Genomic DNA, 226,746 nt, shown 5'->3' with positions numbered 1-226,746 from the left:
CGGACACCCCCCTGACCCAGTCGTGGTCCACCAGGTCGAGGAAGCCGCGGATCTGCTCGGGGTGCACCTCGACGTACCAGCGCTGCGGACCGCGCCCCACCGCACCGCCCTCGCGACCACGTGCCTCGGCGAACGCCGCCTCCACGTCCTCGCCCAGCTGCGCCACCCACTCCCGGCTGAACGCCCCCCGCAGGCCCGTGATGCCGTCGGTGCGGAGCGCCTCGACCTCCGCCGCGAAGTCCGGCACGGACGGGGTGGACGTCATGTCGGTCTCCGATCGGGAGGGGGCTGGCTGGCTCTGCTCACCCTACGGCTGCTGGCCGGCGGCAGCCGCCTCTCCCGGCGGTGGCGTCAGGTCGAGCACCCCGGGGGTCAGGCCGCGCCAGATCTCCCGGGAGAGCACCTCCGGGTATGGCGTGACCGCCGGCCTGGCGTCGAACACCCGGGTCGCCCCGGTGTCGAAACCCGGCCAGCCGGGGTCGCCGGTCGTGGCGAAGGAGATCCAGGCGGTGCGCATCTGCTCCGACACCGCCAGGGCCTCCTCGGTGGGCTCACCGAGCAGCATCGCGGGTTGCCCGGCGGTGAGGTTGCCGAAGACCAGGGGCACGTCGAGGCCGTGGCAGGCGCCCAGCATCCCGCCCATCCCGGGCGCCTCCCAGGTCAGCTCGTAGAGGTGGGCCGCCCCGCCGGCCTCGAGCTGCGACCCGGCCAGCGTGAGCGAGGGCATCCGGAACAACCAGTCGGACCGGACCACCTCGTAGAGCTCCTCGGGGTCGGGGAGGGCCGTCCGGTAGCGCCCCGGGTCCGGCGCGAAGATCTCGGCCGTCTCCACGGCCCGGGCCTCCGCGATCTGGCCCAGCTCCCCCGCGAGGGCGGTGAGCAGGCGCTGCTCGTCGCGGGTGTGGCCCACCATCAGCTCCACCTCGCCGCTCAGACCCGCCCACGGCGTGGTCGGCAGGAGGTCCCCGTCCACGACCGGGGCGAGGAGGATCCGTCCGTGCGCGGCCCGTCCCCACCGGTCGGCATGCTGGTCCATCCGCCCCAGCACCGCGTCGGCGGCCAGCGGGAGGAGCCAGGGGTCCACCGTGGGCAGGTCGGCGGGCTGCACGCCGAGCTCGGTGGCGCACGCGCGGGTGACGTCGGCGGCTAGGGCTGGGGTGAAGAAGCTCCCCTGAACGCTCTGGGCGATCGCCCGGGCGAAGAGCCCACGTGCCCGGGGCACCGCCATCAGCGCAGCCACGGACCCCCCACCTGCCGACTGCCCGAAGACGGTGACCCGGTCCGGGTCACCGCCGAAGGCGCCGACGTTCGCCCGCACCCACTCCAGCGCCGCCACCTGGTCCAGCAGCCCCCGGTTGGCCGGTGTCCCCTCCACCTGGCCGAAGCCCTCCAGCCCGACCCGGTAGTTGAAGGTCACCAGGACCACCCCGCCCCGGGCCAGCAGGCCGCCGTCGTACTCCGGCAGGTCCGAGCGCCCGAAGAGGTAGGCACCACCGTGGATCCACACCATCACCGGCCATGTGCCACCCAGGTCGGGCGTCCAGACGTTGAGGGTCAGCCACTCCTCCCCCGGCTCCTCCGGTGCGTCCAGGCCCGACCCCGCGCCCTGGGGCGGAGGAGGACCGAAGCGGTCAGCCTCCCGGACGCCGTCCCAGGGGACCGCCGGTCCGGGCGGGCCGAAGCGCGCGGCCAGCGAGGCGTAGGGGATCCCGCGGAAGACCGCTACCCCGTCCTCCTCCCGGCCCCGGACCACCCCGCTCGTCACCCGCACGTCCAGAGGCATGAGCCATGGTGGCCCGGCCTCACCCGCCCGGTCGACCACTTTTCCCCGACCCGACCGCGACCTCCACCGGTCGGCCTAGAGTGCGGCGCATGGACCGTGCGGCTCCGGGACCACCCCGGGCGACGTTGGTGATCGTCTGCGGCCTGCCCGGGAGCGGGAAGACGACGGCGGCCACCCGACTGGCTCGCGAGCGCGGTGCCGTGCGCCTCTGCGCCGACGAGTGGATGCAGCAGCTGCGGATGAGCCTGTGGGACGTCGAGGCACGGGAGGGAGTGGAGCAGCTGCAGCACGGGCTGGCTCTGGAGCTGCTGGAGGTCCGTTGCAGCGTGGTGGTGGAGTGGGGCACCTGGGCCCGCAGCCAGCGCGACGGCCTGCGCGAGGACGCCCGGGCACGTGGCGCCCTGGTGGAGCTCCACTTCCTCGACGCGCCCGACGACGAGCTCTGGCGACGCATCGCCACCAGGGGCCGGGAGCGGCCAGCCATCACGCGGGAGCAGATCGGGACCTGGCGGGAGCTTTTCGAGGTGCCCACCGAGGCAGAGCTCGCGTCGTACGACGTCGCGCACCCGCCGGTGCGACCGACCCCGTCGTAGCGCCGCGGTCAGGGGCCGGCCCGGATCCGCTCGTGCATCGCCACGAGCGGCCACGCCGCGCCGTCGACATGGCCGAAGCGCCACGGGTGCACCGCCTCGACCCACCAGGTCGCCCCGGCGTCCGCGTGCTCACGGAAGCGGCCCAGGCGGTCGGGGTCGTCGGCCTCGCTCTCCCCGGGGACCGCCACGTCGAAGCCGTCCAGCCCCCCGCGCAGCGACCTCATCCGCGCGGTGACCGCGGTGGTGTCGGCCACCTCCCAGGAGCCGTCCGCCCGCATGGGCACCACCCCGTCCCACCGGGCGGCCCGGGCGAAGGGCCGCCGTCCCGGCCAGCTCCCGCCCACCCAGACCGGGATCCGCGGCTCCTGGAGCGCCGGCGGCCAGCAGACCCCCGACCAGTCCGGCCCGGCGACCCGGTAGGAAGGCCCCTCGTGCGTGACCGGCTCACCGGTCCACAGCCGGTCGAGCAGGTCCAGGTGCTCGTCGAGCATGTCGCCGCGGACGACGGGGTCCGGTTCCTCGCCGCAGTAGTCCCACTCGAACGGGAACGCGCCGGTGCCGACCCCGAGCACCAGCCGCCCGCCGCTGAGGCGGTCGAGGGTGACGCTCTGGCGGGCCACGACGAGGGGGCGCCTGCGCGGGAGCGGGGTGACGAGGGTGCCCAGCCGCACCCGCTCGGTGGCGCACGCGGCCGCGGTGAGGGCGATGAACGGGTCGACGACGTCGACCGGTCCGGGCTCGAAGGCGAAGAGATGGTCCCAGAGGAAGAACCCGTCCCACCCGGCCCGCTCCGCGGAGACGGCCCATCGCGCCACGAGCGCGGCGTCCAGACCGACCCCGAAACAGGGGACCGAGACGCCGAACCGCATCAGCGTCGCGCGGAGAGCGGGGGGATCAGGTCCTCGTCCCCGACCAGCCGGGTGTCGTGGTCCAGCTCCTCGTGCTCCTCGACCGTCCAGTCGTGGCCGGTGAGGCGGGCGACATACCGGACGATCTCGGGGAAGGTCCACCCGTCCGCGGCGTTGCTGTCGAGGTGGACGGTGCCGGAGCGGCCGGAGGTCGCCAGCGCGACGAGGGCGGCCGCGGTGTCGCTCATCCACGACGTCGCCGGGCGCCACAGACGGCTCGCCCGCACCGTCCCGCCGCCGGCCTCGGCCTGGGCGGCGAGCTGCGCCACCATGTTGTTGCCCAGCCCGTCGGGGTCGGCCTGCCAGCCGATCCGGGCGACGACCGCGGCCGGGTATGCCGTGCGCACCGCCTGCTCGCAGCGCGCCTTGTAGCTGCCGTAGTCGTCCCGGGCGGTCGGCTCGTCCTGCGGGCGGAACGGGCCGTCCGGGTCACCGGGCGCGTCGCCGAACACCGACACCGAGCTGGTGGTGACGAAGGGCAGCCGGTGCTCCGCAGCGTGACCGGCGAGCCGCCCGGCCCACTCCTCCGCACCCATGCCCAGGTGGAGGATGCCGGCCGGGCGCAGGGCGGCGAGGAAGTCGGCCCCCGCGGCGACGTCGTCGACCGGGACGGCCTCGCGGTCCCAGGCGGCGACCTCCCCGCCCAGCTCCACCACCCGTGCCGCGACCTTGGGCGCGACGGTGCCGCGCAGGCCGGTGATCAGCCAGGTGCCCCTCAGCGTGGTCCGCTCCACGACCCTCACCCCTCCCCGCGCGGACCCGGCAGGGTCAGGACCACCGGGTCGCCGTCGGTCACCGCGACGGTGTGCTCGACGTGGCAGGTGCGCGCACCCGTCTCGCTGCGCAGCGTCCAGCCGTCGTCGTCGACGACGAGCCGCTCGGTGTCGGCCATCACCCACGGCTCGATGGCTAGCAGCATCCCCGGCTGGAGGCGCGGCCCCTTGCCCGCCTTGCCGTCGTTGGGGATGTGCGGGTCCTGGTGCATGGTCGAGCCGACCCCGTGGCCGCCGAAGTCGGTGTTCACCCCGTACCCCGCCCGCCGCAGGGTCCGCCCGATCACGTGCGACAGGTCGCCGACCCGGTTGCCGGGGCGGGCCCGCCGGACGGCGGCGTCGAGCGCCCGCCGGGTCGCCTCGATCATCCGCTGGTCCGCCTCCGCCGCCGGCTGCCCGACGCTGAAGGTGACGGCGGCGTCGGCGACCCAGCCGTCGACGGAGACCGCCAGGTCGAGGGTGAGCAGGTCACCCCGCTGCAGGGCGTAGTCGTGCGGCAGCCCGTGCAGCACCGCGTCGTTGACCGAGGTGCAGATGACGTGACCGAACGGCCCCCGCCCGAACGAGGGCGCGTAGTCGACGTAGCAGGACACCGCGCCCCGGTCGGCGATCCGCTGCGCGGTCCACGCGTCGATCTCGAGCAGGTTGGTCCCCACCTCGACGCGCTCCTGCAGGGCCCGGAGCGTGTCGCCGACGAACCGCCCGGCGGGACGGGCCCGGTCGACCTCGTCCGGGGTGAGCAGCTCGATCACCCGGCCACCTCCTCCTCGCCCGCGGCGTGCCGGGCCGCGGCGTCCAGGCGCTCGGCGAGTGCGGCGAGCCGGTCCACCGAGGCGGCCAGCATGTCCGCCGTGGTGGCCCGGGCCCGCGCCAGCCGCGCCTCGTCGCGCAGCTCGCTCCAGTCGTAGGTGTGCGTCACCAGGGTGTGGGTGGCGTCGAGCGGCTCGAGCTCCCACCGCCACAGGTGCCCCGCCGGCTCCTCCCCCGGGCTGGCCGGGCGCCAGGCGATCCGCCGTCCCTCCTCGAGCTCGACGACGTGGTTCTCCCGGTCCTTGCCGTTGGTCAGCCGCATCAAGAAGACGTCGCCGACGGCCCTGACCCGCTGCCCGGCCGGCGCCTCCGCCAGGTTGTCGTTGCCGTCCCAGCGGGGCTGCTCGGCGGGGTCGGCGACGAGGCCGAAGATCAGGTCGGCGCCGGCAGCCACCTGCCGCTGCGCGGTGACGACCTTCTGGGTGTGCTCAGGAGTGGTCATGCCTATGGGTAGCACGCCGAGCACGGTCTCAGCCGCGCGGACGCCCCAGGATCCAGTAGGCGCAGAAGTAGACCGAGGTCCTGGCCAACCCCCTCTCCGCGACCAGGTGACGCCGCACCGATGCCGCCAGCTCCTGCTCGCCGGCCACCCACGCGTCGTCGAGGTCGGACAGGTCCGCGGCTCGCACGGCCTCGAGCAGCGCCTGCCCGGGACGCCGGTCGCCGCGGACGACCACCGTGAGGCTGCCGGTCCCCGGGGTCGGCAGGTCGGGCAGGACCCCCGTCCTCCCCACCTCGAGGAGGACGTGCAGCGCCTGGCCCCTCCCCTGCGTCGCCTCGACGACCCCGGCGATCGCGGGGTATGCCGTCTCGTCCCCCGCGACCAGCCGCACCCGGGCGCCGCTGTCAGGGACGAAGCTCGCCGACCCCGTCTGCACCGCGACCGGGTCACCTGCGCGGACCCCGCGCAGCCAGGTGGCACCGGGGCCCTCAGCCACCTCTCCCGCCGGGTGCAGGACGATCTCCAGGTCCAGCTCGGCCGTCGCCGGCCGCCAGCCCCGCACGGTGTACCAGCGCACGTCCGGCCGCACGGACTCGGGCAGCGCGCCCAGGACCGGCCGGGGGTTGGGACCGCGGACCGAGGACAGGTCCGGCAGTGCGGCGCCCGGACGCGGCATGACCAGGCCGACGTACTCGTCGGGCCCCAGCACGTCATACCCCTGCATCTCGGGGACGCGGACCGTGAGACGACGCAGCCACGGCGCGACCTCCACGACCGCGCCCACCGTTCCCCGGACGCACCGGTGCACGTCCCGCTCGGGAGGGACGACGGTGGTGGAGAGGGCGATGCTCACGTCAGCTGGCTCCTTCGGATGATTTGACAACGGGACCGTACCCTAACTTAGGTTACCCTCACCAAACCCCGATCGAGGAGAAGTTGTGCTGCTGACCCGCGCCTCCGCCACCGCCGCCGCGGTGGCCTCGGCCCTCCTGCTCGCCTCCTGCGGTGAGGCCGCCACCACCGGCGGGACCGCCGCCGACGCCGCAGGGAGGTCGGGAGGCAGCGTGACCGACGCCGACCCGGCAGCCTTCCCGGTCACCGTGCAGCACGCCTACGGGCAGACCACGATCGAGGCGGCGCCGCAGCGCGTCGCCACCGTGGCCTGGGCCAACCACGAGGTGCCGCTGGCGCTGGGTGTCGTGCCGGTGGGGATGAGCAGGGCCACCTGGGGCGACGACGACGGCGACGGCGTCCTGCCCTGGGTCGAGGACCGGCTCGGCGAGCTCGGTGCGCCGACCCCCGTGCTGTTCGACGAGACCGACGGCATCGACTTCGAGGCGGTCGCCGACACCAGCCCCGACGTCATCCTCGCCGCCTACTCCGGCCTGACCCAGGAGGAGTACGACACGCTGAGCAAGATCGCGCCCGTCGTCGCCTACCCGGACATCGCCTGGGGCACCACGATGGACGAGATGATCGAGCTCAACAGCCAGGCGCTCGGGCTGGCGGCGGAGGGCGAGCAGCTGGTCACCGACCTGGACGCCGAGATCGCCGAGACGGTGGCGGGCTTCCCGCAGCTGGAGGGGCTGACCGGTCTGTTCACCTACGTGGACCCCAACGACCTCAGCCAGATCGGTTTCTACACCAGCGCCGACCCGCGGGCCGGGTTCCTGGGCAGCCTCGGCATGCAGACGCCGCAGGTCGTCACCGAGGCGTCCCAGGGAAGCGACTCCTTCTACGAGACGGTCAGCGCGGAGAGGAGCGACGCCTTCTCCGACGTGGACCTGTTCATCACCTACGGAGCGACCGACGGCTCGGTCCTGGAGCTCGTCCAGGGTGACCCGTTGATGTCCACGATCCCCGCGGTCGAGCGCGGCGCCGTGGCCGTCCTGGAGGACGACAGCCCGCTCGCCGCGGCCGCCAACCCCTCGCCCCTGTCCGTCGCCTGGGGCCTGGAGGACTACCTCTCGATCCTGGCCGAGGCCGCCGACGCGACCCGGTGACCGCCGTCCTGGACTCACCGCCACGGGGTGCGGCCCGGCCCCGCTCCGTGACGGCATCGCCGCGCCTGGCGGGGCTGGCCCTCGCGGTGGCGGCGCTCGGCGTCCTCGCCGTGCTGTCGGTGACCCTCGGCGTGCGCGACGTCAGCCTCGAGGACCTCCTCGCCGCGCTCGGCGGGCTCGACGAGAACGTCTCCCAGGCGGCGGTGCACAAGCGCCTCCCCCGCACCCTGCTCGCGATGCTCGTCGGGGCGGTGCTGGGCCTGGCCGGTGCGGTGATGCAGGGCGTCACCCGCAACCCGCTCGCGGACCCGGGGATCCTCGGGGTCACGGCCGGTGCCTCCCTCGCGGTCGTCGTCGGGATCGCCTTCGCCGGTCTCAGCTCCCCGACCGGCTTCATCTGGGTCGCCATCGCCGGCGCCGCCGTGTCCGCCGTCCTCGTGTATGTCGTGGGCTCGCTCGGGCGCGGGGGGGCGACCCCGTTGAAGCTCGCCCTGGCCGGGGCCGCGACGTCGGCGGCCTTCAGCTCGCTCATCAGCGCCATCCTCCTGCCGCGCATCGCGGTGATGGACTCGTTCCGGTTCTGGCAGATCGGCGGGGTGGGCGGGGCCAGCCTGGGGCGCATCGGCACCGTGCTGCCCTTCCTGCTCGTCGGCACGCTCCTGTGCCTGGTGGTCGCCCGGGGGCTGAACTCGCTCGCCCTGGGAGACGACCTGGCGGCCGGGCTCGGCGAGCGCGTCGCGCTCACCCGGGCGGCGGCGGCCACCGGTGCGGTGCTGCTCTGCGGCGCCGCGACCGCTGTCGCCGGCCCGATCGGGTTCGTCGGCCTCGTCGTGCCGCACGCCTGCCGCCTGCTCGTGGGCAGCGACCACCGGTGGCTGCTGCCCCTCTCCATGGTGGTCGGGGCCGCGCTGCTGACCGCCGCCGACCTCGTCGGCCGCCTGGTCGCCCGCCCCTCAGAGGTGGACGTCGGCATCGTCACGGCGCTCGTCGGCGCCCCCGTGTTCATCGTCGTGGTGCGCCGGATGCGCGGGAGGACCCTGTGACGACCACCCTCGTCTCCGTCACCTCCGGACGGCTCGGCCGCGCCCGCTCGCGCGCCCTGCTCACCGGCATCCTCGCCGCGGTCGTCGTCGCGCTGGTCGCCACCAGCCTCATGGTCGGTCAGACCTTCTACGGCCCCGGTGAGGTGCTGCGCGTCGTCCTCGGGCAGCACGTTCCCGGAGCCTCGTTCGCCGTCGGTGAGCTGCGGCTGCCCCGCACGACGCTCGCGCTCGTCGCCGGCCTGGCCCTCGGCCTCGCCGGGGTCACCTTCCAGACCATGCTGCACAACCCGCTGGCCTCGCCGGACGTCATCGGCATCAGCTCGGGGGCGAGCGCCGCCGCGGTGGTGGCGATCGTGGTGCTGCGCCTGCCCGAGTCGCTCGTCTCCCTCGTGGCGATCGGGGCGGCGCTGCTCACCGCCCTGGTCATCTACCTGCTCGCCTACCGGGACGGGGTGGTCGGGACGCGGCTCATCCTCATCGGGATCGGCATCTCGGCGATGCTCGACTCGGTCGTCTCCTACGTCATCGTGCGAGCGGCCACCTGGGACCTGCAGACCGCGATGCGCTGGCTGACCGGCAGCGTGAACGGGGCGGTGTGGTCGACCGTGGCGCCGCTGACCCTCGCCGTCCTGGTCCTCGCCCCGGTCCTCCTCGCCCAGGCGCGGCCGCTGCGGCTCATGCAGCACGGCGACGACGCCGCCGCCGCGCTGGGCGTCCCGGTGGAGCGCACCCGGGTCATCGCCATCCTGGCGGCCGTCGGTCTCGTCGCCCTCGCCACCGCCGCCGCCGGTCCGATCGCGTTCGTCGCCTTCCTCGCCGGCCCGATCGCCGCCCGCATCGTCGGCCCCGGCACCTCGCTCATGGTGCCGGCCGCCCTCGTCGGCGCCGTCCTGGTCCTGGGTGCCGACCTCGTCGGCCAGCATGCCGCGGGCAACCGCTACCCCGTCGGCGTCGTCACCGGCGTGCTCGGGGCGCCCTACCTCGTCCACCTGCTGATCCGCACCAACCGCGCCGGAGGCTCTCCATGACCACCGCCCACACCCTGGTCGCCGAGGCCGTCACGCTGGCCTACGGCGACCGGACGGTCGTCGAGGAGCTCGACCTGCGCGTCGACGACGGCCGGATCACGGTGATCGTCGGGGCCAACGCCTGCGGAAAGTCCACCCTGCTGCGGGCGCTGGCCCGGCTCCTGCCCCCCTCGGGCGGACGCGTGCTGCTCGACGGCAAGGAGCTGCACCGCCAGCCGACCAAGGAGGTGGCGCGCACCCTCGGCCTCCTGCCGCAGTCCCCGGTCGCGCCCGAGGGCATCGTCGTCGCCGATCTCGTCGCCCGCGGCCGCAGCCCTCACCAGCGCCTGCTGAGCCGGTGGTCCGGGGCCGACGACCTCGCCGTCGCCGAGGCGCTCGACCTGACCGGCACCTCCGACCTCGCCGACCGGGTGGTCGACGAGCTCTCCGGTGGGCAGCGCCAGCGCGTCTGGATCGCGATGGCCCTGGCCCAGCGCACCGACATCCTCCTGCTCGACGAGCCCACCACCTACCTGGACATCTGCCACCAGGTGGAGGTGCTCGACCTGCTCACCGACCTCAACCGCGACCGGGGCACGACCATCGTCATGGTGCTGCACGACCTCAACCTCGCGGCCCGCTACGCCGACCGTCTGGTCGCCCTGTCCCGGGGCCGGATCGTCGCCAGCGGTGATCCGTCCGAGGTGCTGACCCCGGCCGTCATCCGCACCGTCTTCGGGATGAGCAGCGAGGTCGTGCCGGACCCCGTCTCGGGCCGGCCGATGGTGCTGCCCGTCGGCCGACACCACTCAGGGCGGCTGGCCGCCACCGCCTGAGCCCGGGCGGCGTCCGAGGGATGACGCCACGGTCAGGCGTCAGGTGACCCGGAAGTCGCGCACCCCGCGATGGGTCAGCCCGACGACCGCCACCCCCACGACGCACAGCGCCGCACCGGTGACCGCCGCGAACGCCGGCGTGGTCAGGCCGGCGACCACACCGGCCCGCAGGTTGCCCAGGTCCGGGCCGGCCACCCCGACGACGTGCTCGACCGCCGACACCCGGCCCAGGTGGCTGTCGGCGGTGTCCAGCTGCACCATGGCCGCCCGGGTGGTCACCGAGACGGTGTCGGCCGCCCCCGCCACGGCGAGGAAGCCCAGCGCCAGCCAGACCGGGCCGGAGAGGGCGAAGGCGAGCAGCGCCATACCCCAGACCGTGGCGGCGCCGAGCTGCACGAGACCGAGCCGGTGGGCGCGGGTCACGGCGCCGGACCAGAGGCCGGCGAGCAGGCCGCCGACGGCCATCGAGGACAGGAAGAGGCCGAGGGTGCGGGGGTCGCCGCCGAAGCGCTCCTCGTTGAGCATCGGGAAGAGCGCGACCGGGAAGGCGAGCAGGGTGGCCGCCAGGTCGACGAGGAAGGAGCCGCGGAGCACCGGGCGTCGCGCGATGAGAACGACCCCCTCGCCGAGCATCCCGACCGCGGTGCCGACGCGACGCAGGAGGCGGGAGCGGGCCGAGGCCGGGGCCGGGGCGGCGTCCGGGCGCGTCGCCCGGCCGGGTCGCATGGACGGGAGGCTCCGGACGGCCGTCCAGGACACGAGGAGGGCCACGGCGTTGACGAGGTAGCAGACCGCGACGCCCGCGACGTCGATGAGGATGCCCCCGACCGCGGGGCCGACGAGCATGGCGGCCTGGAAAGCGATCATCAGCAGGGCGATCCCGGCGGGGACGAGCGCCCGCGGCAGCAGGCGCGTGGTGTAGGTCCGTCGGGCGGGGGCACCGAGCGCGCCGGCCCCCGTCTGGGCCGCGACGAGCAGGAGGATCACCACCAGCGGGTGCGGTCCCAGGACGAGCTGGCTGGCCAGCCCGAGCGCGGCGAGCGCCTGGGCCCCGGTCGACCAGAGCCCGACCACCCGGCGGTCGAGGACGTCTGCCAGCGGGCCGCCGACCAGGCCCAGGACCACCATCGGCACGGCCTGGAACAGCCCGATCGCACCGACCCAGTAGGGGTTGCGGGTGGTGTCCCACACCTGGAACAGGACGGCGACGACCGCGATCTGGCCGCCCAGCCCGGAGAGCACCCCGCTGAGCCACAACCGGCGGAACGCGGCGCTCTCCCGCAGCGGCCGGACGTCGACGAGGTGGCGCCCCGGGCTCACCGCACGCCCCGCCCGTCCGTCACCGCGTCAACCTAGCAGCGCCGCCGCACCGCCCCGGTCGCTCGCGCGCGCCCTGACCTCCCGTCGGCCGCCCAGCCGGATTGCCTCCGGTGCGGCAACGAGGACGACGCACGTGGGGTTGTCCTGCTGCATCACCTCACCGCGGGTCCCTCGATGCAGCAGGATCCACCCGGTGCAGCGTCGAGGACGTCGCACGGGGTGGATCCTGGTGCTCGACCGCCGCCTGGCGCGGACGGAGCCGCTCAGCCGACCGCCGGCTCGACCTCCCGCTCCGGCTGACCCTCCGCGTGCCGCGGACCGACGCCCGGGCCGACCTTGCGCGGCCACCAGAACCGCTCGCCGAGCAGGCGCACGATCGCGGGGACGAGCACGGTCCGGACGACGAGGGTGTCGAGCAGCACACCGATGCAGATGACCACGCCGATCTGGGCGAGCACCACGAGCGGCAGCACGCCGAGCACGGCGAACACGGCCGCGAGCAGGATGCCGGCGCTGGTGATCACCCCGCCCGTCGCGCCGAGCGCCCGCAGCACGCCCTCGCGGGTGCCGTGACCGCGTGCCTCCTCCAGGGTGCGGGTGATGAGGAAGATGTTGTAGTCCACGCCGAGGGCGACGAGGAAGAGGAAGGCGAGCAGCGGCATGGTCGCGTCGACGGCACCGAAGCCGAAGATCCCGGTGAAGATCCACCACGAGACGCCGAGCGCCGCGCAGAACGTCGCGACGACCGAGGCGACGAGGATGACCGGGGCCAGCACCGAGCGCAGCAGGCCCATCAGCGCCCCGAGCACCAGGACCAGGATGAGCGGCATCACCACCCAGCGGTCGCGGACCGCACCCGCGTCGGCGTCGACGGCCGAGGCCTCGCCGCCGGTGACGTAGGTGTCCGCCCGTCCGTCGAGAGCCCCACGCACGGCGGCGACCGTGTCCTCCGACGCCGTGCTGCCCGGCTCGGCCTCGAGGACGAGCTGCACCTGGCCGATGCCCTCGACGGGCGGCAGCGCGGTGGCGGTGGTCACCCCGTCGACCTCGCCGAGCGTCGTCGCGAGCTCCTCCAGCTCGGCCGCGTCGTCGCTGCGGCTGACCACCAGCAGGGGGTCGGAGGTGCCGGCGGGGAAGGACTCCGCGAGCCGCTGGGCCGCGGTGATCGCCTGGGGGGTGTCGAGGAACTGGTCCTCCGGCGCCAGCCCGCTGCGCAGCTGCGTCAGACCCAACGCCATCGCACCCAGCACAGCCAGCGTCCCGACGACGTAGACCGCCGGCGCGGTGGCGACCGCGTCCCCGATGCGGCGCCACACCGAGCGGGACTCGCTCAGCACGACCTGCCCCTCGCGGGGGACCTGGGGCCAGAACACCCACCGGCCGAACGCCACGAGGGCTCCGGGCAGCAGCCCGAGGACACCGATCGCGGCCACCGTCACACCGACGGCGCAGGCCAGACCCAGGCCCCGGGTGCTGGGGAAGACGGACAGCAGCAGGCACAGCACGCCCACCACGACCGTGCTCGCGCTGGCGATGATCGCCTCGGACGCGCGACGCAGGGCGACCGCCATCGCCTCGTGACGCGACTCGTGGGTGCGCAGCTCGTCGCGGTAGCGCGAGATGAGGAGCAGTGCGTAGTTGGTTCCCGCACCGAAGACCAGGACCGAGAGGATGCCGATCGTCGACTCGTCCCACGGCACCCCGGTCGCCTTCAGGACGTGCGTCGCGGCGACCGCCGCGACCTGGTCTGCGACGCCGACGACGGCCAGCGGGACGACCCAGAGGACGGGGCTGCGGTAGGTCAGGATGAGCAGCAGCGCCACGACGCCGGCCGTCACGGCGAGCAGGGTGACGTTGGCGCCGTCGAAGACCGAGGCGAGGTCGGCACGGATCGCGGCCGGCCCGGTGACCTGCGCCGTCACGCCGTCCGGCACGGCCTCGGCGAGGTCGGCTCGCAGGTCCGTGACCGCCTCCTGGACCTCGGTCGCGGAGGCCGAGTCCACGGTGAGCACCCCGAGCGCTGCGGTGCCGTCCTCGGACGGGATGACGGGTATGCCGCCCTCCGTCACCCCGGGCGGCGGACCGCCCTCCCCCTCGGCCGGAGCCCCCGGCTGACCCTCCCCCTCGGCCGGGGCGCCGGGTTGACCCTCACCCTGCGGCGGCCCTCCCGCCGTGTCGCCGCTGCCGTAGGTCTCCGACGCGGCGGCCAGCACCTCCCCGAGCTCGGGCAGCACCGAGGCGATGTCACCCTCATCCCGGGTGAAGAGCACGATCGCGGCGCTGGTCCCCTCGTCGGGCAGCTCCTCCAGCAGCGCCTGGCCCTGGGTGCTCTCGAACCCGGCCGGGAGCTGGGAGAGGGGGTCCGGTTCGTTCTCGGCCTGTCCGAGGCCGGCGATCAGCCAGCCGCCGAGGATGAGCCCGACCAGCGCCAGCACCCAGCTGCGTCGCCCCGTCAGGAGGGAGACGAGACCGTTCATGAGGAGAACTCCTTCAGGTAGGATCCGTACAGACTAACCAAGAAGATGTCTAAGTTAGTGAGAAACTTCGTGACAGAGAGTAGCACCCCCGACCGGTCGCCCGCCACGGCCGCCGCCCCCGAGCAGCACAGCACGGCCTGGGTCCAGTCGTGGCAGCGCAGCGAGACGCTCGACGCACTGCGCAGCCTGCTCGACGTCAGCCACCGCGCCACCCCGGCGCTCGCCCGTCGAGCCGGCCTCACGCACACCGAGATGGCCGTCCTCGAGCACGTCATGGAGAACCCGACCGGCCCCAGCGAGCTCGCCCAGCGCCTCGGCGTCACCTCCGCCGCGGCCAGCGGGATCGTCGACCGGCTCGCCGCCCGCGGGCACGTCGAGCGCCAGCCGCACGCCACCGACCGTCGGCGCACCGTCGTCGCCGTGACCCCCACCGGTCGCGAGGAGGTGCTCGGTCACCTGCTGCCGATGTTCATGGAGCTGGCTCGGGTCGACGCCTCCCTCGACGAGGACGAGCGGGCCGTCGTCCTGCGCTTCCTGCGGGACGCCGAGAGGGCGGTCCAGCGGTTGCTCTGAGCGACGCTCCGTAGACTGACCGCGTGACCCCCTCCAGCCTCCCCTCCCCGCGGTATGCCGTCACCGCGGTCACCGTCTCGGACCGCAGCTCCGACGGTCGGCGCGAGGACGAGTCCGGCCAGGTGCTCCTGGGCGCCCTCGAGACGCTGGGGTATGACGTGCACGGTCCCGTGGTCGTCCCCGACGGGATCGACACCGTCGCCGGTGCCCTTCGCCAGGCGGTCGCCCTCGGCCACCGGCTCGTCGTCACCACCGGCGGCACGGGCATGGGTCCGCGCGACCTCACCCCGGAGGCCACCCGCACCGTCATCACCCGCGACAACCCGGGACTGGCCGAGCTGCTCCGCCGGGAGGGCGCACGGCATACCCCGTATGCCGCCGCTTCCCGTGGCGTCGTCGGCGTCGTCGACTGGACGCAGGACCAGGGGGCCGGCGGCACCCTCGTGGTCAACCTGCCGGGGCGCCCGTCCGCGGTCCGGGAGGGCATGGACGTCATCGGGCCCCTCCTGGGGCACCTGCTCGACCAGGTCGCCGGGGGTGACCACTAGATGAGCACCCCCTCCGGGGTCACCCCGCGCGGCCCGCTCGTGGACGGCTTCGGGCGTGTCCACCGCGACCTGCGCATCTCGGTGACCGACCGCTGCTCGCTGCGGTGCACGTACTGCATGCCCGAGGCGGGGGTGCCCTGGCTGCCGCGCGACACCATGCTCACCACGCCCGAGCTCGTCCGGCTCGGGGGAGTCGCGGTGTCCCTGGGGATCGAGGAGATCCGCCTCACGGGCGGGGAGCCGCTGCTGCGCCGCGACCTCGTCGAGGTGGTGGCCGGGCTGGCCGCGCTGGACCCGGCCCCGGAGATCTCGATGACGACCAACGGGGTGGGGCTGGCGCGCGTCGCCGCGGCCCTGCGCGAGGCCGGGATGACACGGGTCAACGTCAGCCTGGACACGCTGCGGCGCGACGTCTTCCTCGACCTGGCCAAGCGGGACCGGCTCTCCGACACCCTCGAGGGGATCCGCGGGGCGGCCGAGGCGGGGCTGACGCCGGTCAAGCTCAACACCGTGCTGATGCGGGGTGTCAACGACGTCGAGGCGGTGGACCTGCTGGCGTTCGCGCTGGAGCACGGTTACGAGCTGCGGTTCATCGAGCAGATGCCGCTCGACGCGCAGCACCAGTGGGACCGGTCGCGGATGGTGACCGGGGAGGAGATCCTCGAGCGGCTGCGCGCCGCCTACCGGCTGACGGCGCTGCCCGACGAGAGCCGTGGCTCCGCCCCCGCCGAGCTGTTCCTCGTCGACGGCGGGCCCGCGACGGTCGGCGTCATCGCGTCGGTGACCCTGCCGTTCTGCGGGACGTGCGACCGGGTGCGGCTGACGGCGGACGGCCAGATCCGCAACTGCCTGTTCGCGACCGGCGAGACGGACCTGCGCGAGGCGCTGCGCTCGGGCGCCTCGGACGACGAGCTCGCCGCCCTGTTCCGGCTCTCCATCGGCGCGAAGCTGCCCGGCCACGGCATCAACGAGCCCGGCTTCCTCCAGCCGCCCCGCCCGATGAGCCGCATCGGCGGCTGAGGGGTCACGTCACTCCCCCGGGCGCACGAGCCCGTGCTCGTAGGCCAGCACGACGACCTGCACCCGGTCCCGGAGGCCGAGCTTGGCCAGCACCCTCGCCACGTGCGTCTTCACCGTCTGCACGCTGACGTACAGCTCGGTCGCGATCTCGGCGTTGGAACGACCCCGGGCGACCAGCCCGAGCACCTCCGTCTCCCGCTCGGTCAGCTGGTCGTAACCCGGCGGGCGACCCTGCCGGCCCGCCCGGGTGAACTCCTCGATGAGCCGCCGGGTGATCCGCGGGGCGAGCAGCTCCTCGCCCCGGGCCACCGCCCGCACCCCGCCGACCAGCTGCTCGGCTGGCGCGTCCTTGAGCAGGAACCCGCTGGCGCCCGCGAGCAGCGAGTCGTAGACGAGCTGCGACCGGTCGAACGTGGTCAGCATCACCACCCGCACGTCCCGCAACGACCCGGTGATCCGCCGCGTCGCCTCGATCCCGTCGAGCACCGGCATCCGGATGTCCATGAGCACCACGTCGGGACGCAGCTCGTGCGCGAGGTCCACCGCCTCCCGGCCGTCCGCCGCCTCGCCCACCACCTCGAGGTCGTCCTCGGCGGCCAGGATCATCCGCAGCCCGGTGCGGACCAGCTCCTGGTCGTCGGCGAGCAGGACCGAGGTCATGGCAGCGCCTGCTGGGCAGAGGCGGCACACCCCACCTCGACCGGGGCGGCCGTCGCGGGTGCACCCCCGGGGATCCGGGCGCTGACGCGGAATCCGCCGGTCGCCCGCGGTCCCCATTCGAGGCTGCCGCCGGCGTCGCGGACCGCGTCGGCGAGCCCGTCGAGACCGCTGCCGCTCCCGGTCACCAGCGACCCGCCGGTCCCCCCGTCGTCCTCGACCTCGATCAGCAGGCTCCCTCCCGCGCCGTCCATGGCGACGTGCGCCGTCGCCCCCGGGGCGTGCCGCGCGGCGTTGACGAGCGCCTCGCGCAGCACCCGCAGGCCGAGCGTCGCCACCGGACCGGTCACGGCGGGCGGCGGGCCGGTGACGTCGACGTCGACCCCCACACGTCGGCCGAGGGCGACGACCCGCGACGGGTCCAGCGGCCGTTCGCCCGCGCCGATCGCGTCGAGCCCCTCGCGCAGCTCCTCCAGGCTGGAGGTCGCCGCCGCCGCGATCGTCGCGAGCGTCGCCCCCGCGTCCACGGAGTCCCTGGAGTCCCTGGAGTCCCTGACCACCCTGCGTCGGGCGCCGGCCTGCAGGCACACCACCGTCATCGCGTGGGCCACGGTGTCGTGCAGCTCGCTGGCCAGCGCCTGCCGTTCCCGGGCCCGGGCCAGCCGCAGCGCGACACCCCGCCCCTCCTGGAGCGCCGCGAGCACCTCCTCGGTGCGCCGGACCCGCTCCTGCCACCCCGCCGTCACCCGTCCCAGCACCGCCGCGCCCAGTCCCCAGGCGACCACGACGGGCGCCTGCCCACCGCCGTCGGCTGCGGCCACCCCCGCGGCCACCCCGACCAGCAGGGTGCCCGCCACCGCCACCGCCAGGCCGACCAGCACCGACCGCCCCCGGCACCAGGCGCCGACCGAGTAGAACACCACCGCGGTGACCGCCACCCCGGTCACCGTCGCGGACACCGGGGTCAGCGCCAGGCTCATCAGCGTGGCCGCCAGCGTCGTGCCCCCGACGGCCAGCACGGGCCGGCGCCGCCGGAGCACCAGCGGGGCCGTCACCACGAGCGCGGCGAGCACGTTCGCGGACGCCGGTCCCCGGGCGACCGAGGAGACCAGCGTCTCGACGGCGAGCGCTCCGCCGAGGACGACCGCCAGCGCGACGTCCAGCCGGGTCGGCCGCGGCCCGGGGATCGGGTGTGCCCCCTCGCGGGCCGGGTGTGCCCCCTCGCTGGCGGGGTATGCCGCCTCGCCGGCGGGCGCGTCCGTCCCGTCCTGCGGCGGCCGGTCCGTCGAGGCCCCCGCCGAGGGGTCCGTCGGCTCCTCGCGCAGCGACCCGAGCACGGCCCGCAGCTGGTCCAGCACCCCGCGGGCCTCGGTCTCGAGCTCGACGAACGCGTCCTGCGACAGGTCCACGGTCCGCCTGGCGCCCTCGGCCCGGACGGCGATCCCGGCGATCCGCTCGGCCAGGCGGGCGTGCAGCTGCTCCTGGACCCGGGTCTGCTCCTCCAGTCGCGCGGCCGCGACCTCGGTCCGCTCCTGCTCGTCGAGCTGGGCGCGGAGCGCCTCGAGGGTCCGCAGCTGCCGTGCCCGGAGCGCGACCGCCGCCCCGGCGGTGGCTGGTCCGCCGACGATCACGAGGAAGAAGACGGTGTCGTCGATCCAGTGGTACTCCGCGTCCTGCAGCTGGTTGGCGAGGACGAGGCCGGTGACCGCCAGCACGCCGCCGGCGACGGCGGCCCACCGCGGGAGCCAGAGGCCGGCGGCATACCCCCCGAGCACGGCGAGCAGGATGAGGAGGGGTCCGTCGAGGTACCAGCCCCAGCCCTGCGCCACGGCGAGCACCGGCAGCGCGCCCGCGGCGGCGAGCAGCACGACGGCGACGGTCCTGCGGTCCACGGTCCGAGCCTAGGGACCGGGACGTCAGCGCACATCACTCCGCGGAGTGAGGCGTCCGCCGGGTCCGAGGCCGGACCCTCGAGACATGAACAGCACACGCCTCGCCCTCGTCGCCGCCGTCGCCACCGTCCTGCTGTGGGGAGCCAAGTCCACCGCCATCGGGATCGCCGGCGGCCTGGACCTCTCACCGTGGGAGTCGCCGCTCTTCCTGGCCGGCCTGCTCGCCATGCTGACGACGGTCGTCAGCCTCGCCCTCTCCCTCACCCGCGGCCGGCCCGGCTGGGTGCGCGCCGGGTCGGCCGTGCTCGCCACGGTCACCGGCGTCGGGCTGACCCTGGTCGTCGCCGCCGGGGTGGACGCCTGGGCGGCGCCCGGACCGGGGCGGCACTGGGTGTGGTCCGAGGTGAACCTCTGGGTCGGCGCGCTCGCCGCGCTGGGCCTCGTGGTGGTCCTGCGGCGCCGCCACCTCACGGAGGGCGCGTCCTGAGCGACCGGGGATGCGTCGGCCGGGCCCGGCCCGCCCGGCCCGAGGCTCAGCCGGCCGGGGAGTCCTGCTCCAGGGCGCCCAGGGTCAGCACCACGAGGGCGGTCGTCCACCCCAGCGGCGCCGGGCCCCCGGGTCGGCCGGCCGAGTCCACCTTCTCCGGGAGCGAACCCCACGGTGCGCGGTGCACGTCCAGCCAGTCCAGCCACCGCCGGGCCACCTCGTCCTCGCCGGCGGCCGCGGCGGTGAGGGCGACCAGCCCGACCTGCGGGGTCCAGGAGATGCCGTCCTGCTTCCAGGCCGTGCCGGGGGCGAGGCCGCCGGCGGGTCGCAGCGCCTGCTCCTGGTAGGCCGACCACGCCTCGCGGACGCCCGGCAGCGGGTCGGGGTCGAACGGCGGCAGGAGCATCGCCGTCGCCGCGTCGAGCCCGCCGCCGGTGCCGGCGCGCAGGTAGCCCGGCCCGAAGACCCGCTCGATCTCGGCACGCACCCCGGCCGCGGCCCGCTCGACCTCGCCGGCGCGCTCGACCTCGCCGAGCGCGCGGTAGTCCAGCGCGGCGGACCGCAGCCCCGCCGCGACCGGGGCGGCGACGCCGAGCAGGTGCTCGAAGGTGGTCCGCTCCCAGTAGTCCGGGCCCGGGGCCGGCAGGTGGCTGCCGCCGCCGGTCGACCTCAGGAGCTGGTCGGTGCAGCGGTCGCGCAGACCGGCCACCTCCGCGGGCAGGTCCGCCGGGTGATCCGACCCCGGCCCCACGGCCCGACCGGTCTCGTGCACCGCCCACAGCAGCCATCCGCAGCCGTCACCCTGGGCCCGCCTCGGGTCGGTCGTGACCCGTCCGCCGGTGAGCAGGTAGCGCGCGTCCGGGCCCAGCCCCGGGTCGAGGTAGAGGCCGGCGACCTCCACCAGCAGCGCCGCGGCGTCGTCGCCGTGCCCCGTCCCGGCCAGCGCCGCCGCCACGAACGCCCCGTCCCGCGGCCAGAAGTAGTCCCACCTCGGGCTGGGCCCGGCCGGCGGCAGCGCCACCTCACCGTCCGGCCCCCGGGTGAGCAGGTGCAGGTCGCGCAGGGCGGCGCGCCCCATCCCCTGGTATGCCGTGCCCGTCCCCGGGACGGTCCCGGCCGACAACCACGCGGCGCCGTCCGGACCGGGTGCGTCGTCCCACCCCGCGAGCAGCTCCGCCCCGGCCAACGGCACGCGGGCCTGCGGGTCGACCGCGGCCCGGCCCTGCCCGGCCACCCCGGCGACGACCGCCAGGCCCAGCACCACCGCCAGGCCGGCGGTGACCACCCGCGGGGGCACGCGCCGCGCGAGGGCGACCGCACCGCCGACCCCCAGGCCGGTCAGCACCCCGACCCCCAGCCCGAGCCAGGTGTGCAGGAGGTCCGGCACCGAGCAGGCCCGACCGAGACCGGGCAGCGCGTACTGGACCACCTCCACGACCACCGGCAGGGCGGCCAGCCCGGCGACCCAGGCCGGCCGCCGCGCCACCACGGCGCCGGCCAGGAGGACGAGCACCACGGCCCCCAGGCGCGGGTCCTGCTGGCCCCACCGCCACGGCATCAGCACGTGCTCCGCGCCCAGGTCGCACACCCTCGCCACGCCGGAGACCCAGCCACCCCGGGGCGGCACGAGGGCCGCCGCCACCAGCGTCCCCGCCGCCCCTGCGGCCCACCACCTCCCGTCCGGTCGTCGCCGTACCAGCACCATCGCCCCGACGACGATCCCCCAGATCGCACCCCACCACCCGACCCCGGGGTAGGCGTGGAGGAGCAGGTCCGCCGACGGCACGGTCAGACGCTACTGCCCGCGACGGACAGACCCGGCCGTCGCTCAGCCACCGGCGAACGGTGGCAGGACGTCGACCACCGCGTCGTGCGCGATCGGCAGGCTCGGGTCGCTCACGTACTGCCCCTCGTGCAGGACCGAGCTGCGGCTCAGCACCCGCGCGAGCTCGGCCCCGTGCAGGGCGACGAGGCGGGCCTTGAGGCTGCCCAGGTCGTCGGCCGCCACCCGCTCCGACTCCGTGCCGGCCGCCTCGGCCGCCGCCGCGAAGTACCTCACCGTCGCCATCAGACCTCCTCCGTCCCGGGCCGCCGCCCGCGCCCGTCCGCGCCCATCCTCGCACCGCCCAGGCGCCGCTCCCACTCCGCCGCCGCCGCCCACGTGTCCACGTCCCCCACGTGCTCGGCCCCCTGCTCCACGAGGTGCCAGGCCAGGTCCGCGACCAACCGCCTGACCGAGGTATGACGTGGGCCGGGCAGGGCGGCGAGCGCCGCCTCCAGCGCGGCACGGCGGTAGACGGCCAGCAGCCACTGCCGGTGACCCCCGGGGTCGGCGTGGCTCACCGCGTCGACGTCGTCGGGGAGCCCGGGCAACGCCGCGTGCAGGGCGGTGAGGGCGGGGAGGGCGGCCGGCTGGTCGACGGCCACGACGGCGACCCACGCGGCAGGGAACCCCTGGGCCAGGGCCGCGAGCCCCGCGGCGATCCCGGCCACGGGTCCGCCGTCGGGCGGGTCCTCGACCGTGCGCACCACGCCCTCGGGCACCGGGGTGTCACCGACGACGACCACCCCGCCGCCCAGCAGCGAGGACGCGTCGAGGACGCGGTCGAGCAGGGTCCGGCCGCCGATCACCAGGGCGGCCTTGTCATGGCCCCCGAGGCGCTCGCCCCGTCCGCCCGCGAGGACGAGGAGGTCGACGGTCGGCGTGGACATCGCCACCCTCAGTAGGTGGGGAGCGAGGGGTCGACGCGCTCGATCCAGGCGAGCATCCCCCCGGTCATCACGCGGACGTCGGGGTGGCCGAGGCGCACGAGGTGGGCGGCGGCGCGGCGGGCGCGGGGGCCGGCCTTGCAGTAGACGACGACCGGTCCCTCCGGGAGGTGGGAGTCGAGCTCCTCCCAGCTGAGCACCTCACCCACCGGCACGGTCAGCGCACCGGGCACCGTCCCCAGGGCGTGCTCGCCGGGCTCGCGCACGTCGAGGAGCACGTGCGTGCCGGCGCCGGCCAGCCCCCGCACGTCCTCGGCGGACACCTCCTCCAGCGGCACCAGCTCGCGCACCACCTCGTGCACGGGCAGCTCCACCACCACGCCCGCCGGCCGCAGCGGCACCTCGCGGGTGCGCTGCGACAGCGCGTCCACGAGCAGCACCCGCCCGACCAGCGGTTCGCCGAACCCGCAGATCAGCTTCACCGCCTCCGCCGCCATGATCGAGCCGACCTGGCCGACCAGGGCGCCGAGCACCCCCGCCTCCGCGCACGACGGCACGTCCTCCGGGCGCGGCGGCACCGGGAAGAGGTCGCGCAGGCTCACCGCCTCGCTTCCCCCCGGCACGAAGGTCGACAGCTGCGCGTCGAACCTCAGCACCGCCGCCCACACCACCGGCAGGCCGAGCGCGACGCAGGCGTCGGACACGGCATACCGCGCGGGGAAGTTGTCCGCGCCGTCGAGGACGAGGTCGTGGCCGGCGAGGAGCTCCTGGGCGTTGCCGGGCACGATCCGCACCTGCCGCGTCGTGACGCTGACGTCCGGGTTGAGCCCGCGGACGAACTCCGCCGCCGACTCCACCTTGGGACGGCCGAGGTCGGCGGTGGCGTGCATCACCTGCCGCTGCAGGTTGGTCGCGTCGACCACGTCGTCGTCGATCACCGTCAGGTGCCCGACGCCGGCGGCCGCGAGGTAGGCGAGGACCGGGCTCCCGAGCCCGCCCGCACCGACGACGGCCACGCGCGCGGCGAGCAGGCGCCGCTGCGCCTCGATCCCCATCCCGGGCACGAGCAGGTGCCGGGAGTAGCGCGACACCTGCGCCGAGGTGAGGTCGGGGCCGGGCTCGACGAGCGGTGGGAGGGGGGTCACCGCACCGAGGCTACGAGACCGTACCGGGCGGGTCTGCCGGCAGGGGCAGGGACACCGTGAGCAGGCAGACGCTGTCCACCTCGGCGCGGACCTCGTGCCGCACCGGGGGTATGACGTGCGCCGAGCCCGCGGGCAGGCGCCACTCGTCCTCCCCGGCGGCGAGCACCACAGAGCCGGACAGGCACAGCAGGGACGCCGGACCGGGCGCGTCGTGGCCCGGCAGGCCGCCGCCGGCGGGGAACGCCAGCAGGATCGCGTTCTGACCCGGCTGTCGCATCACCGAGCGGACCGCCCGTCCGCGGTCCCCCGAGCGCGCCAGCTCGAGCAGGCGGACGCCCTCGGCCTGCAGGTCGACGACGCTGGAGGCGTCGTCCTCGGTCGGGGCGAGGTCGCCCGTCACCGGGTGGGCCGGGTCGGTCATCCGACGCGCTCCCAGCCGCGCTTCTGGGCGCGGGAGCCGGTGGCGACACCGGGGCGGTCGTCGCGGCTGCGGTAGACGATGTAGGGGCGGGTGAAATAGCCGATGGGCGCCGAGAAGACGTGCACGAGGCGGGTGAACGGCCACATCGCGAAGAGCAGGAACGCGAAGAACGCGTGCAGCTTGAAACCGATCGGCGCGCCCGCCATGAGCGAGGCGTCCGGCTGGAACCAGAAGATCTGCCGGAACCACGGGGAGACACCGTCACGGTAGTTGTACTCGCCGCCGATGGTCAGCAGGCTGCCCGCGATCGTGTTCCACATGCCGAGCAGGATGACCAGGGCGAGCACGGCATACATGACCTTGTCGTTGACCGTCGTGGCCGAGAAGACCGGCCCGACGGTGCGGCGCCGGTAGACGAGGATCGCCAGCCCGGCCAGCGTCGCGATCCCGGCCGGGATGCCGCCGGCGAGCGCGACGACGTGGTACAGCTCGTGACTGACCCCCATCCGGTCGGTGAGGCTCTGCGGGATGATCAGCCCCATGAAGTGGCCGACCGCCACCCCGAGGATGCCGAAGTGGAACAGCGGGCTGCCGATCCGCAGCAGCTTGCTCTCGTAGAGCTGGGAGCTGCGGGTGGTCCACCCGAACTTGTCGTAGCGGTAGCGCCACACGTGCCCCACGACGAAGATCGCCAGGCAGATGTAGGGGAAGATGACCCACAGGAAGGTGCTCATCGGGGGGCTCCTACGGAGATGGTGCTGCCCAGGGGCTGCGGGGAGGTATGCCGTGTGCCGGCCGGGGCGGCCGCGTCGCTGCAGCCGCTGCTGGGCGGGGTGCGGAGGTGGTCGAGGGCAGGGTCGATCGAGTACGGCGCATCGTCGATCCCGACCGTCTCCTGCGGCGGGCCCTGCGCGATGAGGCGGGCCAGCGCCTCCTCGTCGTCGCCGTCCAGCTCGGGCAGGGTGGCTCGGACCGCCTGCACGACGTCCAGCCAGGCCGAGCCCCGCCGGTCCAGCGCCCGCCGGAGCAGCTCGATCCCGACCCGGTGGTCGTTGAGCACCTTCCAGCCGACCTCCGGAGCCACCGTGGCGCCGAACTCGAGCACCAGGGGCAGGTAGTCGGGGAGCTCCGCGTCGGCATCAGCCAGCTCGACCCCGTGCTGGCGGTAGAGCTGCTTGAACTGCACCAGGGCCACACCGCGGTTGCGGGTGTCGCCGTAGAGGAAGTAGGTCAGGTGCAGCGCGCACTTGCGCGTCACGTCGAAGGTGTCGACGTAGTCGCGCCGCAGCTCCTCCAGCGGGGTCGCCCCCACGTGGAGCAGGAAACGACCCAGCGGCGCGGCGACCGGCTCCGGCAGCCCGGCGACCACCTCGCGGAGCACCGGCACCCGGGCCTGCAGGTCGTCCCCGGGATAGTCCAGCAGCAGCGAGGACAGCTGCCAGGCGTCGGCCTGCGCCCGCGGCGAGAGACGGGGCTCGGTGCGGCGGTGCCGTCGCCAGGGCAGCATCAGCGTGGCCCCTCGCCGGCGCCGGCCGTGTTGTCCGGTCTCGCCTCGCCGCCCCGGAGCCGCGACGGGTCGTCCGTCGCGTCCGAGGCGGTGGGGCCCGCGGGGGACGCCGCGGCGGGGGCGGGCTCGGTGCGCCCGGGGAACATGCCGTCGGGCACCCCCCGGCCGTCCCAGTTGAGCAGGTTCACCCGGCCGCGCTTGCTGGCGCCGGAGACGAGCGTGTCCGCGCTCTGCCGCTCCTGGAGCATCTTCAGGTTCTCCACCGCGACGGGGGTCAGCGACCCCCGGCCGGACCCCTCGCCAAAGGGTCCGGAGGTCTCCATGAGCTCGTCGTCGTAGCCGGTGACCGGGCAGTCCGTGGCCAGCTCCTCGAGGGCGTGCGCCTGCTCGCCGTGCGCCGTCGGTATGACGTAGCGGTCGCCGTACTTGGCGATCGCCAGCAGGCGGAACATCTCGTACATCTCCTCCTCGGTCATCCCGACCGCCTCGGGGATGTCGGCGCGCGGGTCGCGCCCGAGGTTGATGTCGCGCATGTAGGACCGCATCGCGGCCAGCTTGCGGAGCACGTCGTTGACGGGGCGGACGTCGCCGGCGGTGAAGAGGTTGGCGAGGTACTCCACCGGGATCCGGAGCGCGTCGATGGCCGCGAAGAGGTTGTCCTTGTCCTCCGCGTCGTAACCGGTGTCCTTGATGACGTCGACCACGGGCGAGAGCGGCGGGATGTACCAGACCATCGGCATCGTGCGGTACTCCGGGTGCAGCGGGAGCGCCACCTTGTACTCGCTGATGAGCTTCCAGACCGGTGACCGCCTCGCGGCGTCGACCCAGTCGCCGGGGATGCCCGCGCGCTCGGCCTCGCGCTGGACGGCCGGGTCGTGCGGGTCGAGGAAGACCGAGCGCTGCGCCTCGTAGAGATCGTGCTCGTCCTCCACGGCCGCGGCCTCCAGCACCTTGTCCGCGTCGTAGAGCATGAGGCCGATGTAGCGCAGCCGGCCCACGCAGGTCTCCGCGCACACGGTCGGGATGCCGACCTCGACGCGGGGGTAGCAGAAGGTGCACTTCTCGGCCTTGCCGGTCTTGTGGTTGAAGTAGACCTTCTTGTACGGGCAGCCGGTGACGCACATCCGCCACCCCCGGCACTTGTCCTGGTCGACGAGGACGATGCCGTCCTCCTCGCGCTTGTAGATCGCGCCGGAGGGGCAGGACGCCGCGCAGCTGGGGTTGAGGCAGTGCTCGCAGATCCGGGGCAGGTAGAACATGAAGGTCTGCTCGAACTCGAACTTCACCTTGTCCTCGATGCCCTTGAGCATCGGGTCCTTGACCGCGTGCTCCTGGGAGCCGCCGAGGTCGTCGTCCCAGTTGGCCGACCACTCGATGTTGATCTGCTTGCCCGAGATGAGCGAGAACGGCCGGGCCACCGGGAAGTGCTCCTGGGCCGGGGCGTTGAGCAGCGTCTCGTAGTCGTAGGTCCAGGGCTCGTAGTAGTCCTGGATCGAGGGCATCTTCGGGTTGCTGAAGATGGTGAGCAGCTTGTTGAGCCGGCCGCCGGCCCGCAGCTTGAGCCGGCCGTTGTCGGCGCGGACCCAGCCGCCCTTCCACTCCTCCTGGTCCTCGTACCCGCGGGGGTAGCCCAGCCCGGGCCGGGTCTCCACGTTGTTGAACCACACGTACTCGGTGCCCTGGCGGTTGGTCCACGCCTGCTTGCAGGTGACCGAGCAGGTGTGGCACCCGATGCACTTGTCGAGGTTCATGACCATGGCCATCTGTGCCATGACGCGCATGTCAGTACTCCACCTTCGCTGTCCGCCTACGGATCATCGTGACTTCGTCCCGGTTGTTCCCGGTGGGGCCGATGTAGTTGAAGAAGTACGCCAGCTGCGCGTAGCCGCCGACGATGTGGCTCGGCTTGAGCAGGATCCGCGTCAGGCTGTTGTGGATGCCTCCCCGCTTGCCGTCGGTCTCGGTGAGCGGGACGTCGATGAGGCGGTCCTGCGCGTGGTGCATGTAGACCGTCCCCTCGGGCATCCGGTGGCTGACGATCGCGCGGCAGGCCACGACGCCGTTGCGGTTGACCGCCTCGATCCAGTCGTTGTCGCGCACCCCGATCTTCGCGGCGTCCACGTCGGACATCCAGATCGTCTGCCCGCCGCGGGAGAGGGAGAGCATGAAGAGGTTGTCCTGGTACTCGGAGTGGATGGACCACTTGTTGTGCGGGGTGAGGTAGCGCACCGAGACGGCCACGCTGCCCAGCTCGTCGGTGGTGTCCCCGAGCGGACGCTCGCCGAAGAGCGTCGTCATGTTCAGCGGCGGACGGTAGGTCGGCAGCGACTCGCCCATCCCCTGCACCCAGTCGTGGTCGAGGTAGAACTGCTGGCGACCGGTGAGGGTGTGGAACGGCTTGGACCGCTCGATGTTGATCGTGAACGGGCTGTAGCGCCGGCCGCCGCTCTCCGAGCCGGACCACTCCGGCGAGGTGATCACCGGCACCGGCGCCGCCTGGGTGTCGGCGAAGGTGATCTGCTTGCCCTCGTGCTCGGCCGACAGGTCGTGCAGCTGGGTGCCCGTGCGCTTCTCCAGGAACCTGAACCCCTGGGTGGCGAGGTGCCCGTTGCAGACGCCGGACAGGTGCATGATCGAGTCGGCGACCTGGATGTCGGTCTCCATCCGCGGCTGCCCGTCGGCGACGGACCCGGGGTCGTGGACGACGCCGTGGCGCTGCCGCAGGAGGTCGATCTCGCGGCCGACCTCGTACTTCACGCCCTTGGTCAGCATCCCGACCTTCTCCATGAGCGGGCCGATCGCGGTCATCTTGGCGTAGACGGCGGTGTAGTCGCGCTCTACCTCGGCGATGACCGGCATCGTCCGGCCCGGCACCGGCTCGACCTCGCCCTTCCTCCAGTCCAGGACCCGGCCGTGGACCGTCGCCATCGCCTCGGGGGTGTCGTGCCACAGCGGCTTGGTGACGACGTCCGTGCGGGTGCCGAGGTGGTCGACGGCCAGCTCGGAGAACCGCTTGGCGATGGCCTTCCAGGCCTCCCAGTCGCTCTTGGACTGCCACGGCGGCGCGATGGCGGGGTTGAAGGAGTGCACGAACGGGTGCATGTCCGTGGTGTTGATGTCGTGCTTCTCGTACCAGGTCGCGGCCGGCAGCACCACGTCGGAGAACAGCGTCGAGCTGGTCATCCGGAAGTCCAGGGTGAGGAGCAGGTCGAGCTTGCCCTCGGCCGCGCGCTCGGGCCAGACGACGTCCTGCGGCCGGTGGTGCTCGGCAGCCTCGGTGGCCTTCACCGCGTTGTCGGTGCCCAGCAGGTGCTTGAGGAAGTACTCGTTGCCCTTGGCCGAGGAGCCGAGCAGGTTGGCCCGCCACAGCGAGAGGATCTTGGGGTGGTTGTCGGGGTGCTCCGGGTCCTCGACCGCGAACCGCAGCGTGCCCTCCTTGAGCTGGCTCGCGACATACTCGCCCGCGCCCATCCCCGCCTCCGCCGCGTCGTCCGCGAGCTGCAGGGAGCTGCGGTCGAACTGCGGGTAGGAGGGCGTCCAGCCCAGCCGCACCGACTGCGCGAGCAGGTCCATCGTGGTGCGCCCGGCGAAGGCGCCGGTCGCCCCGTTGATGGCGTCCGCGTCGAAGGTGTCGTAGCGGTACTGGCTGGTGTTGACGTACCAGTACGCGGTCTGGTTCATGTGCCGCGGCGGACGGGCCCAGTCCAGCGCGAAGGCGAGGTGCTGGAAGCCCATGATCGGGCGGACCTTCTCCTGGCCGACGTAGTGGGCCCAGCCGCCTCCGTTGCGTCCCTGGCACCCGGTGATCGTGGTGAGGACGAGCATGGCGCGGTAGATCTGGTCGGAGTGGTACCAGTGGTTGGTGCCGGCACCCATGAGGATCATCCCGCGGCCGGTCGTGTCGATGGCGTTCTGCGCCCACTCCCGGGCGATCCGCACGATCTGCTCGACCGGGACCCCGCAGATCTCCGCCGCCCACGCGGGGGTCGCGGGGACCGACGGGTCGTCGTAGCCCTCCGGCCAGGCGCCCGGCAGACCGGGCCGACCCACGCCGTAGTGGGCCAGCATGAGGTCCATCACGGTGGTCACCAGGTAGCCGCCGACGCGGCGGACGGGCACGCCGCGGCGCTCCAGGCGCTGGTGGCCCTCGAGGTTGTCGAAGCGCGGCAGCTCGACCTCCACCGCGTCACCGGTGTCGCCGTAGAGGGACAGGACTGGGCGCACGTCACCGAGCTCGAGGTTCCAGCGCCCGACGCCCTCGTCTCCGTAGCGGTGGCCGATCGAGCCGTTCGGGATGACCACCTGGTCGGTCGCGCCGTCGAGGACGGCCGGCTTCCACATGGCGTTCTCGCTCCCGGCCTCGGGGTGGCCCTCCAGGTCGCCGGCGACGAGGAACTTCCCCGGACGGTATGTGCTCGCGCCACCCTCCCCGCCGGTCACCTCGTCCAGCGTCACCAGGTAGGGCAGGTCGGTGAAGCGCTGGTTGTAGTCGGTGAAGAAGTCGACCTGCCGGTCGACGAAGAACTCGCGCAGGACCACGTGCCCCATGCCCATCGCGAGCGCGCCGTCGGTGCCGGGGGCCGAGGCGACCCACTCGTCGGCGAACTTCACGTTCTCGGCGTAGTCGGGGGCGACCGCGATGACCTTCTGCCCCCGGTAGCGGGCCTCGGTCATCCAGTGCGCGTCGGGGGTGCGGGTCAGCGGGACGTTGGAGCCCCACATGATGAGGTAGCCCGCGTCCCACCAGTCGCCGGACTCGGGGACGTCGGTCTGGTCGCCGAACATCTGCGGCGAGGCGTTGGGCAGGTCGGCGTACCAGTCGTAGAAGGACAGCATCGGGGCCCCGATGAGCTCGTTGAAGCGCGAGCCGGAGGCGTAGGACACCGGCGACATCGCGGGGATCGGGGAGAAGCCCGCGATCCGGTCGGGGCCGTGGCGCTTGACCGTGTAGACGTAGGCGGCCGCGATGAGGTCGACGACCTCCTCCCAGGTGGAGCGCACCAGCCCGCCCTTGCCCCGGGCGGTCTTGTAGGCGCGGGCCTTCTCCTCGTCCTGGACGATGGAGGCCCAGGCCACCACCGGGTCGCCGAACTCCCGCCGGGCCTCGCGGAACATCTCGAGCAGGGTGCTGCGCACGTAGGGGTAGCGCACCCGGGTCGGGCTGTAGGTGTACCAGGAGAACGCCGCGCCGCGGGGGCAGCCGCGCGGCTCGTACTCGGGCCGGTCGGCCCCCGCGGAGGGGTAGTCGGTCTGCTGGGCCTCCCAGGTGATGATCCCGTCCTTGACGTAGACCTTCCACGAGCACGAGCCCGTGCAGTTGACGCCGTGGGTGGAGCGCACCACCTTGTCGTGGCTCCACCGGTCGCGGTAGAAGGAGTCACCCGTGCGCCCGCCCTGCAGGTTGAGGGTGCGGCCGTCGTCCGAGACGGTGCCCCGGGTGAAGAAGCGTCGGGTGCTGACGAGGGCCTCGCTCAGCGGGCCGTCGAACCCGGAGGGGCTGGACGACGTCGTGCCCTGGCTCATGCGGTTTCTCCTCGGTGTCGGACGATCGGGGTCGGCAGGGGGTGCGCGCCGCGGCGCAGCAGCACCGCGGAGCAGGTCGTCGGGGTCACGAAGGGCTGCAGGCTGACGCCGGCCTGGTCCTCGCCGGCGGACTCGAGCGCCCCGCGCAGCAGCCCGAGGTGCACCCCGCAGACGATGTCGGGGTGGACGCGCGCCAGGTCGCGGAACGGGCAGTCGTGCAGGGTGAGCGTCACATCGCCCTCCTGGCCCGTCACCGCGAGGTCGGGGACGTAGCCCCACTCGCTGAGGAGGTCGACGACCGCACCCACCTTGCCGACCCACTCGCCGGGCGTCCCGGCGCTCGTCGGGGTCCCGCCCTCGGGCGCGCGGGCGGCCATCCGGCGCCGGACCCAGTCGCGGCCGGCCGCCTCCGGGCTGACCCCCTCCTGCCCGCCCTCGGCCAGGGCGTCGGCCAGGAGGGTGGCCAGGATCTGGTAGGGCCCCTCGGACGACCCGGCGACGACGGTCCCGAGCTCGGTCTCCTCGACGACGTAGCGCTTGGCGGGCCGGCCGGCGCCCCCGCTGCGCACGAACTGGCTGCGCAGGATGCCCGCGGCCACCAGCTGGTCGAGGTGGAAACGGATGGTGGTGGTGTGCAGGCCCAGGACCCGGCCCAGCTCCGCCGCCGTCAGCCCTCTCTCTCGCGTGGGCCCCTCGGCCGCGAGCCGGGGCAGCTCGGCCAGGTGCTCGACGATGCGCCGGCGCACGGCCGAGGTGAGCAGCGCCGCGCCGTTCACGTCCGCAGCGTCGCGCATGATCACCACCAGGGTTAGGAGGGAAAGTTCGTCTATATCTAAGCAGCCGCCCGGCACTACCGCAACCGGTCCGGCGGCCACGTCCCAACCGTCCCGCCACCCGTGCTGACGTCGGGTTTTCACCACGCATCCGTGCCGTAATTCACGTCACGTCCGTCCCCGTGCACGAGCCGCCCGGACGGGTGTAGGCTCTGCGCTGTTCACATTTGAGTGAGTCATATCCTCCAAACTAAGGAGCGCGATGGACGCCCGACCCACCAGCGGACCGCCGGCAGCGATCAGTCCTCCGTCGACCGGCACGCGTGGAGCCTCGAGGGTCATGTGGATGTCCACGATCGCCTTCACCCTGATGTTCGCGGTCTGGCTGATGTTCGGGATCCTGGGCAAGCCCATCAAGGAGGAGTTCGGGCTCTCCGACACCGAGCTGTCCTGGATCGCCGCCGTCGCGGTCCTCAACGGCTCCCTGTGGCGCCTGCCCGCGGGCATGCTCGCGGACCGCGTCGGTGGCCGGGTCGTGATGACGGCGATGCTCGCCGTCACGGCCGTCCCCGCCTTCCTCGTCAGCCGGGCCGAGAGCTACGGGATGCTCCTCGTCCTGGCGTTCCTCGTCGGCTTCGCCGGCAACTCCTTCTCGGTCGGCATCGCGTGGAACGCCGCCTGGGCGCCCCGCGAGCGCCAGGGCCTCGCGCTCGGCGTGTTCGGCGCCGGCAACGTCGGCGCCTCGGTGACCAAGTTCATCGGCCCTCCCATCATCGCGGGGACCGCGGGCACCACCGTCGTGCTCGGCCTGCAGGGCGGCTGGCGCCTCATCCCGGTGGTCTACGCCGTGCTGCTGCTCGTCATGGCCGTGCTGGTCTGGGTGCTCACCCCCGCCCACGACCACAAGCCCGGTTCGAGCAAGACCCTGGGCGAGATGCTCCGCCCGCTGAACCAGGTGCGCGTGTGGCGGTTCAGCCTCTACTACGTCGCCGTGTTCGGCGCCTACGTCGCGCTCTCGGCCTGGCTGCCCCTCTACTACATGGACAACTTCGGGGTCTCGCTCGCCACCGCCGGCCTGCTCACCGCGATCTTCATCTTCCCGGCCTCGCTGCTGCGCCCCGTGGGCGGCTGGTTCAGCGACCGGTGGGGGGCCCGGCGGGCGATGTACGGCACCTTCTTCGTCATGCTGGTCACCACCGGCATCCTGATGATGCCCAACGGCCGCATCGTCATCGACCACGCCGACGGCACGCAGACCGAGCACCTCGCCTACGCGATGCACGTGGTCCCGTTCACCGCCCTGCTCTTCCTCCTCGGCTGCGCGATGGGGGTCGGCAAGGCCGCCGTCTACAAGCACATCCCCGAGTACTTCCCCGGCAACGTCGGCCCCGTCGGCGGCCTCGTCGGCATGCTCGGCGGACTGGGCGGCTTCTTCCTCCCGCCGATGTTCGCCTACACCAAGGCCTGGTCCGGCTTCCCCACCTCGACCTTCTTCGTGCTGTTCCTGCTCACCGCCGTCTGCCTGCTGTGGATGCACCTCACGATCGTCCAGATGCTGCACGAGCAGTCGCCCGAGCTCGCCGAAAAGCTGGAGGCGCCGGACCGGCACACCCCTGACCACAGCGACCCCACCACGCCCAGCACCGACCGCCTCGAGGAGGCCCGCGCATGAGCACCACCCGACCCGACCGCCGCACCGGAGGTGAGTGGCTGCAGTCCTGGGACCCGGAGAACGAGGAGACCTGGGACAAGGGCCTGGCCTGGCGGACCCTGTGGATCACCACGTTCTGCCTCACCCTGGCCTTCGTCGCCTGGTTCCTGCCGAGCGCGATCATCCCCAAGCTCAACGCCCTCGGGTATGAGTGGACCAAGAGCCAGCTCTACTGGATGGCCTCCATGCCCGGCCTGGCGGCGGGCCTGTTCCGCCTGGCCTGGATGGTGCTGCCGCCGATGATGGGCACGCGACGGATGGTCTCGCTCACCACGCTGCTGCTCATCGGTTCCACCCTCGGCTGGGGCGTCCGCGTGCAGGAGCCGACCGCCCCCTACTGGGAGCTCATGGTCCTCGCCTTCCTCGCCGGCATCGGTGGTGGCGCGTTCTCCGGCTTCATGCCCTCGACCTCCTACTTCTTCCCGAAGCGGATGCAGGGCACGGCCCTGGGCCTGCAGGCCGGCATCGGCAACTTCGGCGTCTCCCTGGTCCAGCTGCTCACCCCCTATCTCATCGCGCTCGGGGCGCTGGCCGTCTTCGGTGGCAGCCAGCAGATGCAGCTGCCCGGCCAGGAGGCGCAGGAGGTCTGGTACCAGAACGCGGCGTTCGTGTGGATCCCGCTGATGGTCGTCGGCGCGATCCTGGCGTGGACGATGCTGAAGTCGGTGCCGATCAAGGCCAACATCCGCCAGCAGTTCGACATCTTCTCCAACCAGGACACCTGGTGGATGACGATCCTCTACATCATGACCTTCGGCACGTTCTCCGGGCTGGCCGCGCAGTTCGGGCTGCTGATGGCCAACCTGTACGGCATCGGCAACCAGGACATCATCGTCGGCGCGGGTGCGGACGCCCAGCTGCTCGTCGCCGGCTACGACGTGCCCGACGTCGCCGCGTTCGTCTTCCTCGGGCCGCTCGTCGGCGCGGGGGCCCGGATCGCGTTCTCGCCGCTGACCGACAAGATGGGTGGCGCCATCTGGACGCTCATCTCCGGTCTCGGGCTCATCGTCTCGATCGCCTTCACGATCCCCGCGCTCACCCCGGACGTCTCGTCGGCGGAGGCGCTCAGCGGCGACTTCCGGCAGTTCCTCTGGGGCATGCTGGCGATCTTCCTCTTCGCCGGGATCGGCAACGCCTCGACGTTCAAGCAGATGCCGATGATCTTCGAGCGGCGGCAGGCCGGCGGCGTCATCGGCTGGACCGCCGCGATCGCCGCCTTCGGGCCGTTCCTCTTCGGCGTGGGCCTGACGCTGATGAGCCCGACGACCTTCTACCTGATCGGCATCGCGTGGGCCGCGATGTGCGTCGGCATCACCTGGTGGCGCTACGCCCGCCCGGGGGCGCCCAAGCCGAGCTGAGCACCGCCCTGACCCACCCGAGAGAAGGAGAACCCATGACCGACACCCGACCCGAGCTCCCGCTCACGCAGAAGAGCCAGACCGGCTGCGGCTGCGGCTGCACCGACGAGGGCGTCCCCGCGCTGGACGCACGGCAGATCCCGCACGCGATCCGGCACGCGACCATCTTCGGGGCGCTGGGCGGCCTGCGCCCGGGCCAGCAGATGGACCTCATCGCCCCGCACGACCCGCTGCCGCTGCTCGCGCAGATCAGCGAGCGCGAGGGCGACGCGGTGACCTGGGACTACCGCGAGCGCGGCCCCGAGGCCTGGACCCTGCGCCTGACGCGTACCGCCTGAGGCATGTGCACCTACTGCGGCTGCGAGTCGATCACGGTCATCGGCCGGTTCATGGCCGAGCACACCGAGATCGTCAACGCCGCAGGGTCGCTGCGCCGGGCCTGCGAGGAGGGGAACCCCTCGCAGGTCGCGGCGGCGGTCGACGCCGTCGGCGCGCTGCTGCACCCGCACACGCGTGCGGAGGAGGTCGGGCTGTTCGCGGTGATGCGGCAGCAGGAGGAGTTCACCGACCACATCGACAGCCTGTGCGCCGAGCACACGACCCTCGACGCGCAGCTCGAGCGGATCGCCGCCGGTGAGCACGACCTCGTCGACGCCTTCCTGCACGACCTGCGGCACCACGTCGACCGCGAGGACAACGGTCTCTTCCCCGCCTCGGCGATCGCGCTCGACGGCCCGGACTGGGACGAGGTGGACCGGGCCACGCCGCCCGTCCCGTGAGCGCACCCTCTCTGCCCGCCGGACCGTCCTCGTCCCGACCCCCGCGTCCGGCCCGAGGCGCCGGCACCGGTCGCGGGCGCTGGGCGCTGCGCGACTACCCCGGCCTGCTGTGGCTCGTGCTGGCCGTGCTCATGACCCTCGTGCACCCGTTCGTGCCGGGGTCGCGATGGCTCATGGTCCACCTGGTCCTCCTCGGCGCGCTGACCCACTCGATCATGGTGTGGAGCACCCACTTCACCCAGGCGCTCCTCAAGACCGCGCCGGGGCTGGACGACCGCCGCGTCCAGGCCCGGCGCCTCCTGCTCCTGCTCGTCGGCACGGCGGTCACGCTCGTCGGCGTCCCGACGGGGTGGTGGCCGGTGACGGTGGTCGGGGCCTCGCTGGTCACCGTCGCCGTCGCCTGGCACGGGGTGCAGCTGTGGCGGCGCCTGCGGGTGGCGCTGCCCGGCCGGTTCCGGATCACCGTCCGCTACTACCTCGCCGCCGCCGTCTGCCTGCCCGTCGGGGCGACCCTCGGCGCGACCCTGGCCCTCGGCCTCGGCGACCCCCTGCACGGCCGGTTCCTCCTCGCGCACGTGGCGGTCAACGTCCTCGGGTGGGTCGGGCTGACGGTGACGGGCACGCTGCTGACGCTGTGGCCGACGATGCTGCGCACCCCGATCGGCCCGGCCGCGGAGCGCCGCGCCACGGAGGCGCTGCCCCTGCTCGTCGCCTCCCTGTCGCTTCTCGTGGTCGCGGGGGTGGCGGGCGTGCGCCTGCTCGCCCTCCTGGCCCTCACCGGGTATGCCGTCGCGCTCCTCTGGTGGGCCAGCGCCGCCCTCGCACCGGTCCGCAAGGCCCCGCCGCGCGAGTTCGCGCCCGCCTCGGTCGGGCTGTCGCTGCTCTGGTGGCTCGGCGGGATCGTCGTCGTGCTCGTCCGGCTGGCGCGGAGCGGGACGTGGGGGGAGTTCACGACCGGCTTCGGGACGGTGAGCGCCATCCTCGTCGTCGGGTTCGCCGGCCAGCTGCTCCCCGGCGCCCTCTCCTACCTCGTCCCCTCCGTCCTCGGCGGCGGCAAGACCGTGGTGCGCGCCGGCCAGCGGTGGTTCGACCGGTTCGGGACCGCGCGTCTCGTCACGGTCAACCTCGGGCTGCTGCTGTGCCTGCTCCCGGTGCCGAGCTGGGTGCGGGTCCTGGTGTCGGGCCTGGTGCTGCTCGCGCTGGCCGCCTTCGTGCCCCTCATGGTCGGCGGGATCCTGGCCTCGGTCCGCGCCCGCCGCGAGGTCGCCGAGGCCCAGGCCCGGGGGGAGCGGCCCGCCGGGGCGCGGCCGGCGCCCGGGCTGGCCGCGGGGGCCCCCGACCGGATGCCGTCGGTCTGGTCCGGCGGCCAGCTCGTCACGGCGCTCTCCGCCCTCGTCCTCGCCGTCTCGGTGGGGGTGGTGCTCGACCCCGCCGCCGCGGGGCTGGGCGGCGGGACCGGGACGGTGTCCGGGGGCCGCACGGCGGTGGAGCCGACCGGCCGCACGACGACGGTCCAGGTGCGCGCGCTCGACATGCGGTTCGAGCCGTCGTCGGTGGAGGTGCCCGCCGGGGACCGGCTCGTCGTCGAGCTGGTCAACGAGGACCCGACCACCGTCCACGACCTCCAGCTGCTCGACGAGCGCACTCCCCGCCTGGCGCCCGGTGAGAGCGCGACGCTGGATCTCGGGGTGGTCGGGGAGTCCGTCGAGGGCTGGTGCACGATCGTCGGTCACCGGCAGATGGGGATGACCTTCGACGTCGTCGTCACCGGGGGCACCGACGCAGGGCCGGCCGGCCCAGGGTCAGCCACCGGAGCGGCCGGCGGCACCGGATCGGCCGGCGCGGGTACGGCATACCCCTCGAGGGCGACGCCCTCCCTCGACCCGGACGCGGTGGTGGCCGCGCCGGTCGACCCCGTCCTCGCCCCTCTCACCGACGAGCGGGTGCACCGGCTCACCCTCGAGGTGGAGGAGGTCGAGCTCGAGGTGGCGCCGGGCGTCACGCAGACGCGGTGGACGTTCGGCGGGCAGGTGCCGGGGCCCACGCTCCACGGGCGGGTCGGCGACGTCTTCGAGATCACCCTCGTCAACGACGGCTCCATCGGGCACTCCATCGACTTCCACGCCGGCGCCCTCGCCCCCGACCGGCCGATGCGCACGATCGCGCCGGGCGAGAGCCTCGTCTACCGGTTCACCGCCACGCGGGCGGGGATCTGGATGTACCACTGCTCGACGATGCCGATGAGCTCGCACATCGCCGCGGGCATGCACGGGGCCGTCGTCATCGAGCCGGAGGAGGGGCTGCCGGAGGTCGACCGGGAGTACGTCCTGGTCCAGTCCGAGGTCTACCTGGCGACCGGCACCGGTCAGGGTGAGGTGGAGGCTGCGGAGGTCGACGCCGACGCGGTCGCGGCCGAGCGGCCGGCGTTCGTCACCTTCAACGGCATCGCCAACCAGTACGACCAGCACCCGATGGCCGCGCGGGTCGGCGAGCGGGTGCGGATCTGGGTGCTCGACGCGGGGCCGAGCCGGGCCAGCTCGTTCCACGTGGTCGGCGGCCAGTTCGACACGGTGTATGCCGAGGGCGCCTACCTCCTCGGACCGCGCGCGGAGGGGTCCGGCGCGCAGACGCTGGGGCTGCAGGCGGCGCAGGGCGGCTTCGTCGAGCTGACCTTCCCCGAGGCCGGTCACTACCCGGCGGTGAGCCACGTGATGGTGGACGCCGAGCGGGGCGCGCACGCCGTGGTGGCCGTGACCGGGTGAGCCGAGGGTGAGGCGGTCAGGCCGCCAGGCTGTAGCTGCCGTCCTGCCCGCGGGTGAGCCGACCCTCCGCGACGAGACGGGTGAGCCACGGGTGGTTGGCTGACTCGTCCCACCGCTCCCGCCAGATGCGGGCGTGGTTGGCGGCGATCCGCACCTCGTGCTCCGGGGCGACCTGCTGCCCGGGCTGCAGGTAGGCGGTCGCGCCGCCCACCCAGGCCATCGTGCCGCCGGCGCGCCGGACCACCTCGGCTAAGTCGGCGTCCTCCAGCCCGTGGCCGGTGTAGCCGGGGTGGAAGCCCCCGGTGGCGAGGAAGTCCTCGGTGGTCATCGCGAACGCCACGGCCCGGAAGAGCTCCCAGCGCTCCTCGACCCGGACCTCCCCCACCCGGACGCGGGGTGTCCCGGGGGTGCGGCGCGCGAGGGTGTTGAGGCGACGCATCGGGTAACCGACCGCGCCCGGCTCCAGGGGCTCGAGCTGGAGGATCGGGCCGCACCACAGGACGGGTCCGTCGACGTCGGCCAGGCCGACCGACGCCCGGGGACCGGTGAGGACCTCGGCGTAGCGCTCCAGGGTGCGGCTGCCCGGGATGATGTCACCGTCGAGGAAGACGAGGACCTCGGCGCCGCCGTCGATCGCCTCCTGCGCGGCGAGGTTGCGGGCCGCGGCCAGCGGCAGGGCACGGCGGTCGGTGGGGACGGGGCGGACCACCGTGCGCCACCGGTCCGTGCCCAGCGGCAGGCGGCCGCGGGTGAGGTCCCGGTCCCCCATCGACACCACGCTGTGCATGAACGGGGGCCGTGACCCGACGGACAGTCCGTCGACCTGTCCCAGGAGCTGCTCGTGGCGGCCTCGGGTCATGGTCAGGACGGCGATGTGTTCTCTCACCGTCCGAGACTTCCAGTTCCGCGGATCCCTCTACCACACCCACAGGGGTGAGGCTCGGTCAACCGAGAGCGACGTCCGGGCTACCGGTGCGTACCCTGTGTCCCTATGGCAGCGAGCGGACGGGTCCGGGTGGCTCTCGTCAACGACTACGAGGTGGTCGTGCGGGGGCTGCACGCCATGCTGCAACCCTTCGACGGGCGGATCGAGGTCGTCGAGCTGGACGCCTCCCTGCCGGTCAACGCCTCGGTCGACGTCACCCTCTACGACACCTTCTCCGAGACCCAGGTGGACAGCTCGGAGATCGACGTCGTGCTCGACCAGTCCAACACCGGGGCCATCGCGGTCTACACCTGGAACATGCACCCGCAGCTCGTCGAGGTCGCGCTGGCGAAGGGCTGCCGGGGGTATCTCGACAAGTCCCTGCCGGCGGAGGAGCTCGTCTCCGCGATCGAGCGGATGGCGCGCGGCGACGTCGTGGTCTCGACCCAGCACGAGGTGGGCGCGGAGCCCGAGGTGAGCGGCGGCGACTGGCCGGGGCGGGGCGAGGGCCTCTCGCCTCGGGAGTCCGAGGTCATCGCGCTCATCACCCAGGGTCTGACCAACGCCGACATCGCAGCCCGCAGCTACCTCTCGATCAACTCGGTCAAGACCTACGTCCGCACGGCCTACCGCAAGATGGATGTGTCCCGACGCTCCCAGGCCGTGCTCTGGGGTCTGGACCACGGCATGCTGCCCGACCGGGTCCGGGTGACCCACCCCGTGCCGCAGGGCGGCCGGGCCGCTCAGGCCGGGACGAAGACCACCGCCGAGTAGGGGCCGAGGTCGAGCACGGCCTCACCGTCCTGGGCGTCCAGGTCCGGGGTGGCGTGGTCGCCGAAGATCTGGCTGTAGCGGCGGGCGTCGCTGTTGAACCGCACCCGCCAGACCCCGCCGGGCAGGGTGACCTTGCGCTGCACCGCGTGCCCGGTGAGGTTGAGCGCGACGAGCACGTGCTGGCCGTCGCCGGTGGAGCGGACGTAGGCGATGACGTTGGCGTCGTCGTCGAGGGTCACCAGTCTGGTCTCGGGGCCGGACAGCCCGGCGGTGTCACCGTCGAGGTTGCGGCGCATGCGGATGAGGTCGCGGAACATCTGGGTGATGTCCCGGAAGGCCCACGCCCGTTCCCAGTCCAGCGGGACGGTGTCGCGGAACCACTCGTCCTCGAGGAACTCCTGGCCCTGGAAGAGCATCGGGATCCCCGGGGAGGTGAGCACCAGCGCAGCCCCGAGGGTGGCGCGCTTCTGGGCGTCCCAGCCGCTGGGGTTGTCGCCGCGGACCTCGGAGGTGATGCGCGCCTTGCCGTTGGCGACCTCGTCGTGGGACTCGGTGTAGATGACCCGGTCGAACGCGTGGTGGTAGCGGTGCATCACCGCCTGGGCGACGGCGGGGATGGAGCGGTGCTCGTCCGAGTGAGTGATGAGCGCCTCGCGCACCGGGTGGACGAACTGGTTGTCCCACTGAGCGTGCAGGGAGGCACCGCCGTGGCCGACCTTGGTGACGGCCGCGTCGTTGTGCAGGTCCTCCGCGAAGACGAGACGACCGGGGAACTCCGTGCGGACCATCTCGGCGATCATGCGCATCATCTCCCAGCCCTCGGGGATGTCGCCGCTGAAGCCGTCGACCTTGCGCATGTAGGGCGTCATGTCCAGGCGCAGGCCGTCCGCGTGGTAGTCGCGCAGCCACATCCGGGCGTTGTCGAGGATGAAGTCACGCACCTCCTGCCGGCCGTAGTCGGGTCGCGTGTCGCCCCACGGGGTGCTGCTGCGGTGGTCGTTGTAGAAGTAGATCCCGCCCTTGCCGTTCTCGGACCAGCCGTCGAACTGCCACAGCGAGAGGTCGCTCGGGCCGAAGTGGTTGTAGACGACGTCGACGAGGACGGCGATGCCGTGCTTGTGGGCCTCGCGGACGAAGTTCTTCAGGGCGACCGGGCCGCCGTAGGTGTGCTCCACGGCGAAGATGTGCGCCGGGTTGTAGCCCCAGGAGTAGTCACCGGCGAACTCCATCAGCGGCATCAGCTCGACCGCGTTGACCCCGAGCCCGACGAGGTAGTCCAGCTTGCCGGTGAGGTCGTGCAGGTCGGCCGGGCCGCCGTCGCCGCTCGGCACGAAGCTGCCGATGTGGGTCTCGTAGACGACCAGCTCGTGCTGGCCGGGCGTCTCGAACACCTCGTCGTCGCCCCAGTCGAAACGGGAGTGGTCGTAGAGGTGGCCGTTGCCCACGGAGTTGGTCACGGCCTGGGCGCGGGGGTCGATGCGCAGGAGGCGCTGCTCGCCGTTGGAGATGAGGAACTGGTACTCCTGGCCGTGCTCGGCCCCCTTGACCTCGCCGTACCAGTGGCCGTTGTCCTCGTGGTGCAGGGCGTCGGCGGCGTGGTCCCAGCCGTTGAAGTCGCCGACGACGTGCACGGCGTCGGCGTTCGGTGCCCAGACCCGGAAGGCGAAACCTCCGTCGACGGGGACGGCCCCCATACCCGCAGCGCTCACGGCATACCTCTCTGGTCGGTGGCGGCCGGGGGACCCCGGTCGCAGAGGACGGGCGCGACGACCGCGCCCGGCCCGCCCATGCTAGTCGGCGGGGCCGACCGGTCCCCGGCGTGCGAGGAGGCAGGTGGGTGCGCCGGGTAGCGTGCGCACGGTGACGGGGACGGAGCGGGTGCCGGAGGCGGGGCAGCCGGTGCTGTCGACGCGTCCGGCGTGGTTGCTCACGCTGGTGCTGGCCAGCCTCGCGATGCTCGGGCCGTTCACCATCGACACGATCTTCCCGGCCTACCCCGACGTGGGTCGCGAGTATGCCGTCGACACGACGGCGATGCAGCAGGTCACGAGCGTGTACCTGCTCAGCTTCGGCGTCATGAGCATCTTCCACGGACCGCTCTCGGACAGCCTGGGGCGCAAGCCGGTGATGATCGGCGGGCTGACGGGGTATGTCCTCGCCTCGCTGCTCTGCCTCCTCGCCCCGACCTTCGAGGTGCTGCTCGCCGGGCGGGTGGCGCAAGGGTTGTTCGCGGGGGCGGCGACCATCGTCAGCCGGGCCGTCATCCGGGACCTCTACAGCGGTGCGCAGGCGCAGCGGATGATGGCGCGGGTGCTCATGGTCTTCGCCGTGGCGCCGGCGGTCGCGCCGGTGGTCGGCGGCGAGATCCTGCGGTTCGGGCCGTGGCAGGCGATCTTCGTCTTCGTGGCCGGGTATGCCGTCCTCGTCGCCGTGCTCACGGCGCTCGTCCTGCCGGAGACGCTCCCGAGGTCGGCTCGGCAGCCGTTGCACCTGGGGTCGGTGGTCGGCGGCCTGTGGGAGGTCGCGCGGTCGTGGCGCTTCGAGCGGCTGGCGCTGTGCACGACCTTCGCGTTCGCCAGCTACTTCATCTACGTGGCCGGGGCGCCGATCATCGTCGTGGACCTGCTCGGGCGGGGGGAGCGCGACTTCTGGCTGCTCTTCGTGCCGATGATCGCCGGCATGGTGGCCGGGTCGTGGCTCTCGACCCGGCTCGCGGGAAGGGTGGACCCGCGGCGGCTCGTGGACGGGGCGATGGTGGGCCTGCTGGCCTCGGCGGCGGTCAACGTCGTGCTGACGGCGACGGTGCCGGTGCTGCCGTGGGCGGTGGTCGGCCCGACGCTGCTGGGGGTCGGCATCGGCATCGTCTTCCCGTTGCTGCAGCTGGCGATGCTGGACCTCTTCCCCGAGCGTCGCGGGGCCGCCGCCTCGATGGCGTCCTTCGCGTCGCTGCTCTTCAACGCCGCCCTGGCCGGGGCGCTCGTGCCGCTCGTGGACGGCAGCCTCCTGCAGGTCGCGCTCGCGAGCGCGGCGCTCGCGGTGCTGGGTGGGGCGCTGTGGCTCTGGCACCGGCGCGCGCGGTGACCTCTCGCCCCACCCCCGGGTGACCTCGCTCTCCTTGCGAGAGCACCGGCGGGCGCAGCCACGGGTCCACCCCGAGGACCTCCGTCTTCCCGCCAGTCCCCGGTGACTCCCCCTCACCTCCCCGACGAGCTCTCTCTCCTCCACCCCCGGGTGACGTCCGCATCCACACCCTCCTCGCGCATGCTCCCTGTCGTCCACGACGGCGCGCAGCCCGTGGACTTCGAACAGGTGTCCTATACTGGCCATGACGGGGCGGCGAGGGGCGGCGCCGGGGGAGGCAGCGATGCGATCGACGACGACGGTCCCGCAGGAGGGCCGCAGCAGGCCCTGGACGGAGCAGCAGCTGGCCGGGTGTCTGGCTCGCGAGGTCCAGGGGTGCCGTACGCCGGCCGGACCGGTCCTGCAGGGTCACGACGCGTCCCGCCGCTGCGCGGTCCCCGGTGCTCGCCTCGACCTTCACGGACCCCTGCGCGCGCAGGTCGCCGCGACCCCCTCCCCCCAGGACCTGCTCGCTGCCGTCCTGCCCCTCCTGCAGCGGAGGGACGGCTTGTCCCCCCAGGAGTGCCTCGACGGCATCGAGGCGGTTCAGCGCCTCCTGACCGCGCTGGCCGGGGCCCGCCTGCACGCCACCACCCAGCTCGCCACCCGCACCGGCGAGGAGCTGCTGCGCCGCCAGCACGTGGCCGCTCCCGACGAGCTGTCCAAGACCGGCCGCGAGCGGTGGCGGGCCCGCACCAAGTCCGCGACCGCCTCGCAGCTCGCCGCCCTCACCGGCTGGGGGCGCGGCAAGTCCCGCCAGCTCGTCGCGATCGCCCTGTCCCCCTCCCCGATACGCCGACCCCTCGACGAGGGCCTGGACGCGGGGATCGCGACGTGGGACCAGGTCGAGCAGTTCTGGCGCGAGGCCGGGAGGCTGCGGGAGGAGCACGGACCGCACATCGCCACGGCGTTGTTCGCCACCAGTGCCGACCCCCGTCAGGTCGACGCCGCCCGGCTGGACCCGGACGGGAACGTCAGCCCCGACCCGTGGCAGGCCAAGCCGTTCGCCCGCTCGCTCGCACGGATGCTCGCCCAGGCCCGAGGCGCCGACCCGGACGCCGACCGCAAGGACCGCCACGAGAGGTACCGGCTGCGCGACGCCCTCGGCTGCGTCGACGACGACGGCAGCGGGCAGCTCGTCATCACCGCCGACGCCGCCTCGATCGCCGCCTGCGCCGACCGCCTCCACCGTCTGGCACGCCGGGCCAGGCAGGCTGGCGACCCCCGCACCCTGGCGCAGCTGCGCTCGGACCTGGCCCGCTCCCTGCTCCTTCACGGAACCCTCCCCCTCCCGGCGACCCCGGACGACCGGCCCACCTCCGACGACCTGGGCGACCACCTGCTCGATCCGGACGAGGTGGCCCTCCTGGCCGCGATCCTCACCGGGACGCCGACCTACCACCTGCAGGTGCTGGTGCCCTGGGACGTCCTCACCGGACGTCCCGTCCTGACCGGGCAGGACATGACGGGGGACGGTGCCGATCGGGCCAGCCCCGGTAGTCAGAGACAGGAACGAGAGGGCGTCGGCGCGGCCCTGGGACGCGAGTCGCTCTTCCTGACCGCCGGCGCGCTGCGGCTGGCCGCGCTCAGCCCGGGCACCACCCTGTCCCGCATCCTCTTCGACCCCGCCGACGGTCGCTGCATCGAACGCTCCGTCGCCCGGTACCGCCCCGACGCCGCGATGCGCGCACAGGTCCTCGCCGCCGACGTGCACTCCCGCGGCATCGGCTCCACCACACCGGCCAGCGACAGCCAGCTCGACCACGTCATGGAGTACCACTCCTCAGGACCGACGGCAGAGCTGAACCTGCAGGTCCTGGACACGGGGTGGCACTGGGCCAAGACCGCCAAGGAGTGGGCCGCGCAGATGGACCCCGCCCGCACCCTCACGTGGACCTCGATGTTCGGCCGCCTCTACCGCACCCGATCGCACGACTACCGCCAGTATCTCTCCACCGGCACCCCGACCAGCGACGGTGGTTCCTGCAGCGACGACCCGGGAGAACTCCACCCGCGCCACCCGGCAGGATTGCGTCCCGAGGACCGGCGCGACCTGGCCTCCTTCCTCGTCCACGCCGCGCTGACCGCGCGCGCCACCACCGACCGGGTCGCCACCCCCGACGACGACCCGGACAGCGACGACGAGCTGATCGGCGGCCCACACCCGGCCATCTGGCTCCGCCGCACCCGCGAGACCGACGCACGCAAGGTCGACGGGCACCGACCCGGCACTCCCACGCCTGAGCAGATCATCACGGTCCCCCCGGCCACCCTCCTCCGCGCGCAGCACTGGACCGACCCCTTTGTCGACCCGGACGACGAACCGTCCGCAGAACAGACCACCCAGCCGCCCGAGCCGTCCCCCACCGACACCCCACCCCCCTTCTGAGCACAGACCGGGCGGCCGTCCACCCCCGGCGCGACGCATCCCCGGCCCTCGGCCCTCGACGCCCGGCCTCCGGCGACCGGCCGACGCCACCGCCCTAGAACACCGTCGTCCGAGACGCGGAGGGGGAGAGCCAGGCCTCACCCTCCCCGCGCCGACGCAGCCCTCGGTTCGTCCTCGCGACCAACCACCCGCCGACGACCGCTGACGGGACCGCCCACAGGCTGATGCCCCCCGCCTCGGCCACCCGAGACATCCCCTCCGGCGGGTCGACGACGCCGCGACCGACCTGCCACACCGCGAGCGCCAGGACCGTGCCCAGCGCGGCCGCGGCGGAGATGAGCCACGAGGACCACCAGCCGGCGCGCTCACCCCTGACCCGCGGTTGCACGACGGCGTTGACCATCCCGCCCGGACCCCCCGCCACACCGCCCAGCGCAGCGCCGTAGACCAGGCCCATCAGCGGCAGCGACACCGCCAGACCGATCCACGCCGTCAGACCAGCGGTGCTCTCCCACGCGAGGACCATCGCCAGCACCACCCCCACCAGCACCCCCGTCGCGCCACCGACGACCACGCCCCATCCCAGCCCGCAGGCGGCATACCTCCACCCGAACCACCCCGCGATCGCCCGTGGGGCGTCCGCGGACTCCCCCACCTCAGCCACCGGAGGGCTCCCGGACCTCCCCGCGGTCGACCTCGCCCTCGAGGTACGCCTCCACCCCGGCCCGCAGGAGGGGGTCCTCGATCTCCCCGGCACGCAGCCGTTCCAGGATCGCCGCGCGCATCCGCGGGTCCCAGAACTTGCGCAGGTGCGTCGCGATCTCCGTCGGCGCGTCCTCCCCCAGGTGCGCCAGTGCCCGCGCGATGTCGCCGCCGAGACGCACCTCCGGCGACAGCAGCTCGCGAGGGTCGTGGCCCTCCTCGACCCCGGCCGCGCTCATCCGCCGCCCCCCGTCCTGCGCCCGACCCCCGTCATCGCCCTGACCCCGCCACGCTGAAGGGCACCGCCGGGTCGATCGGCTCATGCGCGTCACTCACGCCCAGGTCGCGGCCAGCACGCCCGTCGGTATGCCGCCCCTCCCGGGCGTTGGCCACCGCGACCTGGACCGCGGTCACCTTGTACTCGGGGCAGTTGGTCGCCCAGTCGGAGTTCTCGGTCGTGACGACGTTGGCGCCGGTGACGGGGTGGTGGAAGGTCGTGTAGACCACGCCGGGCTGCATCCGGTCCGAGACCAGCGCGGTGAGGGCGGTGGTCCCGACCCGGCTCGACAGCTCGACCGTGTCGCCGCTGCGGATCCCGCGCAGCTCGGCGTCGCTGGGATGGATCTCCAGCACGTCCTCCGGGTGCCACGTCGAGTTGGCGGTCCGCCGGGTCTGGGCACCGACGTTGTACTGGGTGAGGATCCGGCCGGTGGTGAGGATGAGCGGGAACCGGCGGTTGGTGCGCTCGGTGGTCGGCACGAACACCGTCGGGACGAGCCGGCCCCGGCCGCGCACGAACTCCTCCACGTGCATGGTCGGCGTGCCGCTCGGCGCCGCCTCGTTGACGGGCCACTGCATCGAGCCCTCGCGGTCCAGCCGCTCGAAGCTCACCCCGGCGAAGGTCGGGGTGGTCGCGGCGATCTCGTCCATGATCTGCGACGCCGAGCCGTAGGACATGGGGAAGCCCATCGCGGTGGCGATCTCGCAGACGATCTGCCACTCGTCCTTGCCGACCTTGGACGGCATGATCGGACGGACCCGCCCGAGCCGGCGCTCGGCGTTGGTGAACGTCCCGTCCTTCTCCAGGAAGCTGCTGCCCGGCAGGAACACGTGGGCGTAGCGGGCGGTCTCGTTGAGGAAGAGGTCCTGCACCACGACGAGCTCCATCGCCGACAGCGCGGCCCGCACGTGCTGGAGGTTCGGGTCCGACTGCGCGATGTCCTCCCCGTGCACGAAGAGTCCCCTGAACGTCCCGCCGAGCGCGGCGTCGAACATGTTGGGGATGCGCAGGCCGGGCTCGGGGTCGAGCCGCACCTGCCAGAGGTCCTCGTAGATCGCCCGCACCTCGGGGCGGGAGATGTGCCGGTAACCCGGGAGCTCGTGCGGGAAGGAGCCCATGTCGCAGGACCCCTGCACGTTGTTCTGCCCGCGCAGCGGGTTGACGCCCACCCCCCTGCGGCCGATGTTGCCGGTGAGCATCGCGAGGTTCGCCAGACCCATCACCATCGTGGAGCCCTGGCTGTGCTCGGTGACGCCGAGGCCGTAGTAGATCGAGGCGTTCGGCGCGCTGGCGTACAACCGCGCCGCCGCGCGCAGCTGCTCCGGGTCCAGCCCGGTCGCCTCGGCCGTCGCCTCCGGGCTGTTGCCCTCGTCCCGCGCGAACTCCAGGTAGGCGTCCACGTCCTCGCACCGGTCACGGAGGAACTCCTCGTCGTGCAGGCCCTCGGTGACCACCACGTGCGCCATCGCGTTGATGAACGCGACGTTGGACCCCGGCAGCAGGGGCAGGTGGTGCGCGGCCTGGACGTGCGGGGACCGCACGAGGTCTATCCGACGCGGGTCGGCGACGATGATCTGGGCGCCCTTGCGCAGCCGCTGCTTCATCCGCGACCCGAAGACCGGGTGGGCGTCGGTGGGGTTGGCACCGATGAGCAGCATCACGTCCGTGTGGTCCACCGACTCGAAGTCCTGGGTGCCCGCCGAGGTGCCGAACGTCTGGTTCAGGCCGTACCCCGTCGGGCTGTGGCACACCCGCGCACAGGTGTCGATGTTGTTGTTGCCGAACGCCGCCCGCACCATCTTCTGGACGACGTAGACCTCCTCGTTGGTGCACCGGGAGGAGGAGATGCCGCCCACGGCCCCCACGCCGTGCCTCTCCTGGATCCCGCGGAACCCCTCCGCGACCCGGCCGATCGCCTCCTCCCAGGAGACCACCCGCCACTCGTCCTCGATGCTCTCGCGCACCATCGGCCGCAGCTGCCGGTCGTCGTGCGCGGCGTAGCCGTAGGCGAACCGGCCCTTGACGCACGAGTGCCCCTCGTTGGCGCCACCGGCCTTCAGCGGCGTCATCCGGACCACCCTGGTCTCCTCGGCGGCACCCTGCACCTCGGCACGGAAGGTGCAGCCCACCCCGCAGTAGGCGCACGTCGTCTCCACGGCGCGCGTCGGCATACCGAGCTGCACGAGGGACTTCTCCACCAGGGCCTCCGTCGGGCACGCCTGCACGCACGCGCCGCACGAGACGCACTCGGACGCGATGAACTCCGTCGGCCCCGGGGCGATCCGGGATGCGAGACCGCGCCCCTCGACCGTCAGCGCGAAGGTGCCCTGGACGTCGGCGCAGGCGCGCACGCAGCGCGAGCAGACGATGCACGCCTGGGGGTCGTAGTCGAAGTAGGGGTTCGTGGTGTCGCGGGACGCACCGCCGTCCACGCGGGAGGCGGGCCCCGACCCCGCGGCCGGCAACCCGTAGCGCACCTCCGCCACGCCCGTTCGCCGGGCGAGCGCCTGGATCTCGCAGGTGCCGCGGGCGCAGCCGGGACAGTCGACGGGGTGGTCCGTGAGGTACAGCTCCATCACGCCGCGACGCAGCCGCTGCACCTGCTCGGTGTCCGTGCGCACCACCATGCCGTCGGCGCACGGGGTCGTGCACGAGGCCGGCACCCCCTTGCCCCCCTCCACCTCGACCAGGCAGAGGCGGCACGACCCGAACGCGCGCAGCGAGTCGGTGGCGCACAGGCTCGGCACGTCGACCCCCGCCTCGCGCGCCGCGCGCAGCACCGACGTGCCGCCCGGCACGACGACCTCGCGCCCGTCGACGCTCACGGTGACCTCGGCGGTCCCCTCCACCCGGGGGGTCCCCAGGTCGGGCTCCGGCAGGTATGGCGTGCCCGTCGGGTCGGGGTGGCGCTGGGCGTCGTCACCGAGCGCGGCCACCTGCTGGGCGAGCATCGTCGGGGGCGGGACGGTCATGACCGGCTCCTCTCGAAGTCCTCCGGGAAGTGCTCGAGGGCGCTCCGGACGGGGAGCGGCGTGAGTCCGCCGAGCGCGCACAGGGACCCCTTCGTCATCGTCTCGCAGAGGTCCTCGAGCAGCACGAGCAGCTGCGTCCGCCCGGTGCCGTCGGGACCGTCCGCAGAAGCGCCGCAGAGTCGGTCGATGGTCTCGACCCCACGCGTGGACCCGACGCGGCAGGGGGTGCACTTCCCGCACGACTCGGCGGCGCAGAACTCCATCGCGAAGCGGGCCATCCGGGCGGCGTCGAACGACTCGTCGAAGACGACGATGCCGCCGTGACCGAGCATGCCGCCGGCCTCCGCCAGCGCCTCGTAGTCCATCGGCACGTCGAGCCGGTCGGCGGGCAGGTAGGCCCCGAGGGGACCGCCGCACTGCACGGCGCGGACCGGGCGGCCGCTGAGGGTCCCCCCGCCCCAGTCCTCGACGAGCTGGCGCAGCGTCACCCCGAAGGACAGCTCGACGAGCCCGCCGCGGGCGACGTTGCCGGCCAGCTGGAACAGCTGCGTGCCCCGCGAGCGGCCGGTGCCGAGGTCCGCGTAGGCCTGACCGCCCCCGGCGAGGATCATCGGCACGGCGGCGAACGTCAGCACGTTGTTGACGACCGTCGGAGCGCCCCAGAGCCCGGACAGCGCGGGGATCGGCGGCTTGGCACGCACCTCCCCCCGACGGCCCTCGAGAGACTCCAGCATCGAGGTCTCCTCGCCGCAGATGTAGGCGCCGGCGCCCTCGCGGACCACGACGTCGAAGTGGCGGCCGGTGCCGAGCACGTCGCCGAGGTAGCCGAACTCCTGCGCGACGGCGATCGCCTCCCGCAGGGTGGCGACGGCGTCGGGGTACTCGCTGCGGCAGTAGATGTAACCCTCGGTCGCCCCGACGGCCAGCGCGGCGACGGTCATGCCCTCCAGCAGCGTGAACGGGTCGCCCTCGGCGAGGATGCGGTCGGCGAAGGTCCCGGAGTCGCCCTCGTCGAGGTTGCAGGCCACGAAGGCCTGCGGTGCGCCGCCCTGCCGGGCCTCCAGGACCGTGCGCCACTTGATGCCCGTGGGGAAACCGGCTCCCCCGCGCCCCCGCAGCCCCGAGGTGATGACCTCCTCGACGACCTGGGCCGGCTCGAGCACCGCGGCCCGGCGCAGGCCCTCCCAGCCGCCGCGCGCGGCATACGCCTCGATGTCGGTCGGCTCGGCGAGCCCGAGCCTGGAGCAGGTGACCCGTTCCTGGCCGGTGAGCCACGGGTCGTCGTCCACCACCCCGATCCCGCACGCCAGGTCCGCCCCCTCCAGCAGCCCCTGCGCCACCAGCTCCGGCACGGCGGGAGCCTCCACGCCGGCGTAGCCGACACGCCCCCGGTCGGTCTCCACCTCCACGAGCGGCTCACGCCAGAGCATCCCCCGGGTCCCGTTGCGCCGCACCGTCACACCCTCGACCGCGGCCAGCGCCGAGGCGACCTCGTCGGCCCCGACGGCGCGCGCGGAGCTGTCACGCGGCACCCACACGGTCGTGGTCACGACGTCCACCCTCCTGCCTCAGCCAGCAGCCGTTCGATGGTCATCCGTCCCCGGAGCGTGCCGTCCACCTCCACGCTCGGCCCCAGCGCGCAGTTGCCGAAGCAGAAGACCTCGTGCACCTCGACCCCCTCCTGCCCGGACAGGGCCGCCACCGCCTCGCGGTGCAGGGTCTCGGCACCGACGGACTGGCACGCCTCGGCCCGGCAGACCCGCACCGTGTGGGCCGGGGGCGGCGTGCGGCGCAGGTCGGAGTAGAAGCTCACCACCCCGTGCACCTCGGCCACGGACAGGTTGAGGACGTCCGCGACCTCCCGGACGTCCTGCTCGCTGATCCACCCCCGCGCGTCCAGGACGTCGTGCAGGATCTCCAGCAGCGGGCCGCGCTCGTGAGCCCGGGCAGCCGCCAGCTCCCTCGCCGATGGGGTCACGGACGCCAACCTCCTTGTCGCCGGTCGCCGGTCCCCCCAGCATAGGGCTGGGGTCCGACGGGCAGCACTACGACGTCCTGTCATAGACTGGGGCGACCAGCTCACGGGAGAGGCGACACCATGTCTGAGGCACGCCCCATGCAGGTCCTGTCCGAGGAGGAGTGCTGGGCGCGGCTCGACGCGACCGAGATCGGACGGATGGCCTACCACCTCGCCGACGAGGTGCACATCGCCCCGGTCAACTACGCGGTCGCCGACGGGAAGATCATCTTCCGCACGGCGGAGGGCTCCAAGCTGCTCGGCGTCGTGATGAACGAGGACGTCGCGTTCGAGATCGACCGGATCGACGACGAGGACGAGGCCGCCTGGAGCGTCATCGCGCGCGGCAAGGCCCACATCCTCGAGGGCCAGGACGCCCGCGACACCGACAACCTGCGGCTGCGTCCCTGGATCAGCTCCGAGAAGTTCAACGTGGTCGCGATCCACGTGGCCGAGCTCAGCGGGCGGGAGTTCCACCTGGCTCGTCCCTGGCGGCACATGATCCCCGACGAGGCCTGAGGCAGATCCCTCGCGCCGAAACCCTCCCTGACGCAGGTTCTTCGGTGACGGATGTCTCGACCTGATGCGGGACGCACTTCGTTCGTCAGCATGCTAGTTTCGGGCCACTCCCGGGCCGTGACCGACGCACGCGCCCCGGGTCTCCGGACCACCCAGGCAGAGGGCGACATGACCGAGACCACCCGGCTCACGCGCGGCGTCCGCGCGGGCATCGACACCGACCCCGGCGAGGGCGCCATCGTCCCGCCCCTGTACCTGTCGACGACCTACAGCTTCACCGGCTTCGACCAGCCCCGGCGTTACGACTACAGCCGCTGCGGCAACCCCACACGCGACGTGCTCGGCGAGGCGCTCGCCACCCTGGAGGGCGGCCACGGGGCCACCGTCACGCCCACCGGCCTCGCCGCGATCACGCTCACCACCTCCCTCCTCCTCACGCCGGGGGACACCGTCCTCATCCCCCACGACTGCTACGGCGGGACCTGGCGGCTCTTCGACACCCTGGCTGCGCGGGGCCACCTGCGCTACCGCACCGTCGACCTGGGTGACGCGGCCGCGCTGACGGCCGAGCTGGACGGCCCGGAGCCGCCGACGGTCGTCTGGGTGGAGACCCCGTCGAACCCCCTGCTGCGCATCACCGACCTCGCCGCGGTCTCGACCGCGGCGCACGCCGCGGGCGCCACCGTCGTGGTCGACAACACCTTTCTCTCCCCCGCGCTGCAGCGCCCGCTCGAGCACGGCGCCGACCTCGTCGTGCACTCGACGACGAAGTTCATCAACGGCCACAGCGACGTCGTCGGCGGCGCCGTGGTGGCCCGCACCCCCGAGCAGCACGAGCAGCTGCAGGACCTGGCCAACGTGCTGGGGCTGGTCGGGAGCCCGTTCGACGCCTACCTCACCCTGCGCGGCCTGCGCACCCTGCACACGCGTCTGCGAGCCCACGAGGAGAACGCCGACGCGGTGCTCGCCGAGGTGCTCGACCACCCCGCCGTGGCCGCCGTCCACCACCCCAGCCTGCCCACCCACCCCGGGCACGAGGTCGCGGCCCGGCAGCAGGACGGGTTCGGCTCGATGCTCTCCCTCGACCTCGTCGGGGGTGAGGCCGCGGTGCGTGCGTTCGTCGACGGGCTGGTCTGCTTCAGCCTGGCCGAGTCGCTCGGCGGCACGGAGAGCCTCGTCGCCCACCCGGCCACGATGACGCACGCCTCCATGACGCCGGAGGCCCGCGCTGTCGCGGGGATCGGCGACGGTCTGCTCCGGCTCTCCGTCGGCATCGAGCACCCGGACGACCTGCGGGCCGACGTCCGGGCCGCCCTCGACCGGGCGGCTGCGGCCACCACGACGCCCCTGCCGCTGCCGGGGCGTGCGGCAGGCTGAGTCGCCCGTGTCCGCCCCGCAGGAGACCCCGGCCGTCGCCTGGCACGACGGCGCGTCGGGGGACGAGCAGGTGGACACCCTGCTGCGCCGGCACGTCCTCGCCGTGCTGGGCCCGGGGGTCGTGACCGTCGGGCGGCTCTGCCCCGGCTGCGGCTCGGACCTGCACGGCCGACCGTGGGCCACGCACGCGCGGGACCGGCGGGCCGGGGTGGGCGCCGGCAACGGGTCGGGGACCGGGATACGGCATACCCGACCCCGCGAGGTGTGGGTCTCCCTCGCCAGGGCCGGGGGGTATGTCGTCACCGCGGTCTCCCTGCGCGGTCCGGTCGGCGTGGACGCCGAGGTGGTCCAGGACGTCGCGCACGGCTGGTCGGACGCGGTGGTCCTGGCGGACGGGGAGTCGGTGGACGGGTCGGCGGGCGCGTCGGCGGACGGGGAGGCAGACCCGGGGGCGGCGAGGGACGACAGGGCGCGGGCACGGTGCTGGGCCGCCAAGGAGGCTGTGCTCAAACGACGCGGGACCGGACTGGCGACCCCGATGACCCACGTGCGGCTCGCCGAGGAGTCGGGGCTGACCGACCTGCCCGCACCGCCCGGGCTCGTCGCGGTGCTCGCCGCGCCGCACTGATCCTCAGGGCCCCTCACGTCACGCTCAGGTCAGGTGTGGCAGGTCCCGCGAGTGCAGCCACGGCGCGAGCAGCGGTGCCAGGTCCCGGCCGGCGACGTCGGCGCAGTGCGCGACGAACTGCGCGGTGGTGACGCTCTCCCACCGGTGGCCGGCGACCCAGGAGCGCAGGATGGTGAAGAAGGTCGCGTCGCCCACCTCCCGGCGCAGGGCGTGGAGGGTGAGCGCGCCCCGCTTGTAGACCCAGTCGTCGAACATGTGCCGGACGGTGGGGTCCACGAGGGGGGCGGGCTGGTGGTGGCCCCCGGCCAGCAACCCGTGGTGGTGCCGGGCCCACGCGTCCGCGGTCCGTCTGCCCGACTCCTCCGACCACAGCCACTCGGCGTAGCAGGCGAACCCCTCGTGCAACCAGATGTCCCGCCAGGACGCGACGGTCACGGCGTTGCCGAACCACTGGTGCGCCATCTCGTGGGCGACGAGCCGCACGCTGTCCCAGTCGGCGGAGGCGAAGTTGCGCCCGAAGGTCGACAGCGCCGCCGACTCCAGGGGGATCTCGAGGTCGTCCGCGGTGATGACGCAGGTGTAGGAGTCGAACGGGTAGGGCCCGAACGCCTCGACGAAGTAGGCCATCATCGCCGGCTGCCGGCCGAAGGAGGCGGAGAAGCCGTTGCCCCTGATGCCGGGCGGCCCGACCACCCGTATGGGCACCACGGCCTTCTGGGTGCTCACCTGGTAGCGGCCGATCTGGACCGTCGCGAGGTAGGGCGCGATCGGCCGGTCCTGGCGGAAGCTCCAGGTCCGGGTGGCCCCGCCACGGCGGACGCTGACCGGCTCCCCGCTGAACTCGACGTGGTAGTCCGCGGAGGTGGTGAGGGTCAGCCGGTAGGTCGAGCGGGACGACGGCCGGTCGTTGCAGGGGAACCAGCTCGGGGCCCCGTGCGGCTGGGAGGCGACGATGACGCCGTCCTCCAGCTCCTCCCACCCGGCCGCGTCGAGTCCCCTCTTGGCGAGGGGGCGCGGGTTGCCCGAGTAGCGGATCCGCACGCTCAGCTCGGAACCCGGCTCGACGGGTTCGACGAGGGTGATGACCAGCTTGCCGTCGGCGACCCGGAACCGACGGGGCGGGCGGCCCCCCACGCTGACCTTGTCGGCGCGCAGCCGCAGGTCCAGCCGCAGCTCGGTGAGGCGTGCCACCGCGCGGCAGCGCAGCACGGCCTCGCCCTCGAGGCGGTTGCTCACCACCGAGTAGTCGAGGGTGAGGTCGTGGTGGAGCACGTCGTAGCTGAGGTCCCCGTGCCCGGGCACGTAGGGGTCGGCACCCTTCACCGGCGCTCCTTCGTCGTGGTCGGGTCGTCGTCCCAGGGCCCGATCGGGTTGCCGAGCCACCGCGTCTGGGAGGGCACCGACTCGCCGCGCATGACGAGCGAGACCGGTCCCACCGTGGCGTGCCGGCCGATCGTCGCGGCCGGCAGGATGACGCTGTTGGGTCCCAGGGTCGCACCCAGCTGCAGGGTGACGGTGTCCATGCTCAGCACCCGGTCGTGGAACAGGTGGGTCTGCACCACGCACCCGTGGTTGACCGTGGACCCGTCGCGCAGCTCGACGAGGTCGGTCTCGGGCAGCCAGTAGCTGTCGCACCACACCCCGCGCCCGATCTTCGCCCCGAGCATCCGCAGCCAGACGTTGAGCACGACGGTGCCCTGGGTGACCGAGGCGAACCACGGCGCGGCGAGCACCTCGGTGAAGGTGTCGGCCAGCTCGTTGCGCCACACGAACCCGGACCACAGCGGGTGGTCCCCGGACGTGTGCCGCCCCACGAGCGCCCACTTGGCCGCCCAGGTCAGCAGGGCGGCGACCACCCCGGCCAGGATCAGCACCACGCCGCCGAGGGCGAGGCCCACGAGGACGTGCACGCGCAGCAGCGCGAGCAGGGCGACCGCGACCCCGAGGTGGAGCAGCACCGTGAGCAGCAGGGGGACGAGGCGGCCGGTCTCCAGCAGCCCCCGGTAGACCTTGAGCCGGGTCGGCGGGTCGTAGGTCCGGCCCGGGTCGACCGTGCTGGCCGCCCGCCGCAGCCGGGTCGGCGGGCTGCCGAGCCAGGAGGTGCCGGCCCTGACCTTCTTGCGGCGCGGGGCGGCCGAGAGGACGGCGACGAGCGACTCCTTGGGGACCTTGCGGCCGGCGGAGACCATCCCGGAGTTGCCGACGAACGCGCGCTTGCCGACCTTGACCCGCTCGACCCGCATCCAGCCCCGGGACAGCTCGTAGCAGCCGATGAGGGTGTCGTCGGCGAGGAAGGCGTGGTCGTTGACGTGCGCCAGCCGCGGGATGAGCAGCACCGTCGAGGCCTCGACGCCGCGGCCGACCCGGGCGCCCAGGAGGCGGAGCCAGACGGGCGTGAACGCGGCGGAGTAGAGGGGGAAGAGCCAGGTGCGGGCCTCGTCGAGGACCCGGACCGTGGTCCACACGGCCAGGCCCCTGGCCGAGCGGGTCGGGTGGTGGCCCGGGGTCACCCACAGGGAGCAGACCCGGACCAGCACCAGGACGAGCGCGGCGAGCACGACATACCCGAAGAGGGCGGCGAGCGGCAGCCACGCCCAGCCGAGGCGCACCACGAGCGCCCCGCCGGCGAGGACCGCGAGCACGGGGAGCGCGGCGACGAGGAGGGCGGAGACGGCATACCCGATCCACCAGAGCCGCCCGGGTGGCGGCTCCTCCTCGGTCCAGGCGCTGCGGGCCCCGTCGGAGCTGCGCTCGGCGGGCGAGCCCGACCAGTACTCACCCGGCGGGACCCGCCCGAGCACCAGGGAGCCGGGTGCGACCTCGGCCCCGGGTGCGACCTCGGCCCCGGGACCGAGCATGCTGCGCGCGCCGACACGGGCCTGCTCGCCCACGCGGACCCGGCCCACGTGCAGCCGGTCGCCGTCGATCCAGAACCCACCGAGGTCGACCTCGGGCTCGACCGCGGACCGCCGACCGAGGGTGAGCAGGCCGGTGACCGGTGGGAGCGCGTGCAGGTCGGCACCGGGGGCGATGTCGGCGCCGAGGCTGCGGGCGTAGCGCTGCAGCCAGGGCGCGCCGGCGGTCGACACCGCTGCGAGCTCGTCCTGGATCCGGGAGGCCAGCCACAGGCGCAGGTGAACCCGGCCGCCCCGCGGGTAGGTGCCGGGGCCCACACCGCGCAGCACGACGCGGACGAGGAGGGCGGCCAGGCCCATCCGGACCGGCGGGACGAGGAAGAGGACGGCGGTGAGCAGCGCGACGGACCCCGGGACGTCCACCGCCCAGCCGAACCCGGGTCGCCCGTGCAGCAGCGCGGAGGCGAGCAGCAGCCACGCCACCCACCGGCCCGCCGCCAGCGTGCGCAGCGGCAGCAGCGCCAGCACCTGGCCGACCTGCGTCCGCGGCCGGATGGGGGCGACCGTGCGGTCCAGCCGGGCCGGGCCGCCACCGAGCTGCTCGAGGACCACCGCGAGCGCGCCGACCCGCGGGTTGGCGTAGAGGTCCCCGACGGCGACCTCCGGGAAGCGCTCGCGGAGCCGGCCCACGGCCTGCGCCGCCGTCAGCGAGCCACCGCCGAGGTCGAAGAAGTCGTCCTTGGGCGAGGTGACGTCGGCGCCCAGGACGTCGTGCCAGATCTCCCCGACCCAGCTCTGCAGCGGCGTCAGGCCGGAGGGCGCGGCGGTACGGGTGGAGGGCAACGGCCAGGGCAGGGCGTCGCGGTCGATCTTGCCCGACGTGCGGGTGGGCAGGTCCTCGACGACGGCCAGCCGGGGGACGAGAGCGGCCGGCATGCGCTCGCGCAGGAGGGTCAGGGCCGTGTCGGCGTCGTAGGTGGCGTCCACCGCGAGGTAGCCGACGAGCAGCTGGTTGCCCGAGGCGGTGCGGCGCACGGCCGCGGCGGCTCCGGCGACCCCGGGCAGCCGGAGCAGCTGCCCGTCGATCTCCCCGAGCTCGATCCGGCGGCCACCCAGCTTGATCTGGTCGTCGGCCCGCCCGGCGAAGAGCAGCCCCGCCGGGTCGTTGACGACGACGTCCCCCGAGCGATAGGCGCGGTCCCACCCCAGCGTCGGCATCGGGGCGTACATCTCGGCGTCCTTGGCCGGGTCGAGGTAGCGGGCCAGCCCGACGCCGCCGATGATCAGCTGACCGGAGGCCCCCTCGGGCACCGGCCGACCGTGCTCGTCCACGACGGCCAGGTCCCAGCCGTCCAGCGGCAGCCCGATCCGGACCGGGTCGGTGCCGTCCAGGACCGCGGCGCAGGCGACGACGGTGGCCTCCGTCGGGCCGTAGGTGTTCCACACCTCGCGGCCGGGTGCCTGCAGCCGGGCCGCGAGCTCCGGCGGGCAGGCCTCCCCGCCCAGGATCAGCAGCCGCACCTGCTCAAGGCTGGCCGGCGGCCAGAGGGCCACCAGCGTCGGCACCGTGGAGACGACGGTGATGTCGTTGGCGACCAGCCACGGCCCGACGTCGACCCCGGCGCGCACGAGCGACCGCGGTGCCGGGACGAGGCAGGCGCCGTGCGCCCACGCCAGCCACATCTCCTCGCAGCTGGCGTCGAAGGCGACCGACAGCCCGGCCATCACCCGGTCCCCCGGTCCGATCGGCTCGCCGTCGGCGAGGAAGAGCCGCGACTCGGCGTCGACGAAGGCGGCGGCGCTGCGGTGGCTGACGGCCACGCCCTTGGGGGTGCCCGTGGAGCCGGAGGTGAAGATCACCCAGGCGTCGTCGTCCACCGTGGGCCCCTCGCCCGGGGTCCCCGTCGGAGCACCGGGGCGGGGGCTGAGAGCCAGGTCGTTGCCCACCACCGCGGCCACCTGCGACTCGGCGAAGACGACGCGTGCCCGCTCGTCGGGGTCGTCGGCGTCGACGGGGACGTAGGCCGCGCCGGCGTAGAGGACGCCGAGGATGGCGGCGTAGAGGTCGGTGGTGCCCGACCTGACCCGGACCCCGACGCGCGCGCCGCGCCCGATGCCGTGCTCGGCCAGCCGCGCGGCGAGCTGACCCGCGACGGCGTCGAGCTCGGCGTAGGTCAGCGTCCGGACCCCGCTGTCGACCGCGAGGGCGTCGGGCGTCTCCTGCACGCTGCGCCCGATGACGTCCACGAGCGTCCGTCGCGCTGCCGCCCGGTCGCCGGCGAGCAGCGACGCCGGGACGGGGTGCACGGGCCGGGTCACGAGCAGAGTCTGGCGCACCCGCCCGGCCGCCGCCTCAACGCCCACCCCCCACCCCCGATCGCCGCCCCACCCGCCACCCCCGATCGACCCCCACCCCCGCACTCACAGGCACGAACCCCCTGTCCCGGGCTGATGCATGCACCTGCCCGCAGGATTCGTGCCTGTGAGTCGGGGGTCTACTCGCTGGGCTGCTTGAGACCCTCGCTGATCATGTTCATCACCGAGGAGTCGGCGAGCGTGGTGACGTCGCCGATCTCACGGTTCTCGGCGACGTCCTTGAGGAGCCGACGCATGATCTTGCCCGAGCGGGTCTTCGGCAGCTCGGCCACGATCATGATCTGCCGCGGCTTGGCGATCGGGCCGATCTCCTTGGCGACGTGGTTGCGCAGCTCGGCCACCAGGTCACCGCCCTCGCCCTGCTCGTCGGCCTCGGCCACCGCCTCCTGGCGCAGGATCACGAAGGCGCAGATCGCCTGGCCGGTCGTCTCGTCGGCGGCCCCGACCACCGCCGCCTCGGCGACCTTGGGGTGGGAGACCAGCGCCGACTCGATCTCGGCCGTCGAGAGCCGGTGGCCGGAGACGTTCATGACGTCGTCCACGCGGCCGAGGACCCAGATGTTGCCGTCCTCGTCCAGCTTGGCGCCGTCCCCGGCGAAGTACATGCCCTCGAACCGGCTCCAGTAGGTCTCCTGGTAGCGCGCCGGGTCGCCCCAGATGCCGCGCAGCATCGCCGGCCAGGGCTCGGTGATGACCAGGTAGCCCCCGGAGCCCTTCTCCACCGGCTGCCCGAGGTCGTCGACCACCCGGGCGTCGATGCCCGGGATCGGGTGCTGCGCCGAGCCGGGGCGGGTCGGCGTGACTCCCGGGACCGGGCTGATCATGATCGCGCCCGTCTCGGTCTGCCACCAGGTGTCGACGATGGGGCAGCGGTCGCCGCCGATGACCTCGCGGTACCACATCCACGCCTCGGGGTTGATCGGTTCACCGACCGACCCCAGCACCCGCAGGCTCGACATGTCGTACCTGTCGGGGATCTCGCGGCCCCACTTCATGAACGTCCGGATCGCCGTGGGGGCGGTGTAGAGGATCGAGACCTTCTTGTCCTGGACGATCTCCCAGAACCGGCCCTGGTGCGGGGTGTCCGGGGTGCCCTCGTACATCACCTGCGTCGCGCCCAGCGTCATCGGGCCGTAGACGATGTAGGAGTGCCCGGTGACCCACCCGATGTCGGCGGTGCACCAGTAGACGTCGGACTCCGGGTGCACGTCGTGGACGACGTGGTTGGTGTAGGCCGTCTGCACGAGGTAGCCGCCGGTGGCGTGGAAGATGCCCTTCGGCTTCCCGGTCGTGCCGGACGTGTAGAGGATGAACAGCGGGTGCTCGGCGTCGAAGGCCTGCGCCTCGTGGGTGCCGTCGGCCGCCTCCAGCGCCTCGTGCCACCACACGTCGCGGGCCTCGTCCCACTCGACGTCCTGCCCCGTGCGCTGCACGACGAGCACCTTCTGCACCGGCGACTCCCCGACGGCGAGCGCGGCGTCGACGGCCGGCTTGAGCGCGGACGGCTTCCCGCGGCGGTAGCCGCCGTCGGCCGTGATGACGACCTTGGCGCCGGCGTCGTCGATCCGGCTGTGCAGCGCCTCCGCGGAGAACCCGCCGAAGACGACCGAGTGCGGGGCGCCCAGGCGGGCGCACGCCAGCATCGCGACGGCGGCCTCGGGGATCATCGGCAGGTAGATCGCGACGGTGTCGCCCTCCCCGACGCCCAGGTCGGCGAGCGCGTTGGCGGCCCTCTGCACCATGCCGTGCAGCTCGGAGTAGGTGATGTCGCGGGTCTCGCCCTCGGGCTCACCCACCCAGTGGATCGCGACGCGGTCCCCGTTCCCCTCCTCCACGTGCCGGTCCACCGCGTTGACGCACGCGTTGAGCCGCCCGCCGACGAACCACTTCGCGAACGGTGCCTCGCTCCAGTCGAGCACCTGCTCGAAGTCGGTCTCCCACCGCACGTACCTCCGGGCCTGCTCGGCCCAGAACCCCTCGCGGTCCTCGGCGGCGCGGTCGAACAGCTCCGCGGTGCCGTTGGCCTGGGCGGCGAACGCCTCGCTCGGCGGGAAGGTGCGCTCCTCGTGGAGCAGGTTGGACAGTCCCTCGGACGTGGCCTCGGTGGTCATGGGTGCCTCCTAGCGTCGTTGCCTTCGGTCGGGTCGAGTATGCCGCGCCCGCACGGCTCGGGCTCGGCGGGGCCGGGAGAGGCAAGGCCTCCCGACCCCGCCGGGTCGTGCCCGCGGATCAGTGGTCCACGGCCTCGGCGACGCCGTGGCCGGTCAGGCTGCGGACCTCGACCTCGGCCCACTTCTGCTCGTTGTGCTCCGAGCTGGTCACCGTGCCCAGCCAGCCCAGGAAGAAGGCCAGCGGGATGGAGACGATGCCCGGGTTGGCGAGCGGGAAGATCGCGAAGTCGACCGCCTGGTTGGTGATCATCGACGTCTCCGAGCCGGACACGACCGGGGAGAAGGTGATCAGCAGGAGCGAGGAGGCCAGCCCGCCGTAGATGCTCCACAGCGCGCCGCGGGTGTTGAACCGCCCCCAGAACAGGCTGTAGAGGATGGTCGGGAGGTTGGCGCTCGCCGCGACGGCGAAGGCCAGCGCCACGAGGAAGGCGATGTTCTGGCCGTAGGCGAGGATGCCGCCCACGATCGCGACGACGCCGATGGCGACGGCCGCCCAGCGGGCGACGCGCACCTCCTCCTCCGGGGTGGCCTGGCCCTTGCGGAAGACGTAGTTGTAGAGGTCGTGGGCGAAGGTCGCCGAGCTGGCGATCGTCAGGCCCGCGACGACGGCCAGGATGGTGGCGAAGGCGATGCCCGAGACCACGCCCAGCAGCACCGACCCGCCCAGCTCGAAGGCGAGCAGCGGGGCCGCCGAGTTGGCCTTGCCCGGTGCCGCGTTGATCGCGTCCGGCCCGACCAGGGCGGCCGCGCCGTAGCCGACGACCAGGGTCAGCAGGTAGAAGCCGCCGATGAGCCAGATCGCCCACTCGACCGACTTGCGGGCCTGGACCGAGGTCGGCACCGTGTAGAAGCGGATGAGCACGTGCGGCAGGCCCGCGGTCCCCAGCACCAGCGCCATGGACAGGCTGATGAAGTCGATCTTGGACAGCTCCGACAGCCCGTACTTCAGACCCGGGTCGAGCAGCGCGGGCCCCGCCTCCGGCGAGTTGTCGACGGCGCCCTGGAGCAGGGCGGAGAGGTTGAAGCCGTACTTGCCGAGCACCCAGACGGTGATGATCGCGGTCGCCGAGATGAGCAGGACCGCCTTGATCATCTGCACCCAGGTGGTGCCCTTCATGCCGCCGATGAGGACGTAGCCGATCATCACGGCGCCGACCACGGCGATGACGACGTACTGCGCCCACAGCGAGTTCAGCCCGAGCAGGAGCGCGACGAGCCCGCCCGCACCGGCCATCTGCGCCAGCAGGTAGAAGAAGGAGACCGCGAGCGAGGAGGTCGCGGCGGCGATGCGCACCGGCCGCTGCTGCAGCCGGTAGGAGAGCACGTCGGCGAGGGTGAACCGGCCGGTGTTGCGCATCAGCTCGGCGGTGAGCAGGAGCGCCACCAGCCAGGCGACGAGGAACCCGATCGAGTACATGAAGCCGTCGTAGCCCTGCAGCGCGATGGCGCCGGCGATCCCGAGGAAGGAGGCGGCCGAGAGGTAGTCGCCGGCGATGGCGAGACCGTTCTGTCGGCCGGAGAAGGAGGCACCCCCGGTGTAGTACTGCGCGGCGGTCTTCTGTCCCCCGGCGACCCGGATGACGATCGTCAGCGTGACGATGACGAAGCCGGCGAAGACCGCGATGTTGAGCAGCGGGCTGCCCACCTGGGTGTCCGCGGCCGCGGCCGGCAGGACGGCGGTCACGGCGTGCACGAGGCTCATCGGCCCGCACCTCCCAGCTGCTCCATGCGCTGGCCCAGGGCCTCGGCGCGGGGGTCGAACTCACGGTTGGCCCAGCGGGCGTAGACGAAGGTGATGACGAACGTCGTCACGAACTGGAGCAGGCCGAAGATCAGGCCGATGTTGATGTTGCCCCACACCTTGGTGGACATGAACCCCGGGGCGTAGGTGGCCGCGAGGACGTAGAGGAAGTACCAGGTGAGGAAGAACGCGGTCATCGGGAAGACGAACCCGCGGAACCGGCGGCGCAGGTCCTGGAACTCCTCGGTGCGCTGCAGCTGGACGTAGGGGTCGACGCCGTGCCCGGCGTCGATCTCGTCCCGGCTGTCATGCCGTTGGTCGGTCACGTGCGGACCTCCGATTGTCGAGAGAGGGGGCCGGCGGCGGCTGCCTCCGGCGTGCGTCCCCACTGTGCGACCGGGGGGCGCGCACCGGGAAGAGGTCGGGGCGTGACCGGCGCCGGGCGGTTGGCGCCTGCGACGAGCGGTCGCCCGGCCCGGTCGAGCGGCGACGGTCAGGCGGGCGGCCCGGGTCTGCCGCGGGTGACCGGCTGCGTCGACGCGGTGGTGATCTCCTCGGGCGTGTGCAGGCGCACCAGGGTGCGCCGCGCGCTCGCCGGTATGCCGCGCGGCGTGGCGCGCGAGACCGTCACCATCACCAGCGCCGCCAGGGGGACCGTCCAGGCGGCCGGCTGGGCCAGGAGCGCCGCCGGCCACCCGGTGGGCGCGTCGGCGAGCACCGTCACCGAGACCGCGCCGACGGCCAGCACCGCCCCGGTCACCAGGCCGGCGGCCGCGCCCTGGACGGACAGGCCCGGCCACCACACGCCCAGCGCCAGCAGCGGGAAGAAGGTCGAGGCCGCGACGATGAACGCCAGGCTCACGAGCGTCGCCAGGGGGACCTCCGGGAAGACCCGGGAGACGGCATACGGGACGACGACGGCGAGCACGGCGGAGACGCGGAAGCCGGTGACCTCGGAGTGGTCACCACGGGTGATCCGCGCCATCGCCGGGCGGACGAGGTCCTGGTTGAGCACCCCGGTCACGGCGACGGTCAGCCCCGAGGAGGTGGACAGGAACGCCGCGAAGGCGCCGCCCGCGAGCGCCGCCGTCAGCACCTCCGACCCGAGGCCGGGGAGCACCTCGGCCGGCAGCCGCAGCACGATGGTGTCGGCCCGCTGGCCCTCGCCGAGCACCGGAAGGTAGGCGCGGCCGAGGACGCCGTAGACGATGGTCACGACGTAGAAGAGACCGAGCAGGACGAGCACCCGCACGGTCGTGCGGCGCGCCGCCGAGCCGTCGGGGTTGGTGTAGTAGCGGACCACGACGTGCGGCAGCCCGGTGGTGCCCAGGGCGAGCGCCACGATGAGGGAGAAGGTGCGGTAGAGGTGGTGCTCGTCCGGGGAGCGCCCGGTGAGCGGCAGCGCCCACGCGTCCGAGACCTCCGGCGCCGGCCCGCCCGTCACCCACCACGCGGCGAGGATCATCCCGGCCGGGACGGCGAGCGCGGTGAGCTTGAGCCAGTACTGCACCGCCTGGACGAGGGTGATCGAGCGCATCCCGCCCGCCGCCACCGCCAGCATCACGACGACCATGACGATGAACGCCCCGACCCAGCCCGACGCCCCGGTGAGCAGCCCGAGGGTGAAGCTGGCGCCCTGGAACTGCGGCACGAGGTAGAACCAGCCGATGAGCACGACGAGCGCGGAGGACAGGTGGCGCACGAAGCGCGACTCCAGCCGCGCCTCGGCGAAGTCTGGCAGCGTGTAGGCGCCCGAGCGCCGCAGCGGCGCGGCGACGAGGACCAGCAGCACGAGGTAGCCGACGGTGTAGCCGATGGGGTACCACAGCGCGTCCACGCCCTGGTCGTAGATCAGCCCGGCCACCCCGAGGAAGCTGGCGGCGGAGAGGTACTCCCCGCCGATCGCCGCCGCGTTGCGCGCCGGGGTGACGCTGCGCCCGGCGACGTAGAAGTCGGAGGTGCGCCGCGCCAGGCGCAGGGCGAAGACGCTCAGCCCGAGGGTGATGAGGCAGACCAGCGTGACCGCGCCCCCTGAGAGGGTCGCGCTCACCGTTCCGACGTCCCGCCGACGACGTCCGCGAAGCGCCGCTCCGTCCGCTCGCTGCGCCGGGTGTAGAAGATCGCCGCCGCCACGACGGCGGGGTAGATGAGGACGCCGAGGAGCAGCCACGGGACCGGGACCCATCCCAGGCGCAGCTCGCGGGTCTCCGGGACCAGCGCGAAGAGCAGCGGCAGGCCGAGCAGGATCGCCGCCCCGCTGCCCACGATCGCCAGCGCGAGCCGCAGCTGCGCGCGCAGCAGCCCGCCGAGGTAGAGCTCGCCCACCTCGGTCTGCTCCACCAGGGCGGTCGCCATCGGGCGCCGCCGGGCCGCCGCCGCCCCGCGACGTGACGCGGTGACACGGACGCGCTGGGTATGCCGTGGGGCCGGCTCGGTCATGACCGTCTCAGTCGCCCAGCACCCGCTGCCGCACCTCGCGGGCGTGCCGCCGGGCCACCGGCAGCTCGGGACCGTCGGGGGCGAGGACCAGGCTGAGCTTGCCCTGGCCCTGCCGGACCTCGCCGACGTGCGCCAGCGCGACGAGGGTGGAGCGGTGGATGCGGACGAACCCGGCGTCGGCCCAGCGCTCCTCCAGGGTGGACAGCGGCACCCGGACCAGGTGCGAGCCGGTGGCGGTGAACAGCCGGGCGTAGTCGCCCTGGGCCAGGACGTACCGGATGGCGGAGCGCTGCACGAACCGGGTCACGCCACCGAGCTCGACGGCGATCCGTTCGTCCGGGGCCTCCCCCGTCGTCTGCTGCTCCGCCGTCCCCGCCCCCGCCGGCCCGGCGCCCGCGCTGTCGACCGCGGCCTCGGACGGGCGGCCGCGCGGCATACCGTCCAGGACTCGGTCGACCACGCGGGCGAGGCGCGCCTGCGAGACCGGCTTCATGACGTAGTCCGTGGCCTGCACCGCGAACGCGTCCACCGCGTGCTCCTCGTGGGCGGTGACGAAGACCACCTGCGGGCGGGCGGCGAACCGGGCGATGACGCGGGCGAGCTCCATGCCGTCCAGGCCGGGCATCGAGATGTCGGAGAAGACGACGTCGACGTCCCCCGCCTCGAGGGCGCGCAGGGCGTCGGTGCCGGAGGAGACGGGCAGCACCGTGTCGAACCGCCCGTCCTGCTCCAGCAGCCAGGTCAGCTCGGAGAGGGCGGGCGGCTCGTCGTCGACGACGAGGGCGCGCATGGGGCCATCGTAGGAGCCACCGGCTCAGGACGCGTGGACGCCGGGCGCGTACTTGGGGACCCGGAAGACGACCTTGGTCCCCAGTCCCGGGGCGGTCTCGACGACGAGGCCGTGGTCGTCGCCGTAGACCTGACGGAGCCGGGCGTCGACGTTGCCCAGCCCCACCGAGGTCGAGTCGCCGTCGGCGTCCAGCCCGCCGTCGAGGGCGCGCTGGACCAGGTCGGGGTCGGTGCCCACCCCGTCGTCCTCCACGGTGATCTCGGCGAGGTCGCCCAGGTCGGTGGCCGTGATCGAGACCGTGCCCGCCCCGACCTTGCCCGCGAGGCCGTGCCGGACGGCGTTCTCGACGAGCGGCTGGACGGCGAGGTAGGGCACGGCCACCGGGAGCACCTCCGGGGCGACGAGGAGGTTGACCTGCAGCCGCTCGCCGAACCGCGCCTGCTCCAGGACCAGGTAGCGCTCCACGTTGCGCAGCTCGTCGGCCAGCGTCGTGAACGCGCCGCCGCGTCGCAGCGCGTAGCGGGTGAAGTCGGCGAACTCCAGCAGCAGCTCGCGCGCCCGGTCCGGGTCGGTCCGCACGAAGCTGGCGATCGCCGCCAGGGAGTTGTAGATGAAGTGCGGGCTGATCTGGGCCCTGAGGCTGCGCAGCTCGGCCTCCATGGCCCGGGTCCGCTCCCGGTCGAGCTCGCCGAGCTCCAGCTGGCCACCGACCCAGGTGGCCAGCTGCTCGGTCGCGCGGGCCAGACCCGCGGAGGGCCGGTCGGCGTAGGCGGCGAGCGCGCCGACCACCCGGTCCTCGACGACGAGCGGCGCGACGACGCCCGCGCGGACGTCGCAGTCGGGCTTGTCGCACGGCAGGTCGGCGCGGGTGACCACGGCGACGTCGCCGGTGGCCAGGACCCGCCGGGCGTGGTCGAGCACCTGCGTGCGGTGGTGGTCGCCGCGACCGGCCCAGACGAGCACCTCCTGGGTGTCGACGAAGGCGATCGCGGTCGCCCCGAGCATCAGCCTCAGGTGCCGGGCGGCCTTGGTCGTGGTCTCGGTGGTGAAGCCGGTCCGCAGGTGGCGCCCGGCCTGGCTGCCCAGTCGCAGGGTCTCGTAGGTGAGCCGGTCGGCCTCGGAGAGGAACCCCCTGCGCAGCCGACGGCGCCGCAGCCACAGCACTGCGTGGACGAGCAGGACCCCCGCGACGACGACGATCGCCGTGGGAAGGTGGAGGGCGACGTCCTGCATGGACGCACACTAGGCCCACCACGAAGGAGCGGTTCCGTGTCCTACGGCAAGCAGACCCTCGACGACCTCCGCAGCCCCGCGCGCGAGCTGCGCTCACGCATCCCCGAGGTCTACGCCGGCTACGCCGCCACCCACAAGGCCGCCCTGGCCGCTGGCGAGCTGGACGTGGCGACGAAGGAGCTGATCGCCCTCGCGATCGGGGTGAGCAAGCAGTGCGACGGGTGCATCGCCAGCCACGCCCGCGGCGCCGCCCGGGCCGGCGCGACCGAGCAGCAGGTCGCGGAGGCGCTCGGCGTCGCCATCCTCATGAACGGCGGCCCGTCGACGGTCTACGGCCCCCGGGCCATGGAGGCGTTCCTCGAGTTCTCCGAGGGGCCGGCCACGGCCACCGGCTGAGCCGGGCGGGCTCGTCAGCGGTCGAGACGGGCGACGTCCACCAGGAGCGCGGTCGAGAGCTCGGTCGCGGCCTGACGCACCTTGGCGACGTCGACGGCGGCGTGCCGCTGGGCCACCGTCGGCTCGATCTGCGACAGCACCTCCTCGGGGCGGCGCTCGGCCGCCAGCACGGCGAGGTCGCGTCGCAGGGCCTCGCTGAGCATCCCGCCCTCGGTGCCGGCCCGGCGGCCCAGCTCCACGGCATACCGCTCGGCGGCGGCCGACTCCTGCGGGTCGTCGCTGGTGAGCACGAGCGCTGCCCGCTCGAGGATCTGGCGCCCGCGCTGCAGGTCGCCGTCCCCGAGCTCGGTGACGGCCCGGACGAGCAGCGGCCGGTCGGGGCGACCGGCCGACCTCGCCAGCATCCCCAGCTGGAGGCCGAGGACCCGCTCGCGCGTGCGTGCGCCGACGTCGCCCGACCGCAGCCCGGGGACGTAGTCGCTCGAGGGCGCGCTGTGCGCCATGGTGTCGAGGTACTCGCGCTGGGCCTCGTCGGGGGTGTGCACGGTGTCGCGCAGCGGGATGGCGCGGATCATCAGCGTCGCCAGGAAGACCGCGACCATGATGGGCAGCCCCAGCGAGAAGGTGTCCTGCAGCCGGTCGGCGAGACCGCTGCGGATCGCCTGCAGCGCCTCCGGCGGCAGCCCGGCGGTCTGCGCGGGGTCGAGCGCGGCCGCGGCGTCGAGCTCGCCCAGCCCGCCGGCGCGGCCCGCCAGCTCCGGCGGCAGGTGACCGGCGATGGCGCCGGCCAGGCCGGACGTCATGACGGCCCCGAAGACCGCGATGCCCACGGTGTTGCCGACGTTGCGGAAGAACTGCAGCGACGCGGTGGCGACCCCGAGGTCGGCGCGCGGCACGGCGTTCTGCACGACGAGCGTGTACTGCTGCATCGCCAGGCCCAGACCGGTGCCCATCACCGCGATCGCCGCCGTCAGCTCCCACTCGGAGGAGTCCACGCCGAGCCGGGTCAGCATCCACAGGCCCACCCCGAGGACGACGGTGCCGAGCAGCATCAGCTCCTTGTAGCGCCCGGTGCGCGTCACCAGGTAGCCCGAGACGATGCCGACGACGATCAGCCCCAGCATCATCGGCATGAGGATCAGCCCGGACTCGGTCGCGCCGACGCCGAGCACGCCCTGGGCGAAGACCGGCACGTAGATGATGGCGCCGAACATCACCATCGCCAGGCCGAACGAGGCGACGTTGGCCCAGGAGAAGATGCCGTTGCGGAACAGGCTGAGCGGGAGCAGGGGGTTCTCCGCCCGCAGCTCGACCGCGACGAAGAGCCCGAGCAGCACCACCCCCGCGGCGTAGAGGCCCAGGATCACGCCGGACCCCCAGGGGTAGGTGGTGCCTCCCCACGAGGTGGCGAGGAGGATCCCGACGAGCGCCGGGGTGAGGGTGAGGATCCCGAGCGCGTCGACGCGCCCGGGCTGCGGCGTGTGGTCGAGGCGCAGGAAGCGGGCGATGACGAAGACGGCCACGACGCCGAGGGGCAGCACGGCGAAGAAGAGCCACCGCCACCCGAAGGCGTCGGTGATGAGCCCCCCGGCGATCGGTCCGGCGACCGACGTCACGCCGAAGACGGCACCCATGAGGCCCTGGTACTTGCCCCGCTGCCGGGGCGGGATGATGTCGCCGATGATGGTCTGCGACAACGGCATCAGGGTGCCCATGCCCAGCCCCTGGACGGCGCGGCCCGCGACGAGCGTCCAGAAGTCCGGTGCGAGCCCGGAGATCACCGAGCCGACCATGAAGACGACCAGCCCGCCGAGGTAGAACTCGCGCCGGCCGAACATGTCGGAGAGCTTGCCCACGATGGGCACGACGATCGCCGAGACGAGCATCGCGGCGGTCGCGACCCAGCTGTAGTGGTCGATCCCGCCGAGCTCGGCGACGATGCGCGGCATCGCGGGGCCCACGATCGTCTGGCTGATCGAGGCGACGAACATGCCGAGCATGAGGCCGGCGAAGACCCGGCGCTCCGCCGGGCTGAGGGAGTATGCCGCAGGCTGGCTCATCGGGCGGACCTCCGGTCCTCGAGGGTGTCGGTGAGCCGGGACAGCAGGCGCGCCAGCTCGGCGCGGTCGGCGTCGTCCCACCGCTGCAGGGCGTCGGTGACGAGAGCGACGCGCCGGGCGCGCTCCTGCTCGACCGCGCTCCGGCCGGCTGCGGTGAGCGTGAGGAGGAAGGCCCGCCGGTCGGCCGGGTCCGGCTCGCGCTCGATGAGACCCCGGTCGGCCAGCGACGCCAGTCGCCGGCTCATCGTCGAGGGGTCCAGACCCTCGGAGCGGGCCAGGTCGCGGGAGCGCACGGCATCCCCCTCGCCGCGCGCCAGCGGCAGCCGGATGAGGACCGCGAAGTCGCTGCGCGAGAGGTCCTCCCCCTGGGCGTCGTTGAGCAGTCGTCCCATCGAGGCGAAGGCGCGCGCCAGCTCTTCAGAAAGTTGCATGATGCATACATCATACCTTCCCGTGAAGGGTAAAGACTTGGTCAGTTTCCGTCCGGCGCCCTTGTCCCGCCGCAGGCTGCGGTCCACGATGACCAGCAGAGGGTCGAAGGACGCGCTCGGGGGTTCCGGCGCACTCACAGCCGGGGGGCAGGATCGTGGACGCACCGACGTTCGAGGCGCACGTCTGGCCACTGCGACACCTGCTCCTGCGACGGGCACGAGCACGACTCGGGCCAGACCTGGGGGACGAGGCCGTGGCCGACGCGCTCCTGACGCTGTGGCGCAAGGACCTACCTGCACCGGCCGACGAGACGAGCAGGATGCAGCTGACCGGCATGGCGCTCGCCGTCCTCGACGGCCACGTGCGGAACATCACGAGAGGCCGGAGGCGGCAGGAGGCGATGCTGCACAGGCTGTGCCGCGAGCTGCGTCCCGAGGGTCCGCCGAGGGTGGACCACCGCTGGTCGGCCGACCTGCGGGCCCGCTGCCGCGAGGTCCTCTCGGAGCAGGACACGCGCCTGGTCGTGCTGCGGTGCGAGGGCTTCTCCATCGCCGAGATCGCGCTCGTCCTCGGGTGCTCCTACGACGCCGCCGCCAAGCGCAGCTCGCGCGTCCTGCAGCGGCTCCGGACCCATCTGGCACCCGTCCAGCACCCGCAGCCACCGGTGGATGTCCAGATCGGGCGCGCTGCGGACATCTACCCGCACGCCGAGCCGCACCGTGCTCGTCGTTCCCCGCTCACCCAGAAGAAGGAGACCTCGTCATGACCTTCCGCAGGAAGATCACCTCGTTCGCCCTCGCAGCCATGCTCACCTCCGGGGCTGTGTCCCTGGCCACCCTCCCCGCCCAGGCGGTGGGCGGGAACTGCAGCGCCGTCAAGCAGACCGAGGCGAAGTTCGGGCCGGACTCGCACCGGGCCCGCGCCAACTGCGCCTCCCTGCAGGGCGACTCCAAGGCCCGGGGGACACTGGTCCGCAACGGCGGCCCCGACTACCACACCTCGTGGTTCACGACCACGGGCAAGTACTACTACACCGGCTGGTACACCTGCTACGCCGGATGCTCCGCCCGGGTCCAGATCGAGCACGTCTGACGGCGCTAGGCTCCGGGGCGGGTGGGCACCCACCCGCCCCGGGCCCTCACGGATCGGAGTGGTCAGTGATCTCCATCGACGGTCTCACCGTCTCCTACGGCAGCACGACGCCACTGCTGCGCCTCTCGCTGGACCTCGCCACGGGCTCCACGGCGGTCATGGGACCGAGCGGGTCCGGGAAGTCGACGCTGCTGCGCGTCCTCGCCGGCCAGCAACGACCCACCGAGGGGCGCGTGCTCATCGACGGCACCCCGGTGCGCCCGGCGACGTGGTCAGGTGGCAGCGACCCACGCCTCGCCCTCGTGCACCAGGACTACCGGCTGGTGCCCTTCCTGACCGCCGAGGAGAACCTTCTCCTCGCCGCCGAGCTGCGAGGAGTCGGCGCACCCCGCGACGTGGGGATGGTCCTGGAGGAGGTGGGTCTGGACCCCTCGCTCGCCCACCGTCGGCCGGCAGAGCTCTCCGGTGGCCAGCAGCAGCGGGTAGCCCTGGCCCGCGCCCTCGTCACGGACGCCACCGTCATCCTCGCCGACGAGCCGACGGGCGCGCTCGACGCCACCAGCTCTGCGCTCGTCGCGGGCCTCCTGCGCCAGCTGGGGCGCGGCGGACGCACCGTGGTCGTGGCCACCCACGACGTGGCCGTCGCCGCGGCGATGGAGCACGTCGTCGACCTCGGTGACGTCACGGACGCCGCCGCATGACGGCAGGCTCCACCTCCCGGATCCGTCTCGCCGTCCGGCTCCTCCACTTCCACCGCCTGCAGGCGCTGGGACCCCTCCTCGTGGCGATGCTTCTGGGCGCCACCGTGGTGGGGCTCTCCGCGGTCGCGGTCACCGGGGCCGACGCGGTGGAGCAGTCGCTGAGGTGGGAGTTCGCCGACCGTGCCTACGCCCTGCAGTCGACGGAGGTCGAGGCTGTCGCGGGCAGCGGCGCGGGAGGCAGTCCGGTGGCCGACGCGGCGGGTGAGCTCACCGTGGGCGGACGGTCCGCCGCCGTGACCGTGCGCTCCACCAGCGACCCCGACCTCCCTCTCGGCCTGCTGACGGTCGGCCGTCGGCCGCAGGCCCCGGACGAGGTGCTTCTCGCGCGGGGGATGGCCCAGGCCCTCGGGGCCCTCCCTGGCACCGAGGCGCAGCTGAGCGTCGACGGGACCCCGACGCAGGTCACCGTCGTCGGGCTGCTCGCCGACCCGATGAGCTCGCAGAGCCGTGCGGTGGTCCACCTCACGCGGGCGGAGGACCTCTCCGGCGTCAGTCGGTGGCTCCTCGACGAGGATCCGTACGCGAACGGGACGCTGCAGCCGATGCTCGACGCCAGGGCTGCCACCTACCAGTCCCTGGACTCCCTCCTGCACGCCGCGGCCGCCCAGCAGCCGCCGTTCCTCAGCGGCCTCCGCCACGTCCCGCTGGGTGCCGGGCTGCTCCTGGGCGGCGTCCTGCTCGCCACCTCCGGCATCCTGCGGCGGGCCTGGGCCAGGGACGTCGACGGGCTCGTCGCCGCCGGACTGCCGCCACGTGCGGCGGAGGGTGTGGTCGGGCTCGCCCTCACGCTGCTCGCGATGGCCGGTGCGGTGCTCGGGGCGCTCGCCGCCCTCGCCGCGCTGCTCCTCGCCCGGGGCCGGGTGTCCGGGTGGCTGGGCCAGGACTGGGTCGACGTCCTGGTCCCCTGGCGGACCCTCGCCGTGCTGCTGCTGGCCCTGCTCGTGGTCGCCCTCCTGCACCTGCCCCTCACCCGGGTCTCGGGGCCGGCCGCGGCCCGGTTGTCCGACCTGGTGTCCGGGCGCCGGACCCGGTTGCCGGCAACCGTGGCGTCCGGCGTGGTGGTGGCCGGTCTCGGGGTGATGGTCGCGGTGACCCAGGTCCCCGCCCTGGCCAGGACGGAGACCCTGCTCCTCCTGGTCCCCGCAGCGGCCCTGTGCGTCTGCCTCGCACTGCCCTTCGCGCTGGTCCCCGTCGCCTCCTGGAGGCGGTCGAGGGCGTCCGCCTCCGTCATCCGGCACCTGGCCCGGGGTCTGACGATGGTCGCGGCCGCGGCCGCCGCCATCACCGTGGCCACCGGCTTCCTCGCCGCGACGACCACCTACGCCGCCAACAGCGGGGAGGCTGAGTCGAGCCCCTACGTCCCGGCGGGATCCCTGGTGCTCAGCCAGGTGCCCGACAGCACCGTGGAGGCCATCGAGGAGCGCTACCGCGCCCGGGGGGGAGGGGAGGTCCTGACCTACGGCTACCTGGCGGACGCGGCTCCGCAGATCCGGCGTGTGTCCAGCGTGGCCCTGGGACGGTGCGCCCAGCGCGACCCCACGACCCCCCTGGACCTCGTCGACGAGAGCTGCTGGCCGCAGCTGACCTCCTCCCCCGTCAACGTGATCATGACGGGCACGGGCGGGACCGGCCCCCGGGCCGACCCCGGACTCTCGGAGGGCGGGTCTGTCGCGATCCTCACCCTCACCCCCGAGGGGGCGGTGGCCGGTGTCACGCAGCTGGAGGCGGAGGCCGACCCCCTGCTCGGGGGCAACCTGCCGGGGCTGGTCCTGCCGCCGGCGAGCCCTCTCGTCGAGGAGCTCTCCCTGGCCCCCACGGGGTCCAGCATGGTGCTGCTGCCGGACTTCCACCAGCTCTCACCGACGGACCGCTTCGAGCTGCGCGCCGAACTGCTGCGACTGGCGGCCGGGGCGCAGACCGCCGATGGGACGGATCCCACCGCCTACGACCGGCAACGCTCCCTCGCCACCCTGCTGGCGGTGCTCGGCGCAGCCGCGTCCGGGCTCGTGGTCGTCCTCGGCGGGACGGCACTGGTCTCCGCCCACCGGGTGACCCGCAGGACGCTCACCGCCCTGGCTGCCCACCCGGGCACGCGGCGTCACCTCGCCCTGCGCTGGATCAGCGTCGCCGTCGTGGTCCTCGTGCTGACCCTGCCCCTGACCTACCTCGCCGCGTCCTACGGGGGCCGGGCCGACGCGTACGGTTTCGGCTGGCTCTGGACCGCGCCCGCCCTGTCCGCTCTCGCGGGGTGCGCGGTCGTCCTGCGGGCCTTCCTGCAGGTGCCCGCCAGCTCGCAGGAGTGAGCCGATGAGTTCGGCGCCCGGTCGTGGTCGGACCAGTGAGCGCGCGCACCGGCCGGCGCCACGGCATACCCAGGAGACCCCGCCATGCCCTCGCACCAGCTGATGTTCGTCAACCTCCCCGTCGCCGACCTGGCCCGCAGCCGACGCTTCTTCGCCGCGCTGGGCTATCCCTTCGACGAGGATTTCTGCGACGAGCAGGCGCTCTGCCTGCGCCTGGGCCCGACGCTCTACGCGATGCTGCTCCGGCACGACTTCTTCGCGCGCTTCCACGACCGGCGCCCCGCCCCGCCCGGCGCCGTGGGGAGCCTGCTGTGCCTGTCCGCGGCGTCGCGGGAGGCGGTCGACGCGCTCGTCGACCGCGCCGTCCTCGCCGGGGGGACGGACGTGCGCACGGAGGACCGCGGTGCGATGTACGGACGCTCCTACGCCGACCCCGACGGCCACGTCTGGGAGATCATGTGGATGGATCCCGCCGCCGTCCGCCAGGAGATCGCATGAGCACGAACGCTGTCAGCGAGAGCGAGTTCGAGCGTGTCGCCGGTCCGCTCCGGGGCGAGCTGCTGGCCCACTGCTACCGGATGCTCGGCTCGGCCGGGGACGCGGAGGACATGGTGCAGGAGACCTACCTGCGCGCGTGGCGGGCCTTCCACTCCTTCGAGGGCCGGTCCTCGGTCCGCACCTGGATGTACACGATCGCGACCAACACCTGCCTCACCGCGCTGAAGCAGTCCGGGCGCCGCCCGCTGCCGAGCGGGCTGGGCCAGCCGCCCGGCGACCCCTCGGTGCCGGTCGTCGAGGACCGGTCCCGCGACTGGCTCGAGCCGCTCCCCGACCGGCTGGTCTGGGGCGCGGCGGCGCCCGACCCCGCCGACGCGGCGGTGGCCACCGAGGGCGTGCAGCTCGCGGTCGTGGCGGCGCTGCAGGACCTCCCCCCGCGCCAGCGCGCCGCCCTGGTGCTGCGGGACGTCCTGCAGATGTCGGCGGTCGAGACGGCGGAGGCGCTCGGCTGCAGCGTGGCCGCGGCCAACTCCGCGCTCCAGCGGGCCCGGGCGACGATCGGCGAGGGCGCCCGCCGTGCCGGCCGGCGGGTGCACGAGCTCAGCGCCGAGGAGCGGGAGGTCTTCACCCGGTTCTGCGACGCCTTCGAGAGGTATGACGTGCCCGCCGTGGTGGGTGTGATGGCGGACCGGACCACCTGGCAGATGCCGCCGTTCGACCGCTACTACGTCGGCCGCGAGGACATCGCGGCGCTCATCGGGGGCCAGTGCCCGGCCAGGGCGCCGCGGGACCTGCTCATGCTGCCCACCGTGTCGAACGGCCAGCCGGCCGCCGGGATGTACTTCCGCGGCGAGGACGGGGTGCACCGGCCGTTCCAGCTCGTGGTCCTCGACATCGTCGACGGCGTGGTCACCTCGGTGGTGGGGTTCTTCTCGCCGGACGCCTTCGCGCAGGCCGGGCTGCCGGCCGAGGTGCGCGACTGACCGGCCCTACTGACGGCCCTGGCGCGATGTCTGTGCGCTGCTGTCGTGCCGCAGGCGTCGCCCTGACGACGCCTGCGACACGACAGGGAGGCACCGGGATGGTCAGGCGGCACCGGGATGGTCAGGCGCGGCGGCCGCCGACCGAGGCGATGCCGAGCCAGGTGTGCCGGTTGCCGGCCCAGCACCAGCCGAGCTTCGGGGCGCCCCGCCGCTCCCGGCCGTCGCGCCCGGTGCCGTTGCTGATCCACAGCGCCGGCACCCTGGCGTCGAGCCTGCCGGGGCGGGACCCTGCCCGGCGCGACCCCGTGGTCATGAAGCACCGGTTGCGCTCGAGGACCTCGGGCACCTGGAGCACCCACGCCACCCCCTCCGCCGCCGTCATCGGGCTGCGGCCCCGGGTGCGCAGCACGGGGTCCACCTCGTCGGGGGAGAGGTTCGCGTACTCGTCGCCGCGCTCCGGGGCGGACACGGCATACAGGTCGGTGTCGGGGACCAGGAGCCCCTCGACCGGGCCGAACTCGGCGAGGTCGGTGAGGTCCTCGACGACGAAGCCGGTCCGGTCGCCGCGGCGCATCAGCGGCACGAGGTCGGCGACCGGCGTGTGCCGGGCGGAGACCACGAGGAGGTCACCGGAAAGGTCCGCGGGGAGCGGGGGGACGTCGAGGCCCAGGGCGAGGAGTCGGGCGTGCTGCTGGGCCAGCGGGGGCAGCGCCGAGGCCGCCGGGGCCGCCGGGGCCGCCGGGGCCGCCGGGGCCGGGTCAGGAGCCGTCCGGTCCGGGGCGGCGGGGTCGGACGGCGACGGGGCGGGTGCGGGCACGGGGCCTCCTGGGTCGGCGGAGCCCTGACAACGCAGGCGGGCGGGACGGCATTCCCCCCGGACGCGGTCCGCCCGCGGTCGCGCCCTCGGGACGGGAGGTGCGACCGCGGGCGGGGCAGCGGGAGCCGGTCAGAAGACCGGCTTCCCCCCGGTCACCCCGAGCACGGTCCCGGAGACGTAGCTCGCCTCGTCCGAGGCCAGGAAGACGTAGGCCGCCGCGACCTCGACGGGGTGCCCGGCGCGGCCGAGCGGGGTGTCCGAGCCGAAGCCCTCGACCTTGTCCGCGGACATCGTGGCCGGGATGAGCGGCGTCCAGATCGGGCCGGGGGCGACGGCGTTCACGCGGGTCCCGCGCGGACCGAGCTCGGCCGCCAGGTTGACGACGAGGTTGTTGAGCGCAGCCTTCGTCGCGGCGTAGTCGAGCAGGTGGTCCGAGGGGGAGTACGCCTGCACCGAGGTGGTGACGATGACCGAACCGCCGTCCTCCAGCTCGGTGGCCAGCTCGCGGACCAGCCAGAACGGCGAGAAGACGTTGGTGGCGAAGGTGCGCTCCACCTGCTCCGGCGGGAACGCCTCGAGCGTGTCGTGGGTCATCTGGTAGGCCGCGTTGGCCACCAGCACGTCGAGGCCGCCGAGCGCCTCGACCGCCTTGTCGGCCACCCGCTTGTTGCTCTCGTGGTCACGCAGGTCGGCGGCGATGAGGTGGCAGCGCCCGCCCGCCTCCTCGACCAGCTCCTGGGTGCGACGGGCGTCGGCGTCCTCCTCGGGCAGGTGGACCACCGCGACCTGGGCGCCCTCCTTGGCGAAGGTCACGGCGACGGCGCGACCGATGCCGGAGTCACCCCCGGTGACGAGCGCGCGGCGGCCGGTCAGCCGGTCCCGACCCCTCCACGACGTCTCGCCGTGGTCGGGGGCGGGGTCGAGGTCGGCCACGGTGCCGGGCCACTTCTGCTCCTGCGCCGGTATGGCGCTCAGGTCGGGTCTGGTGTGGGGCATCGACGAGGCTCTCCGGGTCGCGGTCGGGGGACCCCTCCGACGTTAGGCCGGATCCGACCGGCTCGCAGGTCGGGGCGACCGGCGAGGGGGCGCGACCCCGCCGGCACCGCCCTCAGACGTCGCGCTCCCACCTGCGCAGGCCGGCCAGCGCCGCGACGAGGTCGTCCGGGGTGACCGAGCCGAGGTCGTGGCACGCCTCGTCGAGCCGGTCGGCCACGCCACCGACGTCCAGGAGCGGCTGCGCACCCTGGACGTAGGCAATGTGCTTGTAGTGCGAGAAGGCGTCGGAGACGAAGTCACGGACGGCGGGGTGGCCGGCCAGCTCGGTCGCCCCCTCTCCGGTGGCGAGCAGCGCCACGGCGTCGAAGAGGACGGACGGGGCGCCGTCGATCTTGTGGTCGACGGGGGTGCGCGCCTGACCGCCCGCCAGCACGACGCCGCCCACCTTCAGGGCCGCGGTCTCGACCAGGCCGCCGGCGGAGGTGACCGCCTGCGTCAGCGCGTCCAGCAGGGCACCGTCGGTGCCGTCGGAGACGAGGATCCCCAGCTTGCGCCCGGCGAAGCTGTCCGGTGCGCGGAAGGCCATGCTCAGCGCGGGCGAGTCCGGCAGGTCGTGGCGGGGGGCGACGGCCGGCTCGGTCGCCTCGGGCAGGTCCATCCCGAGCCCGTCGGCGACACCGGCGGCCAGCTCCTCGTCGACGTTGCGCAGGTTGGCCACCACCCGCTTGCGGATCGCGGGGATCTCGCACCTGGACAGCTCGAAGACGAAAGCCATCCGGATGTGGTCCTGCTCGACGGCGGTCTGGCTGCGCCAGAACTGGCCGGCCTGGGAGTAGTGGTCGGCGAAGCTCTCCGCGCGGACGCGCCGGGTGGTCCCGCTCTCCGGCCGCTCCACCGTGCGGAACCCCGCTTCCCGGTCGGCACGGGGGCCGGCCGCGGCGCCGGTGAAGGAGTTCGGCTCGTAGTTGGCCCGCCCGGCCTGCCGGCCCATCTGCATGTGCCCGTCGCGCTGGAAGTGCATGACGGGGCAGCGCGGGGCGTTGACCGGCAGCTGGCTGAAGTTGGTCGACCCGAGCCGCTTGAGCTGGGTGTCGAGGTAGGAGAAGTTGCGGCCCTGCAGCAGGGGGTCGTTGCTGAAGTCGATGCCGGGGACGACGTTCTGCGACATGAACGCGACCTGCTCGGTCTCGCTGAAGACGTTGTCGACCACGCGGTCCAGCCGCATGGTGCCGATGACCCGCAGCGGCACCTGCTCCTCGGGGATGATCTTCGTCGAGTCGAGCACGTCGAACTCGAAGGAGTCCGCGAAGTCGTCGTCGAAGGTCTGGACGCACAGGTCCCACTCGGGGAAGTCGCCGTTGGTGATCGCCGTCCACAGGTCACGGCGGTGGAAGTCGGGGTCGGCACCGTTGATCTTCACCGCCTCGTTCCAGACCACCGACTGCAGCCCCTGCCTCGGCACCCAGTGGAACTTGACGAACGTGCTCGCGCCGTCGGCGTCGACGAACCGGAAGGTGTGCACGCCGAAGCCCTGCATGAAGCGGAACGAGCGCGGGATCGTCCGGTCCGACATCTGCCACAGCAGCATGTGCGTGGACTCGGGCATCAGGCCGACGAAGTCCCAGAAGGTGTCGTGGGCCGACTGCGCCTGCGGCCAGCCGCGGTCCTGCTCCTCCTTGACCGCGTGCACGAGGTCGGGGAACTTGAGCGCGTCCTGGATGAAGAAGACCGGGATGTTGTTGCCGACCAGGTCCCAGTTGCCCTCGTCGGTGTAGAACTTCGTCGCGAACCCGCGCACGTCCCGCGCCAGGTCGAAGGACCCCAGGTTGCCGGCGACCGTGGAGAAGCGCACGAACACCGGCGTCTCCTTGCCCGCCTCGGCGAACAGCGAGGCGCGGGTCAGGTCGGAGAGGTCCTCGGCGGCGGTGAAGGTGCCGTGCGCGCCATACCCCCGCGCGTGGACGACCCGCTCCGGGATCCGCTCGTGGTCGAAGTGGAACATCTTGTCCCTGAAGGCGTGGTCCTCGAGCAGGGTGGGACCCCGGTCACCGACCTTCAGGCTGTTCTGGTCGTCCGAGAGCGGCTGTCCCTGCGAGGTGGTCAGCGGAGGTATGCCGTTCCCGGGCAGCTGGTGCAGCTCGCCCCCCTCGCCGGGCTCGGTGCGGTCGGTGTAGACCGGGTTGTCCGCGGCGGCGCCGGCGTTGCTCGGGGTCGGCGGCTGCGGCGGCGCCGGGTCCTGCGGGTAGGTGGGCAGCCGTGGCCCCCCGGCCTCCACGGCGGGGGTCCGGCTGGCTTCGGTGGCAGGGTCGGGCTGGGGCATGACGGAACCTCTCCGGCGCGGGTGGTGTCCTGCCGACGGTATGCAGTTCGCCCCAGGCCCGCAGGGCGAACCGGCAGAGCGGGGTCAGCCGCGCGCCCACCGCCAGCCCCGGGGCAGCTTGCCCTCGGCGCCGGCGGTGCGGACCCGCACGTTGCCCATGAGGCTCCACACCGTGACGACGACGCGCGACCCGGTGGGGGGCAGGTCCGCGCTGAAGGCGTCGGACTCGGTGCGGCCGTCACCCATGAGCGTGGCGCCCCGCACCTGCACGTCGGTGCCGGCCGGCACGAGCACGCGGACGTCGCCCATGAGGACGTAGGCCTCGACCTCCAGCGTCTCCCCCGGCACGAGCACGTCGCGCAGGTCGAGCTTGAGGTTGCCCATCAGCTGGTAGGCGACGGTGCGGCGCCCGACCTCCCACCGGCCGGTGCGGACGATGTCGCCCAGGATGCCCACCAGGGCGTCCCCGCGCTCCCGGCGTGCGGGGAGCGCGCCGGGCACGATCTCCGGAAGGCCCTCGCCGGGAGTCTGGGGGCCGGGCAGCGGCGGCGGGAACGTCATACCCCGACCGTATCTGGCCTGCGGGACGATCGGTCAGGACCTGTCGGCGACGGCACGTAAGGTCGAGGCATGAAGTTTCGATACCTCGGCAACAGCGGACTGAAGATCAGCGAGATCACCTACGGCAACTGGTTGACCCACGGGTCCCAGGTGGAGAACGAGGTGGCGCACCAGTGCGTGCGGGCCGCGCTCGACGTCGGCATCTCGACGTTCGACACCGCCGACGTCTACGCCAACACCAAGGCCGAGACCGTCCTCGGCGACGCGCTGAAGGGGGAGCGGCGCGAGAGCCTGGAGATCTTCACCAAGGTCTACTGGCCCACCGGCCCCGGCGGGAAGAACGACACCGGGCTGTCCCGCAAGCACGTCATGGAGTCCATCGACGGCTCGCTGCGCCGGTTGCAGACCGACTACGTCGACCTCTACCAGGCCCACCGCTACGACACCGAGACCCCGCTGGAGGAGACGATGCAGGCGTTCGCCGACATCGTCCGGGCCGGCAAGGCGCTCTACATCGGCGTCTCGGAGTGGACCGCCGACCAGATCCGTGAGGGTCACCGGCTCAGCCGCGAGCTCGGCTTCCAGCTCATCTCCTCCCAGCCCCAGTACTCCATGCTCTGGCGCGTCATCGAGCCCGAGGTCGTCCCGGCCTGCGAGGAGCTCGGGATCTCCCAGATCGTCTGGAGCCCGATGGCCCAGGGCGTGCTCTCCGGCAAGTACCTCCCGGGGCAGCAGCCCACCGAGGGCCGGGCGGCCGACGAGAAGATGGGCAAGGGCATGCAGGGCTTCATGTCCGACGAGACGCTCACCGCGGTGCAGGAGCTCAAGCCGCTGGCGGAGGAGGCCGGGCTGACCATGCCCCAGCTGGCCGTCGCCTGGGTCCTGCAGAACCCCAACGTCGCGGCCGCGCTCGTCGGCGCCTCGCGCCCCGAGCAGGTCCGGGACAACGTCAAGGCCGCCGGGGTCACGCTCGACGCCGACCTGATGGCGACGATCGACGAGGTCCTCGGCGACGTCGTCGAGCGCGACGCCGGCAAGACCGCCGAGCACGCGCCCTCGACCCGCGTGGCCTGAGCTCCGCCTCCTTCCTCCGGGCCTCAGCGCCGCGAGACGACCGTCGTCACCACCTCGGTGAGCCCCGGTCGCCGGGGCGTGGAGGAGAAGCCGAACCGGGCGGGCGGGTCGACCTGCGCGAGCGTGCCCAGGTCCGCCCCGTCGAGCCGGGCCGTCACCGCGGTGACGGCCCGGACGTCGGTGGCGCCGTAGTACTCCCGACGGCCCTGCCCCGCGCTCCCGCGCGTGCGCACCCCGCGCAGGACGACCCTGGCGACCGGGTCCGTCACGGTGGCGAGCGCGGGGCTGGCCGCCAGTCGGGACGGCACGGCGCTCAGCAGCCACCCGATGGCGGTGCGGCTGCCCAGCTGCGCCGTGAGCTCCAGCGAGGGGGTGCGCACCTTCATCACCCCCGCGTCCGCCCGGGAGACCTGCACCGGCTCGACGCGGAGCTCGTCGAAGGCGTAGGTCGCCGCGACGAAGTCGCGGACCTCCGCCGACGGCGCGAGGAGGATCCGGTGCCCGTCCGCGCGCTCGACCATGACGTCGGCGAACGCACCGAGCGGCGAGTCGTCCCACTGCCCGACGACGAGCCGCACGCCCGAGGTGGTGCCGACCCCGAGGATGCGGCCGGAGAAGGTCCAGGTGCGCGACGCCATACCCCCATCCTGCCGAGGGCCTGCGGCGACCTGACAGGCTGGGCGGCATGAGCAGCACGGCCCCCCCGCGAACCCCGCCCTTCGACCTGACCCTGGAGGAGATGCGGCAGCACCGCTCGGCGAAGTGGAGCCGCGTGCCTGCCGACGTGCTGCCCGCCTGGACGGCGGAGATGGACGTGCGGACGGCGCCCGCGATCGGCGAGGCGCTGCGCGTGGCGGTGGAGCGGTGCGACTTCGGCTACGCAGGGGCCCCGGACCCGGTGCTCGACGCCTTCGCCGGGTTCGCCCGGCACGCCTGGGACTGGGACCCCGCGGCGACCCCGGGCCGGATGCGGCTCTTCTCCGACGTCGGCCACGGCGTGACCGCGGTGCTGCGCGCCCTCACCTCCCCCGGCGACCCGGTCGTCCTCAACCCCCCGGTCTACCTCTCCTTCTACCCGTGGCTGCTCGGCCTCGGGCTGGAGGCGCTGGAGGTGCCGATGCTCGACGTCGCCGCGGGAGGACGCCTGGACCTCGAGGGTATGGAGCGCGCGCTCGCCTCCGGGGCCCGCGTGGTCCTGCTGTGCTCGCCACACAACCCGCTCGGCTACGTCTACCCGCGCGAGGACCTGGCCGCGCTGGCCGAGCTGGCGCTCGCGCACGACGCGGTGGTCATCGCCGACGAGATCCACGCCCCGCTCGTCCACCCCGGCAGCCCGCAGCACTTCGTGCCCTGGCTGACCGTCTCCGACGCCGCCCGGCAGGTCGGGATCGCCCTGCACTCGCCGTCCAAGGCCTTCAACACCGCCGGCCTGAAGCTCGCGGTCGGGATCACCGCCGTCGAGGGCCGCTGGCCGCAGATCCGGGACGAGTCGGACTGGGCCCCCTCGATCCTGGGCCAGTACGCCGCCGTCGCGGCGTACACCGACGGCCGGGAGTGGCTCGACGACGTGCGCGGGCAGCTGGAGCGGCGCACCGCCGAGCTGGTGGGGCTCCTCGCCGAGCACCTGCCGGCCGTGCGCTACCGACCGGGGACCTCCTCCTACCTGGCCTGGCTGGACTGCCGCGGCCTCGGCCTGGGGGAGGACCCGGCGGCCACCTTCCTCGAGCGGGGCAGGGTGCAGCTGTCCCCCGGCCCGGCCTTCGGCGCCGGTGGAGCGGGATTCGCACGGCTCAACATCGGCACCTCCCCGGAGCTGATGACCGAGGCGGTGCGCCGGATGGCGTCCTCGCTCTGAGCGTCCCAGCGCCCCCGGACGGTCGCCGTCAGGGGCAGGCGATGGCCCCGAGCGCGGCCAGGCCCTCACGGTCACCGGGGCCGAAGTCGGTGAGCCCGAGGTTGACGGGTGCCATGAGCTCCCCCGGGTCGTCCACGTGGTCGAGCCCGAGGACGTGCGCGAGCTCGTGGTCGAGCACCGCGGCGTGGGCCTCGCGCGAGGGGAGGTCGGCGGCGTCGAGGACGACCTGGCCGGACGCGGCCCACGACCAGCCGTCGGGACCGGTCAGGACCGTCGCACCACCCATCCCGGCGCGGTCACCGGCCAGCTCGGGGACGTCGGCGGCCACCGACCAGGCGACGACGACCGGCGCCCCGGCCGACCGCGGCTCCATGGACCACGTCTCGTCGGTCTCCCCGACGAGCTCGAGGTGCAGCCCGGTGGCCGCGGAGAGCCGCCCGAGCGAGTCCTCGACGATCCCGGCGTAGTCACCCGGCGCCCCGTCGGGGTTCACCGCGACCTCGATCGTGCCGCAGGGGGAGAACCCGACGGGGACCTCGGACCCGGGCTGGGTGGAGACGAACGCGTGGGCGCCGCGCGTGCCGGGGTCGACCGCGGGCAGCACGCGCTGGCCGCTCGCAGGCCGCCACCCGGTCGGCAACCCCTCGAGGGCGGGAACCACGTCCTGGATCCGGTCCCGCACCGCGTCGGCCAGCCCGCCCTCCCGGGCGACCCCGCCGGGGAGCGGGCCTGCCGACGCCGCGGTGCGCTCCCCGACCTCCGGCATCCCCAGGACCGACCGGCCGGCCGACGTGGCCCAGCCCCTCAGGGCCGACGCCTCGTCCGGGAACGCGTAGGCCCCGCCCACGATCCCCCCGACGAGGAGCAGGAGCACCCAGCGGCCGCCCCGCCGGCGGGGCGGAGGGGCGCGGTGGCCCCGGTGCGGGGCGCGGTAGGGCGCGGGGTCGAGGGCGCGCACCGGGGGGGCACCGTCCGGCGAGTGGTAGCGCCAGGTGGTGTCCCGCGGGACCCCGCCCAGCCCGTAGACCCGGTCCCACTCGTCCAGCTCGGCGAGCCGCCGCTCCAGCTCGGCGGCCCGGCGCCGCCGCGCGGCCGACTCGAAGATCCCCATGCCCGCATTGTGACGCACCGGACCCACGGTGCCTGCCGGGCCGGCCACGTCTGCCTTGTTGCACCCTCATGGCGACTGGTGTGGACAGCCCCGCGGGCGGGTGGCACCCCCGAGGACATGCGGCGTCATCCGCGGTTCCGTTTCCACGTGGACCGCTGCCACGACGGGCCCGTGCTGCTCGCCGAGCTGGTCGCAGGGGCTACGGCATCCCCGGAGACGATGGAGGTCATCGACCGGCTCGGGATCACCGTGCACCAGCTCTCCGTGCCGGTGGAGTCGCCCGGGCCCGCCGCGCGCCCACGCCGTCAGCCGCGTAGCCGGGACGGGCAGACCGCTTCTGTTGGCGCCGGCCGTGCCGGTGCGCGCGGCGTTGCCGCGGACGGGCACATTCGCGCAGATGGCCGCGAAGCTGCAGGACGGGGTCGGATGTGCCCGTTCCGCGGAACAGCCGGAGGCGCGTCAGCCGTGGCTTAGCCCTCCTCGGGCGGCAGGGGGCACCCCGCCTCGACGAGGTAGCCGATCGCCCCCCCGATCACCATGCCGAAGTCGTCCTCGGACAGGTACGCGAACGGCTTCCGCGCCTTGCCCTTGTTGTCGAACGCCCCGCCGCCGACGATCGCCTTGCTGGGGATGAGCGGCTCGACCGTCATCCCCGCCCGGGGGACCGCTCCGTCGCGGCCGCTCACCGGACAACGGTGGCGCCGCCCGACCCCCCAGGGGAATACGCATGAGTGCGTAGGGACTGCATACCCTTGGCCCATGTCACGCCCCCACCTGTGGATCCGCGCCGAAGCCCGTCCGACCGAGCAGCGCGTGCCGATCGTGCCGGCCGACGCCGCGCGCCTGATCGCCGACGGCTTCCGGGTCACCGTCGAGGAGTCACCGACACGGGTCGTCGGGGTCGAGGAGTACGTCGCGGTCGGCTGCGACACCGCCCCCAGCGGGTCCTGGGTCGACGCCCCGCAGGGCGCGGTCGTCGTCGGCATCAAGGAGCTGCCCGAGGACCCCGCCGACCTGCAGCACACGCACGTCTTCTTCGCGCACGCCTACAAGGGGCAGGAGGGGGCAGAGGAGGTCCTCGAGAGGTTCCGCCGGGGTGGCGGGGAGCTCCTCGACGTGGAGTACCTCACCGTCGACGGCAAGCGGGTCGTCGCCTTCGGCTTCTGGGCGGGGTATGTCGGGGCCGCCCTCGCGGTCCTGCGCCACCGCGGCGAGCTCCCGGGCGGGGTGGGCCCGATGAGCCGCGCCGACCTGGACGCCCGCCTGCGGTCCACCCGGGAGGGCCGCGCCGCCGAGCGGGCCCTGGTCATCGGCGCCCGGGGCCGCTCCGGCACCGGTGCGACCGAGGCGCTCACGGTGGCCGGGTGCGCGGTGACGCGGTGGGACCGCGTCGACACCGTGCAGCTCGACCGCCCCGCGCTGCTGGACCACGACGTCCTCGTCAACTGCGTGGTGAGCGCCCAGCCGCGCGACCCCTTCGTCACCGAGGCGGACCTCGAGGCGCCCCGCCGGCTGCGCACGGTCGGCGACGTGACCTGCGACGTCACCTCCGAGGCGAACCTGCTGCCGTTCAACACCGCGATCACCACGTGGCAGGAGCCGGTGCGGCGGTTCGGGTCGCAGGAGCACCCGCTGGAGGTGATCGCCATCGACAACCTCCCCTCCCTGCTGCCGCGGGAGTCGAGCGAGAGCTTCTCGGCCGAGCTGGCGCCGCTGCTCCCGGACCTCGCCGACCGGGCCGGTCCGTGGGCCGCCAGCCTGGCGTGGTTCCGCAGGCACGTGCACTAGGGATCGTGCGCCAGGACCTGCGGCGGGCGGGTCGTCAGTCGAACGGCAGGCCCTCGGTGATGCCCGCCGCCCGACCGGGCTCGCTGAACCACTCGTCGCCGAAGACCGACGCGAACTGCTCCTCGGGCAGCTGCAGCATCCACCCGACGTCCTCCTGCGAGGCGTGGCAGGCGAGCGCAGCCCGCTTGGCCCCGAGCACCGGGCGCCCGTCCACGTGCCAGTGCAGCTCGGCCTCGGGCGTGCCGAGCGGGTTGCCGTCGTCGGCGGGGAGGTCGGGGTCCCAGTCGGAGTCCTCGGGGGCCATCCCCGCCTCCCGGGCCGCGACGAACTGCCGTCGCAGGGCGTCCCGGTTCATCGTCCCCTCCAGCACCCGGGGGCGGGCGCCGGCCAGCGCGGCGGCGCGGTGGACGACGTGGTGCACCTTGACGTGGTCCGGGTGCCCGTAGCCGCCGTGCCAGTCGTAGCCCACCACCACGGCCGCCCCCTCCTCGTCGAGGACCGCCGCGAGCCGGGCTGCCGCCTCCTCGGTGTCCGCACCGTGGAAGGACGTGTCGTGCGCGTTCTGCTCCCAGCCGTGCATGCCGGAGTCGGCGTAACCGAGCCAGGCGACACGGGCGATGCCCAGCACCTGCGCGGACGCCTCGGCCTCCCGGCGCCGGCGCCCGACGACGGTCTCCCCCTCGGCCAGGTCGGCCGGGACCGACCCGTGGTCGCCGTTGGTGGCGAAGACGCAGACGACGCGGTGACCCGCGTCGGCCGCGAGGCGCATCGTGGCGCCGCTCCCGGAGGCCTCGTCGTCGGGGTGGGCGTGGAGGAAGACGATCGTGCTCACCCGCGACAGGGTATGCCGCCGGGGGCACCCTCCCCGCGCGGGCGCTTGTGCCGGGCGGCCCGGTTTGACACGCTGCACCCGAGACCGGCCCACCGGCCGGGGCAGGGAGGAGCTCGATGACGCGGCGATGGAGGACTCGCGCCGGGGTGACGGCGGTCGCGCTGGCGCTGCTGGCCGGGCCGGTCGCCGCCACCGCGGTGACAGGCACCGGCGGGGAGAGCGGCGCGACGGCATACCCCGAGGGCACGGACGAGGCGTGGCCGGACCTGCACGGGGTGGAGGGACTCACGGGGGGCGCGGCCGAGCTGGGCCCGGCCGAGGTGGTGCCGGTGCCCGAGCGGCTCCACGAGGACCCGGACGTGACCGGCGACCCGGAGGTGACCGGCGAGCCGGACGGCGGCGAGCAGCCCGGCGCCACCGCCGCGGACACGACGACGCCCCGGCCGGTCGACGTCCCGCGCCAGCGCATCGCCGGGTTCGCCGAGGCGCCCGTCGAGCTGAAGCAGATCCCGGTGGGCCTGCAGCCCTACCAGAGCAACCGGGTCAACCCCGTACCCTTCGGTCGCGTCGACACGACGGGGGTGCGGGTCTTCCGGGCGGACTGGGACGGCAGGGTCTACGACCACCCGATCGCGCAGGCGCAGTACGCGCTCAACACGCTGGAGTCCTACCGCCTCACCGGCGAGAGGCAGTACCTCGACGTCGCGATCGCCAACGCCCAGCGCATCATCGACCGGCGGCACGTCATCGACGGCGCCTGGTACTTCCCCTACGACTTCGACTTCGACCTCTTCCGCAACGGGCAGGGGGTGCTCACCGCGCCGTGGGCCTCGGGCATGGCGTCCGGCCAGGCGCTGTCCACGTTCGTCCGCCTGCACGAGGTGACCGGGGAGCGGAGGTGGCGGGACGCCGCCGACGCGACCTTCCGCGCGTTCCTCCAGGCCCCCGACGGGCAGGGCTACTTCAGCTCGTTCGTCGACACCGGCGGTCACCTCTGGCTGGAGGAGTACTCCCGCTACCCGGTGATGTCCAGCGAGCGGGTGCTCAACGGGCACATGTGGTCGATGTACGGGCTGTGGGACTACTGGATGATGTACGACCACGACCACCCGGACGCCGAGTGGCTCTTCCGGGGGGCGCTGCGCACGCTGGAGACGACGGTGCTGCCGGGCTTCCGCAACCCGGGCTGGAGCAGCTACTACTCGCTCTGGCAGAAGCAGCTGGGGCACACCTACCACCAGCACCACCAGCAGCAGTTCCTCATGCTCTACCGCATGTCGCACGACCCGCTGTGGATCTCGCACGCCGACACCTACCGCTCGGACTTCCCGGAGTGGCGCAACACCTCCGGCTTCGCGGTCATCACGCCGCGGACGACCGTGGCCTACCGGCTGGACGACTCGGCGGTGCACATCAAGGACCGGACGATGAGAGTCCTGGAGAGCAGGTCGCTCGCCCTCGACCGGACGACCGGCGCGCCGTTCGACCGGCGGGGGAAGATCCCGGGCGGGCCCACCGTCATCCGTCTCAGCGACGGCTTCCTGGCGGGCTGGTGGATCGTCGAGGGCTTCGACCGGGCGTGGTCCCGGGGGCTGGTGGAGTACCACGCCTACGTGCCCGTCGACGCCGAGCTCTACGTCGACGAGGACGTCCGGGTCGCGGTGTACCGCTACGACGCGGCGGGCACCCAGACCGGCAGCAAGCTGGTGACGCTGAAGGCCGGCGCCACCTACCCGACCGACCGGTCGGCCTACCTCGCCGGCCGCACGTCCTACCAGCTCACCGGCGGTGGGCTCACCGGGTGGTGGCTGGCCCAGCAGCCCCTGGTGGAGCTGCGCCAGCTGCCCGGGCGCTAGCCGCAGGCCGTCTCCTCCAGGGCCGCCAGGCCCGCGAGGTCCCCCTCGCCGAGGGCGCTCTGGCCGGTGTTCTCCGCGGCCATCAGCTGGCTCCCGTCGTCGGTGTGCCCGAGCCCCAGCACGTGGAGCAGCTCGTGGACGAGCACCGCCTCCTCGTCGACCCCGACGAACCACCCGCGGGGCAGGTCGCGGTCGATGACCACCATGCCGCCGACGGCGGTCCCGGAGCCGGTCCCGCCGGGTCCGGTGACGTAGGAGGCGCCGCCGATGCCGGCCGTCGGTCCGGCGAGCTGCGGCACCTCCTCCTCGTCCGCCCACCCGAGCAGCACCGGGCCCCGACCCCGCTCCAGGAAGCTGCGGTCCTCGGTCTCCCCGCCGACCTCCAGGCTGAACGAGCTCACCCCGTTGACGGTGGCGACCGCGGAGGCGACGAGCTCGGCATACCCGTCCGGGGCGCCCTCGGGATTGACGACCAGCTCGATCCGCGCCTCGCACGCCCAGGTGACGGGCCGGCCGGTCGAGGTGGTCGAGATGAAGCTGTAACCGTCCCCGCCGGAGCCGGGCACCCCGTCGAGGCTGTCGTGGGTCAGCACGGTCCTGCGCACGCTGCCGAGGTCCAGCGCCGGTGAGACCCACACGACGCCCGAGATGACCAGGGCCATCACGACGAGGGTCGCGAGCATCCCCCCGCAGCCCGAGCCGCGGCCCTCCGGTGTCATGGCACCAGTCTGCCGCGACGGTCCTGGGGACGAGGGGTCCTCACTGGCCGAGGTCCGCCAGGAGGGTCTCGAAGTCGGTCACGTCGGTGTCGAGGTCCGTCCCCGAGCGACGCCGCCGAGCCGGCGCGACGTCCTGGACGAACCCCCCGACAGCGCCCGTCTCCGCCACCACCTGGGCGGCCAGCTCTGCCGCGGCCCGGGCGACCCGGCTCGAGAGCTCGACCGACTGCCCGCCGCCGAAGTCCTCGGTGGCGGCGAAGACTCCGGTGGGCAGGACGACCGCGCGCAGGTAGCTGAAGAGCGGGCGCAGGGCGTGGTCGAGCACCAGCTGGTGGCGGGCGGTCCCGGCGGTCGCCGCGATCACCACCGGCATCCCGGTGAGCGCGTCGGGGTCGAGGACGTCCACGAACATCTTGAACAGTCCGGAGTAGCTCGCCGCGAAGACCGGCGTCACCGCGACGAGACCGTCGGCCGCGGAGACCAGGTCGAGGGCGCGCCGGACGGCGGGCGTCGGCATACCCCCCGTGGTCATCGTGGTGGCGAGGTCGGAGGCGAGCTCACGGAGCTCGATCACGTCGACCTCGAGCGACTCCCCCCGGGCGCTGACCTGGGTGGTCACCGCGTCGGCGAGCTGGTCGGCGAGCAGGCGGGTCGACGAGGGCTGGGAGAGGCCTGCGGTCAGGACGACGATGCGACGGGACATACGTGAGCTCCTCGGAGGTATGGCGCGCGGCCGGGTCAGGCGCCGACCCGCGCCGCGGCCCGCTCGGAGGCGGACTGCGCCGGGGTGACGAGGTGGTGGGGCGCGTCCGGCCCCGCGGCGACGAGGGAGCCGTGCGTGGGCGGGTCGCTGGGCACGTGCGCCGGGCGGCGGCGCTCGAACTCGGCCCGCAGCACGGGGACGACCTCGGTGCCGAGGATCTCCATCTGCTCCAGGACCGTCTCGACGGGCAGGCCGGCGTGGTCGATGAGGAACAGCTGGCGCTGGTAGTCGCCGACCGCGTCGGCGAAGCCGAGGGTGCGCTCGATCACCATCTCGGGCGTCCCGACGGTGAGCGGGGTGGCGCGGGTGAACTCCTCGAGGCTGGGGCCGTGGCCGTAGACGGGCGCGTTGTCGAAGTAGGGACGGAAGGCGCGCTTGGCCTCGGCCTCGGTCGGGGCCATGAAGACCTGGCCGCCGAGGCCCACGATCGCCTGGTCGGCCGCGCCGTGGCGGTAGTGCTCGAACCGCCGCCGGTAGAGCGCGACCATCTGGGCGGTGTGCTCCATGTTCCAGAAGATGTTGTTGTGGAAGAAGCCGTCGCCGTAGTAGGCGGCCTGCTCCGCGATCTCCGTGGAGCGGATGGAGCCGTGCCAGACGAAGGGCGGGGTGCCGTCGAGGGGCCGCGGCGTGGAGGTGAAGCCCTGCAGCGGAGTGCGGAACCTGCCCTGCCAGTCGACGACCTCCTCGCGCCACAGGCGGCGCAGCAGGTGGTAGTTCTCGATGGCCAGCGGCACACCCTGGCGGATGTCCTTGCCGAACCACGGGTAGACCGGGCCGGTGTTGCCGCGACCCATCATCAGGTCGACGCGGCCCTGCGAGAGGTGCTGGAGGAAGGCGTAGTCCTCCGCGATCCGGACCGGGTCGGTGGTGGTGATGAGGGTCGTCGACGTCGAGAGGAGCAGCTTCTGCGTCCGGGCGGCGATGTAGGCCAGGTGCGTGGTCGGGGCGCTGGGCACGAACGGCGGGTTGTGGTGCTCACCGGTCGCGAAGACGTCCAGCCCGACCTCCTCGGCCTTGAGCGCGATGCGCGTCATCGCCTCGATGCGCTCCCCCTCGCTGGGGGTCCGGCCGGTGGTCGGGTCCATGGTGACGTCGCCGACGCTGAAGACACCGAACTGCATGGGGCTCACTCCTGGTGGTAGTTGACGGATCACCTAGTCAACAGGACGGGCGGCTCGCCTATTCCACGTCCGGCTCAGGCGGGGTCCGGTGGCGTCAGCAGGTCGGGGCGCCCGAAGAGCTGGGCCGTGTCCCGGGCGGTCGGCGTGCCGGCGTCCGGGTCGGCGCCGAGCCCGAGCAGCGCCGCGACCACGTCCGGCTCCGCCTTGAAGACCGCGCCGGCGAGGGGCGACTGGTGACGGTCGTTGAGCCGGTCCACGTCGGCGCCGCGCCTCGCCAGCTCGTGCACGAGGTCGGCGTGCCCGTGGTAGGCCGCGAGCATGAGGAGCGTGTTGCCCGCCGGGTCGGCGAGGTCCACCGGGGCCCCTGCGTCGACGTAGGCGGCGAGCTGCGCGGTGCGGCCCTGCCGCGCCATGTCGAAGAGGGCGTGCGCCAGGTCGACGGTCTCGGGGTCGAGGGGCGGCTCGGACATGGGGGCTCCTCGTCGTGGCAACGGGTCGTCCCGAGCCTAGTGGCAGCCCCGCCGGCCCGCGGCCCACGTCACGAATCCGCAACACCTGACGCGGGCGCCACCCGGACCCGGCCGGGCCGTGGCACCCTGGGAAGGACCACCAGCTCACGTGCGACGACGAGGTCGAGGAGGTCACCGATGCCGGACCGGGGAGGACCGCCGGTCGAGGTCGCGCCGCTGCACCGCGGCGGCGAGCTCGCCGGCTTCGTGCTGATCGGGCGCTGGCCCGAGGACACCCTGGAGTGGGCCCAGGTCCTGCTCCTGGCCGTGCAGGTCGCCGCGGTGCCCGGCATGCTCCCGCGGGGGAGCACCGTCTTCCGGGTCGCCGAGGACCTGCCGGGGACGCAGCTCCCGGGAGCCGTGGGCATCGTCGTCGCGGAGGGTCTGCTCGTCGGCGAGCAGCACCTGTCCCCCGGCCGTTTCGCGGACCGCACCCCTGCCGGTCTGGCCGTCCTCCACCCGCCGGACAGCACCGTGGCCTCGGTGCCCGAGTACCGCTCCGCCTCCGGGTGCATCCTGCTCCCCGGGCTTCCCGAGCTGGGCCTGGACCACCGGGCGGCCTGGGTGGAGGCCGACGCGCAGGGTCACGTGACCCGGCTGGCCAGCAAGGCGATGGTCGACCCGCTCTGCGACGCGGACACCGCGGCCCTGGCCCTCCTCCTCGTCGCCTGAGACTGTCGGTCGCCCCGCCTACGGTGGCTCCCGTGTACTCCACCCTGGCGATCAGCGGCTACCGCTCCCTGCGTGACGTCCGTCTGCCGCTGGGCCGGCTGACCGTCGTCACCGGTGCCAACGGCACCGGCAAGTCGAGCGTCTACCGCGCCCTGCGTCTGCTCGCGGACTGCGGCGCGGGCCGGGTCGTCGGGTCGCTCGCCCGGGAGGGCGGGCTCGAGTCCGCCCTGTGGGCCGGACCGGCCACCCTCGGCGGCGCCAGACGCGGGTATGCCGTGGAGGGCACCGTCCGCACCGGGCCGGTCAGCCTGCTGCTCGGGGTCGGTGGCGACGAGCTGTCCTACCTCGTCGACCTCGGGATCCCGGTGCAGCACGGGTCGGCGTTCGACCGCGACCCCGAGGTGAAGCGCGAGGCGGTGTGGTCGGGGCCGGTGATGCGTCCCTCGACGCTGGTGGCCCGGCGCCGCCACCACAGCGTCGAGCTGCGCGACGACGACGGGGCGTGGCAGAAGGCGCCGCTGAGCGTGCCGACCTGGGCGAGCATGCTGGCAGAGGTGGTCGACCCGCTGGCCGCGCCCGAGCTGTGGGCGGTCCGCGACGCGCTGCGCTCCTGGCGGTTCTACGACGGGTTCCGGGTCGACGCGGCGAGCCCGGCGCGGCGCCCGCAGGTCGGCACCCGCGTGTGGGCCCTCTCGGACGACGGGTCCGACCTGGCTGCTGCGCTGCAGACCATCCGCGAGGACTCCCGGTCGGCGCTGGACGAGGCGGTCGCCGACGCCTTCGACGGCGCCCGGCTGGAGGTCGCGGTGTCCGACGGGCTCTTCGACGTCCGGCTCCACCAGCCGGGGATGCTGCGCCCGCTCCGGGCCGCCGAGCTCTCCGACGGGACGCTGCGCTACCTGCTGTGGCTCGCCGTGCTGCTCACCCCCGTGCCGCCCCGGCTGATGGCGCTCAACGAGCCCGAGACCAGCCTGCACCCGTCGCTGGTCGCGCCCCTCGCCAGGCTGGTCGCCGGAGCCGCCCGACGGACCCAGGTCGTGGTGGTCACCCACTCCCAGCCCCTCGTGGACGCGCTGGCGGAGGCGCTGGGCACGAGCGTCGGGCAGGCGCGCGACGCCGCGGAGGACGGTGGGGTCCGGCCCGAGCTGCGGCTCGTGGAGCTGACGAAGGACCTCGGCGAGACCGTCGTGGCGGGTCAGGGGATGCTCACGGCTCCCGCGTGGGAGTGGGGCAGGCGCTGACCGTGCCGACCCGTCGGGTGGTCCCTGCGGACCCGTCGGTCGTCAGGTGGCCTTGTCGTAGGAGCGCACCACGACGACGTCCAGCGGGAACTGCACCGGGAAGGCGCCGAAGAGGAGCTCGCCCGCCGCCCGGCCGGCCTCCCGGACCAGCTCGGCGACGTCCAGGGCATACTCCTGCGGGGTGTGCACCATGACCTCGTCGTGGAGGAAGTAGACGAGCTCGGGCCGTGAGCCTCCGCCCGGAGTACCGCCGAAGCGGTCCTCGAGGAGCCGCCGCAGGTGGCCCATCCAGCACAGCGCCCACTCCGCCGCGGTGCCCTGGACGACGAAGTTGCGGGTGAAGCGACCCCAGTCGCGGGCGGCCTGGCGGGCCTGGTGCTCGACCGACCGGCCGGCGCCCGGTTCCTGGGCCGCGGACTGCGCCGCACGCCACCAGGAGGCCGGTTCCGGAGAGGTCCGCCCGAGCCAGGTGCTCACCCGCTGCCCCCGTTCCCCCGCCCGGGCGGCGGACTCGACGAGCTCGATCGCCCTCGGGTAGGCCCGCTGCAGCCGTGGCATCAGGGCCCCGGCCTCACCGGACGTCGCCCCGTACATCGCGCCGAGCATCGCCACCTTCGCGTGCTGCCGGGTCTCGACGACGCCCTGCTCCACGAGGGCGGAGTAGAGGTCGCCCCGGCTCGCCGCGGCCGCCATCCGGTCGTCGCCGGACATCGCGGCGAGCACGCGGGGCTCGAGCTGGGCGGCGTCGGCGACCACGAGCCGCCAGCCCGGGTCGGCCCGGACGGAGCCGCGGACCTGCTTGGGCAGCTGGAGCGCCCCGCCGCCGCGGCTGGCCCACCGTCCGGTGACCACCGCCCCGGCCACCCAGTCCGGGCGGAAGCGCCCGTCGCGCACCCAGGCGTCCATCCAGGCCCACCCGTTGGCGCTGTGCAGCCGGCTGAGCTTGCGGTAGGCCAGCAGGGGCGGTATCGCCGGGTGGTCCAGCTTCTGCAGCTCCCACTGCCGGGTGCTCCGCACGTCGAGGCCGACGCGGCGCAGGGAGGTGACGAGGTCGGGGTGCGAGTCCGGGTTGAGGGCCGGGGCGTCGAGCGCTGCGCGGACCTCCTCGCAGAGGGCGGCGAGCACCGCGGGACGCGCGCCGCCCGACGGCCGTTCGCCCAGCAGCCCGGCGAGCAGACGGTCGTGGGTCTCCACGCTGAAGGGCACGCCGACCTGGTTGAGCTCCTGCGCGATGAGCCCGCCGACCGACTCGGCGTGGCAGAGGAGGGCGAGGCGGCCGCCGTCCTGGGCCCGGTCCAGGCACCCCAGCTGGGCCAGGTGCTCGGCGACGCAGGCGTCGACGTCCGGGGCGGTGGGACTCGAACCCCCGGGTGGGGCGAAGAGGGTGGCGTCGAGCATGGGTGCCGCGTCGTCGGGGGTGGTCCCCGGCCGGGGGTGGGTCAGGTCGGCCGCCGGGCTGTCGTCCCACGGCGTGGCCGGCGACCGGGCGTACGGGGTGTCGGCCACCGCGGCCGCACGGCGCAGGACGGCACGGGTGAGCCGCAGGTCCACGGCGCGCCGCACCCGCACACCCCGTCCCAGCAGCCCGGCGTAGACGTCGCCGGAGTCGGCCCACACCCAGCGCACGGGGGAGGTGGCCCGCGGCGCCTCGCGCTCCCCCACCCAGCGGGGCAGGTCGTCGGCCGGGACCCGGGTCCTCTGGCCGGGACGGCCGTCGACGACCTGGACCACCTCCGCCGCCGCTGCCCCGCTGGCCACCACCAGATCCGTCGTGGACACCATGCAGCTAGTCGTCGGCCGGAGGGATCGGGGCCTGCGGCTCCCGCACCACCGGTCCGATCTCCGGCCGCTTCGCGAACCGCTGGTCACCCGAGCTCTCACCGCGCAGCCGCCTGCGGATCCACGGCCGCAGGTGCGAGGCGACCCATTCCCGGTCGGCCTGCATCGACCCGAAGCGGCTCAGCGGAGCCACCTCCTCCAGCGGCTCCACCCAGTCGCGGACCTCGAAGGGCAGGCCCAGCGTCCACAGCACCTGCGCCGCGATGCGGGCGTGACCCTCGGAGCTGAAGTGGATCCGGTCCTCGCCCCACATGCGCGGGTCCCGCAGGGACCGCATCGTGTAGACGTCCACGACGAACGCCCCGGTGCGCTGGCCGACCCCCCACAGCTCGGCGGTGTACTCGACCATCCGCGGGTGCACCCGGTTGACCATCGACACCCAGGACACGTCGGGCGCCGTGAACAGGAGCACGTCAGCGCCGGTCGCCCGGATCTGCTCGACGGCCGCCTCGAGCCGGCCCATCACCCCCAGCATCGAGACGCGGGGCCGCAGCACGTCGTTCCCGCCCGCGGAGAGGCTGACGAGGTCGGGCCTCAGCGCGAGCGCGGCGTCCAGCTGCTCGTCGAGGACGGCGTCGATCAGACGGCCGCGGATCGCCAGGTTGGCGTAGCCGAACGGGGCACCCTCCGCCTCGTTGCGCGCCGCCAGCGCGGCCGCGACCCGGTCTGCCCAGCCGACGTACTCCCCCTCCCGGCGCGGGTCCTCGTCGACCATCCCCTCGGTGAACGAGTCTCCGACAGCGACGAAGCGCTCCCACTGGCGGGGGCGGGCGGGGGCGGGGCGGACAGGCACCCGACCAGAGTAGGCGCGTGCTCAGCGCCCGCTGTCCTCGTACCGCTCATGGTCGTACTCGTGGTCCCAGGGGAGCAGCTCCGGCCGCTTGGCCGTGCGGCCCTCCCCTCCCCCGTGCCCGCCCCGGTGCCGCCGCAGCCAGGGCCGCAGGTGATCGACGGCCCACGCGCGGTCGGCCAGCAGCGCCTCCCGGCGGGAGAGCGCCGGCAGGGCCCCCAGCGGCTCCCGCCAGTCGCCGGGACCGGTCGGGGTCAGGCCGAGGGTCCACAGCGCCTGGGCGGCGACGCGTGCGTGGCCCTCGCTGCTGAGATGGATGCGGTCGGGGTGGTACATCCGGGGGTCGCGCAGCGACGGCAGGGTGAAGATGTCGACCACGAGGCAGCCGGTCCGCTGCGCCAGGGCCCAGGCGTGGGCGGTGTACTCGACCAGGCGGGGGTGCACCCGGCTGACCATCGACACCCAGGACACGTCGGGCGCCGTGACCAGCAGCACGTCGGCTCCCGTCGCGCGGATCCGCACGACCATGTCCTCCACACGCTCGACGACGTGAGCCACCGAGGTCCGCGACTGCAGGAGATCGTTGCCGCCCGCGCAGATGGAGACCAGGTCGGGCGCCATCTCCAGCGCCGGCCCGAGCTGCTCCACGACGACGTCGTCGATCAGGCGTCCCCGGATCGCGAGGTTGGCGTAGGCGAACGGCCGTCCGCGCACGCTGTTGTGCATGGCGAGCGTGGCGGCGACGCGGTCCGCCCAGCCGACGTAGCGGTCCTCCTCGTCCGGGTGCGGGTCGCTCAGACCCTCCGTGAAGGAGTCCCCCAGCGCGACGAACCGCTCCCAGACCTTGCCGTCCCCTGCTCCCTGCCCAATCATCCCCGTCCTCCCGCGTCGCACCGCCGCACCGCCTCGCCCTCGAGCATAGGACGGGGGGGCTGACAGCGACGACCGCCCCGCCCGTCACGAGGACGGGCGGGGCGGTCGGGGTGTGTCCGGCGGCGTCAGCTGGAGACGCGCTCCTTCAGCTTGGAGCCCGCCTTGAAGGCCGGGGCCTTGCTCGCGGCGATCTGGATCTCCGCGCCGGTCTGCGGGTTGCGACCGGTGCGGGCGGCGCGCTCACGGACCTCGAACGTGCCGAAGCCGGGGAACGAGACCTTCTCGCCCTTGGCCAGCTCGGAACCGATCGCGTCCAGGACGGCGCTGACGACCTTGTCGGCAGCGGCCTGCGTCATGCCGGCCTCGCGTGCGACTGCCTCGACAATGACCTTCTTGCTCATGGGTACAGCCCTTTCATCGACTGAATGGTCGCCCCACGGTAGGCACACGGGCCCCCGAATAGCGAACCGACGCGCCCGAAATCTCGCGCCGTTCTGCGGAATCCGGCCTCTGCACCCCCCACGGGTGCCCTATCGTCCACCTCATGGGCCATCCCGAGGTCGACCGAGCGGTCACGGCATACACCGCCCTCCAGCCCACCCTCGAGCAGGTGACGCAGGACGCGGTGACCACCCTGACCTCCCTCATCGACGACGCCGGCATCAACTACCTCACCGTCTCCGGCCGGACCAAGAGCGTGACCTCCTTCGCCGCGAAGACCCAGCGCGCCGTGGCCGCGGCGCAGGGGGCGGCGATCGACCCGCTGCGGCAGATCACCGACCTCGTCGGGGCCCGGATCATCACCTACGTCCGCGAGGACGTGCGGGCGGTGGCCGACCTCCTGCACGAGAACTACACCGTGCTCGAGGACCGCGACCTCGGCGAGGAGACGGCCAGCGCGGGACGGTGGGGCTACGCCAGCCGCCACCTGCTCCTCTCCGCCGACCCGGTCGGGCCGGACGGCGCGCTCCCGCCCTACGAGGCGACGCGCTGCGTGTCCGTGCAGCTGAGGACGGTGCTGCAGCACGCCTGGGCCGAGTTCGAGCACGACATCCGCTACAAGGGCACCATCCCGCCGGAGCAGGTGCCGGACATGGACCGCCGCTTCACCCTGGCCGCCGGCCTCCTCGAGCTGGCCGACTCCGAGTTCACGGCCATCCGCGACCGTTTGCAGGCGGGCCTGTCCCGCGGGGCGGTGACCCACGACGACGCCGACCCGCGGATCAGCCCGCAGGAGCTGGCCACCTTCCTCGCCGGCCGCTACGCCTCCGCCGGCTGGTCGCGGACGGAGCACTACGAGTGGATCGCCGAGCTGCTGCTCCAGCTGGGGATCGGCTCCCTCGAGGAGCTGAGCGCACTGCTGGTCCACGTCGACAGCGCCGCGGTGACGGCCGCGATGGGCTACAAGTACCCGCCCGGCGCCGTGCGGCGCCTCGACGACGACCTGCTGGCGAGCGCCGGTCAGCGGTATGTCGACCTGCCGGGCAACGCGCGCCGGCGCGACGCGCTCCTGGGTCGCCTCGGGCGGGCACAGGGGTGAGGGCCGTCCCACCGGCCGGCACCCACGGCGGTGACGGCGTCGCGGTCGCGCGCTCGCTCGGCCTCGACCCGGCCGACCTGCTCGACCTCTCGCAGAACATGAATCCCGTCGCCCCCGACGTCGGCCCGCTCGTCGGCCGGCACCTCGACGCGCTCGGCCGCTACCCCGACGCCCGCGAGGCGACCGCGCTCCTGGCCACGACCCTCGGCGTCGACGCCGACCGGGTGCTGCTCACCAACGGCGGCAGCGAGGCGATCCACCTGGTCGCGCGGGTGCTCGGCGGCCGCGTGCGCAGCGAGCCGGAGTTCGGGCTGCACCCGCGCGGGAGCTCCGGCCCGGTGTGGCGCAGCGACCCGCACTCCCCCACCGGGCGGCTCGCGGGCCGCGGCGAGGTCGCAGACGTGTGGGACGAGGCCTTCCACGCCCTCGCGACCGGCCGCTGGAGCGCCGGCCGCGAGGACGTCGTGGTCGTGGGGTCGCTCACCAAGACCTTCGCCTGCCCCGGGCTGCGGCTCGGGTACGTCCTGGCGGCGCCGGACGTCGTCCGGCGGTGCGCGGGCGTCCAGCCGCACTGGTCGGTGTCCACCCTGGCGCTCGCGGTGCTCCCCGACCTGCTGCGGGGGGCGGACCTGCCCCGGTGGTCCTCGGAGGTGGCACGCCTGCGGGTGCACCTGGTCACGCTGCTCGAGGACCGGGGCCTGCGCACCGAGGCGGCCGACGCCCCGTGGGTGCTGGTGCACGAGCCGGGGCTGCGCGAGCGCCTCGCCCCGCACGGCGTCCTCGTGCGCGACTGCGCCAGCTTCGGGCTCCCCGGGGTCGCCCGCGTCGCGGTGCCGGACGAGGCGGGTCTGCACCGGCTTGCGACAGCGCTGACCCGGATGGACGCTGACGGCTGAGCCCCCATCCCTGTGCCCCGCTGTCGTGTCCCATCGGTCGTCGGGGCGATCGTCGTGGCACGACAGCCGCGCACAGGCATCCTCGACCGGAGGACGGGCGGGACGGAACGCGGGCGAGGGGCCGGCCCGGGGGGTATACCCTAGCCAGGTCGTGCAGACGAAGTCCGGTGGAAAACCGGCACTGTCCCGCAACGGTGGAGCTGCCCGGTCACGTGGCCCCGACCAACTGGTCGGAGGACGCGGACCGAGGTCGCCGAGTCCGGTCGAACTGTCCGATGATCCGCAACCACTCGCCCGCGAGGACCCAGGGCCGGTTCGGACGGCTGACCGTCGCACGCGTCCGTCGCTCGAGCGCTCCCACCTCGACCGACAGGAGAACCGCATGCACCCTTCCTCCCCCCGCCTCGTCGTCGTGCTCACGGCCGCGCTCACGCTCGGCCTCACCGCCTGCAGCGTCGAGGAGAGCGGGTCCGCCTCCCCGACCGCGGGGACGCCCGACGACACCACCGACGACACCGCCGAGGTCAGCGCCGCCGACAGCGCCGGAGCCACCTCCGGCGGCACCGCCGAGGCTGGCTTCCCCGTCACCGTGGACTCCGACAGCGGCGAGGTCACGATCCAGGCCCGCCCGGAGCGGATCGTCTCGCTCTCGCCGTCGGCCACCGAGATCCTCTTCGCCATCGGTGCCGGCGACCAGGTGATCGCCGCCGACCAGTTCTCGACCTACCCCGCGGAGGCCCCGACCACCGACCTCTCGGGCTTCGACCCCAACGTCGAGGCGATCGTCGGCTACGACCCCGACCTGGTAATCATCGCCAACGACTCCAACGACCTGGTCGCCTCGCTCGAGGCCCTGGACATCCCGGTCATGGCCAACTCGGCCCCCGCCGACATCGAGGGCGGCTACGACGCCGTCGCCGCGCTCGGCATGGCCACCGGCCAGATCGACGGTGCCGCCAGGGTCGTGGAGCAGATGCGCACCGAGATGGAGGAGGCCTTCGCCGCCGCGCCGGAGGACCAGGAGATCCGGGTCTACCACGAGCTGGACGACACCTTCTTCTCCGCGAGCAGCAACAGCTTCATCGGCTCGGTCTACGAGCAGATGGGTGCGGTGAACATCGCCGACGAGGCGGATGCGGACGGCACCGGCTACCCCCAGCTGACCGAGGAGGCCATCGTCGAGGCCGACCCGGAGCTCATCGTCATCACCGACCAGGTGACCTACACCGCCGAGGACGTCGCGAACCGTCCCGGCTGGTCGGAGATCTCGGCCGTCAAGAACGGCAACATCGTGGTGGTCGACGCCGACATCGCCTCCCGCTGGGGCCCCCGCCTGCCCCAGCTGGTGGAGACCGTCGCCGAGGCGATGAACTCGGTGTCCGTGCCGGCCGGCCGCTGACCGGGCCCGGCTGCCGGCCCCGGCGGACCGCATACCGCACACCATGAGGTCGAGGACCCCCACCCCGGAGGCGCAGCGCGCGCCGGACGCCCTTGAGGCGTCCGTCGCGCGCGCCTTCCGCCGGCCCGTGGCCGCGCTGCTCGGTTGCGTGGCGCTGCTCGTGCTGGCCATCCTCGCCTCGGCGAGCCAGGGGGCGGCCGGGCTTCCCGTGGAGGGGGTGGTCCGCTCGCTCGTCGGGGCGGTGCCCGGGCTGGACGTCGAGCAGACGCTGACGACGCAGCAGGAGCAGGTGCTGTGGCAGATCCGTCTGCCGCGCACCATGCTGGCCGCGCTGGTCGGCGGCAGCCTGGCCGTCGCCGGCGCGGGCTACCAGGGGGTCTTCCGCAACCCGCTCGCCGACCCCTACCTGCTCGGCGTCTCGGCCGGAGCCGGGCTCGGCGCGGTCCTGGCCCTGGGGTTCGGTCTCGACCTGTCCTGGGGTCCGATCGACGCGCTGCCGATGGCGGCGTTCCTCGGCGCGGTCCTCGCGGTGATCGGGTCGGTGCTGGTGGCCCGCGCCTCCTTCCGCGACCCGGCGACGCTGCTGCTGGCCGGTGTCGCCATGGCCGCGTTCTTCTCCGCCTCCCAGACCTATGCCCTGACTCGGCTGGACGAGACCCGCGCCCGTGAGGTGCTGTCGTGGCTGTTCGGCCGGCTGGCCACGCACGGGTGGCAACCCGTCGGGATGCTGGTGCCGTACGTCGTGCTGGCCGGTGCGGTGCTGGTGCTTCACGCCCGGCACCTGGACGTGCTGCGGCTCGGTGACGACGAGGCCCGCTCGCTGGGGCTCAAGCCGGCCCGCTCCCGCCTGGTCGTGGTGACCGCCGCCACGCTGATCACCGCGGCCGCGGTCTCGGTCAGCGGGCTGATCGCGTTCGTCGGCCTGGTGACGCCGCACGTGGTGCGGCTGCTCGTCGGGCACTCCTACCGGCTCATCGTGCCGCTGTCGGCCGTCCTCGGCGCCACCTTCCTGGCCTTCGTGGACATCGGCGCCCGCACCCTGGTGGCCCCCGCCGAGCTGCCCGTCGGTGTCATCACCGCGTTCATCGGCGCACCTTTCTTCTCTTTCGTGCTGTGGAGAGGCAAGGCCAACCCGTGACCCCTCAGCCACCCGTCGGGGCTGGTGCCCCCACCCCGCTGCGTCCCACGCACGCCCTCCGCACCCACGACGTCCGGGTCGCCTTCCAGGGCAACGAGGTCGTCCGCGGCGTCGACCTGGAACTGCGCGCCGGGGAGTGGCTGGGCCTGATCGGACCCAACGGCTCGGGCAAGTCGACCTACCTGCGCAGCCTGCTCGGCCTGGTCCCGCGCACGGGCACCGTGGAGCTCGGTGACGGGCTGGTGCCCACCCCGACCGACCTGTCGTTCATGCCCCAGGCCCCGGAGCTGCCGCCGGGGATGACCGTCGTGGAGTACGTCCTGCTGGGCCGGACCGCCCACCTGGGCTGGCTGCAGGCGGAGTCGACGCAGGACCGCCAGATCGTCGCCAGCGTGCTGCGCCGGCTGGGGCTGGCCTCGTTCGCCGACCGGGAGGTGCGCAGCCTCTCTGGCGGCGAGGCGCAACGGGTGGTCATCGCCCGCGCGTTGACCCAGCAGGCCCCGGTCCTTCTCCTCGACGAGCCGACCAGCGCCCTGGACGTCGGCCACTCCGTGGAGGTCCTGGAGATGGTCGACGAGCTGCGCCACCAGGACGGGCTCACGGTGATCGCCGCCATGCACGACCTGGGGATGGCCGCCAGGTATGCCGACCGGCTCCTGCTCCTGGAGCACGGCAGCCCGCAGGCCCTCGGCGTCCCGGAGGAGGTTCTCGACCCTGACCTCCTGTCCCGCGTCTACGGCCACCCGATCCGGGTCGTCGAGCTGGACGGGCACCTGGTCGTGGTGCCCGCGCCTCGGCCGACCCGACCGACGGGCGGACGGCATACCGCCATCGACCTGGAGTCCCGACGCATGGAGGAGATCTCGTGAGCGACCACGACCAGCCCCGCACCGAGCGGCCCTACGACCGGCGCGAGCTGCGCTCGGCACCCTCGCTCGTGCTGGTGAACACCGGGCACGGCAAGGGCAAGTCCACCGCCGCCTTCGGCACCCTGCTGCGCAGTCGCGCACGCGACTGGCCCACGGCCGTGGTCCAGTTCCTCAAGTCCGGCAAGTGGCGCACCGGCGAGGAGGCCATGCTGCGGCAGCTGGGCGTGGAGTGGTTCAGCGCCGGCGACGGCTTCTCCTGGGAGTCCGACGACCTCGACGAGAGCCGGGGCAAGGCCGTGGCCGCCTGGGCGTTCTCCCGCCGGCTCATCGAGGCCGGGCAGCACCGGATGGTGATGCTGGACGAGATCTCCTACCCGATGAACTGGGGCTGGATCGATCCCGACGAGGTTGCCTCGGTGCTGCGCGAGCGGCCGGAGGACGTCTCGGTCTTCCTGACCGGGCGCGAGATGCCGCAGGCCGTTGTCGACGTCGCCGACACGGTCACCGAGATGGTCAAGGTCAAGCACCCGTTCGAGCAGGGGATCCGCGCGCGACGTGGCATCGACTACTGAGGGCCCCGGTCCGGGCGCCGCCGCGGCGGGAGCGCTCATGGTCGTGGGGACGGCGAGCGGCGCCGGCAAGTCGACGCTGACCAGCGCGCTCTGCCGGGCGTTCGCGCGCCGGGGGGTGGACGTCGCGCCGTTCAAGGCGCAGAACATGTCCAACCACGGCGCGGTGACGCCCGACGACGGCGAGATCGGCCGCGCGCAGGCGATGCAGGCGCTCGCGGCCGGGGTCGAGACCGACCGGCGGATGGGCCCGGTGCTGCTCAAGCCGTCCGGGGCGCGCAGCTCCCACCTCGTGGTGCTCGGCGAGGAGGTCGGCGTCGCCGACGCGGTGGGGTATGGCGAGCGCGCGGCCCGGTTGCGCCCGCTCGTCCTGGGGGCGCTCCAGGGGCTGCGGTCCGAGCACGAGGTCGTGGTGCTCGAGGGCGCTGGCGGGGCCGCGGAGATCAACCTGCTGGACCGCGACCTGGTCAACCTCCCGCTCGCCGCCGCGGCCGGGATCCCGGCGGTGCTCGTCGTCGACATCGAGAGGGGTGGGGCGTTCGCCGCCGCGTACGGCACCTGGGCGCTCCTTCCCGAGCGGCTGCGGGCGTGCCTGCGCGGCTTCGTCGTCAACTCCTTCCGGGGTGAGGTGTCGCTGCTCGAGCCCGGCCTGCGCGACCTGGAGCGGCGGACCGGGGTGCCGGTCCTGGGCGTGCTGCCGCACCTGGGCGACCACCTGATGCTGGGCGTGGAGGACTCCCTGGACCTGTCCACCACCCTCCCCTCCCCCGCCCCCGCGGACACACCGACGGGTCGGCCGGTCCGCGTCCGCGTCGTCCGCCTGCCCCACCTCGCCAACCCCTCCGACCTCGACCCGCTCGTCCTGGAGCCGGACGTCGACGTCCGGTGGGCGACGGGGCCGGCCGACGTGGGGGACGCGGACCTGGTGGTCCTGCCGGGCAGCCGCGCGACGGTGGCGGACCTGCGGTGGCTGCGGACCCGCGGCCTGGACCGGGCGATCGCCGCGCTGGTCGACGACCCCGACGGCCCGCAGGTGCTGGGCCTGTGCGCCGGCTACCAGATGCTCGGCGTCAGCGTCGCGGACGAGCTGGAGTCCGGCGTCGGCACCGTGGCCGGGCTGGGGCTGCTCCCGGTGGCGACGACGTTCGAGGCGCCGAAGGTGGTCCGCCGGGTGCGCGGCACCCTGACCGACCGGTCGGGGGCCGGTGCCGGTGCCGAGGTGCGGGGCTACGAGATCAGGTGGGGCCGGACCCGCCCGGTCGTGACCGGCGGCCTCAGCTCCGGCGTGCCGTGGTGCGAGGTGGACGAGGGTGAGGGCGACGTCCGGCCCGAGGGCTGCCTGCGCGACGATGGACGGGTGCGAGGAACCTCGGTGCACGGCCTGTTCGACTCGGATACGTTGCGCCACACCATGATGGCTGACATCGCAGCGGCCCGGGGTCGGGCCTTCGCCCCGTCACCGGTCCCGTGGGCGGACGCCCTGGACCACCATCTCGATCACCTGGCGGACTGGGTCGGGGCGAGCCTCGACATACCTGCTCTGCTCGCGCTGGCGCGCACGGCGACGCCCGTCGGCCGGGAGCCGGGCTGGTGACCGCGTCCGTGCGGATGGTGGAGCTGGACGGCGCGCTGCTCTTCGACGTGCCCGAGGGCTGGGTGGCGCTCAGCTCCGCGGCCGTCGGCGGAGGGCTGGTGTGGCCCCGGCGGGTGGTGAACCTCGACGTCGGGGCGGACTTCCTGCGCACCGACCTCGAGGCGTACGTCGGCGAGCGCCTGGCCGGGGTGGGGCCGCCGGTCGGGGGACCGGTGACGGCGCTGCTCACCGCCGCGGACGTGCGCTCCTGGACCGGTGGCGAGAGCGACGGCGTCCGCGCGTGGGCGACGGTGGCGCCGACGAAGCCCACCTGGGCCGCCCGCCCCGGCGGCCTCGCCGAGCCTTCCCCGGTCCGGGGAGACAGGGCCGCCACCGCGGACGGACCACCGGCGCCCGGGACGGTGAACATCGTCGTGGCGCTGCCCGTCCCGCTGACCACGTCGGCGCTGGTCCAGGCCGTGGGGACGGTCACCGAAGCGAAGGCTCAGGCGCTCCTGCACGCCGGGGTCCCGGGCACCGGCACCGCGAGCGACGCCCTCGTCGTCCTCTGCCCCGACTCCGCCGCGCTCGGTGAGGAGCCGGTGGCGTTCGCGGGCGTGCGTTCCACGTGGGGTCACCGGCTGGCGGAGGCGGTGCGTCAGGCGGTGGCGACCGGCATGCAGCTCCACCCCTGGCCGCGCGTCGCCGCTGACCCGGACCGGCTCTGGTGAGCCTGCGCGGCCGTGCCCTCGGCGTCGCCGCCGGGCTGCTCCTGGACCGGGCGCTGGGCGAGCCGCCCGCGGCCTGGCACCCGGTGGCGTGGTTCGGCACCGCGATGGGGCACGTCGAGGGCCTCCTGTATGCCGACCGGCGGCTCGCGGGGGCGGGGTACACGGTCGTGGGGGTCGGGCTGGGCGTCGGATCCGGCCTGGTGGTGGACGTTCTCGTGCGGGGGGCGGCCGGTCTGGTGCGGGGCGTGACCGGCGCGGCTCGGGGTCCGGCCGGTGCGGCGCGGGGCGACGGAGTCGTGGCGCCGGCCGTCGCCGTCGCGGTGGCCGTGGCCTGCGCGGGGCGGCTGCTGCGGCATACCTCGCGCGACATCGAGGAGCTGCTGCGGGCCGGCGACCTCGAGGGCGCGCGTGAACGGCTGCCGTGGCTGGTGGGGCGGGACCCGAGCGGCCTGGACGCGAGCGGGGTGGCGGCCGCGGTGGTGGAGTCGCTCGCCGAGAACACCGTCGACGCGGTGGTCGCCCCGGCGCTCTGGGCGGTGGTGGCGGGGGCGCCCGGGGTGCTGGCCCACCGGGCGGTGAACACGATGGACGCGATGGTGGGGCACCGCTCGACCCGCTACGCGCGGTTCGGCTGGGCGTCCGCGCGCCTGGACGACGCGATGGCGTGGGTGCCGGCACGGGTGACGGCCGGGATCGTCGCGCTCCTGGCGCCGAGGCTGCCGTCGGACCAGGGTGCCGCTCGGAGAGCGCGTGTGGCCCACGTCGCGCGCGTCCTCGGCCGGGTCCGCGTCCTCGACGTGCTCCGCGTCGTCCGTCGGGACGCCCCCGCCCACCCCTCGCCCAACGCGGGCGTCGCCGAGAGCGCGGTCGCGGCGGCGCTGGGGGTGGAGCTGGGCGGGCCGTTGCGCTACGGCGAGATCACCGAGGACCGGCCGCGGCTCGGCGAGGGCCCACGCCCTGACGCGACGACGATCACCCGTGCGCGGCGGCTCGTGGACCGGGTCGAGCTCAGCCTGGTCGCCGGCGCCGTCGCCCTCGGGGTCAGCCGCCCAACTCACAGGCGCGAAGCCACACTTACCGGGTGATGCATCCGGCCGGAAGCACGATTCCCGCCTGTGAGAAGGGGTTCGCCGTGGCGGCGGGGTGGCGGTGGGGGGCGAGCCGTGGCGGGGGCGGTGCGCGACCTCAGCGGCGGGCGGCCTCGTACCGCGCCAGCGCCTCGCGGCGCTCCTCGGCGTGGTCCACGATGCGCTGCGGGTAGCCGTGGGCGTAGCCGTCCGGGTGGTTCCACGGCTGGTGGGCGGCCTTGCCCGGCAGGTGGGCCAGCTCGGGGACCCACCGCCGGACGTAGTCCCCGTCGGGGTCGAACTTCTCGCCCTGCGTCACCGGGTTGAAGACACGGAAGTACGGCGCCGCGTCGGTCCCCGTCCCCGCGACCCACTGCCAGCCGTGGTTGTTGGACGCGAGGTCGCCGTCGACGAGGTGGTCGAGGAAGTGGCGCGCACCGACCGGCCACCACACGTGGAGGTCCTTGGTGAGAAAGCTCGCCGTGATCATCCGCAACCTGTTGTGCATCCACCCGACGGCCAGCAGCTGCCGCATTCCGGCGTCCACGACGGGGTAGCCCGTCCGCCCCGTACGCCACGCCTCGACGGCGTCCTCCGGCTCCTCGTAGCGCAGCCCCGCGAGGCCGTCCCGCAGGTCGCGCCAGGCGCTGCGCGGGTGGTGGTGCAGCACGTCGGCGTAGAACTCGCGCCAGGCCAGCTCCGTCGCGTAGGTCTCCGCCCCCTTCCCGCGCCGCCCCGCGAGGTCGGCCAGCAGGGTCCGGGGGTGGACCGCACCGACCTTGAGGTATGCCGAGAGCCGGCTCGTCCCGTCGAGGTCGGGCCGGTCCCGGGCCGAGGCGTAGTCGGACAACCCGTCGTCGAGGAAGTCGCGCCACCTCCGCAGCGCGGCGTCCTCACCGGCGTCCGGCATCGTCGGCAGGTCGTCGTCCGCCAGCGCGTCGTCCAGCAGCTTCTCCGCCCGCGCCTCGGTGGGCAGCTCGACGAGGTCGAGGCTGCGCGGCGTCGCCGCCGGCTCCGGCCAGCCGTGCTCCCGCCAGGCCCGTGAGAACGGCGTGAAGACCTGGTAGGGGTCACCGGACCCGTTGCGCACCAGGCCCGGCCCGACGGCGTAGGGCGTGCCGGTCTCCACCCACTCGACGGACGCGCCGCCCGCCGGTGCTCCCGCGCGGCCACCACCCCCCTCCTCGAGCAGCCGACGCACCCGACGGTCGCGCCGGGCCCCGGTGGGCGTGGTCTCCCGGGTGACGTGGACGGACGTCGCGCCGAGCTCCGACACGAGGGCGGGCAGCACCTCGGCGGGGTCGCCCGCGCGCAGCACCAGACACCCACCCAGCTTGTCGGCGACCGCGCGCACGGAGGCCGCCAGCCAGGCCCGGCGCACCGACCCGCCACCCTCCCAGAGCACCGGGTCCACGACGAAGCAGACGGCGAGGTCACCGTCGGCGGCCTTCCGGGCGGCGAGCAGGGCGGGGTGGTCGGCGACGCGCAGGTCGCGGCGCAGCCAGAGCAGGGCGGGCATGCAGCCGAGGCTACGCAAGGGCCTGCTCCACCGCGCGGAATGCCACCACGCCGACGGCGTTGACACCTCACATGCAGCCGAACCCGACCCGCAAGACCATCGGCTTCCTGTCCTTCGGGCACTGGACCCCCCACCCGCAGTCGGCGACGCAATCGGCCTCCGACGTCCTGATCCAGTCGATCGAGCTGGCCGAGGCGGCCGAGGAGGTGGGTGCCGACGGCGCCTACTACCGCGTGCACCACTTCGCCCGGCAGCTGGCCTCCCCGTTCCCGCTGCTGGCCGCCGTGGGAGCCCGGACCAGCCGGATCGAGATCGGCACGGGCGTGATCGACATGCGTTACGAGAACCCCCTGTACATGGCCGAGGACGCCGGCGCGGCGGACCTCATCTCCGGCGGCCGGCTGCAGCTGGGCATCAGCCGCGGGTCGCCCGAGCAGGTGGTCGACGGGTTCCGTCACTTCGGTCACGAGCCGCGGTAGGGTGAGTCCTCCGCGGACCTGGCGCGACGGCATACCGCGCGGTTCCTGGAGGTGCTCTCGGGCGAGGGCTTCGCCGAGCCGAGCCCGCGCCCGATGTTCCCCAACCCGCCGGGGCTGCTGCGGATCGAGCCGCACTCCGAGGGCCTGCGGCGCCGCATCTGGTGGGGCGCCGGGTCGCGCGACACCGCCGAGTGGGCCGGCCGGCAGGGTCTGAACCTCATGAGCTCGACCCTCCTGACCGAGGACGCCGGCCTGCCGTTCCACGCCCTGCAGGCGGAGCAGATCCGCCGTTTCCGGGCGGCCTGGGCGGAGGCCGGTCACGACTGGGAGCCCCGGGTCTCGGTCAGCCGGAGCATCTTCCCCCTCGTCACCGCGCAGGACCACGCCTACTTTCGGGCTCGAGCGCCGCAGCACGGACCAGGTCGGGATGCTCGAGGGCGGGCGCGCGACGTTCGGGAAGACCTACGCCGCGGAGCCCGACGAGCTCGCACGCCAGCTGGCCGAGGACGAGGCGGTCGCGGAGGCCGACACCCTGCTGCTGACGGTGCCGAACCAGCTGGGTGTCGACTACAACGCCCACCTGCTGCGCTCACTCGTCAGGGACGTCGCGCCCGCCCTCGGCTGGCGCTGAGACAGGGCAAGGAGACGGGCGCCCGGACGGCGTGCGCCGCCCCGGCGCACCGCCAACCGCTCACGCCCGCCACCGGCCCGCCCGGGGCTGAGGCCACGGCCCCGCCTCGTGCCCCTCGTCCCACGGGAAGCGGCCCTGGTCGTCGGCCCAGGTCAGCTGGTAGGCGGCGAGGGAGGCCCAGGCCGGCCGGTCGTAGAAGCTGTGGGTCTCGAAGAACACCATCCCCGAGCAGCCCAGCTCCTCGACCAGGAAGCTCGTGCCCTCGAGCTCGACCACCTCACCCGGCATGAGGTCCAGCCCCTCGTCGAGCACCCTCAGGGCCGCCGCGTCGAGCACCTCCGCCGCCCTCAGCCGGTCCAGGCCCACCACCGCCAGCTCGGCGTGACCGACGCCGAACAGTCCGGTGGTGTAGCAGAACGGGGTGTCGGCGCGCGGCGGCAACGACGCCGGGTCACCGCCGGTCTCGAGGAGCAGGTCGGCGAACGGGTCCGGCAGCTCACCCCCGTCGTCCGCCGGACCGGCGGCCCGGCACCCGCAGCACGTCGCCATCCCCGTCCCCGCCGAGCCGACGGGCGGCACGTAGGTCAGATGGACCCCGAACGTCCTGATGGCCTCGGTGATCTGTCGACGCTCCTGGTCCCACCGGGCCTGCAACGCTGTCTCGGTCGTCATGGTGCTCCCTCCCTCTCCCCGCGCCCCCTGCGCGTGCCTCCGACACTAGGCGAGCGCACCGACGCCTCCTCCCCGTCGTCCACAGCCCGGTCCGGTACGCCGCTGACGTCGGGGGCCGCGATACCGTCGCACCCGTGCCTCTCACCTTCCTCACCGGCGGCGCCCGCAGCGGCAAGTCGGCGGTGGCGGTCCGGCGCGCCGGGCGCACCGGTGCCCCTGTCGTCTTCGTGGCGACGGGCGAGGCGGGAGACGCCGAGATGGCCGACCGGATCACCCGGCACCGCGCGGAGCGGCCCTCGCGCTGGAGCACCGTCGAGGCGCCGACCGACCTCGTCGAGGCGCTCGCCGGGCTGGCCCCGGGACAGACGATCCTCGTCGACTGCCTCTCGCTGTGGGTCTCCAACCTCATGGGCCGCGGCGTCGACGAGGCCGGCACCCTCGACCGGGCGCACGCGCTCGGGCGGTGGGCGACGGCATACCCGGGGGAGGTCGTGGTCGTGACCAACGAGGTCGGCTCCGGCATCGTCCCGATGCACCCCGTCTCGCGGGACTACCGCGACCGGCTCGGCCGCGTCAACGCCGTGGTCGCCGGGTATGCCGCTCTCGCGCAGCTCGTCGTGGCGGGCCGCACCCTGACCCTCGACCCCCCGGAGGACTGACCGCATGACCGAGCACCCCCCCACCGACGTCCTGGCCCTGATCGAGCGCACCGTCGCGGCCGTCGTCCCCCTCGACGCCGGGGCCATCGCGGCCGCCGCCGCCGCGATGGACGGCAAGGTGAAGCCGCTGGGCAGCCTCGGTGAGCTCGAGCGCCTGGCGGCGCGGGTCGCCGGCATCCAGGGGACCGCGGCCCCGCACGTGGGATGCCCCGCGCTCGTCGTGTGCGCGGCCGACCACGGCGTCGCCGCGAGCGGGGTGAGCGCCTACCCGCAGGAGGTCACCGGGCTGATGCTCCAGGGATTCGCGTCCGGGACGGCCGCCGTCGGCGTGCTGGCCAGGCAGGCGGGGGCCAGGCTCGTCGTCGCCGACCTGGGGGTCCTCACGCCGCCGCAGGTGGCCCCGGGCCAGAACGAGGTCCTCGACCGCCGGGTGCGGGCCGGCACCGCCAGCAGCCTGGAGGGCGAGGCGATGACGCTCGCCGAGGCGCAGGCGGCCGTGGCCCACGGCATCGGGCTGGCGGACCTGCTCGTCGACGACGGCGCGGACCTCGTCGGACTCGGCGAGATGGGGATCGGCAGCACGACGACCGCCAGCGCGCTGACCGCGGCCCTGCTGGAGCGTGACCCGGCGCGCGTCACCGGACCGGGGACGGGTGTGACCGGTGAGGCGATGGCCGCCAAGGTCGCCGCCGTCGACGCCATCCTGCGGCGGCACGAGGGCGCCCGCGGGACGTGGGACGTGCTCGCCCGCATGGGTGGGCTGGAGGTCGCCGCCCTGGCGGGCGTGGTCCTCGGCTGCGCCGCCCGCCGCGTGCCGGTGCTGCTCGACGGGTTCATCACCACCACGGCGGCGCTCGTGGCGTCGCGGCTGGCCCCCGCGTCCGTGGACTCGATGATCGCGGGGCACCTCTCGCCCGAGCCCGGGCACGCGGTGCTCCTCGACGTGCTGGGGCTCGACCCGCTGCTGCGGCTCGGGATGCGGCTGGGCGAGGGCAGCGGCGCCGCGCTCGCGATCCCGGTCGTCCGCTCGGCGGTGGCGCTGCTCGTGGAGATGGGCAGCTTCGCCGACCTGGGGCTGGCCGAGGAGCGGCCGACGGCCTAGCCCTCGGCGCCCCGTCGTCGGCCGGCCCGGACGTCGGCAGCCTGGTCAGCGGCCGGGCAGGCGTGGACGTCGACGTGGTCGAGGTTCGGCACGCGGGCGGTGAGCGCCTCGGCCACCCCGTGCGCGATGGTGTCGCCCTCCCGGACGGTGAGCGCCGGGTCGACCTGGACCTGCAGGTCCGCCTCCATCCGGTGACCGACCCAGCGGGCTCGCGCGTGCTCGACGGTGAGGACCCCGGGGACCGTGGCGGCGATCTCCTCCACCCGGTCCAGGGTGCCGTGGTCGACCCCGTCCATGAGCCGCGTCAGCGTCGTTCCCATCGAGCGCACCAGGACGACCACGATGACGGCCGCGATGCCCAGCCCCACGACGGCGTCGGCCTGCGGCCAGCCGAGCCAGGCACCGCCCGCCCCGAGGAGGACGGCGAGCGAGGTCAGGGCGTCGGTGCGGGCGTGCTGACCCTCCGCGACCAGCGCGGCAGACCCGATGCGGCGGCCGACCCGGATGCGGTAGCGGGCCACCACCTCGTTGCCCGTCGCCCCGACGACGGCCGCGAGGAGCACCCAGCCGAGGTTGGCCAGCTCCCGGGGCTGGGCGAGGGCGCGGACCGACTCCCCGATGATCAGCATCGCGGAGAGCGCGATGACCAGGCCGATCAGCAGCCCGACCAGGTCCTCGGCCCGTCGGAAACCGTACGCGAACCGCCGCGTGGGCGCCCGCAGACCGACGCGGAAGGCGATGATCAGCGGGATCGTGGTGACGAGGTGACCCAGGGTGTGCACGGTGTCGGCGAGCAGACCGATCGACCCGGAGATCCAGACGATGACGACCTGCATCGCCGCCGTCGCAGCCATGCCGACGAGGCTGATCCAGGCGGCCCGGATGCCCTCGGCGCTCGACTGCTCGGCGGTCTGGATCGCGGTCGCGTGGTCGTGGCTGTGCGGGACGAGCGCGTGCCGCACCCGGGCGAGGACGGACGACGGGTGGTCGCGGTCGTGGCTGGTCGGCACCCCGCCAGCATACCTGCATAGTTGCGAAGATACGCAGGGGCTTAAGGTGTCCCTGTGTCCGAGACGCCCGTCCAGGTGGTGCCCGACGAGATGCACGCCCGTGAGGTCGCCGACACCTTCCGGCTGCTCTCCGACCCGACCCGCGTCAGGATCCTGTGGGCGCTGCTGCACGGGGAGCTCAACGTCGGCACGCTCGCCGACCTGGTGGACGCCAACCCCACCGCGGTCAGCCAGCACCTGTCCAAGCTCCGCCTCGCCGGACTGGTGCAGACGCGGCGGGAGGGCACCTTCGTCCACTACTCCGCGGACGACGCGCACGTGCGACGACTGCTCACCGAGGCGCTCTCGCACGCCGAGCACGCCACCGGCACGGCCTCGGCCGACGGTCACGAGCACCGCTACCGCTCCTGAACCCGCCGGGGACAGCGACCGGCCGGGGGGTATGCCGCTCCTCCCGTCAGAGCGTGACCGCCAGCCCGAGGAGCGCGCCCAGGAGCGCGACCTGCGCCGTGGCACCCAGGACGTCGCCGGTGGAGCCGCCCAGGAGGCGCTGCGCCAGCCCTCCGACCAGCACGGCACCGGCCAGCGCGCCGACCAGCATCGCGACGCCGGCCATGCCCAGCAGCAGGCACAGACCCACGGGCACCAGGGAGGCGAGGACGGTGGTGCCGGTCGTGAGGCCCTCCACGACCCGCCGACCCGTCCCCTCGTCGCGCGCGTAGCGGAGGGTGCGGGCCACGAGCAGCATCGCGGCGCGGGACAGGGACCACGCGGCGGCTCCCGCCAGCGCCACGACCAGCCAGCCCGGTGCGTCGGCGAGGAGCGGGACGGCGCCGAGCCCCGGCACACCCTGCCCCGGAATCGGCAGGGAGGCGAGGAGCGCCACCTCCAGGAGCAGCGCGAGGACCACCGCTGCCGTGCCGTACGCGCCGACCGCGTGGTCCTTCATGATGCGCAGCCGGCTGGCGCGGTCCGCGCCGCCGGACCCGTCCGCGAGGTCGGCCAGACCGTCGAGGTGCAGGGCGCCCGTGACCACGATCTCCAGGGTGACGACCAGGACGGCGGCGACCAGCGGCGACGTCCAGGTCGACAGCAGCAGGACGCTGAGCAGCAGCCCCGCCCCCAGCAGCGCCCCGACGACGGGGAACCACGCCGACGCGCGCGCGAGGTCGGGCGTGCGGCGGTGGTCGACCGGCAGGGGGAGCCGGGTGAGGAAGGTGACCGCGTCGAGGAAGCTGCGCACGACACGGAGTCTGCCCCAGCGAGCCCCTCGGCCGACCGCACCGACCCTCTCGCCCGGCCCGGCGGCATACCCGACCGCTCGTCGCGCCGGACCGACCGTTCGTCGTCCTCCCGCGCCCGCTGACCGACCGACCGTCCGCCTCCCCTCCCCCGGGCCGCACCGTTGCGCCTACCGTGACCCGCGTCACACCGCCGTGACGGCGGACCCGCCCCCTGTAGAGGAGACCTCCAGTGAGTGCCACCGTCCCCACCCCCGAGGTGTCGTGATGGATGCCGCGAGGCGCCAGGAGTACTGGCGCCGCAACGTCCGCATCATGGCCGTCCTGCTCACCATCTGGGCACTCGTGTCCTTCGGTGCCGGCATCATCTTCGTCGAGCAGCTCAACGCCGTGAACTTCATGGGCGTGCCGCTGGGCTTCTGGTTCGCCCAGCAGGGCTCGATCCTCACCTTCCTCGCTCTCATCGCGGTCTATGTCTGGCGCATGGACGCGCTCGACAAGGAGTTCGGGATCACCGAGTACGAGGAGGAGGTGCACCACTCGTGAACAGCGTGCAGCTCTGGACCCTCGTCTTCGTCGTCATCACCTTCGGCGTCTACATCTACATCGCCTACGCCAGCCGGGTGAAGGACACCGCCGGTTTCTACATCGCCGGCGGCGGGATCCCCGCCCCCGCCAACGGGGCCGCGATCGCGGCCGACTGGATGAGCGCGGCGTCGTTCATCTCGATGGCGGGCATCATCGCGCTGAGCACCAACGGCTACGCGGGATCGGTCTACCTCATGGGCTGGACGGGTGGCTACGTCCTCCTGGCCATGCTGCTGGCGCCCTACCTGCGCAAGTTCGGCAAGTACACCGTCCCCGACTTCGTGGGCGACCGCTACTCCGAGACCGCGCGGCTCATCGCCGTCGTCGCGGCCATCGTCGTCTCCTTCGTCTACGTCGCGGGCCAGATGGCCGGCGTCGGCGTGGTGTTCCAGCGCTTCCTCGGCGTGAACACCACCCTGGGCGTCGTCATCGGCATGGTCATCGTCTTCTTCTACGCCGTGCTCGGCGGGATGAAGGGCATCACCTGGACCCAGGTGGCGCAGTACATCGTGCTGATCGTCGCCTACCTCATCCCGGCGGTCGCGATCTCCCAGCAGCTCACCGGCATCCCGCTGCCGCAGGTCGGCTTCGGCCAGATCATGGACGAGCTCAACGCCCTGCAGGCGGAGTTCGGGCTGGCGGAGTACACCAGCCCGTTCACCCAGATGAACATGCTCAACATGATCCTCATGACGGCGACGCTGATGTTCGGCACCGCCGGGCTGCCGCACGTCATCGTGCGGTTCTACACGGCCCGCAGCGTGCGGGCGGCGCGGTTCTCCGCGCTCTGGGCGCTGTTCTTCATCTCGCTGCTCTACACCACGGCCCCCGCCGTCGGCGCGTTCAGCAAGTACAACATCCTCAACCAGATCCCGGGCACCGCCCTGGACGAGGTCCCCGCGTGGTTCCGGTCCTGGCAGGACGTCGGCCTCATCAACGTCAACGACCTCAACGGCAACGGCGTGATCGACGTCGCGGGCGGTCTGGGCGAGGGCTTCGAGCTGGCCATCAACAACGACATCGTCGTGCTTGCCACGCCGGAGATCGCCGGCCTGCCCGCGCCGATCATCGGCCTCGTCGCCGCCGGCGGCCTCGCCGCGGCGCTGTCCACGGCCTCCGGCCTCCTGCTCGTCATCTCCTCCTCCGTCGCCAACGACGTCTACTTCAAGCGGATCAACCCCGCGGCGACGGAGGCCCGGCAGCTGCTGGTCGGTCGGATGGCGATGGGTGTCGCGATCGTCATCGCCGGCTACCTGGGCATCAACCCGCCCGGGTTCGTGGCGCAGGTGGTCGCCCTGGCGTTCGGGCTGGGAGCGGCCAGCTTCTTCCCGATCCTCTTCCTCGGGATCTTCTGGAAGAAGGCTACGGCCATGGGCGCCGCCGCAGGTATGGCGGCCGGGCTCATCTCCACGCTCGCCTACCAGATCTGGACGTTGCCGGTCTACCTGGGCGGCGAGGGCATCTTCGGCATCTCGGCGGCCAGCTTCGGCGCGGTCGGCATGCTCATCAACTTCGCCGTGACGATCATCGTGTCGCAGTTCACGCCGAAGCCCACCGAGCTGATGCAGAAGCTGGTCGAGGACGTCCGTTACCCCGGCCGCAGCGAGCTGGTCGCCGCCCACGCCTCGGGGGCGATCGACGACGAGCTGCTGCACGGCGACCACCACCCTCGGGACGAGCACCACTGACGTCCTGAGGTCTCCCGGCCGGCACGGCCACGGTCCCGTCCCACCCGCGGCCGTGCCGGCCACCCCCTCGCGACGCACCTGCACGTCATACCTGCGCCGCCCTGCAGACCACCTGCACCCCCGATCGATAGGCTGACCCGATGGCGACCCAGGCGCAGCTGCCCGCCCGCACGAGCCGGCGCAGGATGCCCGGGCAGCTCCGGCTGCTCGCGGCCAGCGTGATGATGCTCGTCGGCGCCTTCCTGCCCTGGCTCTACACGCCGCTCGGCACCGTCACCGGGATGCGCGGCCCGGGGCTCTGGACCGCGACCGTCGGCCTGCTCGCGCTCGCCGGGGCGCTCGTGCCGATCCGGTTCCTCGCCATCGGCCAGGCGCTCGTCGCCGCCGCGGTCTGCGTCGCGCTGCCGCTGTGGCAGTTCTTCCACGTCTTCCGGCTGGTCGGGATGCAGGGCTGGGTGCCCGGCCCCGGCCTCGTCCTCACCCTCGCCGGCGGGGTGCTCGCCGCCGTCGCCGGCTGGCAGCTGTGGTCGCTGCGCCCGCGGGCCGACGCCGGGTGAGCCGGCCGGGCGGGTCCGCCTGGCTGCAGCGCGTCGTCCCCGTCCTGGTCCTGGTCGGGCTGATGTGGCTGAGCGAGCTGCTCGACCTGCTGACCCCGCTGCGCCTCGACGGCTACGGCATCCGACCCCGCGACCCCGACGGGCTGGTCGGGGTGGTACTCAGCCCGTTCCTGCACCTGGGCCTCGGCCACCTGGTCGCCAACACCTCCGGGCTCCTGGTCCTCGGCGCCCTCCTCGCCTGGACGACCCGGCACCTGTGGCTCGTCACCGCGGGCGTGGTGCTGCTCGGCGGGCTCGGGGTGTGGTTGCTCGGCGGCCCGAACACCGTGGTCATCGGGGCCAGCGGGGTGGTCTACGGGTATGCCGCGTTCCTCGCCGTCTACGGGTTCGCCGCGCGGCGCCTCGCCCCGGCGATGGCCGGCCTCTTCGTCATCCTCGTCTACGGCGGCCTGCTGTGGGGCGTGCTGCCGCTGCGCGAGGGGGTCTCCTGGCAGGGCCACCTCTTCGGCGCGCTCGCCGGGGTCGGGCTGGCGCTGTGGCTCGGCCGTCAGGACCGGACGGCCCGCCGGGCGTAGCGTGGTCGTGCCGAAGGAGGGCACCGTGGACGAGCTCATCCCCCTGCTGCAGGACTGGGTCGACGCCGGCCGGGTCCCGGGCGCCGTCGTGCTGCTCGCGCGCGGCGACGAGGTGCGCGTGCGCACGGTGGGGTCGATGTCGGTCGGCGGCCCGCCGATGCCGGAGCACGCCATCATGCGGATCCAGTCGATGACCAAGGCGGTCGTGGCCGTGGCCACGCTGCGCGGGGTCGAGGCCGGGCGCCTCGCGCTGGCCGACCCGGTGGACCGGTGGCTCCCGGAGCTCGCCGACCGGGTGGTCCTGCGCCGCCCCGACGCCTCGCTGGACGACGTCGAGCCCGCCCGGCGGCCGATCACGGTGCGCGACCTGCTGGTGAACGGGTCCGGCTACGGGATGGCGTTCGGCGACACCCCGTGGGGCCTGACGATGCACGAGCGCGGGCTGGACGGCGGCCCGGCGCAAGTCTCCCGCGGTGCCGACGACTGGCTCGCGGCCCTGGCCGGACTGCCGCTCGCGCACCAGCCGGGGGAGGGGTTCCGCTACCACCACTCCTTCCCGATCCTCGGGATCCTGCTGCAGCGCGCGGCAGGCCTACCGCTCGAGCAGCACCTCCGCCACGAGGTCCTCGACCCCCTGGGGATGGTGGACACGGGTCTGAGCGTGCCCACGTCCCAGGCCGCCCGGCTCCCTGCCGCCTACCGCCTCGAGGACGGCCGGCTCGTCGAGACCGAGCCGCTCGGAGGTGGCCCCTACCTCGGCCCGCCGCCCCAGGACCCCGCGCACGGCGAGCTCGTCTCCACGGCCGCCGACTACCACCGGTTCGTGAGGATGCTCGTGGACGGCGGTCAGGTGGACGGGCGACCCTTCCTCGACGCAGGTCTGGTGCGGGAGATGCTCCGCGACCAGGTCGCGCCCGGGGCGAGGACGCCGGAGAGCTTCATGCCCGGCTTCTGGGACGTCATGGGCTGGGGGTATGGCGTCGCCGTCACCCTCGCGGGCGAGCACGCGGGGCGCTTCGGCTGGTCGGGGGGCCAGGGCACGGACTTCTTCGCCGACCCGGACGGCACCGTCGCGATCCTGCTCACGCAGGTGGAGCTGGACGAGACGATGTTCGGGCTGCTGGGTCGGTTCCAGGAGCTCGCCCGGCTCTGAGCGGGTGGAGGGTGAAGCGGAGGCCGGTTGCCCGGTGGCGCGGGTCCACGGTCCACGGTCCGCGGGTGCACGGCTGGTGCGGCTGTGGCGGTGGTGGCGGCGGCGACGTCCGGCCGATGCCTGTGCGCAGGTCAGGACCTTGTGACAGGTTGTCGGTCAGGACTCTGTGACAGGTCTTGACCCGGCGGGCGGCTCGATCTCGGCGATGTGGACGAGGGCGTCGCCGCGGTTGACGAGCGGGGCCTCGCTGCGGCCGATGACGATGCCGTCGCGGTCCGCCTTGACGATGGCCAGCCGGCGACCGTAGCTGTCGAAGAGGGCCCCGAGCCGCTCGCCCTCGTGGACCCGCTGCCCCAGCGAGGCCTCCATGTGCACCATCCCGGTCCGCCGGGCGCGGACCCAGGCGCTGCGACGGCTGACCACGCCCGGCCCCACGGGCTCCGAGCTCACCGCCGCCTCCACGTCCTCCTCGTCGATCATGCCGAGCGAGCCGAGGACCCGGAGCACGCCGTCGACGCCGGGGACGATCGCGTACTCGTCGAGCCGCCAGGCCTCACCCGCCTCGTAGAGCAGCACCCGCGCGCCGGCCTCCCGCGCCGCCGACCGCAGCGAGCCGTCACGCAGCCGGGCGTGGTAGATCACCGGGGCGCCGAACGCCTCGGCCAGCTCGCGGGTGCGCTCGTCCTCGAGGTCGCACCGGATCTGCGGCAGGTTGGAGCGGCGGTCGGAGCCGGTGTGCAGGTCGATCCCCACCTCGCACTTGGCGACCACCTCGGTCATCAGGAGGTGCGCGATGCGGCTGGCCAGGGAGCCCCGCGCCGACCCGGGGAAGCTGCGGTTGAGGTCGCGCCGGTCCGGCAGGTAGCGGTCGCCGGTCACCACACCCAGCACGTTGACGATCGGCACCGCCAGGACCGTCCCGCGCAGCGTCCTCGGCGAGAGCTGCGCCAGCACCCGCCGGATCACCTCGATCCCCACCACCTCGTCCCCGTGCACCGCCGCGTCCAGCCAGACGACCGGCCCCTCCTCACGGCCGTGGACCACCTGCACGGGCAGGGTCACCTCGGCCCCGGTCACCAGTCGCGACACGATGAGCGAGACCTCGCGCCGCTGGCCGGCCCGCACCCGCACGCCACCGATCGGGAAGGAGGTCCGCAGCTTGCGCGCGGGGCTCACCCGCGTCCCCAGTTGCGCCGCCGCACCGCGCGCTCCGGCCGTCCGCCGGCGTAGGACACCGAGGGGTCGACGACGAACCCCTGGACCAGGACCTCGCGTCCGACGAGCATCCGGAACCCCATCTCGTCCCGGTCGGTCAGCGTGACCTCCGCGGTGACCTCCCGGCCCGCCAGGACGAGGGGAAGGAGCACGACATACCTCGTCTCGGAGTGACCCGAGCTGCTGCGCACCGCGCGCCGGTCGTGGACGGGCAGGCAGACCTCGACCGCGTCCTCCTCGCTCGCCTGCCAGGGCTGCACGGTGAAGCGCACCCGTTCCTGCCCGTCGACCTCCTCGGTCCGCAGGTCGAACGCGTGCAGCGACGAGGTGCGCGCCCCGGTGTCGATCTTCGCCTTGACCCACGGCACCCCGAGAGCCTCCGCCCGGACCCACTCCCGCCACCCGACGACCATCTTCCCGAGGATGGTTTCATTGGGTGGCCCAGGCACACCCCTATCTTGTCAGGATCCCGGAATGAAGCTCGCCATCCTCTCCCGGTCCCTGCGCGCCTACTCCACGCAGCGCCTGCGCACCGCGGCCATCGACCGCGGGCACCAGGTCAAGGTCCTGGACACGCTGCGCTTCGGGATCGACCTCACCGGGGACGAGCCGGACCTGCACTTCCGCGGGCGCCCGCTGTCGGTCTACGACGCGGTCATCCCGCGGGTCGGCGCCTCGGTGACCTACTTCGGCACCGCCGTCGTCCGGCAGTTCGAGCAGATGGACGTCTACACCCCCAACACCGCCAACGGCATCATGAACAGCCGGGACAAGCTGCGGGCGAGCCAGATCCTGTCCCGCCACAACATCGCGATGCCGGCGACCGCCCTGGTCCGCAACCGCGACGAGGTCCGCGGCGCCATCGAGCTCGTCGGCGGGGCTCCGGTGGTGCTCAAGCTGCTCGAGGGCACCCAGGGGATCGGGGTCATCCTCGCCCCGACGACCAAGGTCGCCGAGGCCATCATCGAGACCCTGCACGGGGCCAACCAGCAGGTCCTCATCCAGCGCTTCGTCCAGGAGAGCAGGGGCCGCGACGTCCGCGCGCTCGTCGTCGGCGACCGGGTCGTCGCGTCGATGCGCCGTCGCGCCCAGGGCGAGGAGTTCCGCTCCAACGTGCACCGCGGCGGGACCGTGGAGAAGGTCGACCTCGACCCCGCCTACGAGGAGGTGGCGGTGCGCTCGGCGCACATCATGGGTCTGCGCGTCGCGGGCGTCGACATGCTCGAGGGGGAGCACGGGCCGCTGGTCATGGAGGTCAACTCCTCCCCCGGGCTGCGGGGCATCGAGGCCGCGACCAAGCTCGACGTCGCCGGCGCGATCGTCGACTACGTCGCCGACCAGTCCGGCTTCCCGGACATCGACGTGCGCCAGCGGCTGGCGGTGTCCACCGGCTACGGCGTGGCCGAGATCGCGGTCCTCGCCGGGTCCGAGCTGGTCGGCCGGACCATCGCCGAGTCAGGCTTGCTCGAGATGGACGTCCAGGTGCTGACCCTGCACCGCGGCACGCGCGTCACGCCCAACCCCGGACCGGGCAAGGTCCTCGAGGAGGGCGACCGGCTGCTGTGCTTCGGTCGCCACGAGGGCATGCGCTCGCTCATCCCGGCACGCAGCCGACGCCCCAAGCGGGTCCGCCGCCTGCCCAAGCAGCCGATCCACGACGTGCCCGGTCAGGCAGAGGCGCTGGTGCGCTGACGCGCGGTCGGGTATGCCGTTCCGGCGCCGCTCGGCCGGTGCCCGGCCCTGCGGGCAGCAGGCCGGGCACCGGGCTCACGGCCAGGGTCCGACCCCCGCCGGGGACGGACCCCGGCCGGCCCGCGGCCCTGACGACCTGCACGAGGCTACGCGCCGGGGCCCGGCGGTGGCGATGGGTAGAACTGCCTATTGCGCCCCGGCCGGCCTTCTGACATGGGCCGGCGGCTCCGGTTGTGCGGCGGGCATCGGCGCAGGGCTCCGTGGCGGCACCGGCTCGACCCGCCGGTAGGCCTCGCCGGGCGCCGGTCGTGGGTCTCTCTGCCCCCGGTGCGGCCACATCGACAGGGCCCGCTCGGCCTGGGCGGTGATGGTGAGCGAGGGGTTGACGCCGAGGTTCGCCGAGACCGCGGAGCCGTCGACGACGTGCAGCCCCGGGTGCCCGTGCACACGGTGGTAGGGGTCGATCACTCCCGTGGCGGGCGAGTCCCCGATGACGCACCCGCCGAGGAAGTGCGCGGTCATCGGCACGTCCAGCACGTCGCCCACGCTGCCGACCGGGTAGCCGCCGATGCGCCGGGCCAGCGAACGCACCACCCGGTGCGCGACCGGGATCCACGTCGGGCTGGGCTCGCCGTGGCCCTGCGTCGAGGTGAGCCGGTAGCCACCCAGCGGACCCCGTCCCGCGCGGACGGTGATGGAGTTGTCGAGCGACTGCATGACGAGCGCGATCGAGCCGCGCTCGGACCAGGACCCGATCCCGACCAGCATGCCGACCGTGCGCACGGGGTGCCGCAGCACCTGGCCGAGCCACCGGACGGGTCGGGGCAGCCGGCCGCCGCCGTCCGTGAGCAGGGTGGTGAGCAGACCCATCGCGTTCTGGCCGCGCCCGTAGCGCACCGGTTCGACGTGGGTGTGCTCGTCGGGGTGGAAGCTGCTGGTGATCGCGACCCCGTGGGTGAAGTCGACCTCCCGCGGACGTCGGCCCGGGGGGACGGTCGCCCCGACCAGGGCCTCGGAGTTCGTCCGGGTCAGCACCCCGAGCCGGTCCGACAGGTGCGGCAGGTCACCGTCACGCCGGAGGCGGTGGAGCAGGTGCTGGGTCCCCCACGTCCCGGCCGCCAGCACCACCTCGTCCGCGGTCCAGGTCCGCCGCGCACCCGGCCACCGCGCGGGGCGCGCGCCCGTGCGGACGGTCTCCACGGCATACCCGCCCTGTTCGCGGGGTCGGATCCGCACGACGGTGGTGTCCGGGACGACGGTCGCGCCCGCGCGCTCGGCGAACCAGAGGTAGTTCTTCGGCAGCGTGTTCTTGGCGCCGACCCGGCAGCCGACCATGCAGCTGCCACACTCGGTGCAGCCGGTGCGCGGAGGGCCCGAGCCGCCGAAGTAGGGATCCTCGACCTGGACCCCAGGCTCCCTGGCCCCGTCCCGGCCGAAGAAGACGCCCACGGGCGCGAGACGGAAGGTGTCCCCGACGCCGAGCTCCTCGGCCACCTCCCGGTAGAGCCGGTCGGTCGCGGTCGTCGTCGGGTTGGTCATCACGCCCAGCATCCGCGAGGCCGTGTCGTAGTGCGGGGCCAGCTCCTCGCGCCAGTCGGTGAGGTGCGCCCACTGGGGGTCGTCGTAGAACGCCGACGACCGCGGGCGGTAGAGCGTGTTGGCGTAGTTGAGCGAGCCTCCCCCGACGCCGGCCCCCGCGAGGACCAGCACGTGGGGGAGCAGGTGGATCCGCTGGATGCCGCGCAGGCCCAGCCGCGGTGCCCAGAGGAAGCGGCGCAGGTCCCAGGACGTGCGGGCGAGGTCCTCGTCGGCGAACCGGCGACCCGCCTCCAGGACGGCGACGTCATACCCCTTCTCGGCAAGCCGCAGGGCGGCGACGCTCCCGCCGAAGCCGCTGCCGACGACGAGCACGTCGTGGTGGGTCGGCGGCGAGGGCATGCCAGGACCGTAACGGCCCCGGCCCAGGTCAGAACGCGGGGGCCATCGCCTCCGCCTGGACGCACGCCGCGTTGACGAGCGGTTCGCAGACCTCGGCGGGGTAGGCGGTGCACTCGACCGTGATCGTGCGCACGTCGGTGAGGCCGATGAACCCCAGGATCGAGCGCAGGTAGGACTCCTGGTGCTCGTAGTGACCCATCGGCTCACCGGGTCCGTAGGCGGTGTTGCCGCGGGAGAGGACGAGCAGGACCGGCCGGTCGGCGGGGACGAGGCCGGCGAAGCCGGCGGCCGGGTCGAAGGCGAACGTCGAGCCGGGTTGGACGAGGACGTCGAGGTAGTGCTTGAGGCGGTAGGGCACCGAGAAGTTCCACATCGGGACCGAGAACACGTAGTGGGTCGCGGCCTGGAAGCGGACCCCCACGTCGAGCACCTGCTCGACCGAGGCGACCTCCTGCGCGGTGGGGGTCTGCCCGGCCATCATCTTGCCCTTCCAGGAGGCGGCCGCGGCGTCGAACTCGGGCAGCGGCTCGGACCAGACGTTGAGCTCGTCGACGACGCTGTCCGGGTGCGCGGTGCGCCAGACGTCGACGAAGGAGGCGGCGACCCGGTGGGAGAAGGACAGCCCGTTCATGGGGCTGGCGGAGACATGGAGCAGACGGGTCACGACGACCTCCTGATCGGGCGGTGGGCAGGCTGTCTCTCGACCGTAGGGACCGGCTGGCGCCCGGCGGTATGGGTACAACTGCCCATGCCCTCACCCCTTGACAGGGGGGCTGCGGTATGCCGCTCGCGGCTCAGTCGGCGACACCCCCGCACAGCGCCGGGATGCTGGTCTCCGGGCCGGCTCCGACGGTGCCGTCGCCGTCGAGGTCGATGCCGTGCACGACCACCTGGACCCGGCCGGCCATCCGGTGGTGGTCCACGGTGGCCGGGAAGGTGCGCTGGTAGGAGATGGTGCCGTCGGCGTCCGCGAGGGGGTAGTCCGTGAAGGTGACCGGAGCCTGGGTCGGCCCGGCGGTGGTGAGGTGGACGAGCACGGGACCGTAGTCGACCGCACCCTCGGCCACGCTGATCAGGCCGTCGCCGCTGGTGTCCCGCGCGGGTCCCGGGCAGCCGCCGTCGACCCGGTCGACGAAGCCGTGCAGGTGGGCCATGTGGTGCACGCCGGGGGCGAGACCGCCGGCCTCGACCGTCACCTGCAGCTTTCCGTTGGGCAGGGCCTTGACGCGGGCGCTCCCCCACGCCTGGCTGCGGGGGACGTCGGCGGACTGGACGGCGACGAGGTCGTGGGAGTGGCTGGAGACGCGGTCGGAGGGGACGCTGTCCCCTGCCGCGGCCACCGCGGGCAGGGCGGCCGCGGTCAGGACGAGGGCGGCGATCGCCGCGCTGCGGTGGATCTGCATGGTGGGTGCTCCTCCGGACGTGGGCGGGGCGGCTGCTCCACCCTCCGGAGGTTGTTCGTCCGGGGGGCGGCCGGGGATTGCGCGGCGCCTCGTCGTCGACCGTTCCCGCGCGGGACGACGCAGGTGGACGGGGGGTCCTCGCAGGTGGAGAGTTGGGGCTGTGTCAGACATCCTCGGGGCGCGGCAGGACGACCGCGACGAGTCGCGCGACGAGCGCATGGACCGCAACTTCGTGGAGCTGCTGCAGGAGCTGCGGGTGCTGCAGACGGGGACCCAGATCCTCGCCGGCTTCCTGATGACGCTGCCGTTCCAGGCGCGCTTCACCGAGCTGGGCGGCGAGCACCGGTTCCTCTTCCTCGTCGCCATCGTCCTCGCCTTCCTCACCACGGTCCTGCTCGTGGGGCCGGTCAGCGTGCACCGGGCGCTGTTCCGGCAGCACCGCAAGGAGGACCTGGTCGCGGTCTCGCACGTGCTGGCCCGTCTGGGCCTGCTGACTCTCGGGCTGACCATGGCGTCGGTCATCACCCTGATCTTCGGCGTGGTCCTCGGCTCCGTGGAGGGCTACGTCGCCGGCGGGATCGCCGTCATGCTCTTCGCCGCGGTGTGGTGGGGCCTGCCGCAGTGGATGCGGCGGGACCGGGACGCCGCCGCTACGCTCTGACCCGAGGACGCGGGGCGCTGACCCCGAGGACGCGGGGCGCTACTCCTCGAGGAGGTCGCGCACCTCCTTCTCGATCGCCGCCTGTCGTGCCGTCGGGCTGCGACCGGTGCTGGAGGGGACGGTGATCGTCTCTCCCCCCTCGTAGCGCTCGACGACGCGAGGGTCGATGTAGGAGCCCTTCGCGATCGTCGGCGTGTTGCCGAGGTAGGTGGACACCTCCTCGACCGCCGCCCGGACCGCCCGCCTCTTCGAGGCCGTGGTGTCACCGGGCTCGGGGGAGCTGGCCAGGGCCACGGCGGCGTGGACTGTCGCGTGCCAGGTGCGGAAGTCCTTGGCGGTCAGGTCGGCGTCCACCAGGTCCGCCAGATAGCTGTTGACGTGCTGCGCGTCGAGGTCGCGCCACCGCGACCCGTCCTTGAAGACCATCAGACGGGACGAACCGCCCCGACGCCGCCGCATCACCCCGAGCACGGTGATGACGTCCGGGTCCTCGATGCTCACCTGCTGCTCGATCCCGCTCTTGCCCGTGAACGAGAACCGCAGCCCCTCCCCGACCGCGCGCACGTGGCGTCGCTCCAGCGTCGTCAGCCCGAAGCTGCCGTTGGCGTCGGTGTAGACGTCGTGACCGATCCGGAAGTAGCCGAGGTCCAGCATGCGGACGGCCGCCGCACAGGCGCGCTCGAGCGGCATACCGTCGAGACGGAGGTCCCGCGCGACGCGTCGCCGGGCCGCAGGCAGCTGGGCCGCCGCCTCCGCGATGCGCTCGAACTTCAGCTGATCCTGCTTCTCCCTCCAGACGGGGTGGTAGAGGTACTGCCGACGCCCGGCGTCGTCGGTGCCGACGGCCTGGACGTGGCCGTTGGGGTAGGGGCAGATCCAGACGTCCTGCCAGGCCGGCGGGATCGCCAGGGAGCGGATGCGCTCGACGTCCTCGGCCGGGAGTCGACGACCCTCGGCGTCGAGGTAGCTGAAGCCCGTGCCGGCACGGCGGCGCGTCCAACCCTTCGACCCGGGCCTGACCCGGCGCAGTCGCGTCATGGGCTCATCTCACGCCCGTCCTGTGCTCGGCGTCCAGTCGAAGACGACCCCGAACTTGCCTTCCGGACGGGATTCTTCCGTTCATACCCGCTGGGGTATGGCGGCACCGGGTATGGTGGTCCGATGCTCACCCGCCGCACACTCCTCCTGACGCTGCCCTTCGCGGCCGTGCTCGCCGGGTGCGCGGACTCCGCCGCCGTGCCGGATCCGGCTGACGCCGCGGCCGCCCTGACCACCGCGGACGGGTCGCAGGACACGTCCGCGGACCCCGGGCTGGCGGTCGAGGACTTCGCGCAGGTGGTCGCGGAGGCGGGCACGGTGGTCATCGACGTGCGCACCCCGCAGGAGTATGCCGAGGGGCACCTCGAAGGAGCCCTCAACCTAGACGTGTCGGCGCCCGGGTTCAGCCAGGAGCTCGAGGGGCTCGACCCCGATGCGTCCTACGCCGTCTACTGCCGCACCGGTGTCCGCTCGGCGGCGGCCCTGCAGATCATGCGGGACCACGGGTTCACCTCCCTCGTGCACCTCGCCGGCGGGGTCACGGCCTGGACCAAGGCCGGCAAACCCGTCGCGAGCTGACCCACCGGGGCCCGACCCCTGGCCCCGGGCGTCTGTCGCGGAATGATGCGCGTCTGCCGCGGAGTGGTGCGGTCGGGCGCGAGGCGCCACCCACGGTCCCGCTGCACCTGGCACGGTCAGAACGGGGGCAGCTCGTCGTCACGGCCCAGGTCCCGGTCATCGGACTGCGTGCCGTCCGGACCGGTCGTGCTGACCGCCCCGTCGGGTGAGACCTCCGGCCCGCCGAGACCGAGCAGCTCCTCCGGGGTGGTGGGGTGTGGAGGAGCCCCGTAGCGCCGCCGCCCCGTGTCGTCCTGGTAGGAGACTGAGCCCCAGGCCCCCACGCACAGCCAGTCCTCGGAGCCGGCCGCGTCGTCGGACGCCTCGACCTTCTCGCCGGGTCGTCTGGAGACGAGCGCGGCATACAGGATCTGGCCGGCGAGGTCCCGCCGGTCCGCGAGGTCCGACATGTCAGGCCCACCCTCCGGTCCACCACCGGTCATCAGCTCGAACCGGTCGGCGTACTGGCGGTAGTCGTGACCGCGGGTCCGGGCGACCTGACCGAGGAGAGTGGTCCAGGTGAGGTCGCGACGTGGACCCATGACGCTCGTCCACAGACCCTTCGTCTTGCGGAAGTGGTCCAGCAGAGCCTTGGCGCTGAGGTTGGTCTCGGCGGTCGTGCCACCGGAACCCCAGGGCTGCTCGTGATCGAGCTCGCAGGCGGCCGCGGGCCGTCGACATCCCGGCCCCCGCCCGTAGACGTCGGCCGCACGGACCTGCCGACGCATCTCGGCATCCGGGGCATACCGGGAGATCGATCGTTCGACGCACCGCCCGTCGGCAGGATCGGTGAGGATCCTGTGGAAGAACGACCCAGGGCGGAGGGCGATCTCGCGGGCCTCCTCCGGGGTCACCCAGGCTGACGGCCAGCCCTTCAGCTCACCCACCCCTCCCACGTCCTGATCCGGGGCTGAGGTGGGACCTCCGCCGCGGCTGTCGGGCACCGCAGTGCGGTCGCAGCGCGGGCAGACCGCCCGTCCGAGGATGGCGTCCCACGGGACGACCAGCTCGACCTGCCCTGACGGCGTCGCGTTCACGACCGCGGCGAGCGCCTCGAGATCGTCGGGTGTGACGATCTCGTCGCACCCGCCGCCACCGGGGTCGGGGATCGCGACCGTCCCGTGCAGGAGCAGTGAGGCGGCGATGTCGGCACGCAGCTGCGCGAGCGACCGGGGGTCGCCGGCCTTCCGGCACCGTCGCACCATGCCGTCGATCCGCGCGTTGAGGGCCAGCATCGTCGCGACCGACCCGCAGACGGAGAAGGTGGCGGTCCCGTCGTCCAGGACGTCGAGACGAGCGTCCCGCAGCGTGAGGGCGACCCTGCGCCGCTCCCTCTCACCGCGCGCGTCCCTCCCCCTCACCCGGGTGATCTCCCGGTCGAGTGCGGCGTAGTACTCGCTGTGGTGCCAGGGTCTCGACAGCAGTCGACCGTCCGGGTCGAGCCGCTCCGGCGCGGCTCTGGCCTCGTCGGAGCCGAAGAGCACGGCCGCCACGTCCGCGGCGTCCTGGGGGTCGAGCCGGGACGTCCGGGACTGGAAACGACGTCCCATCACCCAGTGCACCTCGCCGCGGCGCATCGCCGCCACGAGGGGGATGCGCACTCCCGCCGGGGCGGAGGCCATGGAGACCAGCTGCCGGGCCTCGGTGACGCCGACGCCGAGGGTCACCTGCAGCTCCCCCGCCACCGCGGCCTTCAGGTGGGCACGCCAGGTCTGGTGTGCTGTGCGGCTGAGAGCCGAGACGTCCTCCACCCCGCGCTGGGCGAGCAGCTTCTCCCCGGCGCGGAGCAGGAGGTCCTGGACGGCCACCAGCATCGTGGCGTCGATCGCGCACCGCCCTCGAGCCATGGCGACCATCTCGCCGAGAGCGGCCAGGGCGCCGCTGCGTAGCTCCAGCGATGGGTGCGCGACTCCGTCCTGCCTGGCCTGGGCGACGAGGGCGGCTGACCAGGCACCCGCCACGGCGTCCTCCAGACCGAGCAGGGCCAGGGCCCGCTCGAGGACCTCGCGGGCGTCGGTGCCCGCAGCGACCAACCGGGCGTCGGTGCCCGCAGCGACCAACCGGGCACCCGTGACCTGCAGACCGCCCGAGGATCCCTCCCCATCCGAGGGTTCCCCCCGGTGGGGCGGTGAGCCCGGGTCCGCCGCGACCACCTCGAAGCCTCGGCCCCGCCGGTGCCGGTGCACCGCGTCCTCGTCCTCCCACATCTCCTGCACGTGTACTGCCACGTCACCCTCCCCGTGCTTCTACCTGATAGGGCTCTCCCCTGACCCGTGCACCCATCTTAGAACACCTGTACGACAAACCTCGTCGATTGTCCCCAGCGAGTCGTGCGATGCCTCAGGACATCGGTGACGGTTCTGCATCTCGGTCACGTCGTTCCGACGAGATGTGGGGACGCGCCACGTCGACCCGCAGCTCCGGCCGGCCTCAGTCACCCCTGCAGCAACGGCCTGGGTCACCCCCACGAACGCGCCGCCGTATCCCCCTCAGGCGATGACGACGCCTGCGGACCCGCTCCCCAGCTCGGCCCCCAGCCTGCCCGCGACGTCACCCAGCACGACGGCCGCCCGCTCCACCGTGGCGTCGTCCATCCGCGTCGTCGGCCCGGACAGCGACATGGCCATCGGCCGCGGGGCTCCCGGGACGGCGACCGCGACGCACCGCACACCGACCTCCTGCTCGCCGTCGTCCGTGGCGTATCCGCGCTCGCGCGTGAGCGCCAGCCGCCGGAGGAACTCCTCCGGGTCGGTGACCGTGTGCTCCGTCCGGCGCGGCATCCCCGTGCGGTGCAGCAGCGCGAGCACCTCGTCGTCCGAGGACCCGGCCAGGATCGCCTTGCCGACCGCGGTGGAGTGCGGCAGGGTGCGCCGCCCCACCTCGGTGAACATCCGCATGAGGGTGGTCGAGGGCTGCACCTGGGCGACGTAGACGATCTCGTCGCCGTCCAGGACGGCGAGGTTGACCGACTCCCCGAGCTGCGCGACCGCCTCGGAGAGATGCGGTCGTGCCCATACGCCGATGCGCTTGCTCGACTCGCCGGCGAGCCGGAGCAGGCGGGGGCCCAGGGAGTACTGCCGGCTCCGTTCCTGACGCACGTAACCCAGGTCGACGAGGCTGCGCAGCAGGCGGTGGATGGTCGCGGGAGGCAGCCGGACGCGCTCCGCGAGCTGGGAGAGCGCGACCGTCCCGCCCGCGTCCGCGATCCCCTCGAGCAGGGCGAAGGCCCGGGCCAGCGACTGCACCCCGCCGGACCGCACCGGGGCGGCCATCCCGGTCAGGTCGGCCACCTCGGCCTGTGTAGCCACCTCAGCCTGGGAGTTCACCTCAGCAGGGGCGGAAGCCCCGAGCGGATCAACCGGGTCGGACACCACTCACCTCCACGCCTGCGGAAGAGTTCTTCCGCGCTGTGGAAAGGCTACGCCACGATCGCCCCACCGCTCACGACCCCACCCGCGACCCACGTCGCCCGCACGTCCGCCGTCGTCCCCAGCGCGAAAGCCTTCGCCAGCGCCTCCTCGGGCGAGTGCGCGTGCCGCAGCGCCACGTCGAGCGTGGTCCCCTCCGCAGGGCGCAGCCACACGGCGTCGAACTCGTGCCCCACGGAGAGCTGGCCGACCACGTCCCCGAGCCCGAGTGCGTCGGCACCGGCGGCCGTCGCCAGGTGCAGCAGGTGCGCCGCGGTCAGGGGAAGACCCTCGGCCCCGAGCAGCTGCTGCATGAAGTAGGCCTGCAACCCCTCCTTGAGCAGCGAGAACCCGGTCCCGGCACCGACGTCGGACCCCAGCGCCACCCGCACCCCGTGCTCGACGTGCGCCCGCAGGGGGAACAACCCGCTCCCCAGCGCCGAGTTGCTCGTCGGGCAGTGGGACACGCTCGCCCCCGCCGCCGCCAGCTCGACCAGCTCGGAGTACGTGGGGTGGACGTTGTGGGCGAACACGCTCCGGCCCCCGACGAGACCGTGCTCGGCATAGGTGTGCAGGTAGTGCTCGGCGTCCTCGAACAGCACCCGCACCGCGTCGACCTCCACCACGTTCTCGTTGAGGTGCGAGGTGAACCACAGCCCCTCGACCTCCTCCTGCAGGGCCGCGCACGAGGCGAGAAGCGCGTCGGTGCAGGAGAGGGAAAAACGGGGGATGACGGCATACCTGTTGCGCCGCAGGCCGTGCCAGCGTCTCGCGAGCTCCAGACCCTCGGCGTGCGCGCGGTCGGGGGTGGTGAAGAGGTCTTCCCGCAGCACCCGGTCGCTGACCACGAGGCCGCTGGTGACGCGCAGCCCGACCCGGTCCGCCTCGGTGAACAACGCGTCGACGGCCCCGGCGAAGTGCGAGCCGAAGACGAGCGCCGTGGTGGTCCCCGCAGCGGCCAGGCCACGCACGAGGTCGACCGCCACCCCCTCGGCATACCCGGTGTCCGCCAGCCTCGCCTCCTCCGGCAGCGCGCAGCGCTCGAGCCACTCCAGAAGCGGCATCCCGAGGGCACCGATGACCCGCACCTGCGGGAAGTGGACGTGCGTGTCGACCAGCCCGGGCAGCACCAGTCCACCGCGCAGGTCGACCACCTCCTCCTGCGGGTATGCCGCGCGCCGGCTCTCCCAGCCCCCCCGGTCGCGGATCACCCCGGCCGGGTCAACGAGCAGCGCGCCGTCCTCCTCGACCCGCAGGGTCCCGCCGTAGAAGGGGTCGGCGGGGGTGTCGAGGAAGGTGCCGCGGTAGAGCGTCACGGGGCGACCGACCGGGGCGCCGCGCCGAGCGTCCGCTCCTGCGCGGCGAAGCGGACGAGCAGGTCGGCCGCGACGCTCACGGCGATGGCGGCGGGGTCCTTGCCGGGTAGACCCGGCAGGCCGACCGGCGTGACGACGCGGGCGAGGTCCTCCTCGGACTGCCCCGCCTCCAGGAGCCGACCCCGCAGGCGGGCCCACTTGGCGCTCGAGCCGATGAGACCGACGGTCGCGAGCCCCTCCGTGCGCAGCGCGGCGTCGACGAGCGCGGCGTCCTCGGCGTGGTCGTGGGTCATGACGAGGACGTGGGTGCCCCGGGGGAGGGTGGGCAGGACGAGCTCCGGCAGGGCGGGGACCGGGTGGGGGCGCACCCGCGCGGCGGGGTCGGCGAGGACCGCGAGGAGCTCCTCGGTGAGCTGCTCCGGACGGGTGTCCACGAGGTGCAGGTCGAGGTCGTGGCGGGCCAGGATACGAGCCAGCTCCCACCCGACGTGACCCATCCCGAAGACGGCGACCGCGGGGACGACGGCGAGCGGTTCGAGCAGCACGCCGACCTCCCCGCCGCAGCACTGCACCCCGTGCGTCGAGGGAGCACGGTCGGTCAGGGAGGAGGTGAAGCTCTGCGGGACGCCGACGCCCTCGGCCAGCATCGCCCTCGCCCGCTCGACCGCGACGGCCTCGAGGTTGCCGCCGCCGACCGTGTCCCAGGTGTCCCGCGCCGAGACGACCATCTTGGCGCCGGCGTCGCGAGGGGCGTGGCCGCGCACCGCCGTCAGGGTGACGAGCACGCCGGCGATCCTGCGGTCGCGCAGGTGCTCGACAGCCGCGAGCCAGCGCATCAGGGCGACTCCCGGCGCCCGTACGGCTGCGTCCTCGAGATCCGCACCTCAGGCCTCCGACAGCTCGTGCAGGGCGGTCTCGGACTCCGGCCGGCGCTCCGGCGCCTCGGGGTCGGGACCTGGCGGGCGGGGACCGGCCCCGGGCTCGACGTCACCGTCCACAAGGCCGCCACCCCGACCGGCGACGTCACCCTCGCGGGCCTCCTGCAGCGCCCAGAACACCGCCTCGGGCGTCGCCGGGCTGGGCAGGTCGACGCTCGTGCCCTCCGGCCCGAACGCGGCGCAGGCCTGGCGCAGCGCCTCCCGCACCGAGAACGCCAGCATGAGCGGCGGTTCGCCGACCGCCTTGGACCCGTACACCGCGCCCTCCTCGTGCGCCCGCTCGAGCAGCCGGACGGTGAGGACCGGCGGCATCTCCGAGAAGCTCGGCAGCTTGTAGGTGCTCGCGCTCTGCGTCAGCAGCCGCCCGCGCTGATCGCCCTCGCTCTCGTCCCAGCGCAGGTCCTCCAGCGTCAGCCAGCCCGCGCCCTGGACGAAACCGCCCTCGATCTGGCCCATGTCGACCAGGGGCGAGAGGCTGTCGCCGACGTCGTGGACGATGTCCACCCGCAGGGTCCGGTAGGCACCGGTGAACCCGTCCACCTCCACCTCGGTGGCGGCCACCCCGTGGGCGAAGTACTTGAACGGGCTGCCCCGCATCACGGAGGAGTCCCAGTGCAGCCCCTCCGTCCGGTAGTAGCCGGCGGCGAAGAGCTGCACGCGCGCGAAGTAGGCCGAGTGCACGACGTCCTCCCACGGCACCGTCGCCGTCGTCCCCAGCCCCGACACCACGCCGTCGGCGAAGCGCACGTCCGGCACGGGAACCCCCAGCCGCTGCGCCGCCACCTGGGCCAGCCGTCCCTGGATCTGCTCGCACGCGTCCTTGACCGCAGCCCCGTTGAGGTCGGCCCCCGACGAGGCTGCGGTGGCGGAGGTGTTGGGCACCTTGTCGGTGCGCGTCGGCGCCAGCCGCACCCGCTCCAGCGGCACCCCGAGGCTGGTCGCGGCCACCTGCAGCATCTTGGTGTGCAGGCCCTGCCCCATCTCCGTCCCGCCGTGGTTGACGAGCACCGACCCGTCCTTGTAGACGTGCACGAGCGCCCCGGCCTGGTTGAACGCGGTGAGGTTGAAGGAGATCCCGAACTTCACCGGCGTGACCGCCAGCCCGCGCCGGAGGTGCTCGTGGGTGGCGTTGAACTCGGCCACGGCCGCCCGCCTCCGCTCCAGCTCCGCCTCCCGCGTCACCTGGTCCCAGGCCCGCTCGAGGTGCCCGGCCTGGGTGATCGTCTGCCCGTAGGGCGTCAGCTGCCCGTCCCGGTAGAAGTTGCGGCGACGCAGCTCGTGGGGCTCGATCCCCAGCAGGGGTGCGCAGCGGCCGAGGATGTCCTCGATGACGAGCATCCCCTGCGGCCCGCCGAACCCGCGGAAAGCGGTCTGCGAGGTCTTGTTGGTCCTCGCGACCCGACCGGTGACACGGACGTCCGGGATCCAGTAGGCGTTGTCGACGTGGCACAGGGCCCGCGCCAGCACCGGCTCGGACAGGTCGAGGCTCCAGCCGCCGTCGGAGGTGAGCGTCGCCTCGAGCGCCTCCAGCCGCCCTTCGCCGTCGAAGCCCGCCCGCCACCGCGCGTGGAAGCCGTGCCGCTTGCCGGTCATCGTCAGGTCCTGGGTCCGGTTGAGCCGCAACCGGACCGGCCGCCCGGTGAGCACCGCCCCCAGGGCCGCGACCGCGGCATACCCGTGCGGCTGCATCTCCTTGCCGCCGAACCCGCCCCCCATCCGCAGGCACTGGACGGTGACGTCCGAGCTCATCACCCCGAGCACGTGCGCGACGATCTCCTGCGTCTCGCTGGGGTGCTGGGTGCTGCACTGCAGGAAGATCCGGCCGTCGTCCTCGACGGTGGCCAGGCTCGCGTTGGTCTCGAGGTAGAAGTGCTCCTGCCCCGCCATCTCCAGCTCGCCGTGGAAGGTGTATGCCGCACGCGCCAGTCCCGCCTCGACGTCCCCGCGCTCCACGGTCGGCTGGGCGCCCTGGAAGCTCTCCGCGGCGACCGCCTCGGCCAGGGTGACGACGGACGGCAGCGGCTCGTAGTCGACCTCGACCGCGGCCGCACCCCGCCGCGCCGCCTCCTGCGTCTCGCCGAGCACCCAGCAGACGGCGTGACCGACGAAGCACACCTCCCTCGGGAAGAGCGGCTCGTCGTCCTTGACCCCGGCGTCGTTGATCCCCGGCACGTCCTCGGCGGTCAGCACGCGGACGACCCCCGGCACGGCGAGGGCGGCGTCGGTGCGCAGCGCGGTGACCAGGGCGTGGGCGTGGGGCGACTGGACCGGCCAGGCGTGGAGGACGTCCTTGGTGCGCGGCGTCAGGTCGTCGGTGTAGAGCGCCTGCCCCGTGACGTGCAGCGCGGCGGACTCGTGGGGCAGCGCCCGGCCGACGACCGGGCTCGCGGGCCGCTCGGACAGGGCGCTCACGACGCGGCCCCCGCACCGGCCCCGGCGTCCCGGTGGTGCGCGTGCAGCCGGAGCAGCGACTGCTCGAGCATGGCGCGACGGTAGCGCCCGCTGGCGCGGTGGTCGGACACCGGGGTGCCCTCCCCGCCGAGGACCCGGGCGGCGGACGCGACCGCCTCGCGCGTCCACGGCATACCCTCCAGGGCCGCCTCGGTGGCGAGCGCGCGCAGCGGCATCGCGGCGACCCCGCCGAGACCGACGCGTGCGCGGGTCACGGTGCCGCCCTCGACGTCGAGCGCGAACGCGACCGAGACGCTGGAGATGTCGTCGAAGCGGCGCTTGGCGACCTTGGTGAAGCCGGTGGTGCGCGCGAGCGGCCGCGGGATACGCACCTCGCGGATGAGCTCGTCGGCGTCCCGCACGGTCTCGCGGTAGCCGGTGAAGCAGTCGGCGAAGGCGATCGTCCGCTCGCCGCGGGGTCCGACCAGGACGAGCGAGGCCTCCAGCGCGAGCAGCACCGGCGCCGCGTCGCCGATCGGCGAGGCCGTGCCGAGGTTGCCGCCGAGGGTGGCGCCGTTGCGGATCAGCCGGGAGGCGAACTGCGGCAGCAGCTCCGCGAGGAGCGGCACCCGTCCGCCCAGGCCGCGCTCGATCTCGGTCAGGGTCAGCGCGGCGCCGAGGACGATCTCCTCACCGTCGGTGGCCAGCGCGCGCAGCTCCGGGAGCCGGTCGACGGCGACGAGGAGGGACGGCCTGGCCCCGCGCAGGTTGAGCTCGACGCCGACGTCGGTCGAGCCGGCCACGACGAGCGCGTCGGGGTGCTCGGCGAGGAGCGCGACCGCCTCCGCCAGGTCGCGCGGGCGCACGAACCGTGCGCCGTCCGCCTCCAGGCGGGTATGCCGCGGCACCGGCGGCGCGCACCTGCGCCGCTCCGCGAACGCGTCGTCGAGGCCGGGGGGGCCGAGCGCGTAGGCGGCGTCGCGGATCGGGCGGTAGCCGGTGCACCGACACAGGTTGCCCGAGAGCGCGTGCAGGTCGAAGCCGTTGGGGCCGTGCTCGTCGTCGGGAGCGCTCGCCGGCTCGGCCGGGTCGGCGTCCTCGTGGGTGGGGTCGTCGGCGTGGTCGCGCTCGCGGGGGGCCCGGTCGGGACGGTAGTACTCCGCGGCCATCGCACAGACGAAACCCGGTGTGCAGTAGCCGCACTGGGAACCTCCGCGGTCGGCCAGCTCCCGCTGGACCGGGTGCAGCCGGTCGGGCGACCCCAGGCCCTCCGCCGTGACGACCTCCTGGCCGTCGAGCGCCGCCACCGGGATGAGGCAGGCGTTGACGGCCAGCCACTCGGTGGCGGACCCTGCCCCGTCCGCGTCGTCCGCACCGGGCGTGGCTGGGCGGGCGACCAGCACCGCGCAGGCGCCGCACTCCCCCTCCGCGCAGCCCTCCTTGGCCCCGGTCAGCCCGCGCCCGCGCAGCCAGTCCAGGACGGTGGTGTGCGGGGTGACGTCTGCGCCCAGGAGCGCGGCGGTGCCGTTGACGGTCAGGCCGGGCGCGACCTCCGGTGCGGGCACGCTTCCCTGCCGGGTGTCGGGCGACGTCGTCGTCATGCTGGCCTCCTGCCGGTGATCGATGCCGAGCAAGGCCCTGGCCGGGTGTCGATGCGGTCACGCTACCTGCACGGCAGCGCCGCATCAACGACGTCCCGCGGGAGCACGGGCGTGCTCTCGACACTGACAAGTGTCAGGGGCATCTCCGGACATCCGACGGGTGTGCCGTCCCGGGACCCCGGCCTACCGTCGAAGAAGCACCTCAGGGCATCGAGAGATGGGATGTGAGTCCGATGGCACGGACCTGGGTGGTACGGCACCAGCTCGTGGTCTTCTTCCTCCTCGCGTACGTCATCAGCTGGACGGCTCAGCTGCCCGGATACCTCTTCGCGCGACGCGAGGGGGTGACGCTCTCCAACGAGGCCAACACCGCCCACTTCCTGGACCTCGCCGGGGGGGAGCTGCACCCCGGCCTGGCGCCCTACCTGTTCCTCTTCTCCTTCGCCTTCGGCCCGACGCTCGCCGGTGTGGTGGTGACCGGTCTGGTCGGCGGGCGCGAGGGGCTGCGGGACCTGTGGCGCCGCGTGACCACGGTGAGGGTGGCGCCACGGTGGGTCGTGATCGTCCTCCTTCTGCCGGTGGCGCTCGCCCTGGTCAGCCTGGCCGTCGCCTTCCTGGCCAACGGTGCCCGGCCCGTCGGCTTTGACCCGCTCCTCCCGCTCGGTGCGTTCGTGCCGCTCCTGCTCTACATGCTCATCTGCACCGGGCTCGCCGAGGAGGTCGGCTGGCGGGGCTATGCGCTCCCGGAGCTGCAGCGGCGGCACAGCGCCGAGCGGGCGAGCTGGCTGCTGGGTATCGGCTGGGGACTGTGGCACATCCCGTCGGTCCTCGTGGGGCCGTACCTGCTCGGGAACGTCCACCTCGGGCTGGTCGTGCCGATCCTGCTCGGCCTGACGCTCGGCATCGTCGGCTGGACCATCGTGATCACCTGGATCTACAACAACACCCAGAGCGTGTTCTGGGTCATCGTGCTGCACGGCTGGTTCAACATCGTCCAGTCCTACCTCATCCTGTCCGCCGAGCACCCTGCCGCGCAGGCGGTCTTCCCCCTCCTCCCGTGGGTCGTCGCCATCGTGCTCCTCCGCCGCTACGGAGCGCGGACGCTCACCGCCCGTCCCGTCCGGGACGGCAGCATGCAGCCCGCGTGAGCTGCGCGACGTAGTGTCGTCCTCCATGCGCTGGCAGGACGTCGACGAGGTCGAGCACGAGGGACGCACCATGGTCGTGCGCCGGTTCGGCCCCGCGAGCGGTCAGCCGGTCGTCCTGGTCCACGGGATCGGGGTCGGTGCGCGCTACTACCAGCCGTTGGCCCGGGTGCTCGCGCGCACCTGCGACGTGCACGTCCTGGAGCTGCCGGGGTTCGGCGCGGCTCCCCGGCCCGACCAGGCGCTGAGCATCGAGGCGCACGCGGACCACGTCGTCGACCACCTGCGCTCGGCCCGCCTGGACCGCCCGGTGCTCGTGGGGCACTCCATGGGCGCCCAGGTGGTCGTCGAGGCGGCGCTGCAGGGCGGCGACCTCGTCGGGCCCGTCGTGGCGATGGGTCCGGTCGTCGACCCGCTGGCGCGCAGCGCCGGACGTCAGGGCTGGCGGCTCTTCCGGGACGTCCTGCGGGAGGGTCCCTCGTCCAACTGGGTGGTCCTCAGCGACTACGCCCAGGCGGGGCCCCGCTGGTACCTCGCGACGCTGCCGGCGATGCTCGGCTACCGCACGGAGGAGGCGGTGGCGCGCCTGGCCCAGCCGCTGCTCCTGCTGCGGGGCAGCCGCGACGTCATCGCGCCCCGGGCCTGGGTCGAGGAGCTGGGCCGGAGGGCGCCGGACGCCCGGGTGGTGGAGGTTCCGGGGGCGCCGCACGTCCTGATGTGGGCCCGTCCCGAGCTGGTCGCCGACGAGATCCTCGCCCACGCCGCCCGCGCGGCGGAGCGGCCCGGGACGGCCTGAGCCGTGCGCCCGGCAGGTGCGGTCCCCGACCGGGAGGGGTCGTGAGGAGGAGCCCGGGCCGCCTGCTGTCGCAGGGCTGGTCCTGGCTGCTCGACTACGGCTACGTCGGCTTCTGGCAGGTGCACGGGGTGCTGTTCCGCACGGACCCCGACACCTACCTCGACCCCGCCCTCACCGGTCGCCCGGTGCTGCTGCTCCCCGGCGTCTACGAGCGCTGGCAGTTCCTGCGCCCGGTCGCCGACCTGCTCGCCGGCCGCGGCCACCCGGTCCACGTGCTTCCCGACCTGGGCTGGAACACCCGCACCGTGGCCGCGAGCGCCGAGGTCGTGGGCGACTACCTGCGGCGTGCCGACCTGCGCGACGTGCTCGTCGTGGCGCACAGCAAGGGCGGGCTGATCGGGAAGCAGACCATGCTGCACCACGACCCGGACGGCAGGATCGCGCGGATGATCGCGGTCGCGACTCCCTTCGCCGGCTCGGTCTACGCCCGCCTCTTCCTCCTGCCCACCGTCCGCGCGTTCTCGCCGCGCGACGCGACCCTGCGCCGGCTGGGCGAGCAGCTGGAGGTCAACGCCCGGATCACCTCGATCTGGGGCGCCTTCGACCCGCACATCCCCGGCGGCAGCCGTCTCGAGGGGGCGACCAACGTGCCGCTGCGGACCTCCGGGCACTTCCGCATCATCGGGCAGCGCGAGCTGCTGGACGCGGTGGCCACGGCCGCGCAGGAGCCGCCTACCAGAGCCGGGCGTGCCGGTTGACGTCCTTGTAGAGCAGGTAGCGGAACCGCCCCGGCCCGCCCGCGTAGCAGGCCTGCGGGCAGAACGCGCGCAGCCACATGAAGTCGCCGGCCTCGACCTCGACCCAGTCCTCGTTGAGCAGGTAGACCGCCTTGCCCTCGAGGACGTAGAGCCCGTGCTCCATCACGTGCGTCTCCGGGAACGGGATGGCCCCGCCCGGCTCGAAGGTCACGATGTTGACGTGCATGTCGTGCCGCACGTCAGCGGGGTCGACGAAGCGCTGGGTGCGCCAGGCGCCCTCCGTGCCGGGCATCTCCACCGCCTCCACATGCGACTCGTGGGTGACGAACGCCTCGGGCACCTCGATGCCGTCGACCGCCTCGTAGGCCTTGCGGACCCAGTGGAAGGTCGCCACCTCCGGCCCGCCGTTGCGCAGCGTCCACGCCGCACCCGGCGGCAGCCAGGCGTAGCCGCCGGCCACGAGCTCGTGCACCCGCCCGTCCAGCGTCAACGTCAGCGCACCCCCGACCACGAGGAGGACCGCCTCGGCACGGCGCTCCAGCTCGGGCCGGTCCGAGCCCCCGCCCGGGGCGACCTCGACGACATACTGCGAGAAGGTCTCCGCGAAACCGGTCATCGGCCGCGCCACCACCCAGAGGCGGGTGCCCTCCCAGTGCGGGAGCGCGCTGGTGACGATGTCGGTCATCGTGCCGCGGGGGAGGACGGCGTAGGCCTCGGTGAACCGCGCACGGTTGGTGGTGAGCTGGGTCTGCGGGGGCAGGCCGCCGGGCGGGGTCGCGTAGGAGCTCATGCGTGTCCTCTCTCCAGCAGGCGTCCGCGGGGAGGGTCCTCGCCGGTCACGGGTATGCCGCGCAGCCAGGTGCGGCGGACCGCGCCGGTGAGGCGTGCGCCGGCGTAGGCGCTGACGGGGTTGCGGTGGTGCAGGCGCTCGACGTCGACCTGCCACTCCTCCTCGGGCGCGAAGGCGACGAGGTCCGCGTCGGCACCGACCTCGAGCCGGCCCTTGGTGGCGAGGCCGACGAGGTCGGCGGGGCGGGTCGCCATCCACCGGACCACCTCGGGCAGGGGTATGCCGCGCCCGCGCGCCCGCGTCCACACCGCCGGCAGGCCCACCTGCAGCGAGGAGATCCCGCCCCAGGCGGTGCCGAAGTCACCGGTGCCGAGGTGCTTGAGGTCGGCCGTCGAGGGTGAGTGGTCGGAGACGACGAGGTCGACGTCGCCCGCGACCAGCGCGTCCCAGAGGCGGTCCTGGTTGCCGCGGTCGCGGATCGGCGGGCAGCACTTGAACTGCGTCCCGCCGGCGGGGACCTCCTCGGCGGTGAGCGTCAGGTAGTGCGGGCAGGTCTCGGCCGACAGGTGCAGGCCCTCCGCGCGGGCGGCGTGCAGGACCGGAACGGCGTCGGCGGCCGAGAGGTGCAGCACGTGCGCCCGCCCGCCGGTGCGGCGGGCCTGCGCGACGACGCGCTCGACGGCGAGGACCTCGGCGTCGGCGGGGCGCGAGGCGAGGAAGTCGGCATAGCCCGGTCCCGCGACGGCGGCCCGCGCGAGGGCGTCGGCGTCCTCCGCGTGCACGACCATGAGGGCGCCGAGGCCGGCCGTGAGGTCCATGGCGCGGGCGAACGTGGCTGCGTCGAGGTGGGGGAACTCCTCGACGCCGGAGTCGGCGAGGAAGCACTTGAACCCCAGCACCCCCGCCTCGTGCAGCGCCGCCAGGTCCTCGAGGTGGTCGGGGACGGCGCCGCCCCAGAAGCCGACGTCGACGTGGACCTGTCCGCGGGCGGCGTCCTGCTTGACCCGGAGGGCGTCGACGGTGACGGTCGGGGGCAGGCTGTTCAGGGGCATGTCGACGAGGGTGGTGACGCCGCCGGCGGCGGCGGCCCGGGTGGCCGAGGCGAAGCCCTCCCACTCGGTGCGGCCCGGCTCGTTGACGTGCACGTGGGTGTCCACGAGGCCCGGCAGCAGCACCTCGTCGTCGGCCAGCTCGACCACCTGCGCCGCGAGCTCGTCGGCGCCGTGACCGGTCCGGGGGCTGTCCGGGTCCCACTCCTCGACCCAGAGGATGCGGCCGTCGCCGACCCCGACGACCGCCGGCCGTTCGGCGTGCTCGCCCCCCACGACCGCCCGCCGGGCGCGGACGAGGAGGTCCAGGCCGCCGCTCACGGCACGTCCCGCTCGGGAGCGGTCGGGGCGCCAGGGTCGGGAGCGGGTGGGAGGGCCTCCATGGCCCCATCCTCGCGCACACCGGCGCCGTCCGGGCGAGCCCCGGCGCAGGTGTGCGGTCAGGTCCGGTTGCGCAGCGCGGGGGAGTGCGGTCACCTTCCCGGAAGCCTCATCACGCTGGAGGGTGATGGAGGTCCCCCGAGGGTGACGGCACCCCGGCGGGCCCCGACGGCAGGTGGTCGGCGGCGATCCGGCGACCGACCTCCACCAGCAGCGGGCCGGGGCGGGTGAAGGACTCGTCCGGGTCGGAGGCGAGGTCGGCGATCGCCCAGGCGCGCGAGATGCCGGCGCGCGCCAGCCGGTCCGCGTCGAGGAGGACGGTGCCGGCGACCGCGACGACGGGGATGCCCGCCCTCCGGGCCGCCGCCGCCACCCCCGCCGGGGCCTTGCCGTGCAGGGTCTGCTCGTCCAGCGACCCCTCGCCCGTGACGACCAGGTCGCACCCGGGGAGGGCGTCGTCGAACCCGGTGAGCTCCAGCACGACGTCCACCCCGGGCCGCAGGCGCGCGCCCAGCACGGCCAGCGCCGCGAACCCGACCCCGCCCGCCGCCCCGGCCCCCGGGGTGTCCCGCAGGTCCTGGCCGGTCCGCCGCGCCACGACGTCGGCCAGGTGCCCGAGGGCATGGTCGAGCAGCAGCACCTGGTCGGGGTCGGCGCCCTTCTGGGGGCCGTACACCGCGGCCGCCCCCGTCGGTCCGGTCAGGGGGTTGTCCACGTCGCAGGCGACCACCAGCCCGACGTCGCCGAGCCGGGGGTGCAGGCCGGACAGGTCGACGTCCGCCAGCAGCCGCAGGCCGGCGCCGCCCGGGGGGACCGGCCCTCCGCGCTCGTCCAGCAACCGGGCGCCGAGGGCGGTGAGCAGGCCGGCGCCACCGTCGGTGGAGGCGCTCCCGCCGATGCCGAGGACGATCTCGCCCGCGCCACGGTCGAGCGCGTGGGCGACCACCTCGCCGAGGCCGGCGCTCGTCGCCTCCAGGGGGGCCAGGTGCCCGCCGAGCCGGGCGAGGCCGCACACCTCCGCCATCTCCAGCACCGCCCGGGTGCCGTGCACGACATACCTCGTCGGGGCCGCCTCGCCGAGCGGTCCCGACGCCTCGAGCTCCACGGAGCGGTAGCCGACCGACGCGGCGGCGTCCAGCAGCCCGTCGCCACCGTCGGCGACCGGCACCGTCACCACCTCGACGTCCGGCCGGACCTCCAGCAGCCCGGTCCGCAGGTGGCCGGCGACCTCGGCGGCGGTGAGCGTGCCCTTGAACTTGTCCGGGGCGAGCAGGACGCAGGTCACCCCTCTCAGCTGCCCCGGTAGGTCGAGTAGCCGTAGGGGTTGAGCAGCAGCGGCACGTGGTAGTGCTCGGCCCCGCCCACCGTGAAGGCCACCGCGACGCTCGGGTAGAACCCCTCCTGCCCGGTCACCCGGTGGTAGTCGCCGGTCGCGAAGGTCAGCACGTAGGTCCCGGGCCCGAGGTCGGGGCCGACCGCCCCCACCCGCCCGTCGGCGTCGGTGACGCCGCCGCCGAGGCGGTCGCCCGCGGGGGTGGTCAGGGTCACCGCGACCCCGGCCGCCGGCCGACCGAGGGCGGTGTCGAGGACGTGGGTGGACAGCGTCGCCACGTCAGACCGCCTGCTCGAGCCGGAGCAGCGCGATCTGCCGGAGGGTGTCGGCCACCTCGGCACGCTCGGTGTCGTCGTCGTTGCCGAGCCTCCGCTCGAGCTCGGCGAGGATCTCCTCGGCGGACCGTCCCGCGGCACGGACGAGGAACACCCGGTCGAACCGCCGCTCGTAGGCCGCGTTGCCGGCGGCCAGGCGCGCGGCGGTGCCCGCGTCGTCGGCGTCGACCCCGGCCTGCTCCCGGGCGGAGGCCTCGACGTTGTGGCCCTCGCCCGGACGCTCGCCGATCCGGGGGTGCCCGGCCAGGGCGGCGTCGACCTCGGCGTCGGTCAGGCTGCGGGCGGCGAGGTCGGCGGTCGCCAGCAGCCCGCGGCGGTCGCCGTAGGGACGGCCCGCGAGGACCTCGGCCACCCAGCGGGGGACGTCGAGGCAGCCGCGCAGCAGCGCCGCCGCCTGCTCGTCGGGCAGCGTGTCGAGGAGGGGGGCGCCGGTCACGGCCGGGCCCTCACGCGAACGCCGGCACGGCGGTCCACGCCTCGCCCGGGTCGCCGGCGTCCTCCCGGGTCACGGTCGCCTCGATGAGCCCGTAGGGCCGGTCGGCGGCGTGGAAGACCTCCCCGTCGTTGGTCAGGCCGAACGGGCCCAGGTCGCAGAGGACGTGGTGCTTGTTGGGGGCGGAGAAGCGGATCTCGGCGATCTGCGGGTGCGTCCCCAGGACCGCGCGGCCCATCGCGTAGAGGGTCTCCTGCAGCGCGCGGCTGTAGGTCGTCGCGTAGGCCGCCAGGCACTGCTGCCGCACCGAGGCGTAGGCGGCGTCGAGGTCCACCCCGTCGGTGCCGCTCCACCTCCAGCGGGCGGTGAGGGAGGTGGCCATCACGCGGTCGTCGACCTCCTCCAGCGTCGTGTAACCGTCCCGGAGGTAGCCACGGAACTCCGACCCGGTGGTCTTGAGCACCAGGAGGTCCTGCAGGCCGGAGACGACCCAGACGAGCTGATCGGCGCCCCGCCCCTCGACCGTCACCACGCAGGTGCGGGTCTCGGTGCCGCGCCGGACGAAGCTGTGGTCGTGGCCCCCCGGCTGCCCGTCGACCTCCACCCGGTCCCAGACGTACTCGTGCACGCTGACCTGCGCGCCGGTCGCCCTCGGCGCGGCGACGAGGAAGCGCGTGGCCAGCGCCACGGCATACTCCTCCGGCGAGCTGACCCCCACCTCCTTGGCGTAGGCGAAGACGGTGTTCTTCTGGGTGTCGGTGGGGAGGATGTCCCGCTGGTCGCCGTCGGTGTGCGCGGCGGCGAAGTCCCCGCGCAGCGCGGTGGAGACGTTGAGGTCGCGGATCCGGTGGCGGGGGGTGTCGCGGTAGACGCGGACGACGCGGTTCTCGGCCTTGCCGTACTGGTTGGTCCCGAGCACGATGCCGTCGCCGTCGGTCATCCCCGGACCCTAGGTGGCACCGGGGGGAGCGTCAAGGACCACCCCGGCGGGGGCGGGCGAGCGCCTGGAGGTCGGCCGCGGTGATCCCCGCCGCGGCCTCCACCTCGGCGGGGAGCAGGGCGCCGCAGTCGAGCCCGCGGACGAGGAGGTCGGCGAGGGTGCGCGCCGTGGCCGGCTCGTCCAGGACCGTCCCCGGGGCCGACGCCGTGTCGAGGTAGTCGCGCAGGCGCCGGGCGGCCGCGGGCAGGTGCTCGCGGTAGAACGCGTAGGTCGCCGCGAACCGGCTCGGCAGCTGGGAGGGGTGCAGGTCCCAGCCCTGGTAGTAGCCGCGCTCGAGGGCCCGGCGGACCAGCCGCAGGTGCAGCGCCCAGCCGTCGCGGACCTGCTCGGGCGTGCCGACCGGCAGCACGTTGGTCGAGCCGTCCGAGAGCCGCACCCCGGTGCCCGCGGCGGCCGCCTGCATGACCAGCTTGGCGTGGTCGGCCACCGGGTGGTCCAGGGACTGCGAGGACGCGGGTATGCCGCAGAACGCCGAGTAGTCGTAGGTGCCGTAGTGCAGCCCGCTGACCCGGCCGGCGCCCGCGTGGATCATCCGGGCCACGGGCGCGGTGCCGTCCGGCCCGAGGACCGACTGCGGCGTCTCGACCTGGATCTCGAAGCGCAGCGCCCGGTGCGGCAGGCCGAGGGCGGCCTCCAGCCGGTCGCAGGCCAGCACCATCGCCTCGACCTGGGCCACGCTGGTCACCTTGGGCAGGGTGACGACCACCCCGTCGAGCGAGCCCCCGGCCGCGACCAGCCCCTGCACGAACCGGGTCAGCGTGCGCACCCCCCGGGTCCGGGTCGGCCCCTCGAACGAGCGGACGCGGATCCCGGCGAAGGGGGGCGCGGTCCCGTCCTGCCGAGTGGCGGCGAGCGCGGCCGCCGCGGCGTCGACGTCGGTGTCCTCCTCCTCGTCGGGCCGTCGCCCGTAGCCGTCCTCGAGGTCGATCCGCAGGTCCTCGACCGGCTCCCGCGCCAGCTTGGCGCGGACGAGGGGGAGCACCTCCTCGGCGCGGTCGCCGACGAGCTCCGCGAGCAGGCCCTCGTTCTCGTCGAGCGCGCGTCCCGCCTGCTCGCCCCACCGGGCCACGAGGTCCGCGCCGTACCGGTCGGCGGGCACGTAGACCGTGTGGACCGGCTGGCGCGCGGCCGTGTCGCCGGGGAAGCGCGCGACGAGCGCCTCGTCGTCAGCGCGGAGCAGGTCGTCGAGCTCCGCGGCGAGCACGTCGGAGAGGTCGGCCTGCGCGTCGGGGGGGTCCTGGCGGTCCGGCTGGTGGTGCGCGGTCATCGTGCCTCCTCGGCGGTTGCTGCCGTCCGGCCGGGACGGCTGCTCCTGCCCAGTCTGCTGGACGGCTGCCCGGCTCGAGCCAGACGGTTCTCGTCGTGACGCCGAACGGGCACGATCGCCGGAACCGGGGTCGGAGGGCGGGCTCGACCCCCGATGTGCCCGTCCGGCGTCACGCACCGGAACCGGGCCAGCGGGTCACGCACCCAGCTCGGTGCCCGCGGCGACCAGCTCGTCGGTCCAGGCACCCAGCAGCCGGTGCGCGAGCGGGACGTCGGTCACCCCGTGCCACCCCAGCCCGACCGCCTCGTCGACCGGGTCCTCCCACCCCGGCTCCAGCGCTCCGACGACCTGCGTGATGACCACCGGGTCGCTCGTCCAGCCGCCCCACCGCGGCATTCCCCAGGTGAAGGCGAGGCGGGTGAGCCGGCGTCCGACCGCCCGGCAGTAGGCCCGCTCCCCGCCGGCCGTCGGTCCCTCCTCGCGCAGCCGGGCCAGGACCGCGCGCCAGTCCCCCTGGACACCGCGGGCCAGGTCGACGTCCGGGCGGTGGGGGGGCACGTCCGCGCCGGCGTCGGGGCCCCCCACCGGCGTGCACAGCACCCGCAGGTGGAAGCCGTGGTCGAACCGGTTGCCCGGGTCCAGCATCACCGCGCGGTCGTCGAGCAGGACGCCCACGCCGTCGACCACCGGGTATGCCGCCGCCAGCTCGGTCTCGACCTGTCGCCGCACCTCCTGGTCGGCCGGGGTCACCGGCCGGCTCAGGACCACCTGGCCGTCGAGGTCGGAGCTGCCCACCCGGGCCGTGCCCCGAGGGAGGCTGCCGTAGAGGTAGACGCTGTGCACGTCGGCGAAGGCGGAGGTGACGAGCTCGACATACCTGCTGACGAGGGGGAGGAAAGGGGCCGGGACGCGGGCGCGGTCGCCCTCGCGCACGACGAAGCCCTGGGCGTCGATGCCCTGCGGGGGCGGGAGGGGTGGCACCCGCCCAGGGTGCCACGGGCCTCAGGACCGGGGACCGCTGTAGACCCCGCGCAGCCGGAACCGCATCCCCGGCTCCGCCAGCTCCTCGAGCGCGTGCGCCGTCCAGCCGGCGGTGCGGGCGCAGGCGAAGACCGCGGTCCCGGCCCAGCGGGGCAGCCCGTGGACGTGGGCGAGCAGCGCCAGGCCGACGTCGACGTTGAGCACCCAGCCCCGCCGCTCCAGCAGCTCGGACCCGATCCGCCGCAGCGCCGCCAGCTCGCCCGGGGGCAGGTGCGGCCCGAGCAGGTCGAGCAGGACCTGCGCGCGAGGGTCCTGCTCGGTGTAGACGACGTGCCCGAAGCCGGGCGGGCGGCCGCGGGTGAGCGCCGCGTCGAGGGCGTCCTGCGGGGCGGCAAGGGCCGAGCGGAGCCAGTCGAGCGCCAGCGACGACGCGGTCATGTGCAGCGGGCTGTCGGCCGCGGCGAGGCCGGCGAGGAGCGCGCCGTAGGGGTCGGCCCCCGAGGACACCGCGACCCGGACCGCCGTCGTGGACACGGCGAGGTCGTGGTCGGCCAGGAGCACCAGCGCGGCGTCGAGGGTCGGGGGCGGGCACGGCGCGAGGGGTATGGCGAGCGCCTCGCCGAGGGTGGGCGCCGGCCGCGCCCCGGGGAGGGAGAGCGCCATGAGGGAGACGGCGCGGGCGCCGGCCCGGGCGAACGCCGCGGGCGTCCGGTCCCGCCGCCCCACGTCGGTCGCCCCGGCGACCAGCACCGCGTGCTTGAAGCGGTCCATCGGCGTGGCCCCCTCCGGGAGGGCCCCGAGCACCCGGGCGAGGGCGGCACGGTCCGGGCCCGACGGCAGACCTCCCGCAGGGTCGTCCTGCTCCTGCGGCAGGCCCGTGAGCAGGGCGCGGACCGCCTCGAAGGGCACCCGTCCGGCCAGGTCGCGGACGTCTCGGCCGCGGTAGGAGAGGCGTCCGGGGCGGACCTCGGTCACCGCGGTGCGCACGTCCTCGCTGGTGCCGGGCCTCCGTCGACGGCCGGAGCGGCCGCCACCCACCAGGCCCTTGACGTCGGCCAGCGCGAAGAGGCTGCCCACCGCCGGGTCGCGGCGACGGGGCGTGAGGACGCCGCGGCTGACGTAGGCGTAGACGGTCTGCACCTTGACGCCGAGGTAGTCCGCGACCTGGGCGGTCGTCAGCTCCCCCGGGCCGTCCCCACCCGGCTTCATGTTGACAGGATCAACGTTGACATGGGGATCAACTCTAGGTCACGCTCGCCGGTATGACCACCGAGCGGAGCACCGAGCAGATCCTCGCGCCTGCGGGGCTGAAGAACGTCGTCGTCGCCGACACCACCACGGGGGACGTCCGCGGCGAGGAGGGGTTCTACCACTTCCGGCAGTACTCGGCCGTGGAGCTGGCGCGGACCCGCTCGTTCGAGGACGTCTGCCACCTCATGCTCGAGGGAACGCTGCCGACACCCGAGGAGTCCGCCGCCCTGCAGGCCCGCCTCGCGGACGCCTCACGGATGCCGCACGGGCTCCTGGAGGTGCTCCTCGACGTCGCCCGCTCGGGTCCGGACCGCGCCTCGCTCGCGCGGTTGCGGACGGCGGTCTCGCACCTCGGCGCGGTCGAGGGCTTCGGGCCGACGTACGGCGCGCCCGCCGAGCAGGTGCGCGCCGACGTGCTGCGACTGGTCGCCGTGGTGCCGGTGGTCCAGGCGGCGATCCACCGCCTCCGGGCGGGGCTGGAGCCGCTCCCCTCTCGCCCCGAGCTGGGGGCCGCGGGCAGCTGGCTGTGGATGCTCCGCGGGGAGGAGCCGACGGAGGAGCACCGGCGCGCGGTGACGGCCTACCTGACCTCCACCGTGGACCACGGCTTCAGCGCCTCGACCTTCGCGGCGCGGGTGGTGACCTCGGCCGGCTCGGACGTCGCGTCGGCGGTCTGCGCGGCGATCGGCACCTTCGCCGGGCCGCTGCACGGGGGCGCGCCCGACCGGGCGCTGGACGCGCTCGACGAGATCGGCTCGCCCGACCGGGCGCGGGAGTGGGTGCGCGAGCGGGTCGGCGCGGGCGGGCGGATCATGGGCTTCGGGCACGCGGTCTACCGCACCACCGACCCGCGCGCCGCCCTGCTGCGCGAGATCGCCCTGGAGATGGGCGGGCCGCTCGTGGACCTCGCGGTCCGCGTGGAGGAGGAGGTCGTCGCCGCGCTCGCCGAGCTCAAGCCCGGGCGCGAGCTGCACGTCAACGTGGAGTACTACGCGGGCGTGGTCATGGAGCTGTGCGGTATCCCCCGCGAGATGTTCACGCCGACCTTCGCCACGGCGCGGGTGGTCGGCTGGGGCGCCCACATCATCGAGCAGTCCGGCAGCAGCAAGATCTTCCGCCCGGCGGCCCGCTACGTCGGGCCGCCTGCGCCCGCGCCGCTGCCGACCTGAGACTGAGACCTCCCGGCCGACCCGGCACGCCACCCCGCGTCCTGCGCTGCGGACCGCAGGACGCCGGGCTACCCTCGGCTCACCTGCGCGCTGACGACACACCGGCGCGGAGCACGCGAGGAGGGACCGGGATGGGACGGCAGCTGGAGCACGAGGCGGGGTCGCAGTGGGCGCGGCGGGCGACCGGCTGCGACCAGGAGGAGCGGACGGCACTGCTGGAGCAGGACGACGGCACGTTCGCCGCGTCGACGACCGGCAGCGTGCCGGGCGGCCCGCTGGACGCGCTGGCCGCGGTCGCCTCGGTGCTGAGCTCCCGGTTCGGCGAGGCGTCCGCCCAGAACCTGGTCGGGACGGTGCCGGAGGTCCTCTGGAGGTTGCCGGACGGGACGAGGCTCTCCGCCGCGGCGGGCGACGAGGCCCGCGGCGGCACCCCGGTCACGCTCAGCAGGGAGAAGCTGCCCTCGCCGGAGGACGTCGCCGCCGCCCGGGCCGAGCTCGCCGCCCTGCTCGACGCCGCCCGCCCCCGCTGACCCCGAGCGCACCCCGGTCAGCGCCGGTCGATCGCCTCCCGGACACGGATCTCCTCCTCGTCGGTGAGGCCGCACCCGCGCGGGGTGGTGCGCGCCTCCTCCTCGGCCAGCGCCCTGGCCAGGGTCTCCTCGAGCGGACGTGTGCGCAGGCCCTCGCGCCGCGCCGCCGAGGTGTCCAGCGTCGCGAACCACCGCATGGCCGGGTCGTCGACCCACAGCGGCAGCGAGGTGGGGCCCATCCACGGGTTGACGCCCTCGGCCGCGACGACGTCCTCGGGCACCGGGCGCGCGACCGCGTCGCTGCCCGCCACCCGGCGGGCCAGGTCGAGGAGGTCGCCGAGCTGGGTGGTGGGCCCGGTCGCGTTGAACGTCCCGTCCAGCCCGCGCTCGGCCGCCTCCACCAGCCAGGTGGCCAGGTCGTCGACGTCGATGACGGCCGTCGGCATCGACAGGTCGGGCGGGACCAGCACGTCGGTGCCGGTGGGGTGGGCGAACCGCCAGGGGTAGTAGCCGAGGCGCCCGCTCACGTCCCCCGGCCCGCCGATCAGCCCCGCCCGCACCACCGTGGCGGTGCCCCCCGCGGCGCGGACCGCCTCCTCGCACGCGACCTTGGCCGCGCCGTAGTCCTCCATCCCCGCCATCGCGTCAGCCTCCAGCGCCGGCACCGTGGCGGAGCCCTCCGGCTGCTCGGGCAGGTCGAAGCGCGCGTAGACGTTGGCCGTGGAGACCTGCACCCGGTGGGGGGTGCGCAGGTCGCGCACGGCCCGGCGGACGTGGCCGGGCTGGGTGGCCATGTCGACCACGGCGTCCCAGGAGCGGTCGGCCACCGCGGCCAGCGCGTCGTCGACGTCCCGGTCCGCGACCACCAGCCGGACGCCGTCGGGCACCGGGCCGTTGCCGCGGGCGAGGCAGACGACGTCGTGGCCGCGGTCACGGGCGGCCGCCGCCGTCGCACGGCCGAGGAAGCGGGTGCCGCCGAGGAGAAGGATCTGCATGGCGCCAGCCTGCACCACGGGTGCGGGGTGGGCACGGCGGAGGGGCTGGCGGTGGCCTCCCCTGCCGGGGCCTACCCGGCCGCGACCCCCGTCGCCGTGAGCTCCAGCAGGGCGGGGACGCCGACCGGCTCCCGCGCGAGGGCCGGCACGACGGCCAGCCGGGCGGCGGCCCCGGCGACGGTCGCCAGGGGGAGCGCCTCGGCCCGGGCCCGGGCGGCGAGCAGCGGGTCGCCCGGTCGGGCGGCGGCCAGGCTCTGGTTGACCACCCAGGCCCACGGCTCGATGCCGGCCCGCTGCAGGTCGTCGCGCAGCTCGAGGGCCTCGAGGACCGGCGTGGTCTCGGCGAGCGTCACCAGCAGCACCCGGGTCCCCTCCGGGTCCTGCAGGCGCATCAGCGGCGTGGTGAACCGGGCCCCCTCCCCCAGCTGGCGGGTCATCTGCCGGTGGAAGGAGCCGGTCGCGTCCATGAGCAGCAGGGTGTGACCCGTCGGCGCGGTGTCCACGACCACCCACTGCCGGCGCGCCTGGGACACGGCGTGGCTGAACTCCTGGAACACCGCGATCTCGGCGAGGCACGGGGAGCGCAGGTCCTCCTCCAGCGCAGCCAGGCCGTCGGGGTCGAGCTCCCTCGCGCGGACGCGCAGGATCCGTTCCCGGTATGCCGCGAGCGCCGCCTCGGGGTCGATCCGGCTCACCGTCAGCCCGGGGAGCTCGCCCTCGAGCGTGGCCGCGAGGTGGGCGGCCGGGTCGGTCGTCGTGAGGTGGACCGCGTGCCCGCGCCGGGCGAGCTCGACGGCGACGGCCGCGGCGACCGTCGTCTTGCCGACCCCGCCCTTGCCCATGCACAGCACCAGGCCGTGGTCCCCCGAGGCGTCCAACTCCTCGACGAGGGCGCCGAGGGGGGCGACGGGCGCCGGGGTCGGGCCGGGGTCGGGGACCGCGACGGAACCCTCCGCGAGCAGGGCGCGCAGCGCCGCCACCCCGACGGCGTCGACCGGCCGCAGCGGGACGACGGTGCGCGGCAGCGCGGCGAGCGCGCGCGGCATACCGGAGACCGCCTCCTCCTCCCGCCGCCGGACCGCGGCGGCGAGCGGGTCGTCGCTGCCGGTGTCGGGCAGGACGGCGTTGAGGACCAGGTGCGGCCGCGTCATCCCCAGCTCACCGAGCTCGACGGCCGTGCGGGCCACCTCGGCGAGGGCGGATCGCTGCGCGCGGGACACGAGGACCAGCCGGGTGCGGGACGGGTCGGCGAGCGCGTCGACGGCCGCCGCGTAGACGGCGCGCTGCTCGTCGAGGCCGGACATCGGGCCCAGGCAGGACGTGTCACCCCGGCCGCGGGCGAGGAACTGGGTCCACTCCCCCGGCAGCTGGAGCCGCCGGACGGTGTGCCCGGTCGGCGCCGTGTCGAAGACCACGTGGTCGTAGGCCGCGCTCGACGGGCCCCCGGCGAGGAGGTGCGCGAACTCGGTGAACGCCGCCACCTCGGTGGTGCACGAGCCGGACAGCTGCTCGGTCAGCGCGGCGACCTCATCCTCGGGCAGGAACCCCCGGGCGGGGGCGACGACCCGCTCGCGGTAGGCGTCCGCCGCCTGCTGCGGGTCGATCTCCAGGGCGTCCAGCCCCGGGACGCCGGGGACGGGAGTGACCCGGTCGCCGACCGTCACCCCGAACACCTGGCCGACGTTGGAGGCGGGGTCGGTGCTGGTCAGCAGCACCGTCCGGCCCTGCTCGGCGAGCCGCAGCGCGGCGGCGCAGGCGAGCGAGGTCTTGCCGACGCCGCCCTTGCCGGTGAGGAAGAGGAAGCGCGGGGTGTCGACCAGGAAGGTGGGGGCTGAGGGGACCATGTCGCTCGGCTCCTCCCGGCGCTCATGCATCGACAGTTCTGAATATACTCGTGCCATGGAACCAGCGAGGAGCCGGGGCACCACGACGGCTGGGGTGCCCGGCGTCGGGTCCTCCCGCCCGCCCGTGCACCTGTCCACCACCGACCGCTACCTCCCGCTGTGGATCGGCGTGGCGATGGTGGCCGGGCTCCTTCTGGGCAGGCTGGTGCCCGGGCTGGGCGCGGCGCTCGGCGCGGTCGAGATCGACGGGGTCTCGCTCCCGATCGCGCTCGGCCTGCTGGTGATGATGTACCCCGTCCTGGCCAAGGTCCGCTACGACCGGTTGGACACCGTGGTCGCCGACCGGCGGATGCTGGTCAGCTCGCTGGTCCTGAACTGGGTCGTCGGTCCGGCGCTGATGTTCGCGCTGGCGTGGATCTTCCTCGCCGACCTGCCGGAGTACCGCACCGGGCTGATCATCGTGGGCCTGGCCCGCTGCATCGCGATGGTCATCATCTGGAACGACCTCGCCTGCGGCGACCGGGAGGCGGCCGCGGTGCTCGTCGCCCTCAACTCGATCTTCCAGGTCGTCGCGTTCGCCGGCCTCGGGTGGTTCTACCTCTCGGTGCTGCCCGGCTGGCTCGGCCTGGACCAGGCCGCGCTCGACGTGAGCCCGTGGCAGATCGCACGGTCGGTGCTCATCTTCCTCGGCATCCCGCTGGTGGCCGGCTGGCTCTCCCGCGTCTGGGGCGAGCGGGCCAGGGGTCGGGACTGGTACGAGGGGACCTTCCTGCCGCGCGTGGGGCCGTGGGCGCTCTACGGCCTGCTCTTCACGATCGTGCTGCTCTTCGCGCTCCAGGGCGAGCAGATCACCTCGCGCCCGCTGGACGTCGCCCGGATCGCCCTGCCGTTGCTCGTCTACTTCGCGCTCATGTGGGGCGCGGGCTACCTGCTCGGCAGGGGTCTGGGTATGTCGTACGAGCGCACCACCACGCTCGCGTTCACCGCGGCCGGCAACAACTTCGAGCTCGCCATCGCGGTCGCCATCGCGACCTTCGGGGTGACGTCAGGCCAGGCGCTCGCCGGCGTGGTCGGACCCCTCATCGAGGTGCCGGTTCTCGTCGGGCTCGTCTACGTCTCCCTCGCCCTGCGCGACCGCTTCCCGCACGCCCGCGCCTGACCTGCCCCACGCCATACCCCGACCTCACCCGCCGACCCGAGAGGCACGCCCGGGTCACGGCCCTGCTCGAGTCCCTCGGCGTCCCGGTCGCGCCTGCCTGAGGTCTAGCAGCAGCGGGTCTCCGCCCCGGCCGGAGGCAGGCCGAGGAAGGACCGCGCCCGCTCGAGCGCGTCGGGGCGCACGGTGTAGTGGACCCAGCGCCCCCGCTTCTCCCGGTCGACGAGGCCCGCGTCGTGCAGCTTGCGCATGTGGAAGGACAGCGTGGGCTGGGTGATGCCCAGGGCGCCCGGGAGGTGGCAGGCGCAGGCGGTGCCGGAGTCGGACCCCGCGAGGTACTGCAGCAGCCGCACCCGCGTCGGGTCGGCCAGCGCGCGGAACACGACCGCCAGCTCCTCGGCCTGCTGCCGCGGCAGCAGCTCGCAGTCGGTGCCCGGGCAGCAGACGTCCTCGGCCGCGGGGACGGGGTGCGCTGCGAGGTCGGTCATACCTCGAGGCTACGCCTCGCATAGACGGTCGTCCATGCGTGCCGACCGGGAGTGACCTGCGTCATCGACCCGTCACCGGCAGGGAGGCGCGGACGATCGCCGCCTGCGCGTGCCGGTGCACCCGGTGGGTCGGCACGACCTCGACGTCGGTGAAGCCCGCGGACGCCAGCGCGGTGCGGAACTCCGCCTCGGTGAGGGCGCCGGCGATGCACCCGGTCCACTGGGCCATGTCGGCGCGTGTCCGCTCGTCCATGCCCTCGTCGGCGACGACGTCGGAGACGGCGAACCGGCCGCCGGGTCGCAGGACCCGCGCAGCCTCGGCCAGCACCACGGTCTTGTCGGCGGCGAGGTTGATGACGCAGTTGGAGATGACGACGTCCACGCTGTCGTCCGGCAGCGGGACCTCCTCCAGGTAGCCCTGCAGGAACTCGACGTTGTCGACGCCGGCGGCCGCGGCGTTGCGGCGCGCCAGCTCGACCATCTCGGTCGTCATGTCCAGACCGATGGCGCGGCCACCCGGCGCGACCCGGCGGGCGGAGAGGAGGACGTCGCCGCCGGCCCCCGAACCCAGGTCGAGGACGACCTCGCCGGGGTGCAGGTCGGCGACCGCGGTGGGCACGCCGCAGCCGAGGGAGAGCTCGATGGCCTCCTCGACCCCCTCCCCGGTGACGTCGTCCCCGGCGTAGAGCTCGCGGCCGAAGACGGCGTGGCCCTCGGCGTCCTGGGTGAGCTCGACGAGGGTGGGGCCGCCGGACGGACCGCAGCACGAGGAGCCCTGCGTCCCTGAGGTGGCGGCCTGGGCCGCGGCGGCGTAGCGCTCGCGGACGGTCTCGCGGATGTCGGTCATGGTCGCTCCTGGGTGGTGGTGGTGGTCCGGGCGGGGAGGCCCGGGGTGGGGAGGTCGGCGAGGCTCGGCGAGCAGCAGATGCCGGACGCGCCGGCCATGATCTGGTCGGCCGCGGCCGGGAGTGCCCTCAGGCAGGCCGGGTCGACGACGTAGAAGGTGCTCGTGCCGCGACGCTCGGCGACCACGAAGCAGGTGCGGGTCAGGGCGGCGAGGTGGTGGCTCACGGTCGACTGCGACAGCGGGAACGCGTCCACGACCGCTCGCACCGGGACCGGTGCGGGCTGGCGGGCCAGCCAGGCCAGCACCTGCAGGCGGGTGGGGTCCGCGAGGGTCCGGAACCAGTCGGCGTACTCCTCGGCGGCGGCGCGGGGCAGGATGTCATTCATCGATAATCGACGATAGTCGATCAAGAGCCCGGGCGCAAGGGTCCCTGCATCGACGGTCAGCGGCGCAGCGGTCGGCCCACCGTCTCCCGCAGACCGTCCATGGCGTCCCAGTCGTTGATCTGCAGGGCGGCCACGACGGTGCCCTCGGTGACGTAGCGGGCGGTGAGGACCCGGCCCGGGACGTCCCCCTCGACGACGACGTCGTCGTAGCCCTCCCGGCCGACGAAGCCGACGTACTCCATGCCGAGGTCGTACTGGTCGGTGTAGAAGTACGGCAGCCGGGTGTAGGGAGCGGGGTCGCCGAGCATGGCCCGGGCGGCGTGGCGGCCCTGCTCCTGGGCCGCGTCCCAGTGGTCGACCCGGACCCGCCGGCGGAGGACGGGGTGTTCGTGGCAGGCGAGGTCCCCGGCCGCCCAGACGTGCGGGTCACCGGTGCGCAGGGTGGCGTCGACCAGCACGCCGTCGTCGGTCGCCAGGCCGGCGGCCTCAGCCAGCCGCGTCCGTGGCCGGACCCCGACACCGACCACGACGGCGTCGACGTCGACGCTGCTGCCGTCGCTGAGCCGGGCGGCGGCGCGACCGGCGGCACCAGCGGTGAGCTCCTCCAGCGTCGCGCCGAGACGCAGGTCGACCCCGTGCTCACGGTGCACCGCCGCGAACAGCTGCCCCATCTCGGGACCGAGCACCCGGCCCAGCGGCTGGGCCCCCCGGTGCACGAGGGTGACCTCCATACCGCTCTCACGGGCTGCGGCCGCGACCTCCAGACCGATCCACCCACCGCCGACGACCAGCAGCCGACGACCGTCCGCCCCGCCCGACCACAGCGACCGGATCGCCATGGCGTCCTCGACCGTGCGCAGGTGGGTCACCGGCACCGGCAGCGACCCGGACGCTCGCCCGGCCTCGGCGACCGCCAGGCGCACGGGCTCGCACCCGGTCGCCAGCAGCAACCGGTCGTAGGCGAGCCTGCTCCCGTCGACGAGCTCGACCACCCCTCGGGCGAGGTCCACCCCGACCGCCTCGGTGGCGACGCGCAGGTCGACCTGAGCCTCGGCATACCAGGCGTCGTCGAAGAGGGTGGCGGACGCGACCTCGGCCCGGCCGAGCAGGACGTCCTTGGACAGAGGCGGACGCTCGTAGGGGCTGTGGGGTTCGGCCCCGAGGAGGGTCACCTCGCCCGTGTGCCCGGCCGCGCGCAGCTCCTCGACCGCCCGGCCACCGGCGAGACCGGCTCCGACCACCACGACGTGCATGCCGACCTCCTCGACGACCGCCCCACCTGCAGCCATTCGACACCCGCACGCCGGACCCGCGCAAGGTGTCGGTCGTGCGTGGCAGGGTGTCGGCATGGGCACCGAGCACTTCGACGAGCACGCCGGGACGTGGGACGACCCCGACAAGGTGGCGCGGGCGCAGGAGGTGGCGCGGGCGGTCGTGGGGTCGCTCGGGGGTCGGCCGGTGACGAGCCTGCTCGAGTACGGCGCCGGCACGGGTCTGGTCACCCAGGCGCTGGCCGACCTCCTCCCCGGGATCGCCGCGACCCTGGCCGACAACTCCTCGGGGATGCGCGAGGTGACGGACGGCAAGATCGCGTCGGGGGACCTGCCGGCGGGCTCCCGGGTCTGGGACCTCGACCTCGAGCACCAGGAGCCGCCGCCGGAGCGCTTCGACCTCGTCGTCTCCTCGATGGTGCTCCACCACGTGCACGACCTGGACGCGGTGCTGCGGGGCCTGGCCGCGCTGACCGAGGAGGGCGGCGTCGTGGCGGTTGCCGACCTGGACACCGAGGACGGCTCCTTCCACGCGCACACCCACGACTTCGACGGCCACCCCGGCTTCGACCGCGCCGAGCTGGCGGCGGCGATGGGGCGGGCCGGGCTCGGCGAGGTGGGTGTCGAGGACTGCACCCAGGTCGAGAAGGAGGGCACGGCCTACCCGGTCTTCCTGGCGACGGCGCGCAAGGGCCCGCCGCCGGTGCCCGCGCCCGACGACCTCAAGGGCTGGCTGCTGCGCTACCTGCAGGTCGCGCGGACAGCGCTCGTGTGGAAGCTCGAGGGTCTTTCGGAGTATGACGCGCGCCGTCCCCTGACCCCGACCGGCACCAACCTGCTGGGCCTGGTCAAGCACCTGGCCGCGGTGGAGCTGGGCTATCTCGGCGACACGTTCGGGCGGCCCAGCGGGATCCCCCTCCCCTGGTACGACGACGGGGCGGAGGCCAACGCCGACATGTGGGCGACCGAGGAGGAGTCGCGCGAGGAGGTCGTGGCGCTCTACCGACGCGCCTGGGCGCACGGCGACGCCACCGTCTCGGCGCTCGACCTGGACTCCCGCGGCCGGGTCCCGCACTGGGCGCCGGACCGGGCTGACGTCACGCTCGGGCTGATCCTCGTGCACCTCGCGACCGAGACGGCCCGGCACGCCGGGCACGCCGACATCCTCCGGGAGCTCCTGGACGGCCGGACCGGCATGCGCGAGGGGGTGAGCAACCTCCCCGACCTGGACGACGAGGGCTGGTCCGCCCACCGGGAGCGCGTGGAGGAGGCTGCCCGGCAGGCCGCGCAGCGGTGAGCGGCGCCCCCGTCCGCCACGTGGACGACCGCGAGCGCCGCGCCCGGCTGGCACGGCGGCACGCGGTCCACCCCTCCCACCGGGTGCAGGACACCGTCGCCGCGACGCGGGCGATGACCGTCCTGCACGCGACCGAGGCCGCGACCGTGCACCTCGCCGTGCACGCGCGCACCGAGGGGACGGGGCCGGCCGACGTCGACCGGGCGCTCTACGAGGAGCGCTCGGTGGTCAAGCAGCTGGCCATGCGCCGCACGCTCTTCGTCTTCCCCCGCGACCTGCTGCCCGCCGCGCTCGGCAGCGCGTCGGCGCGCGTGGCGGCCGAGCAGCGGAGGGTGATCGCGCGCGACGTCGAGGCCCAGGCGGTGGCCGACGACGGCGCGGCCTGGCTCGAGGCCGCCGGTGGGGCCGTGCTGCGGCACCTGGCGGAGCGGGGGCCGCTCCCCGCGCGCCAGCTGCGGGAGGACCTGCCGGAGCTGGCGGGCACCATGACCTACGGCCTCGGCAAGAGCTACGGCGGCACCGCGCCGCTCGCCCCGCGCGTGCTGACCTGGCTCGGTGCGCAGGGACTGGTCGTCCGGGGGCCCAACACCGGTCACTGGCGCCTCTCCCGCCCGACCTGGACGCTCACGACCGACTGGCTGGGCGGCGCGGTGGAGCCGCTCCCCGCCGAGGAGGGGTATGCCGAGCTGGTCCGCCGCTGGCTGCGGACCTTCGGCCCGGGCACGGTGGAGGACGTCCAGTGGTGGCTCGGGTCGACGAAGACGGCGGCGAGGGCGTCGCTGTCGGCCGTCGGTGCGGTGCCGGTCGGCCTCGACGGCGGGTCGACCGGGTGGCTGCTGCCGGACGACGTCGACCCCGAGGCGGACGTCGAGCCGTGGGCGGCCCTGCTGCCGACGCTCGACCCGACGACGATGGGGTGGCGGGGGCGGGAGTTCTACCTCGACCCGGCGCTCACGACCTACCTCTTCGACACGAACGGCAACGCCGGTACGACCGCCTGGTGGGGCGGCCGGCTCGTCGGGGCGTGGGTGCAGGACGAGGACGGGGCGGTGCGCGTCGTCCTCGCGCCCGGTGCCGACCCCGGCGCCGCGGCCCGGGCGGCGCTGGAGGTCGAGGCCCGGCGGCTGACCCGGTGGCTCGACGGGGTGCGGATCAGCAACGTCTACAGCTCGCAGCTGATGAAGGGCGCCGCCCTCCCCTGACCGGGTGCGGTCTGTCGGGGGGCACCGCTACGTTGACGGGCATGACACTTTCCCTGGGCATGGTGACGGCGGACACGACCGACGCGGTGGCGCTGGCCACCTGGTGGGCGGAGCAGACGGGGGCGGAGATCGCCGAGACGAACGACGGCTGGTACGTCATGGTCCGGGGCGGTGGGCTGCCCGTCGTGCTGGCCTTCCAGAAGGTCGAGGAGGTCACCCCCGGCAAGAACCGGCTGCACCTCGACCTGACGACGGACGACCTCGACGGCGAGGCGGACCGGCTCCTGGGTGCTGGCGCGACGCTGGTCGGGCGCCGCGGCGACGAGCACTTCCGCTGGGTCACCCTCGCCGACCCCGACGGCAACGAGTTCTGCGTTGCCCAGCTGGACTCCGTCTGAGAGATCCCGGGACGGTCACGGCCGCCGCGCGACCAGCGTGAAGCTGGCCGGCAGCCGCTCTGGCCGGTCCTTCAGCCGGAACTCCCCGTGCTCGTCCTCGACCATCAGGCCCGGGAGCGCGTCCCAGGGCACCGAGTCGTGCTCGACGAGGAGCTCCAGCCGCAGCCCGGCGTCGAGGACCGCCATGACGATCTCGCTCAGCGCGTGGTTCCACTCCCGGTTGAGCGGCGCGGAGACCGTGCCGTGACCGGCGTAGGACACGTCCTCGGACCAGGTCAACCCCTCGGGTGTCTCCCAGTAGGGCAGCTCCAGCGCGGGTGACGCCTCTCCCGGTCCGGAGATCCACGGCTGCTGGTCCCGGTCGGGGACGTGGTCCCGCACCACCACCCCGACCACGGAGTCGAGGACCGGGTGCCCGTCCCGCACGAAGAGCCGCCCGGCCGGCCGGAGCAGCCGGGCCACCGTGTCCGCCCACCGCCGGATGTCCGGGAGCCAGCACAGCGCGCCGATCCCCGTGTAGACGAGGTCGAAGGTCCTCCCCCCCAGGGCCTCGGGCGCGGTGTACACGTCAGCCTGCACGAGGTCGAGCTCGACGCCCGCACGCGCCGCCACCCCGCGCGCCAGCTCCAGGGACCGCGGGGACAGGTCGAGACCGGTCATCCGTGCCCCGAGCCGGGCCAGGCTCACGGTGTCGGTGCCGAGGTGGCACTGCAGGTGCAGCCCCTCCACACCCGTGAGGTCGCCGAGCCGAGGCTGGTCGAACCGCACGACCCCCGAGAGCCAGGAGGGGTCCTCGACGAGGTCGAGGCGGTAGCCGCCCGGTCCCGCGTGCACGTCCGCGCGGGCGTCCCAGTTGGCGGCGTTGATGCTGAGGTAGTCGTCCACCCCCTCAGCGTGCCAGCCACCCCGCCCGGTCGTCACCGCTACCGTGAGCCATGGACCGCGCCACCCCGAACCTGCCCGCCCGGGACCTCACCGTGACCTCCCGGTTCTACGCCGACCTGGGCTTCGTGGAGGGCTACCGGGACGACTCCTGGATGATCCTGGCGCGCGGCGACGCCGTGCTGGAGTTCTTCTCCCACCCCGACGTCGACCCCGCGACGAGCAGCTTCTCCTGCTGCCTGCGCCTCGACGACGCCGGGGCCTTCCTCGAGGTATGCCGCGCCGCCGGCCTCCCCGAGACCACCTCGGGGTGGCCGCGGGTGCACCCCCTCGTCCTGGAAGCGTCCGGGCTGCGCATCGGGGCGCTCGTGGACCCTGACGGCACCCTCCTGCGGGTGATCGAGAACCCGGAGTGAGAGCCGGGTCGCGGCGCGTCCGGGCGGGTCAGCGCACCTCACCTGCGCAGGGTGGTCAGCTCCGCCAGCTCGGCCAGCCGGTGGGCGCGCGCCGACTCCGCGATCGTGAACGGCTCCCCCGGTCGGGCGAGGACCAGCGCCCCCGACGTCACCGAGGGGATCTTCAGGAGCGTGCGCCCCGCGAAGGAGCACCCCGGCGGCGGGTCACGGACCACGCTCGCGCGCAGCAGCTCGGCCACCTCCTGGGGCAGCTCCTCCGGCCGGTCGGCGACGGCGACGGCGTGGCTCAGGGCGCGGGTCTGCGCGTCGGCGAGGACCGAGGCGGTCGTGGGACGGACGACGGCCGCCCGCCCACCGGCGGTCGCCACGGCGTCGAGGAGGTCCTCCTCGCGCACCTCGGCCGGGGTGGCCACGACGAGCTCGTCGAGAGCACCCTCGGGCTGGCGTTGCACCTGGAGGTCGAGGATGTTGGCGCCCAGGGCGGACAGCTCGTCGGTGAGGCGCGCCAGCGCGCCCGGCTCGTCGCGCAGCTCGGCCCGCACCCTCCACAACGAGTCCGCCGCGCGCAGCCGCACCCGTGCACGCAGCGCAGGCGCGTGCAACCACCTCCGGAGCAGCCGGGCGGCGGACGGCTCGACCACCCACACGGCCAGGAGGGTCGCGGCCAGGGTGAGCAGGAGCACCTTGCCCAGGTAGGGCAGGTCCGTGAGCAGGACCCCCGCGTGCAGGGCAAGCTCCACCGGCAGCATGACCAGGACGTTCGCGACCGTCACACGGGGGCGTCCCGGATGCGGCTGGAGACCGCACGCCCCGCACGCGATGTCCGCGTCCTGCCCCGTCCCGTGGCCGGACCGGGGGGCTTGAGCTGCGCGTGGAGGCATGCGGCAACAGTGACCGCCCCACGTTTCGCCCGTGTTGCCGGCACGTGTCGCGGTCCGGCGGCCATCCCCAGAAACGGGGTCCGCGGTGCGGACCATGGTGTGACACAAGGGATCCCTGCCCGGGTGACCGGGGACTGCGTCAGCGCCCCTCGGCCAGGGGGGTCGTCGTGCGCGCCTCGTCGACGTCGGGAGCCTCACCCGGGTCCTCCGGGTGCGGCGGGACGTCGTCGGCCACGACGGCACCCCGCCTCCCCGGTGGCCGGGACGGGCCCACGGTGGAGTCGCGCCGGGTCTGCCGCTCGGCCTCCGCGTTGAGGGCCGCACCCAGCACGACGAGCAGGACCGTGAGCCAGAGCCAGAACATGCTGATCGCGACACCCGCGAGCGAGCCGTACGTCCGCTCGTAGGTGCCGAGGTTCTGCACGTAGACGAAGAGCCCGGCCGAGGAGGCCAGCCACACCGTCGTCGCGGCGACGGCACCGCGGCTGATCCACCGCCACCGGGCACGACCCCGACGGGCAGGGGCGAACCGGTAGAGGACGCCCAGCCCCAGGGCCATCAGGACGGCGAGCACCACCCACACCCCGGTGAGGATGACCAGGCGGAACCAGTCGGGCGCCTCGCGCAGGGCCCGGGTCACCAGGGCGCTCCCGGCGATGACCGCCCCCAGCCCGACGGCCCCCCCGAGGACGAAGGTCAGCGCAAGGCGGGCCCGTCTCACGACGCCCCGGGTCTCCTGCTCGCGGTAGGCCACGTTGAGCGCCTCGACGAGGAAGGTCATCGCCGTCATCGCGGTGCCGAGGGCGACCGTCAGCGCGAGGAGGCCCCGCACGGTAAGCACCTCGGTCGAGGCGGCCGTGATCGAGACGAGCTGGTCGGCCATCACGTCACCGAGCGCGGGGGGCAGCACCGCGGCGAGCCCGGAGAGATGGTGCAGCGCCTGCGCAGGCGTGTTGACCGCGCCGTAGACCGAGAGCGCGGTGACGAGCACCGGGGCGATGGAGAGCACCGCGAAGAAGGCCACGGCCGCGCTGTAGAGCGAGAAGTTGTCCGCCAGGGTGCGACGGACCACCCGGCGCAGGATGAGGAACCAGCCCCGCCACGGGATCTCGCCCGGGCCGGCCGCGTCCGAGCCCACCCCGGTGCCGGCGGCCGGAGGCTCGCCGGCGGCCGAGGGCTCGTCGGCGGCCGAGGGCTCGCCGGCGGCGGGGCCGTTCCCGTGCGCGGAGGCGGACGCCATCCACCCAGTGTCACGGTCCGCGCCGTACTCTGCGACCCGCGGGCGCCGGTCGGGGGTGGTGGGTGGGTACCTGCCGGTCAGGCGGAGTCGCGGACCACCACGTCGGTCGGGAGCAGGGTGCCCGCGGGGTCGGCGGCCACGTCCTTGCCGGCGAGCAGGTCGAGCACCAGCGCCGCGGCGCGCTCGCCCAGCTCACGGGCCGGCTGCCGCACCGTCGTCAGCGCCGGCTGGCACCTCCGCGCCCAGGTCGAGTCGTCGAAGCCCACCAGCGAGACGTCGCCGGGCACCGACCTGCCCGCCGCGAGCAGGGCCTCCAGGGCCCCGGCCGCCACCGCGTCCGAGGTGGCGAACACGCCGTCGAGCGCGGGCTCGCGGACCAGCAGCTCCTGCATCGCGTCCCGGCCGGCGGCGTACTCGTAGAGCGGTCGCTCCACGACCAGGCCCTGGTCGAAGCGCGGGCCGAGGGCGTCGCGGAAGCCCTGCAGCCGGTCGGCCCCCGAGTCCCGGTCGAGGCCGACCGCGATGATCCCCACCCGCTCGCGCCCCGACCGGACCAGCTGCTCGGTGACCGCCCGGGCCGCCCCCCGGTTGTCGATCCCGACCCACGGCACCTCGACCCCCGCAGGGGGACGACCGACGAGCGCGGTGGGCAGCGACATCGCCTGCAGGGCCTGCAGCATCGGGTCGCGCTGGCGCGCGGACACCATGACCGCGCCGTCGACGAAGCCTCCCCCGAGGTAGCGCGCGACCCGCTCGTTGTCCCGGTCGGAGTCGACGACGATCGTCACCATCTGGTGGTCTGCCTCGGAGAGCACCGTGTTGGCCCCGAGCAGGATGGCGCCGATGTTCGGGTCCTCCAGGAAGAGCGCGTGCGGCTCGTGCACCACGAACCCCACCGCCCGCGAGCGCCGCAGGGCGAGGTTGCGCGCGGCGGTGTTGGGCACGTAGCCCACGACCTTCATCGCCTGCTCGATCGCCTCGCGGGCCTGGTCGGAGACGTAGCGCTCGCCGTTCAGCACCCGGGAGACGGTGCCCCGGGAGACCCCTGCCTCCCGGGCGACGTCCCGGATGGTGGCACGACGCGGCGAGGGGGGCATGAAGCGGATCCTAGCGAGGGGGTTGACAGCGACCCCGCCGGCACGCCACGCTCTGTGCACGGTCACAGAACGATCTAGCCGTTTTAGCGCACGGCGTTCTGTGCACGGTCACAGACGACCACCCGGTCGTCTGGTGCAGACGGGCGAAGGAGCCGGGACATGGTCGAGGTGGCCAGGACCACCACGCGGGGGAACCGCTGGCGCACCGACCAGGTCCTGCTCGGCTGCGACTACAACCCCGAGCAGTGGCCCCGTGAGACCTGGGTCGAGGACGTCGCCCTCATGCAGGAGGCCGGGGTCTCCCTCGTCGCGGTCAACATCTTCGGCTGGGCCGAGCTGCAGCCGACCCCCGGTGCCTACGACTTCGACCGGCTCGACGAGGTCGTGGAGCTGCTGCACCGGCACGGCATCGGCCTCAACCTCGGCACGGGCACCGCATCCCCACCGCCCTGGCTGACCACGGCCCACCCGGAGGTCCTGCCCGTCACGATCGACGGCACCACCCGCTGGCCCGGCGGCCGGCAGGCCTGGTGCCCCAGCTCGCCGGTCTACCGCGAGCACTCGCTCGCCCTCGTCGAGCAGGTGGCCCGCCGCTACGGCGACCACCCCGCCCTGCGCCTGTGGCACGTCAACAACGAGCTGGGCTGCCACAACTCGCTCTGCTACTGCGACGTCAGCGCCGACGCCTTCCGCGCCTGGCTCGCCGACCGCTACGGCAGCACGGACGCGCTCAACCGGGCCTGGGGCACAAGCTTCTGGTCCCAGCGCTACGGCTCCTTCACCGAGGTCCTGCCCCCGCGCCTGACCCTCTCCACCCCCAACCCGACGCAGGTCCTGGACTTCCACCGGTTCTCCTCCGACGCCCTCCTGGAGCAGCACCTGGCCGAGGCCGAGGTGCTGCGCCGGCACAGCGACATACCGGTGACGACCAACTTCATGGTCACGGCGCACCAGCGGGACGTCGACTACTGGTCCTGGGCGCCGCACATGGACGTCGTCGCCAACGACCACTACCTGGACCACCGCCTGCCCGAGCCGGAGACCGAGCTCTCCTTCTGCGCGGACCTCACCCGCGGGCTGGCCGGCGGTCAGCCGTGGGTGCTCATGGAGCACTCGACCGGCGCGGTGAACTGGCAGCCCGTCAACCTGGCCAAGGAGCCGGGCGAGATGCTGCGGACCTCGGTCAGCCACCTCGCGCGCGGCGCCGACGCCCTGTGCTTCTTCCAGTGGCGCGCCTCCCGCCAGGGCGCGGAGAAGTTCCACTCCGCGATGCTCCCGCACGCCGGCACCGACTCCGCCACCTGGCGCCAGGTGCTCGAGCTCGGCGCGCTCCTGCGCTCGCTGCCGGACCTCGCCGGCACCACCGTCACCGCGCAGGTGGCGCTGGTCTTCTCCTACGAGAACCAGTGGGCGGCGGACGCGCCGGCCCGCCCGAGCGAGGACGTCGTGCACCTGGACCAGGTGCTGTCGATGTATGCCGCTCTCCGCGCCGCGGGCGTGACCGTCGACGTCGTGCGTCCCGGCGCGCCGGTGGACGACTACCGGCTGGTGGTCGTGCCGCACCTCTACCTGGTGCGCGACCACGAGGCCACGGTCCTGGAGCGCTTCGTGGAGCAGGGCGGGCACCTGCTCGTCACCTTCTTCTCCGGCATCGTCGACGAGGACGACCGGATCCGCAGCGGACCCTACCCCGGAGCCTTCCGCGACCTCCTGGGCATCGCCGTCGACGAGGTGCACCCGATCGTCCCCGGGACCAGCCTGGCGCTGGCCGGGGGCGGGCAGGCTCGCAGGTGGTCCGAGCACCTGCGGCTCGCCGGGGCCACCGCCCACCGCGAGCTGGCGCAGGGGCCGCTGACCGGCACCCCGGTCGTCACCCGCCGCGACCACGGGCACGGCAGGGCGTGGTACGTCGCGACCGACCTCGACCCCACCACCCGTGACGCCCTGGTCGCCGAGGTCTGCGCGGGCGCCGGCGTCGACCCCGAGCCCGGCGCCGGTGCCGACGTCGAGGTGGTCCGCCGGGCCGCCCCGGACGGCACCCGCGAGCACCTCTTCGTCATCAACCACGGCGCCGAGCCCGTCAGCCTCCCGGCCGACGGCCACGAGGTGCTCACCGGCCGGCCCGTCGCCGGCACCCTGCACGTCCCGGGCGGAGCCGTCCGGGTGGTCCGCACCCCGGAGGAGCCCTCATGAGCAGACCCCGACGCGTCCAGCACCCGGGGGCGATCGCCGTCTTCGTCGGCCCGTTCGCCCTCCTGTTCGCCCTCTTCTACGTCCTCCCCATCGGGTATGCCGTGTGGCAGTCGACGAGGACCGTCCAACGGGTGGGGACCTTCGGCCCGGCGGAGGAGGTCTTCGGCGGCCTGACCCAGTACCGCGCGGTCCTGGAGAACGAGGCGTTCCGGGACTCCATCGGCCGGGTCCTGCTCTTCGGCGCGGTCCAGGTGCCGGTGATGCTCGGGGTGGCGCTCCTGCTCGCGCTGCTGCTCGACTCCCCGACAGCCCGCGGCGCGAAGTTCTTCCGGCTGGCCTTCTTCGCCCCCTACGCCGTGCCCGGCGTCATCGCGGCGATCATGTGGGGCTTCCTCTACTCCCCCAACCTCTCGCCGTTCCGGCAGGTCACCCAGGAGGTCGACCTGCTCGGCGCCGACCTGGTGCTGTGGTCGATCGCGAACGTCGTGACGTGGGTCTACGTCGGCTACAACATGCTCATCATCTACTCCTCGCTGCTCGCGATCCCGGGTGAGGTCTACGAGGCGGCGGTCCTCGACGGTGCCAGCCAGTGGCGCATCGCCTGGTCGGTGAAGATCCCGCTGGTGATGCCCGCGATCATCCTCACCGGCGTCTTCTCGATCATCGGCACCCTGCAGCTGCTGGCCGAGCCGCAGGTCTTCCGCAGCTTCTCCACCGCCGTGGCCAGCGACTACACGCCCAACCTGCTCGTCTACACGACCGCGGCCGTCCCCAACCAGCCGTTGGCGGCCGCCTTCTCCGTGGTGCTGGCCCTGGCGACCTTCGTCCTGTCCTTCACCTTCCTCAAGCTCACCCAGCGGAGGGCCTTCCAGTGAGCACCACCCCAACGCCCACGGCATACCGTCCGAGCCCGATCCCCCGCGTGGCGGTGACGCTCGTGCTCGCGGTCTTCACGCTCTACTTCCTCACCCCGATCTGGTGGCTGCTCGTCGCCTCCACGAAGTCCCGCGGCGACCTGACCTCGACGAACCCGCTGTGGTTCTCCGAGCTCAACCTCGTCGAGAACCTCCAGGGACGTGTTCTCCTACGGCGACGGGATCCTGCCGCGGTGGCTGCTCAACTCGGTGCTCTACGCGGGGCTGGGCGCGCTCGTCGCCACCGTGCTGGCCGGGATGTGCGGGTATGCCCTCGCCAAGTACCACTTCCCCGGGCGGGAGGTGCTCTTCAACGTCGTCCTCGGCGGGGTGCTGGTGCCCGCCACGGCGCTCGCCCTGCCCCTCTTCCTGATCTTCGCCCAGGTCGGGATGACCAACACCTTCTGGTCGGTGTTCCTGCCGAGCATCGTCAGCCCGTTCGGGGTCTACCTGGCCCGGATCTACGCGGCGAGCTCGGTGCCGGACGAGCTCCTCGAGGCGGCCCGGCTGGACGGGGCCGGGGAGGTGCGGACCTTCTTCTCGGTGTCCGTGCGGCTCATGGTGCCCGCGCTCGTGACGGTCTTCCTCTTCCAGTTCGTCTCGATCTGGAACAACTTCTTCCTCCCCCTGATCATGCTGCGCGACGAGCGGCTCTTCCCGGTGACGCTGGGGCTCTACAACTGGAACACCGTCGTCAACCAGGTCCCCGAGCTGCGGCTCTACGTGCTCACCGGCTCGCTCGTCTCGATCGTGCCGCTCATCATCGTCTTCCTCTTCCTCCAACGCTTCTGGCAGACCGGTCTGGGGACCGGCTCGCTGAAGTGATGCCCGCCCACCCCGCCCACCCCGCCCACCCCGCCCACCACCCCACGAAAAGAGTGACATCGATGAAGATCAGCACCCGCGTGGCCAGCGTGACCACGCTCGCCGCCCTGCTCCTGCCCCTGGCCGCCTGCGGAGGCGACTCCACCGGTGACGCCGGCGAGGGCTCCGGCCCGGCCGCCGGCGGCGGTGGCGCCGAGGCGACGGCCTGCGAGCCCAGCAACGGCGAGGTCAACCTCACCTTCTTCTCCTGGGTGCCCGGCATCGAGGGCGTCGTCGACATCTGGAACGAGCAGAACCCCGACGTCCAGGTCGAGGTCCAGACCGGGCCGAACGGCAACTCCGGCACCTACCAGAACTTCTTCAACCAGCTCGAGGCCGGCAACCCGCCCGACCTCGGCCAGATCGAGTTCGACGCGCTCCCCAACTTCCGCGTCCAGGACGGCCTCACCGACATCGCCGGCTGCGAGGGCGTCATGGACGCCCAGGACCAGTTCGTCGAGTGGACCTGGACCCAGGTGCAGCTCGGCGAGGAGGACGCGGTCTACGCGATCCCCCAGGACACCGGCCCGATGGCGATGTTCTACCGCGAGGACCTCTTCACCGAGGCGGGCATCGAGGTGCCCACCACCTGGGAGGAGTATGCCGCTGCCGCCGAGCAGGTGCGCGAGAACGACGGCTACATCACCAACTTCTCCACGAGCGACATCAACCAGTTCGCCGGCCTCGTGTGGCAGGCGGGCGGGTCGTGGTTCGGCACCGAGGGTGAGAGCTGGCAGGTCCGCCTGGACAGCGAGGAGTCGGTGCAGGTCGCCGACTACTGGGACGGCCTCGTCCAGGAGGACCTCGTCTCGACCCTCCCGCCGTGGACCACCGAGTGGGACAACGCCTACAACACCGGCCAGGCCTGGACCTGGATCTCCGCGGTCTGGGGCGCCAACTCCATCATGTCCGGCGCACCCGACACCGAGGGCGCCTGGCGGGTCGCGCCCATGCCGACGTGGGACGGCGAGGTCGCGGCCGGCAACTGGGGCGGCTCCACCACGGCCGTCTTCAACGGCACCGAGCACCCGCACGAGGCGGCCCAGTTCGCGCTGTGGCTGAAGACGTCGGAGGAGGCGCACACCGCGCTCATCGAGGCGGCCAACCTCTACCCGGCGACGACCGCCGGCCAGCAGCTACCGGCCCTCGCCGAGGGCGTGCCCTTCTACGGCGACCAGCCGATCTACGAGGTCTTCACCGAGGCCGGCGCCACCGTCCCGACCGAGTGGACGTGGGGTCCGACGATGACGCAGGTCTACAACGACGTCGCCGACGGCTTCTCCGCCGCGGTCAGCGGTGACGGCGGCCTGGCCGACGCGCTCACCGCCGCCCAGGACTCGACCACCACCGCCCTGGAGGCGCAGGGCATACCGGTCGGCGAGTAGTCCGGGACGCTGGTCGGGCGCACGGTCCCTCGGGGATCGTGCGCCCGGTCAGGTGACGTCGAGGACGAACATGCTCCAGGACGCCGGCGGGAGCTCGGCGAGGAGGGCCTCGCCCGCGACCGAGGCGTCCGGGTGCCGGCGGGGGACCACCCGGTCGGGGTCGTCCTGGGTGTTGGTGGCGGTGAGGTCGTCGTCGGCCAGGACGGCCTCCAGCAGCGTGGCCCCGCCGAAGGCCCGTAGGCCCGTCGTCAACGACACCGGCTCGGACGGGTGGCGGTTCACCACGAAGACCGCCAGCCGACCGGTGTCGGCGTCGTGGGTCGCGACCGCGTCGAGCAGCGGCACCGGACCGTGGCGGTCGGTCGCCAGCGTGGGGGCGTCCAGGCGCAGGTCGAGGACGGTGCCGACGGCGTGCCTGGACGTCAGGGCGAACGGGTGGAAGCTCGACTGCCGCCAGGCCGGGCCGCCCGGCTCGGTCCGGATCAGCGAGAGGGTGTTCACCAGCTGTGCCTGGCACGCGGCCGTCACCCGGTCCGCGTGGCGCAGCAGGGTGATGAGCAGCGACCCCACCACGACGGCGTCGAGGACGGTGTAGGCGTCCTCGCTCGTGCGGGGGGCGACGGCCCAGTCGCGGGGCGCGGTCGGTGGGTCGCCGAGCTGCTGCTCCAGGTACCAGACGTTCCACTCGTCGAAGGAGATGTCGACCCGCTTGTCCGACCCGAGGCGGGCGCCCACGTGGTCGGCGGTGGCGACGACCTGCTGGATGAAGCGGTCCATGTCGACGGAGGAGGCCAGGAAGCTGGCGTGGTCGTCGCCGTGCAGCTGGTAGTAGGCGTGCGCGGAGATGTGGTCGACGAGGTCGTAGGTGTGCTCGAGGACGGTGGCCTCCCAGGCACCGAAGGTCGGCATGGCCCGGCTGGAGGACCCGCAGGCGACGAGCTCCAGGCCGGGGTCGAACTGGCGCAGGGCGCGGGCGGTCTCGGCTGCGAGCCGGCCGTACTCGTCGGCGGTCTTGTGACCCAGCTGCCAGGGACCGTCCATCTCGTTGCCCAGGCACCACATCCGGACGTCGTGCGGCTCCCTCGCCCCGTGCTCGACGCGGAGCTCGGACAGCGTCGTGCCCCCCGGGTGGTTGGTGTACTCGAGCAGGTCGACGGCCTCCTGCAGGCCACGGGTGCCGAGGTTGATCGCCAGCATGGGCTCCACGCCCGCGCGGACCGCCCACCTCATGAACTCGTTGAGCCCGAACGCGTTGCTCTCGACCGCGCGCCACGCGGGGTCGAGCCGTGTGGGGCGGTCCGCGACCGGGCCGACGCCGTCCTCCCACCGGTACCCGGAGACGAAGTTGCCCCCCGGGTAGCGGACGGTCGTCACGCCGAGCTCACGGACCAGGTCGAGGACGTCCTCCCGCAGGCCGTCCTCGTCGGCGGTCGGGTGGCCGGGCTCGTAGATGCCGGTGTAGACGCACCGACCCATGTGCTCGACGAAGGAGCCGAAGACCCGCCGGTTGACCGGCGCGACGACGAACGCGGGGTCCATGGACACTCTCGCCTGCTGGATCACGGCCCCACCCTGCCACGCCGCGTATGCCGTCGGCTCAGGTCGGCGGGGGTGACTCCCTGTTGGCGACCGCCTCGATCCAGTCGACCGCCTGGTCGGGCATCAGGAGCTCGGTGGCGTCCTCGCCCCTGCCCCACCACGGGTCCGCGGCTCCGGGGCCGCCCACGAGCTCGATCTGCTCGACGATGGCCGACGGCACAGGACTCCCGTTGTTGGCGATGAGCCAGTCCGTCGTCCCTGACGAGGGCTGGGGCCACCACGTGTCGATCGTCACCAGACCCAGTCTCCTCGCTCGTCACGGCGCCGTACAGACCATGTGCAGGAGTGGGTGCCCTCGGTGCACGAGTGGCCACCCGCTCGATAGCGTCAGGCATGCTCACCGCGGTGCACACCCTGATCTACTCCACCGACCCGCCGGAGACGCGGCGATTCCTGAAGGAGGTCCTGAGGTGGCCGTGCGTCACCGAGGGTGAGAGCGACGATCCGCAGGAGTGGCTCATCTTCCGGACCGGTCCCAGCGAGATGGGGGTGCATCCCACCGCAGGGCCGCAGGGTGGGACGTGGGCGACCGAGGGCACGCACCAGATCACCCTGATGTGCGACGACCTGACGGCCACCATGGAGGAGCTGGGTGCTCGGGGGGCCCGGTTCGACGGCGAGCCCACCGACATGGGTTTCGGGCTCGGGGTGGACCTGGTCCTGCCCGGGGCGGGGACGCTGCTGCTGTACGAGCCGAGGCACCCCGTCGCGTTCGACCTCTGACGGTGGGTTGACAAGCTCGCTTGACACCATGGGGTAGTGACAAGGACACTTGACACATGAAGACATCACACCTGTGGTGGGTCGCGGTTGCCCTCGCCGTGTCGGGCCTCGTCCTGCAGGGATGGGGCGACGTCGAGGCCGACAACCCGTTCCAGGACCCGCTGGGGTTCGTGGGGACGCTGCTGGTGGCCCTGCCGCTGGCGCTGGCTCTCAACATCACGATGCGCCGGCGCCGGGACGCCTCCGGGGAGAGCTCGCCGGACAGCGTGGAGTTCCGCGCTGCGCAGCAGGCCCGGAGCCTGGCCTACGGTGATGCCGTCATCCTCGGGGCGGTTCTTCTCCTCGTCCTGACGATCGTCGCGGGCACCGCCGCGGCCCTGGCGGCGGCGCTGTTCCTGACGCTCGCGGTCGGAGCCTTCTGGATCCGTTACCGCCTGGCACTGCGAGCCATGGGTGGCTGAGACGGTCAACGCCCTTCGGAGCCTGAGGGAGGCGCGCGGCTGGAGCCAGGGCCGGCTCGCCGAGGAGCTGGGCGTCTCCCGGCAGACGATCAACGCCATCGAGACCGGTCGCTTCGACCCCAGCCTCCCCCTGGCCCTGCGGCTGGCCCTGGTCTTCGGGCGCTCGGTCGAGGAGGTCTTCACCCTGAGGTAGGTGCCTCCCCCGACGACGCGGCCACGGCGGCGCGAAGGGCGCCCAGCGTGCGCCCGACGTCGGCGTCGCTCGTCGACCAGTTGCTCACCGAGATGCGCAGCACAGCCCGCTCGTGCCACACCGAGCCACTCGTCCACGCCGTGCCGTCGCCCATCATCCGGTGGACGACGGCCCGGGTGCGGGCGTCGTCCCCGAAGGCCGCGCAGACCTGGGTGAAGACCACGTCGTTGAGCACCTCGGCACCCTCGATGCCGACGATGCCCTCGGCGAACGCACGGGCATGGCCGGCCAGACGGTCGACGAGCTCGGCGACCCCGCTGCGACCGAGCGACCGCAGCACGGCCCACACGGGAAAGGCACGGGCGCGGCGGGACAGCTCGGGGACCTTCTCGAACGGGTCGCCCGCGGCGTCGTGGATCAGGTAGGCGCCGTGCATCGACATTGCCGCCCGCAGGGCGGCCGGGTCGCGCACGATCGCCAGCCCGCAGTCGTAGGGCACGTTGAGCGTCTTGTGGGCGTCCGTCGCCCAGGAGTCGGCAGCCTCGTAGCCCTGGACGAGGTGCCGGTGCGCGGGCGAGGCGCCGGCGAAAAGCCCGAAGGCGCCGTCGACGTGTACCCACGCCCTGTGCTCGTGCGCCGCCGCGACGGCCTCCTCGAACGGGTCGAACGCCCCGGAGTGGATGTTGCCCGCCTGCAGGACCACCACCACCGGCCGGTCGTCCCCGCCCACGAGCCTCTCGCGCAGCGCGGCCGGGTCGATCCGTCCCTGCCGGTCGACGGGGACGAGCTCCGGCGCGCCGAGACCGAGGTAGCGCAGCACCAGGTCGACGGAGTCGTGACGCTCCGCACCGACCAGCACCCGCACCCCGGGCGAACCGGCCAGGCCTGACACCCCGACGTCCCACCCGGCCCGGGCGAGCACCGCGTCGCGGGCGGCGGCCAGGCAGGTGAAGTTGGCCATGGTCCCGCCGGTCACGAACCCGACGGCGCTCCCCGCGGGCAGGCCCAGCAGCTCCAGCACCCACGCCTCCGCGACGTCCTCGGCCGCGGTCGCCGCAGGCGTGACCGTGCGCAACCCGGCGTTCTGGTCCCACGCCGAGGTCAGCCAGTCCGCCGCCATCCCCGCAGGGTGCGTGCCGCCGATCACGAAACCGAAGAACCGGCCCGACGGCATCGCCGTCAGCCCCCGCTCCGCCGCCTCGGCCAGCAGGTCCACCACCGTGACCGGATCCGTCGGTCCGTCGGGCAGCTCGGTCCCGAGCGCCGCGACCACCTCGGCGACCGAGGCCGACGGCGGGACGGCGCGGTCGGGCAGGCTGGAGAGCCAGGTCAACGCGTGCTCGTGCGCGCGGGCCAGGGCCTCCGCGCCGTCAGGTGTACGGCCCACCGCGATCACGCCACCTCTCAGGTCAGGTCCAGCCCTCCCCAGGGAACCACGTCAGCACCGGGCGCACCAGTGCCCAGCGCAGGGTGGTCACGGGCGACGACGGCTGACACGGCCGGCGGCGTCACCCCCCGGACTGCCCGGTGACGTAGGCCAGGACAGCACGGACGCGACGGTCGACCGCGGAGTCGTCCGAAAGGTGCAGCTTGGCGAAGATCGAGGCGACGTGCTTGCTGACGGCTGACTCGGAGACGTGCAGCTCGCGCGCGATCGCGGGGTTGGTGCGGCCGGCGGCCATCTCCCGGAGGACGTCGACCTCCCGGGCCGTCAGCGACTGGAGCGGGGACCGGACCCGGTGCTGCTGGGCGCTCAGCAGGGCATCCACGATGCGGGGATCGACGACCGACCCGCCGCAGGCCACCGTCCGCAGCGCACGGACGAGCTCGTCTCGGTCCCCCACCCGCTCCTTGAGGAGGTAGGCGAGCCCGGAGGTGCCGTCGCGGAACAACGCCCGAGCGTAGGCCGCGTCGGCGTGCTGCGACAGCACGACGACCCCCACACCCGGGAACTCCTGGCGTATCTGCATACCTGCCTCGATGCCGTCCATGCTCTGCCCGGGCGGCATGCGGATGTCGGTCAGGACCGCGTCGGGCCGGTGCTCACGCACCCGCTGCAGCAGCTCCGGCGCGCTCGCCGCGTCGGCGACCACCACCACGTCGTCGCCGTCGTCGAGCAGGCGTCGGACCCCCTCGCGCACGAGGTAGTTGTCCTCCGCGACGACGATCCGCAGCGTGCTCACCGGAGCGCTCCGACCGGGAGACGTGCGCGCACCAGGGTGCCGCGGGGGGCGTCGGTCCGGACCTCGAAGGTCCCGCCCCACGACTCGACACGGTCGCGCAGACCGGCCAGCCCGGTCCCGTTCGCGGTGGTGCCCAGCCCGGGGCCGTCGTCGCGGACCTCGACGACGAGCTGGTCGGGGTCACCCTCGAGCGTGACCCGGACCCGGGCGCCCGACGCGTGCTTCAGCGCGTTGCTGACCCCCTCGCAGGCCACGAAGTAGGCCGTCGCCTCGATCCCCGGCGGCCAGCGCATCCCGCGCGCCGCGTCGGCGTCGACCTGCACGGTCTCGGGGAGGCGGGCGAGCCGGCTCTCCAGCGCCGCCACCACGCCGGAGTCGGCGAGCACGGGAGGCCGGATCCCGGAGACCACCTCCCGCAGGTCCTCGACGGTGTCCCTGGCCTGGCTGCGGACGTCGGCCAGGGTGAGCTCCGCGCGGACCGGATCTCGTCGCAGCTGCCGGGCGGCCAGGTCGGTGAGCGAGAGCAGGGCCATCAGCTGCTGCTGAACCCCGTCATGGAGGTCGCGCTCGATCGAACGGCGCACCTCGTCCTCCGCAGCCGCCAGCCGTCCCCGGGACGCGGCCAGGTCACCGGCCAGCCGGCGGCTCTGGGCGGAGATGCCGACGAGCAGCACGACGGGAAACAGGCCGAGGGCGAGGAGGAACAACGGGACCGACACGGCGACCGCGGTGTCGGTCACCCAGCTCGTCACCACCACGACGAGCAGAACCGCCAGGAGGCCCGCGCCGGCCAGGGGGCGGAGGAGCTCGCGGCGGTCGGCGGGCGACGACCGGACGAACCGCGCACCCAGCATGCCGACGCCCAGCACCAGCCACGCCGGTTCCGACGCGACGACAGCTCCTCCGGCAGCGCCGAGGGGGGTGAGCGCGTCGATCGCGAACGGGTTGGGCGCGGCGGTGCTCGGCTCCCCGCCGACGACGAGCTCGGAGGAGCCGACGAGCTGGGCCGCCGGGCCCAGGACGGCCAGCACGGCCAGGACCTGCGTGGCGACGCGCGTCCACGCCCGGTCGAACCGGCCGTCCGGGTAGGTGGACAGCACGGCGACGACCGACGCGAGCCCACCGAGGAACAGCACGTCGGTCAGGACCCGCAGGAACGCTCCCGAGGCGCTGGCACCGTCGGTGCCGGCCGCCGCTCCCTCACAGAGCCAGGAACCGACGAGCAGCACTCCTGCTGCCAGCAACGCTCGCGCGGTCCGGTTGCGCGGGGTCAGCGCGACCGCGGCCAGACCGCTGGAGAGCCAGCCGAGAAGCGGGACCGCCACGCCCGCGTCCACGTTCATGGCCTCAGTATCGGCTGCCGGGCGCACGTGCAGGGTGCAGCTGGGTGCACGACCCAGGTGGACCGCGCTCCACCCCACCTCGGCACCGGGCACCAGCGCGCGCCCCCTGGCTGCGCAGCACGCTGGAGACTGTCCAGCTGCTCCGATGGAGGTCTCTCATGACGTTCCGTTCCCCGATGATCCTGCTCGGCGCCGGCGGCCTCGCCTGGCTGCTCGGTCAGGCGTTGCTGCCCGACATGGGTCTGCAGACACCGCAGCGGTATGACGCCGTCGTCGCGGCACGCGGTCTCGAGGCGTGGTCGGCGGGGCTGCTCGTCGTCGCCGGCTGCCTGCTCGTGCTGGGTGCGCTCGCGCTGTCCAGGGCCCTGGTCGACGTGCGGGGCCGCGGCTCCACGCTGATCAGGATCGGCGCCCCGATGCTCGCGCTCGGCGGCGTCTGGCTGGTCGCCGGACGGGCCGCCTTCAACATGCTCTTCCTGCGTGTCACCGACGACGACGTGCCCCGTGACGTCGCCGTCCGGGTGCTCGACGACGGCGGTGGAGCTGAGTTCATCCCGCTCCTGCTGACCCTGCCCTGCCTCCTGATCGGTCCCCTGCTGCTCGCGCTGGGTCTTCGCCGCGCCGGGCTGGGGAGCCTCCTCCCGCTGGTGCTCTGGGTGGTCGGCATCGGCGTGTTCCTCACGACCGAGTTCACCGTCAAGGCCGGCGAGATCGCCGGGATCCTCAGCGCCGCAGCAGCCCTGGCCGTGATCGGCTGGTCAGCCTCTCGACGGGCGACCTCCTCCGACGGTGGGGTCGCCGTCAGGGTCCAGGCGATGCGGGACAGCCAGGTCACGTCGGATCGGTGAGAGTCCGGCTGTCCCCCGCACCGGACTCGGTGACCGCCATCACCCGCTGACAGCTGGTATGCCCTGCGACAGATCCTCCATGACGTCGCGGACCTCGTCCACCGGCGCGAAGGGTCCGGGCATGCGGAAGACGCGGGCTCCCCATGACGTCGTCCGCGGCTGGAAGCCGGGTCGGCCGCTGCTCCCGAGCAGCACCATCACGGGGCGGCTGAAGAGGCAGACGACAAGCGGGACACGTCGAGCCTCCAGCTCCGCGTTCACCGCCTGACGACCGATCTCGATCTCACGAGGGCTCAGGTGCTTCTCCGCACACGTCGGGCGCTTCACGACGTCGGTGAGGCCGATGTCAGCGTCGAGCACGACGCGCTCGAAGAACGTCCCCCCAGATGGTGGGCGTCGAAACAGTCCGGCGTCGGCCAGGCGCAGGAGCTGCCTCTGGGCCAACCGGCCTTGGTGGTGGTGGCCGGCAGCGACACTGGTGGGAGTGGAGTTCAGCCCGACGATGACAGCGCGGGGACGCGCGGGCCAGACGTCCTCGAGCGTGAGGACGGGTTCGCCCATCCACTGGACTGTGGTCCGGTGAGCTGCGGGGTGCCCGTCGGCGCGCACGTCGTCTCCTTCTGCGCGAGCGGGAGAACGAACGCGCCGGCAGGCAGGGGCGCTCCTCATCCGAACTTCCTCCATCTGCCTTCGGAGACCACCTCGACGGCGCCGTCGACGACCACGATGGCCGTCTGCTCGTCGATGGCGTAGGCGGGGACACCGATCTCGTCTGCCCACCGCTGTGCGGTCGCCAGGGTGTTGGTCGGGAAGGCGTCCAGGTGCGGGAAGATCGAGAAGTCCACGACCCCCAAGGTGCGGTCATCAGGTGCCGAGGGCCACTCCACGAAGAGGTTGCCGATGCGGGGCGTCATCACCATGCTTCCGGCACTGACGCCGACCCACACCGTGTCGCGCAGCGACGGCAGCAGCTCGGCCAGGCCGGACTCGCGCATCCAGTGGCACAGGTACGTCGCGTCCCCACCGTCGACCAGGAGCACGTCGGCCTCCCGGACCCAGGGGAGCCATCGCTGTGCGCCGATGGTGGGCAGCGCGGTGAGCTCGAGGACCCCGAGCGACGCCCACCCCAGGCCGGACAGGTGTTGCGAACGGTCGTCGGCAGCCAGGAGACCCTGCACCGAGGTCGGACCGCCCATCGGGTGTCCCCATTGCGCCGTCGGGACGACGAGGGCATGACACTCGGCGACCGGCTTGCCGAGCAGGTGATCGAGGGCGGAGCGGATGCTCGCGTTGGTGACGCCGCCCGATGTCAGCAGCAGCTTCACAGTGCCTCCAAGATGTCGACGACGAAGGTGCATGCACCTGAGTAGGTGGCTCCACGCCGCGAGTCATCGTACGCACGCGTGGCAGGAGCGGACGGATCTCCTGCGGGAAAGTGGTGGTCACCTCGCTCGCCTGACTGATGTGCTGGTGGCCCCTTTGAGTCTGTCGCGCTGACGGAGGTGGTCGTCGTGTCGGGCTACGGCGTGCTGGCGGAGGTGTACGAGTGGCTCATCTCTGATGAGAAGCTGACGCCAGCCGACTTCGCTCGACCGACGCCAGCGCGGCAATGGTTCGTCGCACCGGTGAGCTGGCTGAGGAACTCGGTGCATCGTTGCGAACGGTTCGGGCAGCCTGGCACCAGTTGACCGATCATCTCGACGACGCCAGTTTCGACATGGTGTTCTGCGTGGGCAACTCACTTCACCATGCCGAGGGCGTTCGAGGCAGGATGGCGGCGCTGGAGTCGATGTCACGGTTGGACGTCCGTGACGAGCTGGTCCGCCGGAACGGGCGCGATGCCCTCGTCATCTACCGCTGGGAGATCGCGCCGCACTGGGAGCAGGAGCACCACATCGAGTTGCTGTCGCGCAGTTCGACCCGGATGGGTCGGTCCTCGTCCGCTCGGAACTGTTGTCCTGCTGGCCCTATCGATACGACGAACTCAGATCGCAGCTGTACAGCGTCGGCCTGAGGGTCGAGACGAGCACGTTCGATCCGGAGGCGGAGGGGTACATGGTGGTGGCGACCAGGGTGTGATCCTCACGGAGGTTGGTCGTGACCGGGGGGCCGACCGGCTCGTGTGGGGTGGGTCACCGCAGGCCGATGAGACGGGCTCCGATGGCGTCGTTGAGCCGGGTAGGCAGGACCGCGTTCATGGTGACCATCGCCCGCGCCTGGGCACCGGCGGCGTAGCGGGCACGTGGTCGGCGCGCGGTCAGCGCCTGCTCCACCACCCGGGCGACGACGTCCGGTGGCACCGTCCGGGACTGGAGCACGCTGACCAGCTTGAGGATGCCGCTGATGTGCTGCGCGTACAGCTCGCGGTGACTGGTCGCCATACCCTGCTCCATCTCGTGGAACAACGACTGGATCTGCTGCCACGGGCCGGTGTCGGTGGGGCCGGGCTCCACGACAGACACGTCGACGTGCCAGGGCCGCAGCTCTACCCGGAGCACGTCCGCGATGGCTTCCAGGGCGAACTTCGACGCGCAGTACGCGCCCTCCAGGGGCACCGGCGACCGGCCGCCGGTGGAGGAGATGAAGACGATCCGGCCGCCGGCGGCACGGATCCGGGGGAGCACCGCCTGCGTGACGGCTACCTGGCCGAAGAGGTTGACCTCGAACTGTCTGCGGAAATCTGGGATGGAGACGGCCTCGACCGGGCCCAGCACCCCGATGCCGGCGTTGTTGACGACGGCGTCCAGCCGGTCAGGAAGGTGGTCGGCCAGAGCGGCGACGTGCGCGTCGTTGGTGATGTCGAGCAGGACCCTCCTGATGTCGAGGTCGTCGGGACGGGGGCCGTCGTCGGCGGGGTCGGCGCGCACGCCGGCGAAGACCGTCCACCCGGCGCGGGCCAGTCGCAGCACGATGGCTTCGCCGATCCCGCGGCCGGCTCCGGTGACGAGTACCGATGGCATGGTGGGCATCCCTCTCCGGCAGGCGCACCCCGCCTCACCGGACACACTACTCGCGTAGTTCGGTCGTGTCACTACTCCTATAGTGACCAGGTGAACTCGTTGCGCGACCGCGCCCTGGACGCCGCCATAGAGCTGCTGGGGACACAGGGCCTGAAGGCGTTGACCCACCGCCGGGTCGACGAGCGGGCGGACCTCCCGCCGGGGTCCACCTCCAACTACTTCCGGACGAGGGACGCCCTGCTCAGCGGGGTGGTGGACGCCATCCTCGAGCGGGAGGTCTCCGGGATACGGGAGACGTTCGCCCCCCGGTCGGCCGAGGAGCTTCTCGATGCCCTCGTGATGCTCCTGGACCGCACCACCGAGGACCAGCGGACACTGACCAGCGCGCGGCTCGTCCTCTTCATGGAGGCGAGCCACAACCCCGCCCTGCGGGAGAGCCTGGGTCGGGGTCGGGCGGCCTGGGAGGCGACCCTGCAGAAGGCACTTCGGGAGCTGGGCGCCAGCGAGACGGTCGCGTCGACCCGCGCCGTGATGGCGTGCGCGGAGGGGCTGATCCTGCATCGCGTCGCCCGCCATGACGACAGCGATATCCGGCCCATCCTCGAGCTCGTCGTCCGCGCCGCCCTGGCCTGAACTCCTGTCCCCCGTCTGCGAGGACAGCGCGCACTCGACAGCCGTTCTGGGGATGTGGGGGGACATCTCGACACCGAGGGTGTCGAGGTAGCTGCAGCCAGGCTGCTCACCACCGGCGCCGACGCTGACAAGGTGCATGCCCGTGTGCCCTCTCCGGCGCGGTTGTGGGCGGACGCGGGGAGCGTCAGACTTGCCCTGGTGCAGCTGACCGGGCCCCCCCATGGCGGACCAGGAAGGGGTAGCGAGGATGGCACGAGGAACAGTTGCCGTGCTTGCGCCGCACCTGGACGACGCGGCCGACCTGGCCGCTGTCCTCGTTCAGACGTGGCGTGAGGCCTACGGGGGTCTGCTCCCTGAGCACTTCTACGACGACGCCGCACGGGTGCGGCGGCAGGCGATGTGGTCGCAACGCCTGACGGAACCAGGCGGAGTGGAGCGGATCAGGATCGCAAGAGATGCCGGGCGGCTTGTGGGTTTCGCCGTCCGGGGGGACGCGGTCGATCACCAGGGCCACCCGCCCGTCCGTGAGGAGCAACTGTTCGCCCTGTATGTCCTAGCGCGGTTGCACGGCACCGGTGTCGGGCAGAGCCTGATCGATGAGTGTCTTCGTGGACGGCCGGCGCAGCTCTGGGTGGCCAAGGAGAACGGACGCGCCAGACGCTTCTACGAGAAGAACGGCTTCGAGGAGGACGGCACGGAGCAGATCGACGAAGACCTGGATGGGCTCGTCGAGATCCGCATGGTGCGCTGACACTGTGTCGGCCGTGCACGTCCGGGCTGAGGACGACCGTTGCCGCTACGCGTCACCGTGACCCACTCGTGCTCGCGCTGGACACGGTCGACGACCTCGCTGAGGTGATCGCGTCTGGTTGACTCGGTGCATGAGCCTCGCTGACGAGCGGACCACGGACGGGCACCCCGCACTCGAGCTGCGCGACCTGCGACGGCTCGTCGACCGGGCGGTCCGACACACGGTGAAGGTGGCCAGGGCGGATGAGCAGCCGAACGTCGCACGGCGGCTGCGGTCGTTCGTGGGAGACCTGGACGAGGCGCCGGTGGTCGACGACAGCTGGCCGATCTACGACCACGTCAACGTGCAGCGGGCGCTGGACGCCTGGCTGGCGGAGCCGGGACGCCATGCCGAGGTCGTGGGCCTGACGGGCTTCCAGCACATGGAGTTCGGGCTCAGCGAGCTCTTGCACCTGGGGTCCGACTTCAGTCCCGTACGACTGGGTGGGCTGGCGACCGTGAACCTGCCCAGCGGACCGGACGGGGAGACGCTGCGGTGCATCCACACGGGAGTCCTGCTGGTGACCGACCCGGACGGCACCCGTCTGGCGATGCTCGTGCGGTCGGGGGAGATGATGGACCGTCGCGTCCACGTGCAGGTCCTGTCCTCGGACACCACCCGCGCCGAGGCCGTGGCCGGGCGGTTGCGCGACCTGGTCATCGAGCGAAACGTCTTCCGCGGCCGGGTGGTGAGCTTCGGCGACGACATCTTCGGGCAGGATCGTGGCGCGAGCCTGCTGACCTTCCAGACCCGACCGCACGTCCCGCGCGAGCGCCTGGTCCTGCCCGACGCGGTGCTGGCCCAGATCCGGCGCCAGGTGCTCACGGTCGCCGAGCACCGGGACGCGTTGCGTGCCGGCGGGCAGCACCTGCGACGTGGCGTCCTGCTCTACGGCCCGCCGGGCACCGGCAAGACCCACACGATCCGGCACCTCATGGGGCTGCTGCCCGACACCACCGTGCTGCTGATCAGCGGACCGGCGGTGCGGTTCGTGGGCGAGGCGTGCGCCATCGCCCGCAACCTGCAGCCAGCGATGGTGGTGGTCGAGGACGTCGACCTGATCGCCATGGACCGGCACATGGCTCACGAGGCGCAGCCGATGCTGTTCGAGCTGATGAACCAGATGGACGGACTCGCCGCCGAGGCCGACGTCGTCTTCGTGCTCACGACCAACCGCGCCGACCTGCTCGAAGCGGCCCTGACCACCCGCCCCGGACGCATCGACCAGGCGGTCGAGATGGAGCTGCCCGACGCAGGGGCACGGCGCGAGCTGCTCCTGCTCTACCGGGCGGACCTGGGCTGGAAGGTCAGCGAGTCCGCGCTCGACTCAGCCGTCGAGCGCTCCGACGGGACGACGGCCTCCTTCGCCAAGGAGCTGCTGCGGCGCGCGGCGCTCGTCTCCCTCGAGCGTGACCCTGACCAGGTGTCACCCACCCTCACGGACGCGGACCTCGAGGCGGGACTGGACGAGCTGCTCGACTCGCGCAATCGCATGACGAGGCGCGCCCTGGGCGCCGAGCCCGGGAGCCACGACGACACCTCTGCCGCACCGCGCGAGCAGTATTCGGGAGGCTGGTCACCGGCCGGTCCTGGGCTCGCGCCGTCGTCCCCGCCCCCATGAGGCGACCACGGCCCCAGCTGTGCAGGCTCCAGACCCTGACGACCGCGACGACGAAGGAGCCGGCCGGCGGCAAGGGTCGGATGTCGTGGAGCATCCACCAGCGTGGTCGTCAGAGGTGCGACGGTCACCGAGGAGGTGTCTGCGAAGACGTCGGCCTGCACGATCAACGCGGGCGTCGGCTTGGGGGCCGTAGACACCCCCCGGCGACGGTCCACAGCTCGCCGCGCCTCACTCCTGGTCCCAGGAGCGGTGACGGCCTCGACGAACTGCTGATCGTCGGACTGCTGGTCCGATCGTCGGACTGCTGCTGGTCCGACTCGGCAACCAGCCTTGCCTGGTGCGGAGCGTGATGCCGGCGGAATGCCCTCTGTCCTGAGTCGCTCGGTGCGCTGGGGCGGTGATCCCCGCAATGAGGTCGACGTGCATGTCCAGGTGCGGCGGAGCCGGTGTGCCCCTGCAGGTGCTCTCGTCGACTCAAAGGCCGAGGTGGCCGCGGATGATCCGCGCGGCATCCGCCCGGTCGGTTGCGGCGAGTTTCAGGAGTATCGCGCTGACGTAGTTGGCGACGGTCTTGGTCGACAGGCCGAGCCGTGCGGAGATAGCGGGGTTGGGCAGGCCCCGTGCGAGCAGGTCGGCGACGACGAGCTCGCGGGCTGTGAGCCCGCCCGGCAACGCTGCCTGCTCGTCGCCGGGACGAGCCGCGAATGAGGGTCGCTCGACGCCGCTACCGATCCACAACGCACCTGCACTGGCGGCCTCGACGGCGGCGATGAGGTGCTCGGGCTCTGCGTGCTTACCGAGGTAGCCGGCTGCTCCGGCGTGCAGGGCCCGGGCGACTGAGGCCTCATCCGAGAACAGGGTCACGACGAGGACCGCGACGTCCGGGTGCTCGGCCGTCATCCTGGCCGTGGCCTCGAAGCCGTCCCCGTCGGGCATGGACAGGTCCATGAGCACGACCTGCGGCCTGACCTGCGCGACGACCTCGAGCGCTTCCAGGCCACCTCGGGCCTGCCCGACCACCTCGTGACCCGACGCCGTCAGCAGCGTCACGAGCCCACGCCGGAAGACGGGGTGATCATCGACGACGACCACGGTGGTCATGACACTGCCAGGGGGAGGTCGACGAGGAGGTGGCACCCTTTGGCCTCCCGGTCGTACCGGGCGGTCCCGCCGATCTCGTCAGTGCGCTCGGTGATCGACAACATTCCGATGCCGGCGCGCACATCGGAGGGTAGCCCCGGGCCGGCGTCGCTCACCGTCAGTCTCAGGTAGCCGTCGTCGAGTCGCAGCCGGATGAGCACCGGCGCGGCCCCGTGCTTGCGGGCGTTGGTGACAGCCTCCTGGATGATGCGCAGCGCCGCGAGGTCGACCGAGGCCGGGAGGTTCAGATCATCGGGCGCGTCGATTCGCACATCGGGGCCACCGACCCGGTCCTGCAGGGCCGCGACGAGCCCGTGGTCGTCGAGCACCGGCGGCCGCAGGCCGTAGGCCAGCTCGCGGGACTGGTCGACGGCCATCCTCACCTCGCGGTGCAGCTGGGCAGCCTCGGGATCGCCGGTGCGGGTGGCCAGGGCGGCGGCGCTCAACGCAATGCCCGACAGCGTGGGGCCGAGGTCGTCGTGCAGCTCGCGGCGGATCCGTCGCCGTTCCTCCTCGCGGGCGGCGACCGTGCGGGCGCGGGAGTCGCGCAGAGCTACGACTGTGCGCGCCGCGTCGAGCGCGGGGGCGGCCTGAGCGAGCAGCCTGTCGAGGACTCGCCTGTCGCGGCGCGTGAGGGTGCTCTCGCCGCGCCGCGGCGGCAGCTCGAGAACGGCCAGCACCTCGCCGCGGTACATGACGGGGAAGCTCTCGGAGTCTGATGCAGTGGGCACCTGCGGTCCTAGCTCGACGGGCTCGAACCACGAGCCGTTGATGCGCCCGCGGTCCAGGAAAAGCGCGCTGGTGAACGCCTGTAGGACCGTGCTCGGCGTGTCGTGCTGGCCGGTGGGGGTGTTGAGCGCCGACAACATCCGCGTGACGGCTCGGTCGGGGTCCGGACGCCCCCGGTAGATGAGCCAGTCGCCGACGTGGAGCATGCCGAGGGCGACCGGTGCTGCGACGACGCCGACGGTGACGAGACGCACCCATACCGGCGCCGTGAGGGAGAGCATGACGGCGGCCAGTGCAGCGACGGTGCCCAGCGAGACCACCGTGGCCCGCAGGAACTCGTCGACGTCGAGCGCTCGCGGGGCGAGCACTCCCACGGCGACCGCGACGAGCAGGGGAAGTACGGCAAGTTGGGCAGCGACGACCGAGCCGGTCGATCCCTCCCCGATGGACCCGTAGGCGGCCTGGGTGGCCGCGAACGACGCCATCGTCAGCAGGGTGCCGAGGATGACCCAGCGCACCGCTGCCCGCTCCGCGGTCGAGGACCGGCGCCGGTAGCGGTAGACCTGGGCGAGGAGCAGCACCAGCTGGCCGTTGACCACCAGCGCCCACCACGGGCTCTCGCTCCACATTCCCCCCGTGGCGAGGTCACCGACCGCCGCGAGGGCGAGGGCGCCCACCGGCAGCCACAACCACCGCGGGGTCATCACGCCATCCGGATAGACGCCGGCGAGGAGCGGGAAGGCGGCGAACCACAGGACGGCTGCACCCGGCACGACGATGACGGCATACAGGAGCAGGCACGCGAGCACGACGAGCCACCGACGGTTGCGCGGCATTCGTCGCAGTGACCCGAGCAGGAGCACTGCCAGGACGAGCACGACCGCGGTGACCGCGATCTCGCTCGTCCTGACCAACGCGTCGTGGGTCATGGGTCGATGATGACATCGGCGGGCGCGATCAACGCCGCTTCCGCGACGTCACGAGCAGCGCGATGCCGAGGATCAGCGATCCGAGGACGGCGACGAGGATCGGCCACGGGGTCGCGAAGGGGACGGCTGCCTGGTAGAGCGGGATGGCGGCGAACACGCCGAACACCACGCTCAACGGGCGGCCGATCAGGCCCGAGCGCCGACCTGACGTGGCGAGCAGGAGGTTCCAGCCGATGGAGCCGATCCCCACGACGAGCAGACCCGCCGTGACGGCCAGGTAAGACGCCTGGAGTGAAGCTGCCTGGATTTCACTGTCCCCGGTGACATCACCGAGCCCTGCGCCCACCGAGGTGTACATACTCAGCCCGTGCCCGGCGACCCAGAACCACGCGGTGGCGCCGACCAGAGCCATGGCGAACCCCACGGTGGCCGGGACGCTGTCCGCCGCGCCGGTCAGGCGCATCGCGCGCCACACGGACAGGACCATGACGAGGGAGGCCACGCCGATGCCCGAGAACAGGGCGGCATCGAAGCCGCCAACCCATGAGTTGGCCTCTAGTGCCGCAAGGTCGGGGGTGTCGTCGGCCCCGCTGCCTGCCAGCAAGCCGACGAGAAGCGGCTGGCACAGCCAGAGGGCGAAGACCGCGATGCCGGCCCACCCGGCCATCCGGGTCAAGTACCTGACCTCGTCAGTGACCGTCGCTCCGGGCGTTGACCGGTGCGTGGATGGGTCCCCGTGGGGCTCGGCGCTGCCGAGCAGATCTGCGGTGCTCATCGGAGCATCCCCTTTCGTTGGAAGCGATGGCACCAGAGTCCGGGAGACTGTTCCCGGGAGTGAAGTGAGACCGGATCACAACTTCTCTGCTGCGCCGCTGATCCTGAGGTGGACGTCCGGCGGCCGCAATGCCCACACCCTGCGTCCGAGGTCAGGTGGCGACCGGTTCTGCGCGGTCTCATGCCATGCTCGTCGGGGACGGGGTTCACCCCGTCCGTTGACCGAGTCGTTGATGAGGCATCGTCAAGGAGGTACTCATGGCAGTGGGATCCCGGCCCCCGGCACCGTCGAGGCATGGGGCCGGTCGCCGGAGAACCCGGTCGAGGGTTGGTACGGCCTGCGCAAGGGTTACCGCGGCCGATTCGGTATGTACCTTCCGCCCCTGCTCGAGACGCTGGGCCTTGCAGAACTCACGCACCAGCCCCGCAACAACCAGATCCGCGCCCTCTGAGGAGCTCGGCGCCCTCACGCTCTAGAAGTTGCTGGCCATATTCGTGAACCGGCTGTAGTGACCCTGGAAGGCGACGACCACCGTGTCCGTCGGACCGTTACGGTGCTTGGCCACGATGACGTCCGCCTCGCCCTCCCGGGGTGACTCTCGCTCGTAGAGGGACTCGCGGTGGAGCAGGATGACGAGGTCGGCATCCTGCTCTATCGAGCCACTTTCGCGCAGGTCAGACATCTGTGGCTTCTTGTCCGTCCGCTGCTCGGGGCCACGGTTGAGCTGCGAGAGCGCGATCAGGGGCACCTCGAGCTCCTTCGCCAGCAGCTTCAGCGCTCGGGAGAACTCCGCGACCTCCTGCTGGCGCGACTCGACGCGTTTGCCCGAGCTCATCAGCTGGAGGTAGTCGACGATGACCATCTTGAGGTTGTGACGCTGCTTGAGCCGCCGGCACTTGGCCCGGATCTCCATCAGCGACATGTTGGGCGAGTCGTCGATGAAGAGCGGCGCGTCATGGATCCGCCCCTGCGTCTCGGCCAGGCGCGTCCAGTCGCGGTCGCGCATGTTGCCCTTGCGCATGTTCTGCAGGGGGATCTCCGACTCCGCCGAGAGCAGGCGCATGGTGATCTCGGTGCGACTCATCTCCAGGGAGAAGACGACGGTCGGCAGCTGGTGCTTGATCGCCGCCGCCCGTGCCACGTCCAAAGCAAAGGTCGACTTTCCCACGGCCGGCCTGGCCGCCACGATGATCATCTGACCGGGGTGCAGGCCGTTGGTCAGCTCGTCCAGGTCGGTGAAGCCGGTGGGCACGCCGACCATGTCACCGGTCGAGGACGCGTTGTGCTCGATCTCGTCGGACGTCGCCTGCAGCAGGTCCCCCAGGGCGTGGTAGTCCTCCCCGCCCCGTCGGTCGGCGACGGCGAAGACCTCGGCCTGGGCGGTGTTGACGATCTCCTCAACGTCTCCCCCGCCGTAGCCGATCTGCACGATCTTGGTCCCGGCCTCGACGAGGCGGCGCAGCACCGCCCGCTCGGCGACGATCTCGGCGTAGTAGGCGGCGTTGGCCGCGGTGGGCACCCCCGCGATGAGCTGGTGCAGGTATGCCGTGCCACCCACCCGGGCGAGCTCGCCGCGCTTCGTCAGCTCGTCGGCGACCGTGATGGCGTCGACCGGCTCCCCCCGCCCGAACAGGTCGATCACCGCGTCGTAGATGCGCTCGTGCGCCGGCCGGTAGAAGTCGTTGGGGCGGACGAGCTCCGAGCACTCCCCGATCGCGTCCTTGGACAGCAGCATCGAGCCGATCGCGCTCTGCTCCGCAGCCACGTCCTGCGGCGGCAGACGCTCCTCAGGAGGACCCCCCGGCCCGCTCCCGTACGCCTGCTCGAGCTCGCTCAGCGACATGCGCCCACCTGCTTCCTGATGCGATCTCCACGTGCCGCACACCGTGTCACCGGCCACCGACAGACCCGCACGGGGACAGGGTCTCGGCACACCGTACGGCCCTCGGGTGCTGCCCACCAGCGACCCTGTGGACCAGGTGTGGACAAGGTGTGCACCCACGGTGGACGACGCGCCGTACGCCTGGGCGAATCTGTGGACGGCCCTGTGGACAACCGCACGACTTTCCGCTCGGCGACGCTCTGACCTGCACGGACGTGACGCACAGGCTGTGGAGGAAAACCCGCCGACCCCGCTCGCGGGAATGCCCTGCGCGCTGCTAACGTATTAGCACTCGAGCGGCCCGAGTGCTAACCGGTGCGAGGGCCGACCACCCTGACCCACGCTCGACAGGAGGAGCATCCCATGGCCCGTTTCGACCCCTTCCGTGACCTCGACCGACTGATGTCCGAGACCCTCCGCACCCCGGCGTCGGCCGCGATGCAGATGGACCTCTTCCGCCGTGGGGAGGCCTTCGTCGCCCGCGTCGACCTGCCCGGGGTCGACCCTTCGTCCGTCGACGTGGACATCGAGGACCGGACCCTGACCGTCCGTGCCGAGCGCCGCGACGAGGAGGACGTCGAGCAGTGGCTCTCGCACGAGCGCCCCTCCGGCACCTTCGCCCGCCAGCTCACCCTGGGCTACGGCGTCGCCCTCGACCGCATCGAGGCCGACTACACCGACGGCGTGCTCACCCTCACCATCCCGGTCGCCGAGGAGGCCAAGCCGCGCAAGATCCAGGTGGCGCACCGCTCCACCGAGGGCGACGTGCGCGGCGAGGTCACCGCGCGCTCGGACCAGGCGCCCGACCAGGTCACGCAGTCCGGGCGGCAGGACGGCTGAGACCCGGCCCGCGCCCGCCGGCGACGGGCACGGCATACCCGAGGAGGGCCCCGCACGCGGTGCGGGGCCCTCCTGCGTCGTCGGTGCCGGGTGGCAGACTCGCTGCCCGTGACCGCCTCAGACACCCCGCCTCCCGACCGCGGCGTGCGCGCGGAGGTCCTGCGGCTGGCCGTCCCCGCGTTCCTCGCGCTCATCGCCGAACCGCTGTTCCTGCTGGCCGACTCCGCGATCGTCGGCTACCTGGGCACCTCCTCCCTCGCCGGGCTCGGGGTCGCGAGCGCGGTCCTGCTCACGGCCGTCAACGTCTTCGTCTTCCTGGCCTACGGCACCACCGCGGTCGTGGCCCGCCGGCTGGGCGCCGGGGACCAGCGGGGGGCCGTCTCGGCGGGGATCGACGGCCTGTGGCTCTCGCTCCTCCTCGGCGCGGTGGCCGCCGTGGCCGTCGCCGTCTGGGCGCGACCCCTGGTCGAGATCTTCGGTGCGAGTCCCGACGCCAGCGCCGAGGCGGTGACCTACCTGCGGGTCTCGACCCTCGGCATACCCCCGATGCTGCTGGTGCTCGCCGCCACCGGCGTGCTCCGGGGCCTGCAAGACACCCGCACCCCCCTCGTCGCCGCCGTGGCCGGCTTCTCCGCGAACGCCGCGCTGTCCCTCTTCCTCGTGCACGGGGTCGGGTGGGGCATCGCGGGCGCCGCGTGGGGGACGGTGATGGCCCAGACGGGTATGGCGATCGGGCTCGGCTGGGTGGTGGTGCGCGGCGCCGGGCGGCTCGACGCCTCGCTGCGGTTCCACGCCGCCGGGGTGCTCCGGTCCGCGCTGGACGGCGTGCCGCTGCTCGTGCGCACGCTGGCGCTGCGTGCGGTCCTGCTCCTGACGACGTGGGCCGCCGCGGGCCTCGGCGAGCCGGAGCTGGCGGCGCACCAGGTGGCGATGACGGTCTGGACCTCCCTGGCGTTCGCCCTCGACGCGCTGGCGATCGCGGCGCAGGCGCTCACCGGGCGGTCGCTGGGAGCCGGGGACGTGGCCGGGACGCGGGCGGTGACCTGGCTGATGGTGCGGTGGGGCGTGTGGTTCGGGGTGGTCCTGACCGGCCTCGTCGTGGCCCTGCACCGGGTCGTGCCGCTGGGGTTCTCCGCGGACCCGGAGGTGCGGGCCGCGCTGGCGGCGGCGCTGCTGGTGGTGGCGGTGAGCCAGCCGGTCGCGGCCGTCGCGTTCGTGCTGGACGGGGTGCTCATCGGGGCGGGCGACGCACGGTGGCTGGCGGTGGCGCAGACCGTCTTCCTGCTGGCCTACCTGCCGATGGTGCTGGGCGTGCGGGCGTCCGGCGTCGTCGGCGTGCCCGGGCTGGTGTGGCTGTGGGTGGCGTTCACCGGGTTCATGACGGTCCGGGCCGTCGGGCTGGTGTGGCGCGCCCGGGGCGACGGGTGGATGGTGACCGGTGCGGCACGGTGAGCGGGGCCGGCTCGACGGTCGGGGGCGCGGTGACCGGGGCGCCGCGACCGGTCGCCCGGTGGCAGGATGTCGCGGGTGAGCGACGGCATACCTGATCGTGCTGGTGACCCGGCGGACGCGGCGGCGCGCGCGACCGCCCTGCGGGAACGCCAGCGGCCGCTGAAGACGGCGTACAAGGAGGACCCGTCGAGCGCGCTGACGACCAGCACGGCGACGGCGAGCGTCGACCAGCGGGCGCTGACGGCGACCATCCCGACGGTGTCCGGGGAGGTCGTGGCCGGTCTGCACCCCGCGACGGGCGGGGACGGGACGCAGGCGTGCTCGGGCGACATCATCCTCCAGGCCCTCGTCGCGTGCGCGGGGGTGACCCTCGCGTCGGTCGCCACGGCGATGTCGGTGGAGCTGCGGTCGGCGACCGTGACGGCGACCGGGACGTGGGACGCGCGGGGCACGCTGGGCGTCGACCGGGACGCCCCGGTCGGGCTCACCGCGATCGCGCTGCTCTTCGACCTCGACACCGACGCCGAGGAGGAGAAGGTGGAGCGGTTGCTGGCGCTGACGGAGCGCTACTGCGTGATCGCGCGGACGCTGGCGGACCCGCCGGAGGTCGTGGTCCGGCGGGCGTGAGCGGCCGACCCCCTCGGGTAGCCGCCGCCGGGCCGGCCGGGCCGGGCTGGCTCCCGGCGACTGTGGTAGATCGGTGTCGTCAGAGCGACAGTGATCCACCACGGTCCGACGCGGCCACGGGACGGATGCCGCTCGGCCGGGTCGACCACGGTCGCCGGTGCGTGGGGACCCTCAGAAGGTCGACTCGAGCAGGCCCTTGAGCTGGTCGAGGTCCGCCTCCACCGCCTGGGCGTCGCGCTCGAACTCCTCGTCGGTGAGGTCGAGCTGGCGGAGCGTGAACACGATCTCCGAGCCGTCCGGGTGGGCGAGGACGCGCAGGGGGTTCGTGACCGTCCGGCCCGAGGGCAGGGTGACGTCGTGGTCGAGCACGCCATGGTCGTTGCGGGGGGCGAACACCACGCTGACCCGGCCCATCGGCGACTCCACGACCAGCGCCTCGCCGTCCTGGGTGACCGTCCCGCTGGCCAGGCCGGAGGCCCAGGCGGGTAGGTGGCCGGGGTCGGCGACGAAGGCGTAGACCTTCTCGGGCGGGGCGGCGATGACGCGGCTCAGGTGACGGCTTCGCATGCTCCCAGCGTCCCGCGCTCCGCCGACACCGACAACCGGTGGCGGTTCAGCCGTCCTCGGTGCTCGCCGGCGTGCGGTAGGTGCGCCGACGACCGAGGTGGATGTCGGCGGGCTCGACCTGACCGGTCCGGAAGCCGGCCCGGCCCACCATGTGCGCGCCGGCGGGGATGGTGAGCAGCTGGAAGACGCCGATCAGCACCAGCATCCCGACGTCGAGGCCGGAACGGGTGCGCAGGCCCACGCCGATGATGACGAAGATGACGCCGAGCACCTGGGGCTTGGTGCCGGCGTGCATGCGGCTGAGCAGGTCGGGGAAGCGCAGCAGGCCGATGGCCGCGGCGACGCAGAGCAGCGCGCCGAGCAGCAGGAAGAGCAGACCCAGCAGGTCGGAGGCGACGGACCAGCTCATGACGTCCCCCCGATGGGGTCGCGGGGGTTGCGGGGGTTGCCGGGGTCGCGAGGGTTGCGAGGGTTGCGCGGGTCGCCGGGGTCGCGGGGGTCCCGGGGGTCGCCCCGCGTCACGCCGTGCGGGTCCTGCGCCGTGGCTCCCCGGCCACCCGGTTGGCGCACGCCCGGCTCCCAGACCGCCCGCGAGATGCCGGTCCGTCCCGACCGGCCCGCTGAGCTCCGGGGCCAGTCGGTGCGGTCGGGACTGCCGGCCACCGACCTGGCCTCCTCGCCCGCCTGGGGGTCCCGGTCGCGGGCGACGAAGCGCGCCACGGCGACCGAGCCCATGAACCCGACCAGGGACAGCGAGATGAGCAGCGGCAGTGTCGTCGACCCGCTGGTCAGGGCGGCGTGCGCGCCGAGCGCGCAGACCACGATCGAGACGAGCACGTCGGTGGCGACCACCCGGTCCAGGACGCTCGGACCGATCGTGATGCGGATGAGGGTGAGCAGCGCGGACAGCGCGAGCAGGCCGCCGACCACGCCCTCCAGCACCTGCTCGAGCAGGTCGAGGTTCATGACCGCTCACCTCCCTGGGTGCCGGACCGCTCGTCGACCGGACCGCCACGGCCGGGCGCCGGGCGGCGACCGTCGGCGGCCTCGCCCGGCCAGGCCTCCCAGCCCGGCTCGCCCTCGGCGGCCGCCTCGGTCTCGGCGTCCCGACGACGGCGCGGGTCGAGCACCGCCACCGGGTCCGGGTGGAACGCCCGCAGCACCCGCGCCTCCTGGCCCAGCACGCGCCGCCGCACCAGCTGCGCATCGCGGGGCGTGCTCACCTGCAGGGCGTGCAGGGTGAGCAGCCGCTGCAGCGGGTCGAGGTCGATGACGACGGTGCCCGGCACCAGCGCCACCATCTCGGCGGTGATCGTCTGCAGCAGCTCGTCGTCGCCGGCCAGCTGCAGGTCCATGACGACGCCGCGCACCGGCTCGCCCGGCCGCACCGTCAGCCAGGCCACGTGGAAGGAGGCGATGACCAGGTCGTAGATGAACCTGCTCAGCAGCACCACCGTCGCGACCGGGCGCACCCGCAGCCGTACCGGCACCCGGGGCAGCGGGAAGGCCACGAGCACCGCGAGGGCGACGAGCACCCCGCCGACGATGGTCACCGGGTCGAAGGTCCCCCACAGGAGCACCCACACCACGGTCAGCCACAGCACCGAGAACGGCGACACCCGTCGCCCCGCGGCCCTCACAGCGTCGTCCCCGGCCCGAGCACGGCCTCCAGGTAGGGACCGCGCAGCACGAGGTCCACCGCCGCCCGTGTGGTGACGTCGTAGATGGGCCCCGCCGCGACCGTCAGCAGGACGCCCACGACCACCAGCCCCGTCGTCGGCAGCAGCACACCGAGCCCGAGGGCAGAGTGGTGCCCCCCGCGCACGGGACCCCGCCCGGTGATCCCCTCCGGGTTCTCCGACCAGAACGCGCGCCCCCAGACCCGGGCCACGGCATACAGGGTGAGGAGGGAGGTGAGGACCGACGCGCCGACCACGGCGTAGGCGAGCCAGCCACCGTCGGCGGCGCCCGCCTGGATCAGCCCGACCTTGCCCAGGAAGCCGCTGAACGGCGGGATGCCGGCGAGGTTCATCGCGGGGATGAAGAAGAGGATCCCCACGATCGGCGAGATCCGGGCGAGGTCGCCCAGGCGCGCGGTGTCGCTGGAGCCGCCGACCCGCTCGACCAGGCCGGTGACCAGGAAGAGGGTGGTCTGGATGAGGATGTGGTGGATGACGTAGAAGATCGCCGCGGCCAGCCCGATGGTGCTCCCCAGCGCGATCCCGAAGAGCATGAAGCCGATGTGGCTCACCAGGGTGAACGAGAGCATCCGCTTGATGTCGTCCTGCGCGATCGCGCCGAGGATGCCGACGAGCATCGTGGCCATGGCCGCCCACAGCAGCAGGTCGTCGAAGCGCGAGGTGGGGAAGAGGAGGGTCTGGGTGCGGATGATGGCGTAGATGCCGACCTTGGTGAGCAGGCCGGCGAACACCGCGGTGACCGGCGCCGGGGCCGTCGGGTAGGAGTCGGGCAGCCACCCCGACATCGGGAACACGGCCGCCTTGACCGCGAAGCCGACGAGCAGCATGAGGTGGAGGAGCCCGACCGTCACCGGTGAGATGTCGCCGATCCGCTGGGCGAGGAGGGCGAGGTTGACCGTGCCCGTCGCCGAGTAGATCAGCCCCAGCGCGGTCAGGAAGATCATCGAGGACAGCAGGCTGACCAGCACGTAGGTGATCCCCGCCCGGACCCGCTCCGCCGTGCCGCCGAGCGTCAGCAGCACGAAGCTGGCCGCCAGCAGCATCTCGAAGCCGACGTAGAGGTGGAAGAGGTCCCCGGAGATGAAGGTCGTCGTCACGCCGGCGGCGAGGACGAGGATCGAGGGGTGGAAGACCGGCAGCGGCGCGTGGCCGTCGCTCTCGTCGTCGAAGCTGCTGCGCCCCTGGCCGATGGAGTAGCTCAGGACCGCCATGGTCACGGTCGTGGACACGATGACCATGAGCGCGGCGAGTCTGTCGACGATGAGGACGATGCCCTCCCACGGCAACCACCCGCCGACGTGCATGACCTGCGGGCCGAGGCGGTCCGCCGCGACGAGCAGCACCGCCGCGCAGACGAGCATGGCGGTGAGGACCGACAGGCTCACCGCGCGCTGCACCCAGGTCCGGCCGGCCGCGGCGAGGGTCAGGCCGGCACCGATGAGCGGGAGGACCACCAGGAGCGGGACCATCCAGGAGTATGCCGTGGTCACCGGTCCTCCTCCCTGCTCGCGCGGTCCGTGGTCGGGGGGGTCGGCTTCCCGTCCGGGTCGTCCGGGTCGTCCGGGTCGTCCGGGTCGTCGGCGTCGCCGCGGCCCTCGGCCACCGCCTCGACGTGGAACGGCGGCGGGGGCGCGGCCTCCACGTCGGCCGGGGGCGGCTCGGCGTCCGCGTGGTAGCGGCTCTCGGTCCGCTCGCCCTCGGCGCGGATCGCCTCGGCGGTCTCGCGGGCGCTGGGGCCGTCCCCGACGTCGTCCGCCTCCGCCCGGGCGTGGATCCGCCGGGACTCCAGGTCGTCGCTGACCAGGTCGAGGCCGTCGAGCTGGCGGCCGCGGTGGGCGAGCGCCAGGACGAACGCCGTCATGGCCAGGGTGATGACGATGGCGGTGAGGACGAGCGCCTGCGGCACGGGGTCGACCATCGGACGGTCCGAGGCGCCGACGATGGGCGGCGCACCTGCCGGGCCGGAGCCGATGATGAAGATGAGGTTGATGCCGTTGCCCATGAGGAGGAAGCCCATGAGCGCCCGGACCAGGGAGCGGGAGAGGAAGAGGTAGACGCCGGTGCCGATGAGGGTGCTGGCGACGAGGACGAGGGTCAGGTTGGGGCTCACCGGGTCACCCCCTCCGGCTCCGCGGAGCCGGCCAGCTGCGCCTCGCGGTCCTCGCGGTCCTCGCGCTCGGTGCGGATCTGCGCGTCGATGCCGGTCCCGAAGCTGCGCAGGATGTCGAGCATCAGCCCGAGCACGACGAGGTAGACGCCGACGTCGAAGAGCAGGGAGGTGACGACGTGGACCTCGCCGAGCAGCGGGACCTGCACGTCGGCGATCCAGGTGCGCAGCGCCGGGGAGCCGAAGAGCATCGGCAGCACCGCCGAGCCGCCGGCGATGAACAGGCCGGTGCCGAGCAGCACGGTCGGCATCACCGGGAGGGCCGCGCGCAGCTCGGCGCCGTAGCCCGCGAGGTAGCGCAGGCACAGCGCCAGGCCCGCCACGATCCCGGCGGAGAACCCCCCGCCGGGCTGGTTGTGCCCGGCGAAGAGCAGGTAGACCGACCACAGGATGATCGTGTGGAAGACGAGGTGGGTGACGATCTCCAGGATCGTGGAGCGACGGCTCTGGTCGAGCAGGCCGGCGCCGGCCACCCACGGCACGGTGGAGGCGACCGGCTCCGCGGAGCGGGAGACGGCCGCGAGACGCTGCCCCCGCACCTGGCGCAGCCCGGCCCGGACCCGCTCGAGGTTCTCGTCGGTGAGGAAGGTCAGGCTCGCGACCCCGGTGGCGCAGGCCAGCACCACCGAGAGCTCGCCCATCGTGTCCCACGCCCGGACGTCGACGAGGATGACGTTGACGATGTTGTAGCCGCCGCCGTAGTCGACGGCGCGCTCGGCCAGCCCGACCCCGGCCGGGGAGTGCACGCGGGACCCGGTGGCGAGCAGGGCGCCCGCGCCGATGACGGCGCCCACGGCGACGCCGAGGAGCGCCCGGATCCGCCGGGTCAGCACCGTCGGGTCGTCGGGGAAGCGGCCGGAGAGCCGCCGCAGGACGAGGACGAGGACGACGAGGGTCACCGTCTCCACGAGCACCTGGGTGAGGGCCAGGTCCGGGGCGCCGTGGAGCAGGTAGAGGTAGGCGGTGCCGTAACCGGTGACGCCGACGAGGAAGACCGCGCGCAGCCGGCGCCGGGCCCGGGTCGCGAGGAAGGCGGCGATGACGACGATCGCCCCGGTGGCGACCTGCCCCGGACCGTCGGAGAGGCGCACCTCCTGCGGCCACGCGGGGTCCTCCAGGAGCAGCCAGGAGCCGGGGAGCACGACCAGCACGGTGAAGATCGTGCCCAGCAGCATCGGCAGGGAGCCGCGCTGCACGAAGCCCGTCGTCTCGAGCGCGACGCGGTCCAGCCCGCGCACGGTGTGCTGGTAGGACCGCCCCGCGTCGAAGGGCCAGATCGGCACGGGCACCTCGACCGGGCGGCGGGCCTGCAGGCCCCACCAGGCGGCACCCAGCAGCCAGACCAGGGCGGAGACGAGCAGGGGCAGGCCCAGTCCGTGCCACAGCCCCAGGTGCACGGGGTAGACGTCGGCAAGGTGGTCGACCGTCGCGGTGTGCGGCTCCAGGACGCTCTCCAGCAGCGGCGACGCCGGGCCGAGGACCAGCCCCAGGACGGACAGCAGGCCGGGCACCGCGACGAGCAGCCAGCTCGGGGCGTGCCAGCGGGGCGGCATCGGCTTGCCGACGGGCGGCCGGGCACCGTCGGTGAAGGCGCCCCACACGAAGCGGGCGGAGTAGGCCATCGTCAGCACCGACCCGATCACGACGACGACGCCCGCCGCGCCCTGCAGCGAGCGCCAGCCGTCGACCGGGTGCAGGACGGCCGCGAGCGCCGCCTCCTTGCCGACGAACCCCAGGAGCACCGGCAGACCGGCCATCGACATGGCCGCGCCGGTGGCCGACAGCGCCAGCAACGGCATCCTCTGGCGGACCCCGACCAGCCGGCGGATGTCCCGGGTGCCCATGGCGTGGTCGATCGTGCCCACCGTGAGGAAGAGGCTGGACTTGAACAGCGCGTGGGCGAGGACCAGGGTCAGGCCCGCGAGGGTGGCCCCGGGACTGCCGTAGGCGAGCAGGAGGGTGAGGAAACCCAGCTGGCTCACCGTCCCGTAGGCCAGGAGGAGCTTGAGGTCCGTCTGCCGGGTCGCCCGGAACGCCCCGAGAAGCATCGTCCCCCCGCCCAGGACCAGGAGGGTGACCTGCCAGGCCGGCAGGTCGGCATACCCCGGTGCGAGGCGGGCGACCAGGTAGACGCCGGCCTTGACCATCGCGGCGGCGTGGAGGTAGGCGCTGATCGGCGTCGGCGCGACCATCGCGCCGGGCAGCCAGAAGTGGAACGGGACCAGCGCGGACTTGGTGATCGCGCCGACGAGCAGGAGCACCACCGCGGTGGTGACGACGGTGCCGGTCGGCGGGTCGGCGACGAGCTCGCTGATCGAGTAGGTGCCGCCGGCGTGACCGAGCAGGACGATCCCCACGAGCATCGCCAGGCCGCCCGCGGTGGTGACGACGAGCGCCTGCTTGGCGGCCCGGGTGCTGGCGGCGCTGGTGGTCTGGTAGCCGATGAGCAGGTAGCTCAGGACCGTGGTGATCTCCCAGAAGACGTAGAGCACCAGCAGGTCGTCGGTGGTGACCAGGCCGAGCATCGCCCCGGCGAAGGCGACCAGCGAGCCGGCCATCAGGCCGACCCGGCCCTCGTCCTCGTCGTCGACGTAGTGCGCGCAGTAGAGCAGCACCAGCGCGCCGATGCCGGAGACGACGAGCGTCATCAGCCAGGCCAGCGCGTCGACCCGGAACGCGAGGGTGATGTGCAGGTCCGGGACCCAGGTGAGCGTCTCGGCGTGCGCGGTGCCGGTCGTGCGCAGCGGCCCCAGCCGCAGGGCGGCCCACGCCGTCGCCGCCGCCGGGACGAGGGCGAGCAGCGTGAACGCCCGGGTGCTGCCGAGCCGGCGCACGAGCGAGGGCGCGGTCGCGGCGGCCAGCACGTGGAGGACCAGGAGGGCCGTGATCACGTAGGCCCTCCTCCGCGGCGCTTGGTGATGTGTCCCGCAATCCTACCGGGAGGACGGAGGTCCTCGGCCCGCCCCGGCGCGGGGTACGGGACGGCCCCGGCACCGCGGGTGTGGTGCCGGGGCCGGCCGGTCTGGTGACTGCGCCTGAGCGGGGTGCTCTCAGGCGGCGACGACGTTGACCGTGACGTCCGCCGAGACGTCCTCGTGCAGGCGCACGTGGACGGTGTGGGTGCCGACGGTGCGGATCGGGGCCGAGACCTCGATGCGGCGCTTGTCGACCTGCGGGCCGCCGGACGCGACGATCGCGTCGGCGATCTCGCTGGGGGTGACGGCGCCGAAGAGGCGACCGCCCGCACCGGCCCGCGCGGGGACGGTGACGGTGGTGCCCTGCAGGCTCGCCCTGGCCGCCGAGGCGTCCTCGGCGGTCTTCAGGGCACGCTTGGTGCGGCCCTGGGTGATCGCGTCGACCTGCTTCTGGCCGCCCTTGGTCCAGGCGGTCGCCACCTTGCGGGGCAGCAGGAAGTTGCGGGCGTAGCCGTCCTTGACGTCGACGACGTCACCGGCGTTCCCGAGTCCCGAGACGGGCTGGGTGAGAATCAGCTTCATGGTGATTGTTCCTTTCGGCTGATCCGGCTCAGCGAGCCGAGCTGGAGTAGGGCAGCAGCGCCATCTCGCGGGCGTTCTTGACCGCGTTGGCGATGCGGCGCTGCTCCTGGACGGAGACGCCGGTCACGCGACGCGCGCGGATCTTGCCGCGGTCGGAGATGAACTTGCGCAGCAGCGCGGTGTCCTTGTAGTCGATCGCCTCGATCTTGGCGGACTTCAGCGGGTTCGCCTTCTTCTTGGGCTTACGCACAACGGGCTTGGCCATCGTGGTGCTCTCCCCTTTCGTGAGAGCCCGAGCAGAGCTCGGGATGGGTTGTTCCTGCAGGTATGCCGTGCCGTCGACCGATCGCTCGGCCGCCACCACGGCGGTGGGTCAGTGGGTCAGAACGGGGGCTCGTCGTAGGACGGGGCCCCGCCCCAGCCACCACCCTTGCCGCCGGCGCCGGAGGCACCGCCGGTGGCCCACGGGTCGGACTCGGGAGCGCGCTGGCCGGACTGCTGGCCACCCGCGGGCTGGCCGCCCGCAGGCTGGGCGCCGGGCTGCTGGCCCGCGGGCGCACCGCCCTGCTGGCCGCCGCCCTGGGTGTTCCAGCCGCCCTGGCCACCCTGACCTCCGGAGGGCTGGCCGCCCTGCCGGTTCCAGTCGCCGCCGGCGTTGGCAGCACGCTGCGCCTTGGTCACCTGGGCCGTCGCGTAGCGGAGGGACGGGCCGACCTCGTCGACCTGCATCTCCATGACGGTCCGGTTCTCGCCCTCCGGCGTCTGCCAGGAGCGGGACACCAAGCGACCGGTGACGAGCACGCGGTCACCGCGGTGCAGCGACTCCGTCGCGTGCTCCGCCGCCTCACGCCAGACCGAGCAGCGCATGAACAGCGTCTCGCCGTCCTTGAACTCGTTGGCCTGACGGTCGAACTGCCGCGGGGTGGACGCCACCGTGAAGTTGGCGACGGCCGCACCGCTGGGGGTGAAGCGGAGCTCGGGGTCGGCGGTCAGGTTGCCGACGACGGTGATGGGGGTCTCTCCGGCCATGTTGTCGTCCTTGATCCGTGATCCGTGGGTGGGGTGCGACTCAGGCGTCGCGACGGAGCAGCTTGGTGCGCAGCACGGTCTCGTTGAGACCGAGCTGACGGTCCAGCTCCTGGGCGGTCGCGGGCTCGGCGGTCATCTGGACGACCGCGTAGATGCCCTCGGCCTGCTTCTTGATCTCGTACGCGAGCCGGCGGCGGCCGAGGACGTCGATCTCGTCGACGGTGCCCCCGTCCTTCGGCACGACGGCGAGCAGCTTCTCCAGGTTGGCCTGGAGGTTACGCTCGTCGGTCTCGGGGTCGAGGATGATCATCATCTCGTAGTGACGCATGCGTGAACCCACCTCCTTCGGTCTTGGCGGTCACGGTCTCTCCGTGACAGGAGGGCTACATACGTGCGCTCACCTGGCCCCACCCTGCCACGACCGGGACGGTCGAGCCGGGGTTGTCCACAGCACACGGGTGCCGCGGGAAGGTCGGGCGAACCCCCTCACTTTACCGGGAGCCGGCGCGAGCCGCCTAATCTGCCTCTCACGCCGGCACGCCATACTTGGCCGGTCCCGACCACCCGCAAGGAGCTCCATGAAGATCGCGATCGCCGGCACCGGTTACGTGGGTCTGTCCAACGCCGTGATCCTGGCCCAGCACCACGAGGTCGTCGCGCTGGACATCAACGCCGAGAAGGTCGCCCTGATCAACGACCGGATCTCCCCGATCGTGGACCCCGAGCTCGAGGACTACCTGGCCCACAACCACCTGGGCCTGCGCGCGACGACCGACCCGGCCGACGCCTACGCCGGCGCGCAGGTCGTCGTCATCGCCACCCCGACCGACTACGACACCGAGACCAACTTCTTCGACACCTCTTCCGTGGAGGCCGTCCTGGCCAGCGTGCTCGAGCACGCCCCGCGGGCCACGATCGTCATCAAGTCGACCATCCCCGTGGGCTACACCGAGCGGCTGCGCGAGACCCACCCGGGCACCACGATCCTCTTCTCCCCCGAGTTCCTCCGCGAGGGCCGGGCCCTGCACGACAACCTCCACCCCTCGCGCATCATCGTCGGCGACACCGGCGAGGCGGGGCGGCTCATCGCCGACCTGCTGCTGGAGGGAGCCCTGGACAAGGACGTCCCCGTCCTGCTCACCGGCTCCACCGAGGCCGAGGCCATCAAGCTGTTCGCCAACACCTACCTCGCCATGCGCGTCGCCTACTTCAACGAGCTCGACACCTACGCCGCCACCCGCGGCCTCGACACCCGCCAGATCATCGAGGGCGTCGGCCTGGACCCCCGCATCGGCGGGCACTACAACAACCCCTCCTTCGGCTACGGCGGCTACTGCCTGCCCAAGGACACCCGCCAGCTCCTGGCCAACTACGGCGACGTGCCCCAGACCCTCATCACCGCCATCGTCGACGCCAACACCACCCGGATGGACTTCATCGCCTCCGACATCGCCGCCGCCCAGCCCGCCACCGTCGGCATCTACCGCCTCATCATGAAGGCCGGCTCGGACAACTTCCGCGCCTCCTCCATCCAGGGCGTCATGTCCCGTCTCCAGGCCCGCGGCATCGACATCGTCATCTACGAACCGGCCCTGACCCAGGACACCTTCCAGGGCGCCACCGTCGTCCGCGACCTCGACACCTTCACCGACCGGGCCGACCGCATCATCGCCAACCGCCTCGACGACACCGCCCGCTCCTTCGGCCCCAAGCTCTACACCCGCGACCTCTACGGCCGCGACTGACCCGCCCCCGCCCACCGCTCAGGGGCGGGAGGCGGCGGCGCGCTCGAGCGCCACGACGAAGTCGCCCGAGCGGGCGGCCCAGTCCAGCTCGGCGGCCACGAGACGGTGGCCGCGGGCGCCGGTCCGGGCGGCCTCGCGCGGGTCGGCGTGCCAGGCCAGGAGCTGCTCGATCGTCTGCCGGGTGTCGCCGAAGGGCACCACCACCCCGCCCCGGCTGCGCCGCACCAGCGACTCCGCCGCCGGCAGCGGGGTCGTGATGACGGGGACCGCGTGGGCGAGGTACTCGACGATCTTCGTCGGCATGCTCGGGCGGAAGTTGCTCTCGTCGTGCAGCAGCGACAGCCCCGCGAGCGCGCCGTCCACCCGGCGCAGCGCCTCGTCGTTGGGCACGAACCCGCGCCACTCCAGGTCGCCGGCCCCGACGGCCCGCCGCAGCAGCCCCTCCGCCGGACCGTGCGCGGGGCCCAGCACCTCGAGCACCACCTGCCCGTCGGTGCGCTCGCGCAGCTCGCGCCCGACCACGGCCATCTCCGGCGCGCCGCGCTCCATCGTCACGCTGCCCAGGTAGACGACCCGGTGCCGTCCGCGCTCGTCCCGGCGTCCCGCGCGCACCGGGTGGCGGTCCACGGCGGTGGTGTTGGGGACGACCGCGTGCTCGCGCCGGAACCGTGCGGCATACCCCTCGTCGGCCAGCATGAGGATGAGGTGACGCTCCGCCCAGAGCTCGGCGACGCGGACCCCGCCCCGGGCCACCGCCCGCAGGGGACGCGGGATCCAGCCGCGCACCTCGACCGCCGCGGCGGTGTCCTCGTGCACGTCCCACACCACGGGCGGCAGCCCGCGCAGCCCTGCGGCGGCGGGCAGCAGCTCGGGGTCGTGCAGGAGGATCACGTCGTGCCGCGGGCCAAGGTCCCGCAGCACCCGACGGCCGTCCCGCTGGGCGCGGACCCGGTGGCGCCCGCGCGCGCGGGCGACGTCGACGGCGGTCAGGCCGGGTATGCCGTCGGGCGGGGTCAACCCGTAGCCCCGCCAGGGCGCGGCGTAGGTGACCTGCCAGCCCTCCGCGAGGAGCGCGGCGATCTGCCGGTGCCGGACGCGGGCGTCCTCGGGGTGGTGGACGACGGTGAGGACGAGGACGGAGCGGCTCATCGTCGCCCGGACGTCCCGCCCGCGGCCCCCGCGGGCGGGACGTCGTCCTCGGGCCCCACGTCGGACCCCACGATCCTGGCCTGGTCCCAGCGCTCGCGGTACTTGCCGTACTTGCGCGAGTAGAGGCCCACCACCGGGCCGGGCACCCCGTCCGCCACGAGCCGCCCGTGGTCCATCCACAGCGCCCGCGTGCACATCTCGGTGATGGTGCCGCTGTTGTGGCTGACGACGAAGATCGTCCCGGCCTCCCGGCGGATCTGCTCGATCCGCTCCTGCGCGCGCTCGCGGAACGCCGCGTCGCCGGTGGCGAGCGCCTCGTCGACGACGAGGATGTCCGGCACGACGGCGGTGGAGATGGCGAACCGCAGACGGGCGGCCATGCCCGAGGAGTAGGAGTTCATCGGCAGGTCGATGAACCGGCCGATGTCGGCGAAGTCGACGATCTCCTCCATCCGGTCGCGGACCTCGCGCGGCGACAGGCCCATGGCCTGGGCGCCGATCATCACGTTGCGCCGGCCGCTGAGCTTGGGGAGCAGGACCGCACCCACGCCGAGCAGCGCGGCCCGCCCGCCGAGCCAGATCGAGCCGGCCGTCGGCGGGACGAGACCGGCGATCGAGCGCAGCAGGGTCGACTTCCCGGAGCCGTTGCGCCCGATGATCCCGATCGACTCGCCGCGGTGGGCGACGAAGGAGACGTCCCGGACGGCCGGGACCTCGCGCACGCCCATCCCCCGGGTGCCCCGGGTGAGCAGCCGGCGCAGGGCGGACTCCTCGTCCTCCTGCGCGTCCACGCCCGACCCGTAGACGCGGTAGGTGATGTCGACGTGGGAGACGACGACCGACGGGTCGCCCGGGCCCGCGGGCGGCGCGTCGGTCTCAGGCACGGCCATAGGTCCCCTCCCCCCGCCAGAACAGCAGGAAGCCGCCGACGAGGAACAGCAGCGCCCACCCGCTCGCCGCCGTCCACGTCTGCCACTGCAGCGGGTAGCTGGCCATCAGCGTCTCGCGCACGACGTCGAGGGCGACCGCCGCCGGTTGGTACTGCAGCGCCACCGAGACGACCACCGGGACCCCGTCGACGGCGGCCAGCCGCGCGGGGATCGAGAAGAACACGCCGGACACGTAGCGGAGCAGCCGCACGAGGAGCGGCACGAGGTTGGCCGTGTCCCGCCACGCGTGCACCACCCGGGCGGCGATCATCGACATCCCCAGGCCCATCACCGACACGATGACCAGCGAGACCGGGAAGAGCAGCCACTTCAGCGTGACCGGCTCGCCGCTGACCACCGCGATCCCGAGCAGCACCGCGAAGGCCGGCAGGCTCGAGACCAGCTCGGCGAGGACGACGACGACCGGCAGCAGCACGCGCGGGAAGGACAGCGCCCGCATCATCCCGACCTTGCCGAGCACCGCCTTCGACCCGGAGGTGAGCGCCGCGGAGATGAGCGTGAAGGTGAACAGGCCGATGGTGAGGAAGCTGACGAAGTTCTCGACGTCGCGCCGCAGGTCGAGCAGGACGCCGAAGATGAGGTAGTAGGAGACGCCCAGCAGGATCGGGTTGATGACCGCCCAGAGGATGCCCAGGTAGTTGTCCTGGTGCTGGCTGAGGAACTCGCCCTTGGCCATCGACCACATCAGGTGGCGGTGGCCCCAGACGTCGCGCAGGTAGGCCGGCAGGGTGGGCCGCAGCCCGACCTGGCGCAGCCCGTGACGACGGGCGAGCGCGGCGGCCTCCTCGGCGGACAGCACCGGTGGGAGAGGTCCGCCCGCACCCCCTGCGGTCACAGCCGGTGGACCCCCGGCCCGTCGGTGACCTTGCCCCGGGTGTCGAAGAACAGCCGGGAGGCTGCGGCGAGGGCGTCGACGTCGTAGTCGCGGTGGTTCTGGACCAGGATCGTCAGGTCGGCCTCGGCGACACCCGCCGCCGCGTCCTCGACCCGCTCGGCGGTCGGGACGGAGCGCCAGTCGGTGACGTGCGGGTCGTGGTAGCGCACGACCGCGCCCTTGGCCGCCAGCTGCCGGGCCAGCGGCACCGCCGGGGACTCGCGCTGGTCGGCGATGTCCGGCTTGTACGTGACCCCCAGCAGCAGCACGGTCGAGCCGTTCATCGCCCGGCCCTGCTCGTTGAGCAGGTCCTGGGCACGGCTGACCACGTAGGCCGGCATCTGCGAGTTGATCTCCTGGGCCAGCTCCACGAACCGGAACGGGTAGCCCAGCCGGGCCCGCACGTTGTGGGACAGGTAGTTCGGGTCGATCGGGATGCAGTGCCCACCCACCCCCGGGCCCGGGTAGAACGCCTGGAACCCGAACGGCTTGGAGCTCGCCGCGTCGATGACGTCCCACAGGTCGATCCCCAGCTCGTGGCAGAACCGGGTCATCTCGTTGACCAGTGCGATGTTGATGTGCCGGTAGGTGTTCTCCAGCAGCTTGGCCGTCTCCGCCTCCCGCGTGCCCTTGGCCCGCACCACCGTGTCCACGAACGAGCCGTAGAACGCCGCCGCCGCCTCGGCGCACCCCGGCGTGTGCCCGCCCACCACCTTCGGGGTGTTCTTCGCGCCGAACCGCTCGTTGCCCGGGTCGATCCGCTCCGGTGAGAAGGCGAGGTGGAAGTCCTTCCCCGCGACCAGACCGCCCGCCTCCAGCCGGGGCCGCACCACCTCGTCCGTCGTGCCCGGGTAGGTGGTCGACTCCAGCACCACCAGCATCCCGGGGCGCAGGTTGCGCGCCACCGCGTCCACCGCCGCCTCCACCGCCCGCAGGTCCGGCCCACCGTCGTCGGACAGCGGCGTCGGGACGCAGATCACCGCGACCCCGGCCTCGGCGATCCGCGACTCCTGCGTCGTCGCCTCGAACCCCTCCGCGACCATCCCCGCGACGTCGTCGGCCGAGAGGTCGTCCACGTGCGAGCGCCCCGCGTTCAGCGCGTCGACCACCCCCTGGTTGATGTCGAACCCCAGCACCTTGTGACCCGCACGGGTCGCCTCCTGCGCCAGCGGGAGGCCGACATACCCCAGCCCCAGGACGACGACGTCAGCGGTCACGATCAGGCTCCTCGGGTGGGGTTCAGGACGACGGGCGCCCTTCGGCGCAGCCGTCATGCTACCGCGCTGTGACATCATCGCCGGTATGCCGTCCGTGCTCCTCGTCTCCAGCAACGGGGCGGGGATGGGGCACCTCACCAGGCTCCTGGCCTACGGCCGCAGGATGCCCGCCGACGTGCGCCGGCACGTGGTCTCGATGTCGCAGGCGGTGCCCGTCGTGGCGTCGGAGGGTCTCACCTGGGAGTACCTCCCGAGCCAGGGCGCCACCGGGCTGCGGCCCGCCACCTGGCGCTCGCTGCTGGCCGACCGGATGAGCGAGGTGCTCGGGCGCGTCGACCCGGACGTGCTCGTCTTCGACGGCACCCACCCCTATTCCGGACTCGACGTGGCGCTGGCGGCGCACCCGCGCACCCGCGCGGTGTGGTCGCGCCGCGCCATGTGGAAGCCGGGGCGCAACGGCGCCCAGCTGGACAAGGCGGCCTGGTTCGACGTGGTGCTCGAGCCGGGAGACCTGGCCGCCGACGCGGACCGGGGCGAGACGGTCACGGCCGCGGCGACCCGGGTGCGGCCGGTGACGATGCTCGACCGCGAGGACCTCAGCGACCGTGCCACCGCCCGCGCCGCCCTCGGCCTGCCCGCCGACGGCCCGCTCGCGCTGGTCTCCCTCGGCGCCGGCAACATCAACGACACCGGCGACGAGGTGGGGGCGGCCGTCCGCGCCCTGCGGTCGCAGGGGGTGGGTGCCTGCGTCACGGCCCCGTCCATCGCCGAGCGGGCCTACGCCGGCGACGACGTCCACCTCGTGCGGCACTTCCCGCTGTCCGAGCACTTCCGCGCTTTCGACCACGTCGTCACCGCCGCGGGCTACAACTCCGTCCACGAGGCCCTGCGCCTCGGCGTCCCGGCGCTCCTCGTCCCCAACGACGCGACCTCGCTCGACGACCAGGTCACCCGCGCGCGGCACGCCGCCGAGCGCGGCTGGGCGCTGACCGCGAGGACCCTGACCGGCGGCCGGGCGGACGCCCTGGTCGAGGAGCTGGTGGCCCGCGGCCCGGAGCTCGCCGCCCGGGCGCAGGCGCAGGACCCGGGCAACGGCGCCGCCGACGCGGCCCAGGAGATCCTGCGCGTCGCCGGTCTGGCGGCCGCGCCGGGCACGGGGACCGCGTCATGACCCCCACCACCTCCCGCACCCGCCAGCAGCAGCTCGCGCGCTGGGCGCGGCGGGCACCCGGCTACCGCACCGCCGTCGACCGCGTGCTGCCGGCGGTGCGCCGCAACGCCACGCTGACCGACGTCGTCTTCCGCGTCTTCCTCCCCCGCCACGGCGTCGGGACGCTACCGGTCCCCCTCGTGCCGGGGCGGCACCTGAGCGGCCGCGACACCGCGCTGCTGCCGGTCGTCGGGATCGTCGGCCTGGGGCTCTCCGACGACCAGGTCGGGTCGCTCGTGGAGGAGGTCGCGACCCTGCAGCGGGCGGAACGCTCCTTCCGCGTCCTCCTCGTCCTCGACCGTCCGGCCTTCGCCCTCGCGCGCTCCCACGGGTATGCCGTGGAGGTGCTGGTCCCGCACGCCGCCTGGGCCGGACACCCGCAGGGCGCGTCGCCGCCCGTCCCCTGGGAGGACTACGTGGGGCGGCGGCTGGCCGACGTGCTCGACCACTACCAGCTCTGGCACCTGGCCCGGAGCACCCCCGAGGGCCGCCTCGACCCCCTTGACGAGGTGCTGCTGCGCAACGTCGCGGCCCGCCTCCCCGCTAGCCTGCAGGTCGACACCGCCCCCGTCACCCGAGGAGACCCGTGACCGAGCCGCAGCCGCTCGTCGTGCACATCACCGGCGCCCGCCCCAACTTCCCCAAGGCCGCCCCGGTCATCGCCGCCCTGGCCGAGCACCCGGTGCGCCAGCTGCTCGTCCACACCGGGCAGCACTACGACGAGCGGATGAGCGAGGTGTTCTTCCGCCAGCTGGGCCTGCCCGAGCCGGACGTCAACCTCGGCGTCGGCTCCGGGTCCCACGGTGCCCAGACGGCCGCGATCATGGTCGGCCTCGAGGAGCTGTTCACCGCCGAGCGCCCCGACCTCGTCGTGGTCTACGGCGACGTCAACTCCACCGTGGCCGCGGCCCTGGTGGCCGCCAAGATGCTCATCCCGCTCGCCCACGTCGAGGCCGGCCTGCGCTCCTTCGACATGACCATGCCGGAGGAGGTCAACCGCCTCGTCACCGACCGGCTCTCCGACCTGCTCCTCGTCACCAGCCCGGACGCGATCGCGCACCTCGGCAACGAGGGCGTCCACCCGGACCGGATCCACCTCGTCGGCAACCCGATGATCGACACCCTCCTGCGGCACGTCGAGGGCCTCGACACCGTCGGCGTCGCGGACCAGGTGGGTCTCGACCGCACCGAGCCCTACGTCGTCGCCACCCTGCACCGCCCCGGCAACGTCGACGACCCGGCGGACGTCGCCGAGCTGGTGCGCGCGGTGCACGCGGTCGCGGACCAGGTGCGCGTCGTCATCCCCCTGCACCCCCGCGGCCGCGGCCGGCTCGAGGCCGCCGGGTTCATGGACCACGAGAACCTGCTGGTCGTGGACCCGCTCGGCTACGTCGAGTTCCTCGGCCTGGTCAAGGGCTCGGTGGCGGTCGTCACCGACTCCGGCGGCGTGCAGGAAGAGACGACGGTGATGGGGGTGCCGTGCCTGACCCTGCGCCCCAACACCGAACGACCGGTGACCATCACCCACGGCACCAACCGGCTGGTCACCCGGGACAGCCTGCCCGGCGCGGTCACCGAGGTGCTGGCAGCCGGGCGCGCCGAGCCGGGCAGCACCCCCGTCCCGCCGCTGTGGGACGGGCACGCCGGTCCCCGCATCGCCGCGGTCCTCGCCCGCTCCCTCGGTCTCTGAGCCCACGCGCGACCGACGGGTCGGGACGGTCGTCGGCGCACCTCCTGTGGCGCGCCTCGACGGTCTGCGTGAGGCTTGGCCGGTGACCGCCCCGACGCACCGCCCCGACGCACCCGGCGTCGTCGACGCCGCCCTCGTGCTGGACGGCGCGCACGGGCACGGCTACCTCGTCACCGGCACCGACGTCCCCGCACCCCCGGACGTCACCGGCTGGCGTCGCCCGGCCGACCTGCTCGACGGCCTGGTCGTGCACCTGCACCCGCGCACCGTGCTCGGCTCGGCGGAGGGCGTCACCGGGACCGTCGTCCTGCTCGGCCACCCGGTCGACGTCGCGGCCGGCATCACCGACCCGAGCCGCATCGCCTCGCGCCTGTGCGCGAGCTGGGACCTCCAGGAGGACGCCGGGCTGGTGCGGGAGGCCGCGACGCTCGGCGGCCGCTGGACCCTCCTGGCCCGGCGCCGCCCGGCACCCACCACCCCCACCGACCGCCGGCCCCCGCCACGGCCCGGCCCCGACCTCCTCGTCGTCCCGGACGCCCACGCCACCCAGCCCGTCTTCTGGGCCACGACCGGCGGGCGGCTCGCGCTCGGCAGCACCCCGTCCCTGGCGGCCCACGCCCTCGACCTCCCCGAGGACGACGACGCCCTGCGGCTGCTGGAGGAGCTGCGGGCCCGCCGCCCGGGCGCGGTGACCTACCTGCCCGGTGTGCGCACGGCATACCAGGGACTGCGTCCCCTCGTCCCGAACTGCCTGCTCCGCCTCGACCTCTCCCCCCTGCGGGTCGAGCACCGGCGCTTCTGGCCCGAGGAGGAGCGCGTCGAGCGGACCGACGTGGACGCGGTCCACGACGCGTTCCGCGAGCGCCTCGGCGCCCACGTCCGCCTCCTGGCCGGGCTCGGCCGGCCGGCCCTCAGCCTCACCGCCGGCCGCGACAGCAGGGTCACGGCCGCCCTCGCCCACGAGGAGGTCCGGGCCGGCGGCGGGCTGGCGTTCACCTACGTCAACCCGCGCGACGCGCGGACCGGTCCCGCCGCGACGGCCGACGTCACCGGGGCCAGCGCCGTCGCCGCCCAGCTCGGACTGCCGCACCGGGTGCTGCGCTGGCGGCAGCCGCCCGCGGGTGGGACCTTCGACGTGCTCCACCGCCGCACCTACGACCCGCTGGTCCCCTCCCGCGGCGCCGCCCACGCCATGTGGGCCGACCTGCCCGCCGACCTCGTCCAGCTGCAGTCCAACGGCGCGGAGACGGGGACGACGTTCGTGCGCCGGCGCACCGACGAGCTGCTGGACCCGCTGCGCCTCGCACGGATGATGATGCACGCCGCCGACGGCCTCGAGGACCTCGCGGCGCGCATGTACGACGGCTACCTCGAGCACGCGGAGCTGACTCCGGACCGCCTGCGCGGCTACGACCACCACGACCTCTTCTACTGGGAGCAGCGGATGGGGCGGTGGGGGTGGCAGAAGTTCACCGACGGCGACCTCGGGCACCGGGTGCTGGCGCCGTTCAACGACCGGGTCCTGCTGGAGACGATGCTGTCCCTGCCCTACGCGCAGCGCGAGGCGATGGTGCTCCTGGAGCGCGTGCTCGGCGACGTGCCCGGCACCCGGGTGCGGGCGCCGGGCCCCCGGGTCTCCCTCGCGCGCTCGGTGACGACGCTCCTCCCCGGTCGCCTCCGCCGGCGGGTCGAGCCGGTGGTGGACCGCCGCGCAGCTCGGGCGGCGGTGTCGCGCTCCGTCTTCCCCGGCGGGTATGCCGTGCTGCCGGCGGGTGCGCGCGGCACCCGGGTGCCCGCCGGCTGGCTGCGCGAGCCGCTGCCGGACGGGGCGTTCGGCGCCTCCGGCGCGCTGCTGCGCCACCACCCGGGGCTGCGGCACGCCGTCGTCGGCGACGGCTCGGCCTGGGTGGCCGTGCTCGGGGACCCGGTCTGGGTCCGCCAGGAGCTCGACGGGGCGTGGGTCGTGGCCCGGGCGCTGCAGGACGCCCTCGCCGACCGGCGCAGCGCGGAGGCCCTGATGGTCACCGCGGGACGCCACGGGCTGGCGGCCGTGGTGGCCGGGGCGGCCGGGCTGACCGGGCGGTACCTCGTCCTGGCCGGGGACGGCACCCGCACGGTGGTCGTGCCCGACCCGCTCACCGCGCTCGGTGTCCACCTGCTCGAGGACGGGTCGGGGGTGGTCTCGCACGCGCGGCTGGCCGACGGACCTGCCCGGCGGGTGAGCCCAGGTGACCTCGTCACGGTGGCCGGCGGGTCCCTGGACGTGGCCCCCCTCGACCAGCAGGTCGACCTGGCCTCCCTGGCCCGGCCCCGGCGGGTGGAGGACCCTGCCACGGCTGCCGAGCGGCTCGCCCGGCACGCCCGGATCCTCAGCCACCGCGGGCCGGCGTGGCTGGCGATGAGCGGGCTGGCGCACGGTCGCAGCGGCGAGCTGCTGCCCCACCTCGTCGCCAGCGGTGGGAGCGCGCTGACGTGGTGGGACCGGACGGTCGGCGACGACGAGGCGGCAGGGGTGTTCAGCGCCTCCCGCGAAGCCTTCGAGGCCGGTGTCCAGCACCGGGTCCTCGGTCTGCGCGAGGACCCGGCGGGCGGTGCACCGGGGAGCGGGGCCGCCCCCGCGCTCCGGGCGGCCCGCGAGGCTGCGGTCGAGGCGCTGCGGCAGACCTGGGGCGAGGAGGCCGAGGGGGTGCTGCCGGTGACGGTCGCCCTCGACGCCGCGCTGCCCGACGACGCGGTGGTCTGGTTCGGGACGGCGCCCGGCCCGGACGGGGCGGCCCCCCACGCGCTCGTGGACCGGCCCTGGGAGCTCCTCCAGGGCGCCCGCGCGGTGGCCCTGCCGTTCAGCGACCGGTTGCTGGGTCAGCTGCCGTAGACCCCGGCGGGGTGGCGGCCGGTGCGTCGAGCGAGCGCAGGCGGCGCACGAACGTCTCGTGCGAGAAGCGCTCGCGGACCAGGTCCTGCGTCCGGGCGACGCGGGCGGCATACCGCTGCGGGTCGGCCACGTAGCCCTCGATCAGCGCCCGGGCCTGCGGCGGCTCGGCGTAGTCGAGCACCTCCCCGAACACCGGGCGGTGCTTGGGGTGCGCCACGACGACGACCCCGGAGGCGGCCGCCTCGAGGAGGACCCGCCCGAACGCCTCGTGCCGCCCCGGGTGGTCCTGGTAGAGGAAGAAGTCCAGCCCGGCGAGGAAGTCGCGCGGCTCCACGGAGGCGGTCCGCAGCATCTCCCACCGCGGCGGCGCAGGGGTGTCGTCCGGCAGACCCGCCTCGACGGCGAGACGCTTCCACGTGGCCCGCGCCCCCATCAGCCGGACGACGTAGCCGGGCCCGAGGTCGTAGGCGGCCAGCAGCTCCGCGTGCGTCGGCGGGAACTTCAGCGCCTGGTCGCGGGAGTAGCGCCCGACGACGACGGGGGAACCGTCCGCGCCCGGTGGCCGGGTGTCCCGGACGTGCCACTCGTCGACGTCGATCAGGCCGGGGTTGTCCCACGTCGTGAGCCGGACCCCCGGCTGCTGCGCGCGCAGCACCTCCCGCACGACCGGCCCCTGCGGCACCCACACGGGCTCGGTCCCGAAGAGCTCGCGGGCCCGCTCGGTGACGTCCGCCACGACGTACCTCTGGTCCGAGCCGTCCGGCTCGAGCGGCGCCTGGTTGGCCATGACGAGCAGGTGCCGCGGGCGGAGCGGTCGACCGCCCGGCAGGTGCGGGGGGTGCTGCAGCACCAGCGGGTAGCGCACCATCAGCACGTCCACGTCGACCTCGTCGTCGAGCTGCACCCACCCGACCTCGCCGCTGCGGACCAGGGCGACGACCTGCGGGCACAGCGGCAGGTCTCTCGTGGTCGCGAACCGGAGCGCCTCGAGGTGGGTGATGCCGACCGTCAGGCCCGCCGCGCGGGCCGCCCGGACCTCCTCGAGCATCGAGCGCTGCGGGCCGCCGTAGCGGCGCCAGTCGCCGCCGAGCACGAGGTCGAGGTGCTGCGGCGGCTCGGGTCCGGGGTCGTGCGGCGCGCGCCAGCGGCGCGGGGCGGGGAAGGCACGGGGCGCCTCGGGGTCGAGGTAGGGCGGGGCACCGGCGGCGATCTCCTCGTGCCACGCGGTGTAGACCGTCTTGTAGGCGTGCCGGGCGGGGTGGCGCCACAGCCGTGAGAACTCGGCCGAGGAGAGCGTCTCCCCGGAGCGCAGCAGGAGCAGGCACTCGTCGACGGTGGCCACCGCTCGCGGGCCGAAGGCGGCCTGGATGCGGCGTGCGTACTCGGTGTCGGCGCCCTTGCGGGTGGGGTCGAGGAGGCCCACGCGGTTGAGGACCCGGTCGACGCGGACGAGCAGCGTGGGGGCGGCGACGGCGCGGTGGCGGTAGCCCAGCCGGACGAGCGCGAGGTCCTCGGTGACCCGGGCGCCGAGGGCCCGGGCGGCGACGACGGCGGGGTCGGCCTCGACGGTGCGCACCAGGGTGGCGACGGTCTGGGGGTGCAGCCAGTCGTCGGAGTCGAGGGTGGTGAACCAGCTGCCGCGGGCCTGGGCGAGGGCGGTGTCGCGGGCCCGGTAGGTGCCGCCGTTGACGCGCTGCCGCAGCACCCGCACCCGGGGGTCCAGGGCCGCTGCCCGCTCCAGCCACGGCCCGGCGTCCGGGCCGGAGGCGTCGTCGACGATCAGGACCTCCAGGTGCTGCCAGGTCTGGGCCAGGAGGGAGCGCACGGCGGTGAGCAGCGCGGGTCCTGGGCGGTAGGTGCTCGCCGCCACGGTGACCAGCCCGTCGCCCTCCTGGTCGGCGCGCGGGAGCGGGTCGGTGGTGAGCTGGTCGAACGGGGCGTCACCCAGGTCAGGGTCCAGCCGCAACGGCGCGACCGCGTCCGAGGAGAGGGCGGCGTCGAGGAGGGGCAGCCAGTCCGAGGTCGCGGGCCGCGGGGACAGGAGGGGGTCGGGGGAGATATCGCGGATCGTCGATCGGGCGTCCTGATCGACGATCCGCGATATCCGGTCCAGGGAGGGGTTCGCGAGGTCGGCGCGGACCGCGGCGGCGACGTCGGCGGGCACGTGCGGGTGGTCGAGGAGGGCGGCGCACCCCGCCTCGTCGCGGTCCAGGCAGCGCAGGTGCAGCAGGACCTGCACTGCGTGCGGGTGCAGCACCTTCAGGGAGCCGGTCGCGGCGAGCGCCTCGAGGACCGCCCGGCCCCGGGCGACGTCGTGCGGGTCGGTCGTCTGCAGCGCCAGCACCCGGGCGAGCTGGCCCAGGTGGAAGGGGTCCGCGCCCTCGGGGAGGGCCGGTGAGCGGTCCGGGAGGGCCGCGTCACGGCATACCCCGGCGGCCCAGGCGTCCACCTCCGCGGCGGACCGTTCCGGCCAGGCCGCCTCCACGAGCACCTCGCGCGCGTGGAGCGACTTCGTCCGCAGGGCGGTGACCGCGAGCGCGTCCGGGGAGTCGAGCAGGATCTGGTTGCGGGCGGTGTCGCGGGAGACGCCGGCGCGGGTGGCGACCGGGCCGGCGGGCCGGGCCGGGGCCTCCTCAGCCGCGCTCATCGAGCCGGCGCAGCGTCGCCTCGACGGTGTCCTGGAGGCGGTCGAGCCGACCGGTGTACTGCGCCTGGAGGGCACGGACCGTGCCGACGAGGTCGTCGGTCGTGGGGGCTGCCCGCCCGCCCGTCGTGTCGACAGCCGCGATCTCCGAGCGCACGAAGGAGCGCAGCTCGCGGACGCGGCGGTCCGTGTCGAGGGCGACCAGCAGCACCGCGCTGAGCAGCGCCGATCCGGCCAGCACGACCAGCCACCACCAGGTCAGCACCGCGCCGACGACGGCCAGCGCCGTGGTGACGCCGGCGACCGCGGCACCACCGAGGAGGAGCTTGGAGGAACGCACGCGGTCACGCTACCCCGGTGAGGGTGCGGTAGAGCTCGGCGTAGCGCACCGCGTTGCCCGCCCACGTCCGCTCCCGCGTCACCCACCCGCGGGCCCGGGCCGCCACCTCCGCCCGCCCCGCGGGGTCGTCGGCCAGCCGCTCGAGCAGGTCGGCCAGCGCCGCGGCGTCACCGGCCGGGTAGGACCAGCCGCGCTCGCCGTCACCCACGACCTCGAGCAGGGCCGGCTGCGCGGACACGACGACCGGCAGCCCCATCGCCATGGCCTCGAACGGCTTCAGCGGGGTGACCAGCCGCGCCGCCCGCTCGTCGCTGCGGGGCACGACCAGGACGTCGAGCAGGGCGTAGGACGCCGCGACCTCCTCGTGCGGCACCCGCCCGGTGAAGGTGACGTAGCCGCCGGCCCCCAGCTGCTCGGTCAGCGAGCGCAGCTCCCGCTCGCGGGTGCCGCTGCCGACGACGAGGCAGAGCACCGGGCGCCCGCGCGAGTGCAGCAGCACGGCGGCCCTGACCAGGTCCTCGACCTGCTCGCGCGCGTGGTCGAGGTTGCTGACGTAGCCGAAGGTGAACCTGCCGACGGCGTCGTGGCGGCGCGCCAGGGCCAGGTCCCGCTCGACCGGCCGCAGCTGCTCGGGGTCCACGGCGTTCGGCACGACGAGGACCTTCTCCGGCGGCACGTCGCGCTCGACGAGGTCTGCCCGCATCGTCGCGGCGAGCGTCACCACGGCGTCGGCCCGGCCCGCCAGGTCGGCCTCGCGCGCCATCCGCCGGGCGAACGTCTCGCCGCGCTCGGCCCGGCGCGGGTCCTGCGTCCAGGTCGACTCGAAGAGCCCCCGCACCTCGTAGACCCACGGGAGCCCGGTCGCGGCCGCCACCGCGGCGCCGACGACGCCCAGGTCGTAGCCACGGTGGCCCGAGTGCACGTGCAGCACCGCGGGGCGCTCGCGGGCGACCACCTCCAGCACCGCGGCCGCGGCCTCCTGCAGGTAGGCCGTGCCGCCCGCCGCGCGCACCGGCGCCGGCAGGAGGTAGCGGACGCCGTCCCGGACGACCTCCTCGGGCAGGGGTGGTCCGGCAGCGGGGTCCCCCGACGGCTCGGGCACCGACAGCGCGACCACGTCGACGCCGGCGTCGACGAGCGCCTGCAGGGTGTGGTGCCCGCGCACGCTGTAGCCGGCCTGCCGCTGCGGCAGCGTCGTCTTGAGCAGGTGCAGCACCCGCCCGGGCACCGGGACCACCGGCGTCGCGGGCAGGTCCGGGAGCCACCCGGGGTCGGTCTCCCGCAGGCGGTCCTCGACCCGGTCCAGCGCCTCGTCCAGCGCACCGCGGGCACCGGCCCTCCCGTCCCCCTCGCTCCCGGCGCCCATCGCGAGGAGCACCCGCCGCTCGAGCGTCATCGCGCCGGTGACCCGGGTGAGGTAGGCCATCTCCCGCAGCAGCACCGGGTCCTCCGCCCCCGCGTCCAGACGGTCGGCGACCAGCCGCAGCGCCGCGTCGTCGTCCCCCGCGCGCCCGAGCCGCACCAGCTCCGCCGCCTCGGGTCCGAGGACGAGGTCGCCGGTCGTCCGCTCGTCGGGCAGCTCCCCACCCGGCGGACCGACCACGAGGCGGTCCCGGGGGAGGAGGTGGCGCCACGGGCTGGACCTGTCCTGCGGCCGGGACAGGTGCACGACGCGCAGGTCGCCGGGGAGGTCGGGCAGCTGGGCGACGGCGGGGCCGAGCCCGTCGAGCACCAGCACGTCGGTGCCGGCCGGTACCCGGTGGCCCGGCTCGACGAGCAGCACCCGGGCCCGCAGCACGGGCAGGACCGCGCGGAGCCGCTCGCGGGGTGTCGCGCCGGAGGGCACCGCGACCGCGACCCGGTGCATGGCGCCGGGGCTGACGGCCGTGTCCTCGGGGGAACGCGGGAGCGTCCCGGGGGAACGCGGGAGCGTCCCGGGGGACACGGCCGTCAGCGTCCCGGGGGCGGCGGTCCCGGCCGCCAGCCGTGCCGCCTCCTCGGCCAGCCGCTCCGCCGCCTTGTCCCACGTGAGCACCGGCCGGTCCGCCCCGCGTCGGGTGCGCCACCGGGCCAGCGCCTGGGCCGAGGCGTCGTCCAGCGCCACGAGGTACGTCACGCCGCTCGTCCCGGCGTCGGCGGTGTCCCTCCGGAGCGCCTCCTCCAGCCACCCGTCGGCCTCCAGGGCGTCCCCGATCTCGGCCGCCTCACCCCTGAGCACCCGCCGGGTGAGGTTCTGGACGAGGCCGCCGAGCACGCTGGTGGCCTCGACCGGGGCGCGCAGCTGGTGCCAGGACAGCCCGTCGGCGCCGTCTGCCGGGCCGTGGTCCGTCCCCGCGCCGTGGCGTGCCGGGGGGCGCAGCGCGGCGGCCCGGACGGGCACGCCATACCTGGCCGCGAGACCGAGGAGCGCCGGGACCCCCGGATCGTCGACGCGGCCCCCGACCGCGACATACCTCTCGTCGTCCATGGCGGGCAGTCTCCCAGACCGGGGCGCGGGTGACGCGTACAGTGGCGCCGATGTCCTCGACCCCCTCCACCCCCTCGGCGCCCGGCCCGGCCCGCGACCTCGTCGTCTCCTACTGCTTCCCGCCGTACGTCGACACGGCCGCGATCGTGGCCGCCAAACGGGTGCGCGAGGCGGGCCGACCGGTCGACGTCCTGCAGAACCGGATGGCGGCCCGGCGCGACACCGACGCCGGCCTCGCCCAGATCGCCGACCACCTCGTCGTGCGCCGCCACGAGGTGCCGTCGCCGACCTTCTTCTCCTCCTGGCGCTCCATCACCCGCTTCACCGAGCTCGGCCTGCAGCAGGCGCTGACCTGGGACCGCGCCGGGGAGGGCTACGAGCGGATGTACAGCCGGGCGCAGTTCGCCGCGAGCCACGTCCTCGCCGCACGGTTCGCCCTGCTGCGTCCTGCGGTGCGCTGGACGGCCGAGTTCTCCGACCCGCTCTCGCACGATGTCACCGGGGCGGTCCGGCACGCCCCGACGGCCGACGACGCGCTGCTGGCCCGGCTCGGCGAGGGGATCGTCGCGGCCGGCTTCACGCCCCCCACCAGCGGGAACGTCTTCGAGTGGGCGGAGATGGTCGCCTTCGCGCTCGCCGACGAGATCCTCTTCACCAACGAGCACCAGCGGGACCTGATGGTCGAGGCGGTCGCCGAGGAGGCGCTGGCGGAGCGGGTGCTGGAGCACGCCGTCATCTCCCCGCACCCCACGCTGCCGCCGGAGTTCTACGGGCTGACCGACCCGGACTACGCGCTGGAGCCGGGGCGGCGGCACATCGGCTACTTCGGCAACTTCTACGCGACGCGCGGGATGGGGACGGTCCTGGAGGCGCTCGCGTCGCTGCCGGCGCACCTGCGCGACCGGCTGTGCCTGCACGTCTTCGCCGGGCAGCGGGACGCGCTGGAGCAGGAGGTGGCGCGGCGGGGGCTGGAGGGGGCGGTGCGCACGGGGCCGTTCGTGGGGTTCCTGGACTTCCTGGCCCTGTCGGCCCGGATGGACGTGCTGCTCGTCAACGACGCGGTGACGAGCGGGCTGCTGCCGAGCAACCCCTTCCTGCCCTCGAAGTGGAGCGACTACCGCGGCAGCGGCAGCCAGGTGTGGGGCATCGTCGAGCCGGGGTCGATCCTGGACCGCCAGCCGCTGTCCTACCGCTCCCCCGTGGAGCACACGAGCGCCGCCGTGCAGGTGCTCGCGCAGATCGCGGCCGGCTGAGGGCGACGACGCCCGGACCACAGGCACATGGGTGTGCGCTGCTGTCGTGTCCCATGCGTCGCCCTGGTGTTCGTCGTGGCACGACAGCCACGCACAGGAATGGGTTCCGGGGCCGGGACGCAGGCCGCAGGCGCTCCTGACCGTCCTCAGCCGCCGAGCACGAGCTCCTGGAAGGTCGCGCGGGTCGTGTCGCTGGAGAACCGCTCCTGCACCACCCGCCGCGCCTCCTCCGACGCCTCGGACCACGCCGGCTCGTCGGCCAGGGAGCGGATCCGCGCCACCGCCTCCTCCACCGTCCCCGCGACCCACCCCTCGGGGAACAGCCCGCGGGCGCCGTCCAGCGAGGCGAAGATCGGCCAGTCGCGCACGACCGGCACCGCGCCGGAGGCCGCGCCCTCGACCAGCCCCATCCCGAAGCTCTCCCGCCGGCTCGTGCTCAGCACGAACCCCGACGCGGCCAGGTGCGGCGCGAGGTCGCGCGTGAACCCGACGAAGTCCACCGCGCCCCGGACGTCGTCCTGCGCCAGCCGCGCCCAGAACTCCCGCGCGTAGGCCTGCTGCGAGCGCACCGCACCCGTCGGGAAGTCCGCGCCCACGAGCGACAGCCGCCAGGCCGGGTCCTCGGTGCGCAGCGCCCCCAGGATCTCCAGCGCCCACACGGGGTCTTTCACCCGTTGCGCCCAGCCCACCATGAGCAGCCGCCGCCGGTGCCCCTCGGTCTTGTGCGTGGGCAGCCGGCTCGGGTCGAGCACGTTCGGCACGACGTGCACGCGGGTGCCCGCCAGCCGGTCCCCGAGCAGCCGCTCGACCAGCACGCGCAGGTGCTCGCTCACCAGGACCAGGTCGTCGACACGGCTCCAGTCGAGCAGGTGGACCCACGGCGACAGCGCGTCCATGCTGTGGATCCGCAGCGTCACCCGCAACCCCTCGGGCACGCTCATCACGGCCGCCACCGCACCCCGGTCGGCCCAGTCCACGAACAGCGCCTCGGCGTGCTCGAGCTCCTCCAGCAGCTCGTAGTCCGGCACCGCCTCCTCCCCCAGCGCCTGCCGCAGCCGGGCGCCGACGAGCTCGCGCCGGGTCCCCAGCCCGCGCAGCTCGGCCCGCGCCGCGAGCTCCACGACGTGGACGTCCGCCTTCTCGCGCAGCGCGGCGATGACGGGGCGCGCGAACTGCGCATAGGACCCCGGGGTCACCACCACCCGCGGCCGGGTGCTCCCCGGCTCCGCCGGCGCGAGGTATGCCGCCTGCTCGCCCCGGCGGCGCAGCGCCGGTCGGCGCGGGGTCGGGCTGGCCAGCAGCCGGCCTACCCGCGAGGCCCGCCACTGCGCGAGGAAGGCCTCCGGCTCCTCCACGAGCGGGGAGCTGAGGTTGTCGGCGTGCAGCTCACGGTGGAAGAGCAGCTGCAGGGCCAGGGTCGCGGCCTCCACCGCACGGTCGGTGTCACCGGCCTCCAGGGCCAGGTCGGCCGCGGCGACCACCTCGCCCGCGACCCGGCGGAGCGCGGGGACCTCCGCGCCGGCGGCCGAGGTCTCGACGAGGGCGCGCAGCCCGCGCCGCAGGGCCCGGGCGACGTCGTCGAGGCCGGGGGCGTCAGGAGCGAGGTACGGGACGAGCCGTGCGGCGACGTCATACGCGCCGCCGTTGTGGAGCGCCTCCACGAGGGGCACCAGCATCCGCTGGTGGACGGCGGGGACCTCGCCGCCGAGCAGGGTGATGTGGTCGAGGAGGCGGGTGGCGTAGCGCGCGTCGAGGCGCGCGGGCCCGGCGTCGACGCGGCGCTGCAGCTTGCGCCAGACCGCCCCGACCTCCTCCCACCCACTGAGCTCCTCGGCGGTGACGAGCGGGCGGCGGCGGGCGGTGAGGTGGTCCACGATCTGCCAGGCCTCCTGCCCGACCGGGACGACGGCGTCGGCGGAGGCGAGGGTGCGGCTGGCGACCGGGTCGAGCCGCAGGGCCGAGAGCAGGGTCCCGCGGTCGCGGAGCCAGTGCTGCGGGGCGGTCGAGGCCGCGTGCCGGACCCGGGCGCGCAGCGGCCGCTGGGACGGGGGACGGATCGGCACCCTGGCCCGGAACGAGCTGAGCCGCGGCCCCGGCTCGCCGTGCAGCCAGACGAGGACGACACGGTGCCCGAAGGCGCTCAGGCCGCGCAGCTTCTTGGCACACTCGTCGAGCTGGGCGGCGTCCGCCGCCACGACGACGATCCGCTGCTTCTCGGTGGTGGAGACGACGGTGGGGGCGGGTGCGGGGGGTGCGGAGGTGGCCACCCCCCGACGATACGCGGCTGCCCGGTCTTCCCCCCGGGCACCGGATCGGGCATACTGCCCGCGTCGCACAGTCCTGGGCGGCTCCGTCCCACCTGCCGAGGACCCCCTGTGACTCCCCGCACCCGCGCCCGCGCCCTCCTCGGCCTGCTCTCTGCCCTCCTTCTCCTCCTGGGCCTCCCGGCCCTCGGGCCGGCGTCCGCGCCAGCCGCAGCCGTCCTGCCCGCCGCACCCGCGACCACGGACCGACTCTGGGGGCCGGACCGCTACGGCACCGCCGCCGCCGTCGCGCGGAGCGCCTTCCCGACCGAGTTCCCCCAGGGCACCGGGGCCGTCTACATCGCCCGGGCCGACGTCTTCGCCGACGCGCTCGCCGGCGGGGCTCTGATCGACGGGCCGGTGCTGCTCGTGCGGTCCTGCGGTCCTGTCCCAGGGGTGGTCAGTGCGGAGGTCGCCCGACTCGACCCCGCCCGTGTCGTCGCGCTGGGCGGCCCCACGGCCGTGTGCGACGACGTCCTGCGCGAGGTGGCCGCAGGTCGTCCGACGACGCGCCTCAGCGGCCCGACCCGCTACGCCACCGCGGTCGCCATCAGCCGGCGCGCGTTCCCGACCGGAGCTGTCCGTGAGGTCTACGTGGCGAGCGGCGCGGACTCGCCGGACGCCGTGTCCGGGGGTGTCCTCACCGCCGGACCGGTCCTGCTGCTGCCCCCCTCGGGGGTACCCGACGTGGTCCGGCAGGAGATCGCACGGCTCGGGCCGGAGCGGGTGATCGCGCTCGGCGGCCCGGTGGCCCTTCCCGACACGCTGCTGCAGGAGGTGGCCGGCGGACGCGCGACGACACGCCTCTCCGGGACCAGCCGCTATGCCACGTCCGCCGCCGTGGCGACCTACCGCCACCCGCACCGGCCGGCCACCGCCTACCTGGCACGGGGAGACGTCTTCGCGGACGCCATCGCGGGTGGAGCCCTGACCGACGGCCCCATCCTCCTCGTCAACGGCACCACCTGCGGCACCCTGCCCACCGCTGTCCGCGACTACCTCCGGGCCGCGGCCCCTACTCGGGTCGTCGCCCTGGGCGGATCTCTGGGGCTGTGCGAGGACACGCTCCGCGCCGCCGCCCACGCGGTCGACCTGCTGTGGGTCGACTCGACCGTGCTGCCCGAGGGGCAGGAGAACCGGCCGTACACGGCGCGGGTGAGCGCGCGCGGGGGCACGGGGGGCCCCTACCGGTGGTCCGTCAGCGGCGACGGCGTCCTTCCGGCGGGTCTCCAGTCCTACACCGACGCCAACCAGCTGGTCATCACCGGCGTCCCGTTGTCCCCCGGCAACCATGAGGTCGCGATCGCTCTGGAGGACCGGGTCGGCACGGTCCGCACGACCCTGTCGCTGGCGATCAGCGCGAGCCCGCCCGGCACGGGCTGGACCGCGACGGACGTCTCGGCCGGGGACGGTGCGAGCTGCGCGACGACCGGTGGCGGGGGCGTCACCTGCTGGGGCGCGAACTCCCGCGGACAGCTCGGCGTCGGCTCCACCCTGCCCTGGGCGCGCACGACGCCGATCGAGGTCGTCGGGCTGTCGGGGCGAGCCGACGCGGTCAGCGCGAGCGGCACCCACGCCTGCGCCCTCCTGGAGGACGGGACGGTCCAGTGCTGGGGCGCGAACTACGCCGGCCAGCTGGGCGACGGCTCGAGCGTCGACCGCCCTGGCCCCGTCACGGTCCGGGTGCTCCCGGGGGCTGTGCGGTCGCTCAGCACCGGGCCAGGCGTCACCTGCGCCGTGACCGACACCGGGGACGCCTGGTGCTGGGGACTGAACACGTACGGGGGCCTGGGCGACGGGACCACGACCTCCAGGTCGACGCCGACACGCGTGCAGGGGCTGGGGGAGCCGGTCCGGCGTGTCGTCACCGGCGGCTACCACACCTGTGCGACCGCAGACTCCGGGACCGCGTGGTGCTGGGGGCAGAACTACCGGGGCGAGCTGGGCGATGGGACGACGACGAACCGGCCCCTGCCTGCACGGGTCCCCGGTGTCACAGAGGTGCAGGTCGTCGCCGTGGGGGCGTCGCACAGCTGTGCCCTGCTCGCTGACGGGGCCGTCTCCTGCTGGGGGGACAACCACCGTGGACAGCTCGGCTACGGCACCCCCTCCTACCCTGCCTACGCCATGACCCCCGCGCCCGTACAGGGACTCCCCACCGGGCTCGGGTCGCTCGACGCCGGGGCGCGGCACACCTGCGGCGCCACCTCCACCGGGCTCGTGTGCTGGGGCGGCAACGACAACCTCGTCGTGTCACCCGTGTACGGCGACCCGTGGGGACCGGTGCCCGTGAGCGGTGTGCCAGCCGGGGTCACCCGGGTCACGGCGAGCGGGACGACCAACTGCGTCCTCGCCTCCGGGACACCCTGGTGCTGGGGGGCTGCCGGGCAGGGTCAGACCGGGTCCGGCGACCTGGACGGGTCGGTACCCCGCCGCGTGGCTGGCTACGTCAGCGATTGACGCCCGGACGCTCCGGCGGGGACCGGGCCCCCTTCAGCCACGGATGAACGCCTCGACGGCCGCGCGGCCCTCCTCGTCGGGCATCTGCACCGGCGGAGACTTCATCAGGTAGGCGGAGGCCCCGACGACCGGGCCGCCCTGGCCGCGGTCCGCAGCGATCTTCGCAGCGCGGATGGCGTCGATGATGATGCCGGCGGAGTTGGGCGAGTCCCACACCTCGAGCTTGTACTCCAGGCTCAGCGGCACGTCGCCGAAGGCGCGGCCCTCGAGGCGGACGTAGGCCCACTTGCGGTCGTCGAGCCACTGCACGTAGTCGGACGGGCCGATGTGGACGTCCCGGTCCGCCATCGTCGCGGACATGTTGGACGTCACGGCCTGGGTCTTGGAGAGCTTCTTCGACTCCAGCCGGTCGCGCTCCAGCATGTTCTTGAAGTCCATGTTGCCGCCCACGTTGAGCTGGTAGGTGCGGTCCAGGGCGACGCCGCGGTCCTCGAACAGCTTGGCCATCACCCGGTGGGTGATGGTCGCACCGACCTGGCTCTTGATGTCGTCGCCGACGATCGGCACGCCGGCCTCCTCGAACTTGCGCGCCCACTCGGGGTCGGAGGCGATGAAGACGGGCAGCGCGTTGACGAAGGCGACCCCGGCGTCGAGGGCGCACTGGGCGTAGAACTTGTCCGCCGCCTCGCTGCCGACCGGCAGGTAGGACACCAGCACGTCCACCTCGGCCTCGCGCAGGGCCCGCACGACGTCGACCGGCTCGAAGTCGGACTCCTCGATGGTCAGCGAGTAGTACTTACCCAGGCCGTCCAGGGTCGGGCCGCGCAGCACCGTCACCCCGGTCGGGGGGACGTCGGCGATCTTGATCGTGTTGTTCTCGCTCGCGGAGATCGCCTCGGACAGGTCGAAGCCGACCTTCTTGGCGTCCACGTCGAAGGCGGCCACGAACTCGACGTCCGAGACGTGGTAGTCGCCGAACTGCACGTGCATGAGGCCGGGGACCGTCGCGTCGGGGTCGGCGTCCTTGTAGTACTCGACGCCCTGCACCAACGAGCTGGCGCAGTTGCCCACGCCCACGATCGCCACGCGCACCGATGCCATCTGCAGTTCTCCTCGGGGGATCGACTCAAGGCGGCCGACCGGCCACCCACCAGAGAGCGTCAACGCCGCCCGTGCCGGGTCCATTCCGCCGGTGAGCGACCCCATACCAGCGCGCTTCGCAGAGACCGCCCAGCGACTGCGGGCACAATGACGGGGTGAATCCCTCCACCCCAGCCACCCGCCGGGAGGCGCGCGCGACGCAGAAGAGCACCGGCAAGCGGTCCGGCCGACGTGCCGGCGCACGTCGCACCGGCCGCTCGCGTCTGCGCCTCCTGCTGCTCTGGCTGCTCGGCCTCGGCCTGCTCGGCGTCGCCGTCGCGGCGGGCGCGTTCGCCGTCGCCTACTCGCGGACCGAGATCCCCGAGCCCAACGACTTCGCCGACGCGCAGAGCACGATCCTCTACTACGCCGACGGGGAGACCGAGCTGGCACGCTTCACCGGCGGCTACGACCGGGAGGACGTGACGCTGGAGCAGGTGCCGGACCACGTCGAGCAGGCCGTGCTCGCCGCCGAGGACCGTTCCTTCTACGAGAACGAGGGCGTCTCGGTCACCGGGACGCTGCGCGGGGCCTGGCGAACGCTCGCCGGTGACGGCGTCCAGAGCGGGTCGACGATCACCCAGCAGTACGTGAAGAACTACTACCTCACCGCCGACCAGACCCTGCAGCGCAAGGTCCGCGAGATCCTCATCTCGGTCAAGATCGACAACGAGCAGTCCAAGGACCAGATCCTCTCCAACTACCTCAACACCATCTACTTCGGCCGCGGCGCCTACGGGATCCAGACGGCGAGCCAGGCCTACTTCGACAAGGACGTCTCCGAGCTCACCGTCGAGGAGGGAGCCTTCCTCTCCTCGGTGATGAACGCCCCGGCGCTCTTCGACCCCGCCTACGCCGACGGCAACCAGGAGCGGGTCGAGGCGCGTCTCGACTACGTCCTCGACGGGATGGTGGAGGAGGGCTGGCTCGACGCCGCAACCCGCGAGAGCGTGCAGTTCCCCGAGATCACCGAGCCGCAGCCGACCACGGCGGTCCAGGGGGTCGACGGGTATGTCGCGCAGCTGGTCCGCTCCGAGCTCGCCGAGGAGCTGGAGCTCGACGACGCCGCGATCGACAGCGGCGGGTTGCGGGTGACCACCACGATCGTGGAGAAGCACCAGGACGCGGCCAAGGCCGCGGTCGAGGAGTTCCGCCCCACCGGCGAGGGCACCGACGACCTGTCGGTCGGCCTCACCGCCGTCCGACCCGGCGACGGGGCGATCACCGCGATGTACGGCGGCGCCGACTACCAGCAGACCCAGCTCAACGCGGCCACCGACGCCCGGGTCCAGGCGGGCTCGCTGTTCAAGCCGGTCACCCTGCTGGCGGCCGTCGCCGACGGGGTGGACACGCTGACGACCTACCCCGGTCCCAGCCCGATGACCTTCGGGGTGGAGAGCGGGGAGGTGGACGTCCGCAACTTCCGGGACGTCTCCTTCGGCACCCTCGACCTGCGGGTGGCGCTG

At 73.7% G+C, this 226,746-nt stretch carries 210 protein-coding genes and 1 pseudogene (2 of these 211 running past the window's edge); 89 read left to right on the top strand and 122 right to left on the bottom strand.

Annotation, left to right across the window (positions count from 1 at the left end):
* Nucleotides 1-265, bottom strand: partial view of a phytanoyl-CoA dioxygenase family protein gene (locus D4B81_RS08010; RefSeq protein ID WP_122261878.1) — the 5' portion only. The gene continues 557 nt to the left of window position 1, outside the view; 265 of the gene's 822 nt are visible here — the first part of the coding sequence; its start codon is at nt 263-265; its stop codon lies off the left edge, out of view.
* 42 nt (nt 266-307) lie between these two features.
* Nucleotides 308-1,783 (bottom strand): carboxylesterase/lipase family protein, encoded by a 1,476-nt coding sequence (locus D4B81_RS08005; protein WP_122261928.1) that lies wholly within the window; start codon nt 1,781-1,783, stop codon nt 308-310.
* A gap of 89 nt (nt 1,784-1,872) precedes the next feature.
* Here D4B81_RS08005 and D4B81_RS08000 point away from each other — a divergent pair, with 89 nt between their 5' ends.
* Nucleotides 1,873-2,376: a P-loop nucleotide/nucleoside kinase family protein gene (locus tag D4B81_RS08000; protein WP_122261877.1), complete on the top strand. Its 504-nt coding sequence runs from the start codon at nt 1,873-1,875 to the stop codon at nt 2,374-2,376.
* 8 nt (nt 2,377-2,384) lie between these two features.
* On the opposite strand, the gene D4B81_RS07995 is transcribed toward D4B81_RS08000, so the two are convergent.
* Genes D4B81_RS07995 through D4B81_RS07975 form a run of 5 tightly spaced genes read right to left on the bottom strand, consistent with a single transcriptional unit; the run spans nt 2,385 to nt 6,162 of the window.
* On the bottom strand, nt 2,385-3,245 hold the full coding sequence (locus D4B81_RS07995; protein ID WP_122261876.1) for an LLM class flavin-dependent oxidoreductase: 861 nt from the start codon (nt 3,243-3,245) through the stop codon (nt 2,385-2,387).
* Nucleotides 3,245-4,018: a sugar nucleotide-binding protein gene (locus tag D4B81_RS07990; RefSeq protein ID WP_161965042.1), complete on the bottom strand. Its 774-nt coding sequence runs from the start codon at nt 4,016-4,018 to the stop codon at nt 3,245-3,247. Before D4B81_RS07990 ends, D4B81_RS07995 begins: the two co-directional genes overlap by 1 nt.
* 5 nt (nt 4,019-4,023) lie before the next feature.
* Complete coding sequence (gene map / locus D4B81_RS07985; protein WP_122261874.1) at nt 4,024-4,809, bottom strand: type I methionyl aminopeptidase; 786 nt, start codon at nt 4,807-4,809, stop codon at nt 4,024-4,026.
* Nucleotides 4,806-5,309, bottom strand: coding sequence for an SRPBCC family protein (locus D4B81_RS07980; protein WP_122261873.1), 504 nt, complete (start codon nt 5,307-5,309; stop codon nt 4,806-4,808). Before D4B81_RS07980 ends, map begins: the two co-directional genes overlap by 4 nt.
* A gap of 28 nt (nt 5,310-5,337) precedes the next feature.
* Nucleotides 5,338-6,162, bottom strand: coding sequence for a siderophore-interacting protein (locus D4B81_RS07975; RefSeq protein ID WP_161965041.1), 825 nt, complete (start codon nt 6,160-6,162; stop codon nt 5,338-5,340).
* Between the two features lie 85 nt (nt 6,163-6,247).
* Here D4B81_RS07975 and D4B81_RS07970 point away from each other — a divergent pair, with 85 nt between their 5' ends.
* From D4B81_RS07970 to D4B81_RS07955, 4 genes are read left to right on the top strand one after another with little or no spacing between them, the layout of a single operon-like run.
* On the top strand, nt 6,248-7,312 hold the full coding sequence (locus D4B81_RS07970) for an iron-siderophore ABC transporter substrate-binding protein (RefSeq protein WP_122261871.1): 1,065 nt from the start codon (nt 6,248-6,250) through the stop codon (nt 7,310-7,312).
* Nucleotides 7,309-8,355: a FecCD family ABC transporter permease gene (locus tag D4B81_RS07965; RefSeq protein WP_202613620.1), complete on the top strand. Its 1,047-nt coding sequence runs from the start codon at nt 7,309-7,311 to the stop codon at nt 8,353-8,355. Before D4B81_RS07970 ends, D4B81_RS07965 begins: the two co-directional genes overlap by 4 nt.
* Complete coding sequence (locus D4B81_RS07960; protein ID WP_122261870.1) at nt 8,352-9,383, top strand: FecCD family ABC transporter permease; 1,032 nt, start codon at nt 8,352-8,354, stop codon at nt 9,381-9,383. The genes D4B81_RS07965 and D4B81_RS07960 overlap by 4 nt, the downstream gene beginning before the upstream one ends.
* Entirely contained in the window at nt 9,380-10,198 is an 819-nt protein-coding gene (locus D4B81_RS07955) for an ABC transporter ATP-binding protein (protein WP_122261869.1), read from the top strand. The genes D4B81_RS07960 and D4B81_RS07955 overlap by 4 nt, the downstream gene beginning before the upstream one ends.
* A 39-nt stretch (nt 10,199-10,237) precedes the next feature.
* Here D4B81_RS07955 and D4B81_RS07950 read toward each other — a convergent pair whose 3' ends face one another.
* Together D4B81_RS07950 and D4B81_RS07945 are read right to left on the bottom strand one after the other, a co-directional pair.
* Nucleotides 10,238-11,518: an MFS transporter gene (locus D4B81_RS07950; RefSeq protein ID WP_122261868.1), complete on the bottom strand. Its 1,281-nt coding sequence runs from the start codon at nt 11,516-11,518 to the stop codon at nt 10,238-10,240.
* A 263-nt stretch (nt 11,519-11,781) separates the two neighbouring features.
* On the bottom strand, nt 11,782-13,995 hold the full coding sequence (locus tag D4B81_RS07945; RefSeq protein WP_122261867.1) for an MMPL family transporter: 2,214 nt from the start codon (nt 13,993-13,995) through the stop codon (nt 11,782-11,784).
* 69 nt (nt 13,996-14,064) lie between these two features.
* Here D4B81_RS07945 and D4B81_RS07940 point away from each other — a divergent pair, with 69 nt between their 5' ends.
* The 3 genes from D4B81_RS07940 to moaA are packed head-to-tail and all read left to right on the top strand — an operon-like array spanning nt 14,065 to nt 16,136.
* Nucleotides 14,065-14,568 (top strand): MarR family winged helix-turn-helix transcriptional regulator, encoded by a 504-nt coding sequence (locus D4B81_RS07940; protein WP_237565889.1) that lies wholly within the window; start codon nt 14,065-14,067, stop codon nt 14,566-14,568.
* Between the two features lie 23 nt (nt 14,569-14,591).
* Complete coding sequence (locus tag D4B81_RS07935; RefSeq protein WP_122261865.1) at nt 14,592-15,116, top strand: MogA/MoaB family molybdenum cofactor biosynthesis protein; 525 nt, start codon at nt 14,592-14,594, stop codon at nt 15,114-15,116.
* Nucleotides 15,117-16,136: a GTP 3',8-cyclase MoaA gene (gene moaA, locus D4B81_RS07930; RefSeq protein ID WP_122261864.1), complete on the top strand. Its 1,020-nt coding sequence runs from the start codon at nt 15,117-15,119 to the stop codon at nt 16,134-16,136. It begins immediately after the preceding gene.
* Between the two features lie 9 nt (nt 16,137-16,145).
* Here moaA and D4B81_RS07925 read toward each other — a convergent pair whose 3' ends face one another.
* Nucleotides 16,146-16,796 (bottom strand): response regulator, encoded by a 651-nt coding sequence (locus D4B81_RS07925; protein ID WP_122261926.1) that lies wholly within the window; start codon nt 16,794-16,796, stop codon nt 16,146-16,148.
* A complete protein-coding gene (locus tag D4B81_RS19145; protein ID WP_122261863.1) occupies nt 16,793-18,685 on the bottom strand; it encodes a sensor histidine kinase in 1,893 nt (630 codons plus the stop codon). The genes D4B81_RS07925 and D4B81_RS19145 overlap by 4 nt, the downstream gene beginning before the upstream one ends.
* 85 nt (nt 18,686-18,770) lie before the next feature.
* Here D4B81_RS19145 and D4B81_RS07915 point away from each other — a divergent pair, with 85 nt between their 5' ends.
* Nucleotides 18,771-19,172 carry a hypothetical protein gene (locus D4B81_RS07915; RefSeq protein WP_122261862.1) on the top strand — a complete coding sequence of 134 codons (402 nt, stop codon included), beginning with the start codon at nt 18,771-18,773 and terminating at the stop codon, nt 19,170-19,172.
* A 46-nt stretch (nt 19,173-19,218) separates the two neighbouring features.
* Here the strand turns inward: D4B81_RS07915 and D4B81_RS07910 are convergent, their stop codons facing one another.
* From D4B81_RS07910 to D4B81_RS07865, 10 genes are read right to left on the bottom strand one after another with little or no spacing between them, the layout of a single operon-like run.
* Nucleotides 19,219-20,958 carry a glycoside hydrolase family 15 protein gene (locus D4B81_RS07910; protein ID WP_122261861.1) on the bottom strand — a complete coding sequence of 580 codons (1,740 nt, stop codon included), beginning with the start codon at nt 20,956-20,958 and terminating at the stop codon, nt 19,219-19,221.
* Nucleotides 20,959-21,000: 42 nt separating this feature from the next.
* Nucleotides 21,001-21,240, bottom strand: coding sequence for a MoaD/ThiS family protein (locus D4B81_RS07905; protein ID WP_122261860.1), 240 nt, complete (start codon nt 21,238-21,240; stop codon nt 21,001-21,003).
* Entirely contained in the window at nt 21,240-21,884 is a 645-nt protein-coding gene (mobA, locus tag D4B81_RS07900) for a molybdenum cofactor guanylyltransferase (protein ID WP_161965040.1), read from the bottom strand. The genes D4B81_RS07905 and mobA overlap by 1 nt, the downstream gene beginning before the upstream one ends.
* An 8-nt stretch (nt 21,885-21,892) precedes the next feature.
* On the bottom strand, nt 21,893-23,026 hold the full coding sequence (locus D4B81_RS07895) for a ThiF family adenylyltransferase (protein WP_122261858.1): 1,134 nt from the start codon (nt 23,024-23,026) through the stop codon (nt 21,893-21,895).
* A 10-nt stretch (nt 23,027-23,036) separates the two neighbouring features.
* Nucleotides 23,037-23,447, bottom strand: a complete 411-nt coding sequence (locus D4B81_RS07890) for a cupin domain-containing protein (RefSeq protein ID WP_122261857.1) — start codon at nt 23,445-23,447, stop codon at nt 23,037-23,039.
* A complete protein-coding gene (narI, locus tag D4B81_RS07885; protein WP_122261856.1) occupies nt 23,444-24,181 on the bottom strand; it encodes a respiratory nitrate reductase subunit gamma in 738 nt (245 codons plus the stop codon). The genes D4B81_RS07890 and narI overlap by 4 nt, the downstream gene beginning before the upstream one ends.
* A complete protein-coding gene (gene narJ, locus D4B81_RS07880) occupies nt 24,178-24,954 on the bottom strand; it encodes a nitrate reductase molybdenum cofactor assembly chaperone (protein ID WP_122261855.1) in 777 nt (258 codons plus the stop codon). Before narJ ends, narI begins: the two co-directional genes overlap by 4 nt.
* Nucleotides 24,954-26,735: a nitrate reductase subunit beta gene (gene narH, locus D4B81_RS07875; RefSeq protein WP_122261854.1), complete on the bottom strand. Its 1,782-nt coding sequence runs from the start codon at nt 26,733-26,735 to the stop codon at nt 24,954-24,956. Before narH ends, narJ begins: the two co-directional genes overlap by 1 nt.
* Before the next feature lies 1 nt (nt 26,736).
* A complete protein-coding gene (locus D4B81_RS07870; protein WP_122261853.1) occupies nt 26,737-30,477 on the bottom strand; it encodes a nitrate reductase subunit alpha in 3,741 nt (1,246 codons plus the stop codon).
* Nucleotides 30,474-31,271, bottom strand: coding sequence for a helix-turn-helix transcriptional regulator (locus D4B81_RS07865; protein ID WP_122261925.1), 798 nt, complete (start codon nt 31,269-31,271; stop codon nt 30,474-30,476). The genes D4B81_RS07870 and D4B81_RS07865 overlap by 4 nt, the downstream gene beginning before the upstream one ends.
* A gap of 325 nt (nt 31,272-31,596) precedes the next feature.
* Between D4B81_RS07865 and D4B81_RS07860 the strand changes: the two genes are divergently transcribed.
* From D4B81_RS07860 to D4B81_RS07840, 5 genes are all read left to right on the top strand, one after another.
* A complete protein-coding gene (locus tag D4B81_RS07860) occupies nt 31,597-32,922 on the top strand; it encodes an MFS transporter (RefSeq protein ID WP_237565888.1) in 1,326 nt (441 codons plus the stop codon).
* The gene (locus D4B81_RS07855; protein WP_122261851.1) at nt 32,919-34,319 is read left to right on the top strand and encodes an MFS transporter; all 1,401 of its coding nucleotides are present in this window, start codon (nt 32,919-32,921) and stop codon (nt 34,317-34,319) included. The genes D4B81_RS07860 and D4B81_RS07855 overlap by 4 nt, the downstream gene beginning before the upstream one ends.
* A gap of 35 nt (nt 34,320-34,354) precedes the next feature.
* Nucleotides 34,355-34,657 (top strand): DUF2249 domain-containing protein, encoded by a 303-nt coding sequence (locus D4B81_RS07850; RefSeq protein ID WP_122261850.1) that lies wholly within the window; start codon nt 34,355-34,357, stop codon nt 34,655-34,657.
* A 3-nt stretch (nt 34,658-34,660) separates the two neighbouring features.
* Nucleotides 34,661-35,098, top strand: a complete 438-nt coding sequence (locus tag D4B81_RS07845) for a hemerythrin domain-containing protein (protein WP_122261849.1) — start codon at nt 34,661-34,663, stop codon at nt 35,096-35,098.
* Between the two features lie 131 nt (nt 35,099-35,229).
* Nucleotides 35,230-37,860 carry a multicopper oxidase domain-containing protein gene (locus D4B81_RS07840; RefSeq protein WP_122261924.1) on the top strand — a complete coding sequence of 877 codons (2,631 nt, stop codon included), beginning with the start codon at nt 35,230-35,232 and terminating at the stop codon, nt 37,858-37,860.
* A 16-nt stretch (nt 37,861-37,876) separates the two neighbouring features.
* On the opposite strand, the gene D4B81_RS07835 is transcribed toward D4B81_RS07840, so the two are convergent.
* Nucleotides 37,877-38,719, bottom strand: a complete 843-nt coding sequence (locus tag D4B81_RS07835) for a glycosyltransferase family 2 protein (RefSeq protein WP_122261848.1) — start codon at nt 38,717-38,719, stop codon at nt 37,877-37,879.
* Between the two features lie 132 nt (nt 38,720-38,851).
* Between D4B81_RS07835 and D4B81_RS07830 the strand changes: the two genes are divergently transcribed.
* Nucleotides 38,852-39,559: a response regulator transcription factor gene (locus D4B81_RS07830; RefSeq protein WP_122261847.1), complete on the top strand. Its 708-nt coding sequence runs from the start codon at nt 38,852-38,854 to the stop codon at nt 39,557-39,559.
* Here D4B81_RS07830 and D4B81_RS07825 read toward each other — a convergent pair.
* A complete protein-coding gene (locus tag D4B81_RS07825; protein WP_337189867.1) occupies nt 39,529-41,268 on the bottom strand; it encodes an alpha-amylase family glycosyl hydrolase in 1,740 nt (579 codons plus the stop codon). The genes D4B81_RS07830 and D4B81_RS07825 overlap by 31 nt on opposite strands.
* Nucleotides 41,269-41,419: 151 nt before the next feature.
* On the opposite strand from D4B81_RS07825, the gene D4B81_RS07820 reads away from it, so the two are divergent.
* Nucleotides 41,420-42,640, top strand: coding sequence for a multidrug effflux MFS transporter (locus D4B81_RS07820; protein ID WP_237565887.1), 1,221 nt, complete (start codon nt 41,420-41,422; stop codon nt 42,638-42,640).
* A gap of 283 nt (nt 42,641-42,923) precedes the next feature.
* Nucleotides 42,924-45,068 carry a hypothetical protein gene (locus D4B81_RS07815; RefSeq protein WP_122261845.1) on the top strand — a complete coding sequence of 715 codons (2,145 nt, stop codon included), beginning with the start codon at nt 42,924-42,926 and terminating at the stop codon, nt 45,066-45,068.
* 94 nt (nt 45,069-45,162) lie between these two features.
* Here D4B81_RS07815 and D4B81_RS07810 read toward each other — a convergent pair whose 3' ends face one another.
* From D4B81_RS07810 to D4B81_RS07790, 5 genes are read right to left on the bottom strand one after another with little or no spacing between them, the layout of a single operon-like run.
* Nucleotides 45,163-45,732, bottom strand: a complete 570-nt coding sequence (locus tag D4B81_RS07810) for a hypothetical protein (RefSeq protein WP_161965039.1) — start codon at nt 45,730-45,732, stop codon at nt 45,163-45,165.
* On the bottom strand, nt 45,725-46,009 hold the full coding sequence (locus D4B81_RS07805; RefSeq protein WP_122261843.1) for a formate dehydrogenase subunit delta: 285 nt from the start codon (nt 46,007-46,009) through the stop codon (nt 45,725-45,727). Before D4B81_RS07805 ends, D4B81_RS07810 begins: the two co-directional genes overlap by 8 nt.
* Nucleotides 46,010-46,040: 31 nt before the next feature.
* Nucleotides 46,041-49,022: a formate dehydrogenase subunit alpha gene (gene fdhF, locus D4B81_RS07800; RefSeq protein ID WP_237565886.1), complete on the bottom strand. Its 2,982-nt coding sequence runs from the start codon at nt 49,020-49,022 to the stop codon at nt 46,041-46,043.
* On the bottom strand, nt 49,019-50,572 hold the full coding sequence (locus tag D4B81_RS07795) for an NADH-ubiquinone oxidoreductase-F iron-sulfur binding region domain-containing protein (protein WP_122261921.1): 1,554 nt from the start codon (nt 50,570-50,572) through the stop codon (nt 49,019-49,021). The genes fdhF and D4B81_RS07795 overlap by 4 nt, the downstream gene beginning before the upstream one ends.
* Nucleotides 50,569-51,000, bottom strand: coding sequence for an NADH-quinone oxidoreductase subunit NuoE family protein (locus D4B81_RS07790; protein ID WP_237565885.1), 432 nt, complete (start codon nt 50,998-51,000; stop codon nt 50,569-50,571). The genes D4B81_RS07795 and D4B81_RS07790 overlap by 4 nt, the downstream gene beginning before the upstream one ends.
* Nucleotides 51,001-51,120: 120 nt before the next feature.
* Here D4B81_RS07790 and D4B81_RS07785 point away from each other — a divergent pair, with 120 nt between their 5' ends.
* From D4B81_RS07785 to D4B81_RS07775, 3 genes are all read left to right on the top strand, one after another.
* Complete coding sequence (locus D4B81_RS07785; RefSeq protein WP_097189371.1) at nt 51,121-51,558, top strand: pyridoxamine 5'-phosphate oxidase family protein; 438 nt, start codon at nt 51,121-51,123, stop codon at nt 51,556-51,558.
* 168 nt (nt 51,559-51,726) lie between these two features.
* Nucleotides 51,727-52,935, top strand: a complete 1,209-nt coding sequence (gene metB, locus D4B81_RS07780; protein ID WP_122261920.1) for a cystathionine gamma-synthase — start codon at nt 51,727-51,729, stop codon at nt 52,933-52,935.
* 7 nt (nt 52,936-52,942) lie between these two features.
* Entirely contained in the window at nt 52,943-53,563 is a 621-nt protein-coding gene (locus D4B81_RS07775; protein ID WP_161965038.1) for a 4'-phosphopantetheinyl transferase superfamily protein, read from the top strand.
* 24 nt (nt 53,564-53,587) lie between these two features.
* Here the strand turns inward: D4B81_RS07775 and D4B81_RS07770 are convergent, their stop codons facing one another.
* The 9 genes from D4B81_RS07770 to D4B81_RS07735 all read right to left on the bottom strand — a co-directional run bounded on the left by D4B81_RS07770 (nt 53,588) and on the right by D4B81_RS07735 (nt 67,168).
* Nucleotides 53,588-54,886, bottom strand: a complete 1,299-nt coding sequence (locus D4B81_RS07770; RefSeq protein ID WP_122261840.1) for a M1 family metallopeptidase — start codon at nt 54,884-54,886, stop codon at nt 53,588-53,590.
* Complete coding sequence (locus D4B81_RS07765) at nt 54,883-58,737, bottom strand: Pls/PosA family non-ribosomal peptide synthetase (protein WP_237565884.1); 3,855 nt, start codon at nt 58,735-58,737, stop codon at nt 54,883-54,885. Before D4B81_RS07765 ends, D4B81_RS07770 begins: the two co-directional genes overlap by 4 nt.
* A 176-nt stretch (nt 58,738-58,913) precedes the next feature.
* The gene (gene acs / locus D4B81_RS07760) at nt 58,914-60,905 is read right to left on the bottom strand and encodes an acetate--CoA ligase (protein WP_122261839.1); all 1,992 of its coding nucleotides are present in this window, start codon (nt 60,903-60,905) and stop codon (nt 58,914-58,916) included.
* Between the two features lie 118 nt (nt 60,906-61,023).
* On the bottom strand, nt 61,024-62,667 hold the full coding sequence (locus tag D4B81_RS07755; RefSeq protein ID WP_122261838.1) for a solute symporter family protein: 1,644 nt from the start codon (nt 62,665-62,667) through the stop codon (nt 61,024-61,026).
* Complete coding sequence (locus tag D4B81_RS07750) at nt 62,664-62,999, bottom strand: DUF485 domain-containing protein (protein ID WP_122261918.1); 336 nt, start codon at nt 62,997-62,999, stop codon at nt 62,664-62,666. Before D4B81_RS07750 ends, D4B81_RS07755 begins: the two co-directional genes overlap by 4 nt.
* A gap of 200 nt (nt 63,000-63,199) precedes the next feature.
* Nucleotides 63,200-64,756: a sodium/solute symporter gene (locus D4B81_RS07745; RefSeq protein ID WP_202613618.1), complete on the bottom strand. Its 1,557-nt coding sequence runs from the start codon at nt 64,754-64,756 to the stop codon at nt 63,200-63,202.
* The gene (locus D4B81_RS18470; protein WP_202613617.1) at nt 64,753-65,145 is read right to left on the bottom strand and encodes a hypothetical protein; all 393 of its coding nucleotides are present in this window, start codon (nt 65,143-65,145) and stop codon (nt 64,753-64,755) included. The genes D4B81_RS07745 and D4B81_RS18470 overlap by 4 nt, the downstream gene beginning before the upstream one ends.
* A gap of 7 nt (nt 65,146-65,152) precedes the next feature.
* The gene (locus D4B81_RS07740; RefSeq protein WP_122261836.1) at nt 65,153-65,935 is read right to left on the bottom strand and encodes a LytR/AlgR family response regulator transcription factor; all 783 of its coding nucleotides are present in this window, start codon (nt 65,933-65,935) and stop codon (nt 65,153-65,155) included.
* Between the two features lie 24 nt (nt 65,936-65,959).
* Complete coding sequence (locus D4B81_RS07735; RefSeq protein WP_202613616.1) at nt 65,960-67,168, bottom strand: sensor histidine kinase; 1,209 nt, start codon at nt 67,166-67,168, stop codon at nt 65,960-65,962.
* A 36-nt stretch (nt 67,169-67,204) separates the two neighbouring features.
* Between D4B81_RS07735 and D4B81_RS07730 the strand changes: the two genes are divergently transcribed.
* Nucleotides 67,205-67,564, top strand: coding sequence for a carboxymuconolactone decarboxylase family protein (locus D4B81_RS07730; protein ID WP_122261835.1), 360 nt, complete (start codon nt 67,205-67,207; stop codon nt 67,562-67,564).
* A 14-nt stretch (nt 67,565-67,578) separates the two neighbouring features.
* Here D4B81_RS07730 and D4B81_RS07725 read toward each other — a convergent pair whose 3' ends face one another.
* A complete protein-coding gene (locus D4B81_RS07725) occupies nt 67,579-69,624 on the bottom strand; it encodes an MDR family MFS transporter (RefSeq protein WP_122261834.1) in 2,046 nt (681 codons plus the stop codon).
* Nucleotides 69,621-70,055 (bottom strand): MarR family winged helix-turn-helix transcriptional regulator, encoded by a 435-nt coding sequence (locus D4B81_RS07720; protein WP_122261833.1) that lies wholly within the window; start codon nt 70,053-70,055, stop codon nt 69,621-69,623. Before D4B81_RS07720 ends, D4B81_RS07725 begins: the two co-directional genes overlap by 4 nt.
* 155 nt (nt 70,056-70,210) lie before the next feature.
* On the opposite strand from D4B81_RS07720, the gene D4B81_RS07715 reads away from it, so the two are divergent.
* The 6 genes from D4B81_RS07715 (at nt 70,211) to D4B81_RS07695 (ending at nt 75,693) form a co-directional block, all read left to right on the top strand.
* On the top strand, nt 70,211-70,822 hold the full coding sequence (locus D4B81_RS07715) for an RNA polymerase sigma factor (RefSeq protein WP_122261832.1): 612 nt from the start codon (nt 70,211-70,213) through the stop codon (nt 70,820-70,822).
* Nucleotides 70,819-71,148 (top strand): hypothetical protein, encoded by a 330-nt coding sequence (locus D4B81_RS18050; RefSeq protein ID WP_161965037.1) that lies wholly within the window; start codon nt 70,819-70,821, stop codon nt 71,146-71,148. Before D4B81_RS07715 ends, D4B81_RS18050 begins: the two co-directional genes overlap by 4 nt.
* A gap of 65 nt (nt 71,149-71,213) precedes the next feature.
* On the top strand, nt 71,214-71,849 hold the full coding sequence (locus tag D4B81_RS18045; RefSeq protein ID WP_161965036.1) for an ABC transporter ATP-binding protein: 636 nt from the start codon (nt 71,214-71,216) through the stop codon (nt 71,847-71,849).
* Nucleotides 71,846-74,212, top strand: a complete 2,367-nt coding sequence (locus tag D4B81_RS07705; protein WP_122261830.1) for a hypothetical protein — start codon at nt 71,846-71,848, stop codon at nt 74,210-74,212. Before D4B81_RS18045 ends, D4B81_RS07705 begins: the two co-directional genes overlap by 4 nt.
* Before the next feature lie 84 nt (nt 74,213-74,296).
* Nucleotides 74,297-74,710, top strand: coding sequence for a VOC family protein (locus tag D4B81_RS07700; protein ID WP_122261829.1), 414 nt, complete (start codon nt 74,297-74,299; stop codon nt 74,708-74,710).
* Nucleotides 74,707-75,693 carry a sigma-70 family RNA polymerase sigma factor gene (locus D4B81_RS07695; RefSeq protein ID WP_122261828.1) on the top strand — a complete coding sequence of 329 codons (987 nt, stop codon included), beginning with the start codon at nt 74,707-74,709 and terminating at the stop codon, nt 75,691-75,693. Before D4B81_RS07700 ends, D4B81_RS07695 begins: the two co-directional genes overlap by 4 nt.
* Nucleotides 75,694-75,814: 121 nt before the next feature.
* On the opposite strand, the gene D4B81_RS07690 is transcribed toward D4B81_RS07695, so the two are convergent.
* The 4 genes from D4B81_RS07690 to D4B81_RS07670 all read right to left on the bottom strand — a co-directional run bounded on the left by D4B81_RS07690 (nt 75,815) and on the right by D4B81_RS07670 (nt 80,387).
* Entirely contained in the window at nt 75,815-76,510 is a 696-nt protein-coding gene (locus D4B81_RS07690; RefSeq protein WP_237565882.1) for a DUF5701 family protein, read from the bottom strand.
* 129 nt (nt 76,511-76,639) lie between these two features.
* A complete protein-coding gene (locus D4B81_RS07680; protein ID WP_122261827.1) occupies nt 76,640-77,506 on the bottom strand; it encodes an SDR family oxidoreductase in 867 nt (288 codons plus the stop codon).
* Between the two features lie 112 nt (nt 77,507-77,618).
* Nucleotides 77,619-79,826 (bottom strand): catalase, encoded by a 2,208-nt coding sequence (locus tag D4B81_RS07675; protein WP_122261826.1) that lies wholly within the window; start codon nt 79,824-79,826, stop codon nt 77,619-77,621.
* A gap of 84 nt (nt 79,827-79,910) precedes the next feature.
* Nucleotides 79,911-80,387 (bottom strand): LiaF domain-containing protein, encoded by a 477-nt coding sequence (locus tag D4B81_RS07670; RefSeq protein WP_122261825.1) that lies wholly within the window; start codon nt 80,385-80,387, stop codon nt 79,911-79,913.
* 69 nt (nt 80,388-80,456) lie between these two features.
* Here D4B81_RS07670 and D4B81_RS07665 point away from each other — a divergent pair, with 69 nt between their 5' ends.
* Nucleotides 80,457-81,461 (top strand): aldo/keto reductase family protein, encoded by a 1,005-nt coding sequence (locus tag D4B81_RS07665; RefSeq protein WP_122261824.1) that lies wholly within the window; start codon nt 80,457-80,459, stop codon nt 81,459-81,461.
* A gap of 23 nt (nt 81,462-81,484) precedes the next feature.
* Here D4B81_RS07665 and D4B81_RS07660 read toward each other — a convergent pair whose 3' ends face one another.
* Nucleotides 81,485-82,099: a hypothetical protein gene (locus tag D4B81_RS07660; RefSeq protein ID WP_122261823.1), complete on the bottom strand. Its 615-nt coding sequence runs from the start codon at nt 82,097-82,099 to the stop codon at nt 81,485-81,487.
* Nucleotides 82,100-82,146: 47 nt separating this feature from the next.
* On the opposite strand from D4B81_RS07660, the gene D4B81_RS07655 reads away from it, so the two are divergent.
* On the top strand, nt 82,147-83,316 hold the full coding sequence (locus tag D4B81_RS07655) for a MalY/PatB family protein (RefSeq protein WP_122261822.1): 1,170 nt from the start codon (nt 82,147-82,149) through the stop codon (nt 83,314-83,316).
* A gap of 28 nt (nt 83,317-83,344) precedes the next feature.
* Here D4B81_RS07655 and D4B81_RS07650 read toward each other — a convergent pair whose 3' ends face one another.
* Together D4B81_RS07650 and D4B81_RS07645 are read right to left on the bottom strand one after the other, a co-directional pair.
* Nucleotides 83,345-84,427 carry a zinc metalloprotease gene (locus D4B81_RS07650; RefSeq protein ID WP_161965035.1) on the bottom strand — a complete coding sequence of 361 codons (1,083 nt, stop codon included), beginning with the start codon at nt 84,425-84,427 and terminating at the stop codon, nt 83,345-83,347.
* A 470-nt stretch (nt 84,428-84,897) separates the two neighbouring features.
* Nucleotides 84,898-85,113, bottom strand: a complete 216-nt coding sequence (locus tag D4B81_RS07645; RefSeq protein ID WP_161965034.1) for a hypothetical protein — start codon at nt 85,111-85,113, stop codon at nt 84,898-84,900.
* Between the two features lie 73 nt (nt 85,114-85,186).
* Between D4B81_RS07645 and D4B81_RS07640 the strand changes: the two genes are divergently transcribed.
* Nucleotides 85,187-86,215: a saccharopine dehydrogenase gene (locus D4B81_RS07640; RefSeq protein WP_122261819.1), complete on the top strand. Its 1,029-nt coding sequence runs from the start codon at nt 85,187-85,189 to the stop codon at nt 86,213-86,215.
* Between the two features lie 34 nt (nt 86,216-86,249).
* Here D4B81_RS07640 and D4B81_RS07635 read toward each other — a convergent pair whose 3' ends face one another.
* Nucleotides 86,250-87,047, bottom strand: coding sequence for a PIG-L deacetylase family protein (locus D4B81_RS07635; RefSeq protein WP_122261818.1), 798 nt, complete (start codon nt 87,045-87,047; stop codon nt 86,250-86,252).
* A gap of 116 nt (nt 87,048-87,163) precedes the next feature.
* On the opposite strand from D4B81_RS07635, the gene D4B81_RS07630 reads away from it, so the two are divergent.
* The gene (locus D4B81_RS07630; RefSeq protein ID WP_161965033.1) at nt 87,164-88,903 is read left to right on the top strand and encodes a D-glucuronyl C5-epimerase family protein; all 1,740 of its coding nucleotides are present in this window, start codon (nt 87,164-87,166) and stop codon (nt 88,901-88,903) included.
* On the opposite strand, the gene D4B81_RS07625 is transcribed toward D4B81_RS07630, so the two are convergent.
* From D4B81_RS07625 to D4B81_RS07610, 4 genes are all read right to left on the bottom strand, one after another.
* Nucleotides 88,900-89,622, bottom strand: coding sequence for a hypothetical protein (locus D4B81_RS07625; RefSeq protein ID WP_161965032.1), 723 nt, complete (start codon nt 89,620-89,622; stop codon nt 88,900-88,902). The genes D4B81_RS07630 and D4B81_RS07625 overlap by 4 nt on opposite strands.
* A 40-nt stretch (nt 89,623-89,662) precedes the next feature.
* Entirely contained in the window at nt 89,663-90,325 is a 663-nt protein-coding gene (locus D4B81_RS07620) for a CE1759 family FMN reductase (RefSeq protein WP_122261815.1), read from the bottom strand.
* Nucleotides 90,326-90,360: 35 nt separating this feature from the next.
* Nucleotides 90,361-91,506 carry an LLM class flavin-dependent oxidoreductase gene (locus D4B81_RS07615; RefSeq protein WP_122261814.1) on the bottom strand — a complete coding sequence of 382 codons (1,146 nt, stop codon included), beginning with the start codon at nt 91,504-91,506 and terminating at the stop codon, nt 90,361-90,363.
* Nucleotides 91,507-91,580: 74 nt separating this feature from the next.
* On the bottom strand, nt 91,581-91,976 hold the full coding sequence (locus D4B81_RS07610) for an ankyrin repeat domain-containing protein (protein ID WP_122261813.1): 396 nt from the start codon (nt 91,974-91,976) through the stop codon (nt 91,581-91,583).
* A 177-nt stretch (nt 91,977-92,153) separates the two neighbouring features.
* Between D4B81_RS07610 and D4B81_RS07605 the strand changes: the two genes are divergently transcribed.
* Nucleotides 92,154-92,687, top strand: coding sequence for a peptidase (locus tag D4B81_RS07605; protein ID WP_122261812.1), 534 nt, complete (start codon nt 92,154-92,156; stop codon nt 92,685-92,687).
* Nucleotides 92,688-92,719: 32 nt separating this feature from the next.
* Nucleotides 92,720-93,928, top strand: coding sequence for an AAA family ATPase (locus tag D4B81_RS07600; protein ID WP_122261811.1), 1,209 nt, complete (start codon nt 92,720-92,722; stop codon nt 93,926-93,928).
* A gap of 42 nt (nt 93,929-93,970) precedes the next feature.
* Here the strand turns inward: D4B81_RS07600 and D4B81_RS07595 are convergent, their stop codons facing one another.
* From D4B81_RS07595 to D4B81_RS07580, 4 genes are all read right to left on the bottom strand, one after another.
* Complete coding sequence (locus D4B81_RS07595) at nt 93,971-95,710, bottom strand: bifunctional 3'-5' exonuclease/DNA polymerase (RefSeq protein WP_122261810.1); 1,740 nt, start codon at nt 95,708-95,710, stop codon at nt 93,971-93,973.
* A gap of 4 nt (nt 95,711-95,714) precedes the next feature.
* Entirely contained in the window at nt 95,715-96,560 is an 846-nt protein-coding gene (locus D4B81_RS07590) for an SGNH/GDSL hydrolase family protein (protein WP_122261809.1), read from the bottom strand.
* Nucleotides 96,561-96,581: 21 nt separating this feature from the next.
* The gene (locus D4B81_RS07585; protein WP_122261808.1) at nt 96,582-97,430 is read right to left on the bottom strand and encodes an SGNH/GDSL hydrolase family protein; all 849 of its coding nucleotides are present in this window, start codon (nt 97,428-97,430) and stop codon (nt 96,582-96,584) included.
* A gap of 125 nt (nt 97,431-97,555) precedes the next feature.
* Nucleotides 97,556-97,831, bottom strand: coding sequence for an HU family DNA-binding protein (locus D4B81_RS07580; RefSeq protein ID WP_097189226.1), 276 nt, complete (start codon nt 97,829-97,831; stop codon nt 97,556-97,558).
* A gap of 143 nt (nt 97,832-97,974) precedes the next feature.
* On the opposite strand from D4B81_RS07580, the gene D4B81_RS07575 reads away from it, so the two are divergent.
* The 9 genes from D4B81_RS07575 (at nt 97,975) to D4B81_RS07535 (ending at nt 107,230) form a co-directional block, all read left to right on the top strand.
* Complete coding sequence (locus D4B81_RS07575) at nt 97,975-98,970, top strand: GTP pyrophosphokinase (RefSeq protein WP_122261807.1); 996 nt, start codon at nt 97,975-97,977, stop codon at nt 98,968-98,970.
* A complete protein-coding gene (locus tag D4B81_RS07570) occupies nt 98,967-99,866 on the top strand; it encodes an aminotransferase class I/II-fold pyridoxal phosphate-dependent enzyme (protein WP_122261806.1) in 900 nt (299 codons plus the stop codon). Before D4B81_RS07575 ends, D4B81_RS07570 begins: the two co-directional genes overlap by 4 nt.
* Nucleotides 99,867-100,248: 382 nt before the next feature.
* Nucleotides 100,249-101,265: an ABC transporter substrate-binding protein gene (locus D4B81_RS07565; protein WP_122261805.1), complete on the top strand. Its 1,017-nt coding sequence runs from the start codon at nt 100,249-100,251 to the stop codon at nt 101,263-101,265.
* A gap of 43 nt (nt 101,266-101,308) precedes the next feature.
* Nucleotides 101,309-102,403, top strand: coding sequence for a FecCD family ABC transporter permease (locus D4B81_RS07560; protein ID WP_122261804.1), 1,095 nt, complete (start codon nt 101,309-101,311; stop codon nt 102,401-102,403).
* Nucleotides 102,400-103,272 (top strand): ABC transporter ATP-binding protein, encoded by an 873-nt coding sequence (locus D4B81_RS07555; RefSeq protein ID WP_202613615.1) that lies wholly within the window; start codon nt 102,400-102,402, stop codon nt 103,270-103,272. Before D4B81_RS07560 ends, D4B81_RS07555 begins: the two co-directional genes overlap by 4 nt.
* Complete coding sequence (cobO, locus tag D4B81_RS07550; RefSeq protein WP_122261803.1) at nt 103,269-103,844, top strand: cob(I)yrinic acid a,c-diamide adenosyltransferase; 576 nt, start codon at nt 103,269-103,271, stop codon at nt 103,842-103,844. Before D4B81_RS07555 ends, cobO begins: the two co-directional genes overlap by 4 nt.
* On the top strand, nt 103,828-105,435 hold the full coding sequence (locus D4B81_RS07545; RefSeq protein WP_161965031.1) for a cobyric acid synthase: 1,608 nt from the start codon (nt 103,828-103,830) through the stop codon (nt 105,433-105,435). The genes cobO and D4B81_RS07545 overlap by 17 nt, the downstream gene beginning before the upstream one ends.
* Nucleotides 105,432-106,145: an adenosylcobinamide amidohydrolase gene (locus D4B81_RS07540; RefSeq protein ID WP_122261801.1), complete on the top strand. Its 714-nt coding sequence runs from the start codon at nt 105,432-105,434 to the stop codon at nt 106,143-106,145. The genes D4B81_RS07545 and D4B81_RS07540 overlap by 4 nt, the downstream gene beginning before the upstream one ends.
* Nucleotides 106,142-107,230 carry a CobD/CbiB family cobalamin biosynthesis protein gene (locus D4B81_RS07535; RefSeq protein ID WP_237565881.1) on the top strand — a complete coding sequence of 363 codons (1,089 nt, stop codon included), beginning with the start codon at nt 106,142-106,144 and terminating at the stop codon, nt 107,228-107,230. Before D4B81_RS07540 ends, D4B81_RS07535 begins: the two co-directional genes overlap by 4 nt.
* A 100-nt stretch (nt 107,231-107,330) precedes the next feature.
* Here D4B81_RS07535 and D4B81_RS07530 read toward each other — a convergent pair whose 3' ends face one another.
* On the bottom strand, nt 107,331-108,731 hold the full coding sequence (locus D4B81_RS07530; protein WP_122261800.1) for a cryptochrome/photolyase family protein: 1,401 nt from the start codon (nt 108,729-108,731) through the stop codon (nt 107,331-107,333).
* Nucleotides 108,732-108,802: 71 nt separating this feature from the next.
* On the opposite strand from D4B81_RS07530, the pseudogene D4B81_RS07525 reads away from it, so the two are divergent.
* Nucleotides 108,803-109,841: pseudogene (locus D4B81_RS07525) on the top strand (LLM class flavin-dependent oxidoreductase).
* 60 nt (nt 109,842-109,901) lie between these two features.
* Here D4B81_RS07525 and D4B81_RS07520 read toward each other — a convergent pair.
* Nucleotides 109,902-110,513: a DUF4262 domain-containing protein gene (locus tag D4B81_RS07520; protein WP_122261799.1), complete on the bottom strand. Its 612-nt coding sequence runs from the start codon at nt 110,511-110,513 to the stop codon at nt 109,902-109,904.
* A 134-nt stretch (nt 110,514-110,647) separates the two neighbouring features.
* Here D4B81_RS07520 and cobU point away from each other — a divergent pair, with 134 nt between their 5' ends.
* Nucleotides 110,648-111,172, top strand: coding sequence for a bifunctional adenosylcobinamide kinase/adenosylcobinamide-phosphate guanylyltransferase (gene cobU / locus D4B81_RS07515; protein ID WP_122261798.1), 525 nt, complete (start codon nt 110,648-110,650; stop codon nt 111,170-111,172).
* Nucleotides 111,173-111,176: 4 nt separating this feature from the next.
* Nucleotides 111,177-112,274, top strand: coding sequence for a nicotinate-nucleotide--dimethylbenzimidazole phosphoribosyltransferase (gene cobT / locus D4B81_RS07510; RefSeq protein WP_122261797.1), 1,098 nt, complete (start codon nt 111,177-111,179; stop codon nt 112,272-112,274).
* Here cobT and D4B81_RS07505 read toward each other — a convergent pair.
* Complete coding sequence (locus tag D4B81_RS07505; RefSeq protein WP_237565880.1) at nt 112,271-113,284, bottom strand: cation diffusion facilitator family transporter; 1,014 nt, start codon at nt 113,282-113,284, stop codon at nt 112,271-112,273. The two genes, cobT and D4B81_RS07505, sit on opposite strands and share 4 nt — an antisense overlap.
* Before the next feature lie 54 nt (nt 113,285-113,338).
* Here D4B81_RS07505 and D4B81_RS07500 point away from each other — a divergent pair, with 54 nt between their 5' ends.
* Nucleotides 113,339-113,695 carry an ArsR/SmtB family transcription factor gene (locus tag D4B81_RS07500; RefSeq protein WP_237565879.1) on the top strand — a complete coding sequence of 119 codons (357 nt, stop codon included), beginning with the start codon at nt 113,339-113,341 and terminating at the stop codon, nt 113,693-113,695.
* Nucleotides 113,696-113,741: 46 nt separating this feature from the next.
* Here the strand turns inward: D4B81_RS07500 and cobS are convergent, their stop codons facing one another.
* Nucleotides 113,742-114,527: an adenosylcobinamide-GDP ribazoletransferase gene (gene cobS, locus D4B81_RS07495; protein WP_122261795.1), complete on the bottom strand. Its 786-nt coding sequence runs from the start codon at nt 114,525-114,527 to the stop codon at nt 113,742-113,744.
* A 265-nt stretch (nt 114,528-114,792) separates the two neighbouring features.
* Between cobS and D4B81_RS07490 the strand changes: the two genes are divergently transcribed.
* The 5 genes from D4B81_RS07490 to D4B81_RS07470 all read left to right on the top strand — a co-directional run bounded on the left by D4B81_RS07490 (nt 114,793) and on the right by D4B81_RS07470 (nt 119,086).
* Nucleotides 114,793-115,071 carry a DUF4212 domain-containing protein gene (locus D4B81_RS07490; protein WP_122261794.1) on the top strand — a complete coding sequence of 93 codons (279 nt, stop codon included), beginning with the start codon at nt 114,793-114,795 and terminating at the stop codon, nt 115,069-115,071.
* Complete coding sequence (locus D4B81_RS07485) at nt 115,068-116,801, top strand: sodium:solute symporter family protein (protein ID WP_122261793.1); 1,734 nt, start codon at nt 115,068-115,070, stop codon at nt 116,799-116,801. The genes D4B81_RS07490 and D4B81_RS07485 overlap by 4 nt, the downstream gene beginning before the upstream one ends.
* A gap of 140 nt (nt 116,802-116,941) precedes the next feature.
* The gene (locus tag D4B81_RS07480; RefSeq protein WP_202613614.1) at nt 116,942-117,358 is read left to right on the top strand and encodes a hypothetical protein; all 417 of its coding nucleotides are present in this window, start codon (nt 116,942-116,944) and stop codon (nt 117,356-117,358) included.
* Entirely contained in the window at nt 117,325-117,933 is a 609-nt protein-coding gene (locus D4B81_RS07475) for a rhomboid family intramembrane serine protease (RefSeq protein WP_237565878.1), read from the top strand. Before D4B81_RS07480 ends, D4B81_RS07475 begins: the two co-directional genes overlap by 34 nt.
* Before the next feature lie 25 nt (nt 117,934-117,958).
* Complete coding sequence (locus tag D4B81_RS07470) at nt 117,959-119,086, top strand: serine hydrolase domain-containing protein (protein ID WP_122261910.1); 1,128 nt, start codon at nt 117,959-117,961, stop codon at nt 119,084-119,086.
* 156 nt (nt 119,087-119,242) lie between these two features.
* Here the strand turns inward: D4B81_RS07470 and D4B81_RS07465 are convergent, their stop codons facing one another.
* Together D4B81_RS07465 and D4B81_RS07460 are read right to left on the bottom strand one after the other, a co-directional pair.
* On the bottom strand, nt 119,243-120,262 hold the full coding sequence (locus D4B81_RS07465) for a succinylglutamate desuccinylase/aspartoacylase family protein (protein WP_122261792.1): 1,020 nt from the start codon (nt 120,260-120,262) through the stop codon (nt 119,243-119,245).
* Nucleotides 120,259-120,714, bottom strand: coding sequence for an ATP-dependent zinc protease family protein (locus tag D4B81_RS07460; RefSeq protein WP_097189462.1), 456 nt, complete (start codon nt 120,712-120,714; stop codon nt 120,259-120,261). The genes D4B81_RS07465 and D4B81_RS07460 overlap by 4 nt, the downstream gene beginning before the upstream one ends.
* A gap of 61 nt (nt 120,715-120,775) precedes the next feature.
* Here D4B81_RS07460 and D4B81_RS07455 point away from each other — a divergent pair, with 61 nt between their 5' ends.
* Nucleotides 120,776-121,993, top strand: a complete 1,218-nt coding sequence (locus D4B81_RS07455) for a RimK family alpha-L-glutamate ligase (RefSeq protein ID WP_122261791.1) — start codon at nt 120,776-120,778, stop codon at nt 121,991-121,993.
* A gap of 186 nt (nt 121,994-122,179) precedes the next feature.
* Here the strand turns inward: D4B81_RS07455 and D4B81_RS07450 are convergent, their stop codons facing one another.
* The 3 genes from D4B81_RS07450 to D4B81_RS07440 all read right to left on the bottom strand — a co-directional run bounded on the left by D4B81_RS07450 (nt 122,180) and on the right by D4B81_RS07440 (nt 125,334).
* Nucleotides 122,180-123,931 carry an FAD-dependent oxidoreductase gene (locus D4B81_RS07450; protein WP_122261790.1) on the bottom strand — a complete coding sequence of 584 codons (1,752 nt, stop codon included), beginning with the start codon at nt 123,929-123,931 and terminating at the stop codon, nt 122,180-122,182.
* 28 nt (nt 123,932-123,959) lie between these two features.
* Nucleotides 123,960-124,595, bottom strand: coding sequence for an FMN-dependent NADH-azoreductase (locus tag D4B81_RS07445; RefSeq protein WP_122261789.1), 636 nt, complete (start codon nt 124,593-124,595; stop codon nt 123,960-123,962).
* Between the two features lie 130 nt (nt 124,596-124,725).
* On the bottom strand, nt 124,726-125,334 hold the full coding sequence (locus D4B81_RS07440) for a hypothetical protein (protein WP_122261788.1): 609 nt from the start codon (nt 125,332-125,334) through the stop codon (nt 124,726-124,728).
* Nucleotides 125,335-125,494: 160 nt separating this feature from the next.
* Between D4B81_RS07440 and D4B81_RS07435 the strand changes: the two genes are divergently transcribed.
* The gene (locus D4B81_RS07435) at nt 125,495-125,995 is read left to right on the top strand and encodes a DUF6328 family protein (RefSeq protein WP_237565877.1); all 501 of its coding nucleotides are present in this window, start codon (nt 125,495-125,497) and stop codon (nt 125,993-125,995) included.
* A gap of 39 nt (nt 125,996-126,034) precedes the next feature.
* On the opposite strand, the gene D4B81_RS07430 is transcribed toward D4B81_RS07435, so the two are convergent.
* The gene (locus D4B81_RS07430) at nt 126,035-127,033 is read right to left on the bottom strand and encodes a DNA topoisomerase IB (protein WP_122261787.1); all 999 of its coding nucleotides are present in this window, start codon (nt 127,031-127,033) and stop codon (nt 126,035-126,037) included.
* Nucleotides 127,034-127,156: 123 nt separating this feature from the next.
* Here D4B81_RS07430 and D4B81_RS07425 point away from each other — a divergent pair, with 123 nt between their 5' ends.
* Nucleotides 127,157-127,612, top strand: a complete 456-nt coding sequence (locus D4B81_RS07425; RefSeq protein WP_122261786.1) for a rhodanese-like domain-containing protein — start codon at nt 127,157-127,159, stop codon at nt 127,610-127,612.
* 116 nt (nt 127,613-127,728) lie between these two features.
* Here the strand turns inward: D4B81_RS07425 and D4B81_RS07420 are convergent, their stop codons facing one another.
* The 6 genes from D4B81_RS07420 to D4B81_RS07395 all read right to left on the bottom strand — a co-directional run bounded on the left by D4B81_RS07420 (nt 127,729) and on the right by D4B81_RS07395 (nt 137,304).
* Entirely contained in the window at nt 127,729-129,879 is a 2,151-nt protein-coding gene (locus D4B81_RS07420; RefSeq protein ID WP_161965030.1) for an HNH endonuclease signature motif containing protein, read from the bottom strand.
* Between the two features lie 261 nt (nt 129,880-130,140).
* The gene (locus D4B81_RS07415; RefSeq protein ID WP_122261908.1) at nt 130,141-130,923 is read right to left on the bottom strand and encodes an IclR family transcriptional regulator; all 783 of its coding nucleotides are present in this window, start codon (nt 130,921-130,923) and stop codon (nt 130,141-130,143) included.
* Nucleotides 130,924-131,069: 146 nt separating this feature from the next.
* Nucleotides 131,070-132,374, bottom strand: a complete 1,305-nt coding sequence (locus tag D4B81_RS07410; RefSeq protein ID WP_122261784.1) for a guanine deaminase — start codon at nt 132,372-132,374, stop codon at nt 131,070-131,072.
* Nucleotides 132,371-133,210 (bottom strand): xanthine dehydrogenase accessory protein XdhC, encoded by an 840-nt coding sequence (gene xdhC, locus D4B81_RS07405; RefSeq protein WP_122261783.1) that lies wholly within the window; start codon nt 133,208-133,210, stop codon nt 132,371-132,373. The genes D4B81_RS07410 and xdhC overlap by 4 nt, the downstream gene beginning before the upstream one ends.
* A gap of 48 nt (nt 133,211-133,258) precedes the next feature.
* Nucleotides 133,259-135,724 (bottom strand): xanthine dehydrogenase molybdopterin binding subunit, encoded by a 2,466-nt coding sequence (gene xdhB, locus D4B81_RS07400; RefSeq protein WP_122261782.1) that lies wholly within the window; start codon nt 135,722-135,724, stop codon nt 133,259-133,261.
* Entirely contained in the window at nt 135,721-137,304 is a 1,584-nt protein-coding gene (locus D4B81_RS07395; RefSeq protein WP_122261781.1) for a xanthine dehydrogenase small subunit, read from the bottom strand. The genes xdhB and D4B81_RS07395 overlap by 4 nt, the downstream gene beginning before the upstream one ends.
* Nucleotides 137,305-137,537: 233 nt before the next feature.
* Between D4B81_RS07395 and D4B81_RS19140 the strand changes: the two genes are divergently transcribed.
* Genes D4B81_RS19140 through D4B81_RS07380 form a run of 3 tightly spaced genes read left to right on the top strand, consistent with a single transcriptional unit; the run spans nt 137,538 to nt 140,003 of the window.
* On the top strand, nt 137,538-138,452 hold the full coding sequence (locus D4B81_RS19140; protein ID WP_122261780.1) for a CPBP family intramembrane glutamic endopeptidase: 915 nt from the start codon (nt 137,538-137,540) through the stop codon (nt 138,450-138,452).
* Nucleotides 138,453-138,477: 25 nt separating this feature from the next.
* Nucleotides 138,478-139,245: an alpha/beta fold hydrolase gene (locus D4B81_RS07385; protein WP_122261779.1), complete on the top strand. Its 768-nt coding sequence runs from the start codon at nt 138,478-138,480 to the stop codon at nt 139,243-139,245.
* Nucleotides 139,246-139,286: 41 nt separating this feature from the next.
* Nucleotides 139,287-140,003 (top strand): esterase/lipase family protein, encoded by a 717-nt coding sequence (locus tag D4B81_RS07380; RefSeq protein ID WP_237565876.1) that lies wholly within the window; start codon nt 139,287-139,289, stop codon nt 140,001-140,003.
* Here the strand turns inward: D4B81_RS07380 and D4B81_RS07375 are convergent.
* The 9 genes from D4B81_RS07375 to D4B81_RS07335 form a co-directional block, all read right to left on the bottom strand.
* Nucleotides 139,978-140,793 (bottom strand): bifunctional allantoicase/(S)-ureidoglycine aminohydrolase, encoded by an 816-nt coding sequence (locus tag D4B81_RS07375; protein WP_122261778.1) that lies wholly within the window; start codon nt 140,791-140,793, stop codon nt 139,978-139,980. The two genes, D4B81_RS07380 and D4B81_RS07375, sit on opposite strands and share 26 nt — an antisense overlap.
* The gene (gene allB, locus D4B81_RS07370) at nt 140,790-142,163 is read right to left on the bottom strand and encodes an allantoinase AllB (protein WP_202613613.1); all 1,374 of its coding nucleotides are present in this window, start codon (nt 142,161-142,163) and stop codon (nt 140,790-140,792) included. The genes D4B81_RS07375 and allB overlap by 4 nt, the downstream gene beginning before the upstream one ends.
* 172 nt (nt 142,164-142,335) lie before the next feature.
* Entirely contained in the window at nt 142,336-143,508 is a 1,173-nt protein-coding gene (locus D4B81_RS07365; protein ID WP_122261777.1) for a glycerate kinase, read from the bottom strand.
* 5 nt (nt 143,509-143,513) lie between these two features.
* The gene (gene uraH, locus D4B81_RS07360) at nt 143,514-143,834 is read right to left on the bottom strand and encodes a hydroxyisourate hydrolase (protein WP_122261776.1); all 321 of its coding nucleotides are present in this window, start codon (nt 143,832-143,834) and stop codon (nt 143,514-143,516) included.
* A gap of 1 nt (nt 143,835) precedes the next feature.
* Entirely contained in the window at nt 143,836-144,327 is a 492-nt protein-coding gene (uraD, locus tag D4B81_RS07355) for a 2-oxo-4-hydroxy-4-carboxy-5-ureidoimidazoline decarboxylase (protein WP_122261775.1), read from the bottom strand.
* Between the two features lie 10 nt (nt 144,328-144,337).
* Complete coding sequence (gene pucL, locus D4B81_RS07350; RefSeq protein WP_122261774.1) at nt 144,338-145,264, bottom strand: factor-independent urate hydroxylase; 927 nt, start codon at nt 145,262-145,264, stop codon at nt 144,338-144,340.
* A 31-nt stretch (nt 145,265-145,295) separates the two neighbouring features.
* The gene (locus D4B81_RS07345; protein ID WP_122261773.1) at nt 145,296-146,591 is read right to left on the bottom strand and encodes a DUF6986 family protein; all 1,296 of its coding nucleotides are present in this window, start codon (nt 146,589-146,591) and stop codon (nt 145,296-145,298) included.
* Between the two features lie 195 nt (nt 146,592-146,786).
* Nucleotides 146,787-147,572, bottom strand: coding sequence for a nucleotidyltransferase domain-containing protein (locus D4B81_RS07340; protein WP_122261772.1), 786 nt, complete (start codon nt 147,570-147,572; stop codon nt 146,787-146,789).
* Nucleotides 147,573-147,593: 21 nt separating this feature from the next.
* On the bottom strand, nt 147,594-148,781 hold the full coding sequence (locus D4B81_RS07335; RefSeq protein ID WP_122261905.1) for a citrate/2-methylcitrate synthase: 1,188 nt from the start codon (nt 148,779-148,781) through the stop codon (nt 147,594-147,596).
* A gap of 53 nt (nt 148,782-148,834) precedes the next feature.
* Between D4B81_RS07335 and D4B81_RS07330 the strand changes: the two genes are divergently transcribed.
* Together D4B81_RS07330 and D4B81_RS07325 are read left to right on the top strand one after the other, a co-directional pair.
* The gene (locus D4B81_RS07330; RefSeq protein ID WP_122261771.1) at nt 148,835-149,992 is read left to right on the top strand and encodes a citrate/2-methylcitrate synthase; all 1,158 of its coding nucleotides are present in this window, start codon (nt 148,835-148,837) and stop codon (nt 149,990-149,992) included.
* 131 nt (nt 149,993-150,123) lie between these two features.
* Nucleotides 150,124-150,522, top strand: coding sequence for a hypothetical protein (locus D4B81_RS07325; protein ID WP_122261770.1), 399 nt, complete (start codon nt 150,124-150,126; stop codon nt 150,520-150,522).
* A 17-nt stretch (nt 150,523-150,539) separates the two neighbouring features.
* On the opposite strand, the gene D4B81_RS07320 is transcribed toward D4B81_RS07325, so the two are convergent.
* Nucleotides 150,540-151,517, bottom strand: a complete 978-nt coding sequence (locus D4B81_RS07320; RefSeq protein ID WP_122261769.1) for an NAD-dependent epimerase/dehydratase family protein — start codon at nt 151,515-151,517, stop codon at nt 150,540-150,542.
* Nucleotides 151,518-151,588: 71 nt separating this feature from the next.
* Complete coding sequence (arsA, locus tag D4B81_RS07315; protein ID WP_272914062.1) at nt 151,589-153,391, bottom strand: arsenical pump-driving ATPase; 1,803 nt, start codon at nt 153,389-153,391, stop codon at nt 151,589-151,591.
* Nucleotides 153,392-153,536: 145 nt separating this feature from the next.
* On the opposite strand from arsA, the gene arsB reads away from it, so the two are divergent.
* Entirely contained in the window at nt 153,537-154,520 is a 984-nt protein-coding gene (arsB, locus tag D4B81_RS07310) for an ACR3 family arsenite efflux transporter (protein WP_237565891.1), read from the top strand.
* Between the two features lie 104 nt (nt 154,521-154,624).
* Here the strand turns inward: arsB and D4B81_RS07305 are convergent, their stop codons facing one another.
* The 4 genes from D4B81_RS07305 to D4B81_RS07290 all read right to left on the bottom strand — a co-directional run bounded on the left by D4B81_RS07305 (nt 154,625) and on the right by D4B81_RS07290 (nt 157,527).
* Nucleotides 154,625-155,005, bottom strand: a complete 381-nt coding sequence (locus D4B81_RS07305; RefSeq protein WP_122261766.1) for an ArsR/SmtB family transcription factor — start codon at nt 155,003-155,005, stop codon at nt 154,625-154,627.
* A gap of 61 nt (nt 155,006-155,066) precedes the next feature.
* Nucleotides 155,067-155,852 (bottom strand): arsenite methyltransferase, encoded by a 786-nt coding sequence (arsM, locus tag D4B81_RS07300; RefSeq protein WP_122261765.1) that lies wholly within the window; start codon nt 155,850-155,852, stop codon nt 155,067-155,069.
* Complete coding sequence (locus tag D4B81_RS07295; protein WP_202613612.1) at nt 155,849-156,238, bottom strand: ArsR/SmtB family transcription factor; 390 nt, start codon at nt 156,236-156,238, stop codon at nt 155,849-155,851. Before D4B81_RS07295 ends, arsM begins: the two co-directional genes overlap by 4 nt.
* Nucleotides 156,239-156,294: 56 nt before the next feature.
* Complete coding sequence (locus D4B81_RS07290) at nt 156,295-157,527, bottom strand: NAD(P)/FAD-dependent oxidoreductase (protein ID WP_237565875.1); 1,233 nt, start codon at nt 157,525-157,527, stop codon at nt 156,295-156,297.
* A gap of 58 nt (nt 157,528-157,585) precedes the next feature.
* Here D4B81_RS07290 and D4B81_RS18755 point away from each other — a divergent pair, with 58 nt between their 5' ends.
* From D4B81_RS18755 to D4B81_RS07275, 3 genes are read left to right on the top strand one after another with little or no spacing between them, the layout of a single operon-like run.
* Nucleotides 157,586-158,806, top strand: coding sequence for a mycothiol transferase (locus D4B81_RS18755; RefSeq protein WP_237565874.1), 1,221 nt, complete (start codon nt 157,586-157,588; stop codon nt 158,804-158,806).
* Nucleotides 158,803-160,008, top strand: a complete 1,206-nt coding sequence (locus D4B81_RS07280) for a winged helix DNA-binding domain-containing protein (RefSeq protein ID WP_122261764.1) — start codon at nt 158,803-158,805, stop codon at nt 160,006-160,008. The genes D4B81_RS18755 and D4B81_RS07280 overlap by 4 nt, the downstream gene beginning before the upstream one ends.
* Nucleotides 160,009-160,049: 41 nt before the next feature.
* Nucleotides 160,050-160,406: a VOC family protein gene (locus tag D4B81_RS07275; RefSeq protein ID WP_122261763.1), complete on the top strand. Its 357-nt coding sequence runs from the start codon at nt 160,050-160,052 to the stop codon at nt 160,404-160,406.
* 15 nt (nt 160,407-160,421) lie between these two features.
* Here D4B81_RS07275 and D4B81_RS07270 read toward each other — a convergent pair whose 3' ends face one another.
* On the bottom strand, nt 160,422-161,291 hold the full coding sequence (locus D4B81_RS07270; RefSeq protein WP_122261762.1) for a class I SAM-dependent methyltransferase: 870 nt from the start codon (nt 161,289-161,291) through the stop codon (nt 160,422-160,424).
* Nucleotides 161,292-161,341: 50 nt separating this feature from the next.
* On the opposite strand from D4B81_RS07270, the gene D4B81_RS07265 reads away from it, so the two are divergent.
* Nucleotides 161,342-161,704, top strand: coding sequence for a bleomycin resistance protein (locus tag D4B81_RS07265; RefSeq protein WP_122261761.1), 363 nt, complete (start codon nt 161,342-161,344; stop codon nt 161,702-161,704).
* Between the two features lie 38 nt (nt 161,705-161,742).
* Here the strand turns inward: D4B81_RS07265 and D4B81_RS07260 are convergent, their stop codons facing one another.
* From D4B81_RS07260 to D4B81_RS07250, 3 genes are all read right to left on the bottom strand, one after another.
* The gene (locus D4B81_RS07260) at nt 161,743-162,477 is read right to left on the bottom strand and encodes an ACT domain-containing protein (protein WP_237565873.1); all 735 of its coding nucleotides are present in this window, start codon (nt 162,475-162,477) and stop codon (nt 161,743-161,745) included.
* A gap of 247 nt (nt 162,478-162,724) precedes the next feature.
* On the bottom strand, nt 162,725-163,825 hold the full coding sequence (locus tag D4B81_RS07255) for a YihY/virulence factor BrkB family protein (protein ID WP_122261759.1): 1,101 nt from the start codon (nt 163,823-163,825) through the stop codon (nt 162,725-162,727).
* A 77-nt stretch (nt 163,826-163,902) separates the two neighbouring features.
* Complete coding sequence (locus D4B81_RS07250; RefSeq protein ID WP_122261758.1) at nt 163,903-164,922, bottom strand: LacI family DNA-binding transcriptional regulator; 1,020 nt, start codon at nt 164,920-164,922, stop codon at nt 163,903-163,905.
* Between the two features lie 159 nt (nt 164,923-165,081).
* Between D4B81_RS07250 and D4B81_RS07245 the strand changes: the two genes are divergently transcribed.
* The 4 genes from D4B81_RS07245 to D4B81_RS07230 all read left to right on the top strand — a co-directional run bounded on the left by D4B81_RS07245 (nt 165,082) and on the right by D4B81_RS07230 (nt 170,278).
* Nucleotides 165,082-167,115, top strand: a complete 2,034-nt coding sequence (locus D4B81_RS07245) for a beta-galactosidase (protein ID WP_122261757.1) — start codon at nt 165,082-165,084, stop codon at nt 167,113-167,115.
* Nucleotides 167,112-167,990 (top strand): carbohydrate ABC transporter permease, encoded by an 879-nt coding sequence (locus tag D4B81_RS07240; RefSeq protein WP_122261756.1) that lies wholly within the window; start codon nt 167,112-167,114, stop codon nt 167,988-167,990. Before D4B81_RS07245 ends, D4B81_RS07240 begins: the two co-directional genes overlap by 4 nt.
* A gap of 201 nt (nt 167,991-168,191) precedes the next feature.
* Nucleotides 168,192-168,854 (top strand): carbohydrate ABC transporter permease, encoded by a 663-nt coding sequence (locus tag D4B81_RS07235; RefSeq protein WP_237565872.1) that lies wholly within the window; start codon nt 168,192-168,194, stop codon nt 168,852-168,854.
* A gap of 62 nt (nt 168,855-168,916) precedes the next feature.
* Nucleotides 168,917-170,278: an extracellular solute-binding protein gene (locus D4B81_RS07230; RefSeq protein ID WP_122261755.1), complete on the top strand. Its 1,362-nt coding sequence runs from the start codon at nt 168,917-168,919 to the stop codon at nt 170,276-170,278.
* 48 nt (nt 170,279-170,326) lie between these two features.
* On the opposite strand, the gene arfA is transcribed toward D4B81_RS07230, so the two are convergent.
* Both arfA and D4B81_RS07220 read right to left on the bottom strand, forming a co-directional pair.
* Nucleotides 170,327-171,838: an arabinosylfuranosidase ArfA gene (gene arfA, locus D4B81_RS07225; protein WP_122261901.1), complete on the bottom strand. Its 1,512-nt coding sequence runs from the start codon at nt 171,836-171,838 to the stop codon at nt 170,327-170,329.
* A gap of 37 nt (nt 171,839-171,875) precedes the next feature.
* Nucleotides 171,876-172,112 carry a hypothetical protein gene (locus D4B81_RS07220; protein WP_122261754.1) on the bottom strand — a complete coding sequence of 79 codons (237 nt, stop codon included), beginning with the start codon at nt 172,110-172,112 and terminating at the stop codon, nt 171,876-171,878.
* Nucleotides 172,113-172,210: 98 nt separating this feature from the next.
* On the opposite strand from D4B81_RS07220, the gene D4B81_RS07215 reads away from it, so the two are divergent.
* Genes D4B81_RS07215 through D4B81_RS07205 form a run of 3 tightly spaced genes read left to right on the top strand, consistent with a single transcriptional unit; the run spans nt 172,211 to nt 173,254 of the window.
* Nucleotides 172,211-172,600, top strand: coding sequence for a VOC family protein (locus D4B81_RS07215; protein WP_122261753.1), 390 nt, complete (start codon nt 172,211-172,213; stop codon nt 172,598-172,600).
* A gap of 56 nt (nt 172,601-172,656) precedes the next feature.
* A complete protein-coding gene (locus D4B81_RS07210; RefSeq protein WP_122261752.1) occupies nt 172,657-173,061 on the top strand; it encodes a hypothetical protein in 405 nt (134 codons plus the stop codon).
* A complete protein-coding gene (locus tag D4B81_RS07205; protein WP_122261751.1) occupies nt 173,054-173,254 on the top strand; it encodes a helix-turn-helix transcriptional regulator in 201 nt (66 codons plus the stop codon). Before D4B81_RS07210 ends, D4B81_RS07205 begins: the two co-directional genes overlap by 8 nt.
* On the opposite strand, the gene D4B81_RS07200 is transcribed toward D4B81_RS07205, so the two are convergent.
* The 3 genes from D4B81_RS07200 to D4B81_RS07190 all read right to left on the bottom strand — a co-directional run bounded on the left by D4B81_RS07200 (nt 173,241) and on the right by D4B81_RS07190 (nt 176,780).
* Entirely contained in the window at nt 173,241-174,641 is a 1,401-nt protein-coding gene (locus D4B81_RS07200; RefSeq protein ID WP_122261900.1) for a pyridoxal phosphate-dependent decarboxylase family protein, read from the bottom strand. The two genes, D4B81_RS07205 and D4B81_RS07200, sit on opposite strands and share 14 nt — an antisense overlap.
* 121 nt (nt 174,642-174,762) lie before the next feature.
* A complete protein-coding gene (locus D4B81_RS07195; protein ID WP_202613611.1) occupies nt 174,763-175,437 on the bottom strand; it encodes a response regulator transcription factor in 675 nt (224 codons plus the stop codon).
* Nucleotides 175,434-176,780: a sensor histidine kinase gene (locus D4B81_RS07190; protein WP_122261750.1), complete on the bottom strand. Its 1,347-nt coding sequence runs from the start codon at nt 176,778-176,780 to the stop codon at nt 175,434-175,436. Before D4B81_RS07190 ends, D4B81_RS07195 begins: the two co-directional genes overlap by 4 nt.
* A 158-nt stretch (nt 176,781-176,938) precedes the next feature.
* On the opposite strand from D4B81_RS07190, the gene D4B81_RS07185 reads away from it, so the two are divergent.
* Nucleotides 176,939-177,628, top strand: coding sequence for a hypothetical protein (locus D4B81_RS07185; RefSeq protein ID WP_122261749.1), 690 nt, complete (start codon nt 176,939-176,941; stop codon nt 177,626-177,628).
* 39 nt (nt 177,629-177,667) lie between these two features.
* Here D4B81_RS07185 and D4B81_RS07180 read toward each other — a convergent pair whose 3' ends face one another.
* Both D4B81_RS07180 and D4B81_RS07175 read right to left on the bottom strand, forming a co-directional pair.
* Nucleotides 177,668-178,189, bottom strand: coding sequence for a uracil-DNA glycosylase family protein (locus tag D4B81_RS07180; RefSeq protein ID WP_122261898.1), 522 nt, complete (start codon nt 178,187-178,189; stop codon nt 177,668-177,670).
* Between the two features lie 104 nt (nt 178,190-178,293).
* A complete protein-coding gene (locus D4B81_RS07175; protein ID WP_122261748.1) occupies nt 178,294-178,953 on the bottom strand; it encodes a Type 1 glutamine amidotransferase-like domain-containing protein in 660 nt (219 codons plus the stop codon).
* Nucleotides 178,954-179,139: 186 nt separating this feature from the next.
* Here D4B81_RS07175 and D4B81_RS18465 point away from each other — a divergent pair, with 186 nt between their 5' ends.
* Together D4B81_RS18465 and D4B81_RS07170 are read left to right on the top strand one after the other, a co-directional pair.
* The gene (locus D4B81_RS18465) at nt 179,140-179,316 is read left to right on the top strand and encodes a hypothetical protein (protein ID WP_202613625.1); all 177 of its coding nucleotides are present in this window, start codon (nt 179,140-179,142) and stop codon (nt 179,314-179,316) included.
* The gene (locus tag D4B81_RS07170; RefSeq protein WP_202613610.1) at nt 179,238-179,642 is read left to right on the top strand and encodes a class I SAM-dependent methyltransferase; all 405 of its coding nucleotides are present in this window, start codon (nt 179,238-179,240) and stop codon (nt 179,640-179,642) included. Before D4B81_RS18465 ends, D4B81_RS07170 begins: the two co-directional genes overlap by 79 nt.
* A gap of 118 nt (nt 179,643-179,760) precedes the next feature.
* On the opposite strand, the gene D4B81_RS07165 is transcribed toward D4B81_RS07170, so the two are convergent.
* A complete protein-coding gene (locus D4B81_RS07165) occupies nt 179,761-180,588 on the bottom strand; it encodes an SDR family oxidoreductase (protein WP_122261897.1) in 828 nt (275 codons plus the stop codon).
* Between the two features lie 90 nt (nt 180,589-180,678).
* Here D4B81_RS07165 and D4B81_RS07160 point away from each other — a divergent pair, with 90 nt between their 5' ends.
* The 3 genes from D4B81_RS07160 (at nt 180,679) to D4B81_RS07145 (ending at nt 183,632) form a co-directional block, all read left to right on the top strand.
* A complete protein-coding gene (locus tag D4B81_RS07160) occupies nt 180,679-181,221 on the top strand; it encodes a TetR/AcrR family transcriptional regulator (RefSeq protein WP_122261747.1) in 543 nt (180 codons plus the stop codon).
* Nucleotides 181,222-181,489: 268 nt separating this feature from the next.
* Nucleotides 181,490-181,972, top strand: coding sequence for a GNAT family N-acetyltransferase (locus D4B81_RS07155; protein ID WP_237565871.1), 483 nt, complete (start codon nt 181,490-181,492; stop codon nt 181,970-181,972).
* 130 nt (nt 181,973-182,102) lie between these two features.
* Complete coding sequence (locus D4B81_RS07145; protein WP_122261745.1) at nt 182,103-183,632, top strand: AAA family ATPase; 1,530 nt, start codon at nt 182,103-182,105, stop codon at nt 183,630-183,632.
* 474 nt (nt 183,633-184,106) lie between these two features.
* Here the strand turns inward: D4B81_RS07145 and D4B81_RS07135 are convergent, their stop codons facing one another.
* From D4B81_RS07135 to D4B81_RS07125, 3 genes are read right to left on the bottom strand one after another with little or no spacing between them, the layout of a single operon-like run.
* Nucleotides 184,107-184,733: a response regulator transcription factor gene (locus tag D4B81_RS07135; protein ID WP_122261744.1), complete on the bottom strand. Its 627-nt coding sequence runs from the start codon at nt 184,731-184,733 to the stop codon at nt 184,107-184,109.
* Nucleotides 184,730-186,430: a sensor histidine kinase gene (locus D4B81_RS07130; protein WP_122261743.1), complete on the bottom strand. Its 1,701-nt coding sequence runs from the start codon at nt 186,428-186,430 to the stop codon at nt 184,730-184,732. Before D4B81_RS07130 ends, D4B81_RS07135 begins: the two co-directional genes overlap by 4 nt.
* A 28-nt stretch (nt 186,431-186,458) precedes the next feature.
* A complete protein-coding gene (locus tag D4B81_RS07125) occupies nt 186,459-187,205 on the bottom strand; it encodes a hypothetical protein (RefSeq protein WP_122261742.1) in 747 nt (248 codons plus the stop codon).
* Nucleotides 187,206-187,437: 232 nt separating this feature from the next.
* Here D4B81_RS07125 and D4B81_RS19230 point away from each other — a divergent pair, with 232 nt between their 5' ends.
* On the top strand, nt 187,438-187,656 hold the full coding sequence (locus D4B81_RS19230; RefSeq protein ID WP_122261741.1) for a DUF6855 family protein: 219 nt from the start codon (nt 187,438-187,440) through the stop codon (nt 187,654-187,656).
* Between the two features lie 21 nt (nt 187,657-187,677).
* Here D4B81_RS19230 and dnaB read toward each other — a convergent pair whose 3' ends face one another.
* Nucleotides 187,678-189,048, bottom strand: a complete 1,371-nt coding sequence (gene dnaB, locus D4B81_RS07115; RefSeq protein ID WP_097189138.1) for a replicative DNA helicase — start codon at nt 189,046-189,048, stop codon at nt 187,678-187,680.
* Between the two features lie 402 nt (nt 189,049-189,450).
* On the opposite strand from dnaB, the gene D4B81_RS07110 reads away from it, so the two are divergent.
* The 3 genes from D4B81_RS07110 (at nt 189,451) to D4B81_RS07100 (ending at nt 192,006) form a co-directional block, all read left to right on the top strand.
* A complete protein-coding gene (locus D4B81_RS07110; RefSeq protein WP_122261740.1) occupies nt 189,451-189,927 on the top strand; it encodes an Hsp20/alpha crystallin family protein in 477 nt (158 codons plus the stop codon).
* A 108-nt stretch (nt 189,928-190,035) separates the two neighbouring features.
* Entirely contained in the window at nt 190,036-191,379 is a 1,344-nt protein-coding gene (locus D4B81_RS07105) for an MATE family efflux transporter (RefSeq protein ID WP_122261895.1), read from the top strand.
* A gap of 75 nt (nt 191,380-191,454) precedes the next feature.
* A complete protein-coding gene (locus tag D4B81_RS07100) occupies nt 191,455-192,006 on the top strand; it encodes an OsmC family protein (RefSeq protein ID WP_237565870.1) in 552 nt (183 codons plus the stop codon).
* A 171-nt stretch (nt 192,007-192,177) separates the two neighbouring features.
* Here D4B81_RS07100 and D4B81_RS07095 read toward each other — a convergent pair whose 3' ends face one another.
* The 11 genes from D4B81_RS07095 to rpsF all read right to left on the bottom strand — a co-directional run bounded on the left by D4B81_RS07095 (nt 192,178) and on the right by rpsF (nt 201,294).
* Nucleotides 192,178-192,573: an SRPBCC family protein gene (locus tag D4B81_RS07095; RefSeq protein ID WP_202613609.1), complete on the bottom strand. Its 396-nt coding sequence runs from the start codon at nt 192,571-192,573 to the stop codon at nt 192,178-192,180.
* A 46-nt stretch (nt 192,574-192,619) separates the two neighbouring features.
* On the bottom strand, nt 192,620-192,982 hold the full coding sequence (mnhG, locus tag D4B81_RS07090; protein WP_097189140.1) for a monovalent cation/H(+) antiporter subunit G: 363 nt from the start codon (nt 192,980-192,982) through the stop codon (nt 192,620-192,622).
* A complete protein-coding gene (locus tag D4B81_RS19225) occupies nt 192,979-193,539 on the bottom strand; it encodes an MrpF/PhaF family protein (RefSeq protein ID WP_337189866.1) in 561 nt (186 codons plus the stop codon). The genes mnhG and D4B81_RS19225 overlap by 4 nt, the downstream gene beginning before the upstream one ends.
* Nucleotides 193,536-194,213 carry a Na+/H+ antiporter subunit E gene (locus tag D4B81_RS07080; protein WP_122261738.1) on the bottom strand — a complete coding sequence of 226 codons (678 nt, stop codon included), beginning with the start codon at nt 194,211-194,213 and terminating at the stop codon, nt 193,536-193,538. Before D4B81_RS07080 ends, D4B81_RS19225 begins: the two co-directional genes overlap by 4 nt.
* Nucleotides 194,210-195,742 (bottom strand): Na+/H+ antiporter subunit D, encoded by a 1,533-nt coding sequence (locus tag D4B81_RS07075; protein ID WP_122261893.1) that lies wholly within the window; start codon nt 195,740-195,742, stop codon nt 194,210-194,212. The genes D4B81_RS07080 and D4B81_RS07075 overlap by 4 nt, the downstream gene beginning before the upstream one ends.
* A 17-nt stretch (nt 195,743-195,759) precedes the next feature.
* The gene (locus tag D4B81_RS18750) at nt 195,760-196,383 is read right to left on the bottom strand and encodes a Na(+)/H(+) antiporter subunit C (RefSeq protein ID WP_122261737.1); all 624 of its coding nucleotides are present in this window, start codon (nt 196,381-196,383) and stop codon (nt 195,760-195,762) included.
* Complete coding sequence (locus D4B81_RS07065) at nt 196,380-199,331, bottom strand: Na+/H+ antiporter subunit A (protein WP_202613608.1); 2,952 nt, start codon at nt 199,329-199,331, stop codon at nt 196,380-196,382. Before D4B81_RS07065 ends, D4B81_RS18750 begins: the two co-directional genes overlap by 4 nt.
* 159 nt (nt 199,332-199,490) lie before the next feature.
* Nucleotides 199,491-199,937, bottom strand: coding sequence for a 50S ribosomal protein L9 (gene rplI / locus D4B81_RS07060; protein WP_161965028.1), 447 nt, complete (start codon nt 199,935-199,937; stop codon nt 199,491-199,493).
* Nucleotides 199,938-199,965: 28 nt separating this feature from the next.
* Entirely contained in the window at nt 199,966-200,202 is a 237-nt protein-coding gene (gene rpsR, locus D4B81_RS07055) for a 30S ribosomal protein S18 (RefSeq protein WP_097189144.1), read from the bottom strand.
* A gap of 116 nt (nt 200,203-200,318) precedes the next feature.
* On the bottom strand, nt 200,319-200,966 hold the full coding sequence (locus tag D4B81_RS07050) for a single-stranded DNA-binding protein (protein ID WP_122261735.1): 648 nt from the start codon (nt 200,964-200,966) through the stop codon (nt 200,319-200,321).
* Nucleotides 200,967-201,006: 40 nt separating this feature from the next.
* Nucleotides 201,007-201,294: a 30S ribosomal protein S6 gene (gene rpsF, locus D4B81_RS07045; protein ID WP_097189146.1), complete on the bottom strand. Its 288-nt coding sequence runs from the start codon at nt 201,292-201,294 to the stop codon at nt 201,007-201,009.
* A gap of 250 nt (nt 201,295-201,544) precedes the next feature.
* Between rpsF and D4B81_RS07040 the strand changes: the two genes are divergently transcribed.
* Nucleotides 201,545-202,711, top strand: coding sequence for a nucleotide sugar dehydrogenase (locus D4B81_RS07040; protein WP_122261734.1), 1,167 nt, complete (start codon nt 201,545-201,547; stop codon nt 202,709-202,711).
* An 18-nt stretch (nt 202,712-202,729) separates the two neighbouring features.
* Here the strand turns inward: D4B81_RS07040 and D4B81_RS07035 are convergent, their stop codons facing one another.
* From D4B81_RS07035 to D4B81_RS07020, 4 genes are read right to left on the bottom strand one after another with little or no spacing between them, the layout of a single operon-like run.
* Complete coding sequence (locus tag D4B81_RS07035; RefSeq protein WP_122261733.1) at nt 202,730-203,860, bottom strand: glycosyltransferase; 1,131 nt, start codon at nt 203,858-203,860, stop codon at nt 202,730-202,732.
* Nucleotides 203,857-204,750, bottom strand: coding sequence for an ABC transporter ATP-binding protein (locus D4B81_RS07030; protein WP_122261732.1), 894 nt, complete (start codon nt 204,748-204,750; stop codon nt 203,857-203,859). Before D4B81_RS07030 ends, D4B81_RS07035 begins: the two co-directional genes overlap by 4 nt.
* Nucleotides 204,737-205,609 carry an ABC transporter permease gene (locus D4B81_RS07025; protein WP_237565869.1) on the bottom strand — a complete coding sequence of 291 codons (873 nt, stop codon included), beginning with the start codon at nt 205,607-205,609 and terminating at the stop codon, nt 204,737-204,739. Before D4B81_RS07025 ends, D4B81_RS07030 begins: the two co-directional genes overlap by 14 nt.
* 32 nt (nt 205,610-205,641) lie before the next feature.
* The gene (locus D4B81_RS07020; protein WP_122261731.1) at nt 205,642-206,901 is read right to left on the bottom strand and encodes a nucleotide sugar dehydrogenase; all 1,260 of its coding nucleotides are present in this window, start codon (nt 206,899-206,901) and stop codon (nt 205,642-205,644) included.
* 85 nt (nt 206,902-206,986) lie between these two features.
* On the opposite strand from D4B81_RS07020, the gene D4B81_RS07015 reads away from it, so the two are divergent.
* From D4B81_RS07015 to D4B81_RS07000, 4 genes are all read left to right on the top strand, one after another.
* Complete coding sequence (locus tag D4B81_RS07015) at nt 206,987-208,072, top strand: glycosyltransferase (protein WP_122261890.1); 1,086 nt, start codon at nt 206,987-206,989, stop codon at nt 208,070-208,072.
* Nucleotides 208,069-208,701, top strand: a complete 633-nt coding sequence (locus D4B81_RS07010) for a hypothetical protein (RefSeq protein WP_122261730.1) — start codon at nt 208,069-208,071, stop codon at nt 208,699-208,701. Before D4B81_RS07015 ends, D4B81_RS07010 begins: the two co-directional genes overlap by 4 nt.
* Entirely contained in the window at nt 208,698-209,801 is a 1,104-nt protein-coding gene (gene wecB, locus D4B81_RS07005) for a non-hydrolyzing UDP-N-acetylglucosamine 2-epimerase (protein WP_237565868.1), read from the top strand. Before D4B81_RS07010 ends, wecB begins: the two co-directional genes overlap by 4 nt.
* Before the next feature lie 82 nt (nt 209,802-209,883).
* On the top strand, nt 209,884-212,673 hold the full coding sequence (locus D4B81_RS07000; RefSeq protein ID WP_161965027.1) for a hypothetical protein: 2,790 nt from the start codon (nt 209,884-209,886) through the stop codon (nt 212,671-212,673).
* On the opposite strand, the gene D4B81_RS06995 is transcribed toward D4B81_RS07000, so the two are convergent.
* From D4B81_RS06995 to D4B81_RS06985, 3 genes are read right to left on the bottom strand one after another with little or no spacing between them, the layout of a single operon-like run.
* Nucleotides 212,642-215,320, bottom strand: coding sequence for a glycosyltransferase (locus tag D4B81_RS06995; RefSeq protein WP_122261728.1), 2,679 nt, complete (start codon nt 215,318-215,320; stop codon nt 212,642-212,644). The genes D4B81_RS07000 and D4B81_RS06995 overlap by 32 nt on opposite strands.
* Nucleotides 215,307-215,657, bottom strand: a complete 351-nt coding sequence (locus tag D4B81_RS06990) for a hypothetical protein (protein ID WP_122261727.1) — start codon at nt 215,655-215,657, stop codon at nt 215,307-215,309. The genes D4B81_RS06995 and D4B81_RS06990 overlap by 14 nt, the downstream gene beginning before the upstream one ends.
* A gap of 4 nt (nt 215,658-215,661) precedes the next feature.
* Nucleotides 215,662-218,124 carry a glycosyltransferase gene (locus D4B81_RS06985; RefSeq protein ID WP_122261726.1) on the bottom strand — a complete coding sequence of 821 codons (2,463 nt, stop codon included), beginning with the start codon at nt 218,122-218,124 and terminating at the stop codon, nt 215,662-215,664.
* Between the two features lie 50 nt (nt 218,125-218,174).
* Between D4B81_RS06985 and D4B81_RS06980 the strand changes: the two genes are divergently transcribed.
* Nucleotides 218,175-219,377 (top strand): glycosyltransferase family protein, encoded by a 1,203-nt coding sequence (locus D4B81_RS06980; protein ID WP_122261888.1) that lies wholly within the window; start codon nt 218,175-218,177, stop codon nt 219,375-219,377.
* Between the two features lie 146 nt (nt 219,378-219,523).
* Here D4B81_RS06980 and D4B81_RS06975 read toward each other — a convergent pair whose 3' ends face one another.
* Nucleotides 219,524-221,644: a glycosyltransferase family 4 protein gene (locus D4B81_RS06975; RefSeq protein ID WP_161965026.1), complete on the bottom strand. Its 2,121-nt coding sequence runs from the start codon at nt 221,642-221,644 to the stop codon at nt 219,524-219,526.
* 108 nt (nt 221,645-221,752) lie between these two features.
* Between D4B81_RS06975 and D4B81_RS06970 the strand changes: the two genes are divergently transcribed.
* Nucleotides 221,753-224,140: an RCC1 domain-containing protein gene (locus D4B81_RS06970; protein ID WP_161965025.1), complete on the top strand. Its 2,388-nt coding sequence runs from the start codon at nt 221,753-221,755 to the stop codon at nt 224,138-224,140.
* Between the two features lie 33 nt (nt 224,141-224,173).
* On the opposite strand, the gene D4B81_RS06965 is transcribed toward D4B81_RS06970, so the two are convergent.
* The gene (locus D4B81_RS06965) at nt 224,174-225,241 is read right to left on the bottom strand and encodes an inositol-3-phosphate synthase (RefSeq protein ID WP_122261723.1); all 1,068 of its coding nucleotides are present in this window, start codon (nt 225,239-225,241) and stop codon (nt 224,174-224,176) included.
* Between the two features lie 155 nt (nt 225,242-225,396).
* On the opposite strand from D4B81_RS06965, the gene D4B81_RS06960 reads away from it, so the two are divergent.
* Nucleotides 225,397-226,746, top strand: the 5' portion of a protein-coding gene (locus tag D4B81_RS06960) for a transglycosylase domain-containing protein (RefSeq protein ID WP_122261722.1). 966 nt of this gene lie beyond the right edge of the window; the window shows 1,350 of its 2,316 coding nt (coding positions 1-1,350); the start codon lies at nt 225,397-225,399; its stop codon lies beyond the right edge, outside the window.

It is taken from the genome of Ornithinimicrobium cerasi, from assembly GCF_003702705.1.
Classification (GTDB): domain Bacteria; phylum Actinomycetota; class Actinomycetes; order Actinomycetales; family Dermatophilaceae; genus Ornithinicoccus; species Ornithinicoccus cerasi.
This window is presented reverse-complemented; position numbering and strand designations above follow the sequence as displayed.

Excerpts from the sequence above, each read along its gene's own strand:
- D4B81_RS07925 (WP_122261926.1), bottom strand. The coding sequence starts at position 16,796 with ATGACCTCGGTCCTGCTCGCCGACGACCAGGAGCTGGTCCGCACCGGG.
- D4B81_RS07585 (WP_122261808.1), bottom strand. The coding sequence starts at position 97,430 with ATGATTGGGCAGGGAGCAGGGGACGGCAAGGTCTGGGAGCGGTTCGTC.
- D4B81_RS07145 (WP_122261745.1), top strand. The coding sequence starts at position 182,103 with ATGAGCCTCGCTGACGAGCGGACCACGGACGGGCACCCCGCACTCGAG.
- D4B81_RS07670 (WP_122261825.1), bottom strand. The coding sequence starts at position 80,387 with ATGACGTTCCCGCCGCCGCTGCCCGGCCCCCAGACTCCCGGCGAGGGC.
- D4B81_RS07330 (WP_122261771.1), top strand. The coding sequence starts at position 148,835 with ATGACCACCGAGCGGAGCACCGAGCAGATCCTCGCGCCTGCGGGGCTG.
- D4B81_RS07640 (WP_122261819.1), top strand. The coding sequence starts at position 85,187 with ATGTCACGCCCCCACCTGTGGATCCGCGCCGAAGCCCGTCCGACCGAG.
- arsM (WP_122261765.1), bottom strand. The coding sequence starts at position 155,852 with ATGACCGACATCCGCGAGACCGTCCGCGAGCGCTACGCCGCCGCGGCC.
- D4B81_RS06965 (WP_122261723.1), bottom strand. The coding sequence starts at position 225,241 with ATGGCATCGGTGCGCGTGGCGATCGTGGGCGTGGGCAACTGCGCCAGC.
- D4B81_RS07945 (WP_122261867.1), bottom strand. The coding sequence starts at position 13,995 with ATGAACGGTCTCGTCTCCCTCCTGACGGGGCGACGCAGCTGGGTGCTG.
- D4B81_RS07740 (WP_122261836.1), bottom strand. The coding sequence starts at position 65,935 with ATGCGCGCCCTCGTCGTCGACGACGAGCCGCCCGCCCTCTCCGAGCTG.
- D4B81_RS06985 (WP_122261726.1), bottom strand. The coding sequence starts at position 218,124 with ATGGACGACGAGAGGTATGTCGCGGTCGGGGGCCGCGTCGACGATCCG.
- D4B81_RS07130 (WP_122261743.1), bottom strand. The coding sequence starts at position 186,430 with ATGACCCACGACGCGTTGGTCAGGACGAGCGAGATCGCGGTCACCGCG.
- D4B81_RS07295 (WP_202613612.1), bottom strand. The coding sequence starts at position 156,238 with ATGAATGACATCCTGCCCCGCGCCGCCGCCGAGGAGTACGCCGACTGG.
- D4B81_RS07325 (WP_122261770.1), top strand. The coding sequence starts at position 150,124 with ATGGGACGGCAGCTGGAGCACGAGGCGGGGTCGCAGTGGGCGCGGCGG.
- D4B81_RS07335 (WP_122261905.1), bottom strand. The coding sequence starts at position 148,781 with ATGAAGCCGGGTGGGGACGGCCCGGGGGAGCTGACGACCGCCCAGGTC.
- D4B81_RS07980 (WP_122261873.1), bottom strand. The coding sequence starts at position 5,309 with ATGACCACTCCTGAGCACACCCAGAAGGTCGTCACCGCGCAGCGGCAG.
- D4B81_RS07345 (WP_122261773.1), bottom strand. The coding sequence starts at position 146,591 with ATGACCGCGCACCACCAGCCGGACCGCCAGGACCCCCCCGACGCGCAG.
- D4B81_RS07440 (WP_122261788.1), bottom strand. The coding sequence starts at position 125,334 with ATGCAGATCCACCGCAGCGCGGCGATCGCCGCCCTCGTCCTGACCGCG.
- D4B81_RS07375 (WP_122261778.1), bottom strand. The coding sequence starts at position 140,793 with ATGAGCTCCTACGCGACCCCGCCCGGCGGCCTGCCCCCGCAGACCCAG.
- cobT (WP_122261797.1), top strand. The coding sequence starts at position 111,177 with ATGACCGAGCACCCCCCCACCGACGTCCTGGCCCTGATCGAGCGCACC.
- D4B81_RS07275 (WP_122261763.1), top strand. The coding sequence starts at position 160,050 with ATGACACTTTCCCTGGGCATGGTGACGGCGGACACGACCGACGCGGTG.
- D4B81_RS07110 (WP_122261740.1), top strand. The coding sequence starts at position 189,451 with ATGGCCCGTTTCGACCCCTTCCGTGACCTCGACCGACTGATGTCCGAG.
- D4B81_RS07230 (WP_122261755.1), top strand. The coding sequence starts at position 168,917 with ATGAAGATCAGCACCCGCGTGGCCAGCGTGACCACGCTCGCCGCCCTG.
- D4B81_RS07835 (WP_122261848.1), bottom strand. The coding sequence starts at position 38,719 with ATGACCCGAGGCCGCCACGAGCAGCTCCTGGGACAGGTCGACGGACTG.
- D4B81_RS07520 (WP_122261799.1), bottom strand. The coding sequence starts at position 110,513 with ATGACGACCGAGACAGCGTTGCAGGCCCGGTGGGACCAGGAGCGTCGA.
- D4B81_RS07215 (WP_122261753.1), top strand. The coding sequence starts at position 172,211 with ATGCTCACCGCGGTGCACACCCTGATCTACTCCACCGACCCGCCGGAG.
- D4B81_RS07830 (WP_122261847.1), top strand. The coding sequence starts at position 38,852 with ATGGCAGCGAGCGGACGGGTCCGGGTGGCTCTCGTCAACGACTACGAG.
- D4B81_RS07735 (WP_202613616.1), bottom strand. The coding sequence starts at position 67,168 with ATGCAGGACGTCGCCCTCCACCTTCCCACGGCGATCGTCGTCGTCGCG.
- mnhG (WP_097189140.1), bottom strand. The coding sequence starts at position 192,982 with ATGAGCTGGTCCGTCGCCTCCGACCTGCTGGGTCTGCTCTTCCTGCTG.
- D4B81_RS07860 (WP_237565888.1), top strand. The coding sequence starts at position 31,597 with ATGTCCACGATCGCCTTCACCCTGATGTTCGCGGTCTGGCTGATGTTC.
- D4B81_RS07075 (WP_122261893.1), bottom strand. The coding sequence starts at position 195,742 with ATGGTCCCGCTCCTGGTGGTCCTCCCGCTCATCGGTGCCGGCCTGACC.
- D4B81_RS07755 (WP_122261838.1), bottom strand. The coding sequence starts at position 62,667 with ATGAGCCTCGTGCACGCCGTGACCGCCGTCCTGCCGGCCGCGGCCGCG.
- D4B81_RS07385 (WP_122261779.1), top strand. The coding sequence starts at position 138,478 with ATGCGCTGGCAGGACGTCGACGAGGTCGAGCACGAGGGACGCACCATG.
- D4B81_RS07665 (WP_122261824.1), top strand. The coding sequence starts at position 80,457 with ATGAAGTTTCGATACCTCGGCAACAGCGGACTGAAGATCAGCGAGATC.
- D4B81_RS07905 (WP_122261860.1), bottom strand. The coding sequence starts at position 21,240 with ATGGCGACGGTGAGGTACTTCGCGGCGGCGGCCGAGGCGGCCGGCACG.
- D4B81_RS07680 (WP_122261827.1), bottom strand. The coding sequence starts at position 77,506 with ATGCCCCACACCAGACCCGACCTGAGCGCCATACCGGCGCAGGAGCAG.
- D4B81_RS07185 (WP_122261749.1), top strand. The coding sequence starts at position 176,939 with ATGACGTTCCGTTCCCCGATGATCCTGCTCGGCGCCGGCGGCCTCGCC.
- D4B81_RS07015 (WP_122261890.1), top strand. The coding sequence starts at position 206,987 with ATGCCGTCCGTGCTCCTCGTCTCCAGCAACGGGGCGGGGATGGGGCAC.
- D4B81_RS07915 (WP_122261862.1), top strand. The coding sequence starts at position 18,771 with ATGAACAGCACACGCCTCGCCCTCGTCGCCGCCGTCGCCACCGTCCTG.
- D4B81_RS18470 (WP_202613617.1), bottom strand. The coding sequence starts at position 65,145 with ATGACCGAGCCGGCCCCACGGCATACCCAGCGCGTCCGTGTCACCGCG.
- D4B81_RS07845 (WP_122261849.1), top strand. The coding sequence starts at position 34,661 with ATGTGCACCTACTGCGGCTGCGAGTCGATCACGGTCATCGGCCGGTTC.
- D4B81_RS07850 (WP_122261850.1), top strand. The coding sequence starts at position 34,355 with ATGACCGACACCCGACCCGAGCTCCCGCTCACGCAGAAGAGCCAGACC.
- D4B81_RS07615 (WP_122261814.1), bottom strand. The coding sequence starts at position 91,506 with ATGCAGTTCGGTGTCTTCAGCGTCGGCGACGTCACCATGGACCCGACC.
- D4B81_RS07785 (WP_097189371.1), top strand. The coding sequence starts at position 51,121 with ATGTCTGAGGCACGCCCCATGCAGGTCCTGTCCGAGGAGGAGTGCTGG.
- D4B81_RS07655 (WP_122261822.1), top strand. The coding sequence starts at position 82,147 with ATGAGCAGCACGGCCCCCCCGCGAACCCCGCCCTTCGACCTGACCCTG.
- D4B81_RS07580 (WP_097189226.1), bottom strand. The coding sequence starts at position 97,831 with ATGAGCAAGAAGGTCATTGTCGAGGCAGTCGCACGCGAGGCCGGCATG.
- D4B81_RS07395 (WP_122261781.1), bottom strand. The coding sequence starts at position 137,304 with ATGACGACGACGTCGCCCGACACCCGGCAGGGAAGCGTGCCCGCACCG.
- D4B81_RS07255 (WP_122261759.1), bottom strand. The coding sequence starts at position 163,825 with ATGGCGTCCGCCTCCGCGCACGGGAACGGCCCCGCCGCCGGCGAGCCC.
- D4B81_RS07250 (WP_122261758.1), bottom strand. The coding sequence starts at position 164,922 with ATGCCCCCCTCGCCGCGTCGTGCCACCATCCGGGACGTCGCCCGGGAG.
- D4B81_RS07050 (WP_122261735.1), bottom strand. The coding sequence starts at position 200,966 with ATGGCCGGAGAGACCCCCATCACCGTCGTCGGCAACCTGACCGCCGAC.
- D4B81_RS07610 (WP_122261813.1), bottom strand. The coding sequence starts at position 91,976 with ATGTCCGAGCCGCCCCTCGACCCCGAGACCGTCGACCTGGCGCACGCC.
- D4B81_RS08005 (WP_122261928.1), bottom strand. The coding sequence starts at position 1,783 with ATGCCTCTGGACGTGCGGGTGACGAGCGGGGTGGTCCGGGGCCGGGAG.
- fdhF (WP_237565886.1), bottom strand. The coding sequence starts at position 49,022 with ATGACCGTCCCGCCCCCGACGATGCTCGCCCAGCAGGTGGCCGCGCTC.
- metB (WP_122261920.1), top strand. The coding sequence starts at position 51,727 with ATGACCGAGACCACCCGGCTCACGCGCGGCGTCCGCGCGGGCATCGAC.
- D4B81_RS18755 (WP_237565874.1), top strand. The coding sequence starts at position 157,586 with ATGGGCACCGAGCACTTCGACGAGCACGCCGGGACGTGGGACGACCCC.
- D4B81_RS07460 (WP_097189462.1), bottom strand. The coding sequence starts at position 120,714 with ATGGTCGTCGGGTGGCGGGAGTGGGTCCGGGCGGAGGCTCTCGGGGTG.
- D4B81_RS07630 (WP_161965033.1), top strand. The coding sequence starts at position 87,164 with ATGACGCGGCGATGGAGGACTCGCGCCGGGGTGACGGCGGTCGCGCTG.
- D4B81_RS07890 (WP_122261857.1), bottom strand. The coding sequence starts at position 23,447 with ATGACCGACCCGGCCCACCCGGTGACGGGCGACCTCGCCCCGACCGAG.
- D4B81_RS07320 (WP_122261769.1), bottom strand. The coding sequence starts at position 151,517 with ATGCAGATCCTTCTCCTCGGCGGCACCCGCTTCCTCGGCCGTGCGACG.
- D4B81_RS18050 (WP_161965037.1), top strand. The coding sequence starts at position 70,819 with ATGACCTTCCGCAGGAAGATCACCTCGTTCGCCCTCGCAGCCATGCTC.
- xdhC (WP_122261783.1), bottom strand. The coding sequence starts at position 133,210 with ATGCGCTGGCTCGCGGCTGTCGAGCACCTGCGCGACCGCAGGATCGCC.
- D4B81_RS07720 (WP_122261833.1), bottom strand. The coding sequence starts at position 70,055 with ATGCAACTTTCTGAAGAGCTGGCGCGCGCCTTCGCCTCGATGGGACGA.
- D4B81_RS07650 (WP_161965035.1), bottom strand. The coding sequence starts at position 84,427 with ATGGGGATCTTCGAGTCGGCCGCGCGGCGGCGCCGGGCCGCCGAGCTG.
- D4B81_RS07480 (WP_202613614.1), top strand. The coding sequence starts at position 116,942 with ATGGCGACCCAGGCGCAGCTGCCCGCCCGCACGAGCCGGCGCAGGATG.
- narH (WP_122261854.1), bottom strand. The coding sequence starts at position 26,735 with ATGCGCGTCATGGCACAGATGGCCATGGTCATGAACCTCGACAAGTGC.
- D4B81_RS07605 (WP_122261812.1), top strand. The coding sequence starts at position 92,154 with ATGCCGGACCGGGGAGGACCGCCGGTCGAGGTCGCGCCGCTGCACCGC.
- acs (WP_122261839.1), bottom strand. The coding sequence starts at position 60,905 with ATGACCACCGAGGCCACGTCCGAGGGACTGTCCAACCTGCTCCACGAG.
- D4B81_RS07265 (WP_122261761.1), top strand. The coding sequence starts at position 161,342 with ATGGACCGCGCCACCCCGAACCTGCCCGCCCGGGACCTCACCGTGACC.
- D4B81_RS07560 (WP_122261804.1), top strand. The coding sequence starts at position 101,309 with ATGAGGTCGAGGACCCCCACCCCGGAGGCGCAGCGCGCGCCGGACGCC.
- D4B81_RS07010 (WP_122261730.1), top strand. The coding sequence starts at position 208,069 with ATGACCCCCACCACCTCCCGCACCCGCCAGCAGCAGCTCGCGCGCTGG.
- D4B81_RS07595 (WP_122261810.1), bottom strand. The coding sequence starts at position 95,710 with ATGGTGTCCACGACGGATCTGGTGGTGGCCAGCGGGGCAGCGGCGGCG.
- pucL (WP_122261774.1), bottom strand. The coding sequence starts at position 145,264 with ATGACCGACGGCGACGGCATCGTGCTCGGGACCAACCAGTACGGCAAG.
- D4B81_RS07705 (WP_122261830.1), top strand. The coding sequence starts at position 71,846 with ATGACGGCAGGCTCCACCTCCCGGATCCGTCTCGCCGTCCGGCTCCTC.
- D4B81_RS19230 (WP_122261741.1), top strand. The coding sequence starts at position 187,438 with ATGAGGCATCGTCAAGGAGGTACTCATGGCAGTGGGATCCCGGCCCCC.
- D4B81_RS07565 (WP_122261805.1), top strand. The coding sequence starts at position 100,249 with ATGCACCCTTCCTCCCCCCGCCTCGTCGTCGTGCTCACGGCCGCGCTC.
- D4B81_RS07675 (WP_122261826.1), bottom strand. The coding sequence starts at position 79,826 with ATGCCCCAGCCCGACCCTGCCACCGAAGCCAGCCGGACCCCCGCCGTG.
- rpsF (WP_097189146.1), bottom strand. The coding sequence starts at position 201,294 with ATGCGTCACTACGAGATGATGATCATCCTCGACCCCGAGACCGACGAG.
- dnaB (WP_097189138.1), bottom strand. The coding sequence starts at position 189,048 with ATGTCGCTGAGCGAGCTCGAGCAGGCGTACGGGAGCGGGCCGGGGGGT.
- D4B81_RS07695 (WP_122261828.1), top strand. The coding sequence starts at position 74,707 with ATGAGCACGAACGCTGTCAGCGAGAGCGAGTTCGAGCGTGTCGCCGGT.
- D4B81_RS07490 (WP_122261794.1), top strand. The coding sequence starts at position 114,793 with ATGGATGCCGCGAGGCGCCAGGAGTACTGGCGCCGCAACGTCCGCATC.
- D4B81_RS07575 (WP_122261807.1), top strand. The coding sequence starts at position 97,975 with ATGGGCCATCCCGAGGTCGACCGAGCGGTCACGGCATACACCGCCCTC.
- arsB (WP_237565891.1), top strand. The coding sequence starts at position 153,537 with ATGGTGGCCGGGCTCCTTCTGGGCAGGCTGGTGCCCGGGCTGGGCGCG.
- D4B81_RS07840 (WP_122261924.1), top strand. The coding sequence starts at position 35,230 with ATGACCCTCGTGCACCCGTTCGTGCCGGGGTCGCGATGGCTCATGGTC.
- D4B81_RS07815 (WP_122261845.1), top strand. The coding sequence starts at position 42,924 with ATGCGATCGACGACGACGGTCCCGCAGGAGGGCCGCAGCAGGCCCTGG.
- moaA (WP_122261864.1), top strand. The coding sequence starts at position 15,117 with ATGAGCACCCCCTCCGGGGTCACCCCGCGCGGCCCGCTCGTGGACGGC.
- D4B81_RS07095 (WP_202613609.1), bottom strand. The coding sequence starts at position 192,573 with ATGCGAAGCCGTCACCTGAGCCGCGTCATCGCCGCCCCGCCCGAGAAG.
- D4B81_RS07240 (WP_122261756.1), top strand. The coding sequence starts at position 167,112 with ATGAGCAGACCCCGACGCGTCCAGCACCCGGGGGCGATCGCCGTCTTC.
- D4B81_RS07700 (WP_122261829.1), top strand. The coding sequence starts at position 74,297 with ATGCCCTCGCACCAGCTGATGTTCGTCAACCTCCCCGTCGCCGACCTG.
- D4B81_RS07425 (WP_122261786.1), top strand. The coding sequence starts at position 127,157 with ATGCTCACCCGCCGCACACTCCTCCTGACGCTGCCCTTCGCGGCCGTG.
- D4B81_RS07625 (WP_161965032.1), bottom strand. The coding sequence starts at position 89,622 with ATGACACCGGAGGGCCGCGGCTCGGGCTGCGGGGGGATGCTCGCGACC.
- D4B81_RS07995 (WP_122261876.1), bottom strand. The coding sequence starts at position 3,245 with ATGCGGTTCGGCGTCTCGGTCCCCTGTTTCGGGGTCGGTCTGGACGCC.
- mobA (WP_161965040.1), bottom strand. The coding sequence starts at position 21,884 with ATGTCCACGCCGACCGTCGACCTCCTCGTCCTCGCGGGCGGACGGGGC.
- D4B81_RS07725 (WP_122261834.1), bottom strand. The coding sequence starts at position 69,624 with ATGAGCCAGCCTGCGGCATACTCCCTCAGCCCGGCGGAGCGCCGGGTC.
- narJ (WP_122261855.1), bottom strand. The coding sequence starts at position 24,954 with ATGCTGCCCTGGCGACGGCACCGCCGCACCGAGCCCCGTCTCTCGCCG.
- D4B81_RS07415 (WP_122261908.1), bottom strand. The coding sequence starts at position 130,923 with ATGGCCGCCCCGGTGCGGTCCGGCGGGGTGCAGTCGCTGGCCCGGGCC.
- D4B81_RS07125 (WP_122261742.1), bottom strand. The coding sequence starts at position 187,205 with ATGAGCACCGCAGATCTGCTCGGCAGCGCCGAGCCCCACGGGGACCCA.
- D4B81_RS07660 (WP_122261823.1), bottom strand. The coding sequence starts at position 82,099 with ATGGCGTCGCGCACCTGGACCTTCTCCGGCCGCATCCTCGGGGTCGGC.
- D4B81_RS07040 (WP_122261734.1), top strand. The coding sequence starts at position 201,545 with ATGAAGATCGCGATCGCCGGCACCGGTTACGTGGGTCTGTCCAACGCC.
- arsA (WP_272914062.1), bottom strand. The coding sequence starts at position 153,391 with ATGCATGAGCGCCGGGAGGAGCCGAGCGACATGGTCCCCTCAGCCCCC.
- D4B81_RS07805 (WP_122261843.1), bottom strand. The coding sequence starts at position 46,009 with ATGAGCGCGGCCGGGGTCGAGGAGGGCCACGACCCTCGCGAGCTGCTG.
- D4B81_RS07290 (WP_237565875.1), bottom strand. The coding sequence starts at position 157,527 with ATGGCTGCAGGTGGGGCGGTCGTCGAGGAGGTCGGCATGCACGTCGTG.
- D4B81_RS19225 (WP_337189866.1), bottom strand. The coding sequence starts at position 193,539 with ATGAACCTCGACCTGCTCGAGCAGGTGCTGGAGGGCGTGGTCGGCGGC.
- D4B81_RS06980 (WP_122261888.1), top strand. The coding sequence starts at position 218,175 with ATGTCCTCGACCCCCTCCACCCCCTCGGCGCCCGGCCCGGCCCGCGAC.
- D4B81_RS07035 (WP_122261733.1), bottom strand. The coding sequence starts at position 203,860 with ATGAGCCGCTCCGTCCTCGTCCTCACCGTCGTCCACCACCCCGAGGAC.
- D4B81_RS07245 (WP_122261757.1), top strand. The coding sequence starts at position 165,082 with ATGGTCGAGGTGGCCAGGACCACCACGCGGGGGAACCGCTGGCGCACC.
- D4B81_RS07170 (WP_202613610.1), top strand. The coding sequence starts at position 179,238 with ATGGTTCGTCGCACCGGTGAGCTGGCTGAGGAACTCGGTGCATCGTTG.
- D4B81_RS07030 (WP_122261732.1), bottom strand. The coding sequence starts at position 204,750 with ATGGCCGTGCCTGAGACCGACGCGCCGCCCGCGGGCCCGGGCGACCCG.
- D4B81_RS07165 (WP_122261897.1), bottom strand. The coding sequence starts at position 180,588 with ATGCCATCGGTACTCGTCACCGGAGCCGGCCGCGGGATCGGCGAAGCC.
- D4B81_RS06995 (WP_122261728.1), bottom strand. The coding sequence starts at position 215,320 with ATGAGCGCGGCTGAGGAGGCCCCGGCCCGGCCCGCCGGCCCGGTCGCC.
- rpsR (WP_097189144.1), bottom strand. The coding sequence starts at position 200,202 with ATGGCCAAGCCCGTTGTGCGTAAGCCCAAGAAGAAGGCGAACCCGCTG.
- D4B81_RS07620 (WP_122261815.1), bottom strand. The coding sequence starts at position 90,325 with ATGTCCCGTCGCATCGTCGTCCTGACCGCAGGCCTCTCCCAGCCCTCG.
- D4B81_RS07180 (WP_122261898.1), bottom strand. The coding sequence starts at position 178,189 with ATGGGCGAACCCGTCCTCACGCTCGAGGACGTCTGGCCCGCGCGTCCC.
- D4B81_RS07135 (WP_122261744.1), bottom strand. The coding sequence starts at position 184,733 with ATGACCACCGTGGTCGTCGTCGATGATCACCCCGTCTTCCGGCGTGGG.
- D4B81_RS07855 (WP_122261851.1), top strand. The coding sequence starts at position 32,919 with ATGAGCACCACCCGACCCGACCGCCGCACCGGAGGTGAGTGGCTGCAG.
- D4B81_RS07530 (WP_122261800.1), bottom strand. The coding sequence starts at position 108,731 with ATGCCCGCCCTGCTCTGGCTGCGCCGCGACCTGCGCGTCGCCGACCAC.
- D4B81_RS07455 (WP_122261791.1), top strand. The coding sequence starts at position 120,776 with ATGAAGCTCGCCATCCTCTCCCGGTCCCTGCGCGCCTACTCCACGCAG.
- D4B81_RS07865 (WP_122261925.1), bottom strand. The coding sequence starts at position 31,271 with ATGCGCGACGCTGCGGACGTGAACGGCGCGGCGCTGCTCACCTCGGCC.
- D4B81_RS07190 (WP_122261750.1), bottom strand. The coding sequence starts at position 176,780 with ATGAACGTGGACGCGGGCGTGGCGGTCCCGCTTCTCGGCTGGCTCTCC.
- D4B81_RS07430 (WP_122261787.1), bottom strand. The coding sequence starts at position 127,033 with ATGACGCGACTGCGCCGGGTCAGGCCCGGGTCGAAGGGTTGGACGCGC.
- D4B81_RS07955 (WP_122261869.1), top strand. The coding sequence starts at position 9,380 with ATGACCACCGCCCACACCCTGGTCGCCGAGGCCGTCACGCTGGCCTAC.
- D4B81_RS07870 (WP_122261853.1), bottom strand. The coding sequence starts at position 30,477 with ATGAGCCAGGGCACGACGTCGTCCAGCCCCTCCGGGTTCGACGGCCCG.
- D4B81_RS07210 (WP_122261752.1), top strand. The coding sequence starts at position 172,657 with ATGAAGACATCACACCTGTGGTGGGTCGCGGTTGCCCTCGCCGTGTCG.
- narI (WP_122261856.1), bottom strand. The coding sequence starts at position 24,181 with ATGAGCACCTTCCTGTGGGTCATCTTCCCCTACATCTGCCTGGCGATC.
- D4B81_RS07305 (WP_122261766.1), bottom strand. The coding sequence starts at position 155,005 with ATGACCGACCTCGCAGCGCACCCCGTCCCCGCGGCCGAGGACGTCTGC.
- rplI (WP_161965028.1), bottom strand. The coding sequence starts at position 199,937 with ATGAAGCTGATTCTCACCCAGCCCGTCTCGGGACTCGGGAACGCCGGT.
- D4B81_RS08000 (WP_122261877.1), top strand. The coding sequence starts at position 1,873 with ATGGACCGTGCGGCTCCGGGACCACCCCGGGCGACGTTGGTGATCGTC.
- D4B81_RS07450 (WP_122261790.1), bottom strand. The coding sequence starts at position 123,931 with ATGCCCTCGCCGCCGACCCACCACGACGTGCTCGTCGTCGGCAGCGGC.
- D4B81_RS19140 (WP_122261780.1), top strand. The coding sequence starts at position 137,538 with ATGGCACGGACCTGGGTGGTACGGCACCAGCTCGTGGTCTTCTTCCTC.